This window comes from Sphingomonas sp. NPDC092440, from assembly GCF_044754985.1.
Taxonomy (GTDB): Bacteria; Pseudomonadota; Alphaproteobacteria; order Sphingomonadales; family Sphingomonadaceae; genus Sphingomonas.
The window spans coordinates 1-174,832 of record NZ_JBIVQA010000003.1 but is presented as its reverse complement, the minus strand read 5'-3'; the positions used below and the strand labels follow the sequence as shown (position 1 = coordinate 174,832).

151 protein-coding genes, 5 tRNA genes and 1 pseudogene are annotated in these 174,832 nt (G+C 68.3%); 72 read left to right on the top strand and 85 right to left on the bottom strand.

The genetic code is table 11. The features are described from left to right. Nucleotides 1-109: 109 nt before the first annotated feature. The 4 genes from ACIQCS_RS06145 to ACIQCS_RS06130 form a co-directional block, all read right to left on the bottom strand. Nucleotides 110-2,860 (bottom strand): TonB-dependent receptor domain-containing protein, encoded by a 2,751-nt coding sequence (locus ACIQCS_RS06145; RefSeq protein ID WP_345851140.1) that lies wholly within the window; start codon nucleotides 2,858-2,860, stop codon nucleotides 110-112. Nucleotides 2,861-2,946: 86 nt separating this feature from the next. Next, nucleotides 2,947-4,545 carry a hypothetical protein gene (locus ACIQCS_RS06140; RefSeq protein ID WP_345851139.1) on the bottom strand — a complete coding sequence of 533 codons (1,599 nt, stop codon included), beginning with the start codon at nucleotides 4,543-4,545 and terminating at the stop codon, nucleotides 2,947-2,949. Between the two features lie 255 nt (nucleotides 4,546-4,800). Continuing rightward, on the bottom strand, nucleotides 4,801-6,066 hold the full coding sequence (locus tag ACIQCS_RS06135; RefSeq protein ID WP_345851138.1) for an amidohydrolase family protein: 1,266 nt from the start codon (nucleotides 6,064-6,066) through the stop codon (nucleotides 4,801-4,803). Nucleotides 6,067-6,129: 63 nt separating this feature from the next. After that, complete coding sequence (locus tag ACIQCS_RS06130; protein WP_345851137.1) at nucleotides 6,130-7,014, bottom strand: DMT family transporter; 885 nt, start codon at nucleotides 7,012-7,014, stop codon at nucleotides 6,130-6,132. Between the two features lie 221 nt (nucleotides 7,015-7,235). Here ACIQCS_RS06130 and ACIQCS_RS06125 point away from each other — a divergent pair, with 221 nt between their 5' ends. Together ACIQCS_RS06125 and bla are read left to right on the top strand one after the other, a co-directional pair. Then, a complete protein-coding gene (locus ACIQCS_RS06125; protein ID WP_345851136.1) occupies nucleotides 7,236-7,469 on the top strand; it encodes a hypothetical protein in 234 nt (77 codons plus the stop codon). Nucleotides 7,470-7,558: 89 nt separating this feature from the next. Beyond that, complete coding sequence (gene bla / locus ACIQCS_RS06120) at nucleotides 7,559-8,458, top strand: subclass B3 metallo-beta-lactamase (protein WP_345851135.1); 900 nt, start codon at nucleotides 7,559-7,561, stop codon at nucleotides 8,456-8,458. Between the two features lie 216 nt (nucleotides 8,459-8,674). Here the strand turns inward: bla and ACIQCS_RS06115 are convergent, their stop codons facing one another. The 4 genes from ACIQCS_RS06115 to lon all read right to left on the bottom strand — a co-directional run bounded on the left by ACIQCS_RS06115 (nucleotide 8,675) and on the right by lon (nucleotide 14,323). Next, nucleotides 8,675-10,747, bottom strand: coding sequence for a M13-type metalloendopeptidase (locus ACIQCS_RS06115; RefSeq protein WP_345851134.1), 2,073 nt, complete (start codon nucleotides 10,745-10,747; stop codon nucleotides 8,675-8,677). A 563-nt stretch (nucleotides 10,748-11,310) separates the two neighbouring features. Continuing rightward, nucleotides 11,311-11,385, bottom strand: a tRNA-Val gene (locus tag ACIQCS_RS06110). 99 nt (nucleotides 11,386-11,484) lie between these two features. Next, nucleotides 11,485-11,757: an HU family DNA-binding protein gene (locus ACIQCS_RS06105; RefSeq protein ID WP_086129015.1), complete on the bottom strand. Its 273-nt coding sequence runs from the start codon at nucleotides 11,755-11,757 to the stop codon at nucleotides 11,485-11,487. Nucleotides 11,758-11,926: 169 nt separating this feature from the next. Then, complete coding sequence (gene lon, locus ACIQCS_RS06100; RefSeq protein WP_345851130.1) at nucleotides 11,927-14,323, bottom strand: endopeptidase La; 2,397 nt, start codon at nucleotides 14,321-14,323, stop codon at nucleotides 11,927-11,929. 222 nt (nucleotides 14,324-14,545) lie between these two features. On the opposite strand from lon, the gene ACIQCS_RS06095 reads away from it, so the two are divergent. Genes ACIQCS_RS06095 through ACIQCS_RS06085 form a run of 3 tightly spaced genes read left to right on the top strand, consistent with a single transcriptional unit; the run spans nucleotide 14,546 to nucleotide 18,610 of the window. Then, nucleotides 14,546-16,276: a M1 family metallopeptidase gene (locus ACIQCS_RS06095; RefSeq protein ID WP_345851129.1), complete on the top strand. Its 1,731-nt coding sequence runs from the start codon at nucleotides 14,546-14,548 to the stop codon at nucleotides 16,274-16,276. A 10-nt stretch (nucleotides 16,277-16,286) separates the two neighbouring features. Then, on the top strand, nucleotides 16,287-18,002 hold the full coding sequence (locus tag ACIQCS_RS06090) for a M1 family metallopeptidase (RefSeq protein WP_345851127.1): 1,716 nt from the start codon (nucleotides 16,287-16,289) through the stop codon (nucleotides 18,000-18,002). A gap of 2 nt (nucleotides 18,003-18,004) precedes the next feature. Next, nucleotides 18,005-18,610, top strand: a complete 606-nt coding sequence (locus tag ACIQCS_RS06085) for an isoprenylcysteine carboxylmethyltransferase family protein (protein ID WP_345851126.1) — start codon at nucleotides 18,005-18,007, stop codon at nucleotides 18,608-18,610. 114 nt (nucleotides 18,611-18,724) lie between these two features. Here the strand turns inward: ACIQCS_RS06085 and ACIQCS_RS06080 are convergent, their stop codons facing one another. Further along, complete coding sequence (locus ACIQCS_RS06080) at nucleotides 18,725-19,345, bottom strand: hypothetical protein (protein WP_345851124.1); 621 nt, start codon at nucleotides 19,343-19,345, stop codon at nucleotides 18,725-18,727. A 141-nt stretch (nucleotides 19,346-19,486) separates the two neighbouring features. On the opposite strand from ACIQCS_RS06080, the gene ACIQCS_RS06075 reads away from it, so the two are divergent. After that, a complete protein-coding gene (locus tag ACIQCS_RS06075) occupies nucleotides 19,487-20,944 on the top strand; it encodes an NCS1 family nucleobase:cation symporter-1 (protein ID WP_345851122.1) in 1,458 nt (485 codons plus the stop codon). Here ACIQCS_RS06075 and ACIQCS_RS06070 read toward each other — a convergent pair. From ACIQCS_RS06070 to ACIQCS_RS06055, 4 genes are all read right to left on the bottom strand, one after another. Further along, entirely contained in the window at nucleotides 20,913-21,578 is a 666-nt protein-coding gene (locus tag ACIQCS_RS06070) for a hypothetical protein (protein ID WP_345851120.1), read from the bottom strand. The genes ACIQCS_RS06075 and ACIQCS_RS06070 overlap by 32 nt on opposite strands. A gap of 334 nt (nucleotides 21,579-21,912) precedes the next feature. Then, on the bottom strand, nucleotides 21,913-22,680 hold the full coding sequence (locus ACIQCS_RS06065) for a DUF4760 domain-containing protein (protein WP_345851119.1): 768 nt from the start codon (nucleotides 22,678-22,680) through the stop codon (nucleotides 21,913-21,915). A gap of 195 nt (nucleotides 22,681-22,875) precedes the next feature. Then, complete coding sequence (clpX, locus tag ACIQCS_RS06060) at nucleotides 22,876-24,132, bottom strand: ATP-dependent Clp protease ATP-binding subunit ClpX (protein WP_137864312.1); 1,257 nt, start codon at nucleotides 24,130-24,132, stop codon at nucleotides 22,876-22,878. Between the two features lie 120 nt (nucleotides 24,133-24,252). Beyond that, a complete protein-coding gene (locus ACIQCS_RS06055) occupies nucleotides 24,253-24,909 on the bottom strand; it encodes an ATP-dependent Clp protease proteolytic subunit (protein WP_401530316.1) in 657 nt (218 codons plus the stop codon). Nucleotides 24,910-25,110: 201 nt separating this feature from the next. On the opposite strand from ACIQCS_RS06055, the gene ACIQCS_RS06050 reads away from it, so the two are divergent. From ACIQCS_RS06050 to ACIQCS_RS06040, 3 genes are all read left to right on the top strand, one after another. Beyond that, complete coding sequence (locus ACIQCS_RS06050; protein ID WP_345851117.1) at nucleotides 25,111-26,148, top strand: aldehyde reductase; 1,038 nt, start codon at nucleotides 25,111-25,113, stop codon at nucleotides 26,146-26,148. A 296-nt stretch (nucleotides 26,149-26,444) separates the two neighbouring features. Beyond that, nucleotides 26,445-27,149: a response regulator transcription factor gene (locus ACIQCS_RS06045; RefSeq protein ID WP_401530314.1), complete on the top strand. Its 705-nt coding sequence runs from the start codon at nucleotides 26,445-26,447 to the stop codon at nucleotides 27,147-27,149. Nucleotides 27,150-27,152: 3 nt separating this feature from the next. Further along, nucleotides 27,153-28,490 (top strand): ATP-binding protein, encoded by a 1,338-nt coding sequence (locus tag ACIQCS_RS06040; RefSeq protein WP_345851115.1) that lies wholly within the window; start codon nucleotides 27,153-27,155, stop codon nucleotides 28,488-28,490. Nucleotides 28,491-28,567: 77 nt separating this feature from the next. Here the strand turns inward: ACIQCS_RS06040 and ACIQCS_RS06035 are convergent, their stop codons facing one another. Continuing rightward, nucleotides 28,568-31,168, bottom strand: a complete 2,601-nt coding sequence (locus ACIQCS_RS06035) for a TonB-dependent receptor (protein WP_345851113.1) — start codon at nucleotides 31,166-31,168, stop codon at nucleotides 28,568-28,570. Between the two features lie 319 nt (nucleotides 31,169-31,487). Further along, nucleotides 31,488-32,414, bottom strand: coding sequence for a glycosyltransferase family 2 protein (locus ACIQCS_RS06030; protein WP_345851112.1), 927 nt, complete (start codon nucleotides 32,412-32,414; stop codon nucleotides 31,488-31,490). Nucleotides 32,415-32,512: 98 nt separating this feature from the next. Here ACIQCS_RS06030 and ACIQCS_RS06025 point away from each other — a divergent pair, with 98 nt between their 5' ends. After that, a complete protein-coding gene (locus ACIQCS_RS06025) occupies nucleotides 32,513-33,100 on the top strand; it encodes a DUF4328 domain-containing protein (protein WP_345851110.1) in 588 nt (195 codons plus the stop codon). Between the two features lie 359 nt (nucleotides 33,101-33,459). Here the strand turns inward: ACIQCS_RS06025 and tig are convergent, their stop codons facing one another. Together tig and ACIQCS_RS06015 are read right to left on the bottom strand one after the other, a co-directional pair. After that, nucleotides 33,460-35,052, bottom strand: coding sequence for a trigger factor (gene tig / locus ACIQCS_RS06020; RefSeq protein ID WP_345851109.1), 1,593 nt, complete (start codon nucleotides 35,050-35,052; stop codon nucleotides 33,460-33,462). 70 nt (nucleotides 35,053-35,122) lie between these two features. Then, nucleotides 35,123-35,207 (bottom strand) — tRNA-Leu (locus tag ACIQCS_RS06015). 112 nt (nucleotides 35,208-35,319) lie between these two features. On the opposite strand from ACIQCS_RS06015, the gene ACIQCS_RS06010 reads away from it, so the two are divergent. Both ACIQCS_RS06010 and ACIQCS_RS06005 read left to right on the top strand, forming a co-directional pair. Beyond that, complete coding sequence (locus ACIQCS_RS06010; protein ID WP_345851107.1) at nucleotides 35,320-35,517, top strand: hypothetical protein; 198 nt, start codon at nucleotides 35,320-35,322, stop codon at nucleotides 35,515-35,517. Between the two features lie 177 nt (nucleotides 35,518-35,694). After that, a complete protein-coding gene (locus ACIQCS_RS06005; RefSeq protein ID WP_345851106.1) occupies nucleotides 35,695-36,414 on the top strand; it encodes a Crp/Fnr family transcriptional regulator in 720 nt (239 codons plus the stop codon). 285 nt (nucleotides 36,415-36,699) lie between these two features. Here ACIQCS_RS06005 and ACIQCS_RS06000 read toward each other — a convergent pair whose 3' ends face one another. Genes ACIQCS_RS06000 through ACIQCS_RS05965 form a run of 8 tightly spaced genes read right to left on the bottom strand, consistent with a single transcriptional unit; the run spans nucleotide 36,700 to nucleotide 44,096 of the window. Continuing rightward, nucleotides 36,700-37,320: a peptidylprolyl isomerase gene (locus ACIQCS_RS06000; RefSeq protein WP_345851105.1), complete on the bottom strand. Its 621-nt coding sequence runs from the start codon at nucleotides 37,318-37,320 to the stop codon at nucleotides 36,700-36,702. Nucleotides 37,321-37,333: 13 nt separating this feature from the next. Then, entirely contained in the window at nucleotides 37,334-38,239 is a 906-nt protein-coding gene (locus tag ACIQCS_RS05995; RefSeq protein ID WP_345851103.1) for a hypothetical protein, read from the bottom strand. After that, nucleotides 38,239-38,799: a hypothetical protein gene (locus ACIQCS_RS05990; protein WP_280278477.1), complete on the bottom strand. Its 561-nt coding sequence runs from the start codon at nucleotides 38,797-38,799 to the stop codon at nucleotides 38,239-38,241. The genes ACIQCS_RS05995 and ACIQCS_RS05990 overlap by 1 nt, the downstream gene beginning before the upstream one ends. Nucleotides 38,800-38,854: 55 nt before the next feature. Continuing rightward, the gene (gatB, locus tag ACIQCS_RS05985; protein WP_345851100.1) at nucleotides 38,855-40,360 is read right to left on the bottom strand and encodes an Asp-tRNA(Asn)/Glu-tRNA(Gln) amidotransferase subunit GatB; all 1,506 of its coding nucleotides are present in this window, start codon (nucleotides 40,358-40,360) and stop codon (nucleotides 38,855-38,857) included. Then, on the bottom strand, nucleotides 40,353-40,496 hold the full coding sequence (locus tag ACIQCS_RS05980) for a hypothetical protein (RefSeq protein ID WP_345851099.1): 144 nt from the start codon (nucleotides 40,494-40,496) through the stop codon (nucleotides 40,353-40,355). The genes gatB and ACIQCS_RS05980 overlap by 8 nt, the downstream gene beginning before the upstream one ends. 1 nt (nucleotide 40,497) lies before the next feature. Further along, nucleotides 40,498-41,982, bottom strand: coding sequence for an Asp-tRNA(Asn)/Glu-tRNA(Gln) amidotransferase subunit GatA (gene gatA / locus ACIQCS_RS05975; protein ID WP_345851097.1), 1,485 nt, complete (start codon nucleotides 41,980-41,982; stop codon nucleotides 40,498-40,500). Beyond that, a complete protein-coding gene (gene gatC, locus ACIQCS_RS05970; protein ID WP_345851095.1) occupies nucleotides 41,982-42,269 on the bottom strand; it encodes an Asp-tRNA(Asn)/Glu-tRNA(Gln) amidotransferase subunit GatC in 288 nt (95 codons plus the stop codon). Before gatC ends, gatA begins: the two co-directional genes overlap by 1 nt. A gap of 42 nt (nucleotides 42,270-42,311) precedes the next feature. Next, nucleotides 42,312-44,096: a DUF4153 domain-containing protein gene (locus ACIQCS_RS05965; RefSeq protein WP_345851094.1), complete on the bottom strand. Its 1,785-nt coding sequence runs from the start codon at nucleotides 44,094-44,096 to the stop codon at nucleotides 42,312-42,314. Between the two features lie 173 nt (nucleotides 44,097-44,269). Here ACIQCS_RS05965 and ACIQCS_RS05960 point away from each other — a divergent pair, with 173 nt between their 5' ends. Beyond that, nucleotides 44,270-45,379, top strand: a complete 1,110-nt coding sequence (locus ACIQCS_RS05960; protein ID WP_345851092.1) for a DUF3089 domain-containing protein — start codon at nucleotides 44,270-44,272, stop codon at nucleotides 45,377-45,379. A 122-nt stretch (nucleotides 45,380-45,501) separates the two neighbouring features. Beyond that, nucleotides 45,502-45,963, top strand: coding sequence for a Holliday junction resolvase RuvX (gene ruvX / locus ACIQCS_RS05955; RefSeq protein WP_345851091.1), 462 nt, complete (start codon nucleotides 45,502-45,504; stop codon nucleotides 45,961-45,963). A gap of 31 nt (nucleotides 45,964-45,994) precedes the next feature. Here ruvX and ACIQCS_RS05950 read toward each other — a convergent pair whose 3' ends face one another. Next, nucleotides 45,995-46,783, bottom strand: coding sequence for a hypothetical protein (locus ACIQCS_RS05950; protein WP_345851090.1), 789 nt, complete (start codon nucleotides 46,781-46,783; stop codon nucleotides 45,995-45,997). A gap of 152 nt (nucleotides 46,784-46,935) precedes the next feature. Here ACIQCS_RS05950 and ACIQCS_RS05945 point away from each other — a divergent pair, with 152 nt between their 5' ends. The 3 genes from ACIQCS_RS05945 to ACIQCS_RS05935 all read left to right on the top strand — a co-directional run bounded on the left by ACIQCS_RS05945 (nucleotide 46,936) and on the right by ACIQCS_RS05935 (nucleotide 49,665). Then, the gene (locus ACIQCS_RS05945; RefSeq protein ID WP_345851089.1) at nucleotides 46,936-47,925 is read left to right on the top strand and encodes an aspartate carbamoyltransferase catalytic subunit; all 990 of its coding nucleotides are present in this window, start codon (nucleotides 46,936-46,938) and stop codon (nucleotides 47,923-47,925) included. A gap of 121 nt (nucleotides 47,926-48,046) precedes the next feature. Then, nucleotides 48,047-49,243 carry a dihydroorotase gene (locus ACIQCS_RS05940; protein WP_345851088.1) on the top strand — a complete coding sequence of 399 codons (1,197 nt, stop codon included), beginning with the start codon at nucleotides 48,047-48,049 and terminating at the stop codon, nucleotides 49,241-49,243. After that, nucleotides 49,240-49,665 carry a hypothetical protein gene (locus ACIQCS_RS05935; RefSeq protein WP_345851087.1) on the top strand — a complete coding sequence of 142 codons (426 nt, stop codon included), beginning with the start codon at nucleotides 49,240-49,242 and terminating at the stop codon, nucleotides 49,663-49,665. Before ACIQCS_RS05940 ends, ACIQCS_RS05935 begins: the two co-directional genes overlap by 4 nt. Before the next feature lie 91 nt (nucleotides 49,666-49,756). Here the strand turns inward: ACIQCS_RS05935 and ACIQCS_RS05930 are convergent, their stop codons facing one another. From ACIQCS_RS05930 to ACIQCS_RS05910, 5 genes are all read right to left on the bottom strand, one after another. Continuing rightward, the gene (locus ACIQCS_RS05930) at nucleotides 49,757-50,149 is read right to left on the bottom strand and encodes a DUF1801 domain-containing protein (RefSeq protein WP_345851086.1); all 393 of its coding nucleotides are present in this window, start codon (nucleotides 50,147-50,149) and stop codon (nucleotides 49,757-49,759) included. Next, nucleotides 50,146-50,331, bottom strand: coding sequence for a hypothetical protein (locus tag ACIQCS_RS05925; RefSeq protein WP_345851085.1), 186 nt, complete (start codon nucleotides 50,329-50,331; stop codon nucleotides 50,146-50,148). The genes ACIQCS_RS05930 and ACIQCS_RS05925 overlap by 4 nt, the downstream gene beginning before the upstream one ends. Before the next feature lie 140 nt (nucleotides 50,332-50,471). After that, complete coding sequence (locus ACIQCS_RS05920) at nucleotides 50,472-51,842, bottom strand: tetratricopeptide repeat protein (RefSeq protein WP_345851084.1); 1,371 nt, start codon at nucleotides 51,840-51,842, stop codon at nucleotides 50,472-50,474. An 11-nt stretch (nucleotides 51,843-51,853) separates the two neighbouring features. Next, complete coding sequence (locus tag ACIQCS_RS05915; protein ID WP_345851083.1) at nucleotides 51,854-52,444, bottom strand: hypothetical protein; 591 nt, start codon at nucleotides 52,442-52,444, stop codon at nucleotides 51,854-51,856. Beyond that, a complete protein-coding gene (locus tag ACIQCS_RS05910; protein WP_280278464.1) occupies nucleotides 52,444-53,157 on the bottom strand; it encodes a ParA family protein in 714 nt (237 codons plus the stop codon). The genes ACIQCS_RS05915 and ACIQCS_RS05910 overlap by 1 nt, the downstream gene beginning before the upstream one ends. A gap of 177 nt (nucleotides 53,158-53,334) precedes the next feature. On the opposite strand from ACIQCS_RS05910, the gene ACIQCS_RS05905 reads away from it, so the two are divergent. The 4 genes from ACIQCS_RS05905 to ACIQCS_RS05890 all read left to right on the top strand — a co-directional run bounded on the left by ACIQCS_RS05905 (nucleotide 53,335) and on the right by ACIQCS_RS05890 (nucleotide 57,372). Continuing rightward, nucleotides 53,335-54,285 carry an SPOR domain-containing protein gene (locus ACIQCS_RS05905; protein ID WP_345851082.1) on the top strand — a complete coding sequence of 317 codons (951 nt, stop codon included), beginning with the start codon at nucleotides 53,335-53,337 and terminating at the stop codon, nucleotides 54,283-54,285. 44 nt (nucleotides 54,286-54,329) lie between these two features. Then, entirely contained in the window at nucleotides 54,330-55,124 is a 795-nt protein-coding gene (locus ACIQCS_RS05900; protein ID WP_345851081.1) for a MipA/OmpV family protein, read from the top strand. 31 nt (nucleotides 55,125-55,155) lie between these two features. After that, on the top strand, nucleotides 55,156-55,854 hold the full coding sequence (locus ACIQCS_RS05895) for a DUF4336 domain-containing protein (protein WP_345851080.1): 699 nt from the start codon (nucleotides 55,156-55,158) through the stop codon (nucleotides 55,852-55,854). Nucleotides 55,855-55,941: 87 nt separating this feature from the next. After that, complete coding sequence (locus ACIQCS_RS05890) at nucleotides 55,942-57,372, top strand: glycosyl hydrolase family 28-related protein (RefSeq protein WP_345851079.1); 1,431 nt, start codon at nucleotides 55,942-55,944, stop codon at nucleotides 57,370-57,372. Nucleotides 57,373-57,408: 36 nt separating this feature from the next. On the opposite strand, the gene serB is transcribed toward ACIQCS_RS05890, so the two are convergent. Beyond that, the gene (serB, locus tag ACIQCS_RS05885) at nucleotides 57,409-58,287 is read right to left on the bottom strand and encodes a phosphoserine phosphatase SerB (RefSeq protein WP_345851077.1); all 879 of its coding nucleotides are present in this window, start codon (nucleotides 58,285-58,287) and stop codon (nucleotides 57,409-57,411) included. Here serB and miaA point away from each other — a divergent pair. From miaA to ACIQCS_RS05850, 7 genes are all read left to right on the top strand, one after another. Further along, complete coding sequence (miaA, locus tag ACIQCS_RS05880) at nucleotides 58,280-59,209, top strand: tRNA (adenosine(37)-N6)-dimethylallyltransferase MiaA (RefSeq protein WP_345851076.1); 930 nt, start codon at nucleotides 58,280-58,282, stop codon at nucleotides 59,207-59,209. The genes serB and miaA overlap by 8 nt on opposite strands. An 80-nt stretch (nucleotides 59,210-59,289) precedes the next feature. Next, nucleotides 59,290-61,038 carry an acetolactate synthase 3 large subunit gene (locus tag ACIQCS_RS05875; protein WP_280278457.1) on the top strand — a complete coding sequence of 583 codons (1,749 nt, stop codon included), beginning with the start codon at nucleotides 59,290-59,292 and terminating at the stop codon, nucleotides 61,036-61,038. A 130-nt stretch (nucleotides 61,039-61,168) separates the two neighbouring features. After that, complete coding sequence (gene ilvN / locus ACIQCS_RS05870) at nucleotides 61,169-61,684, top strand: acetolactate synthase small subunit (RefSeq protein ID WP_345851075.1); 516 nt, start codon at nucleotides 61,169-61,171, stop codon at nucleotides 61,682-61,684. Further along, a complete protein-coding gene (locus ACIQCS_RS05865; protein WP_345851073.1) occupies nucleotides 61,681-62,175 on the top strand; it encodes a hypothetical protein in 495 nt (164 codons plus the stop codon). Before ilvN ends, ACIQCS_RS05865 begins: the two co-directional genes overlap by 4 nt. Before the next feature lie 39 nt (nucleotides 62,176-62,214). Further along, a complete protein-coding gene (gene ilvC / locus ACIQCS_RS05860; RefSeq protein ID WP_086128978.1) occupies nucleotides 62,215-63,234 on the top strand; it encodes a ketol-acid reductoisomerase in 1,020 nt (339 codons plus the stop codon). 339 nt (nucleotides 63,235-63,573) lie between these two features. Next, on the top strand, nucleotides 63,574-64,176 hold the full coding sequence (locus ACIQCS_RS05855) for a TMEM175 family protein (protein ID WP_345851071.1): 603 nt from the start codon (nucleotides 63,574-63,576) through the stop codon (nucleotides 64,174-64,176). A 142-nt stretch (nucleotides 64,177-64,318) separates the two neighbouring features. Continuing rightward, nucleotides 64,319-64,576 carry a hypothetical protein gene (locus ACIQCS_RS05850; protein ID WP_345851070.1) on the top strand — a complete coding sequence of 86 codons (258 nt, stop codon included), beginning with the start codon at nucleotides 64,319-64,321 and terminating at the stop codon, nucleotides 64,574-64,576. Nucleotides 64,577-64,673: 97 nt separating this feature from the next. On the opposite strand, the gene ACIQCS_RS05845 is transcribed toward ACIQCS_RS05850, so the two are convergent. Further along, nucleotides 64,674-67,352, bottom strand: coding sequence for a TonB-dependent receptor domain-containing protein (locus ACIQCS_RS05845; protein WP_345851068.1), 2,679 nt, complete (start codon nucleotides 67,350-67,352; stop codon nucleotides 64,674-64,676). A 230-nt stretch (nucleotides 67,353-67,582) separates the two neighbouring features. Between ACIQCS_RS05845 and folE the strand changes: the two genes are divergently transcribed. The 3 genes from folE to ACIQCS_RS05830 are packed head-to-tail and all read left to right on the top strand — an operon-like array spanning nucleotide 67,583 to nucleotide 69,319. After that, on the top strand, nucleotides 67,583-68,203 hold the full coding sequence (gene folE / locus ACIQCS_RS05840; protein WP_345851066.1) for a GTP cyclohydrolase I FolE: 621 nt from the start codon (nucleotides 67,583-67,585) through the stop codon (nucleotides 68,201-68,203). Then, complete coding sequence (locus ACIQCS_RS05835) at nucleotides 68,203-68,967, top strand: SDR family oxidoreductase (RefSeq protein ID WP_345851064.1); 765 nt, start codon at nucleotides 68,203-68,205, stop codon at nucleotides 68,965-68,967. Before folE ends, ACIQCS_RS05835 begins: the two co-directional genes overlap by 1 nt. Next, nucleotides 68,960-69,319 (top strand): dihydroneopterin aldolase, encoded by a 360-nt coding sequence (locus tag ACIQCS_RS05830; protein ID WP_345851062.1) that lies wholly within the window; start codon nucleotides 68,960-68,962, stop codon nucleotides 69,317-69,319. Before ACIQCS_RS05835 ends, ACIQCS_RS05830 begins: the two co-directional genes overlap by 8 nt. A 235-nt stretch (nucleotides 69,320-69,554) precedes the next feature. On the opposite strand, the gene leuA is transcribed toward ACIQCS_RS05830, so the two are convergent. Together leuA and ACIQCS_RS05820 are read right to left on the bottom strand one after the other, a co-directional pair. Then, nucleotides 69,555-71,213 carry a 2-isopropylmalate synthase gene (gene leuA / locus ACIQCS_RS05825; protein WP_345851060.1) on the bottom strand — a complete coding sequence of 553 codons (1,659 nt, stop codon included), beginning with the start codon at nucleotides 71,211-71,213 and terminating at the stop codon, nucleotides 69,555-69,557. 164 nt (nucleotides 71,214-71,377) lie between these two features. Beyond that, a complete protein-coding gene (locus ACIQCS_RS05820; protein WP_345851058.1) occupies nucleotides 71,378-71,614 on the bottom strand; it encodes a hypothetical protein in 237 nt (78 codons plus the stop codon). 283 nt (nucleotides 71,615-71,897) lie between these two features. Between ACIQCS_RS05820 and ACIQCS_RS05815 the strand changes: the two genes are divergently transcribed. The 4 genes from ACIQCS_RS05815 to ACIQCS_RS05800 all read left to right on the top strand — a co-directional run bounded on the left by ACIQCS_RS05815 (nucleotide 71,898) and on the right by ACIQCS_RS05800 (nucleotide 75,266). Next, a complete protein-coding gene (locus ACIQCS_RS05815; RefSeq protein WP_280278445.1) occupies nucleotides 71,898-72,155 on the top strand; it encodes an SWIB/MDM2 domain-containing protein in 258 nt (85 codons plus the stop codon). Between the two features lie 86 nt (nucleotides 72,156-72,241). Next, on the top strand, nucleotides 72,242-72,421 hold the full coding sequence (locus tag ACIQCS_RS05810) for a hypothetical protein (RefSeq protein ID WP_137862246.1): 180 nt from the start codon (nucleotides 72,242-72,244) through the stop codon (nucleotides 72,419-72,421). Between the two features lie 54 nt (nucleotides 72,422-72,475). Continuing rightward, nucleotides 72,476-73,639: an NAD(P)/FAD-dependent oxidoreductase gene (locus ACIQCS_RS05805; protein WP_345851053.1), complete on the top strand. Its 1,164-nt coding sequence runs from the start codon at nucleotides 72,476-72,478 to the stop codon at nucleotides 73,637-73,639. Between the two features lie 256 nt (nucleotides 73,640-73,895). Then, entirely contained in the window at nucleotides 73,896-75,266 is a 1,371-nt protein-coding gene (locus ACIQCS_RS05800; protein ID WP_345851052.1) for a methyl-accepting chemotaxis protein, read from the top strand. Between the two features lie 79 nt (nucleotides 75,267-75,345). Here ACIQCS_RS05800 and ACIQCS_RS05795 read toward each other — a convergent pair whose 3' ends face one another. Continuing rightward, nucleotides 75,346-75,738, bottom strand: a complete 393-nt coding sequence (locus tag ACIQCS_RS05795) for a helix-turn-helix domain-containing protein (protein WP_345851051.1) — start codon at nucleotides 75,736-75,738, stop codon at nucleotides 75,346-75,348. A 79-nt stretch (nucleotides 75,739-75,817) separates the two neighbouring features. On the opposite strand from ACIQCS_RS05795, the gene ACIQCS_RS05790 reads away from it, so the two are divergent. The 5 genes from ACIQCS_RS05790 (at nucleotide 75,818) to ACIQCS_RS05770 (ending at nucleotide 83,110) form a co-directional block, all read left to right on the top strand. Beyond that, the gene (locus ACIQCS_RS05790) at nucleotides 75,818-76,663 is read left to right on the top strand and encodes an NAD(P)H-binding protein (protein WP_345851050.1); all 846 of its coding nucleotides are present in this window, start codon (nucleotides 75,818-75,820) and stop codon (nucleotides 76,661-76,663) included. Nucleotides 76,664-77,375: 712 nt separating this feature from the next. Further along, nucleotides 77,376-79,076, top strand: a complete 1,701-nt coding sequence (locus tag ACIQCS_RS05785) for a DEAD/DEAH box helicase (protein ID WP_345851048.1) — start codon at nucleotides 77,376-77,378, stop codon at nucleotides 79,074-79,076. Then, a complete protein-coding gene (locus ACIQCS_RS05780) occupies nucleotides 79,073-79,528 on the top strand; it encodes a YaiI/YqxD family protein (RefSeq protein ID WP_345851047.1) in 456 nt (151 codons plus the stop codon). The genes ACIQCS_RS05785 and ACIQCS_RS05780 overlap by 4 nt, the downstream gene beginning before the upstream one ends. 52 nt (nucleotides 79,529-79,580) lie before the next feature. After that, entirely contained in the window at nucleotides 79,581-82,043 is a 2,463-nt protein-coding gene (locus tag ACIQCS_RS05775) for an aminotransferase class I/II-fold pyridoxal phosphate-dependent enzyme (protein ID WP_345851046.1), read from the top strand. Next, entirely contained in the window at nucleotides 82,040-83,110 is a 1,071-nt protein-coding gene (locus ACIQCS_RS05770; protein ID WP_345851045.1) for a glycosyltransferase, read from the top strand. The genes ACIQCS_RS05775 and ACIQCS_RS05770 overlap by 4 nt, the downstream gene beginning before the upstream one ends. A 355-nt stretch (nucleotides 83,111-83,465) precedes the next feature. Here the strand turns inward: ACIQCS_RS05770 and ACIQCS_RS05765 are convergent, their stop codons facing one another. From ACIQCS_RS05765 to ACIQCS_RS05745, 5 genes are all read right to left on the bottom strand, one after another. Continuing rightward, complete coding sequence (locus tag ACIQCS_RS05765) at nucleotides 83,466-83,699, bottom strand: hypothetical protein (protein ID WP_345851044.1); 234 nt, start codon at nucleotides 83,697-83,699, stop codon at nucleotides 83,466-83,468. Between the two features lie 80 nt (nucleotides 83,700-83,779). Then, nucleotides 83,780-83,856 (bottom strand) — tRNA-Arg (locus ACIQCS_RS05760). 46 nt (nucleotides 83,857-83,902) lie between these two features. Continuing rightward, nucleotides 83,903-84,373 (bottom strand): DUF1178 family protein, encoded by a 471-nt coding sequence (locus ACIQCS_RS05755; protein ID WP_345851042.1) that lies wholly within the window; start codon nucleotides 84,371-84,373, stop codon nucleotides 83,903-83,905. A gap of 15 nt (nucleotides 84,374-84,388) precedes the next feature. After that, nucleotides 84,389-84,646, bottom strand: coding sequence for a glutaredoxin 3 (gene grxC, locus ACIQCS_RS05750; protein WP_280278360.1), 258 nt, complete (start codon nucleotides 84,644-84,646; stop codon nucleotides 84,389-84,391). Between the two features lie 34 nt (nucleotides 84,647-84,680). Further along, nucleotides 84,681-85,427, bottom strand: a complete 747-nt coding sequence (locus tag ACIQCS_RS05745; RefSeq protein ID WP_345852078.1) for a ComF family protein — start codon at nucleotides 85,425-85,427, stop codon at nucleotides 84,681-84,683. Between the two features lie 42 nt (nucleotides 85,428-85,469). Between ACIQCS_RS05745 and ACIQCS_RS05740 the strand changes: the two genes are divergently transcribed. Beyond that, nucleotides 85,470-86,321: a methyltransferase domain-containing protein gene (locus ACIQCS_RS05740; RefSeq protein ID WP_345851041.1), complete on the top strand. Its 852-nt coding sequence runs from the start codon at nucleotides 85,470-85,472 to the stop codon at nucleotides 86,319-86,321. Nucleotides 86,322-86,388: 67 nt separating this feature from the next. Here ACIQCS_RS05740 and ACIQCS_RS05735 read toward each other — a convergent pair whose 3' ends face one another. Then, nucleotides 86,389-88,062: a right-handed parallel beta-helix repeat-containing protein gene (locus tag ACIQCS_RS05735; RefSeq protein ID WP_345851040.1), complete on the bottom strand. Its 1,674-nt coding sequence runs from the start codon at nucleotides 88,060-88,062 to the stop codon at nucleotides 86,389-86,391. Nucleotides 88,063-88,127: 65 nt separating this feature from the next. Beyond that, nucleotides 88,128-88,568: a (deoxy)nucleoside triphosphate pyrophosphohydrolase gene (locus ACIQCS_RS05730; protein ID WP_345851039.1), complete on the bottom strand. Its 441-nt coding sequence runs from the start codon at nucleotides 88,566-88,568 to the stop codon at nucleotides 88,128-88,130. 61 nt (nucleotides 88,569-88,629) lie between these two features. Here ACIQCS_RS05730 and ACIQCS_RS05725 point away from each other — a divergent pair, with 61 nt between their 5' ends. The 3 genes from ACIQCS_RS05725 to ACIQCS_RS05715 all read left to right on the top strand — a co-directional run bounded on the left by ACIQCS_RS05725 (nucleotide 88,630) and on the right by ACIQCS_RS05715 (nucleotide 89,488). Then, nucleotides 88,630-88,818 carry a Flp family type IVb pilin gene (locus ACIQCS_RS05725; RefSeq protein WP_167298229.1) on the top strand — a complete coding sequence of 63 codons (189 nt, stop codon included), beginning with the start codon at nucleotides 88,630-88,632 and terminating at the stop codon, nucleotides 88,816-88,818. 131 nt (nucleotides 88,819-88,949) lie between these two features. Beyond that, the gene (locus tag ACIQCS_RS05720) at nucleotides 88,950-89,117 is read left to right on the top strand and encodes a Flp family type IVb pilin (RefSeq protein ID WP_086128950.1); all 168 of its coding nucleotides are present in this window, start codon (nucleotides 88,950-88,952) and stop codon (nucleotides 89,115-89,117) included. 218 nt (nucleotides 89,118-89,335) lie between these two features. Continuing rightward, complete coding sequence (locus tag ACIQCS_RS05715; protein ID WP_345851038.1) at nucleotides 89,336-89,488, top strand: hypothetical protein; 153 nt, start codon at nucleotides 89,336-89,338, stop codon at nucleotides 89,486-89,488. Between the two features lie 2 nt (nucleotides 89,489-89,490). On the opposite strand, the gene ACIQCS_RS05710 is transcribed toward ACIQCS_RS05715, so the two are convergent. From ACIQCS_RS05710 to ACIQCS_RS05695, 4 genes are all read right to left on the bottom strand, one after another. Continuing rightward, the gene (locus tag ACIQCS_RS05710; protein WP_345851037.1) at nucleotides 89,491-90,438 is read right to left on the bottom strand and encodes an acetyl-CoA carboxylase carboxyltransferase subunit alpha; all 948 of its coding nucleotides are present in this window, start codon (nucleotides 90,436-90,438) and stop codon (nucleotides 89,491-89,493) included. Nucleotides 90,439-90,645: 207 nt separating this feature from the next. After that, the gene (locus tag ACIQCS_RS05705) at nucleotides 90,646-91,551 is read right to left on the bottom strand and encodes a tyrosine-type recombinase/integrase (RefSeq protein WP_345851036.1); all 906 of its coding nucleotides are present in this window, start codon (nucleotides 91,549-91,551) and stop codon (nucleotides 90,646-90,648) included. Then, entirely contained in the window at nucleotides 91,548-93,365 is a 1,818-nt protein-coding gene (locus ACIQCS_RS05700) for a hypothetical protein (RefSeq protein WP_345851035.1), read from the bottom strand. The genes ACIQCS_RS05705 and ACIQCS_RS05700 overlap by 4 nt, the downstream gene beginning before the upstream one ends. Further along, nucleotides 93,346-93,483: a hypothetical protein gene (locus ACIQCS_RS05695; protein WP_167298226.1), complete on the bottom strand. Its 138-nt coding sequence runs from the start codon at nucleotides 93,481-93,483 to the stop codon at nucleotides 93,346-93,348. Before ACIQCS_RS05695 ends, ACIQCS_RS05700 begins: the two co-directional genes overlap by 20 nt. A 75-nt stretch (nucleotides 93,484-93,558) precedes the next feature. On the opposite strand from ACIQCS_RS05695, the gene ACIQCS_RS05690 reads away from it, so the two are divergent. After that, on the top strand, nucleotides 93,559-94,098 hold the full coding sequence (locus tag ACIQCS_RS05690) for a shikimate kinase (RefSeq protein ID WP_280278346.1): 540 nt from the start codon (nucleotides 93,559-93,561) through the stop codon (nucleotides 94,096-94,098). Then, complete coding sequence (gene aroB / locus ACIQCS_RS05685; protein WP_345851033.1) at nucleotides 94,095-95,183, top strand: 3-dehydroquinate synthase; 1,089 nt, start codon at nucleotides 94,095-94,097, stop codon at nucleotides 95,181-95,183. Before ACIQCS_RS05690 ends, aroB begins: the two co-directional genes overlap by 4 nt. Here the strand turns inward: aroB and ACIQCS_RS05680 are convergent. Beyond that, nucleotides 95,180-97,114 (bottom strand): hypothetical protein, encoded by a 1,935-nt coding sequence (locus ACIQCS_RS05680; RefSeq protein WP_345851032.1) that lies wholly within the window; start codon nucleotides 97,112-97,114, stop codon nucleotides 95,180-95,182. The genes aroB and ACIQCS_RS05680 overlap by 4 nt on opposite strands. Before the next feature lie 139 nt (nucleotides 97,115-97,253). Here ACIQCS_RS05680 and ACIQCS_RS05675 point away from each other — a divergent pair, with 139 nt between their 5' ends. From ACIQCS_RS05675 to ACIQCS_RS05665, 3 genes are all read left to right on the top strand, one after another. Beyond that, on the top strand, nucleotides 97,254-98,102 hold the full coding sequence (locus ACIQCS_RS05675) for a LytTR family DNA-binding domain-containing protein (protein ID WP_401530285.1): 849 nt from the start codon (nucleotides 97,254-97,256) through the stop codon (nucleotides 98,100-98,102). A 126-nt stretch (nucleotides 98,103-98,228) separates the two neighbouring features. Next, nucleotides 98,229-100,244 (top strand): ATP-binding protein, encoded by a 2,016-nt coding sequence (locus ACIQCS_RS05670; RefSeq protein ID WP_345851028.1) that lies wholly within the window; start codon nucleotides 98,229-98,231, stop codon nucleotides 100,242-100,244. 70 nt (nucleotides 100,245-100,314) lie between these two features. Then, nucleotides 100,315-102,189 carry a M1 family metallopeptidase gene (locus tag ACIQCS_RS05665; protein WP_345851027.1) on the top strand — a complete coding sequence of 625 codons (1,875 nt, stop codon included), beginning with the start codon at nucleotides 100,315-100,317 and terminating at the stop codon, nucleotides 102,187-102,189. 38 nt (nucleotides 102,190-102,227) lie between these two features. Here the strand turns inward: ACIQCS_RS05665 and ACIQCS_RS05660 are convergent, their stop codons facing one another. From ACIQCS_RS05660 to radA, 9 genes are all read right to left on the bottom strand, one after another. Beyond that, nucleotides 102,228-102,866 (bottom strand): 50S ribosomal protein L11 methyltransferase, encoded by a 639-nt coding sequence (locus tag ACIQCS_RS05660; protein WP_345851025.1) that lies wholly within the window; start codon nucleotides 102,864-102,866, stop codon nucleotides 102,228-102,230. Then, nucleotides 102,848-103,186 (bottom strand): DUF423 domain-containing protein, encoded by a 339-nt coding sequence (locus ACIQCS_RS05655; RefSeq protein WP_345851024.1) that lies wholly within the window; start codon nucleotides 103,184-103,186, stop codon nucleotides 102,848-102,850. Before ACIQCS_RS05655 ends, ACIQCS_RS05660 begins: the two co-directional genes overlap by 19 nt. Then, nucleotides 103,183-103,560 carry a diacylglycerol kinase gene (locus ACIQCS_RS05650; protein WP_401530282.1) on the bottom strand — a complete coding sequence of 126 codons (378 nt, stop codon included), beginning with the start codon at nucleotides 103,558-103,560 and terminating at the stop codon, nucleotides 103,183-103,185. Before ACIQCS_RS05650 ends, ACIQCS_RS05655 begins: the two co-directional genes overlap by 4 nt. Beyond that, nucleotides 103,557-105,341, bottom strand: coding sequence for a cation:proton antiporter (locus ACIQCS_RS05645; protein ID WP_345851022.1), 1,785 nt, complete (start codon nucleotides 105,339-105,341; stop codon nucleotides 103,557-103,559). Before ACIQCS_RS05645 ends, ACIQCS_RS05650 begins: the two co-directional genes overlap by 4 nt. Beyond that, nucleotides 105,341-105,778, bottom strand: a complete 438-nt coding sequence (locus ACIQCS_RS05640; protein WP_345851020.1) for an iron-sulfur cluster assembly scaffold protein — start codon at nucleotides 105,776-105,778, stop codon at nucleotides 105,341-105,343. The genes ACIQCS_RS05645 and ACIQCS_RS05640 overlap by 1 nt, the downstream gene beginning before the upstream one ends. Nucleotides 105,779-105,820: 42 nt before the next feature. Then, complete coding sequence (locus tag ACIQCS_RS05635; protein WP_345851019.1) at nucleotides 105,821-106,390, bottom strand: CvpA family protein; 570 nt, start codon at nucleotides 106,388-106,390, stop codon at nucleotides 105,821-105,823. Between the two features lie 62 nt (nucleotides 106,391-106,452). Next, nucleotides 106,453-107,016 (bottom strand): lipocalin family protein, encoded by a 564-nt coding sequence (locus tag ACIQCS_RS05630; protein ID WP_345851017.1) that lies wholly within the window; start codon nucleotides 107,014-107,016, stop codon nucleotides 106,453-106,455. A gap of 41 nt (nucleotides 107,017-107,057) precedes the next feature. Further along, a complete protein-coding gene (locus tag ACIQCS_RS05625) occupies nucleotides 107,058-107,609 on the bottom strand; it encodes a hypothetical protein (RefSeq protein WP_345851015.1) in 552 nt (183 codons plus the stop codon). Nucleotides 107,610-107,694: 85 nt separating this feature from the next. Continuing rightward, nucleotides 107,695-109,065, bottom strand: coding sequence for a DNA repair protein RadA (gene radA / locus ACIQCS_RS05620; RefSeq protein ID WP_345851014.1), 1,371 nt, complete (start codon nucleotides 109,063-109,065; stop codon nucleotides 107,695-107,697). A 181-nt stretch (nucleotides 109,066-109,246) separates the two neighbouring features. Here radA and ACIQCS_RS05615 point away from each other — a divergent pair, with 181 nt between their 5' ends. Next, on the top strand, nucleotides 109,247-110,398 hold the full coding sequence (locus ACIQCS_RS05615) for a glycosyltransferase family 1 protein (protein WP_345851013.1): 1,152 nt from the start codon (nucleotides 109,247-109,249) through the stop codon (nucleotides 110,396-110,398). A 29-nt stretch (nucleotides 110,399-110,427) separates the two neighbouring features. Here the strand turns inward: ACIQCS_RS05615 and ACIQCS_RS05610 are convergent, their stop codons facing one another. Together ACIQCS_RS05610 and ACIQCS_RS05605 are read right to left on the bottom strand one after the other, a co-directional pair. Next, nucleotides 110,428-110,745, bottom strand: coding sequence for a DUF2218 domain-containing protein (locus tag ACIQCS_RS05610; protein WP_401530504.1), 318 nt, complete (start codon nucleotides 110,743-110,745; stop codon nucleotides 110,428-110,430). 77 nt (nucleotides 110,746-110,822) lie between these two features. Next, nucleotides 110,823-111,419, bottom strand: coding sequence for a PadR family transcriptional regulator (locus tag ACIQCS_RS05605; protein WP_280278322.1), 597 nt, complete (start codon nucleotides 111,417-111,419; stop codon nucleotides 110,823-110,825). Between the two features lie 253 nt (nucleotides 111,420-111,672). On the opposite strand from ACIQCS_RS05605, the gene ACIQCS_RS05600 reads away from it, so the two are divergent. The 4 genes from ACIQCS_RS05600 to ACIQCS_RS05585 all read left to right on the top strand — a co-directional run bounded on the left by ACIQCS_RS05600 (nucleotide 111,673) and on the right by ACIQCS_RS05585 (nucleotide 114,732). Then, nucleotides 111,673-113,010: a replication-associated recombination protein A gene (locus ACIQCS_RS05600; protein WP_345851010.1), complete on the top strand. Its 1,338-nt coding sequence runs from the start codon at nucleotides 111,673-111,675 to the stop codon at nucleotides 113,008-113,010. Then, nucleotides 113,007-113,354: a hypothetical protein gene (locus ACIQCS_RS05595; protein ID WP_345851009.1), complete on the top strand. Its 348-nt coding sequence runs from the start codon at nucleotides 113,007-113,009 to the stop codon at nucleotides 113,352-113,354. Before ACIQCS_RS05600 ends, ACIQCS_RS05595 begins: the two co-directional genes overlap by 4 nt. A 29-nt stretch (nucleotides 113,355-113,383) precedes the next feature. Then, on the top strand, nucleotides 113,384-114,247 hold the full coding sequence (locus ACIQCS_RS05590; RefSeq protein WP_345851007.1) for a hypothetical protein: 864 nt from the start codon (nucleotides 113,384-113,386) through the stop codon (nucleotides 114,245-114,247). Between the two features lie 119 nt (nucleotides 114,248-114,366). After that, nucleotides 114,367-114,732, top strand: a complete 366-nt coding sequence (locus ACIQCS_RS05585; protein ID WP_280278317.1) for a hypothetical protein — start codon at nucleotides 114,367-114,369, stop codon at nucleotides 114,730-114,732. A gap of 8 nt (nucleotides 114,733-114,740) precedes the next feature. Here ACIQCS_RS05585 and ACIQCS_RS05580 read toward each other — a convergent pair whose 3' ends face one another. Both ACIQCS_RS05580 and ACIQCS_RS05575 read right to left on the bottom strand, forming a co-directional pair. Next, nucleotides 114,741-115,391, bottom strand: coding sequence for a DsbA family oxidoreductase (locus ACIQCS_RS05580; protein WP_345851005.1), 651 nt, complete (start codon nucleotides 115,389-115,391; stop codon nucleotides 114,741-114,743). Nucleotides 115,392-115,449: 58 nt separating this feature from the next. Then, the gene (locus ACIQCS_RS05575) at nucleotides 115,450-115,782 is read right to left on the bottom strand and encodes a hypothetical protein (RefSeq protein ID WP_345851004.1); all 333 of its coding nucleotides are present in this window, start codon (nucleotides 115,780-115,782) and stop codon (nucleotides 115,450-115,452) included. Nucleotides 115,783-115,967: 185 nt separating this feature from the next. Here ACIQCS_RS05575 and ACIQCS_RS05570 point away from each other — a divergent pair, with 185 nt between their 5' ends. The 5 genes from ACIQCS_RS05570 to ACIQCS_RS05550 all read left to right on the top strand — a co-directional run bounded on the left by ACIQCS_RS05570 (nucleotide 115,968) and on the right by ACIQCS_RS05550 (nucleotide 122,755). Beyond that, nucleotides 115,968-116,345 carry a BlaI/MecI/CopY family transcriptional regulator gene (locus tag ACIQCS_RS05570; RefSeq protein ID WP_345851002.1) on the top strand — a complete coding sequence of 126 codons (378 nt, stop codon included), beginning with the start codon at nucleotides 115,968-115,970 and terminating at the stop codon, nucleotides 116,343-116,345. A 2-nt stretch (nucleotides 116,346-116,347) separates the two neighbouring features. Beyond that, nucleotides 116,348-118,069: a M56 family metallopeptidase gene (locus tag ACIQCS_RS05565; protein ID WP_345851001.1), complete on the top strand. Its 1,722-nt coding sequence runs from the start codon at nucleotides 116,348-116,350 to the stop codon at nucleotides 118,067-118,069. A 94-nt stretch (nucleotides 118,070-118,163) separates the two neighbouring features. Next, a complete protein-coding gene (locus tag ACIQCS_RS05560) occupies nucleotides 118,164-119,108 on the top strand; it encodes a hypothetical protein (protein ID WP_345850999.1) in 945 nt (314 codons plus the stop codon). A gap of 21 nt (nucleotides 119,109-119,129) precedes the next feature. Next, nucleotides 119,130-121,178 (top strand): TonB-dependent receptor plug domain-containing protein, encoded by a 2,049-nt coding sequence (locus tag ACIQCS_RS05555; RefSeq protein ID WP_345850997.1) that lies wholly within the window; start codon nucleotides 119,130-119,132, stop codon nucleotides 121,176-121,178. Nucleotides 121,179-121,183: 5 nt separating this feature from the next. Further along, nucleotides 121,184-122,755, top strand: coding sequence for a serine hydrolase (locus tag ACIQCS_RS05550; protein WP_401530274.1), 1,572 nt, complete (start codon nucleotides 121,184-121,186; stop codon nucleotides 122,753-122,755). 136 nt (nucleotides 122,756-122,891) lie between these two features. Here the strand turns inward: ACIQCS_RS05550 and ACIQCS_RS05545 are convergent, their stop codons facing one another. After that, on the bottom strand, nucleotides 122,892-123,638 hold the full coding sequence (locus ACIQCS_RS05545; RefSeq protein ID WP_345850995.1) for a siderophore-interacting protein: 747 nt from the start codon (nucleotides 123,636-123,638) through the stop codon (nucleotides 122,892-122,894). Nucleotides 123,639-123,875: 237 nt separating this feature from the next. Between ACIQCS_RS05545 and ACIQCS_RS05540 the strand changes: the two genes are divergently transcribed. The 7 genes from ACIQCS_RS05540 (at nucleotide 123,876) to ACIQCS_RS05510 (ending at nucleotide 132,191) form a co-directional block, all read left to right on the top strand. Beyond that, on the top strand, nucleotides 123,876-124,688 hold the full coding sequence (locus ACIQCS_RS05540; protein ID WP_345850994.1) for a helix-turn-helix transcriptional regulator: 813 nt from the start codon (nucleotides 123,876-123,878) through the stop codon (nucleotides 124,686-124,688). A 146-nt stretch (nucleotides 124,689-124,834) separates the two neighbouring features. Beyond that, on the top strand, nucleotides 124,835-125,188 hold the full coding sequence (locus tag ACIQCS_RS05535; protein WP_345850993.1) for a YbaN family protein: 354 nt from the start codon (nucleotides 124,835-124,837) through the stop codon (nucleotides 125,186-125,188). Between the two features lie 74 nt (nucleotides 125,189-125,262). Then, nucleotides 125,263-125,338, top strand: a tRNA-Thr gene (locus ACIQCS_RS05530). 253 nt (nucleotides 125,339-125,591) lie between these two features. Further along, complete coding sequence (locus ACIQCS_RS05525) at nucleotides 125,592-127,568, top strand: TonB-dependent receptor domain-containing protein (protein ID WP_345850992.1); 1,977 nt, start codon at nucleotides 125,592-125,594, stop codon at nucleotides 127,566-127,568. A 2-nt stretch (nucleotides 127,569-127,570) separates the two neighbouring features. Beyond that, the gene (cobN, locus tag ACIQCS_RS05520; RefSeq protein ID WP_345850990.1) at nucleotides 127,571-131,404 is read left to right on the top strand and encodes a cobaltochelatase subunit CobN; all 3,834 of its coding nucleotides are present in this window, start codon (nucleotides 127,571-127,573) and stop codon (nucleotides 131,402-131,404) included. A gap of 11 nt (nucleotides 131,405-131,415) precedes the next feature. Further along, on the top strand, nucleotides 131,416-131,886 hold the full coding sequence (locus tag ACIQCS_RS05515) for a MotA/TolQ/ExbB proton channel family protein (protein WP_345850989.1): 471 nt from the start codon (nucleotides 131,416-131,418) through the stop codon (nucleotides 131,884-131,886). Beyond that, on the top strand, nucleotides 131,886-132,191 hold the full coding sequence (locus ACIQCS_RS05510) for a DUF2149 domain-containing protein (RefSeq protein ID WP_345850988.1): 306 nt from the start codon (nucleotides 131,886-131,888) through the stop codon (nucleotides 132,189-132,191). Before ACIQCS_RS05515 ends, ACIQCS_RS05510 begins: the two co-directional genes overlap by 1 nt. A gap of 41 nt (nucleotides 132,192-132,232) precedes the next feature. On the opposite strand, the gene ACIQCS_RS05505 is transcribed toward ACIQCS_RS05510, so the two are convergent. From ACIQCS_RS05505 to ACIQCS_RS05475, 7 genes are all read right to left on the bottom strand, one after another. Continuing rightward, nucleotides 132,233-132,916, bottom strand: a complete 684-nt coding sequence (locus ACIQCS_RS05505) for a response regulator (protein ID WP_280278299.1) — start codon at nucleotides 132,914-132,916, stop codon at nucleotides 132,233-132,235. After that, nucleotides 132,913-135,573, bottom strand: coding sequence for a sensor histidine kinase KdpD (locus tag ACIQCS_RS05500; RefSeq protein WP_345850987.1), 2,661 nt, complete (start codon nucleotides 135,571-135,573; stop codon nucleotides 132,913-132,915). Before ACIQCS_RS05500 ends, ACIQCS_RS05505 begins: the two co-directional genes overlap by 4 nt. After that, nucleotides 135,570-136,169, bottom strand: coding sequence for a potassium-transporting ATPase subunit KdpC (gene kdpC / locus ACIQCS_RS05495; RefSeq protein WP_345850985.1), 600 nt, complete (start codon nucleotides 136,167-136,169; stop codon nucleotides 135,570-135,572). The genes ACIQCS_RS05500 and kdpC overlap by 4 nt, the downstream gene beginning before the upstream one ends. 108 nt (nucleotides 136,170-136,277) lie before the next feature. Continuing rightward, nucleotides 136,278-138,290 carry a potassium-transporting ATPase subunit KdpB gene (gene kdpB, locus ACIQCS_RS05490; RefSeq protein ID WP_345850983.1) on the bottom strand — a complete coding sequence of 671 codons (2,013 nt, stop codon included), beginning with the start codon at nucleotides 138,288-138,290 and terminating at the stop codon, nucleotides 136,278-136,280. An 11-nt stretch (nucleotides 138,291-138,301) separates the two neighbouring features. Then, entirely contained in the window at nucleotides 138,302-140,002 is a 1,701-nt protein-coding gene (kdpA, locus tag ACIQCS_RS05485; RefSeq protein WP_345850982.1) for a potassium-transporting ATPase subunit KdpA, read from the bottom strand. A 12-nt stretch (nucleotides 140,003-140,014) separates the two neighbouring features. Next, entirely contained in the window at nucleotides 140,015-140,104 is a 90-nt protein-coding gene (kdpF, locus tag ACIQCS_RS05480) for a K(+)-transporting ATPase subunit F (RefSeq protein WP_086128909.1), read from the bottom strand. A gap of 106 nt (nucleotides 140,105-140,210) precedes the next feature. Further along, nucleotides 140,211-140,516 (bottom strand): hypothetical protein, encoded by a 306-nt coding sequence (locus ACIQCS_RS05475; protein WP_345850980.1) that lies wholly within the window; start codon nucleotides 140,514-140,516, stop codon nucleotides 140,211-140,213. Between the two features lie 179 nt (nucleotides 140,517-140,695). Here ACIQCS_RS05475 and ACIQCS_RS05470 point away from each other — a divergent pair, with 179 nt between their 5' ends. Next, nucleotides 140,696-142,594 carry a potassium transporter Kup gene (locus tag ACIQCS_RS05470; RefSeq protein ID WP_401530266.1) on the top strand — a complete coding sequence of 633 codons (1,899 nt, stop codon included), beginning with the start codon at nucleotides 140,696-140,698 and terminating at the stop codon, nucleotides 142,592-142,594. A gap of 100 nt (nucleotides 142,595-142,694) precedes the next feature. Here ACIQCS_RS05470 and ACIQCS_RS05465 read toward each other — a convergent pair whose 3' ends face one another. The 11 genes from ACIQCS_RS05465 to ACIQCS_RS05415 form a co-directional block, all read right to left on the bottom strand. Next, on the bottom strand, nucleotides 142,695-146,024 hold the full coding sequence (locus ACIQCS_RS05465) for a TonB-dependent receptor domain-containing protein (RefSeq protein ID WP_345850979.1): 3,330 nt from the start codon (nucleotides 146,022-146,024) through the stop codon (nucleotides 142,695-142,697). A gap of 613 nt (nucleotides 146,025-146,637) precedes the next feature. Further along, a complete protein-coding gene (locus ACIQCS_RS05460; protein ID WP_345850978.1) occupies nucleotides 146,638-147,672 on the bottom strand; it encodes a LacI family DNA-binding transcriptional regulator in 1,035 nt (344 codons plus the stop codon). Nucleotides 147,673-147,762: 90 nt separating this feature from the next. Further along, a complete protein-coding gene (locus tag ACIQCS_RS05455; RefSeq protein ID WP_345850977.1) occupies nucleotides 147,763-149,331 on the bottom strand; it encodes a carboxylesterase family protein in 1,569 nt (522 codons plus the stop codon). After that, nucleotides 149,328-150,656: a methyl-accepting chemotaxis protein gene (locus ACIQCS_RS05450; protein ID WP_345850976.1), complete on the bottom strand. Its 1,329-nt coding sequence runs from the start codon at nucleotides 150,654-150,656 to the stop codon at nucleotides 149,328-149,330. Before ACIQCS_RS05450 ends, ACIQCS_RS05455 begins: the two co-directional genes overlap by 4 nt. 45 nt (nucleotides 150,657-150,701) lie before the next feature. After that, a complete protein-coding gene (locus tag ACIQCS_RS05445) occupies nucleotides 150,702-151,709 on the bottom strand; it encodes a sugar kinase (protein WP_345850975.1) in 1,008 nt (335 codons plus the stop codon). Continuing rightward, a complete protein-coding gene (gene kduD / locus ACIQCS_RS05440) occupies nucleotides 151,706-152,461 on the bottom strand; it encodes a 2-dehydro-3-deoxy-D-gluconate 5-dehydrogenase KduD (protein ID WP_345850974.1) in 756 nt (251 codons plus the stop codon). The genes ACIQCS_RS05445 and kduD overlap by 4 nt, the downstream gene beginning before the upstream one ends. Before the next feature lie 142 nt (nucleotides 152,462-152,603). Beyond that, nucleotides 152,604-153,446 carry a 5-dehydro-4-deoxy-D-glucuronate isomerase gene (gene kduI / locus ACIQCS_RS05435; RefSeq protein WP_345850973.1) on the bottom strand — a complete coding sequence of 281 codons (843 nt, stop codon included), beginning with the start codon at nucleotides 153,444-153,446 and terminating at the stop codon, nucleotides 152,604-152,606. A gap of 14 nt (nucleotides 153,447-153,460) precedes the next feature. Continuing rightward, nucleotides 153,461-154,909 (bottom strand): glucuronate isomerase, encoded by a 1,449-nt coding sequence (gene uxaC / locus ACIQCS_RS05430; protein WP_345850971.1) that lies wholly within the window; start codon nucleotides 154,907-154,909, stop codon nucleotides 153,461-153,463. A 15-nt stretch (nucleotides 154,910-154,924) separates the two neighbouring features. After that, a complete protein-coding gene (locus tag ACIQCS_RS05425; protein WP_345850969.1) occupies nucleotides 154,925-156,235 on the bottom strand; it encodes an MFS transporter in 1,311 nt (436 codons plus the stop codon). Between the two features lie 46 nt (nucleotides 156,236-156,281). Next, a complete protein-coding gene (locus ACIQCS_RS05420; protein ID WP_345850967.1) occupies nucleotides 156,282-157,085 on the bottom strand; it encodes a 2-keto-4-pentenoate hydratase in 804 nt (267 codons plus the stop codon). 284 nt (nucleotides 157,086-157,369) lie between these two features. Next, nucleotides 157,370-158,809 (bottom strand): glycoside hydrolase family 28 protein, encoded by a 1,440-nt coding sequence (locus ACIQCS_RS05415; protein WP_345850966.1) that lies wholly within the window; start codon nucleotides 158,807-158,809, stop codon nucleotides 157,370-157,372. A 198-nt stretch (nucleotides 158,810-159,007) separates the two neighbouring features. Between ACIQCS_RS05415 and ACIQCS_RS05410 the strand changes: the two genes are divergently transcribed. From ACIQCS_RS05410 to ACIQCS_RS05400, 3 genes are all read left to right on the top strand, one after another. Next, nucleotides 159,008-162,775 carry a LamG-like jellyroll fold domain-containing protein gene (locus ACIQCS_RS05410; protein WP_345850964.1) on the top strand — a complete coding sequence of 1,256 codons (3,768 nt, stop codon included), beginning with the start codon at nucleotides 159,008-159,010 and terminating at the stop codon, nucleotides 162,773-162,775. Nucleotides 162,776-162,789: 14 nt separating this feature from the next. After that, the gene (locus ACIQCS_RS05405) at nucleotides 162,790-164,274 is read left to right on the top strand and encodes a DUF885 family protein (RefSeq protein WP_345850963.1); all 1,485 of its coding nucleotides are present in this window, start codon (nucleotides 162,790-162,792) and stop codon (nucleotides 164,272-164,274) included. A 113-nt stretch (nucleotides 164,275-164,387) separates the two neighbouring features. After that, on the top strand, nucleotides 164,388-167,267 hold the full coding sequence (locus tag ACIQCS_RS05400) for a TonB-dependent receptor (RefSeq protein WP_345850962.1): 2,880 nt from the start codon (nucleotides 164,388-164,390) through the stop codon (nucleotides 167,265-167,267). Between the two features lie 64 nt (nucleotides 167,268-167,331). Here ACIQCS_RS05400 and ACIQCS_RS05395 read toward each other — a convergent pair whose 3' ends face one another. Both ACIQCS_RS05395 and ACIQCS_RS05390 read right to left on the bottom strand, forming a co-directional pair. Next, nucleotides 167,332-168,666 carry an MFS transporter gene (locus ACIQCS_RS05395; protein ID WP_345850961.1) on the bottom strand — a complete coding sequence of 445 codons (1,335 nt, stop codon included), beginning with the start codon at nucleotides 168,664-168,666 and terminating at the stop codon, nucleotides 167,332-167,334. Between the two features lie 40 nt (nucleotides 168,667-168,706). After that, nucleotides 168,707-169,936 (bottom strand): TetR/AcrR family transcriptional regulator, encoded by a 1,230-nt coding sequence (locus tag ACIQCS_RS05390; RefSeq protein WP_345850959.1) that lies wholly within the window; start codon nucleotides 169,934-169,936, stop codon nucleotides 168,707-168,709. Nucleotides 169,937-170,056: 120 nt separating this feature from the next. Here ACIQCS_RS05390 and ACIQCS_RS05385 point away from each other — a divergent pair, with 120 nt between their 5' ends. Continuing rightward, nucleotides 170,057-172,354 carry a TonB-dependent receptor gene (locus ACIQCS_RS05385; RefSeq protein ID WP_345850958.1) on the top strand — a complete coding sequence of 766 codons (2,298 nt, stop codon included), beginning with the start codon at nucleotides 170,057-170,059 and terminating at the stop codon, nucleotides 172,352-172,354. An 11-nt stretch (nucleotides 172,355-172,365) separates the two neighbouring features. Further along, nucleotides 172,366-173,235, top strand: coding sequence for a tyrosine-protein phosphatase (locus ACIQCS_RS05380; RefSeq protein WP_345850957.1), 870 nt, complete (start codon nucleotides 172,366-172,368; stop codon nucleotides 173,233-173,235). Between the two features lie 186 nt (nucleotides 173,236-173,421). On the opposite strand, the gene ACIQCS_RS05375 is transcribed toward ACIQCS_RS05380, so the two are convergent. The 3 genes and pseudogenes from ACIQCS_RS05375 to ACIQCS_RS05365 form a co-directional block, all read right to left on the bottom strand. Beyond that, nucleotides 173,422-173,507 (bottom strand) — tRNA-Leu (locus tag ACIQCS_RS05375). A gap of 123 nt (nucleotides 173,508-173,630) precedes the next feature. Then, nucleotides 173,631-174,065 carry a DUF805 domain-containing protein gene (locus ACIQCS_RS05370; RefSeq protein ID WP_345850940.1) on the bottom strand — a complete coding sequence of 145 codons (435 nt, stop codon included), beginning with the start codon at nucleotides 174,063-174,065 and terminating at the stop codon, nucleotides 173,631-173,633. Between the two features lie 73 nt (nucleotides 174,066-174,138). Continuing rightward, nucleotides 174,139-174,513: pseudogene (locus ACIQCS_RS05365) on the bottom strand (ATP-binding protein); the annotation flags it as partial. Nucleotides 174,514-174,832 lie beyond the last annotated feature (319 nt).

Sequence of the window (174,832 nt, the reverse complement as noted above, 5' to 3'; positions counted from 1 at the left end):
GACCGCGGGAAGCGGAACGCGGGAAGCGGAACGCGGGAAGCGGAACGCGGGAAGCGGAACGGCCGGCCGGGTTCGCACCCGGCCGGCCGCTTCGTTTCCGGACCCCGGATCAGAAGGTCGTGCTGAGGCCGAGCGAGAAGATCCGGCCCAGATTGTAGCGGTTCACCAGCACGACATTGCCGTTCGGGAAGGTCTGCCGCTCGTCGAAGCGCGTGCGGGTAAGGTTGCGCCCCTCCAGCTTGAGCTCGAACTTGCCGCCGGCCAGCTCGAAGCCCTGGCGCGCAACGATGTCGAGGCGGATGCCCGGACGCTCGACGATGTCCGGCTGGAACCCGTTGCCTGACAGGTTGGAGGGGCCGCGATTGGTCACGCGGTCGCTCGCATAGTTGAAGAGCAGGGTCAGCTGCGAGAGCCTCTGCGTGTCCTCGATGCCGAGCTGCAGGTTGACCAGGTGATCCGACTGGCCGGTGAGCGGCGCCCCGTCGCGGAACTGCAGGCTGGCCGGGCCGAAGCCGGTGGCGCAGCGCGCCAGCGTCTGGTTCAGCACGTTGGGAACGCAGCTGCTGTCGGCCGTGATCGACGAATGGGTATAGGTGTAGTTCGCGATCACCAGCGCGCGGCGGGTGCTGAAGAAACCGCCCAGCGTGTCGAGCGGGAAGTATTTCTGCATTTCGACTTCGGCACCGTAGAGCTTCGCCTTGGGCAGATTGGTGAAGCCGGTCTGCAGGCGATCGTCGGCGCCGGTATAGAAGCCCACCTGCTCGATCGGATTCTTGATCCGCTTGTAGAAGCCCGCCAGCGTGAAGCGCTGGTCGCGCGCGAAGAACCATTCGAAGCGCGTCTCGAGATTGTAGAGTTCCGAATCGCGCAGCAGCGGGTTGCCGAAGAACAGGCGATCCGAGTCCGGATCGCGGAACTGCTGCGGCGCCAGCTCGCGGAACTGCGGGCGCGAGACGGTCTTCGAGAAGCTGTTGCGCAGCTGCATGTTCTCCGCGAAGTTCCAGGTGACCGTGATCGCCGGCAGGAAATAGTCGTTCTTCAGGCGCGTGCCGGTGGTGCCCACCGGGGTGACGCTCTGCTCGGCCTTTTCGTAGCGGACGCCCGCCACTGCCCGCAGCCCGTCCAGCGCCTCGGTCTCGGCCTGGAAATAGCCCGCGTTGATGCGCAGCTTCGCATCATAGGCATAGGCGCCGAGCGGCGTGTTGAACTGCATCTCGATGGTGCAGGCGCCGCGGCGAACCTGCGGGCAGGCATTGTTCACCACATCGGGGCTGAGCAGATAATCCGGACGCAGCAGATTGTACGGATAACCCGGCGCGGTGCCGCCACCGGCGCTGGTCTGGTAGTTGAACTGCAGGCGCCGCGAGAAGCGATCGGTATCCGAATAATAATAGCCCGCCGACAGCGTGAGCGGGATCGGATTGAGCTTGTAGACCAGGTCCGCCTGGCCCGTCCAAAGATTCTCGTTCAGGTCCGAGAAGATGATCGAGGCGAAGGGCGAGAAGCGCTGGGTGACCTGGTACACGCCGTTGCACTGGAAGCCGCCGACGCCATTGCCGCCGTCATAATTGGCCGGCACGCCGGTCGTGGTGGTCGGCGAGCAGAGATAGTCGAACTGGCGCTCATAGGGCGCGTTGCGCTTCGAATTGGCATAGGCGCCGCGCAGGTCGAGCCGCAGCGCGGGCGAGAAGCGGAACTCGCCGACCAGCTGGCTCTCGAACAGCTGGCGCTCGAACCAGTTGGTGTTCTGCTGGAAGCGCAGCCCGCTGGCATTGTTGTAGACCACCGCCGCCGAGCCGCGCCCCTGCTTGAGCACGTCGCGGATATAGACGTTGGTCCAGCGGATCGTGCTCTCGCCGAACGAATAGCCGAGGCCGAGCAGCGCGTTGCCGACGATGCGGTTGTCGGTGAGCAGCGTGTGGTAGTCGTTCCGGATCGCGCCATTCTCGGTGACGCTGTCCTGCTGGCGGATCGAACGGGTCCGGAAGGTATTGCTGTAGCCGACCGAGGTGATCACGCCGAGCCGGTCCGAACCCAGATCGAACACCATGCCCGTGCTGATCTCTCCCGACCAGTTGGCCGGAAGATGATCGTTGCGCTGGAGCAGCGTGGTCGAGGCGTTGGAAAGCTGGAGCACCTGCCCGGCGGGGATCAGGCCCGAGCCGGCCGGCGCATTGCGGATGAAATCGGGCACGCTGCGCGTACCCTTGTCGAAGCCGAGCCAATCGGTCTTGCTGCCGAAATAGGTGTAGCCAAGCTCGCTCGTCGTCGCCGTATCGGCCGAGATCGACCCGCCGACCGTCACGAAGTTCTTGTCGGGAATCGCCTTGGTGGTGAGGTTGATGACGCCGCCACCGAATTCGCCCGGATAATTGACCGAATAGGTCTTCTGGACGAGCGCCGACCCGACGATCGAGGTCGGGAAGATGTCGAGCGGCACCGAGCGGCGCAGCGGCTCGGGGCTCGGCAGGGGCGAGCCGTTGAGCAGCGACGAGGAATAACGATCGCCGAGACCGCGGACATAGACGAAGCCGCCGCCCACGACGCTGAGGCCGGTGACGCGGGTCAGCGCGCCGGCGATGTCGCCCTCGCCCGTGCGGGCGATGTCCTCGCTCGACAGCACCGACACCACTTGCGGCGTGGCGCGCACGACGTTCGGGATATGGCGGCCGACCACGACGATGTCGGTCAGGTCCATGTCCACGCCCGGCGCGGAGACCTCGGGAGTCTTCTGCTCCTCCTGCGCATCGGCGGCGGGCGGAGCAGGCGCGGCTTGCCCCGTCGTCTGGGCGAGCGCGGCCGGAGAGACGAGTTGGGACGTCAGGAGAAGAAGCGTGGCGTAAGCAAGGCGTCGCTGCATGGCCGTGTCACCCAGTAGAATTTATGAGCAATGTCGGGGCAGCGGATCTCGCCGCCCCGACAGTTTCCGCACGAGCTGCAGGGGCCTCAGCGGCCGTTGCAGCTGAAATAGACCGAGTTGAACACCGGCGGGCCCTGATCCTGGAGCGCCGGGTTGGCCGGCCGGATCGTCGAGCGGTCGCTGGCGCTGGTCTCGCCCGCAACCATGTTGACGCAGGCCACGTTGGCCGGAGTCTTCACGATGCCGTTGACGAAGGTGAAGTCGGCACCGCCGCGGATGCGGATGGCAGCCGGCGCCAGCGCCGTCTGGATGAAGGTGAAGTTGGCGTAGCGGCCCCAGGTACGGGGCAGCAGGTCCTCGAGGCCGTTCGAGTCGATCTCGGTCGAGAAGGAGTCGGCAGTCGCGCCCGACACCTTCTGCGCGGCGATGATGAACTGCATGAAGCCGCGCCAGCCATTGTCGACGTCGAAGCCGTCGTCGTCGGCACCGGTCACCGCGAAATACTTCAGGTTGGTGGTGCCGCCGAAGATCTCGACACCGTCATCCGCCGAGTTGTGGCTCTGGACATGGTCGATGATCGTGCCCGAACCGGTGGCGCCCAGCGTCAGGCCCTGGAGCTCGTTGCCGTCCGAGATGGCGATGCCGGTGTAGCGGATCTGGACAAACGACATCTGGCCGCTGCTGTCGGCTTCGTTGCTGCCGCCGTAGAAGCGGCCGGTCACGCCCTCGATCGCCTGCTGGCAGGGCGTACCGGTGCTGCCGCCGGTGCCCGAGGCGCAGACCGCGGTGGTCGAGCGGCCGAGCAGGATGATGCCGCCCCACTGGCCCTGGGTCACGTCGCTGACGCCGTTGTTGGCGAGATTCTGCTGCGAGGTGAAGATGATCGGCTGGGTGACCGTGCCCACCGCCTGGATCTTCGAGCCGCGGTTGACGAGCAGCAGGTCGTTGGTCGGCTCGGTCGAATCGGCCGCGATGACGACGCCGGCCGCGATGGTGAGCGTCACGCCGGCACCGCCGGTCGCGCCCTGATCGGTGCCGACCTCGGTCTGGCCACGCAGGCGGTAGACCACGCCCGAGATCTTCGGCAGCGACAGGTCGGTGGTGATCGCCTGGGGCAGGCGGCACAGGCGGAAGGTCTGGGTCAGGCCGTCATCGGTGGTGCCGGCCGGGCAGGCCGCGGTCGAGCCGCCGCTGCCGATCGCGGGAACCGCCGTGCAGTTGGCGCTGGTCGCGCCGAAATTGGCCGTGGTCGAGTTGCAGGTCCAGCCGTCGAACGCCGTGTCGGTCGGGCCGTTGAGCGCGCCGACATAGTTGGTGCTGACGAAGAAGGGATTGAGCGTCGCCGGGTTGAAGGCCGGAGTCAGCGAAGTCGCGCTGACCGGGAAGATGCCGTTCAGCTGATTGGTACCGTTGACGTTGTTGTTCGAGCCCGCATTGACGATGTCGAGCTGCTCCTGCGCCGTGATGCTGATGCTGTTCTGCGTGGTGACCGCCGCGAACTGGGCCGCGGTGATCGCCGACGGCGGCGTCGGAGTCGGCGTGGCCGGCGGAGTCGGCGTCGGCGTCACGATGACGACGCTGCCGGCGCCCGGGGATGCCACATTGCCCGCGCCGTTACACGCGGAGAGTGCCGCAGAGGCGGCTGTCGTCATGAGAATGAGGCCGAAGCGCTTGAAGCTCGCCATCGCGCAAAAACTCCCGGTCGTATCGTTGCTGATCCGGGCGCGCGGCGATCGAAACGATTGCCCCCTTTGCGCCCGGGCCGGGGTTAGGCCGGGATAATGACACGTACATGAGTTGTGAGAGTCGTTACGATGACAGAAAAATGACGATAATATTACAGCCAATCAGGCGATCGCTCAGGCAATGGGCCAAATAACGCGCCCGCGATGAAGCATCCGCGCGGATCCGCTTCATGAATCGCCGATGAAAGCATCATGTCATTCGCCGGGCATCCGGACAAGATGGCCGCGCTGCATCACCATGGTCACCGTATCGAGCGCGCCGATGTTCGCGGCGGGATCGCCGGCAACGGCGACCAGATCGGCGATTCGCCCGGGCGCGATGGTGCCGATCTCGTCGCCCAGCCCGATCAGCTTCGCGTTGCCGGCCGTCGCCGTCCAGAGCGCGTCGAGCGGCTTCATCCCCCAGGCGACCATCAGCGCGATCTCCCGCGCATTGGCGCCGTGCGCGAACACGCCGGTATCGCCGCCCACGCACATCGTCACGCCCGCCGCGAGCGCGGCGGCATAGCTGGCGCGCTTGGCGCGGATCGCCTCGGGCTCGGGCGCCGCCCCGTTCCAGCCGCCATAGCGGGCGATCGCATCGGTGGCCGCGAGCGTGGGACAGAATGCCACGCCGCGCGCCTTCATCAGCGCGAACACCGCCGGCGTGGCATCGTTGCCATGCTCGATCGTGTCGGCCCCGGCCAGGATCGCGCGGCGCATCCCCTCGGGCGTGCTGGCATGCACCGCGACCTTGCGCCCGGCATCATGCGCGGCGGCAATGCCTGCTTCCAGCTCGCCAAGGCTGAAGGTCGCGCGGCTGGGCTCGCCCGGCCCCCAGCGATAATCGGCGTAGAATTTCACCCAGTCGGCCCCATGCGCGATCTGCCGGCGCACCGCGGGAACGATCTCCTCCCCGCTCACCTCCTCGGCACCCTGCGGCACGTCATAGGCATAGCCCTTGGGGCCATAGGCGCCGGTGGCGACCAGGGCGCGGCCGGCGATGAGCAGGCGCGGACCGGGCACGATGCCCTGCTGGATCGCCTGTTTGAGCCCGGCATCCGCCTCCCCCGCGCCTTCGGTGCCGAGGTCGCGGACCGTCGTGAAGCCCGCCATCAGCGTCGCGCGGGCATGCGCGACCGCCCGGGCGGTGCGGAGCGCCAGCGGCTCCTTCATCACCTGGTCGTTCCAGCTCGTCTCGTCATAGGGATGGAGGAAGAGATGGACGTGGAGGTCGATCAGCCCGGGCAGCAGCGTGGTGCCGGGCAGCGCCCGCGTCTCGGCACCGGGCGGTGCGGCGACGTCCGGACCGACCGCCACGATCCTGCCGTCGGCAACGAGGACCTTCCAGCCGTCATGCATCGCGCGGTCGCTCGCCGTGAAGACGCGATCGGGAACGAGCAGCACCGGCACTTTCTGGGCGAAGGCGCTGCCAGGGAGCAGCAGGAAGGCGGCGGCGAGCAGGCGGCGGAGCTTGGTCATGCCCATGAGACTGGCAAAGGCGGAGGGTCCGCGCCAGCCCTCTCCCGCTGCCCGGCGCGCGGATCAGTACATCGCCGTCATCGCCACGCCGGCAGTGATCAGGATCACGCCAAGGGCCTGGCGCAGGCTCAGCGCCTCGCGGAACAGGCGATGGCCGGCGGCCGCGGCGATGGGCATCTCGATCACGCCGAGCGCGCGCACCGCGGCGGCCGGCGCCAGGTTGAGCGCCAGGAACCAGCCCGAGGAGGCAAGCGCGCCGAACAGGCCGGCGCCCAGCGACTGGCGCCAGCCGGCGATCACCGCCACGAGCGCGGCCCGATCGCGCATGCCGAGATAGAGCCCCAACCCCGCCGCCTGCACCGCCTGGACGATCGCGACACAGGCCATGGCCGAGAAGAAGGGGTGATGCGGCTCGAGCCGCAGCCCAGCATGGCGGAACGCGTTGAGCGCGAAGCCGAACAACAGGCCCGAGGCGACGCCGAACGCGATGCCGAGCACCGGGTGCCCCGCGCCCTCGACCTTTTTCGGCCAGACCAGCACGGCGAGCCCCAGCGTCGTCACTGCCACGCCCGACCAGCCGAGCGCGGAGAGATTGTCGCCGAACACGAGCAGGCCGACAGTGGCGGCGAGCGGGACCGAGCTCTGCTGGAGCGCGGTGCCGACCGCGAAGCCGGCATGGTGCATCGCGAGCAGCAGCGCGGCGGTGGCAATCACCTGCGCCAGCGCCCCGGCAAGCGCCGGCCACCAGAACGCCCAGCCGAACTGCGGCTGGACCTGCGGCGTGATCGCGACGGCGATCGCGGTGAAGACGAGCGAGAAGGGCAGGCCGAACAGGAAGCGCACCAGCGTCGCACCCCAGGGCCCCGTGTTCGACATCATGCCGCGCTGAAGCGCGTTGCGGCCCACCTGAAATGCCGCCGCCGCCACCGTCGCCACTGCCCAGAGCACGCGCCTACTCCACCCGATCCTCTCGATTCGCGCGGCCTTACCCGCTTCCCGCATCCTCGCGAACCGCATTCTCGCGAAGGCCGGGAGGGCGATGGCCGGCAAGCGGCTTCATGCCTTCCTTCGGCCATCAATCCAGCCAATGGTTCCGCAAAAGAAATGATGGGTTGCACGCGCGTCGCCCGGCGGATCATGCCGCCGGGCATCAAACCAAGGAGCCCAGGATGAAGCCGATCCATCTCGCCGCGCTCGCCCTGCTCGCCGCCGCGCCCGCGCCCGCGCAGCAGCCGCGGCAGCAGAATCCCACCGCCGCCGCCACCACTGTCGCCACGGCCCAAGGCAAGCGCCCGCCCCGCCCGATCCGCGCGACGCGGCGTACCGCCTCGCCTTCTCCCCTCATCCTCGCCAGGGCCGGGATGGCAATGGTTGGGAAATGGCTTCGAGCCTTCATCCATTAATCCAGCTAATGGCTCTTCCGAGAAATGCTGGTTTGCGCGCGCGCCGTCCCGTGGATCATCTCGCCGGGCAGCAAATCAAGGAGCCCAGGATGAAGTCTATCCATCTCGCCGCGCTCGCCCTGCTCGCCGCCGCGCCCGCGCCGCAGCAGCAGGACGATCCGCTCACTCGCCCGATCGCCCCCGAGGCGGCCGCCAAGTGGATCGGTCCGCAGGCGCCGATCCGGGTCCATGGCAACAGCTATCTGGTCGGCTTCCAGGGCATGAACGTCGGCCTGATCGACACCGGCAAGGGGCTGATCCTGATCGACGGCGCCGTGCCGCAATCGGTCCACGCGATCGAGGCGAACCTGAAGAAGCTCGGCTATCGCATCGAGGACGTGAAGCTCATCCTCAGCACCGAGCCGCATTTCGACCATGCCGGCGGGCTCGCCGCCCTCGTGCGGGACAGCGGCGCCACGGTGCTGGCGAGCGACTGGGCCGCGCAATCGCTCAGGCGCGGCATGAGCAGCGCGGACGATCCGCAGGTGGCATGGCTGGTGCCCTTCCCCGCCGTCTCCCGGGTGCGGGTGGTGAAGGACGGCGAGGCGATCCGGCTGGGCAACGTCACCGTCACTGCCCGCGCCACGCCGGGCCATACGCCGGGAAGCATGAGCTGGACCTGGCGAAGCTGCGAGGGCCGCGCGTGCAGGGCGATGGTCTTCGCCGCGAGCCTCAACCCGGTCGCCGCCGACGGTTATCGCTTCACCAGGCATCCCGAAGTGGTCGCGAGCTTCCGCGCTTCTCAAGCCAGGTTCCGCGCGATGCCCTGCGACATCATGTTCAGCGCGCATCCCGACAATTCGGGCGGCGTCGAGAAATATGCACGTTTCGCCAAGGGCATGCGACCGAACCCCTATCTCGATCCCACCGCCTGTCGTGCCTATGCGACCCGGTCCGCGACGGCGCTGGCCAAACGGCTGGCCGACGAACAGGCGGGGAAGGCACGCTAGGTTGAGAACCCAAACAAGTATCTGATTTTCCGCCGTCATCCCGGCCTTGCGCCGGGATCCCGCTTCTTCTTCCGTCAGCAAGGCAGCGGGACCCCGGCTCAAGGCCGGGGTGACGAAGGAGGAATATGAGTCCTCAACCTAGCCGCCCCGCACTCAGGAAAAGGCCCGCCGGTCAGGCGATCGGCGGGCCCCTCTTCATACGCGTCGTCGATCAGCTCACCAGATGCGCACCCGGTCCGCCGGCGCAACATATTGCTTCTGGTCCGGCCCGATCTTCCATGCCGCATACCAGGCGTCGACGTTGCGCAGCGGATTCACCGCGCGGATCTGACCGGGCGAGTGCGGATCGCTGACCAGCTGCTGGCGCAGCGCCTCGGTGCGGAACAGCGTGCGCCACACCTGGCCCCAGCCCAGGAAGAAGCGCTGGTCGCCGGTATAGCCATCGATCAGCTTCGCCTTCTTGCCGCCGAGCGACTGGTGATAGGCATCGAGCGCGATCAGCACGCCGCCCAGGTCGCCGATATTCTCGCCCATCGACGCGCGGCCGTTGATGTGGACGCCGGGCAGCCCGTCGAAGCTATAGGCCTCGTACTGGGCGCCGAGCCGCGAAGCCTGGGCCTCGAACTTGGCGGCGTCCTCCGCCGTCCACCAGTCGCGCAGCACGCCATTGCCGTCGGACTTGCGGCCCTGATCGTCGAAGCCATGGCTGATCTCGTGGCCGATCACGCCGCCGATGCCGCCATAGTTCACCGCGTCATCGGCCTGCGGATCGAAGAAGGGCGCCTGCAGGATCGCGGCCGGGAAGACGATCTCGTTCTTCACCGGGTTGTAATAGGCGTTCACCGTCTGCGGGGTCATGCCCCATTCGGCCTTGTCCACCGGCCCGCCCAGGCGGTTGCGGCGATAGTCCCATTCGAAACGGCCGGAGCGCTCGGCATTGCCGACCACGTCGCCCGGCTTCACTTCGAGCGCGGAGTAGTCGCGCCACTTGTCGGGATAGCCGATCTTGACGGTGAAGCCCTTGAGCTTGGCCTGGGCCTGGGCCCTGGTGGCCGGGCTCATCCAGGCGAGCTTGTCGATCCGGCCGGCCAGCGCGACGCGCAGGTTCGCCACCAGCGTGTCCATCTTCGCCTTGGAGGCCGGCGGGAAATAGAGCGCGACATAGTCGCGGCCCACACCCTCGCCGATGCCGCGCTCGGTGAACGCCACCGCGCGCTTCCAGCGCTCGCGCTGCTGGGGCTGGCCGTTCAGGAACTTGGAGCGGAACTCGAACTGCGCATCGACGAAGCGCTTCGACAGCAGCGGCGCGATGTCGTCGGTGGTGCGGAAGGCCTGCCAGGCCTTAAGCGTGTCGAGATCGGCATCGGCGAAGATCTTGGCAATCACCGGGATCGCGCTGTTCTGCGCGACGATCACGCGATCGGCCTTGCCAAGGCCGGCCGCCGCCCAGAAGGCGTCCCAGCCAAAGCCCGGCGCCTGCGCCTTCAGTTCGGCGATGCCGGTGGGATTGTAGGTCTTGTCGCGGTCGCGGCTCTGCGCGCGCGTCCAGTGCGCCTTGGCGATCTGAGTCTCCATCGCGACGACCTTGGCCGCCGCCGCGTCGGCATCCGCCCAGCCGGCCATGCCGAGCAGCTGCGCGACATATTGCTGGTAGCGCGCCAGCTGCGGCGCGAACTTGGCGTCGAGATACAGGTCGCGGTCGCCAAGGCCGAGGCCGGACTGGCGCAGATACAGGGCATAGACGTCCGGGTTCTTGGCGTCGTCGTTCACGCCCACGCCGAAGAAGCTGGCGCCGAAGCCGCCGACCGAGGCACCCATCAGCCGGGCCAGGTCGTCCTTGCTGGCGGCTGCCTTCACCGGCGCCAGGCGCTCGGCGAGCGGTTGGGCGTCGAGCTTCTCGGCCAGCGCCTCGTCCATGAAGCCCGAATAGAGGATCGCCGCCTTCATCCGGTCCGGGTGCGCGGCATCAGTGGCGCTGTAGCCCGAGATCAGGCTGCGCATCCGCACTTCCGAAAGATCGCGCAGCACCGCGAAAGCACCGTAGGAGGAGCGGTCGGCGGGGATCGCCGTGCGATCCGTCCAGGCGCCGTTGACGAAGCGATACCAGTCGTCGCCCGGCTTCACGCCCTTGTCCATGCCGGTGAGGTCGAAGCCCCAGGTGCCGTAGCGCGCCGCGCCCGCATCGGCGGTGGCGCCGGCCGCAACGGGCGCGGCGGATTGCTGGCTGAAACCGATCGCAGGCACGGCGAGCACGGCCACAGCCGATGCGAGCAGCAGATATTTCTTCAATGGAGGTCCCCCGATATTGAGACGTTAGGCGCGTCTGGGGATGGTGTGTCACGACGTCGGCAGCCGCGCAATATCCTTGCGCGGGCCCGAATGCCGGCCGGCGGATCGGCGCGCTGGCCAGCGTCGCGCGGCGGATTCGAGCCAGGTGCGGCGCGCGGAAGTTTACGAAACATACGCTACGCTTTCCCTCTTTGCTTCCCACGCGGGCGTTCGCGATGGGTGCGATCGGCCAGGGAAAGGAAGGGCACGCGCATCCGCCAGCAGGGAGCAGGCGAAATCCTAGTTTGCAAGTTCCGGAGCATGGCCGATCCGACACGGGCAAGTGCCCGGGTGTGCGAACCCAAACCGTGCCTGATCATCTACCGTCATCCCGGCCTTGCGCCGAGATCCCGCTCCTGCTTCCGCCGGCGAGATAGCGGGACCCCGGCGCAAGGCCGGGGTGACGAGGGAAGAATATGACTCCTCAACCCAGGCCCCTGCCCTCGCCTTCAAGGAACCCGCTCGGAACCAGCGAGACACGGCAAACGAGAAAAGCCCGCCGGATCACCGACGGGCCTTTGAAATGGTGGGCGCGGTAGGGATTGAACCTACGACCCCACCCGTGTGAAGGGTGTGCTCTACCACTGAGCTACGCGCCCATTGGCCAGGTCCTGAAACCCTTGGCGGCCGAAATGGGAAGCGGGCCTTTAGGCGGCACAGCCCCTGCTGTCCAGCCCCAAAGGCCCTTTAAATGCGGCTTAGTTGACCGCGTCCTTCAGGCCCTTGCCGGCCTTGAACTTGGGCTGGTTCGAGGCCTTGATGGTCATCGGCTCGCGGGTACGCGGGTTGCGGCCGGTCGAGGCCTTGCGCTTGCTGACCGAGAAGGTGCCGAAACCGACCAGGCGAACTTCGTCGCCCTTCTTGAGCGCGGCCTGGATCGCGTCGAACACGGCCTCCACGGCCTTGCTCGCATCGCCCTTGCCGAGCCCGGAGGTGTCGGCGACCTGGCCGATCAGCTCTTGCTTGTTCATTTCGTGATTTTCCCCCTCATGAATACGCAGAAATGCGCGAGTCGCGGCGGCGGGCCGAGCGATCACGTCAGCACGCCCCCGCCCGCGCTGTCAAAACGATTCAGCCCGCTTTTCCCTCGAAATGACGAAAAGGTTACGGTCACTCGAACATTAAGGACGGTGCCGCCCATCAATGATGGACGGCATCTCCCCTGCCCGTGCTGCCAGCGGGAGGCTGGGTCGCCAGCTCGTCGGCCTCGCTCCAGTCGATCGGCGTGAGCGCCTCGGTCAGCGCCAGGCGCAGCACTTCGTCGACATGCTTGACCGGCACGATCTCCAGCCCGTCGCGGATGTTCTGGGGGATCTCGGCGAGGTCCTTCTGGTTCTCTTCCGGGATCAGTACCGTCTTGATGCCGCCGCGCAGCGCCGCGAGCAGCTTCTCCTTCAGCCCGCCGATCGGCAGCACCCGCCCGCGGAGCGTGACTTCGCCGGTCATGGCGATGTCGCGCCGCACCGGCACGCCGGTCATCGTCGAGACGATCGCCGTCACCAGGCCGATGCCCGCCGACGGGCCGTCCTTGGGCACCGCGCCCTCGGGCAGATGGACATGGATGTCCTTGCGCCCGAACAGGCTCGGCTTGATCCCATAGGCCGGGCTCCGCGCCCGGACGAAGCTGAACGCGGCCTCGACCGATTCCTTCATCACGTCGCCCAGCTTGCCGGTCGTCTTGATCATGCCCTTGCCGGGCACGGTGACGCTCTCGATGGTCAGCAGCTCGCCGCCCACCTCGGTCCAGGCCAAGCCGGTGACCGCGCCGATCTGGTTCTCCTCCTCGCCCAGCTCGTGGCGATATCGGGGCACGCCGGCGAACTCCGAGAGATTGTCCGGCGTGATCGTCACCCGCTCGGCCTTGCCCTCCAGGATCTTGCGCAGCGCCTTGCGGGCGAGCTTGGCGATCTCGCGCTCGAGCGTGCGCACGCCCGCCTCGCGCGTGTATTTCTGGATCAGCGCGCGCAGCCCCTCGGGCGCGAGGGTGAACTCGCCTTCCTTCAGCCCGTGCGCCTCGATCTGCTTCTCGATCAGATGGCGCTCGGCGATCTCGACCTTCTCGTCCTCGGTATAGCCTTCGAGCCGGATGATCTCCATGCGGTCGAGCAGCGGCTGCGGCAGGTTCAGCGAGTTCGCCGTGCACACGAACATCACGTCCGAGAGATCGATGTCGATCTCCAGATAATGGTCGTTGAACTTGTTGTTCTGCTCCGGATCAAGCACCTCGAGCAGCGCGCTCGCGGGATCGCCGCGGAAATCCTGGCCGAGCTTGTCGATCTCGTCGAGCAGGAACAGCGGATTCGAGGTTCCGGCCTTTTTGAGGTTGGATACGATCTTGCCCGGCAGCGAGCCGATATAAGTGCGGCGATGGCCGCGGATCTCGGCCTCGTCGCGCACGCCGCCCAGCGACTGGCGGATGAACTCGCGCCCGGTCGCCTTGGCGATGCTCTTGCCCAGCGAGGTCTTGCCCACGCCCGGCGGGCCGACGAGGCACAGGATCGGCCCCTTCAGCTTGTTGGTGCGGGCCTGGACCGCGAGATATTCGACGATCCGGTCCTTGACCTTCTCGAGCGCGTAATGGTCCTCGTCGAGCACGTTCTGCGCCTCGGCGATGTCCTTCTTGAGCTTCGACTTCTTGCCCCAGGGCAGGCCCAGCAGCACATCGAGATAGTTGCGCACCACCGTCGCCTCGGCGCTCATCGGCGCCATGGTCTTGAGCTTCTTGAGCTCGCCCTGGGCCTTGGCGCGCGCTTCCTTGCTGAGCTTCAGCGTGGCGATCTTCTGGGTCAGCTCGGCGACTTCGTCGCCATCGCCTTCCTCGCCCTCATTGCCCAGCTCGCGCTGGATCGCCTTGAGCTGCTCGTTGAGATAATATTCGCGCTGCGTCTTCTCCATCTGGCGCTTCACGCGGCTGCGAATCTTCTTCTCGACCTGCAGCACGCCGAGTTCGCCCTCCATGAAGGCGAACACCATCTCGAGGCGCTTCATCGGATTGGTCTCGACGAGCAGCGACTGCTTCTCGGCGACCTTGACCGCAATGTTCGCGGCAACGGCATCGGCCAGGCGCGAGGCGTCCTCCAGCTCGGCGAGCTGCACCGCGGTCTCGGCCGGCAGCTTGCGGTTGAGCTTGGCGTAATTCTCGAACTGGTCGACCACCGAGCGCATCAGCGCCTGGATCTCGGCACCTTCGGCGGCATCGTCCTCGACCGGCGCGACGTTCGCCGTCAGATAGGCGCCGCCCTCCTCCATCGCGACCAGCACGCCGCGCTCCTTGCCGGCGACGAGCACGCGCACGGTGCCGTCGGGCAGCTTGAGCAGCTGGAGGACCTCGGCGGAAACGCCGGTATCGTACAGATCCTCGCGGCCGGGATCGTCCTCGGCCGGATCGAGCTGGGCGACGAGGAATATCTCCTTGTCGTCGGCCATCGCCGCCTCGAGCGCGGCGACCGACTTGTCGCGGCCCACGAACAGCGGCACGATCATGTGCGGGAAGACGACAATGTCCCGGAGGGGAAGAACGGGGTAGGAATGCTTCATGAATACTCCTGAGCCCGCACAGGGCTCCTCAGCACCATTATATGGGGGCCGGGCTGCCTGCATCAATCGCCGAACGCGGTTAGGTTGTGGAGTGTTGCTTCCCAATGCGGCACGGACAAGGGTTTTTGCGACCGCATCGGCCGGCCGCGCCACGGATTTCCCTTGCCGGCACGCCGCAAGGCCAGTTCAATTCCGCATCGCGCCCGACGCGCTCACCGCCTGATGGAGGCCCGCATCCGCACGTCCCCGTTCCTCGCCGCCTCGGCCCTGGCGCTCGCCGCCGCTCCCGCCGCCGCGCAGACGATCAAGCCGGGCGAACCGCCGCTCACCGCGCAGACGAGCAGCTCGGGCGGCCCGCTCGATCCGGTGCAGAAGCTGGTGCGCTTCCAGAGCGCCGATCTCCGGATCGAAGTGCTGCCCGACAGCCAGTCGATCCAGGGCGTGGGCACGCTGCGCTTCGTCGCGACCGCGCCGATCCGCACGCTGGTGATCGACCTCGACCGGAACCTGCCGGTTTCCGCGATCGCCATCGACGGCAAGCCGCTCCGGCCCGGGGCGTGGAGCAACCCCGAGGGCCGCATGACCGTCCAGCTCGGCAAGACGGTGCGCGCGGGCGGCACGGTAACCGCGGCGATCACCTATGGCGGCACGCCGCATACGGCCGTGCGCGCGCCCTGGGACGGCGGCTTCGTCTGGGCGAAGACGCCGCAGGGCCAGCCCTGGGTGGCGACGGCGGTGCAGATGGAAGGCTGCGACCTGTTCTGGCCGTGTATCGACTATCCCACCTACGAGCCCGATCATGTCGACCTGCACATCACCGTGCCCAAGGGGCTGAAGGCGATCTCGAACGGCGTGCTCAAGGGCACCGACACGCTGGCCGACGGCCGCTCGACCTGGAACTGGCACGTCACCGATCCGACGCTCTACGGCATCGCGCTCAATGTCGGTCCCTATGAAGTGATCTCGGGCGACTATAAGAGCCGCTTCGGCAACACGATCCCGATGTTCTACTGGTATCTGCCCGGCGAGGAGGCGCAGGCCAGGGGCCTGTTCGCGGAATTCGCCCCGACGCTCGACTTCTTCGAGACCATGATCGGCCCCTATCCGTTCGGCGACCAGAAGCTCGGCGTGGTCGAGACGCCGCACAAGGGCATGGAGCACATGACGGTCAATGCCTATGGCAACAAATACGCCAAGACTCCCTGGGGCTATGACGACCTGTTCCAGCACGAATTCGCGCATGAATGGTTCGCCAACCAGCTGACCGCGGGCAACTGGGACGATTTCTGGCTGCACGAAGGCACCGGCACCTATATGCAGCCGCTCTACGCCGAATGGCGAAGCGGCAAGGGCGACTATACCGCGATGCTGCTCCAGGAGCGCATCGGCATCCGCGCCAAATCGGCCATCGTCACCGGCAAGCCGCAATCGGCCGAGGAGGTGTACGAGGACAAGAACGGTCGCGGCGGCGACATCTACACCAAGGGCAGCTGGACGCTGCACACGCTGCGCAACCTGATCGGCGACAAGGCCTTTTTCGACGGGCTGCGGCTGGCGATCTACGGCCGCACCGATCCCCGGCCGGGCAACTTCAAGCCGCTCTACCGGAGCACGCCCGAGTTCATCGCCTTCATGGAGCAGACCTCGGGCCGCAAGCTGCAATGGTTCTTCGACGTCTATCTGTACCAGGCCGCGCTGCCCGAGCTGCTGGCCGAGCGGAAGGGCGACCGGCTGACGCTGGCCTGGAAGACGCCGGGCGACCGGCCCTTCCCCATGCCGGTGGAGGTGCAGGTGGGTGACCGGCTGGTCACGCTGGCGATGGCTGGCGGCAGCGACACGATCGACTTGCCGGCGGGCGCGCATTACGTCGTCGATCCCTGGTCGAAGATCCTGAAGCGCTCCGCCGATATCGACGCGTTCCAGGCGTGGCGCGCGGCGCAGACATCGCGCTAAGGAGGTTCCGATGCATCCGTCTCTCCTCGTCGCTTCGGCACTTGCTCTCGCCGCCACGGCCGCGCAGGCCCAGACCGTCAAGCCCGGCGAGCCGCCGCTGACGCCGACCACGAAGGAATCGGGCGGCCCGATCAGCCCCGAGCGCGCCGCGCTGCACCTCGACCATGCCGATCTCGCGATCGAGGTCTTCCCGGCGACGCAGCGCATCGCCGGCGTCGCGACGCTGACCATCACCAGCGCGATCGCGCAGAAGGCGCTCCAGATCGATCTCGACCGCAACCTGCCCGTCACCGCGATCAGCGTGGACGGCACGGCGCTCGCGCCGGCCGACTGGTCGAACCCCGAGGGCCGGCTGATGGTCACCCTGCCCCGCCCGCTCAAGGCCGGCGGCAAGGCAGTGGTGAAGATCAGCTATGGCGGCACCCCGCACGTCGCGGTCCGTCCGCCCTGGGACGACGGCATGGTCTGGGCCAGGACTCCGGGGCCCGATCGCCAGCCCTGGATCGCCAGCACCGCCGAAGGCTATGGCTGCGACCTGTTCTGGCCTTGCCTCGACTTTCCCAGGGGCGAGCCTGACATGGTCGACCTGCACGTCACCGTGCCCAAGGACCTGAAGGTCGCGGGCAACGGCAAGCTGATCGGCACCGACATGCTGCCCGACGGCCGCTCGACCTGGCATTGGCGCGCGCGCAGCCCCAATCCCTATTCGGTGACGCTCCAGATCGCCCCCTACAAGCTGATCCAGGCCGACTATAAGAGCCGCTTCGGCAACGTGATCCCGATGGAATATTGGTACATCCCCGGGCGCGACGAGAAGGCGAGGAAGCTGTTCGCCGAATTCGCGCCCGCGCTCGATTTCTACGAGCGCGTGATCGGGCCCTATCCCTGGAGCGACGAGAAGATGGGCGTGGCCGAGACCCCGCATCTCGGCATGGAGCACCAGACGATCAACGCCTATGGCAACGACTACAAGCAATATCCCTCGGGCTTCGACGAGATCTTCCAGCACGAGCTGGGCCATGAATGGTTCGGCAACCAGATGTCCGCCGGCAACTGGGACGATTACTGGCTGCACGAGGGCTTCGCGCAGTACATGCAGCCGCTCTACGGCCGCTGGCGCGAGGGCGAGGCGCGCTATGCAGTGATGATGGACGAATTCCGCCTCCAGATCACCAACCATGCCCCGATCGTCTCCGGCCAGATCCGCACCGAGGAGCAGGTGTACGAGGAAGCGAATGGCGGGCCGGGCCAGGACATCTACGTCAAGGGTGCCTGGATCCTCCACACGCTGCGCAACCTGATCGGCGACGACAGGTTCTTCGATGCGACGCGCCGGCTCGTCTATGGCCGCCCCGATCCCAGGCCGGGCAATTTCACCCCGCGCTTCGCCTCCACACCGGACTTCATCAAGATCGTGAACGACGTGACCGGCCGCGACATGCAATGGTTCTTCGACGTCTATCTCTACCAGGCGCCGCTGCCCGAACTGGTCGAGGCGCGCCAGGGCGACACGCTGACGCTGCGCTGGAAGGTGGCGAACGACAAGCCCTTCCCGCTGCCGGTCGAAGTCTCGGTCGACGGCAAGCTGCGCATGGTCGAGATGCCGGGCGGCACCGCGACGCTGAACGTGCCGGCCGATGCCCATGTCGTCGTCGATCCGGACTCGCGGATCCTCAAATATTCGGCGGCCGTCGAAGCCTATCAGGGCTATGCCTATCGGAGGTGATCATGATCGCGCTCGTCCATCCCGAACCTACCAGCATCTACGCGGTCGCCGCGCTTTTCGGCAGCATGTTCGTCTGGGTCGCGGCACTGCTCGCCGCCAAGGGCAGGCGCGGCGCAGCGGGCACCGAAGTGACGAGCAAACGCGATTCGGGCTCGATGCTCGGCGTCGCGGTGCAGGCGCTCGGGTTTCTCGTAGTGGGATTCGGCCCGCTCGAGCTGGTCCTGGGCACGCCGGACCTGCGCGCGATCGCGCAGTTCGCCGCCGTCCTGGTGCTGATGGCCGGCGTGATCGGGCTGTTCATCGCCTCTTCGCGCGCCATGGGGCGCAACTGGGCGATCGTCGCGCGCACCCGCGAAGACCATCAGCTCGTCACCTGGGGGCCCTTCGCGGTGGTCCGCAATCCGATCTATGTCGCGCTGTTCGTCTGGATCCTCGTGATGGCGCTCGCGCTCGGCCATTGGCGCGGGCTGATCCTGGGGATCCCGCTCTACTGGCTCGGCACCTGGATGCGCGTCCGCCGCGAGGAGAAGCTCCTCCGCGCGCAATTCGGCGCCGCCTATGACGCCTATGCCGCGCGCGTGAAGCGCTTCGTGCCCGGGCTGATCTAGGGGCGAGCCCCTGTCAGCTAACCCCGTCATTCCAGCTTTCGCGGGGATGACGGGGTTTGCTGATCGAGTCGTGACCCTGGAGCAGGTGCCGGGGATAGCCCCCGGCACGCAACCCTATTCCTCGATCACCGCGCCATCCGGCCGCAGCACCTTGGCGAGGACGAAGGCGAACCCGATCTGCCAGGGCGTGTAGATCTTGAGCAGCTGGATCCAGTTGCTCGGGAAGGCTTCGTTCGTCGAGCCGGTGGTCATGTAGAGATAGACGACCAGCGCGCCGAGGCCCGCCAGCATCGCCGTGCCGAACACGGCGAAGATCATCGGCGCGACGCCGCGCCGGCCGAGGCCGCTGCCCAGCACGAACAGCAGGGCAAGGCCCGCCCCCACGCCACCGCCGATCAGGCCGAACCGCATCGGATCGGTGGACGCGTTGACCTGGTTCGCCAGCTGGGCGCCCGCCCAGTGCGCGAAGGTGAGGCCGACGATCAGCACGATGACCTTCATCGCCAGCTTGTGGCCCCGCCCGGCCCAGACCAGGGGCAAGGTGAGCAGGGGTGTGAGCCACACGGCCGCGTTGGCGACATTCGCCAGGGTGAGCACGCACAACCCGGCGATGAAGAACAGGTGGCCGAGGATCAGCCACTTGAATGCCGTGCCCGCGGCGGAATCGAGGGCAAGATTGAACGACGAATGATACTCGCGGGGATCTTCATCCGCGAGGATTGCAGCATCAGACATAGGAACACTCCTCTATCCGGCCAATACACCTAGGGTGCGCCTCATCTTGAGTCGCGTCAACCGTCAACAAAGGCCGATCTTGCAGTGCAGCGAGCTTCGCGCGACATTCCGATCCGTTGAGCCGACATACCGGGGGGAAGCATGGCGGACGAAGCGCTCTGGAACACCGACCTCGCGCCGACCGGGCCCGGGCAACGCAGCTGGGCATGGTATCATTATGCCGCGCTGTGGATCGGCATGATCGTCGCCGTGCCCGCCTGGATGCTCGCCGCCGGGCTGGTCGAGCAGGGCATGTCCGCCGGCCAGGCCGCCTTCACCGTGCTGCTGGGCAACGTCATCGTGCTCGTGCCGATGCTGCTGATCGGCCATGCCGGCGCCCGGCACGGCATCCCCTATGCGGTGCTCGTCCGCGCCGCGTTCGGCACGGCCGGGGCCCGGCTGCCCGCCCTGGCCCGCGCGCTGGTCGCCTGTGGCTGGTACGGCATCCAGACCTGGATCGGCGGCGAGGCGCTGCTCACTCTGCTCGGCGTGCTGGTCGGCGCCGATCTGCGCGGCGCCCCGCTTCCCTTGCTCGGCATCGGGATCGGGCAGCTGATCGCCTTCCTCCTCTTCTGGTCGCTCCAGCTCTTCTTCGTGCGCAAGGGGCTGCTCACCATCCGCCGGCTGGAAACCTGGACCGCGCCCGCCAAGATCCTGGTCTGCATCGCCCTGGTCTGGTGGGCGGTGCAGGCGGCGGGCGGGCTCGGCCCCATCTTCCACGCCCCTTCCGCCTTCGTGCAGGGCGGGGCGAAGGCGGGGCAGTTCTGGGCGGTGTTCTGGCCCGCGCTCACCGCGATGATCGGCTATTGGGCAACGCTCGCGCTCAACATCCCCGACTTCACGCGCTTCGCCCGCTCGCAGCGCGACCAGCTGATCGGCCAGTCGCTCGGCCTGCCGCCGATGATGGGGTTGATCGCGCTCGCCAGCGTGATCACCACCAGCGCCACCGTGGTGATCTATGGCGAGGCGATCTGGGACCCGGTCGCGCTCTCCGGCCGGTTCGAGGGGCCGCTGGTGCTGCTCGGGCTGATCGTGATCAGCATCGACACCATCTCGTGCAACATCGCCGCCAACCTCGTTTCCGCTTCCTATGACTTCTCCTCGCTCTGGCCGGCCCGGATCAGCTACCGCACCGGCGGCATGATCACCGCGGCGATCGCGATCCTGATGATGCCGTGGAAGCTGCTCGCGTCCACGGGCGGCTATATCTTCGTCTGGCTCGCCGGCTATTCGGCGCTGCTGGGGCCGATCGCCGGCATCCTGATCGCCGATTACTGGCTGATCCGCCGGACCGAGCTGCGAGTGGACGATCTCTATCGCACGGACGGCGCCTATGCCTATCGCCGCGGCTGGAACCCCGCGGCGCTGATCGCCTTCGCGGCCGGGGTGCTGCCCAACCTGCCCGGCTTCCTCGCCACCGCCGCGCCCGGGGCCTTCGCCGTCGGGCCGGTATGGATGGCGATCTACACCTGGGCCTGGTTCGTCGGGCTGGCCATCGCGCTGCTCGTCTATCTCGCGCTGATGCGGCTCAGCCCGCGGGTCGCCGCCCCAGCCGCATGAGCCAGGCCAGGAAGAACGCCAGACATGCCTGCCAGGGCAGATGCACGCACTCCAGCCAGAAGACGAAGCCCGCCGATTTGAGCTGATAGCCATGGGCACCGGTGAGCAGCAGCCCCTGTGCCATGCCGAACGCGCCGAGCAGGGTGAGCGCGACGATGCCGAGCAGGATGATCGCGCGGCTGCCGGCATGGAAGGGCGCCAGGCGCAGCGGCAGGAGCAGCATCAGCGCCAGCGTGCCGCCGGCGAACCCGCCCACCGCCCCGGTGCCGAGATCCTCGACATAGGCCCGGGGATCGGGCTCGAGCGCGAAGCTGATCGAGGCATGCCGCCAGGCGAGATAATTGGCCGCGACATGCGCGAAGGTGAGCGCCGCGGTGAAATAGAGCAGCCGGCGCGCCCAGCCGCGCTGCCGCGCGCTCGCGAAGAGATAGGGCATGCCGAACAGCGGCGTGAGATACAGGCTGGGACCGATCACCGGCGCCAGCACCACCTTCGGATCGGGATAGAGCAGGATCGCAAGCGCCAGCGCCACCGCATAGACCACCGCGCCGACCAGCAGCCAGGTGAAGGCGTGCCGGAAACGGACATTGCGGCGCCGCGCCTGCGCGGCGGCAAGTCTGGCCGCTTTGCTCAACGCCGCCCCCCGATCCCCATCCGCAGCATGATGCCAGAGGCTGGTCGCAGAGCAAGCCCGCCGAGTTGACGACGGGGCCAGGGTGAGAACCCAAACAAGCCGTTGAAACTCCACCCGTCATCCCCGCGCAGGCGGGGATCCAGGGTAGTTCGGGATGATCGAAGCAATCACGCGCATGCTTGCCGGAAACGGCAAAGCGAACCTCGCGCCCCTTGCCCTTGGCCCTGCATCCCCGCCTGCGCGGGGATGACGAGGAAGGGATAGCGGGGGTGACGGTAGAAAATCAGATACTTGCTTGAGTTCTCAACCTAGCGCCTTTCATCCGGCACGCGCCTCACAAATCTTCGTAATGCGCGCGGACCCGGGTGAAATGCTCGAGCGTCTTCGGATTTCGCTGCTGCAGCTCGCCGATCCATCCCGCGCATTTGTCATAGACATATCGGATATTACCGCGGAGCGTCTTGGCGATAATCCGCTCGTCGAACTCACCATAGATGATACCGACGGAGATGAACTCGAAGAAATTCACCAGATATCGCATGCCGCGGACGGCATTGATCTTGACCGGATCGTGCGAGGTAGCGAATTCGGCGACCAGTGCCTCGGTAATCTTGAGCCCGACAAAGCCCGCGTTGAAATCCGCCAGCGCCTGGCTGAATGCCGGCTGCGAAAAACGCGCCGCGACGATGTCGAGCGTATGCTTCGATCGCGTATTGCGATGTGCGACCCAGCTCGAAACGCCCCAGCCGGCAGCGGCAGCGGTGATCGCAAACAGGCCGATGACGCCGTTCAGCGCGGACGAGGCGACAAGCGCCTTCCACTCGATCGTTTGCAGAAGCGCTATCGCCGCCATGCCCGCCGTCGTCGCAAGCGCCCCTGCGAGCCAGAGGCTGGCGCCAAGCGGGTTCTTTATCGAAACACGATAATATTCGGAGAAGGACGAATGCCGCGCGATGACCCGCTGCACCATTTCATCGGCCATGCGCTGATACAGCGCACGATCCATAGTGGAGACACGGTGGAGATCGAACGCCGCCTCGCCTTCTCCGCGCAGGATTGCGAGGCAGATCTGCTTTTGGATGGCGTGACGATGCACCGGCACCGGAGCTCCATACGAAAACAGCCCCTTGCGGGGCTGTTTGGTTAAGCATCGGCCTGTGCGTCAGCCGCCAGGCACGTCTTCCATGGCAGGCTTCGCATTCATGGTGCCAAGGGCCATATGCGTCATCCTATCACCTTCCCGCCAAGCGCAATGCTTCAACGCCGATATAGCGCAGAGTTTCCTAACCCGCAATTATCAGCCCGCCTTTTCCTTCTTGGCATAGACGCGCACCGGCTCCTTGGTGCCGCCGACCACGTCCTTGTCGACCACGACCTCGTCCACCCCGTCCATCGACGGCAGGTCGAACATCGTGTCGAGCAGGATGCCCTCCAGGATCGAGCGGAGGCCACGCGCGCCGGTCTTGCGCTCGATCGCCTTCTTCGAGACCGCGGTGAGCGCATCGTCGTTGAAGCCGAGCTTCACGCCCTCCATGTCGAACAGCTTCTGATACTGCTTGACCAGCGCGTTCTTCGGCTCGGTGAGGATCTTGATCAGCGCCTCGACGTCGAGATCCTCGAGCGTCGCGATCACCGGCAGGCGGCCGACAAATTCGGGGATCAGGCCGAACTTGAGCAGATCCTCCGGCTCGACCTGCTTCAGCATCTCGCCGGTGCGGCGCTCGTCCGGTGCCGCGACATGCGCGCCGAAGCCGATCGACTTGCCCTGCAGGCGATCGCCGATGATCTTCTCGAGGCCCGAGAAAGCACCGCCGCAGATGAACAGGATGTTCGTCGTGTCCACCTGCAGGAATTCCTGCTGCGGATGCTTGCGGCCGCCCTGCGGCGGAACCGAAGCCGTGGTGCCTTCCATCAGCTTGAGCAGCGCCTGCTGCACGCCCTCGCCCGAGACGTCGCGGGTGATCGACGGGTTCTCGGCCTTGCGGCTGATCTTGTCGATCTCGTCGATATAGACGATGCCGCGCTGCGCCCGCTCGACATTATAGTCCGAGGCCTGGAGCAGCTTGAGGATGATGTTCTCCACGTCCTCGCCGACATAGCCGGCTTCGGTGAGCGTGGTGGCGTCCGCCATGGTGAACGGCACGTCGAGGATGCGCGCCAGCGTCTGCGCGAGCAGCGTCTTGCCGCAGCCGGTGGGGCCGACGAGCAGGATGTTCGACTTGGAGAGCTCGACGTCCGCGCCCTTGGCGCCGTGGTTCAGCCGCTTGTAATGGTTGTGCACCGCCACCGAGAGCACGCGCTTGGCGCGCTTCTGGCCGATCACATAATCGTCGAGGACGTCGCAGATCTCCTGCGGCGTCGGAACCCCGCCGTCCTTCTTGCTGACGAGCGCGGACTTGGTCTCTTCGCGAATGATGTCGTTGCAGAGCTCCACGCACTCGTCGCAGATGAACACGGTCGGGCCCGCGATGAGCTTGCGCACCTCGTGCTGCGACTTGCCGCAGAACGAGCAGTAGAGCGTGCTCTTCGAGTCACCGCCGCTGAGCTTGGTCATTCAATCCATCCTTGGTGCGCCGCGCGCACGTTACGCCACCCGCCATCCTACACGCGGGAGATTATCCGGCAAACCCGGAATCTGGCTATTACACCAGACTCCTTAAACAGCTCCTGACGATCAGGCCGCCGCGGCTTCGCCGTCGGTGGGGACCGGCCGCTTCTCGTACACTTCGTCGACCAGGCCGAATTCCTTGGCCTCATTCGCCTCCAGGAAAGTGTCGCGGTCCATCGCGCGCTCGATCCTGTCGAGCGGCTGGCCGGTATACTTCACATAGAGATCGTTCATCCGCGCGCGGATCCGCAGGATCTCCTTGGCCTGGATCTCGATGTCCGAAGCCATGCCCTGGGCGCCGCCCGAGGGCTGGTGGATCATGATCCGGGCATTGGTGAGCGCCACGCGCAGGCCCGGCTCGCCCGAGGCGAGCAGGAAGCTGCCCATCGAGGCCGCCTGGCCGATGCAGACCGTGCCGACGCGCGGACGGATATACTGCATGGTGTCGTGGATCGCCATGCCGGCGGTCACCACGCCGCCCGGCGAGTTGATGTACATCCAGATGTCCTTCTTCGGGTTCTCGGACTCGAGGAAGAGCAGCTGGGCGGTGATCAGCGAGGCCATATGGTCCTCGACAGGGCCGGTCACGAAGACGATTCGCTCGCGCAGCAGGCGCGAATAGATGTCGAAGCTGCGCTCGCCGCGGCTCGACTGCTCGATGACGATGGGAACGAGACCGCCGGTGACGGGGTCGATGGTCATCTGACCGGAAAGCGGATGCATGGGTGAAAATCTCGTTATATCTGTTTGCCCGGCCCAACATCGGCGCTTGGCGAGCGGAGTTCAAGCCTTGGTTATGGTTAGTCGCGACAAGGGCTTTCGCGGAGGGGCCGTCACGGGCGAACGGGCGGATGCCCTGCCAGGGGCACGCCCCCGCGCCCGCACTGCCTTGAAGGCGCAACGCTGCCGTCCCATGATGGCATCATGACGACGCACAAGGTCCTGGTCACCGGCGGCTCCGGCTTCGTGGGCAGCCATGTCATCCTCCAGCTGCTGGCGGCGGGACACGATGTCCGCACCACCGTCCGCAGCCTCGCCCGCGAGCCGCAGGTCCGCGCGACGCTCGAGCGGGCCGGCGCCGATACGCGCCGCCTGAGCTTCGTCGCCGCCGATCTGGAGCAGGACGAAGGCTGGGCGGAGGCCGCGGCCGGCCGCGACTATGTGCAGCACGTCGCCTCCCCCTTCCCGCAGAGCCAGCCCGCGGACGAGCAGGAGCTGATCCGACCGGCGGTGGACGGCACGCTCCGGGTGCTGCGGGCGGCGCGCGACGCCGGCGTGAAGCGCGTCGTGCTCACCTCCAGCTTCGCCGCGATCGGCTATGGCCATGGCCAGCGCCAAAGCGACTATACCGAAGCGGACTGGACCGATGTGAACGGCCCGGCCGTCCAGCCCTATATGAAGTCCAAGACGCTCGCCGAGCGCGCGGCGTGGGACTTCGTCGCGGCAGAGGGCAACGGGCTCGAGCTGGCGGTGGTCAATCCCGTCGGCATCTTCGGCCCCGCGCTCAACGACGATCTCTCCACTTCGATCTGGCTGGTGAAGTCGATGCTCGAGGGCAAGATGCCCGGCCTGCCCGATTTGTGGTTCGGCGTCGTCGACGTGCGCGACGTGGCCGGCCTGCAGATCGAGGCGATGACGCATGCCGGCGCAGCGGGCGAGCGCTTCCTCGCCGTGGCGGGCAAGGCCGTCTCGATTCCCGAGATGGCGGATATCCTGCGCACCGATCTGGGCGATGCGGCCCGCAACATCACGCGCCGCCGCATCCCGAGCTGGCTGGTGCGCGTCCTCGCCCTGTTCAATCCGATGGCGCGCGAGGCGGCGCCGCGGCTCGGCATCCGGGCCAATGCCAGCAACGTCAAGGCGCGCAAGCTGCTCGACTGGCAGCCGCGCGGCAATGCGGAGGCGATCCTCGCCTCCGCGCACAGCCTGATCGCGCTGGGACTGGTGGAAACCCGCCGCTGATCGCTTTGGGCCGGAGCACTTTCGGTAATTGTCCCCTTGGAACGAGTGGCGCCATGCATCCTCCCGGCTTGGCCAGGATGGTTGGAGGAATAGGGGGAGGGCCTGACATCCTGTCCGTTCCCCGGCGAAGGCCGGGGAACTGCCTTTGGAGGGAATTCGCTGAGCCTCGACCCATCTCGATAACGGGATCCTTGTCCAAAGGGGGATAAGCGCCAACGCTTCCGGCCCCATTGTTTCGGATCGACCTTTGCCCGCCTTCCCCTTACACGGGCACGAACCTTGCCTGGATGCGCGCCTTGGTCAGCCAATCGATGCCCGACGATCCCATACGCCTCCTCCTCGTCGAAGATGACGAACCGCTGCGCCGGCTGCTGACGGACCAGCTGCGGGAGCGCGGCTATGCGGTCCAATCGGTTGCCGATGGGCGCGCGGCGATCACCGCGATCGGCGACGATCCGTTCGACATCGTGATCCTCGACCGGATGCTCCCGTTCGTCGACGGAGTCGACGTGCTGCGCTGGCTGCGCGAGCAGGAAGTCATGACGCCGGTGATCCTGCTGACGGCGCTCGGCCGGCTTCCCGAGCGGGTGGAAGGGCTGGAGGCGGGTGCCGACGACTATGTCGTGAAGCCGTTCGAGACCGACGAGCTCCATGCACGCATCCGCGCCCTGCTCCGCCGCCGCCAGGCCAATGGCACCGACAGCGCGACGGTGACCGCGGGCGACGTCACGGTGAGCGTCGCCCGGCACCGGGTCACGCGCGCCGGCCGGCCGATCGAGCTGCACAAGACCGAGATCAAGCTGCTCGCCGAGCTCGTCCGCGAGGCGGGCACGGTGCTCACCCGGCCGCTGCTGCTCGAGCGCGTCTGGGGCTATGATTTCGTCCCCACCACCAACATCGTCGACGCCTATATCCGGCGCCTGCGCCAGCGGCTCGAGCTGCCCGGCCTGCCCGATCCGATCGTGACCGTGCGCGGAGTCGGCTATATGTTCCGCGCCTGAGCCATGGCGCCGCCTCGCTCGCTCCGGGCGATCGCGCTCGCCTTCCTCACCGCCATAGCGCTCGCGACGGTGCTGACCTGCGCCGGAGTCTATCTGGCCCTTGTCGGCGCGATCGATCGACAGGTGGACAAGCGGCTGCAGGGACAAGCCGCGGAGCTGCTCGCCGACGATCCCGATCAGACGCTGCTCATGCACCGGATCGCGCAGGAGACCCGGCGGCGCGACAGCGGTGACATCGGCTTCCTGCTGACCGACGCGAGCGGCAGGCACCTGGCCGGCAACATGACGCCCGCGCACGGCTTCCCCCAGGGCCTCTCGACGATCGACCGGAGCGCCGGCATCCATGGCCTCACCCGCGGACGGGCACTGGTGCACGCGCTGCCGAATGGCCTGACCCTGGCATTGGCGGCGGAGAGCGAGCCGATCGATCATCACGATTCGCACCGCATGCTGATCCTCTCGTCGGGCTTCGGCACGATCCTGCTGCTCGTGGCGCTGGGCACGCTCGCGCTCGGCCTCGCGATCCGGCGCAATATCGAAGCGGTGCGCAAGGCAGCGGAAGCGATCGTCGACGGCGACCTGCGCGCGCGCGTGCCGGTCGAGCGGGCGGGCTCGGCATTCGGCCGCCAGGCCGAGGCGTTCAATCACATGCTCGATCGGATCGAGGCGCTGATGACAAGCCTCTCCCAGATCTCCAACGACGTCGCGCACGATCTGCGCACGCCGCTGGCCCGGCTCCACGGCCAGCTTGCCGGGCTCGGCGCCCAGCCCGGCGCCGATGCGCTCCGCCCCCAAATCGAGGAAGCGATGGCGCAGAGCGAGGAGATACTGGCGATGTTCGCCGCGATCCTGCGCATCACCGAAGTCGAGGGCGGCGACCGCCGGTCGATGTTCCGCCGGCTCGACCTGGCGGAGATCGCCGCGGGGGCAGCCGAGGCACTCGAGGTCCTGGCGGACGAGAGGGGCCAGACGCTTCGCCTCGGCCCCTGGGACAGCGCGCCGGTCGAGGGGGACGCGCGGCTGCTCACCCAGCTCGTCGTCAACCTGATCGAGAACGCAGTCAATCACACGCCGCCGGGCGCCATGCTCGCAGTGTCGGTGGCGCGGGAAGCCGATGCCGCCGTCCTCACCATCGCCGACAACGGCCCCGGCATCGCTCCGGACGAGCATGCGCGCGCGCTGCGCCGCTTCGGCCGGCTTGAGCATAGCCGCAACCGCCCCGGGCACGGGCTCGGCCTGCCGCTGGTGCAGGCGATCGCCGTGCTCCATCGCGGCGCGCTCGAGCTGACGGACAACCGGCCCGGCCTGCGCGTCCGCGTCTGCCTGCCGCTCGCCCAATGAGAAACGGCCCGGACGGATAACCGCCCGGGCCGCCTTTCGCGCAATCCGCTCCCCGGCTCGTCGCCGGGGACCGGGGATCAGAACTTGACGCTCGCCTCCGCGCCGAAGGTGCGCGGCGGGTTGAAATTGGCATAGTCGCCCAGAATGCCGCCATAGTTGGTCGAGACCAGGGTGGTGCCATTATAGTTGTACACCGGCGACGAGTTCGCGTTCGACCGGCGATAGATATAGGTTTTGTCGAGCAGGTTGCGGGCCCACAGCGACAGAGTCACCTGCGCGCTGTCGTTCATCTTGATGTCCGCCAGCGCGATACGGCCGTTCACGACGAAGCTCGGATCGGTCTTGGTCGGCTCGAGCTGGAAGCTGTACTGGCTGCTGGCATAGTTGGCATCGAGGTGCAGGCGCAGATTGGCACCGCCCGCGATGGCGAGCGGCATCACATAGTCGATCGCGCCCGACGCCGCGTTCTTCGGCGTATAGACGATGTAGAGCTGCTGCGGCAGGCCGCCGGTGAACGGGTTCACCGCCGAAGGCGCCTTCCAATAGGTATAGGCATAGGAAGCCGACAGCGTCAGCCCGGCGGTCGGCTTCACCGTCAGATCGGCTTCGATGCCGCGGATCTTGGTGTTGCCGGCATTCTGGGTCTGCTCGATGTGCGCGCCGTTGGTCGGGTTGGGGACCGCGGTGCCGTTGGGCAGCGTGATCGTCGCCGCCGTATCGAACAGGTCGAAGTCGAACTGCGTGTTGCTGCGGTCCATGATGTAGCCGGCGATGTTCAGGCGGGCATGATGGTCGAAGAAGTCCATCTTCGCCCCGACCTCGTACGACTTCACCGATTCCGGACCGAAGGCGTTGAAGCTCTGCGACCGGTCGTTGGCGCCGCCGGCACGGAAGCCGGTCGAATATTTGGCGTAGAGGTGGACGTCCCGAGTCGCATCGTACGAGATGTTGAACATCGGATCGAAGCGGCTGATGCTGTTCTCGAAGGTGAAGCCCTGCACCGCGTTGTTCACCACATAGAGCGCACCACGGCGCTTGTCCTTGGTGAAGCGGCCGCCGGCGGTGAAGTGCAGCCCGGTGCCTTCCGGCGAGAAGGTCAGGTTGCCGAACGCCGAATAGTTATGATCCCAGGCCTTGCTGGCGCGGGTGATGAACTGGCAGCTGTTCGTGAACTGCGGGACGGTCGCGGCCAGGGTGTTGTTGCACGACGGCGCATAGGGCTGATAGCCCGAATTGGCCGAGCTGATGTTCCCGGTCACCGAGCTGTCGATGATCGGGCTGCGGATGGTGTAGGCCGTGCCGGCCGCGTTCCACTGGTTGCTGAGCGGCGTCGCGGCATATTCGGTTGCGTGCTCGGTGAAATAATAGGCGCCGAGGACGAAATCGAACTGGTCGAAGGTACCGACCGCCTGGAATTCCTGGCTGAACTGGTGCTGCTTCAGGAACGACAGGCTGTAGCGGCTGAAGTTCGCGTTCGGCGCATAGGTGCTGCGCTCCGGACCGCCCGAATTGTCCCACTGGTCGGTGCTGACGCCGCGCCACGCGGTGATCGAGCGCAGCTCGAGGCCCGGGGCGACCTTGTACTTCAGGTTCGAAGTGAAGCCGTGCGTGATGTCCACGCTCGGCTGCTGCGGCACGCCGACATCGGCGACCTTCTGGCGCTCCGGATGCACCCCGACCGCGGGCGCGAGCGGCGCGACGCAGGGAAGACGGCCGGCCGCGGCCTGGGCCGCGGTGATGGTGCCGCCGCAAGCGGTGGCGGTGCCCGGCAGATACAGAGTGGTGCCGAGCGTGCCGCCCGCCGGCGTATAGGTGCCGACGGTGTAGTTGTTCGGATTATAGTTGATCAGCTGGCTGAACTGCGGGGTGTTCTCGTCCTTCGCATAATCATAGGAGAAGTCCGCAGTCAGGCCATCGAACGGCGTCCAGCGCGCAGCGGCGCGGCCGCCCTTGCGATCATAATAGTTCCAGCCGACCGAGCCCGCGAGCGGGTCCTTCACCGTCGGATCCTGGTGCTGGTACACGCCGTCGAACTTCAGCGCGATGTTGAAGAACGCCGGCAGGTCGAGATGGATGTCCGCGTTGCGGCTGCCATAATTGCCGAGTCCCGCGGTCATGCGCGCGCCGAACTCGCCGGTGGGCGCCTTGGTGACCATCGAGAGCGCGCCGCCTTCGGTGTTGCGGCCGAACAGCGTGCCCTGCGGGCCCTTCAGGACTTCGATGCGCTCGATGTCGAACAGCGCGGCATTGAGGCCCTGGGTCTTACCGAGCGCGACGCCGTCGATATAGACGCTGACGCCGCCGTCGCGGGCCGTCTGGTTCTGGTCATAGGGAACGATGCCGCGGATGCCGATGGTCAGCGCCGACTGGCGCGCCTCGAACGTCGCGACACGCAGCGACGGCACCGTGCCGTCGGCCAGGTTGAACAGGCTCTGGACGTGGCGATCCTGAAGCGCCTCGGTGCTCAGCACCGAGATCGAGATCGGCGTCTGCTGGAGGTTGGTCTCGCGACGCTGCGCCGTGACGATGATCTCGCCCAGGCCGCCCTGGTCGCTGTTGTCGGCCTGAGCGGCGGCGGTCGCCGCCGCCTGGTCCTGCGCCAGCGCCGGCGTCGCGGACAGCGCGAGCAGCGTCGCGCCCGCGAGCAGCGACAGACGGAAGCGGGAAACGTTCTGCATATGGGTAACCCCCCTCAGGTTCATTCCTGATCGGGGCGCCCCTACGCATTGCAGTTGGCATTATTGTTACAATGACAGCAGCCGTAAAGTAATGACCTTTTCATTTTCGTTTCATTTAACGAAAATCAAACAATAAATTCAATAAAACCATTAACAGATTAAATAATCACCTCAGGTCAATTGACTGCCGCTATCGAAGTTTCTTTTCCAAAACAGGCCAACCCCAGGAGACACGCGCCCATGGAAAAGCAATCCGGCGAGGCATGACCTCATCAGATCGGATACGCCCAGAATGTGGATCTCGATTCGCGCGGAGCGCCTATTTGAGCGGCCCCGGTTGCGCCAGATAGGCGAGCCGCCGCACCTCGCGCCGCCCGCGCACCACCGTGTCCAGGATCAGTCCGGTGAACAGGTTGAGGAAGGAAAGGATCATCAATCCCGTCGCCAGGATCGCCGTGGGGAAGCGCGGCACCAGTCCGGTCTCGAACCAGGTGACGGCCAGCGGAATGCTGAGCCCCACCGCCAGCGCGGCGAACACCGTGGCGATCCAGCCGAAGAACAGCATCGGCCGCTCGATCCGGTAGAGCACCGCAATCGTCTTCAGGATCCGCCAACCGTCGCGATAGGTGCTGAGCTTGGACTCCGATCCCTCGGGCCGGGCGAAGTAGCGCGTCTCCACCTCGCCCACCGGCATCTTCAGCTCCAGGGCATGGACGCTGATCTCGGTCTCGATCTCGAAGCCGGCGGACAGCACCGGGAAGCTCTTCACGAAACGGCGGGAGAAGACGCGATAGCCCGAGAAGATATCGGTGAAGCTGCGGCCGAACAGCCTGGCGAGGATGCCGGTCATCATCCGGTTGCCGAGCACGTGCCCGCGACGATAGGCCTCGGCCGCCTCGTGCACGCGCGTGCCGACGATCATGTCGAGCCCCTCCTCCGCCACCCGCGCCACCATGGCGGGCGCCGCGGCCGGATCATAGGTCGCATCGCCGTCCGCCATCACATAGATATCGGCCTCGACATCGGCGAACATCCGGCGGACGACATTGCCCTTGCCCTGCATCCGCTCGCTGCGGACCACCGCGCCGGCCGCCCGCGCGACTTCGATCGTGCGGTCGCGGCTGTTGTTGTCATAGACGTAGATGGCCGCATCCGGCAGCGCCTTGCGGAACCCCTCGATCGTCTGCGCGATCGCGGCTTCTTCATTGTAGCAGGGCAGGATAACGGCGACGGTCGGCTTGCTCATGCGCCAGCCATAGGGCGGAAATGGTTACCGTTCGACACCAATTTCATCTTGGCAAGCCGCAAGGCCCCGCGCATCCTTTCGCGAAAGGGGGAACGCGCATGGAAACACGAAGCCTGCGGCTGTTGACGGCGGCCGTCATCGCGATGGTGGTTATCGATGCGTTCTACAAGCCGCTGATGTTCGGCGGCGCACGGCTGTTCCCCGTCTTCTATTCCGCCGTGATCGCGCCGAACGCCGACGGCCTCAACGGGATCGCCGCGCTGATCAAGCTCGCGACGATCGTGCTGTTCTGCATGTGGATCCATCGCGCCGGCCGCAACCTGATCGCTTTCGGCTTCGACGCGCTCGAGTTCACCCCGGGCGCACGCATCTGGTGGTTCGCGGTGCCGATCGCGAATCTCTTCGTGCCCTATCAGGGCATGCGCGAGTTGTGGAATGCCAGCCATGGCCGCCAGGACCTTGGCCATAACGAGCCGATCGTCGCCATCTGGTGGGGTCTGTGGCTCCTCCACGGCTTTGCGGCCGCGATCGCCATGATCTTCACGCGCGGCGACGATCAGGCCGGGTTCTGGGCGCAGGGCGTTGCCGACGTCGCGCTCGCGCTGGTCGCCATCCAGATGCTGCGCGAGATCGTGGCCGCGCAAGCCCGCCTGCGTGGGCCGGAACTCGCCCGGGTCTTCGCCTGAAGATCGGTGCGATCGGCGTGCACATCCGGCCAGTCTGGTCACCGCTGTAGTGACGATCCCGCGGATCGCCCGCCCCCATACGGGCAGCCGCCCTCCGACCTCGGGCAGGCCTTCTGATCCGAAAAGCAAAGGGCGATTATCCCCTTGAGACAAGGAGTGCCCCAATAGCCGTCATCCCCGCGCAGGCGGCGACCCATTCCGGCTGTCGGAGGCGATGGAGCCGGAACCGCAGCGCCAATGGATCCCGCCTTCGCGGAGATGGCAGAGAGGTATTTGTCCCAGCGGGATAAGCGCCAAAGCAAAGGCCCCCGCTCCACCAGGGAGCGAGGGCCTTGCATTTCCCTAGAAGGAGAAGGGCCTCAGTCGGCCTTCTTCTTCGCCGGCGCCTTCTTGGCGGGCTTGGCCTCGTCCTCGCCCTCGGCCTCATCCGCCTTCTTGGCCGGAGCCTTTTTGGCGGCCGGCTTCTTGGCCGCCTCGGCTTCGGCCGGCTCGGCGTCGGCCTTCTTCGCCTTGGCGGCGGGCTTCTTCTCGGCCTTGGCCTCGCCCTCGCCGGCTTCCGCCTTCTTCGACTTGCGCGGCTTGTGGTTGTCGTGGTCGTGCGTGTGGGTGCCGGTGTCGAAACCCTCATCGCTCTCGATCGCGGCTTCCAGCTCCTCGCGAGTCACTTCGCGGTCGCTGATCTCGGCCTTGTCGAACAGGAAGTCGACCACCTTGTCCTCGAACAGCGGCGCGCGCAGCTGGGCGGCGGCCATCGGCTCGTTGCGGACATATTGGTAGAAGCGCTCGCGATCGTTCGGGCTGTACTGGGCAGCGGCCTGCGCGATCAGCTGGTTCATCTCGTTCGGCGTGACCTCGACACCGTTGGCGGTCCCGATCTCCGAGAGGAGCAGGCCCAGGCGCACGCGGCGCTCGGCGATCTTCACGTAATCGGCGCGCTCGGCTTCCAGCTCCTCCTTCGCCGCGGCCGGATCGGCCTCATGCTCGGCCTCGTGCTGGAGCTGGTGCCAGATCTGGTCGAACTCGGCATCGACCATCGAGGGCGGAACCTCGAAGTCATGGCCGGCCGCCAGCTGATCGAGCAGCTTGCGCTTCATATAGGTGCGGGTCAGGCCGTTCAGCTGCTGCTCGAGCTGGCCCTTGAGCAGGCCGGTGAGCTGCTCCAGGCTCTGCAGGCCCAGCGTCTTGGCGAAATCATCGTTGATCTCGGTCTCGCCGGCGGTCTTCACCGCGGTGATCTTGAGCGCGAACTGCGCCGGCTTGCCGGCCAGGTCAGGCACGCCGTAATCGGCCGGGAAGGCGACGTCGATCGTCTTCTCGTCGCCGGTCTTCACGCCGACGAGCTGGTCCTCGAAGCCCGGGATCAGGCGGCCGGTGCCGATCTCGACCGACATGTCGGTGCCGGTACCGCCGTCAAAGGCGATTCCGTCGACGGTGCCGGCGAAGTCCATGGTCACCTGGTCGCCCTCGGCGGCCTTGTGCTTGGCCGGGGCGTCGACCCAGGCCTTTTGCTGGCCGGCCAGCTGCTTGAGCTGGGTGTTGACCTCTTCCTCGCTGACCGGAACGGTCAGGCGCTCGAGCTTCAGGCCGTCGATCGCGGGAGTCGGGACGTCCGGCAGGACCTCCAGCTCGACCTTGATCTCGGCATCGCCGCCGGGCGCATATTCGCCTTCCAGGCTCACCGACGGCGACACGGCCGGGCGCAGCTTGTGGTCGGCGATCAGCTTCTGCACGCCTTCCTGGATCGAGCTGTTGAGCGCGTCCTGCGCGATCGCCTCGCCATGCATCTTGCGGATCAGGTTGGTCGGCACCTTGCCCGGGCGGAAGCCCGGCATGCGGACCTGCGGGGCAACCCGCTTGACCTCGGCATCGACCTTCGAATCGATGTCCTTGGCAGTGATCTTGAGCGTGTAGGCGCGCTTCAGGCCCTCGTTCAACGTCTCGACAGTCTGCATTTTTCTCAGGCTTCCAAACTTCAGAAAAGGTCTCGCGGCGTCCGGTGACGCGGGAAACGAGCGGCGATGCTGGTGCGGGCGAAGGGACTCGAACCCCCACACCTTTCGATACCAGAACCTAAATCTGGCGCGTCTACCAGTTCCGCCACGCCCGCATAGGGCACCGCCGGTCGGCGGGCTCTATAGCAGTCGGGGCCTTCATCGCAAGGGCGCAGGCAACTTCATCGCGACGCGAAGCGTTGGTCTACCGAAACAAGGAGACTGATCGTGCCTGTTGAGCCGCCCGTCCAGCCCACCGTGCCGCCCGCCGAGCAACCCCCGGCGCCGCATCCGGGCCAGCCGACGAGCCCGCCTCCCGAACTCGATCCGCCGGCGCCGGACATCGACGTGCCCGCACCACAGCCGGCCACGCCCGCGGTGCCCGCGCCCGGCCAGCCGATTGCCCGACAGGAAGAGAGAGGATGAACGACAATGATCGTGAAGACCCGCCCTTCGATCTCGCGCAGATCACCGAAACCCGAGGCGGCGGCGCCATGGGGAGCCCAGCCGGTCGCCGTTCACCGATGGAGTCCATAGCGGCAGCGGGCGGCGCCCGCGGCATAGGACACCAGGATTCGGACCAGCAATAACTCCCGGCCATCCATGATCGACAAGCATCTGAAGAAGCTCCGGCTGCGCTGCGAAATCGGCGCTCCGGAGGAGGAAGCGCTTCGTGCCGCGCTGCAGGGGCCGTTCGTCCATGCGGCCGAGCAGGTGATCGTGCGCCGCGGAGAGCGGCTGAACAGCTCGATCCTGCTGCTCGACGGGCTGCTGGCGCGCTACAAGGACCTCAGCAACGGCCAGCGCCAGATCACCCATCTGCACGTGCCGGGCGATTTCGCCGATCTGCACGGCTATACGCTCGGCTATCTCGATCACAATGTGATCACCCTCACGCCCTGCCGCATCGCCCGCGCGCCGCACGCCAAGGTGACGGAGATCACCAGCCGCTTCCCGGCCCTCACGCGTGCCTTCTGGTTCTCGACCAATCTCGACGCGAGCATCCATCGCGAATGGGAAGTCTCGCTCGGCCGGCGCAACGCGATCGAGCGCGCCGCGCACCTGCTCTGCGAGTTGCAGTCGCGGCTGCTCGCCGTCGGCGCGGCGGAAGGCAGCAGTTTCGGCCTGCCGATCACCCAGAACCAGTTCGCCGAATGCCTGGGCCTTACCGGGGTCCATGTGAACCGCGTGCTGCGCGAGTTGCGCGAGGCGGGCCTGGCCGATTTTCGCGGCGGCCGGGTGACCATCCACAACCGGCCGGGACTGGAAGCGGTTGCCGAGTTCGACCCGCTCTATTTGTATCTCGATCGGCCGGCGAACTAAGGTTCGCCGGCATCCTCGCCCTTCAAGGGCTTCGAGACCGGGCAGACTTCCTTCGTCTTCCCGTTCGCCTATTTGCCGACCGTCATGGTCGGCGGGCTGGTGGCATTGCCGCTCTACTGGCTACTCCACTGCCCCGGCATCGCGCGCGGCTGGGTGGCGCCGCTCGCGGGCCTTGTCGCCGGGATTGCCGGCATGTCGTGGCTCGACGAACCAGCCGGCGGCCACCCGCTTGCTATGCGGCGGCGGGGATTGCAGGTGGATTCGCCTTCTGGCGGCACCTGCGCGCTAGTTCGCCACCCGCCGGGCCGTCAGGATTTTCACCTGCGTCGCCGGAACCTCGCCCTTGAAATAGCCTCCCAGCGTGGCCGTGGCCGAATTGGGGGCGTCGAAGATCTTGAGCACCACATCCTTGCCGTCGACGACATGGGCGAAGGCCGCATAGCCGAGATTGTCGCCCGGCTTGCTCGGATCGGCATCGAACGAAGGCTGGTCGCCCAGCAGGATGGTGAAGTCACCCGCGGCGGTGCCGGGCGCGCGGCGCGGAGTCGAAAGCGTGAAGTCGGTATGCTTGATGCCGGTAAGCGTGGTCGGCTCATGCTTGATCGGCGGCAGCACCTTGCCCCGCGCATTGTTCACGCCGAACTGCACGAAGCCGAAATGGTCCTGCACCTTCACGACCCGGTAGAAGGGTGCGCCGTCGAGCCGCTTCTGGTCGACATAGCGCAGGAAGTTGTTCCCGCTGATCGGCGCATGGACATTGTCCACCTCCACCGTGATCGTTCCGGCACTGGTGACCAGCGCGACGCGGGGCAATGTGGGGGCCGGCGCGGACGAAGGCGCCGGCGTCTGGGCCAGCGCCGGGACGGCGAGCAACAGGCTCATCAAGCCACATAGCAGGCGAAGCATGACCTCTCCTCGATCAGCGGAAGGGATAGGCGCCTGATGCTTCGCGCCCGGTCTTCACGTCAATCACCTTCCCGCCCTGATAGGCGAGCACACCCGGCACGGGAACCAGCCGGTTGATCCCGCTGGCATTGGGATTGAAGAACTTGCCGACCGCCCGATACTCGACCGGCTTCACCGAGATATTGGCAGGCACGGGCGGCACCGGGCCGCCGGGCGCCACCGGCCGCACCGTGCCGGCGATCAGATAACCCGGCGTGTCGCTGCTCGGTCCGAAGCCGGTTTCGGCGGCCAGCTCCGGCACTTCGGATTTGAACTTGGCCCGGTCGGCATAGAAGGTGCCGAGGTCGAGCACCTCGCCGGGACGGGCGGTGAACCCCACCGTGCCCAGGCAGAAGCAGATGTGCAGTCCCGCCGGCCCCATCGCCCAGGACGCGCCATAGAGCACGAAGTCGCCCGGCACCGTCTCGACCAGGAACAGGCTGTCCGGATCCCCGCGGACCAGCGGGCGCTTGTTGTCGACGGCGTTGACGTTGAGGATGCCGCCATAGCTGAAGTTGAAGGCATCGAGCGAAGGAACCGGCGGAATCTGGCCGGAGAATTTCTGGCCGGCGCCTTCCGCCGCGGCCTTCTTCGCCAGGGCCTTCTCGCGATCCTTCGCCAGCCCGGGCTCGGCCTTCGCAAAGGCTTCGGCCCTGGCGGCGCGATAGCCGTCCATTTCGCGCGCCGTCGGGACACGCAGGAAGACCGGCTCGAACTTCGGCGCTCCCTTGGGCTTGTGGACGCGCAGGATCAGATAGGCGCGGTCCGGCCGGATGGTGATCGGCGCACCGGCCTCGATCTCCACCATCTCGTCGACGGGCGTCTGGGCGATGGCGGGCGTGGCGGACAGCAGCGCGATCGCGACGAACAGGCGCAGCATCAGCGATCCTCCGGAAGCGGCAGGCCATCGGGCGCCGGGCCCGACGCGGCCTTGGCCTGCATCGCGATCGATGCCGGCGAGAAATTGTCGGTGAGCTGCTCCCAGCGGCGCTCCTGCAGGGGATAGCGCTGATACCCGCGCGGCTCCATGCAGCGGCGCAGCCGCGACTGGTGGGCACGGCGGACGAGCGGACCCGCCACGATCTCGCCGATCACCGCGCCGACCAGGCCATAGGGCTGGATGCCCCGCGTCACGATCTCGGTCGCCGGCTTGTCCTCCCACGGCGCGAACATCGGCACGCCCGGGCTGGAATTCGCCACCGGCATGAAGCGGTAGCATTCGGAGAAATCCGCGAACGCCGCGGCAAAGCTGGTATCCGCCCGCCAGTAATAGAAATATTTCCAGCCATTGCTGACGACCGCCGGATCCCGCCCGCCCGACAGATCGGGAATCGGGATCGCGCCTGGATCAGGCAGGCCGCCCATGTCCTGCGCGCGGGCGGGCGCGGGCGCCTGCACCAGCAGCGCCGCGAGCGACAAAGCCAACAAGGATGTCCGCATGATCCCCTCCCCCTGGCGCAGACTATGATCCGCGCGCAGGGGGATGGCAACGGCCTCAGCCCGCCAGCGCCTTCTTCAGCAGCTCATTGACCACGGCCGGATTGGCCTTGCCGCCCATCGCCTTCATCGTCTGGCCGACGAAGAAGCCGAACAGGGCTTCCTTGCCGCCGCGATACTGCTCGAGCTGGCCGGGATTCTTGGCCAGCACCTCGGCGATCACTGCCTCGATCGCGCCGGTGTCGCTGGTCTGCTTGAGCCCGCGCTCCTCGACGATCCTGCCGGCCGGATCGCCCGTCTCGAGCATGATCTCGAACACCTGCTTGGCCAGCGGCCCGGAAAGCGTGCCGTCGGCGGCGAGCGCGAGCAGCTCGGCGCCCCGTTCGGGGCTGACCGGGCTCGCGTCCAGATCCTTGCCGAGCCGGTTGAGCGCACCGTACAGGTCAGAGAGCAGCCAGTTGGCCGCGGCGCGGGCAACTTCGTTCTCGCCCTTCTTCTGCACCCGCGCGCTCTCGGCCAGCAACGCCTCGAACCAGCGCGCGGTGTCCGCGTCGGCGGTCAGCGTCGCGGCATTATACGCGCTCAGCCCCAGCGCCTGCTCATAGCGGCGGCGCTTGGCGTCGGGCAGCTCGGGCAGGCTCGCCCGGCATTCCGCGAGAAAGGCTTCGTCCAGCTCCAGCGGCAGCAGGTCGGGATCCGGGAAATAGCGATAGTCGTGCGCATCTTCCTTCGAGCGCATCGACCGGGTCTCGCCCTTGTCCGGATCGAACAGCCGGGTCTCCTGGATGATCCGGCCGCCGCTCTCCAGCACCTCGACCTGGCGGCGCGCCTCGACTTCCACCGTCTGCATGACGAAGCGGACCGAGTTGACGTTCTTGGTCTCGGTGCGCGTGCCGAACTCGGCGCCCGGCTTGCGGACCGAGACGTTCACGTCGGCGCGCATCGAGCCCTGGTCCATGTTGCCGTCGCACGAACCCACATAGCGCAGGATCGCGCGCAGCTTGCTCAGGTACGCACCGGCTTCCTGCGGCGAGCGCATGTCGGGCTTGGACACGATCTCCATCAGCGCCACGCCGGCGCGGTTGAGATCGACATAGGAGCGCGACGGGTGCTGGTCGTGCATCAGCTTGCCGGCGTCCTGCTCGACATGGATGCGCTCGATGCCGATCGTCTTGACGTTGGCCTCGGGATCCTTGTCGTCCAGGCTGATCTCGATCTGCCCCTCGCCCACCAGCGGGTGGAAGAGCTGGCTGATCTGATAGCCCTGCGGCAGATCGGCGTAGAAATAATTCTTGCGGTCGAAGCGCGACCATTTGTTGATCACCGCGCCGATCGCCATGCCGGTGCGCACCGCCTGGCGGATGCACTCGCGGTTCGGCGTGGGCAGCATGCCCGGCATCGCCGCGTCGATCAGGCTCACCTGGCTGTTCGGCTCCGCCCCGAAACTGGTGGCCGCGCCCGAAAAGAGCTTGGCGTTCGAGGTGACCTGCGCATGGACCTCGAGGCCGATCACGACCTCCCATTCGCCGGTTTCGCCCTGGATGCGGTAGGTGGATTCAGTCATTCCGTGTCTTTCCAGACGGAGCGTTTCTCAACTGCTCCCTTTCGCGTTCCTTGCGCATGCGCCGACGCTCCAGCACAGGCGCGGCAAACTCGATCACCCTACCCATCAATTCGGCCAGGGGATCGAGCGCGCTCATTTCACCACCATTGCCCCGGCCGCGCGACGAAGCCCGCGCGCTGCTCGATCGCCAGGCCGGCATTCAGCACGCCCTGCTCGTCGAGCGGACGGCCGATGATCTGCAGGCCGAGCGGCAGGCCGCCGGCGTCCAGCCCCGCGGGCACGCTCATTGCCGGCAGGCCGGCCAGGCTCGAAGGCACGGTGAACACGTCGTTGAGATACATGGCGATCGGATCGGCCGATTTCTCGCCCAGCGCGAACGCGGCGCTCGGCGCGGTCGGCGTCAGCAGCAGGTCGCACATCGAGAAGGCATTCTCGAAGTCGCGCGCGATCAGGCTGCGCACCTTCGATGCCTGCGTGAAATAGGCGTCGTAGAAGCCCGCCGACAGCACATAGGTGCCGATCAGGATGCGGCGCTTTACTTCGTCGCCGAACCCGGCCGCGCGCGTCGCCGCGTACATTTCCTGCAGGTTCTGCCCCTCGGCCAGCTCGCGCAGGCCATAGCGCACGCCGTCATAGCGGGCGAGGTTCGACGAAGCCTCGGCCGGCGCGATGATGTAATAGGCCGGCAGCGCGTATTTGGTGTGGGGCAGCGAGACCTCCACCACTTCGGCGCCGGCATCCTTCACCCAGGCGATGCCGGCTTCCCACAGCTTGGCGATCTCGGTCGGGATGCCGTCGATCAGATATTCGGCGGGGATACCGATCTTCTTGCCGGTCAGGTCGCCCGAAAGCGCCTCTTCCCACTTCGGCACCGGCAGGTTGAGCGACGTCGAGTCCTTCGGATCGAAGCCCGCCATGTTCTCGAGCAGGATCGCGCAGTCGCGCACGTCGCGCGCCATCGGCCCGGCCTGGTCGAGGCTGGAGGCGAAGGCGACCACGCCGTAGCGCGAGCAGCGGCCATAGGTCGGCTTGATGCCGGCGATGCCGGTGAACGCCGCGGGCTGGCGGATCGAGCCGCCGGTATCGGTGCCGGTCGCGCCCGGCACGAGCCGCGCCGAGATCGCCGCCGAGCTGCCGCCCGACGAGCCGCCCGGTGCCAGCGGGGCATTGTCGCCGCCGCCACGCCGCCAGGGCGAGATGACGTTGCCGAAATAGCTCGTCTCGTTCGACGAGCCCATGGCGAACTGGTCCATGTTGAGCTTGCCGAGCATGCCGGCGCCCGCGTCCCACAGCCGCTGCGAGACCGTCGATTCATAGACCGGCTCGAAGCCTTCGAGGATATGGCTGGCCGCCGTGGTCTGCACGCCCTTGGTGGCGAACAGGTCCTTCATGCCCAGCGGCACGCCCGAAAGCGGCTTGAGCGGCTCGCCCCTGGCGATCGCTTCATCGGCTGCCTTGGCGGCGGCGAGCGCGTGCTCGGGGGTTTCCACGATGAAGGCGTTGAGCGCCTTGCCCTTGCTCACCTTGACGATGAACGCATCGGCGACTTCGCGCGCGGAGAACTTGCCGCCGCGGACGCCGTCGCGAAGGCTCGCGACGCCCAGATCGGTGATGTCGCTCATTATTCGACCACCTTCGGCACGGTGAAGAAGCCGTGCTCGCCCTGCGGCGCGTTCTGCAGCACGGCGTCGCGCTGATTGCCCTCGGTCACCACGTCCTCGCGCAGGCGCAGCGCATTGGGGATGACGGCGGTCATCGGCTCGACCGACGAGGTATCGACCTCGCCGAGCTGCTCGATCCAGCCCAGGATGTTGTTGAGCTCGGGCGCGAGGCGCTCGGCATCGGCATCGCTGATCGCGATGCGTGCGAGGCTCGCCACCTTCTTCACGGTTGCGGTATCGACGGACATGGGAGGCGCCTAACAGCCACGCCTCCCGCCTTCAAGCGCCGCTTATTCGAAGGGCTCGCCCACGGGCACGCCCCCGACGAAGACCTGCCGCCGCGCGACGGGGCGAATCTCCACCTTCCCCGCCGGATAGCCGGCCGCGATCTGCGCACGCTGCTCCGCGCTCGGCACGAAGCGATCGCCGGCATCCGTCCATGCGCCGTCCGCCAGCACGAAACGATCGCCGCCGCCGCAATAGGTGACGATTCTGCGGGCCTTGCCGTCCTTGTCCAGCATTCCCGCATAACAACTGTCCTCGAACACCACCGCCTCCGCCGGGTTTGCGAGGAATATCGTGCACAGATTGCCCTGGCGGCATTGATATTTGCCGGCGAGCAGGTCGATCAGCCCCTTGGGCGCGCTCGCCCCCTCCGGCAGGACGCGGGCATTGTCGAGTACGCCGGATTTCGGGCCCGAACGCTGGGGGGTCTTCGCGGCGCCCGCGAGATCCCAGCGGCTCTCCGCCTTGGCGGCTTCCTCCGCCTTGCCCCGGATCGCGGCATTCCTCGACCGGCGCAGCCGTTCCACCGCATCGCGCCCCGGCTTGCCGAAGTCGAAGGCAAGCGCGGCCCAGTCGAACTTCCCGGCCGCGATCCTGCCCGATTCGAGCCGCCCGACCTGATCATCGGTCGAAATCCGGTTGAAGTTGACCAGCGGGGTGGCGAGCAGCAGCCCGAGGCTGCAGAGCAGGAAGGCAAGCGCCAGGTTCGCCGGGCGCACGCGCGTGGTCCAGGCGAGCCGCCCCAGCACCAGCGATCCCAGATAGGCCGCGCCATAGAGGATCGCGATCCCCACGAACACGATCGCCCAGAGCCGCTCGGGCGTATAGCCATATTGGCCGACGCGCAGTCCCGTCGCGATCGCCGCCAGCACCGCGAGCGGCAGGATCACCACCGCCAGCAGCATCGCGCCGTAGCGGAGCAGCAGGTTGCGCCGCTCCTCCTCCAGCCGGTTGCCGATCACCGCGTTGGCGAGGATCAGCGCCCCCACCGCGCAGCTCAGCAGCAGCGGCGTGGTCGCCGAAGTCGCGTCCCACAGCGCCTGGAGGCCGGTGAACGGCAGCGCGAGCAGGAACAGCCCCAGCCCGATCGCCAGCACCGGCGCCAGCACCGCGAGCACCGTGGCGACGACACGCTGGAGCAGCCGCACCACGGTGTCATGCTCGCGCAACAGCCCCAGCGCCGCTCCGAACGCCAGGCCGATCAGCGCGCGGACGAACCAGTTCTTCATCAGCAGCTCGTGAAGCAGCTCGATCTTGATGAGCTGGAACAGGCTGGCGAGCAGCCAGGCCATGATCCACACGATCAGCACGAACAGCCAGCAGGCGAACCACAGCACCACATTCTGCCAGGCATAGTCATGGACCGCGGCATAGGGGGTGCGCGGCGCGCCTTCGTCGCGCGCGGCCTGGAACAGCGGCGCGGCGATGGCCACGGCGAGCAACAGGCTCACCATGCGCCAGCCCTCGCCCGCGCTCCACCCGCCCGGCGCGCCGTTCCACCAGGTGACGAACCCCGCCGCCACGCCGACCACCGCGCCGAACGCGATCGAGGCCCACCACAGCCGCCGCTCGATCGTGAAGCCGATCATCGCGGCGAACAGCGTCACGCCCATCAGCGACGCGGCCTGCAGCGCGCTCCACCCCATGCGATAATTCAGGCTGTCGCCCAGGATCAGCTGCGCCGCGACCCCGGTCGCCAGCCCCAGTCCGGCCAGCAGCAGCGGCCGAAGCGCCCAGCCTCCCGCCGCCACGGCAGCCTCGTCCGCCGCCTGCATCTCGATTTCGTCCATCCGCCCTCTCCCCTCGCGGGCGATGCTCTCGCATCCGGCCAGGGCGGTAAAGTGGATTTCCGGTGCAGAATGGCGGCATCGCGCATGTATGGTTGCATCCCCGGCAATCGTGCCCCACGGGAATGCGATTGCAACAAATCGGCTCTATGCTGCATTGCACAATGGAGATGGGCTTGGCCCGGAAATTTCTCTATCTCGTAGTAGGACTCATCGTGTTCGCACTGGCCGCCACCTTCGCCTATCGTTTCTGGGGCATCGAGCTGCTTCGCCAGGCAATGGTGCCGAGCGCGGACGTGGCGCGGCTCTCCGCGCCCGGCGACTATGGCAAGGCCGATCTCTGGCTCGCCCGCCCGGACAAGCCCGGCAATCCGGCGCTATGGGCCCCGGAGGGTTTCCAGCCCGCGGAGAACCCGCCCGCCGCGGTGTTCTTCGTTCACCCGACCTCGTTCCTCGATCGCACCCAGTGGAACGCCCCGCTCAACGACGTCGCCGCCAATGCCCGGGCCGAGCTGTTCCTGCGCGGCCAGGCGAGCGCCTTCAATTCCTCCGGCCTGGTCTGGGCGCCGCGGTACCGCCAGGCGACTTTCGGCGCGTTCCTCACCAGCAAGACCCAGGCACAGCAGGCGCTCGACTTCGCCTATCGCGACGTGCTGGCGGCGTTCGACCAGTTCCTCAAGGAAGCCGGCAACCGCCCGATCATCCTTGCCGGCCACAGCCAGGGCGCGCTCCACCTCAGCCGCCTGCTCGTCGACCGCGTCGCCGGCAAGCCGCTCGCGAAGCGAATCGTCGCGGCCTATGTGGTCGGCTGGCCGGTCTCGATCACCGCCGACCTGCCGAAAATGGGCCTTCCCGCCTGTTCGGGGCCCGACGAAACCGGCTGCATCCTTTCCTGGCAGAGCTTCGCCGAACCCGCCGATCCCTCGCTGATCGTCGACACCTTCGACCAGACGAACGGCTTCACCGGCCAGCCGCGCAAGGGCACGCCGATGGTCTGCACCAATCCGCTCACCGGCAAGCCTAACGACGGCGCGCCCGTGGAGGCCAATCTCGGCGGCCTGCTGCCGAGCAGGGATCTGAGCAGCGCCGTGCTCCAGAAGAACCTCGTCCCCGCGCGCTGCGACGGGCGCGGTTTCCTGATGATCGGCAACAGCCCGCCGGACCTCGGCCCCTATGTGCTGCCGGGCAACAATTATCATGTGTTCGACTACAGCCTGTTCTGGGCCAATGTCCGCGCCGATGCCGAGCGGCGATTGAAGGCCCGGCGCAAGTTCTGGCCGTTCTAGGGACCGCGCCCACCATCCCGTCATCGCCGCGAAGGCGGGGGTCCGGAGCCAAGCAGGACATCGCTCCATTACCCTGGATCCCCCGCCTTCGCGGGGATGACGATTTTGGTTAGAAACGCCCGATGATCACCACTGCCCCCGCCGACTTCCGCGCCGCCCTGCCCGCCGGCGGCCGCCTGATCGGGCTCGACGTCGGCACCAAGACGATCGGCACCGCCCTGTGCGACGCCGGCTGGAGCTTCGCGAGCCCGGCCGAACTGGTCCGCCGCACCAAATTCTCCAAGGACAAGGCCGCGCTTCAGGCGCTGATCGCCGCGCAGCAGGTGAAGGGCATCGTCATCGGCCTGCCCCTCAACCTCGACGGCACGGACAGCCCCCGCACCCAGTCCACTCGCGCCTTTGCCCGCAACATGGACGATCTGGGCTTCCCGATCCTGCTCTGGGACGAGCGCTGGTCCACCGTCGCGGTGGAACGCACGCTGATCGAGCAGGACTTCAGCCGCGCCCGCCGCGCCGGGATGCTCGACAACATGGCCGCCGCCCATATCCTCCAGGCAGCGATCGACGCGCTGGTGAACGCCTGACCGGCACGCTCCGCCCCGAAAGGGCGGCGGCTCAGCCCCGATCGAACCGCGCGATCAACCCGTCCAGCGTGCGCCCGCCGCGCTCGCCGCGCTCGCGCGTCTTGTAGGTCGGGTCCCCGGCATCCGCCGCCTGCAGCTTCCCGCAGAACCGGCGCACATCGGCGCCCAGCATCGCCACGTCCGCGCCGATCCGGCCCAGCTCGTCCCGCGCTGCCTTGCGCCCCCGGCGCCCGAGCACCGTTTCCACCCGCGCGCGATGCTCCGCCGCCGCATCGGCGAAGCCGTCCGCCAGCGCCGCCATCTCGGCGACATAGGAGAGCGAGACGAGCTGCGCTGGCGCATAGCCGAGCTGATCGTCGCCGTGCACGGCATTGGCCCCTACCCGCACCATCGCCTGCCCGAGATAGAGCCGGGTTAGTCCCGCAAGCGTGCGCTCGGCCAGTTCGGTCAGCGCCGCGGTGTCGGCGAGCAGCGCGGCGTGGCGCGCATCCACCGCCGGCGCATAAACGGAGACCAGCCGGGCGAAGTGCGCGCCGTCCGATTGCTGCCGCTCGATCGCCCGCCGCGCCCGCATCAGCCGCTCGAGCGGCGCGCCGGCATTCTCGCGGAAGAACTGGCGGGACAGCGCGACGACATTCTCGCCGCAATCGCGGTGCGCCTGCAGCGCGGCCAGCGCCAGCATCCGCCGCAGCGGCCGCCAGCGCGCGCGCTCCACCCGGGCCAGCCACCAGGGCAGCAGCGCGAGGACCAGTCCCAGTCCCAGCGCGAAGAAGAACGCTCCAACCTGGAACGCCGCCAGCCACGCGGGATCGCGCGTCATCCAACCAACAAAGACAGCCCACCAGCCCTGCACGAACGCTCCCCCCGAAACGCAACGCGGCGGACTTCCTATCCGGCATTTGCGGCAGATGCGAGACTCCCCCCGCCTCGCGGCTTGCCTCGCCGGCCCGGCGGGTCTAGGCGACGGCTTTAATGCAAGCCTCTGATCATCGCCCCGCAGCCCAGATACCGGGCCGCGCCGTCTTCCCGCACCGGCACCTCACCGGCATTGCGGGCCTTCAGCCGCATGAGATCATGTTCCTGCTCGACGAGGCCGAGCAGTGGATCGAGGCGAACCGCACCCGCGCCCGCAGCGACCGGCGGCTCGAGGGCATCACCCAGATCAACGCCTTCTTCGAGAACTCGACCCGCACGCTCCTCTCCTTCGAGATCGCCGGCAAGCGGCTGGGGGCGGACGTGGTGAACATGCATGCCGCCCAGTCGAGCGTGAAGAAGGGTGAGACCCTGATCGACACCGCCGTCACTCTCAATGCCATGCGCGCCGACGTGATCGTGATCCGCCACATGGCCTCCGGCGCGGTGCAGCTGATCGCCGACAAGGTCGATTGCCCGGTGCTCAACGCCGGCGACGGCTGGCACGAGCACCCGACCCAGGCGCTGCTCGACGCGCTCACCATCCGCCGCCGCCGCGGCGCGGTCGCCGGCCAGCGCGTGGTGATCTGCGGCGACCTGCTCCACAGCCGCGTCGCCCGCTCGAACATGCTGGCGCTGACCGCGCTCGGCGCCGAGGTCCGCGTGGTCGCGCCCTCCACGCTGATGCCTCCGGCGATTGAGGGGCTCTACGTCACGCCCTTCACCGATTTCGATGCCGCGCTGGAAGGCGCCGATGTCGTGATGATGCTCCGCGTCCAGAACGAGCGCATGGCCGGCGGCTTCATCCCCTCCACGCGCGAGTTCCACGCCCGCTACGGCCTCACGCCCGAGCGACTGGCCCTTGCCGCACCCGACGCTCTCGTCATGCACCCCGGCCCGATGAACCGCGGCGTCGAGATCGACAGCGCCATCGCCGACCATCCGGAGCGCAGCGCGATCACCGAACAGGTCGAGATGGGCGTCGCCGTCCGCATGGCCTGCCTCGATGTCCTCACCAGGGCGGAGCGCGGCGTGGAGGGCTGGGCATGAGCTATTCGCACCCGTCACCCCGCTTTCCCGTCATCCCGGCGAAAGCCGGGATCTCAGGCGATGGCACGGGGAAAGAGCCGCATGAGATCCCGGCTTTCGCCGGGATGACGGGAGTTGTCGCATGAGCCGCGTGTTTGAAAACATCAAAGTGCTCGGCGGCGGCACCAGCTTCGCGTTCGACGGCGAAACCATCACCGCCGGAACCGGCGCTGCGGAGACCATCGACGGCAAGGGCCTCACCCTCGCCCCCGGCATCGTCGACCTGGGCGTCTTCGCGGTCGACCGCGCCGCCTGCCGCGCCGGCGGCATCACGCGCGTCGGCCTGATGCCGGATCAGTCGCCGATCCTTGACGATCCCGGCATCATCCGCCGCGCCGCGTTGATGGGGAAGCCCGACCTGTGGGTCCATCCCCTCGCCGCCGCCACGCGCGGCCTCCACGGCACCGATCTTGCCGAGATGGCGATCAACGCCAGCGCCGGAGCAAAGGCAGTCGCAACGGGCCGCCGCTGGATTGCCGACGCCGGCGTGATGCGCAAGGTGCTCGCCTATGCCCGCGATTGCGGCCTCACCGTGATCGCCCATGCTGAGGATGGCGGGCTCGCGGGCGACGCAGTCGCAACCGAGGGCCTCACCGCCACGCTGCTCGGCCTCGCCGCCGCCCCCGCCATTGCCGAGGCACTGGCGATCGCGCGCGACACGTTGCTCGCCGAGGATACCGGCGCCCGCATCCATTTCCGCCAGGTCACCACCGCCGCCGGGCTCGACCTGGTCCGCCAAGCCAAGCGCCGCGGCGTGCAGGTCACCTGCGGCGTCACTCCGGCGCACTGGCTGCTCTCGGACATCGACGTCAGCGACTATCGCACCTATGCCCGCCTCTCGCCGCCGCTGCGCAGCGACGCCGACCGCCAGGCCGTCCGCGCCGCGCTCGCCGACGGCACGATCGACGTGATCGCCTCGGGCCATGATCCGCGCGGGCCCGAGGGCAAACGCCTGCCCTTCGCCGATGCCGAGGAAGGCATGTCGGGCGCCGAGACGCTGCTCGCGCTGTCGCTCGGCCTGGTCCGCGATGAAGTGCTGACGCTGGAGCGCCTGTTCGAGCTGCTCGCCGCCAACCCGGCGCGCATCCTCGGCCTCGACGCCGGCACGCTGGAGCCCGGCAGGCCCGCCGACTTCATCCTGTTCGATCCCGACGCGCCCTGGGCGATCGACGGCGCCAGGATGAAGGCGCGCGCCGGCAACACGCCGTTCGACGGGTTGCCGGTGCAGGGCAAGGTCCACCGCGTCTTCAAGGGCGGACGGGAGATCGATCGCGCATGATCCTGCGGCAGCTTCGCCGCTTCGGGATATCGGTGCTGATGGGAACGGTAACCGCCGCAGCCCTGCCCGCCTGCTTCACGATCGCGCTGGCCATTCCGAGCCTGTTCGCGCCCGGCAGCTGGGAGGAGCGGTTCGTCATGCTGCGCTTTGCGGCCGCGCCGTTCCTGTTGAGCTTCCCGCCGGTCCTCGCGGGCATGCTCCTCATCGGACTGCCCGCCACTGCGATCCTGCGGCACTTCGACCGGGAGAGCGATCGCGCCTATGTTATGACCGGCGCGGTCGGCGGCTTGCTGATGCCGCTCCCGGCCCTGGTCATGATCGGCATCGACCTTGGCGTCGCGCCGCTTTTCTGCGCGCTCGGCCTCGTCAGTGGGGCAGCGGCCGGGCACAGCTGGTGGATCGAGCGGCCGGGCCGGGCCTGAACCGGAATGGAAACAGGCGGCTCCCGCCCCGCGCCGGCCCATCGCGTCATCCCGGCACAAGGCCGGGGTGACGGTTCGAAAGAATTCCGCCCTACCTCTTCCCCCGCGCCGGCTTGGCCAGGTTCGCCGCCACTGCCGCGCGGATCAGCGCCTTCAGCGCCTCGGCATCGATCGCCTCGCCTTCATGGATGTCGATCGCCCGGCGGACATTCCCGTCCAGGCTCGCATTGAACAATCCCTTGGGATCGGCCAGCGCCGCGCCCTTGGCGAAAGTGAGCTTCACCGCCGCCTGGTAGGTCTCGCCGGTGCAGAGGATGCCGGCATGTTCCCACACCGGCACGCCGCGCCACTTCCACGCCTCCTCCACCTCGGGATCGGCTTCGCGGATGAGCGCCCGCACCTGGGCGAGCGTCGCGCCGCGCCAATCGTCCAGCGCGGCGATGCGGGCGTCGATCTGCTCGGCGGCGGTCTTGTCTGCGCTCATGCGTTCCTCGCCGGATAGGGCCGGGCGAACATGTAGAGCCCCGTCGGCAACAACACCAGCAACGGGATCACCGCGACCAGCCCCAGCCACATCGCGTTGCTCCCGAGGAGCACCGCGACGATGTTCACGATCGCTGCGATGCTGAAGACGATTCCGGTCCAACGATGAATCTGGCGGATCATGGCTGCCTCTCCCTCAAATACATAACCCAATGGCTATGCATTTTCCATAACCAAATAGTTATAAGTTCGTCAAGCGCAGGAAAAAGGCCGAGGCGTCGCCGCCCCGGCCTCTCTTTTCCCGATGGGAGAGGGAAACTTGTTCAGCGCGAAGCCAGGCGCACGCCGGGCTTGGCCCAGGCCGCCAGCGCGTCGCCCGCGCCGGCGCGCACGAAGCAGGTCTGGCCGCTGGCCTTCACCTGGCGGCACAGCGCATCGGCGTCGCCGCGGCCATAACCGCCGACCGACAGACGATAGAAGCTGCCCGCCCGGGTCGAGACCTTGGCGCCATGGGGGGTCTGGCCCGAAAGCGCCGGCACCCGGTGCCCGAAGCGGTTCCACGCGTCCCGGGCCACCGCCGGGCTCGCATAAGCGCCGAGCTGGACATAGAAATTGCCGCGCGACGGCTTGGCCGCCGCAACCTTCTCGATCGCCGGCGCGCGCACGCCCGGCGATGCGGTGGCGACGGACGCGCGAACCGCGGCGGCGGGAACCGCCTGCACCACTTCCTCGCGCGGGCCGAACACGACGCCGCCATTGGTGCCGGCGACGGGCGCGACCGCGACGGCGGCCGTCGCGGCGATGGAAGCGGCCGCGGCGGCACCGCCGGTCTCGGCCGCGACTGCCTGGGCATTGGCCGGAACGCCCGGCATGTAGCTGTCGACCGCGTCCTGCGCCGGCACGGTCTGCACCGGCTGGGTCGCGGCGGCGGCGAGCATCACATTCTGCTGCGCCAGCGCGAGGCGGGTCGGCTGGCCGGCATCCTGCACCGGCGTCACGCCCAGCAGCGAGGCGACCTGATCATAGGCGTTGGTCGGGCGGGCAAAGTTCACCCACTGCATCATGCGCGCGCCGATCTGGTCGGGCGCCACATCGACCGCGGCGACCTGCTTGGCCTCGGCCCAGCGCCCCGAAAGCGCGAGCGCCAGCGCGAGGTTCTGGCGAGTCTTGGCGGTGGCGTCCTCGGCCCGGGCGGCCGGCCCCAATATCTCCACGGCCTTCACCGGATCGCCGGCCAGCGCGAAGGCCAGGCCGCGATCGGCAGCGGGGATCATGTCCTCATGCGCCTGCAGCATCGCGCGCGCGCCTGGCCAGTCGCCGCCGGCGATCTTGGCGAGGACGAGGTTGAGCGCGACGCGCCCGTCGCCCGGATTGAGCGTCAGCGCATCGCCCAGCGCCTGGTTGGCCGAAGCGAAGCGGCCGGCAAGCAGATAGGCCTGGCCCAGCAGGGCGCGATATTCGGCGTTCTGCGGATCATTGGCCACCGCCGCCTCGGCATGCGCAACCGCATCGCCCGCCTTGCGCCGGGCGATCGCCTTGCGCGCCTGGCCGGCTTCCTGCACGGCCTTCTTCGCATTGGGCGCATCGGTCGCGAAGGCCGAGAGCACGAAGCCCTGGGTCGCGATGCCGGCTGCCAGCGTGCCGCCGGCTGCGAGCGCCGAGAGGCCGATCACGAGCTTGCTACGGGTCTTCATCATCCGTTCCTTCAACGGTTCCCGGCCGGGCCGACCTGACGCGCGAGCGTCTCGACCTCGGTCAGCGATTCGAGAAAGGCGTCGAGCGCCTCGGTCACGAGCTGTTGCGCCGAACGATTGGTGACCGCCGATGCGAGGCGCAGGCGCAGATGCCGGTCATTGTCGAGACGGAGCGTGAACGCCGCCTTGGATTTCCTTGCCACTTCACGAGCGAGCCGTTCGGCGGCGGCCGGGGCCAGGGCCGGACGCGGCACGACCGGAGCGACCGGAGCGGCCGGCGGCGCGGTCACGGCCATGGGAGCCGGCGCGGGCGGCGCGGTGATCGGCTCGGGGGCGCTGAACCGCTCGTCGAGCTGCTCGATCTGGCGCAGCACCTGCGGCTTGGGCGCCGGCACCGGCGCGGGCTCGGGCACGAACTGCTGGGCATGGGCATGGTGCGCATGGGCATGTTCATCGCCCATGTCGTTCCAGCCGAGATCTTCCTGGGCAGTCGCCGGATTGAGGCCGACAAAGCCCTGCGGACGCATCGCCGGGCGTGCCTGGCCCTTGCGGGCGAGCAGGCTCGAGGAGAGCGAGGCGGTGGGTTTGGGAGTGCCGAACATCAGCTCACCACCCTGCGGCCGAAGCCGCCAGCCGGGCGCGGTGCGCCGAATTGATTGACCGCGGCCGGTGCCGCGAACACGGTGCGGCGGAAGTTCTTCTCCAGCCGGTCGTTGATATAGGTCCACAGCGCCGCGACCTCGCCGGCCGAGCGGCCGTTCGGATCGACTTCCATCACGGTGCGGCCGTCGATCATCGAGGCGGCGAAATCGGTGCGGTGGTGCAGCGTGATCGGCGCGACGGTGCCGTGCTGCGACAGCGCCACCGCGGCCTCGCTGGTGATCCGGGCCTTGGGCGTCGCGGCGTTGACCACGAAGATCAGCGGCTTGCCCGCCCGGTCGCACAGATCGACCGTGGCGCCCACGGCGCGCAGGTCGTGCGGCGACGGGCGCGTCGGGATCACGATCAGCTCGGCCACCGCGATCACGCTCTGGATCGCCATGGTGATGGCCGGCGGCGTGTCGATCACCGCGAGCTTGAAGCCCTGCTGGCGCAGGATCTCGAGGTCGGAGGCCAGCCGCGCGACCGTGGTCTGCGCGAAGGCCGGCAGATCGGTCTCGCGCTCGTTCCACCAATCGGCGAGCGAGCCCTGCGGATCGATGTCGATCAGCACGACCGGGCCGCACCCGGCCCGCTCCGCCTGCACGGCGAGATGGCCCGACAAGGTCGTCTTGCCGGATCCGCCCTTCTGCGATGCCATCGCGAGAACGCGCATGAACCCCCTCGAAATACCAGTTACCCGAGGGTGGGGATGCCATGGCGGCGTCTAAGAATGCGTTAACGGCGTTCCGCCCCGGGATTCCCCGTACGTGAGACCGGGTAAGGATTTCTTTCACAAACGATGGTTAACTGGCATTTATCCAATCTTGCCGGGGCGGGAGTCGAAGGTCGCATGAAGCTTCTCGGGTTGATCGCTGTTGCCGGGATGGTCCTCGCCGCCCCGCTTGCGTTCGCGCAGGAGAATCCGGTCAAGGCCGGGGTCGAGGCGTGGGAGCGCGGCGACTATAAGGGCGCGGTCGATCGCTGGCGCAGCCCGGCGATGAAGGGCGATGCCGATGCGCAGTTCAACCTCGGCCAGGCCTATAAGCTCGGTCGCGGCGTTGCCGCCGATCTGAACCAGGCCGAGCTCTGGTACGCCAAGGCCGCCGCGCAGGGCCATGAGCAGGCCGAGGCGAGCTACGCGCTCGCTCTCTTCGCCAATGGCAAGCGCGACAAGGCGGCGCCCTGGCTCCAGCGCGCCGCCTCGCGCGGCGATCCGCGCGCGCAATACGTGCTCGGCACGATGTATTTCAACGGCGACGTGGTCCAGAAGGACTGGGTGCGCGCCTATGGACTGGTCACCCGCGCCTCGCAATCGGGCCTGGCCGAGGCCTCGAGCGCGGTCGCGCAGATGGACAAGTATATGACGGTGCAGGATCGCCAGGCGGGCCTCACCCTGGCCCGCAAATATGAGGAAGAGGCGAGCCGCGCGCCCCTGCCCGGCGCGGCACCGCCCCCGGTCGAGACGGCGGGCACGCCGCCGCCGCGCACCACGCCCGTCCGCACCCCGCCGCGCATCGGTGCCACCCCGCCACCCGCCCCGGTCAAGGTCGCCGCGAACCCGCCGGCGCCCGCCGCCGCCCCCATCCGCGACGGCGGCTGGCGCCTCCAGCTCGGCGCGTTCGGCGATCCCGCCAATGCCCGCAAGCTCTGGGGCCAGGTCGGCGCCCGCTTCCCGGGCCGGCAGGTCGCCTATGTCAAGGCGGGCAATCTCACCAAGGTGCTGGTCGGCCCCTATGCCAGCCGGGGCGAGGCCGCCGGGGCCTGCCGCGGCGTGAGCCCTTGCGTGCCGGTCGGCCAGTAATCATATCGCACCTGCAACAGGGATGCGTGTAGGGGCGTTCGAGCATGATGATCCGTTTCCTCGCGCTCGCGCCGCTGCTCGCCCTTGCCCTGCCCGCGCACGCGCAGGATGAAGAACCCAAGCCGCCGCGCCGCTATCGCGTCGCGCTCGGCCCGCAACTCTCGCCCAATTATCCCGGGGCGGACAAGCTGCAGCTCACCCCGATGCTCGATGTCGCCACCGCGCGCGGCGATGCGCCTTTCCCCTTCGTCGCGGCGGACGACAGCTTCGGCTTCGCGCTGCTCGACAAGGGCGGGTTCGAGTTCGGCCCCGCCGCCAATTTCCAGGGCTCGCGCCGCCGGAGCGAGGCCGGTGCGCCGATCGACGAGGTGAGCACCACGATCGAGCTGGGCGGCTATGCGCAATATTGGCTCGCCCGGCAGTTGCGCCTCCACACCGAGCTGCGCAAGGGCATCAACGGCCATGGCGGCCTGATCGGCGGCGTCGGGCTCGACTATGTTACCCGTGACGGCGACAAATGGCTGGTCTCGATCGGGCCGCGCATCACGCTGTCGGACGCGAAATATCGCCGCGCCTATTTCGAAGTCACGCCCGCCGTCGCCGCCCGCACCGGCCTGCCGGTCTACCGGGCCGATGGCAGCGCGGTCCATGCCCTGGGCGTGAGCAGCACCGCGACCTGGCAATTTTCCCGCCGCTGGGGCCTGTACGGCTATACTCGCTATGATCGCCTGGTGGGCGACGGTGCCGATTCCCCGCTTTCGCGCGGGCCGATCGGCAGCCGCAACCAGTTCTCCGGCGGGCTGGGCCTCAGCTTCACCTTCGGCAAGGGCGTGCGCTGAGCCCAGGTGCACCGACAGGGAGTCCGCGGCGATGGAAGGCACGCTACATCGCTTCGGCCCGGAGATCTGGCTGGCGGACGGCCCCCTAGTGACGGTCGCGGGCTTTCGCTATCCGACGCGGATGGCAGTGATGCGCCTGCGCGACGGCACGCTGTTCCTGTGGTCGCCGGTCGCGCTTTCCCGTGAGTTGCGCGGCGCCGTCGAAGCGCTCGGCGAGGTGCGGCATCTCATCGCGCCCAACGGCCTGCACGATCGCTTCCTGGGCGAATGGCAGCGCGCATTCCCGCACGCCGCGCTCCACGCCCCGCCGGGGCTCGCGGGGCGGCACCCCGATCTGCGTTTCGCCCGCGACCTGGCAGACGGCCCCGGCTTCGCCTGGGACGGCGAGATCGACCAGCTCGCGATCCCGGGCAATCGGATCACGACCGAGCTGGTTTTCTTCCACCAGGCGAGCCGCACGCTGCTGTTCACCGACCTGATCCAGCATTTCCCGCGCGGATGGTTCGCCGGATGGCGCGCTGTCGTCGCCCGGCTCGACGGGATGACCGCGCCCGAGCCCCGGGTCCCCCGCAAGTTCCGCTATGCCTTTTCCGACCGCTCCGCCGCCCGATCGGCGGTGCGACGCATCCTCGACTGGCCGGCCGAAAAGCTCGTGATCGCGCACGGGCCGCCGGTCGAGCAGGACGCCCGCGCGGCCGTCGCGAATGCCTTTCGCTGGCTGGGGGTTTAGTCGGCGCGCTTGCAATGTTGGAGAACACAATGTTCTCGTTTTGTTCGAACGGCAATTCTGGCCTGTCGACAAGCGAGGACGAAAATCATGACAGTCAATGTGAAGAACGCCCCCTATTCCGCCACCGGCGACGGGGTGACCGACGACACCGCCGCGATCCAGGCGGCACTGAACGACCACTATCGGATCTTCATTCCTGCCGGCATCTATCGGATCGATCCGTCGGTCGGCCTGGTGCTGAGGACGGGCAGCCAGATCGTCGGCGAAGGGCGCGGCGCCACCATCCTGCATGCGTTGCCCGGCGGCGGCTCCATCGCGCAACTTGCTGCCTATGGCGGCGGATCGATCCTCCGCCGCGCCTTCAATCCGAACGCTACGAACCACTATGTCACCGACGTGGTGCTCCGCGACTTCGGCGTGGTCCTGACGCATCCGGCCGGCAGCATCACCACCACCGAAATCCAGATCGGCATCGATCTGCGCAACATCACCCGCTCGATCGTCGAGCGCGTGCATGTCGGCAATCTCGCGCCCGAAAACGGCATTCTGCGCAAGCTCAAGACGCCCGACTACGAATATGACGTCCAGGGCTATGGCATCGTGATCGGCAATATCAGCAGCGGCATCACGCTGCCCGGGCCGGACAAGCTGAAGCCCTATGCCGGCGGGGAAGTGAACACGATCCGCAACTGCGCGGTCTGGGGCGCGTACAAGCTGATCACCCAGGATGACGGCGATCTCTGCCCGCTCTCCGCGGCGCATGCGACGACGATCGATACTTGCGACCTCCAGGCGGGGCACCACGTCCTCGTCCAGGAGAGCCCCTATGCCACGGGCAATGCATGGCGCGGCAACACCCTGCAGGCCGTGGTCAAGCAGACCGGCAACGCCAACCGCAGCTTCCTGCTCCGGGTCGAGGGCTATAACAATCACATGGCCGACGGCTATATCGAGGGCCAGGACCTGACGGGCAGCGTGCCCCAGCTCGACTATTTCCTCTATCTCGGCAACAGCTCGCAGAACAACCGGATCGCGCTTCCCTATTTCGCCTATTCGTCGCTCGCCGCGCAGATGGTGGACAACGGGCGGAGGAACATCGTGACCGGATACGAGGCCGAGCCGCAGTTCACCGACCATGACGACGATCCGGCCACCCCGCCGGTGGAAACGTCCAAGGCTTCGTTCGGCCCGGCCTTCACGCTCTATGACGGGGCGCATGCCGAACCCTGGGTGAAGTTCCATTGGGACGGCAGCCAGGTGGCGATCGACGGCGGCCAGGGCGCGTCGGTGATCCGCGTCGGCGTGGGCGACTATCTGGTCAACTGGGACAAGCCGTTCCGCAGCAACGACTATGCGCTGTCGGCATCGCTCAACACCAACACGTCCGGCCATCCGGGCTCGATCACGCTCGGCAGCCAGACCGAAGCGAATGCGCGCTTCTACACCTATATCGATACCGGCGGCTCGCTCGCACAGGCGGATCCGCAGTTCCTGTACGTATCGGCCAAGAATAGCTGATTCCGCTCCGCTCCTGCGCGTTCGCGCGCAGGAGCCTCAGCCCCGGACCCAATCCTTCGCCGCGATCCCCTGCGCGTAGAGCAGCGCGGTCAGGTCGCCATGGTCGATCCGCACGCCTGCCGCCGCCGCGACGATCGGCTTGGCGTGATAGGCCACGCCCAGCCCGGCCTCGCGGATCATCGCCAGGTCGTTGGCGCCGTCGCCCACCGCCAGCGTTCCGTCCATCGCCAGCCCCAGTTCGCCGCGCACCGCGCGCAGCGTCTCCAGCTTGGTGTTGCTGTCGACGATCGGCCGCTCGACCGTCCCGTCCAGCGCGCCGTCCGCGATCACCAGCCGGTTGGCGATCACCCGGTGGAAGCCGATCTCCGCGCCCACCGGCTCCGCGAAGCGCGTGAATCCGCCTGACACCAGCACGCAGGTCGCGCCCCGCGCGCGCATCGTCCGCACCAGCGCCTTCGCGCCCGGCATCAGCTTCACCCGCTCGGCCAGGCACTGGTCGATGGCACGCTCGGAAAGCCCCTTCAGCAGCGCCACCCGCGCATCGAGCGCCGCGCCGAAATCCAGCTCGCCGCGCATCGCCCGCTCGGTCACCTCGGCGATCTGCGGCTTGATCCCGGCATAGTCGGCCAGTTCGTCGATGCATTCCACAGTGATCATCGTCGAGTCCATGTCGGCGACGAGCAGCTGCTTCTCGCGCCCCGCGGCCGGCTGCACCGCCACGTCGCAGGCCGGGAACGCGCCTTCCAGCGCGGCGCGCGCGGCATCCGGATGCAGGCCGAATTCGAGGTCCGCCGCCCGCCCCGCGTCGATCCAGCGCGACGTTCCCGGTGCGCAGCTCGCCGCCGCCAGCCGGTCGCCCGCCTCGGAAAGCTGCCCCGCGGTCAAACCCTCTGCTATAAGCGTCGCAATGAACATCGGATCCCCTGACCTGCCTTTGGTGGCGCTCATCGCAGGGCCGACCGCGAGCGGCAAGTCCGCGCTCGCCCTCGCACTGGCCGAAAAACATGGCGGCGTCGTGATCAACGCGGATTCGATGCAGGTCTATGCCGACCTCCGCGTGCTCAGCGCCCGCCCCACGGCCGAGGAGGAGAAGCGCGCCCCGCACCGCCTGTTCGGCCATGTCGACGGCGCCGAAGCCTATTCCGCCGCGCGCTGGGCGGCCGAAGCGCGCGGCGCCATCGCCGAGGCGCATGCGGCAGGCCGCCTGCCCATCCTGGTCGGCGGCACCGGCATGTATCTGCGCACCCTGGTCGAGGGCATCGCCCCCGTGCCCGAAATCGATTCGATCATCCGCGCGGAAGTCCGGTCCCTTGCGGTCGCCGATGCGCATGCCGAACTGTCGCGGCTCGATCCCGAGACCGCCGCCCGGCTCAAGCCCGCCGACACCGCCCGCGTATCCCGTGCGCTCGAAGTCGTCCGCTCCACCGGCAAGTCGCTCGGGGCATGGCAGGCGGAGCGCCACGGCGGCATCGGCGGCGAGGTTCGCATCGCCGCGCTGATCCTGCTGCCCGACAAGACCTGGCTCGCCGACCGGATCGACCGCCGCTTCCGCCACATGGTCCAGGTGGCGCAGAAGGAGGTCGAGGCGCTGCTCGCCCGCACCGACGTGCCGGACGACGCCCCGGTGCTGCGCGCGATCGGCGTGCGGGAGATCGGCCTGGCGCTCTCGGGCGAGAGCAACATGGACGAGGCGCATTTCGCCGGCTCGCTCGCCACCCGTCAGTACGCCAAGCGTCAATATACCTGGTTCCGCCGCCAGCCCCCGCCCGAATGGGAGCGCACCAACGAGACACAAACGAACAGACTCATTGAACAATTCGAAACAAAATTACTATAATGCGGCTTGACGCGTAGTTTTCGTGCAGCTAGCAGCGCCCTTCGGCGGTGCGTTTTGCACTGCAACCAACGGAGGCCGATGTGACCGAGAAGAGTGGAGCAGACATCCTGATCGAGACGCTGTGCGATCTCGGTGTGGAAGTCGTGTTCGGCTATCCCGGCGGCGCGGTGCTCCCGATCTACGATGCCATCTTCAAGCAGGACCGCATCAAGCATATTCTCGTTCGCCACGAGCAGGCGGCGACGCACGCGGCCGAGGGCTATGCCCGGGCCACGGGCAAGCCGGGGGTCGTCCTCGTCACGTCGGGCCCGGGCGCGACCAACGCAGTCACCGGCATCACCGATGCGCTGATGGATTCGATCCCGATGGTCGTCATCACCGGCCAGGTCCCGACGGGCCTGATCGGCACCGATGCCTTCCAGGAGGCCGACACGGTCGGCATCACCCGCCACTGCTCGAAGCATAACTATCTGGTGAAGGACCCCGCCCGGCTGGAGCCGACGATCCGCGAGGCCTTCTACATCGCCACTTCGGGCCGGCCGGGCCCGGTGGTGATCGACATCCCCAAGGACGTCCAGGTCGCGACCGCGCGGCGCGGCGAGAACGCCCCGATCTCGCACAAGACCTATCGCCCCCAGGTCGAACCCGATGCGGCGGCGATCGAGAAGGCGGTCGACATGCTGGCCGCGGCCGAGCGGCCGATCTTCTACACCGGCGGCGGGGTCATCAATTCCGGCCCCGAGGCCGCGCGCCTGCTGCGCCAGCTCGCCGAGATCACCGGCGCGCCGGTCACCTCGACGCTGATGGGCCTCGGCGCCTTTCCCGCCTCGGACGAAAAGTGGCTGGGCATGCTGGGGATGCACGGCACCTACGAAGCCAATATGGCGATGAACAAGGCCGATCTGATCATCGCCCTGGGGGCCCGTTTCGACGATCGCGTCACCGGCCGTCTCGATGCCTTTTCGCCGAACAGCGCGAAGATCCATGTCGATATCGACCGGTCGAGCATCAACAAGAACGTCCGCGTCGACCTGCCCATCGTGGCGGACGTCGGCCGGGCGCTCCAGGCGATGATCGACGCGTATCAGCTTCGCAAGCATCCCCGTCCGGACCTGACCGAATGGTGGAACCGCATCCAGGGCTGGCGCCAGACCCGCTGCCTGGATTTCCAGGAAGCCGATCCCCAGGTCATCATGCCCCAGCGCGCCATCAAGGCGCTGTGGGAAGCGACCCGGGACAAAGCGCCGATCATCACCACCGAAGTCGGCCAGCACCAGATGTGGGCCGCCCAGCATTTCGACTTCGAGGATCCCAACAAGTGGCTGACCTCGGGCGGCCTGGGGACGATGGGCTATGGCCTGCCGGCCGCGATCGGCGCCCAGCTGGGCAATCCGGACGCGCTGGTGATCGACATCGCCGGCGAAGCCTCGATCCAGATGAACATCCAGGAACTGGCCACCGCGACCCAATATCGCCTGCCGGTCAAGATCTTCATCCTGAACAACGAATATATGGGCATGGTCCGCCAGTGGCAGCAGCTGACCTATCAGTCGCGCTATTCGGAGAGCTATAGCGACGCGCTGCCCGATTTCGTGAAGCTCGCCGAAGCCTATGGCTGGAAGGGCATCCGCATCGAGACGCGCGACCAGCTCGACACCGGCATCGCCGAGATGCTCGCGCATGACGGGCCGGTGCTGGTGGACTGCATGGTGGCCAAGCTCGCCAACTGTTTCCCGATGATCCCGTCGGGTGCCGCCCATACCGAAATGCTGCTCCAATCGGCGGAAGTCTCGGGCGAGATGGACGACGAAGCCAAGGCGCTGGTCTGATGGGGCAAGCAGCGATCAAGTTCCCCTCCCGCTTGCGGGAGGGGCTAGGGGAGGGAATGTCCTCCGGCGTCGGGGTGCGGCAACACGCCCTCCCCCGACCCCTCCCGCAAGCGGGAGGGGAGATTTAGCCATGCATATCAAGGAAGAAGCAGTCGAGCGGCACACGCTCGCCGTCATCGTCGACAACGAGCCGGGCATCCTCGCCCGGATCGCCGGCCTGTTCACGGCGCGGGGCTACAACATCTCCTCGCTCACCGTGTCGGAGATCAGCGACGACGACCTGATCAGCCGCATCACCATCGTCACCGAGGCGTCGGCCCCGGTGATGGAGCAGATCATCGCCCAGCTCGAACGGCTGGTGCCGGTGCACAAGGTGACCGACCTCACTGCCTTCGGCCCGCATGTCGAGCGCGAGCTGGCGCTGGTGAAGGTGGCGGGCACCGGCGAGCACCGGATCGAGGCGCTGCGCCTGGCCGAAGTCTATCGCGCCCGGGTGGTCGACGCGACGACCGCGAGCTTCGTCTTCGAAGTCACCGGCGGATCGGAGAAGCTGGACAAGTTCGTCGAGCTGATGCGCGACCTCGGCCTGGTCGAGGTGGCGCGCACCGGCATCGTCGCGATCGCGAGAGGGGCCGAGGCGGCATGATCACGAGAGGTCTGGTAGCGATCGGCCTGTTGGCCGTGAGCAACGGCGTGAACGCGCAGACAGCCCCGCCGGCCGGAACGTCCGGCTTTGAGGATATGCTCGCGGGGCAATCGGTTCTCAAGATGAATGGCGCCTGCAACCGCTTGATGACCCCGGAGGGCGATCGGACGCCCGAATGCGATAAGCAGCTGATCAACATCGCGTTCGCAAGTGGCAATTCCACCTTCCTCGCGACCATGGAAGGCAAGGGCAGCATATCGTTTCGCGGCAGGGACAGCGCCGCCAGGGGCGATGTCGCCACCATAGCGCTCAGGTCCATCATTCTGACCGGGACCGATCTTTCTTCCCCGCCCATCGAAATCAAGGCGAAGGGCCAATGCACCTACACCAACCCCCACAAGGGGCCGATCCACGTTGAATGCTCGGCCAATACCGCCAAGGGCAAATACGAGCTTTCGTACGTGTCCGACGGCGTCTGGCCGCCGAAATAAACCGACCAACACCGGCTAAAGCAAAAAAGGGCTATATCAATGCGTGTCTATTACGATCGCGATGCCGATCTGAACCTGATCTCGGGCAAGAAGATCGCCATCCTCGGCTATGGCTCGCAGGGCCATGCCCATGCGCAGAACCTGCGCGACAGCGGCGTGAAGGAAGTCGCGATCGCGCTGCGCCCCGGCTCGGCCTCGGCCGCGAAGGCGGAAGGCGCGGGCTTCAAGGTGCTGCCGAACAAGGAAGCGGCCGCCTGGGCCGACATCCTGATGATCCTCGCCCCCGACGAGCACCAGGCCGCGATCTGGGAGAACGACATCAAGGGCAATCTGCGCCCCGGCGCCGCCCTCGCCTTCGCCCATGGCCTCAACATCCATTTCGGCCTGATCGAGGCCCCGGCGGATATCGACGTGATCATGATCGCGCCCAAGGGCCCGGGCCACACCGTGCGCAGCGAATATGTCCGCGGCGGCGGCGTCCCCTGTCTGATCGCCATCCACCAGGATGCCAGCGGCAACGCGCACGACCTCGCGCTTGCCTATGCCTCGGGCGTGGGCGGCGGCCGTTCGGGCATCATCGAGACCAATTTCCGCGAGGAATGCGAGACCGACCTGTTCGGCGAGCAGGCCGTGCTCTGCGGCGGCGCCACCGCGCTGGTCCAGGCCGGGTTCGAGACGCTGGTCGAGGCCGGCTATGCGCCGGAAATGGCCTATTTCGAATGCCTCCACGAGCTCAAGCTGATCGTCGACCTGATGTATGAGGGCGGCATCGCCAACATGCGCTACTCGATCTCGAACACCGCCGAATATGGGGACATCAAGACCGGCCCGCGCATCATCACCGAAGAGACCAAGAAGGAAATGAAGCGCGTGCTGGCCGACATCCAGTCGGGCCGCTTCGTCAAGGACTTCGTGCTCGACAATCGCGCCGGCCAGCCCGAGCTCAAGGCCAGCCGCATCGCCGCCAAGCGCCACCCGATCGAGCAGGTCGGCAGCGAGCTGCGTGCGATGATGCCCTGGATCGGCGCCAACAAGCTGGTCGACAAGGAAAAGAATTAAGGAGAGGGCGTGCGGCGCCGGGCTTTAACAGAGGCCCGGCGCCAGCCGCTGCGGCAACCTGCCCGACATTGCCCGCGGGATCGCCCGGGGCCGCCCCGCCGGCCGCCAGGCGCGCCCGCCCCGTTGCCCGCCATCATCCGCCTGCTTCCCAGGCCGTCCCGGCGCTCGGCACGCCCCGAAGATCCCGCCCCCAGGCCCCGCGCCAGCGGCATGTGCCCCGTCGGCCAGGAAGCGGAGAAGCGCCCGGCGGAGACGCGTCGTCCCTTCCCGCCGGACGGTTCCCGCGGCGCGATATCGGACTATAAGCATCGCAACCGCAGCGAGGAACGGGGGGCTGACTTGAACGAGACCGACGAAGGCCGGGGCGGCGTCAATCGCGTGGAAGCCTTTTCCGACGGCGTGATCGCGATCATCATCACGATCATGGTGCTCGAGATGAAAGCGCCCGAGGAACCGGGGCTGGCGCATCTCTGGGCGCTATGGCCCGTCTTCACTGCCTATGTGCTCAGCTATGCCTATGTCGCGATCTACTGGGTGAACCACCACCGCATGTTCGCCCATGCCACGCGGATCACCAACGACCTGCTCTGGGCCAATATCGCCTTGCTCTTCACGCTGTCGCTGGTGCCCTTCGCCACCGCCTATCTGGGCGAGCAGCATTTCACGCACGACGCGGCGCTGGTCTATATGTGCGTGATGATGCTGCCGAGCTTCGCCTATGTGTGGCTCCAGGCGGTGATCCGCCGCACCGGCCGGCAGGACGCGGCGGCGCAGGCCTATCACCACCGCACCCTGCGCAAGGGCGCGGTGGCCTCCGCCATCTATGCGAGCGGCATCGCCCTCACCTTCGTCTCGCCCTGGGCTGGGCTGGCCTGCGCGGCGCTGGTGGCGGTGCTGTGGTTCCTGCCCAAGAGCCCGATCGACGCGCTGTTCGGAGACTAAGCCCCTGCCCTCGCATTTTCTCCCCTTCCATGACGGCCATCTGCTCGGCATCCGCGTCGGCGAGCGGGCCGCCACGCTGTTCCTGCGCGCCACCGACGGGATCGAGCACGCGCTGATCCTCGAGGATGTCGAGAGCCTCCGCATGGACGAATTCATGGAGGGCAACATCATCCTCTCCATCGAAGTGGTGACCGGCGAGCGCCCTGCGGAAAACATCCCGCTCGACCGGCTGCTCGCTCCGCCGCACCCGAGCGCCGCCGCGGAATATCACATGCGGCACGCCGCCCTGGTCGAGCGCCGCCTCGCCGCGATCGAAGACGGCACGGCGAGCCTCGTCATCCTGCTTTCCTCCTATGGCGCCGATCTGCTCGCGCTGTGCAGGGAAGTGCGGCTGGAATAGCGATGCCCCGTCCCTGGCCTTTGCAGGAGCGGGCATCCCCCCAACGAAAAGGGCGCCCCGGTCTCCCGGAGCGCCCCATCCCTGGCCGAGGCCTGACTTAGAAGCCGAAGCGCAGCCGCGCGCCGTAGAAGCGCGGATAGCCCGGATAGCCGTTATAATTGCCGGTCTGCTCCGGCACCGCGAAGCCCGAGATGAAGTAGAAGGTGTTGGTGAGGTTCTCGACGAACACCTCGCCGCGGATCTTCCCGTCGTTCGACTGCAGGCCGATCGAGCCGTTGATCAGCCCATAGCCCTCGTTGCGGATCGCCGTGTGGCCGGTCACCGGATCGGGGTTGCTCGAAGGGATGTCGACTTCGCTGTTGTAGCGGGCATCCATATGGATCAGGCCCTTCAGGCCGCTGGTGATCTGCGGCTCCCAGGTCACCGAGCCGGTCACCGTGTGCCGCGGCTGGTTCTGGAACTGGCGGCCCTCCTGCCCTTGCAGCGGCGTGCCCGTGAAGTTGTTCGACTTGGAATATTGGGCGTCGATATAGCTGTAGCCCAGCTGGAAGGTCAGGTTCTTGGACGGCCGGATCGACGATTCGATCTCGACGCCCTTCGAAACGCTCTTGGGCACGTTCTGGACAACGAAATTATTGCCCGAGAACACCAGCGACTGCAGGTTGTAGAAGTTCATGTAGAAGGCGGCGATGTTCAGCGAGAAGGCACGGTTCGGGCTGAACTTGGTGCCGATCTCGAACGCGTCGTTGGTCTCCGCCCCGAAGCGCAGGTCGCGGCCCTGCGGGCCGTTGCCGCCAAGCAGCACCGAGTCGAAGGTCGCCTGGTCGAGATTATAGCCGCCCGACTTGTAGCCGTGATCATAGCTTCCGTAGATCAGCAGCCGGTTCGAGAGCTTGTAGGCCAGCTTCACGGTGCCGGTGATCTTGTCGTCGGTGAAGCTGTCGGTGTAGTTGCCGTTGAACTCGGTGTTGATCGCCGGGTTGCAGCTCAGCAGATACAGGTTGTTGAAGATGCCGAGCTGCTTGAGCAGGTTGGCATAGGCGGTCGCCGCCGGATTGCCCGCACGCACCTGGTTGAAGAAGGTGCAGCTGCCGGTGTTGTTGTTGATCGACGCATTCATCGCCTTGCGCTCATGGTTCCAGCGCGCGCCGAGAGTCAGCGAGACCTTGTCGGTGATGTTGACGATATTGTGCGTGAACAGCGCGAAGGCATCGGTCTTCACACCGAACTGGTCGTTGTTGTTGCCCTGCCCGGCAACGGCGCCCGGCAGCGGCGAGGCGGCCAGCGCGGCGAGGCCGGGGATCGGCGTCGAGGGGAAGCCCGGGATCACGCAGAGGCTGCCCGGCGCCGTGCCCGCCTGGGCGCGGAAGCAGCCGACCAGCGGCGCGAGCGTGGCGCCATAAACGGCCTGGAGCGCCGGCAGCGAGTTCGGCACCGCCGGGTTGAGGAACACCGCGCCCGGCGTCGGCACCGTCGGGCCGAGCGAACCGTAGAACTGCACCTTGCCGCCGAAGGACGGGCCGGCGAGCGCATTGAACACCGAATCGACGTACAGATTGGCGTCGTTGCCCACCCGCACCGTGTCGGTCAGGTCGTTCTGCTCGTGCAGGTAGAAGCCGCCGACGAGCCAGTCGAGCACCCCGCCAAAGGCCGAGCCCTGGAGGCGGACTTCCTGGGTGAAGTCCTTCAGCCGGGTCTTGTAGCCGTCGCGATAGGCGCGATCGATGCCCGAGAAATCGATGTCCTGGCTGCGGAGCGCCCGCCAGTCGCGATAGGCGGTGATCGACGTCAGCTTGACGTCGCCCAGATCCCAGTTGAGCTCGCCCGAAAGGCCCCAGTCCTTCACCTTCTCGCCATAGTTGCGATTGGGCGACGCGGCCTGGATGCGATCGCTGGGCTGGCCGGTGTAGATGCCGACCCGGCCCTGCGACGCGGCGATGCCGTTGATCACCTGGGCAAGGCCGCCGCGCACCACCGAGACGGTGGCGCAGCAGACTTCGTTGGTCTCGTAATAATCGCCGATCAGGCGGAAGGTCACGTCGCCCTTGTCGAGCAGCGCCTGGCCGCGCAGCGCCCAGCGATCGATGTCGTTGAAGCGGCGGTCGCTATTGGCGTCCTTGATATAGCCGTCGCGCTTCCGGTAGCTGCCGTCGAGGCGCAGGGCGAGGCCTTCGCTCACCGGGCCGGTGATCGCGCCCTTGACGCCATAGGCGTTGTAGTTGCCGTAGGTGCCCTCGATATAGCCATGCGTCTCGAACTGCGGCATCGCGGTGTAGATGCTCAGCGCGCCGGCCGAGGTGTTGCGGCCGAACAGCGTGCCCTGCGGGCCGCGCAGCACTTCGACGCGCTCCAGCTCGGGCAGTTCGGAGATGGCGACGCCGGCACGGGCGCGGAACACGCCGTCGATGAACACGCCGACCGCCGGCTCGAAGCCCGGATTGTCGCCGCCCGTGGTGATGCCGCGCAGATAGATGGTGGTGCCCGTGGCCGAGGACTGGCCGGTCGAGCTCTGGATCGAGGGCGCGAGCTGCTCGAGATCGCGAATATTGTCCACGCCCGCATTCTGCAGCTCGGCGGCGCCGATGGCGGTGATCGCGATCGGCACGTCCTGCACGGTCTCGTTACGGCGGGTCGCCGTGACGACGATCTCGTTGGCCGAGGTATATTCCTGGCTGTCGTCCGCAGCGGCCGGCGTCGTGGCCTGCTGCTGGGCAAAGGCGGGCGTCGCGAGGAACAGCGTGAGCGCAGTCGCCGCGAGCAGGTCGATCTTCTTCATCGGGTGCATCCCCCTCCTTGGGCGCCGGCCGGCTGCTACCGGTCACGGCGTTGCTTTTATCGCCAGCGAAACTAACGCTGCATTTTTCAGCCCGTCAACGGGGATAAGGGCCGGAACTCCGCAGTTTCCCGCCGTTTTTCTCGATGAGATACAGTTGAGCCACACTCGGTTTCTGCAAGAACCGCAGATGCCGTAGCGTAAAGCCCGGAAGCCGCGAGGAAGAGAAGAAAATGGTGCATGATCACGAGGGACCCGAGGATGGCGACATCGTTGCGCCGTCGGCCAAAATTCCGGTCCCCGCCGAAGTCTCGGACGCGATCCGCACGCTGATCCGCTGGGCCGGCGACGATCCCGGGCGCGAAGGACTGCTCGACACCCCGCAGCGCGTCGCCCGCGCGTGGAAGGAATATTGCCAGGGTTATGACGAGGATCCCTCGCATCACCTGAACCGCGTGTTCGAGGAAGTGGGCGGCTATGACGATATCGTGCTGCTGAACGGCATCCCGTTCCAGTCGCACTGCGAGCATCACATGGCGCCGATCACCGGCAAGGCCTCGATCGCCTATCTGCCCAAGGACCGTGTGGTCGGCATCTCGAAGCTCGCCCGGGTGCTGCACGGCTTCGCCAGCCGGCTCCAGGTGCAGGAACGACTCACCGCGCAGGTGGCGGACTGCATCTGGGAAAGACTGCGCCCGCAGGGCGTGGCGGTGGTGATCGAGGCGACGCATGGCTGCATGACCGCGCGCGGCGTGCGCACGCCCGGCGTCGGCATGGTCACCAGCCGGATGATGGGCGTGTTCCGCGACGACGAGCGCAGCCGCCAGGAAGTGCTCAAGCTGATGGGCTATTGATGCGGGTTCTCGTCACTGGCGGCGCGCGGCGGATCGGGGCGGCAATCGCCCGCCGGCTGGCGCTGCGCGGCCATGCCGTGGCGATCCACCATCACCATGCCCCCGAAGAGGCCGAGGCGCTGCGCGCGCAGATCGAGGCCGAGGGCGGCACCGCCTGTGTGGTGAGCGGCGAGCTGACCGAGGCGGAGAACGCCCCCGCGCTGATCGCGGCGGCCCGGCAAGGCCTGGGCGGCGCGGTGGAGGGGCTGGTCAACAACGCCTCCCAATTCGCCTGGGACGCCCTGCCCCTCACCGATTTCGCGCTGCTCGACCGGCACATGCGCGTCAATTGCGGCGCCCCGGTCGCGCTCGCTTCGGCGCTGGCGGCGCAGGATGGTCTCGATCAGGGCGCAGTGGTCAACCTGCTCGACCAGAAGCTGGCCAATCTCAATCCGGACTTCCTCACCTACACGCTCAGCAAGGCCGCGCTCGCCGCCGCGACCGAGCTGCTCGCCCGGGGGCTGGCGCCGCGCATCCGGGTGAACGCGGTCTCGCCGGGCCTCACCCTGCCCAGCCTCGACCAGACGGCCGAGGAGTTCGCGGAGCATGCCCGCCAGAACCTGCTCCAGCGCCCCGTCGCGCTCGCCGACATCGCGGCCACGGTCGAGCATCTGCTCACCGCCCGGAGCATCACCGGCCAGAACGTCTTCGTCGATTGCGGTCAGCGCTTCCTCCAGCGCGATGGCGATGTGATGTTCGAGGGGCGGGAGCGTCCGCATGGCTGAATACACCATCCTGCTCGACGGGCTCGAGGTGGCGATGGGCCTGGGCATCCATCCCGAGGAGCGCGCCGCGCCCCAGCGGGTGACGCTGCACGTCGCGATGACCTGCCGCTATCCCGCACCCCCGGAAGACCGGATCGCAGCGGTGGTCGATTACGACTTCCTGCGAACCGGCATCCACAAGCTCGCGGAATCGCGCCATTTCGAGCTGCAGGAGACGTTCTGCGAGCAAGTCGCGGCGCTGGCACTGGCGGACGCGCGGGTGGTTCGCGTCACAGTCCGCTCGATGAAGCTCGACATCTATCCCGATGCGCGCATCGGCTGCGCGCTGACCCGGGAGCGCAATCCGGGCTAGGGTGAGAACCCAGGCAGGTATTTGATTTTCTGCCGTCATCCCCGCGCAGGCGGGGATCCAGGATAGCATGGGATGATCGAAGCAATCACGCGGACGCTTGCCGGAAACGGCAAAGTGAGCGTCGCGCGCCTTGCCCCTGGCCCTGGATCCCCGCCTGCGCGGGGATGACGGGAGGGAATGGCCGGGATGACCTGCGCGGAAATATGAGTCCCCAGCGCAGGCCAGCCGCCCGTGCCTACACCCGGTTGGCCGCGCTGAGGACCGCGCGCACCGAAGCCGTCGCGATGTCCGCATCGATGCCCACGCCGAACACGGTCCGCCCATCGGCGGCACGGCATTCGACATAGGCGGCTGCCTGTGCATCGGCGCCGTGCCCGATCGCATGCTCGCTGTAATCGACCACGTCGAGCGCCGGCCCGGTCGTGCCCGCCAGCGCATCGATCACGCCCGAGATCAGGCCGTTGCCGCGCCCCGAGATCGACCGCGCCTCGCCGTCCACCGCGATGCGGCCGACGAACACGCGCTGCCCCGCGGCACCCGTCTCCTCGTAATCGACCAGCGCGAACCGGTCCTTCTCGCCCGGCAGATAGGTCTGCTCGAAACGGCCCCAGATGTCCGCGGCATTGAGCTCGCGGCTGGTCTCGTCGGCCAGCGCCTGGACGTGGCGCGAAAAGTCCGCCTGCATGCGCTTGGGCAACTTCAGCCCCTTGTCCTGCTCGAGCACCCAGGCGACGCCGCCCTTGCCCGATTGCGAGTTCACTCGGATCACCGCTTCATAGTCGCGGCCCAGATCCTTGGGATCGATCGGCAGATAGGGCACGTCCCAGAATGCGTCGTTGCGCGCTTCCTGCGCGGCGAAGCCCTTCTTGATCGCGTCCTGGTGGCTGCCCGAAAAGGCCGTGAACACCAGGTCGCCGGCATAGGGGTGGCGCGGGTGGACGGGGATCTGGTTGCAATATTCGACCGTCTGGATCACCTCGTCGATGTTCGAGAAATCCAGCCCCGGATCAACGCCTTGCGTGTACATGTTCAGCGCCAGCGTGACGAGATCGACATTGCCGGTGCGCTCGCCATTGCCGAACAGGCAGCCCTCGACCCGGTCCGCGCCCGCGAGCAAGCCCAGTTCCGACGCGGCGACGCCGGTGCCGCGGTCGTTATGGGTGTGCAGGCTGATGACCACGGTCTCGCGGCTGCGGATGTTGCGGCAGAACCATTCGATCTGGTCGGCATAGATGTTGGGCGTCGCCGCCTCGACCGTTGCCGGCAGGTTGAGGATTAGCGGCTTGTCGGTGGTGGGGCGCAATATGTCCATCACCGCCTCGCAGACCTCGACCGAGAAATCGAGCTCGGCCGTCGAGAAGGTCTCGGGGCTGTATTCGAAATGCCAGTCGGTGTCGGGCTGCTTGGCGGCTTCGTCGCGCAGCACCTTGGCGCCGGCGACGGCGATCGCCTTGATCTCCTCGCGGCTCATGCCGAACACGATGCGGCGCCATGCCGGCGAGACGGCGTTGTAGAGGTGGACGATCGCCTTCCTCGCGCCCCTGAGCGACTGGAAGCTGGTCTCGATCAGGTCCTGGCGCGACTGGGTGAGTACCTGGACGATCACGTCGTCGGGGATCCTGTCCTGCTGGACCAGGCCTGAGATGAAGTCGAACTCGGTGGCGCCGGCGCTGGGGAAGCCGACCTCGATCTCCTTCACGCCCACCTTGCAGAGCAGCTCGAAGAAGCGGGTCTTCTTCTCCGCGTCCATCGGGTCGATCAGCGCCTGGTTGCCGTCGCGCATGTCGGTCGACAGCCAGCGGGGCGCCTTGGTGATGGTGCGGCTCGGCCATTGGCGGCCGGGCAGGTTTACCTGGGGGAACGGACGGTACTTGATACTCGGATCGCGCAGCATGACAGCTCTCTCTCGGCTGGAGACTTGGGTTCAGACCTTTGAAATGCCCTTAGGGGCGTGCGCGTGCGCGTCCGGCCCCTAAGGGCGGATAAGTCGCAGTCCGAGAAGCGCGCGAGCCGTCATGATGGGCTCCCTTTAGACAAGCCCGCGCGGCCTTGTCCACCTCACATTGTGTTTGTGGCGGCCGTAGTATCGCTATTCGCCGCTTCGTCCGCTGCGGCCTCGGCGGCGTTGGCGGCAGCGGCCGGCGCGGCTTCCTCGGCCGGCGTCTCGCTCGCCCTTGGGCTCGGCGTGGCGACGATCTCGGCCATGGGCGGCGGGTCGGAATAGTTGGTGCCGGTGGTTCCACCGCCGCCGCAGCCCGCCAGAATCAGCAACCCGCCGAGCACCAGACCGCGCATTCCGCTCTCCCCTTTCGCCGTGAAATTGCACGATAGCACGGCATTTTCCCCACTCCTACCGGCCGTTTAACCCCAGTTATCCCCGAAATATCGCTCTCCGGGCCCGTCTCGGCGCATCTGCTCTCTAGACAGACGCGTTTTGGCACGATCAAAGGGTTGCAGGTGAGGACGAATGCTCTCACCGCGGTACATCGTAGGCACGAAAAGCGGCGGAAGGGTTCGCACACGCCGCTGGCGCCCACGAAGGCATAGCCCGTCCAGGGCAGGAACAGGAGAAGACTTTATGGCCGAGACCAAAGCACGCGGCGGTATCGCCAAGCCGGTGACCCCTTCGCCCGAGCTGGCCAAGATCACGGGCTCCGCGGACCTTCCGCGCAGCGAAGTCGTCAGCAAGCTGTGGGACTATATCAAGAAGAACAACCTGCAGAACCCGGCGAACAAGCGCGAGATCATCGCCGATGACACGCTGCGTCCGATCTTCGGCACCGACAAGGTGACGATGTTCGAGATGAACAAGCACATCGCGAAGCACGTCAAGTAAGCCGGCCGGGGCCATGAGGCCCTGCCGCTGAACATGCGAAGGGCGGGTTCCCTGGGGAGCCCGCCCTTTTGCTTCAGGAGATACCGATGGCCGAACGTTTCGAACGCCACCGCCAGCCCTGGCGCCCCGACGAGGTCCAGAAGCTCCACACGCTGGCGAAGAAGGGCATGGCGCTGAAGGCCATCGCCAAGGCACTCACCCGCAGCGAGGAATCGGTGAAGGAGCGGGCCAAGCTCGACGGGCTCAGCATCGCCAAGCTGCACTAGCCTGGAACGCACGGCCGCTTGCCGCGGGCCGAGCAGCTGCTAGGGGGCCCCGCGATGTACGATGCGATCATCCTGGGAGCCGGCGCCGCGGGGCTCATGTGCGCGCTCACCGCCGGCCAGCGGGGCAGGCGCGTGCTCCTCGTCGACCACGCCGACGCACCCGGCAAGAAGATCCTGATCTCCGGCGGCGGCCGCTGCAACTTCACCAATATCGGCACCACGCCCGATCGCTACCTCTCGCAGAACCCGCATTTCATGAAGTCCGCGCTCGGCCGCTACACCGCGCAGGACTTTCTCGACCTGGTCGAGCGGCACCATATCGCCTGGCACGAGAAGACGCTGGGCCAGCTCTTCTGCGACGGCTCCGCGCGCCAGATCGTCGACATGCTGCTCGACGAATGCGCGCGCGGCCAGGTGGAGATCTGGTTGGGCGACGCGCCGCGGGTCGAGCATGCCGATGCCCGCTGGCACGTCGCTTGCGGGAAGCGCGTCGCCACCGCACCCGCGCTGGTGCTCGCCACCGGAGGCCCGTCCATCCCCAAGCTGGGGGCGACCGGCTTCGCCTATGACTTCGCCCGCCGCTTCGGCCTCAAGGTCGTCGAGCCCCGCCCCGCCCTCGTCCCGCTCACGCTGAGCGGCGAGGAAGCGCTGTTCCGCGAGCTTTCGGGCGTCTCCACCACCGTCACCGCCAGCGCCGGCAAGGCGCGCTTCCGCGAAGCCGCGCTGTTCACCCATCGCGGCCTGTCCGGGCCCGCCATCCTCCAGGTCTCGAGCTATTGGCGCCACGGCGAGAGCATCGGCATCGACTTCCTGCCCGATGCCGAACCCGGCTGGCTGCTCGCCGCCAAGCGCGCGCGCCCCCGGGTGATGCTGCGCAAGCTGCTCGGCGAGGCGCTGCCCGCCCGCCTGGCCGATGCGCTGGCGGAGAAGCTCGCCTTGCCCGCCGAGCTCGCCAACACGCCCGACCGCAAGCTCGAGGATGCCGCCCGCCGCCTCACCGACTGGCGCTTCGCTCCCAGCGGCACCGAAGGCTTTGCGAAAGCCGAAGTCACGCTGGGCGGGATCAGCACCGCCGAACTCAGCTCGCAGACGATGGCAGCGCGCAAGCTGCCCGGCCTCTACGCGATCGGCGAGGCGGTGGACGTCACCGGCTGGCTCGGCGGCTATAATTTCCAATGGGCCTGGGCGAGCGGCCGTGCCGCGGGGCTCGCGCTTTAGGGTCCCAGCGCCGGCATAAACGCCATCGCAGCCGCCATGCGGGCATGATTCTTCCCCATGGCCCGCCCGGAACGCATGATCCCATCGGATATGTCGGAAATGCTACGGCATTCCTCAAATCGAATTTCACAGATAAAATAATGTTTCCGCCATGTGTCTCCTACAAAGGGCTTGTCCGGTCGCGCTTCCCGCGGGGCCGGGCCGGCAACTGGCTTTCCGGGCTGTATCTTCCGGAGGCCGCCCAGGAGGATTCACGATGCACTGGTTCCAGGCCATCGCGCCTATCCGTCTCAAGCTCTACATCGCCTTCGGCTCGCTGATCGGCGTCATGGTGCTGGTCGCGCTCGTCGCCTTCGTAGCGCCTCTCCTGGTGGCGGTGCCGATCGTCGCGCTGCTGATCGGCGGCGCCGCGATCCAATGCGTGCGCTATCGTGCCGCGATCGCCGATCCCTATGTCACCACCGTGGTCCGCATGGAAGCGCTCGCCGCCGGCGACCTCGCCAGCCCGATCCAGTTCGGCGACTATCGGGATTGCGTCGGCCGCATGACCAAGGCGATGCTGATCTTCCGCGACAACGCAGTCGAGCAGGCCCGCCAGGCCGAGGAACAATCGGTCGCGGTCACCCATCTCGGCGCCAGTCTCGCGCGCCTCACCCATGGCGACCTCACCGCCGAGATCGGCGAGGGCTTCCCCAGAGGCTATGCCGAGCTCAAGGCCAACTTCAACGGCGCGCTCGTCGCCTTGCGCGGGCTGATCGGCGCGGTGACGGAGAGCGCCTCGACGATCCAGACCGGCTCCAGCGAAATCGCCCAGGCCGCAGAAGACCTCGCTCGCCGCACCGAGGCCAATGCCGCCAGCCTGGAGCAGACTTCGGCCGCAGTCACCCAGATGGATCTGCGCCTCAAGGCCACCGCCGAAGCCGCCGGCCGTACCGTCACGCGCGCCGACGACGCCATCGCCACCGTGGCCGGCGGTCGCGGAATCGCCGACGAGGCGGTACAGGCGATGACTCGCGTCAGCGACAGCGCCAAGGGCATCGACAGCGTGATCGAGGGACTCGACAAGATCGCGTTCCAGACGCGCGTCCTCGCCATGAACGCGGCGGTGGAAGCGGGCCGCGCCGGCGAGGCGGGGCGCGGCTTCGCGGTCGTCGCCGACCTGGTTTCCGCCCTGGCGATGCGGGCCGAAGAGGAAGCGGGCCGTGCCCGCGAGCAACTCACCGCCACCCAGGCCGATATCGGCACCGCCGTCGGGATGGTCCGCAAGGTCGATGATGCGCTGGCCGACATCTCGGGCGATGTGGGCGAGGTCCATGCGCTGCTCGGCCAGATGGCCGGCGACAATCAGGCCCAGGCGGCGGCGATCACCCAGATCAGCACCGCGATCGGCGATATGGACCGCGGCACCCAGCAGAATGCCGCGATGGTCGAGGAGACCTCGGCGGCCGCGCGCAACCTCAACGGCGAAGTCGCCGCGCTCGGCGAGCAGGCGGCGAAGTTCGACGTCGGCGCTCCGCCACGCGCAAGCCTGGCCCCGCGCGCGCGGACGCAGCCGAAGCCGCGCACCGGCGGCCTGCCCGCCAGGCCGGCACCGGCAGCGCTCGCCAATGACTGGGCGAGCTTCTGATCCAGCAGCGAGGGCGCCCGCACCGGCGCCCTCGCCCGGCGGCGAGATCCACCCGTCGCCCCTCGATCGGCCGCAGCGGCTATTCCGCCGCCAGCCGCGCCGCGCGCCGCTGCGCGATCCGGGGCATGCTCGCCTCGATCCAGTCGGCCAGGCCGCGCACCTGCGCCGCCGCCTCGCGCCCCATCGGCGTCAGGCTGTACTCCACATGCGGCGGCACCACCGGATAGGCGACGCGATCGACCAGCCCGTCGCCCTCCAGCCATTGCAGCGTCTGCGCCAGCATCCGCTCGCTCACGCCGCCCACCTTGCGGCGCAGTTCGCTGAAGCGATGCGTGCCGCCTTCCAGCGCGATCAGGATCAGCACGCCCCATTGGCTGGTGATGTGCCGCAGCACCTCGCGCGAGGGGCAATCGGGCGACATCAGGTCACCGCGCCGCACGCGGGCCGAAAAGGGCTCGACAGGTTTTTCCATGCTTACATTTATGTACGTACTTACGATAAGTAAGCAACCCCCATATCTGGATGCCCGTCCCCAAGGAAGGAACGGATCCATGACCATCGCCATCACCGGAGCCACCGGCCAGCTCGGCCGCCTCGTCGTCGGGAAGCTCAAGGAGAAGCTGCCCGCCCGCGAGATCGTCGCGCTCGCCCGCACCCCGGAAAAGGCCGCCGATCTCGGCATCGCGGCCCGCGCCTTCGACTATGATCGCCCGGATGCCCTGGCCCCGGCGCTTGCCGGCATCGACACGCTGCTGCTCATCTCGTCCAGCGAAGTGGGCAAGCGTGGACCGCAGCACGCCGCGATCGTCGCAGCCGCCCGGGAAGCCGGCGTCGGCCGCATCGTCTATACCAGCCTGTTGCGTGCCGACACGACGCCGCTGAGCCTGGGCATCGAGCATGCCGAGACCGAGCGGGTGATCGCCGCCTCCGGCATTCCGCACATCTTCCTGCGCAACGGCTGGTATCTCGAAAACTATGCCGCCGCGGTGCAGGGCGCGCTGGCGCATGGCGCGCTGATCGGTGCCGCCGGGGGAGGCCGCATCGCCGCCGCGAGCCGCGCGGACTATGCCGACGCCGCAGTCGCCGTGCTGCTCGGCACCGGCCATGACGGCAAGACCTATGAGCTGGCCGGCGACACCGCCTTCACGCTCGCCGGGCTTGCCGCCGAGATATCGCGCCAGACCGGCCGCGACATTCCCTATCGGAACCTCCCCCAGGCCGATTATGCCGCGGCGCTCGCCGGCGCGGGCGTCCCCGTTCCCTTCGCCGACCTGCTCGCCGCCTGGGACATCGACATTGCGAGCGGCGCGCTGTTCGACGACGGCCACCGGCTCTCGCAGCTGATCGGCCGGCCCACCACCGGCCTGGCGGACGGTGTGCGGGCATTGATCGGCTGACCGCCCTTCCCGGCCGGATCGACATCCGGAGCGAAGGCGCCGCAAAGGCGCCATATGGTCCGCCGCCGCGGCAAGCGGCCGGGGCGGCGGATATCCGAAATATGCGGCACGGAATGCCCTCGGCACCTATCCCCTTGAGACAAGTAGTTCCCCATAGCCGTCATCCCCGCTTCCCTCTGTCGTCATCCCCGCCTCCCTCCGTCGTCATCCCCGCGCAGGCGGGGATCCAGGGAAGCCCGGGACGATGGAAGCAATCGCGCGAACGCTTTCCGGAGAGGGCGGGGGCTGCTGCGCCTGCCCCGCTTTTGGCCCTGGATCCCCGCCTGCGCGGGGATGACGGAGGGGTACTTGTCCCGGCGGGGCAAATGCCAACGCCCTCCCGCCCCCTCCGGGAAGGGAGAGCCCGCAAGGCCGGGCAATCCCGCAAGGACTGGCCCGCAAGGACTGGCAATGTAGGAGATCTTCCGGTCTATCCTCGAAGATGCGTCACCAACCCGACTCCAGCCCCCCTGTTCCTGCCCCGCACCGGCGCGCGTGTATCAAGGGATTCAACATTTCCGCCGCGAGGGGTTCACGCGCCACAACGAAAATCCGGGCGGATCCGCCATTTAGTTGCTCAACCCCTCGGTTGAACGACACAAAGCGACGCCACCGGCGATCAACCCTCTTTTCCCTTGCGATGCGGGCCCGGCGAGCCCATGTGCGGAATCTCATGTCATTTGCCGATCTCCCCGCGCTTCTCGCCGAAGCGCTCGCAGCGCGTGGTTATGCCGCGCCCACGGCCGTCCAGGCCGCCGTCATCGCTCCCGAGGCCGCGGGCCGCGACCTCATCGTCTCCGCCCAGACGGGATCGGGCAAGACCGTGGCCTTCGGCCTCGCCATGCATCCCGAGCTGCTCGGAGAGGACGGCCGCATCGAGCCGACCCGCGAGCCGCATGCGCTGATCATCGCCCCCACCCGCGAGCTGGCGCTCCAGGTGAGCCGTGAGCTGATCTGGCTCTACGGCCCCACCGGTGCGCGCATCGCCACCTGCGTGGGCGGGATGGACGCTTCCAAGGAACGCCGCCAGCTGGGCTATGGCGCCCATGTCGTCGTCGGCACGCCCGGCCGGCTGCGCGATCACCTCGAGCGCGGGGCGCTCGACCTCTCGGCGCTGCGCGCGGTCGTGCTCGACGAAGCCGACGAGATGCTCGACATGGGCTTTCGCGACGATCTGGAGGCGATCCTCGACGGCACGCCGGAGACCCGCCGCACCCTGCTCTTCTCGGCGACCATGCCCAAGCCGATCGTGGCGCTCGCCAAGCGCTATCAGAAGGACGCGCTGCGCATCTCGACCGTCGGCGAGGATCGCGGGCATGGCGACATCAGCTATCAGGCGATGACCGTCAGCCCCTCCGACATCGAGCATGCGGTGATCAACCTGCTGCGCTTCCACGAAGCGGAGACGGCGATCCTGTTCTGCGCGACGCGCGACAATGTCCGCCACCTCCATGCCAGCCTGGTCGAGCGCGGCTTCGCCGCGGTGGCGCTGTCGGGCGAGCACAGCCAGAACGAGCGCAACCACGCGCTCCAGGCGCTGCGCGACCAGCGTGCGCGGGTCTGCGTCGCCACCGACGTGGCGGCGCGCGGCATCGACCTGCCCACGCTTACGCTGGTGGTGCATGTCGAGCTGCCGCGCGATGCCGAGACGCTTCAGCACCGTTCGGGCCGCACCGGCCGCGCCGGCAAGAAGGGCACCGCGGTGCTCATCGTCCCCTATCCGCGCCGCCGCCGCGTCGAGATGATGCTCAAGGGCGCGCGCATCCCGGTCGAATGGGTCGAGGTGCCGAGCGCCGAGGCGATCCGCGCGCAGGACCGCGAGCGGCTGATCACCGCGCTGCTCGCGCCCGTGGAGATCGACGAGGAGGATGCCGCCATCGCCGAGCGCCTGCTCGCCGAGCGCAGCCCCGAGGAGCTGGCCGCCGCGCTGGTGCGCGCCCACCGCGCCGCGCTGCCCGCGCCCGAGGAGCTCAGCGACCGCAGCCATTCGGACCGGCGCGAGGAGCGCCAGGCCGGCCAGCATCGCCCGGGCTTCGACGACGTCGCCTGGTTCCGCATGGACATCGGCCGCCGCCAGAATGCCGATCCGCGCTGGATCCTGCCGCTGATCTGCCGCCGCGGCCACATCACTAAGGCCGAGGTGGGCGCGATCCGGATCGGGCCGAACGAGACCGCCTTCCAGATCCCCCGCGCGCTCGCGGCCAAGTTCCTCAATGCCGTGGGCCGTTCCGCCGAGGGGGACGACGATGTCCGCATCGAGCCGTCCGAGGGACCGGTGCAGGGCGGCCGGCCGCAGCGCAACGGCCCGAACCGTCCCAACTATCAGGCCAAGCCGCATCGCAAGGGGCCGCCCCGGGGTCACGCGCCCCGGTGAGGATCCTCGTCGACGCCGATGCCTGCCCGGTGAAGGACGAGGTCTACAAGGTCGCCTGGCGGCACGCGGTGCCGGTGGTGATCGTGAGCAACAGCTGGCTGCGCGTGCCCGAGCATCCGCTGGTCAGCCGCCAGGTGGTGAGCGACGGCTTCGACGCCGCCGACGACTGGATCGCCGGGCAGGCCGGTGCGGAGACGGTGGTGATCACCGCCGACATCCTGCTGGCCGACCGCGCGCTCAAGGCGGGATCGAAGGTGCTGGCCCCGAACGGCAGGCCGTTCACCACCAGCTCCATCGGCGCGGCGATCGCGACCCGGGCGATCATGGCCGATCTGCGGGCCGGCGGCGACCAGATCGGCGGGCCCCGCCCCTTCTCGCCCGCCGACCGCTCGGCGTTTCTCCAGGCGCTGGATCGCGAGCTGGTTTCGTTGAAGCGGCTTACGCAATCTTAGGAGACGTGCAGCTATCCTCCCCCGATTGCTGAAGTGGGGCTTGGGTCGGGGAATGCTGAAACTACCGCTGATTGCACCGCGTCCGCCGCGGCTGAGCGAGATGAGTGAAGAGCTGCGCGCGCTGGAGGCGAGCGGCTATTTCAGCAATGGCGGGCCCATCGTCCGCGATTTCGAACGGCGGGCCGTGGCGCAGCTGTTCGGCGGCGAGGGCTTTGCGCTGGCGGTCTCCAACGCCACGCTCGGCCTGCTGCTCGCCATCCGCGAGGCGCGCGCCGGCCGCCCGGGCCGCTACGCGCTGGTCCCGGCCTTCACGTTCGCCGCCACCGCCCATGCCGTGATCTGGGCGGGGCTCACGCCCATCCTGGTCGACAGCGATGGCCGCGACTGGGCCGTTGCCGCCGCGGCGCTGGAAGAAGCGCTTGCCCGATACGGCGAGGAAGTCGCCGTGGTCGTCCCCTATGACACGTTCGGTGCGGCCATCGACCTCGACTATTACCGGGCCCTGTCCGATCGCCACGATGTGGGCGTCGTGATCGATGCCGCCGCCTCGCTGGGCAGCCTCGACGCCGCCGGCCGCGGCTTCGGCACCGGGGCGCGTTTCGCCTGCGTCTTCTCGATGCACGCCACCAAGACCTTCGCGACCGCCGAGGGCGGGCTGATCTACAGCGCCGACCCGGACCGGATCCAGGTGCTGCGCCGCATGCAGAATTTCGGCTTCGGCGCTCCGCGCACCGCCACGCAGGAAGGCATCAACGCCAAGCTGCCCGAACTGCTCGGGCTGATGGCCCGCGCCAAGCTGGGCGAGATCGACGCCGTCGCCGAGCACCGCGCCGCGCTCGACCGCGCCTATCGCGCCGCCCTGGGCGACACCGTCACCTTCCAGCACGGCCACGCCACCCGCCAGGTGGCCCAGTTCATGCCGATGCTGCTCCCCGCCGGCACCGATCGCGCCGCGGTGACGGCCAGCCTGACGGAACATGGCATCGGCTCCGGCCATTATTTCAGCCCGCATATCGGCGAGCAGCCCTATTTCCGCCAGGCCTGCATCACCGGACCGACCCCGGTCGCGGACGAGCTCTCCGCCCGGATGCTCTCGCTTCCGGTCACCGACGCTATGACCGAGGCCGATGTCGCCACCATCTGCGGCACCCTCCATGCCGCGCTCCGCAAGCCGCGCATCGTCGTCCCCGCCCCGCAGCCCGGGATCCTTTCCACCGTCCTGATCGGCGGCGGGCCGGCCGGCATCGCGTTCCTCATCGCGGCGAGCAAGAAGGGCAAGCTGCGCGAACTCGGTGCCGACCTCGCCGTGATCGAGCGGGGGCCGAGCCTGGGCGCCGGCCAGCTGCCCAACTATGCCATCACCTCGGACAGTACCGCCGAGACCTTCCTCAGCGCGGTGAAGGACAATCCCGAGCCCGGCATCGCCGCGCTGCTCGACCATCCCGCCGCCCGCGAGATCGCCCGCTATGCCGGCAAGCTCGGCGTCCCCCTCCACCGCACCCGTCCCTTCCTCGAGGCGATGGGCCAGCGTGTCGGCGCGGTCCTGGCCGAGAGCGGCGGCAGCGTGCACACCGGCCACGAAGTGCTCGACAGCCGCCGCACCGCTGCGGGCCTCTGGCAGACCCGCATCCGCGATATTGCCACCGGGGTGGAGCGCGCATTGCTCTCCCGGAACATCGTCCTCGCCACCGGCGGCTATCAGTCCGCCAGCGACATCGCCGCCGCCACGGTCGCCGGCGCGCAGCTGGGCCAGCAGGCCGGCGAGCGGCTGATGCTGTGCGACGACATGCTGCGCACCGGCGGCATGGAACGGCTGCACGCCCGCATCGCCCATAGCCGCGCGCCGCGCATCGCCATCATCGGCGCCTCCACTTCCGCAATCGCCTCCGCCGTCCTCCTCCTCAAATCCGACATCCCGTTCGGCGCCGAGAGCCTGGCCCTGCTCCACCGCGAGGCGCTCCGCCCCTGGTATCCCAATGCCGAGGCTGCCCATGCCGACGGCTTCACCGATTTCGGGCCCGAGGACATCTGCCCGCTCTCGGGCTTCGTCTATCGCCTGGCCGGCTTCCGCCTCGAAGCCCGCGAGCTGGTGCTGCGCATGCTCCGCATCGGCGGCCGCGCTCCCGATCCGCGCGTCCGGCTCCACCGGCTCGCCGGCCCGGACGCCGAGGCCGCGCGGATCCTCGCCGAGGCCGACCTGATCGTCGCCGCGCTCGGCTATCGCCCGCACGCGCTGCCCCTGCTCGATGCCGCGGGCCAGCGCATCGCCCTTGCCGCCCATGCGCCGGGCCGCCCCCGCCTGGCCGACCAGCTCTGCCGCGTCAGCGATGCCGACGGCCAGCCGATCCCCGGCGCCTATGGCATCGGCCTCGCCGCCGGCTTCGTCCCCGAAGGGCGGCTGGGTGGCGAGAAGAGCTTCAGGGGCAAGGCCAACGGCCTGTGGCAATGGCAGAACGACGTCGGCCAGCTGATCGTCGACCAGCTGCTCGGCGAGAGCGTGAGCCTCGCCGCATGAACGGCCTGCCCGCCCCCACCGTCTCGGTCATCATGCCCGCCTATAACGGCGCGGCCTGGATCGGCGCGACGATCGACTCCGTGCAGGCGCAGGACTTCACCGACTGGGAACTGGTGATCGTCGACGACTGCTCGACCGACGACACCCGCACCCTGCTCGCCACCCTCACCGATCCGCGCATCATCGTCCTCCATGCCGAGGCCAATGGCGGCCCCGTCCTCGCCCGCAACCAGGCCTTCGCCGCGGCGCGCGGGCGCTACATCGCCGGCCTCGACCAGGACGATCTGTGCAAGCCCGGCCGCTTCGCCGCGCAGGTCGCCCATCTCGACGCCAACCCCGGCACCGTGCTCGTCGCCACCGCAGCCGAGCTGCTCGAAGACGGCCGCCTCACGCCCTGGCCCGGCGATCGCCCGCTCACCCCGGCGACCATCGACTGGCTGCTCCTCACCCAGAACCCGCTGGTCTGGTCCACCGTCATGTTTCGCGCCGAGGCCGCACGGCTGCTCGAACCGTTCGAGCGCCCGCAAGTGCGCTATGCCGAGGATTTCGACCTCTATCACCGGCTCGGCCGCTTCGGGCAGATCGCCCGGCTCGACCAAGCCCAGCTCCTCTATCGCTGCCATCCCGGCGGCGCCTCGAAGCGCTATGCCGAGATGATGGCCGCCAGCGCCGCACGCGTGCTCGCCGGGCGCTATGCCGGCGTGTTCGAGCCCGATGCGGTGCAGGCCAATGCCGAGCTCGTGGTGCGCTATTTCATGGCGCGCGAGCCGGTGTCCGACCTCGGCACGCTGAGCCGCCTCTCACGCATCCTCGCCACGCTCCATGCCGACCATGTCGCCCGCACCCCGCTCACGCCATGGGAGCGGATCGAAGTGGACGGCGAGCATGCCCGGCTCTGGTGGCTCGTCGCCCGCCCCGCGCTCCGCCAGGGCGCAGTGACGCTGCGCGAAGCGATGGGCGTGCTGCCCGAGAGCGTGAACCTGCCCGCCAAGGATCCGGACCGCCTGATCTCGCCGCTGATCGGCCGGGTGCGGGCAATCGGGCGCGGGCTGGGCGTGGCGCTGTAGGACGGCCGCGGGGCGCGGAAGTTTACGAAGTTTACGGTACGGGGGGCAGCTATTGCCTCCTCGAGGCGGCCGCCGCGTTGGAATATTCCAGGCGCGGCGACGAACGCGCGTTGCCGCAGCGCGCCGGGCCCGATCCGAGCCAGCCCGACAGGCGCCATATTGTCGGCGGACGATATGAGATCCGATTGCCACGCCAAGCCCTCCCCGGATGTTTCAAGCGATGCACTTCGAACAAAAAAAGAACGCCAGCCGATATCCAACATTGCAAGCACAATGCGCCGGATCGATGCGAGGATGAAGCGTGACATTTGCTTCCGGAGTCTTTGACACTTGCTTTTGGAGCACTCCAGTCCGGTTAAACGGTAGGGGTCTCGATCGCGATGAGGTCCGCCGCACCGAAATAGGCGGTCTGGTTGCTGGTCAACACCGCCACAAGAACCCGGCTGGCTTCGTCGTCGTGCCAGCTGACGCTCATGGCCTCGATCGGCTGTACCTTCCCGCGCAGATACAGGTTTGCGGGCTCCTGCTCGCTGATCGTTTCGATCGCAATCGTCGCGAGCGCGTCTACGGTTTGACTGATCGAGGCCATTTCCATCTCCTTCATGTTTGACCTAGAGGCGCCTAGCCAAGCGGGCGGATGCCCGCGCCGGCGCTTGAGGCAAACAAAGATGGTGCCCCGGGAGAGACTCGAACTCCCGACCTGCGGTTTAGGAAACCGTTGCTCTGTCCTGCTGAGCTACCGGGGCACAAATGGGTTTCGGAGGCGCGTCGTATCGGGCCGGGCGCGGCCGGTCAATTGCAGGCCTCGGGCGGCACCACCGGCAGCGGCAGCGGCGCGACGGGAACGCCTTCGTCGATCAGCGCCTTCGCCTCGGCCACGCTCGTCTGACCGTGGATCGGCGCGGCGGGCGCCTCGCCCAGATGCATGGCGCGCGCCTGGTCGGCAAAGGCGGTGCCGACCCATTGCGAGCCCTCGAGCAGCTTCGCCTGCGCGCCCGCCAGCGCGGCCATGGCGGCCTTGAGCATTTCGGGCGGGAGCGCCGGCTCGCCCCGGCCGGCCGGGGCGGATGCCGGCACGGGCATCGGCGCCTGATTGCCCTTGGCGCCGACATTGGGCGCCATCACCGCCTTGGCCACCTCCGCGCTGCCGCATATCGGGCAGGCGACCAGCCCGGCGGCGCGCTGGCCTTCATAGGCCGCGCTCGACCCGAACCAGGCCTCGAAGACATGGCCGGCCCCGCATTTGAGGTCGAAGACGATCACGGCCGCCCGATCCCGTCAGGCGGCGAGCAGCGGATCGAGGCCGCCGCGCGCATCGAGCGCCGCCAGGTCGTCGGACCCGCCGATATGCGCGCCGGCGATGAAGATCTGCGGGACGGTGGTGCGCCCATGGGCGCGGTCGATCATTTCGGCACGGCGTGGGCCGCCCATCGAGATGTCGATCTCCTCATATTCCGCGTGCTTGCCGTCGAGCAGCGCCTTGGCGCGGTAGCAATAGGGGCAGAACGCCTTGGTGTAGATTTCGATCTTGGGCATTGCGGCATACACCTGTGGTCGTGCCGGGCGCTTGTCAATCCGCGCCCTCGCCTTCCACCAGAACGCGCGCCCAGCACAGAAGGATCACGCGCGCCGCGCCGCCGCGCTTGAGCGCCCGCACACAGGCATTGGCGGTGGCGCCGCTGGTATGGACGTCGTCGACCAGCACCACCGTCCTGCCGGCAAGGCGCGCGCCGGCATCCGGCGCGAGCGCGAAGGCGCCGGCGACCGCCCTGGCGCGGGCGCGGGGACCCAGGCCGCGCAGCACCGGCGTGGCCTTTACCCGGCGCAGCAGATCGGGCGCGGCGGGCAGGCCATGGGCGCGCGCGAGCGAAGCGGCGATCAACCCGGCCTGGTTGTAGCCGCGCGACCAGAGCCGCCAGCGATGGAGCGGCACCGGCACGATCAGCTCGGCTTCGTCAGGCATCAGCCGGGCCATGGCGCGCGCCATGGTGGCGGCGCAGGCGAGCCGTCCCGAATATTTGAGCTTGAGCGCGATCGCCCGCGCCACCTCGCCATAGGCGACCGCGGCGCGGATCCCGTCATGCGGCGGCGGCTCGGCGATGCAGGCGGCGCAACGCGCGCCCTCACCCCGGTCGTGATCGAAAGGCACATGGCAGGCCGCGCACCAGGGCGGACCGAGGAAATGCAGGCTGGTCCAGCAAGTGGCGCAGAAGCGATGGTCCGCCGGCGTTATCGTGCCGCAGCCCGGGCAACGCGGCGGCAGCGCGAGATCCGCGATGCGGCGCAGGGATGCGCAATAGTCGCCGAACCGGGCCATGCCCGCCTTGTCCCCGGCGGCGCGGCGGCGCACAAGCGCGCCATGCCCCATAACGGACCCAGCGATTCCGCCGAGATCTTCGATCGCGCCCTGCGCCGCAAGCGCCGCGACCGCGCCGCCCGCCGCTACGAGGGGTTCGTGCGCGAGCACATGCTCGAGGGGATTCAGGACCGGCTGGCGGCGGTGAGGCGCCCGTTCGGCGACGTGCTCGACCTGGGCAGCTTCGGCGGCGGCTTCGACCTGCCGGGCGCGCGCATCACCCGGATCGATGCCGGCGCCGGCTTCGCGGCGATGACCGGCGGCATCCATGCCGACGAGGATCGCCACCCCTTTCCCGAGGCCAGCTTCGACCTGGTGGTAAGCGCGGGCGTGCTCGACCAGATCAACGACGTGCCGGGCGCGCTCGCCCTGGCGCGCCGGGCGCTGCGGCCCGACGGGCTGTTCCTGGGCGCGTTCCTGGGCGCGGGCACGCTGGCGACCCTGCGCGGCGCCTTCCTCAGGGCCGAGGCGGAACGGCCGGTCGCCCGCTTCCACCCGCAGATCGACGTGCGCGCAGCCGGTGACCTGCTCACCCGCGCCGGCTTCGCGCTGCCGGTGGCGGACGTCGAGACGCTGACGGTGCGCTATGGCAGCATGGTCTCGCTGCTCCGCGACCTGCGCGGCATGGCGGCGACCAACCTGCTGCCCGGCACGCCGCCCCTCACTCGCAACACGCTGGCCCGGGCCGCAGAGGCCTTTGCGGAACGCGCCGATCCGGACGGCAAGACGGCGGAGCGTTTCGAGATCGTCTACCTGACCGGCTGGGCCCCGGACGAATCGCAGCCCAGGCCGGCGCGGCGCGGCAGCGCGACGACGAGCCTGGCGGAAGCGCTGCGCGTGAAGCAGCAGGGCTGAGATACTGCCTCCGCAGGAAGGTGAGTCCGGCGCCATCGGACGCCGGACTCGGTCCTTCAGACGTGCATCATCGCACCGACGCCTGCCAGCCGATGTTCAGCGTTCGGTTCGCTGCCACGGCCGCGACAGCATCGATCGAGAAGGAGAATCCTGTGGCGGTAACGTTGTACACGCTCACCGACACGGGCCGCTCGCCATCGGCAAGCGCATTTCCGTTTTGCAAGCCGGCGATGACGACCGGCGCGTTCTCGAAGCCCAAGGGGAAAGCCACGGTCCCGACGACATTTCGGGCCGCACTTGCGATCGTTGCGCTTGCAGTCCCGGCCTGCATCGACGGGAAATAGATATCGACGCCGTAGATCGATCGATGCTCGATCCGGTTGCCTGTATTCTCCAGCAAAGCACCGGTAACGGACGAAGGATAGCTGTAGAGACCGAAAGCCTGAGTCTTCGTCCCCTGAATATCGTCGCAGATATTACCCTGAACCACATTATCCCGGCAATATTCCGCGAGCGCTATCCCGCCCCGATTGGAAATCGTCACCCCAGCTTGATTGTTGGCTATCGCGATATTGCCGCTGATCACGCCGGCCTGCTGCCGCACGAACATGAACCCATTCAACTGGCAGCCATCCGCCATGTTCCCGATGAAGCTGTTGTTGCGAGAAACGGCCTGGGGATAGGGCTGCACGCTCGTCAGATCGTCGAGAAAACCATAGCCGCAGTCCTTGAACAGGCAGCCGATCACTTGGTTTCCGCTGGGCGCTGCCACGCCAGCGTGACGAAAGCGCATGCCGGCATTCGAGCAATGGATCGCCACGCAGCCCTTGAATCGGTGGCCCGTGCTCGGATTCACCGCAAAACCGCTGCCCGAGGATTCGGCGCGGCTAGCGGCACCGATCGCGAAGCAATCCGTGAATTCGCAATAATTGGCGTTTACGTAGAAACCGTCATCGCTCCAGCGTGAAGCACGGCAATTCTCATAGGTGCCATAGTCGGTCGCGACGTAATAGCTGGTGAAACAATTGTCAGAGATCGTGTCTCGAACCGTCGAACGATCGGTTGCCATCGTAATACCGCGCGGAGCGCCCGAATTCCCCGCCGCGTTCCACGACCGCGCGTTATAGGTAACGCAGCGCGCGATGAGATTGTTGTAGTCCGCAATACCGGCCACCGTGCCGGCCATGACGATTCCCGTGGCGGTATCGGAAACCAGACAATCCTCTACCGAAGAGTTCCAGATGTTTATCAAGGAAATGCCGTTCTTCGCATAGTGGCTCGCGCCATCCGCGATCGGCGTGGAATAGATGCCCTGCACCGTCATTCCGGCAATGCGCACATTTTCATATTCGCCGCCGCTCAGCGTTGTGACGATTCCGCCGGCCCCGGCCATATCGTCCCAAGCAGCAACGGTTCCAATCTGGGTTATCGTCGTCTTGCGCATGCCCTTCCCGATCAGAGCCACCTTCGATTGGAGAAGGATCGGGGACCCTATCGCGTAATTCCGTGCATCGAGCGCCACCACGCCGCCGCCGGCCGCATTCGCCGCCGCAATGGCCGCGTTGATCGCGGATGCATCGTCGGTGAACCCGTCACCCTGCGCGCCAAACTGCTCGGGCCGGATAGTGAAGCGCAACTCCTGCTGCACCTGGGTCGGGACGGCAGACAAGCCATGCTGTTCAAAACCGATTTGAGCAGCACCATTCGATGCGACCAATTCCTCTACTGTGACATACGCCATATGTTTCTCCTGTCCCGACACGATCCGCCAAAGGAACATTTAGAGAACATACAGAATCCTACAGTTCAACAAGGCCTCTCCAGCCCCGGCCGCCAATCCTCAGACACCCCCGCCAGCGCCGCCACCAGCGGCACGTCCGCCGGCGGCATCGGCAACTCCCGCATCTCTGCCGGGGTCGTCCAGCGCAGCGCCGTCGCATGGTGCGCGACCGGCTCCCCCGCCCATACCCGCAGCGTATAGAGCAGCAACAGCAGGTGCCGCCCTTCCAGCGGCTCGCTGGCGAAGGCGAGCGGCTTCAGGCCGGACGGGTCGAGCGAGATCCCCAGTTCCTCGTGCAGCTCGCGCGCCAGCGCCGCTTCGGGGCGCTCGCCCGGCTCGATCTTGCCGCCCGGAAACTCCCAGAGTCCGGCCATCGGCTTGCCCGGCGGGCGCTGCTGGAGGAGCACGCGGCCGCGATCATCGATCAGGGCAGCCGCCACGACGAGCAACATGTCAGAAGCAATCATCAGCTTTTCGTTAAGCCTCTTCGGCTAGATTGTTGCCATCATTGGAGAAGAAGCGCCCACAATGCGAGCCCTTGTACGAGCGATCCGCGATGTGATGCACGACCGCCGCGCCGCGACCGCAGTGGAATATGGCTTCATCCTCGCGCTCATCGTCATTGCAATGATGGCCAGCCTGATGAGCGTCGCCAACACCACCACGGACATGTGGAGCAACGTCACCAACAAGGTGCAGGCGGCCACCCAGTCCTGATTCTGGTTACGATGCCGTAACACTCGCTCTTAGCCGTTTCTTTACTTCCCAACCGTAGTTTCGAGCTGCCGAACCGGAGTCTCCGGTGAGGCCGGGTGAATGAAGCAATCCTTGAACACTGGAGACCGGTTATGCAGAAGATCCGCAACTTCCTGAAGAATTCGAAGGGCGCGACCGCCATCGAGTACGGCCTGATCGCCGCTCTGATCGCCGTCGCCGCGATTGCCGCGATGCAGGGCCTCGGCAACTCGCTGAAGTCGACCTTCACCAACGTTTCGGCGAGCATGAAGGTCTCGTAAGCCTTCCGACGAAACGAACGAGAACGGGCGGCGGGACCTTGGTTCCGCCGCCCTTTTTCTTGCCGGAAGAGCCTCGCATGCGCTCGGGCGCGCGCTCGCGCTTGCGAACCCTGACGGGTTCGAGGCCGCTGCCTTCGCGCACACCCCGGTAGTTTTCCTGAACCCCGGCGAACGGGCCGCTTCACCCGGCGTACAGCCGACTCCCCTATAAGGAAGGAATGAAGCAGCTTTCCTCCAAAAAGGCGGTGACGCGGATCGAGCTCGCGGTGGTCGCGTTCCTCGCGCTTTGCGCGGTGCTCGCGGTCGTCCAGGGCCTGGGCATGATCGGGGCGAGCATGGCCGCCGCCGAGCATATCGCCCCGATCCGCTAGCGTCAGATCCGGCCCATCGCCAGGAACTTGGCGCGACGCGCCTGGCGCAGGCTCTCGGGCGACATGCCGTCGAGCTTGCGCAGCGATTCCTCGATCGCATCCCCCAGCGCATGGATCGCCGCACCGGGCTCGCGATGCGCGCCGCCCAGCGGCTCGCTGACGATCCGGTCGATCACCTTCAGCTCCTTCAGGTGCTGTGCGGTGACCTTCATCGCCTCCGCCGCCTCCGCCGCCTTGTCGGCGGTGCGCCACAGGATCGAGGCGCAGCCCTCGGGCGAGATCACTGAATAGACTGCGTGCTCCATCATCAGCACGGTGTTGCCCGCGGCAAGCGCGATCGCCCCGCCCGAGCCGCCCTCGCCGAGGATCGACGCAACCAGCGGCACGCCGAGATTGAGGCAGGCCTCGGTCGAGCGCGCGATCGCCTCGGCCTGGCCGCGCTCCTCGGCCTGCACGCCGGGAAAGGCGCCCGAAGTGTCGACCAGGGTGATCACCGGCAGATGGAACTTGTTGGCAAGCGCCATCAGGCGGATGGCCTTGCGATAGCCCTCGGGCTTGCCCATGCCGAAATTATGCTTGAGCCGGCTCGCGGTGTCGTCGCCCTTCTCGTGGCCGATCACCATCACCCTGCGCCCGCGGAACCGGCCCAGGCCGCCCTGGATCGCATTGTCGTCGGCAAAGGCGCGGTCGCCGCCCAGCGGCATGAACTCCTCGATCAGCCCGGCGACATAATGCTTGAAGTGCGGGCGCTCGGGATGGCGGGCAACCTGGGTCTTCTGCCAGGGCGTGAGCCTGGCATAGGTATCCCGGAGGAGCTTCTCGGCCTTGGCCTGGAGCGGGGCGATCTCCGCATCGATATCGACGGCGCCGCCCTCCGCGGTCTGGCGCAGCTCGTCGATGCGGGTCTGAAGCTCGGCGATCGGCTTCTCGAAGTCGAGGAAAGTGGTCATCGCTGCGCGGGCTAACCTTGGCACGGAGCTACGTCAACGAGCGGGTGGGTCCGGCGATCCCGTTGTGAGGCGCGGAAACCGCTCCAACCGTCATCCGGCACAAGGCCGGGATGGCGGTTAGGTTGAGGACCCATATTCTTCTTTCGTCGCTCAAGGCCGGGATGACGCCAGAAAATCAAATACTTGCTTGGGCTCTCAACCTGGCGGCTAGCCGCGCTTCCCCAGCGCTTCGCCCAGGGGATGCCGTTGGTTGACCAGCTCGACCAGCCGGCGACTGTCGACATGGGTGTAGATCTCGGTCGTCGCGATATCGGCATGGCCGAGCATCGCCTGCAGCGCGCGCAGATCGGCCCCGCCCTCCAGCAGATGGGTGGCGAAGGCATGGCGGAGCACATGGGGGCTCACGCGATCGGGCGGGATGCCCGCCTCTCCAGCCAGCGCGCGGACGAGCTGGTAGAGCCGGATGCGCGAGAGATGCCCCTTGCCCGAGGGAAAGAGGAAAGGCCGGTCCGCCGTGACATGCCCGCGCCACGCCGCGACGGCGGCACGGGCGCGGTCCGAGATCGGCACCAGCCGCTCCCGCCCGCCCTTGCCCTTCAGGATCAGATAGGGCCGATCGGGCGACACGGCGTTGCGCGGCAGCGACACCAGCTCGGTGGCGCGCAGGCCCGAGCCATAGAGCAGCTCGACCAGCGCCAGCAGCCGCAGGTCGTTCGGATCCGGCGGCACCCGGGCGATGCGCGCATCGATGGCGGCGAACATCCGGTCGACGTCCCCGACGCCGAGCACCTTGGGCAATGCGCGCGCGGTGCCGGGGCGCGGCAGCGCGGCCGAGGGATCGTCCGCGCGCAGCTTCTCATCGGCGAGGAATGCATAGAAACGGCGCAGCGCCGCCGATTTGCGGGCAACGGTGGCGCGCGAGAGCGGCTGCCACTCGGCGCCGAGCCGCTCCAGCTCCGGCCGCCCGGCCTCGCCCAGCCCGCCGCCGAGAAATTCGGAGGCGAGCCGCAGATCGGTGCCATAAGCGGCGATGGTATTGGCGGCGGCGCCCGCCTCCGCCCGCATCATCTCGAGGAAGCGCCCGATCAGCGCCCGGTCTTCGGAGACGCTCAAGCCGATCGCGTGACCGCCTCCACGGCGATCATCCGCGCATAGCTGGCCATCCCCGCGGCGCGCATCGCCGCAACGATGTGGAACAGCGCCTCGGGAGTCACATTGTCCCAGACGCGCGACTGCATGCCGACCGCGGCGAGCAGCGCCACCATCGCCGAATCGCCGCGCCGGCCGGCGGCGTCGATCGCGCGGGTCCAGGCGTTCTGCGCGCCGATCTGCACCTCGAGCGCCTGGGCGCCGCGGCGCGCGTCGCTGCTCTCGAAGCGGCCGAGGCCGGCCAGGCCGGCAAAGGCCAGCTGGGCGCGGCGCTGGCCGGCGGCATCCTTGAACGCATCGAAATCGCCATAGGCGACCGGGCCCTGCGCGCCGGGATCCCCGAGCGCGAGCAGGCCCCAGGCGATGCTGCCGCGCGGCACCACCTGGCGCCATTCCATCGCCTTCGATTCATAGCCGGCGGAGAGCATCGAGGCGATCAGCTTCTCCGGCTCCTCCACCTTGGCATCGGCCGGGATCCAGGAAGCCGCGCGCGCGGTGAGGATCAGCCGGGCATATTGGGTGCGCGGCGTGCTCGCCTCGGCCCAGAGCGTGCGAATCGCCTTGATCCGGTCCCCGACATCGCCGTCGGTATAGGCGACGCGCAGATCGCGGGCGACGCCGCCCTCGGTGGTGTTGGCATCGTCGCCCTCGGCGATCTCGCTGTAGAGGTCGACAAGGCCGGCGCTGGAAAAGACGCCGGCGGTGGCGGCCAGCTCGGCGGCGGCGGCGCGCTGGCGGGGCGAGAGCTGCGGGGCGAGCGCCTGCCAATAGCGGACCTGCGGGCCGGCGGTGGCGTAGAGCGAGGCGGGGACCTCCTGGCCGGTCGCGGTGGCGAGGCCCCAGCGCCAGGCCGTCAGCCGGGTGATGCCGCCCCATTCGAGCGTGACCGCGCGGCGCCCCTGCGCGCCGGTGCCGAGCACCTTCTCGGCCAGCAGATTGTCGATATCGCTGACCGGCGTGCCGCCGCGCGCCTCGTCGAGCAGCTGGCCGGCCTCGTTGGGCTTGCCGGAGAGCCCGGCGCACATCGCCCGGGCGAGCGCCCAGCCGCGCTGCTGGATATATTGGTTGCCGCGCTCGGCGATCGGGCAGATGCCGCCCGGATCGGCGGTGGCGAGCGAGACCTGCATCGCCACCTGGAGCAGGCGTGTCGTGTAATTGTCGCCATCGACATCGTTCACCACCGCGCGGGCGGCATTGGCCTCGCCCATGCGCAGCAGCAGCCAGGCGCGCTCGGCGGCGAAATCGGCGCCATTGGCATGGCGCGGCGTGTCGAGCGGCGACATCAGCGCGCGGCGGAGCGCGATCGACGCCCAGCGCGACGCCACCGGCGCGCGCAGCCGCTGCATCAGCACCGCCAGGGTACGGCCATCGGCATTGCCGAAGCCCCTGGCGGGAAACGGCGTGTTGCCCGCGGCAAGCACGCCGACGCGGTTCAGCGAATGTTTCGCGAACTCGGGCAGCTCATAGCGCGACAGGTCGACCGGGCCGGTCGCCGTCACATCCTCGACCGCGCTGGCATTGGAGAGCGCGGCGTCGCCGCCGAGCGTGGGCACGCTCGGGATCGGCGCGCTGCCGGGCGCGCCGGGGGGCGTCGCGGCGGGGCCCGTCGCGGCCGGTGCGGGGGCGGGACGCGGCGCCGGAGTGGGCGCCGGCTCGTCAAAGCCCGGCGGCAGCAGCGATTCGGGCTTGTCCTGCTGCCCCAGCGCGGGCACCGCCGCGCCGGCCAGCAACAGCGTCCCGAAGGCGATGTGGCGGCGCTTAATTCGCGAGATTGTCAAGCGGGACCACCTTCTCCATGCGCACCGGCTCCTTCTTCGTCTCGCGGCCTGCGAGGAAGAAGAGGCCGCCGACCAGGACGACGAGAATGACGATCAGCGCAACGATCAAGCGGGACATGAAAAAGGGTCCGGAAATTGTGACTTCGCGGGCCTTTTGCCCGAGACCCGCCCTCGCTGTATAGCCCTTCCGAACATGTTACAAACGCAGGCAGCGAATACCGCGTGGACGGGCAAGGCCATCGTCCTGATCGGCCTCATGGGTGCGGGCAAGACCACGGTCGGCCGGCGCCTGGCGCAGCGCATGCGCCTGCCCTTCGTCGACGCCGACCACGAGATCGAGGCCGCCGCCGGCATGACCGTGGCCGACATCTTCGCGCGTTTCGGCGAGGCGCATTTCCGCGACGGGGAGCGCCGGGTGATCGCCCGGCTGGTCGATGGTGCGCCCAAGGTCATCGCCACGGGCGGCGGCGCATTCATGAACGAGAGCACCCGCGCGCTGATTCTCGAGCATGCGATCGCGGTGTGGCTCGACGCCGAACCGGCGGTGCTGGCGGACCGGGTGCGGCGGCGCGACACGCGCCCGCTGCTGCGCGGCCGCGATCCCCAGGCGGTGCTCACCGAGCTCGCGGCGATCCGCAATCCCTATTACGCGCTTGCGCCGATCCGGGTGCCCAGCATAGCAGCGCCGCACGACACCACCGTCGACGCGATCCTGAAGGCCCTCAATCCGTGACAATCGTCCCCGTCGCGCTCGGCGACCGCAGCTATGACATCCGCATCGAGGCGGGGCTCCTCGCCCGCGCCGGAGATGCGCTCGCTCCGTTCGACAATGGCCGGCGCCGGATCATCGTCACCGACGCGCATGTCCTCCCGCATCTCGCCACGCTGCAGGCGGGCCTGGGCACGAGCGAGGCGATCGTCCTGCCGCCCGGCGAAGGCACCAAGAGCTGGGGTCAGCTGGAGGCGCTGCTCGACCGGCTGCTCGCGCTGGGCGTGGAGCGCGGCGATCATGTCATTGCGCTCGGCGGCGGCGTGATCGGCGACCTGGTCGGCTTCGCCACCTCGATCCTCAAGCGCGGCTGCGGCTTCGTCCAGATCCCCACCACCCTGCTCGCCCAGGTCGACAGCTCGGTGGGCGGCAAGACCGCGATCAACACGCGCGCCGGCAAGAACCTGGTCGGCACCTTCCACCAGCCGGCCATGGTGCTGATCGACCCGCAGGTGCTCGACACGCTGCCGGCCCGCGACCTGCGCGCCGGCTATGCCGAAGTCGTGAAATACGGACTGATCGACGATTTCGCCTTCTTCGAATGGTGCGAGGCCAATGCCGCCGCGCTGCTGGCGGGCGACCCGGCGGCGCGCGCGCATGCCATCGCCCATTCGGTGGCGGCCAAGGCGCGGATCGTCGCGGCCGACGAGCGCGAGACCAGCGGCATGCGCGCGCTGCTCAACCTGGGCCACACGTTCGGCCATGCGCTCGAGGCCGAGGCCGGCTTCTCCGACCGGCTGCTGCACGGCGAGGGCGTGGCGGCAGGCATGGCGCTCGCCTTCGGCTTCTCGGCCGCCAGGGGAATCTGCCCCGGCCAGGACGCCGAAAGGGTTGCCGCGCACCTGGCCGCGGTCGGCCTGCCGGATGGGCTGAAGGCGGCGGGGATCACCGCCTCCGGTGCGCGGCTCGTGGAGCACATGCTCCACGACAAGAAGATGAGCGCCGGCACCCTGCCCTTCCTGCTCGCGCGCGGGATCGGGCGGACGTACCTCGACAGGAATGTCGACCTTGGCGAGGTGGCGGCGTTCCTGGATGCCCAGCCGCGCTAAAGCTCGCTCGTCAGCGTCAGGGTCAGCGTGCGCGGGGCGATCGGCGTGATCAGCCCCGAGCTGGCCGGGGTCCAGGCGAAGCGATCGGTAAGGTTGGTCACGCGGGCGCGCAGCGTCACCGGATGGCCGCCGATCGCGAAGGCCTGGCGGAGCCCCAGGTTGAACAGCGCATAGCCGGGCAGCGCGACGCTGTTCTCGCGATCGGCATAGCGCGCGCCGCGGATGTTCACGCCGCCATCCACCGTCAGCCCCTCCACGCCGGGCACCCGCCAGGTGAGATTGGCGAGCGCAGTCACACGCGGCCGGCCGATCGGGCGGACACCGATCACGCCGCGATCCACCAGCTCGCCGTCGATCCTGGCATCGAGCCAGGTCGCGCCCAGCACCGCGTTCAGCCGCGAGGTGATCGGCCCGGCCAGCGACAGCTCGACGCCGCGATGCCGCACCGTGCCGACGAAATCGAACGCGCCCGTGGCATCGATCCCCGGCGTCGGCTTGGACAGGTCGAACAGGCCGGCGATCAGCGTCGGCCCGCCGGCAAAGCCGTATTTCACGCCCAGCTCGGCCTGGCGCGAGATGGCGGCGGGGAGGACTGCGCCGCGATTGCTGGCATTGGCCGGCGCGACGCCGGCCTCCTCCAGCCCGCGCGCATAGCTGGCAAAGCCGGTGAGCCGTGAGGTGATCCCCACCGACAACGCCCCGCCATAGAGCCAGGGCCGCGTCGTCTGCTCGGTCACCGTGCCGTCGAGCCCCCGGACGCGCTTGGCATATTCCACGCGCTGCGCATCGAGGCGCAGCTCGGCCAGCGTGCCGATCGACAGGCGATAGCCGAGCCCACCCGTCCATTGCCCGACATCGTCGCGCTTCCGGAGCGTGCCGAGCGCCACCATGGGCCGGGCGATCCTGGGCGGCTTGTTCACATCGGCGAAGGTGCCGAGCGCGAAGGGGACGCCGGGATCGCTCTCCACCATCGAATCCCGCCGCCGGGCCATGGCGATGATGCGGTGCGTGAGATTGCCGGTGGCGAACTGCTTGGCCGCGGTCACCTCGGCCGAGACCGTGTGGCGCGTCTCGGTGCCGAACAGCAGCCCGCTCGCCACCGCCTCGCGGCCATTGCCGGTGAAGCGCAGCACGCTGTAGGCGCTATGGTCATAGGGCAGTGCATTGTAGAAGAGCGAGGCGCCGAACCGCCAGCCCTTGCCCGCATCCACATCGGCAAAGGCGCCGATCAGGTCCGATTCGTTGCGCCCGTCCATCCAGCTCTGGGTGCGATTGGTCCAGCGCTTCACTTCGCGCGGCGCGGCGGCCGGATTGGCATAATAGGTATCGCCTTCGCGCGGGAACCAGTTGCGGCTCCACACGCCGGTGATCCGCACGCCGGGCGCCGGCGACCAGCGCGGAACGAGGCCGATGGCAGTGAAGTCGCCGGTCGTGCCGTCGGTATATTGCTGGGCGGGCGTGAGCTGAAGGCCGCCCGCGATCGACCAGCGCCCATCGGCCGTGCCCGCCGAGCCACGCAGCATCGCGACCGGCCCCGAGCCGCCCCACCAGCCAGCCTCGATCGAGGCGCGCGCACCGGCGGCGGCGCCGGGCATCGTATATTGCACCACGCCGGAGGGGGCCGCGAAATCGGTCCGCAAGCCATTGGCGCCGACCCGGATCGCGGTGCCGCCGTTCAGCGGCTGGAGCATGCCGGAGACGCGAACGTAATAATGGTCCTCGATCCGGTAGTTGCCGGCGGCCTGCAGGTCGAACCCGCGCACCTCGCTCTCCGAATAGAGCCCCACTTCCTCGATCCCGATCCGCCGGCCGAACGCATCGTCGGCGGCGCTGACCACGTCGCCGTTCGCCGGCGGCTGCGGCGCCCGCACGGTCTGCGCATGGACGGCGGGCACCATGAGAAACGGCAGGCAGATTATCGAATGACGCATGACGGGAACCCTCTTCCAACTCCGGCCCGATTGACCGGCCCGGCGGCGGCGCGTGGAGCCGGCTGGGACGAATGGATCGCGGGCGTGACGAACGGCAGTTCGCGCGCGCGCGTTCGCGAGCTATCGTGCGTGCATGGAGATGACGGCGCGCGAGTCGATCTGGGACCTCAGAATCCCGTTGAGCGCGGCGACGGCGTTCGCGCTGTTCGCCTTCCTCCTCGGCTATGGGATAGGCGGGCTGGAAGCGAACACGGGCAGCTTCGCCGCCGAGCATCCGGACGAGGCACGGCTGGCACGGCTGCTGGTCTGGGGAGCGATGCTCACCATCGCCTGGGCCAGCCGCAAGCCGATGCAGGAGATATTGCAGGCGCCGAAGCGCTCGTCGCCCCTGCTGCTCGGCGCATTCGCCTTCGTGCCGGTGATGCTCACGGAACTGGCCGCGTCGCGCTTCGCGATGGCCATTTCCCCCTATCAGCTCTGCGGGCCCAACGGGCCGCCGCCGGTGCCCGTCGACAATTTCCTGCCGCGCGCGATCGCGCTGGGCTCGACGGCGTGGCTGTCGCTGATGGCCTGGAGGCGCCACCTCGCCAATGGACATGATCGGCGGGAGGCGGACCCGCCGTTCGCCGAGCCGCTGCCGCCGATGCTGCCCGTCCAGCCAAGCGCCGAGCAATGGCTGAGCCTGCCCGAGGCGCCCTTCCTGCGCGTGCGCGCCTGCGACGTGGCGCAGATCCGCTCGGCGGGGAACTATAGCGAGATCCTCGCGCATGGCCGGGTGCACCTGGTGCGCGCGCCGCTTTCCGAGCTGGCCGGGCGCTTCGCGGAGCTCGGCTTCGTCCGCGTGCATCGCCAGGTGGTGGTGAACCGCAGCCATGTCTCGCAAATCTATCGCGAGGCGGGCGGGCGGCTCGCCGTCCAGCTCAACTGCGGCGCCATCGTTCCGCTCGGCCGCAGCTATCGCACCGCCCTCGCCGCTTTCGCGCATTGAATCATCCCCGGCTTTTCCGGCGCATCATCCCCAGCTTTTCGGGAGCCGAATGGCGCCTGCCGCGTTGACTTGGCGGCGGGCGGCGATTTCGTCCGCGCAACGAAACAGACACTCTCCGGGGGACGGATGGCCACCGCGATCTCTCCAGCCACCTCGCTTGCAGCCTTTGGAGAATTGGGCCGGCTGACGGCCGCGATCGGCGACGAATCGCCGCTGGGGCCCGCTGCCGGCTGGTCGAACGCGCTCCTCGCCTCGCTTCGCATGATGCTGCCCGCGCGCGCCGAGATCGTGATGTTCTGGGGCCCCGAATTCTGCGCGCTCTACAACGAGGCCTATGCGCCGACGATCGGCGACAAGCACCCGCGCGCGCTCGGCCAGTCGGCGCTGGTCTGGTGGGGCGAGCTCTGGGACGATCTCGGCCCGCTGCTCCAGGGTGTGCGGGATACCGGCGAGACCTTCTGGGCCAAGGACCGCCCCTTCTATATCGAGCGCGACCAGGGACGCGGCGAGACCACCTATTTCGACATCAGCTATTCGCCCGTGTTCGACGATGACGGGACGGTGGGCGGCGTGCTCTGCATCGTCAGCGAGACCACGGCCCGCGTGCTCGCCGCGCGCGAGGCGATCGCCGATCGCAACCGGCTATGGTCGCTGGCGCGCGACCCCTTCCTGATCGCGGACAGCCACGGCGTGTGGCGCAACGTCAGCCCCGCCTGGACCGAGATCCTCGGCTGGAACGCCGACGAGCTGGTCGGCCGCACCTCGGAATGGATGGAGCATCCCGACGACCGCAAGCGCACCCGCGCGGAACTGGCCGGGCTGCAGCAGGGCGCCACCACCCTGCGCTTCGAGAACCGCTTCCGCGGCAAGGACGGCGACTATCGCTGGTTCAGCTGGACCGCGGTGCCCGAGGGTGACCTGCTCTATTGCGTGGCGCGCGACATCACCGCCGAGCGCCAGGCGGCGGATGCGCTCGAGGCGGCCCAGGCGGCGCTGCGCCAGTCCCAGAAGATGGAGACGGTGGGCCAGCTGACCGGCGGCGTCGCGCATGATTTCAACAATCTGCTCCAGATCGTCACGGGCAATCTCGACATCCTCCAGCGCAACCTGCCGCCCGACCAGCCCAGGCTGGCGCGCGCCGCCGGTGCGGCGATGAACGGGGCGCAGCGCGCCGCCGTGCTGACCCAGCGCCTGCTGGCATTCTCGCGCCGCCAGCCGCTCGCGCCGGAGCGGACCGATCCGAACCGGCTGATCGCCGGCATGTCGGACCTGCTCCACCGCAGCCTGGGAGAGATGGTGGCGGTGGAAGTCGTGCAGGCGGCGCGCATCTGGCCGGTGGAAGTGGATGCGAACCAGCTCGAGAACGCGCTGCTCAACCTGGCCGTCAACGCACGCGACGCGATGCCGCAGGGCGGCAAGCTGACGATCGAGACCGCAAACACCCATCTCGACAGCCATTATGCCGCGCTGGATGCCGAGGTGACGCCCGGGCAATATGTGCTGATCTGCGTGTCCGACACCGGCACCGGCATGGACGAGGAAACGCTTGCCCATGCCTTCGAGCCCTTCTTCACCACCAAGGAGGTGGGGCGCGGCACCGGCCTGGGCCTGTCGATGGTCTATGGCTTCATCAAGCAGTCGGGCGGGCATGTCCGCATCTATTCGGAGCGCGGAGACGGCACGACCGTGAAGATCTACCTGCCCCGCTTCCACGGCACCGCCCGCAACGCGGCGGCCCATGCTCCGGTGCTTCCCGCGCCGCAGGGCAATGTCGACGAGACGATCCTGGTATGCGAGGACGACGAGAATGTCCGCGCCTATACGGTCGAGGTGCTGCGCGAACTGGGCTACCGCGTGATCGAGGCGGGCGACGGCCCCGCCGCGCTCGCCGCACTCGATGCCGAGCGGGAAGCGATCGACCTGCTGTTCACCGATGTCGTGCTGCCCGGCGGCATGACCGGCGCGGTCCTCGCCACCGAGGCGCATGCGAAGCGGCCCGATCTCAAGATCCTCTTCACCACCGGCTATGCCCGCAACGCGATCGTCCATCACGGCCGGCTCGATCCCGGCGTGCAGCTGCTGCCCAAGCCCTTCACCTATACCGATCTGGCGGCGAAGGTACGCGACATGCTCGACCAGTGACGTCCTGCCTGGAAGAGAGGGGAGCAGCGCATCGGTTGCCGTTCCCGCCCGATCCGCCTAGCACATCGGCATGCGCATCCTCCCCGCTCTCGCCGCCGCGATCGTGATCGCCGCGCCCGCCGCCGCCCAGACCGGCAAGCCCGCCCCGATCCTGACCACGCCCGAAGCGAAGGATGCGTGGACCCATGCCGTGCCCGAAGTGGCGCGAGTCACGCATGTCGATCTGAACCTCGACGTCGATTTCGCGAGCAGGACGCTGTCCGGCGTCGCGACGCTCGACGTGCTCGCCGCCACCGGCGCGAAGGAGATCGTGCTGGACATCGACGATCTCGATATGATCTCGGTCACTTGCCCCAAGGGCAAGCCGCTCCCCTTCACGGTCGGCCCGCGCGACAAGGAGCTGGGCTCGGCGCTGACGGTGCAGCTCGAGGGCAACAAGCAGATCCTGATCCGCTACAAGACGCGGCCGGGCGCATCGGCGCTCCAGTGGCTCGCCCCGGAGCTCACCGCCGGCAAGCGCAAGCCCTATCTGTTCAGCCAGGGCCAGCCGATCAACAACCGCAGCTGGATCCCCACCCAGGACAGCCCCGGCATCCGCCAGACCTGGTCGGCCACGCTCACCGTGCCCGCCGGCTTCGTCGCGGTAATGAGCGGCGACCGGCTCGACGGCGAAAAGGGCCAGGCCGCGCCGGACGGCAAGCGCAGCTTCCGCTTCCGGATGGACAAGCCGGTGCCGCCCTATCTCGTCGCGATGGCGGTGGGCGACCTCGCCTTCAAGGCCACCGGCAAGCGCTCGGGCGTGTGGACCGAACCTTCGATGCTCGATGCCGCGGCGCACGAGGTCGGCGATGTCGAGAAGATGATCGACGCGGCACAGGCGCTCTACGGCCCCTATCGCTGGGGCCGCTACGACATGCTCGTGCTGCCGCCCAGCTTCCCCTATGGCGGCATGGAGAACCCCACCCTCACTTTCCTGACGCCGACGATCATCACCGGCGACCGCTCGAACACCGATGTCGTCGCGCACGAGTTGGCGCACAGCTGGTCGGGCAACCTCGTCACCAACGCAACCTGGTCGGACAGCTGGCTCAACGAGGGCTTCACCACCTATTTCGAGAACCGGATCATGGAGGCGGTCTACGGCAAGGAGCGCGCCGCCATGTATGCCGATCTCGACTGGGACGGCCTGCAGCGCGACATCAAGGATGCCGGCGGCAGCGACGCCGCCACCACCCGCCTCCATGGCGATCCGGGCGCGACCTTCGGCCAGCTCGACTATTTCAAGGGTTCCACCTTCCTGCGCACGATCGAGGCGGCGGTGGGCCGGGCGAAGTGGGACGCCTATCTGCGCGCCTATTTCGATCGCCACGCCTTCCAGCCGCAGACCACCGCCGGCTTCCTGGCGGACCTGCGCGCCAATCTGATCAAGGGCGACAAGGCGCTCGAGGCGAAGCTGGAGCTCGATCGCTGGGCCTATCAGCCGGGGCTGCCCGGCAATGCCGTGCACGTGACGTCGGCGACGCTCGCCGCCGTGGACGCGAAGCTCGCCGCGTTCAACGCGGGCGGGCCGGCGAGCGCGGTGCGGCCCACCGGCTGGGCGACCCAGCAATGGCTGCGCTTCCTGAACGGCCTTCCCCGCCAGCAGACGCCGGCCCGCCTCGCCGAGCTCGACGCGACGCTCGGCCTGTCCGCCTCGAACAATGCCTATGTCCGCTCGGCCTGGGCCGAGCTGGCGATCGCCAACCGCTACGAGCCCGCGCTGCCGGGGATCGAGGAATTCGTGAAGCGGGTGGGCCGTGGCCTGCTGATCTACCCGATCTACAAGGACCTGATGGCCCAGGGCGACTGGGGCAAGCCGATCGCGCGGCGCTTCTATGAGAGCGCCAAGGCAGGCTATCACCCGAATGCGGCCGCCGGCGTGGCGAAGATCGTCGGGGCCAACTGACCCTTTTGCCGTCACCCCCGCCTTCGCGGGGATGACGGTCATTGAAAAGCAAACACCTCCGTCACCCGCATCACGCCGCTGTCCGTCTCGGCGAACCGATATTCCGCCAGCGCCCGCAGCCGGTCCAGCGGCAGCGGCGCGCGGCGGGGATCGCCCACCAGCACCGCCACCCCGGCTGCCCGGCAGCGCGCAAGGAAGGGCTCGACCCGCGCCGCCGGCTCCGGATCGTAGAACAGGTCCCCGGCGAGGATCAGGTCCGTCTCGGGCACCGGCCCATCGGTCAGGTTGGCGTGCACGCCCTCAACCGCGACGCCGTTCGCCGCCGCGTTCAGCGCCACGGCCGCCAGCGCATAGGGATCGACGTCCACCGCCAGCACCTGGGCCGCGCCGGCCTTGGCCGCGGCGATCGCCACCAGGCCCGAGCCGCAGCCCAGGTCGAGCACCCGCCGCCCGGCCACGATTTCCGGCCGATCGAGCACGAACCGCGCCAGCGCCAGGCCGCCCAGCCAATAATAGGCCCAATAAGGCGAGCCGAAATCCCCGTCCGCCGCCGCCAGCCGGCCGAGCCCGCTGGCCGGCACGGCCTTGTGCAGCACGATCTCGGCAATGCCCGGCACCGGCAGCACGGGCAGCCGCGCCCGGATGAAATCGCTCGGGTTCAGGCGGGCCGCTTCCACGCCGCCACCGCCAGGCAGAGCCAGCCTGCGATCAGCGCCGCGCCGCCCAGCGGCGTCACCGCGCCCAGCCAGCGGGGGCCACCCAGCGCCATCAGGTAGAGCGTCCCCGCGAACAGCGCGCCGCCGCCGACGAACAGCCAGGCCGGAACGCGCGCGCCCATCCGGACGGCGACCAGCGCCGCCACCGCGTGGACCAGCTGATAATGCCCGCCGGTCCGGAGCCACTCGGCCGGCGCGCCGCTCGCGCCATGCGCGCCGAACGCTCCCGCCGCCACCGCCACCGCGCCCGAAAACGCCGCCAGCACCGCCACGATCCTCACAGCCCGATCTCCTCCAGGAAATGCGGCCCGCTCGCCGCCACCATCGCCACCGCCACGGCGAGCGCCGCGACGCTCGCCACCAGCACCGCGCCCGCCAGCAGGTCCTTGGCCGCCTTGATCGACGGGTGGATGCCGGGATGGAGCAGGTCGATCACCGCCTCCATCGCCGAATTGACCAGCTCCAATGCCAGCACGATCGCGCAGCAGAGCGCAACCAGCGCCCACCAGATCGGCGCCGGCCGCAGCACGAGCAGCGCCAGCAGGGCTGCCGCCGCGAGCCGCGCCTGGCTGCGAAAGCTCGCCTCGCGCGCCCAGCCGGCACGGATGCCGGCCAGCGCGAACCCCATCCGCGCGCGGAAGGGCCGCCCCTTCATCCCGAGGACTCGAGATCGATCTCGATCGCCGCCGCCCTGCTCGCATGGGTGATCATGCCGTCGATCCCGGCCCGCAGGTCGCCGGTCTCGCGCTGCACGTCCAGCCGGGCGCTGTCGCGGCGACGATATTCCGCCTCGGTCTTGTCGATCTCCATCTGGTCGACGCCCACCGCCTGCATCGCCTGGCGCGCCATCATCACCGCGCTCTCCAGCACTTCGCGCACCACGCCGCCCACCGGCGCGCCCTTCATCTTGATCACGCTGCGCCGGTCATAGGCACGCACGAAGATCGTCGCCTTGGGAAAGGCGTGGTGAACGGCCTCGAGGAACTCGGTGTCGATCCTGTCGCCATCGTTGCAGAACAGCACCAGCTCCGCCTCGGCCGCGCCGGCCTGGCGCAGCAGGTCGATGCGCAGGCCGTCGCCATAATAGACCTTCATGCCGAAATCGCTGGCGGTCTGGATCATCTCGACATCGGTGTCGATCAGCGTGACCGGGATGTCCTGCGCGAGCAGCATCTGCGCCACCGTCTGGCCGAAGCGGCCATAGCCGACCACCACCGCATTGGCGCCTTCGTGCTGCGGCGTGTCGACGCCCTGCGCGCTCGGCGCCGGCTCGGTCCGCAGCTTGCGGGTCGCCATCATCAGGAACGGCGTGGTGGCCATCGACAGAGTGACGATCGCGCCGAAGATGCTCGCCGCCTCCCCCTCGATCAGCATCGCCGACTGGGCCTGGGCGAACAGCACGAAGCCGAACTCGCCGCCCTGGCTGAGCAGGACGCCCAGTGCGAAGGCCTGGCGCCGCGGCACGCCGAACAACAGGCCCAGCCCCATGATCAGCGCGGCCTTGGCAGCGATCAGCGCCAGCGCCATGCCGACGACGAAGAAGGGCCGCTCGGCGATCGCATGCAGGTTCAGCGTCATGCCCACGGCCAGGAAGAACAGCCCGAGCAGGATCGAGCGGAACGGCTCCACATCCGCCTCCAGCTCGTGGCGATAGGGCGAATCCGCCAGCATCACGCCCGCGATGAACGCGCCCAGCGCGGCGGATAGGCCCAGCGCCTCCATGATCGCCGCGGCGGCAATCACGGTGAACAGCCCGGCGAAGATGAACATCTCGCGCTCGCCGAGATTGCCGATCAGCCGGAACAGCGGGCGCAGCAGGTAGCGGCCGGCCAGGATCAGGCCGATGATCGCCACCACCGTATAGACGCCGAGCAGCCAGCCGGGCGTGCTGCTCTGGTGCTGCGGATTGCGCGATAGCGCAGCGACGATGGTGATCAGCGGGACGATCGACAGGTCCTGGAACAGCAGGATCGCGAAGGCGCGCTCGCCGAGCGGGGTGCGCAGGCGCCCCGCCGATTGCAGCATCGGCAGCACCTGCGCCGTGGAGGAGAGCGCGAGCGGCAGGCCGAGCGCCAGCGCCGCGCCGATCGAGCTGCCCGTCGCCAGCCACACCATGCCCGCGATCACCAGGCCGCAGATCGTCACCTGGAGCAGGCCGAGCCCGAAGATGTCGCGCCGCATGCGCCACAGCCGCGCGGGGCTCAGCTCCAGGCCGACGAGGAAGAGCAGCAGCGCGATGCCGAGCTCGGCGATGCCCATCTTGCTCTCGGCATCGCCGACCAGCCCGAGCACCTGCGGCCCCACGATCGCGCCGGCGACGAGATAGCCGAGCGTAGCGCCCAGCCCGAACCGGCGGAACACCAGCACGAAGACCAGCGCAAAGCCGAGCAGCGGCACATATTCGCCGAGCAGCGAAGCCTCGTTGGCGTGCTCCATCAGCCGCGCGCCCGGGAAACGGCGGCTTGGGCAGCCTCGGCCACCGCTTCGAAAGCGAGCCGGATCGCCGCATGGCGGCCGCGATGTTCAAGCGCCGGCGTGAACAGGTCGAGCCCGGGCCAGTCGGGCGGGGTGCCGCGCGTGCCGGCCAGCCAGGCGGCGAGATCGTCGCGCGCCGCCTCCAGCTCTTCCGGTGAGCGGCCGATGGCATGCGCCTCCATCAGCGCCGCCGATGCCTGGCCGAGCGCGCAGGCGCGCACCACCATGCCGATCGCGGCGACGCGGCCCGCGTCATCCAGGTTCACATCGATGGTGACGCGGCTCCCGCAAACCGGGGAGCGTTTCTCGCAAGACGCCATCGCGCCTTCCAGCCGGGCCTCGAACGGCACGGAAGCCGCCAGGCGCAGGATTTCGGTGTTGTAGAGCGGCGCGTTCATCTGCTTCCGACTTAGGGGAGCGGCGCACGAAGTGCGACCCCCCTAATCGGTGGAATTCGCCCTGCCCCTGTCCGCAGCGCCATTGCCTGGCTCGTCCCCGAACACGGGCTCGCCCTTGCGGCGGCGATCGACGAAATCGGCGATGCTCGCGCTGGTGGCGTTGAGCAGCGGATAGGTGGTCGATTTGGTGATCCATTGCGGGCGATTGGCCGGGCCACCGCTCACCGTGTCGAACAGCAGCACGACCAGCAGGAAGCCGATGCTGACCAGGATCAGGCCCTTGAGCGCACCGAAGCCGAGGCCGAGCACGCGGTCGACCGGGCCGAGGAAGCTCTCGCGGGTGCGCGATCCGATCGCCCGGGCGAGCAGCCGCCCGCCGAAATAGGTGACGCCGGTCAGGATCACGAAGGCCAGCACCGCCCCGCCCTGCTCGGTGCCGACCAATCCGGCCAGCGCGGCGGCGAGCGGGGTGTGGAACAGCTTGAGCGCGAGCACGATCAGCAGCCACGCAACCAGCGCCAGCACTTCGGTGACGAAGCCGCGCAGGAAGCCCAGCACGGCGGCGCCGCCGATCGCGAGCAGCACGATGATGTCGAGCCCGGTCAAAGTCATTGGAACACGTCCCTCCCGGGGACGGCCTATAGCGGAGGATGGATGGGAAACGGGAGAGGGAATCAGCCCTGCCGCGTGATCCGCAGCGCCCAGCGGTCATAGCCGAGTTCCTCGACTCGCTTCATGATCGCCTGCGCCAGCGCCGAGGAGGGGACGGCATCGCGGCACAGCACCCACAGATAGCGCCCGCTCGGCTCGCCGACGATCGACCAGGCATAGTCGTCGTCATGGTCGAGGATCCAATAGTCGCCGGTGTAGAGCGGGCCGAAGAACGAGACCTTGAGCTTGGCGTTGGTCGTCTCGTCGGCGACGACGGCCTTGCCCTCCGAGACGCTGCGATCGCCCTCCGGCCAATCGAGCGTGCCGCTGTTGGTCACGCTGATCTTGCCGTCCTCGAGCAGCGCGTACTCGGCGGTCACCGCGTCCAGCCCCTTCTCGAAGCGGTTCTCGTGCCGCGCCAGCTCGTACCATTTGCCGAGATACCGGGCGAGATCGACCGGCCTTGCCGGCTCTGGCACCTTCTTGTTGATCACCGGCGGGCGGGTGGCGCGCGAATAGAGGAAGAGGCCGCCGATCGCGGCGACCGCGACGCCCGAGGCGATGGAAATGGCAGTGCTTCGCTTCATTCCGGCAATGTGGGGGGTAAGCCCCGGAAAGGATAGCCCTATCAATGATAGGGCGTGCAGCTTCGCTCCCGCTGGTTCCACGGGGGGAGGATCCGCGCCCGGCGCTTGCCGTAATAGCTGAGGTCCATCGACACGCGCACCGGCACGCCCTTGCGGGTATAGATGTCCTGGTCGCCCCAGCGCTCGTTGCCGGTCTCGCAATGCATCCAGCCCCGGCGCTGCAGGGCCTCGACCAGCTTGTAGATTTCCTCCTGGCCCCCGTTCGCCCACAAGGTCAGGTGATCGAAGCCGCCGCGCCCGTCGCTGCCGATCAGGTCGAGGGCCGCTTCATAGGGGCCCTCGCCGGCCATCATCAGCCCGCTGCGGCGGCAGCGCGCGCGGAACGCGTCGATCTTGACGCATTCGGTGAAGCCGGCGCGCCGCGCATCCGCCGCGCTGCCGCTCACCGGCAACCCTTCGAAGACGAGCGAGGGCGGCGGCGTGCGGACGGGCTCGGCGCCGGCCCACAGAATCGCCGCCATCAGCGCCACGGCGCAGGATGTCGGCACCAGCATCCCGGGGCGTGCCCATTCGCCGGCCAATTCTCGCAGCATCGATCGCCCCGCCAATCTGTTCGCGACACGATGTTCCATAGCCCAGCAAGCGATTGCAACCCCTTGGCAAATAACGGAGTCGCGCTCAGCGCCCCAGCAGATGATCGACGAACTGGCCCAGCGACTTGAACCCCGCCAGCTGCAGCCCGCCCTTGTCCTTCGCCTGCACGGCCGGGGCGAGCGCGCGGCCGAAGCCGAGCTTCGCCGCCTCGCGGCAGCGCAGCGCGCCATGCGCCACCGGGCGCACCTCGCCCGACAGCGCGATCTCGCCGAACACCACCGCGTCCACCGGGATCGGCCGCTCGGCCAGCGCCGAGACGAGCGCGGCCGCCACCGCCATGTCCGCCGCCGGATCCTGCACGCGGTAGCCGCCGGCGATGTTGAGATAGACTTCGCAGGTCGAGAAGCTGAGCCCGCACCGCGCCTCCAGCACCGCGAGGATCATCGCCAGCCGCCCGCCGTCCCAGCCCACCACCGCGCGCCGCGGCGTCGCTCCGCTCGCCAGCCGCACGGTGAGCGCCTGCACCTCGATCAGCACCGGCCGGGTGCCCTCCAGCGCGGGGAACACCACCGTGCCGGTCACATTCTCGTCGCGCGCGGTGAGGAACAGCGACGAGGGATTGGAGACTTCCTCCAGCCCCTCGGTCTGCATCGCGAACACGCCGATCTCGTCGGTGCCGCCGAAGCGGTTCTTCACCGCGCGCAGGATGCGATACTGGTGGCTGCGCTCGCCCTCGAACGCCAGCACCGTGTCGACCATGTGCTCGAGCACGCGCGGGCCGGCGATGCTGCCGTCCTTGGTGACATGGCCGACCAGCACCAGCGCGGTGCCGCGTTCCTTGGCGAAGCGGATCAGCTCGCCCGAGGCGGCACGCACCTGGCTCACCGTGCCCGGCGCGCCCTCGATCAGGTCCGAATGCATCGTCTGGATCGAATCGATGATCAGCAGCGCGGGCGGCGCCCCCTCGCCCAGCGTGGTCAGGATGTCGCGCACCGAAGTCGCCGCGGCCAGCATCACCGGCGCCTTGCCCAGGCCCAGCCGCCGCGCGCGCAGCCGCACCTGGTCCGCCGCCTCCTCGCCCGAGACATAGGCGACCGCCAGCCCGCGCGAAGCGATCCGCGCCGCCGCCTGGAGCAGCAGGGTCGACTTGCCGATGCCGGGGTCGCCGCCGATCAGCGTGGCCGAGCCCTCGACGAAGCCGCCGCCCAGCGCGCGATCGAACTCGGCGATGCCGGTCGAGGTCCGCTCGGGCAGCGCGATATCGGTGTTGAGCCCGGTCAGCTGGATCGCCCGCCCGCCCGATTGGAGGTTGTGGCGCGCCTGGAACGGCGTCACTACCGCCCCGGCGTCCTCCACCATCTGGTTCCACTCGCCGCAATCGCCGCACTGCCCTGCCCATTGCGAGGAGACCGAGCCGCAGGCCTGGCAGACATAACGCTTCTTGAGTTTCGCCATGGCCGCGAAGGTAGCGGGAGAACAAGATGAGAACAATAGCGCAAACGCCCGCTCATGGACCGGCGGAGGGCGGCGAACGGCCTCCTGCACGGGATATTGACGGTTTCTCCACACGACCTCCAGAAAGGAGAACTATGCGCCAAGGTTGCCCCTCGCGCCCGCGGACGGTATCGCGCGCGCCATGAAGCCCACCGAGCTCCGCGTCGCACTGTTCAGCGGCAACTATAACTACGTCCGCGACGGCGCGAACCAGGCGCTCAACCTGCTCGTCGGCTATTTGCTCGATCAGGGCGTGAAGGTCCGCGTCTATTCGCCGACCACCGATACCCCGGCCTTCCCGCCGACGGGCGATCTGGTGAGCGTGCCGGCGCTGCCCGTGCCGGGCGGACGCGACGAATATAAGTTCGCCAAGGGCATCAAGGCGGTGCTGCCGGATCTGGAGGCCTTCGCGCCCAATCTCGTCCATGTCTCCGCGCCCGAGATACTCGGCCACCGCGCGGTCACCTGGGCGCGCCGGAACAACATCGCCTCGGTGGCCTCGGTCCATACCCGGTTCGAGACTTATCCTGCCTATTATCATATCGGCTTCGTCACGCCGCTGCTGATCTGGACGCTCACCCGCTTCTACAACCGCTTCGACACCGTGCTGCCCACCGGGCGCGGCATGGAGGAGCTGCTGCGCGGCTGGGGCGTCGAGCGGCCGATGCGGATCTGGTCGCGCGGCGTGAATCACGACCGCTTCAATCCGGGGCGCCGCAGCCTCGAATGGCGGCGTTCCCTGGGCATCGCGGACGACGAGGTCGCGGTGAGCTTCCTCGGCCGGCTGGTGCTGGAAAAGGGGCTCGACATCTTCGCCGAGGTGGTCGGCGAACTGCAGCGGCGCGGCGTGAAGCATCGCGTGCTCGTGATCGGCAAGGGGCCCGCGGAGCAATGGTTCGCCGAGCGCGTGCCCGATGCCGTGTTCGCCGGCTTCCAGGCGGGCGACGATCTCGGCCGCGCGGTCGCCTCCATGGACGTGTTCTTCAATCCCTCCCTTACCGAGAGCTTCGGCAACGTCACGCTGGAGGCGATGGCCGCCGGCGTGGCCGTGGTCGCCGCCAATGCGGTCGGCCCGGTCGGCATGGTCGAGGAGAATGTGAGCGGCCTGCTGGTCGATCCGGGCAAGGGCGCGATGCGCCGCTATGCCGATGCGATCCAGCATTATTGCGAGAACCACGATGCGCGGCGGGCCGCGGGCGCGGCCGGACACGCGATCGCCGAAACCTATCAATGGGACGCGATCAACCAGAAGGTGCTCGACGCCTATCTCGAGGCGATCGGGAAGCGGGCCTGACTCCTTCTCCCCTTCAGGGGAGAGGGAAATTAGCGCCAATCATATTTCAGCCCGTCCTCGCGAAAGGCGAACCGGTCGAGATGGCGCTCCACCGCGCCCTTCAGCCCCTCGAGCTGCTCGGACGAGCTGGCGTCGATCCGGATGTCGAGCCCGGTCTCGGCGACATTGAAGGTCACCACCGCATCGCCCGGATGGTCCGCGCCGCGCGCGTCCCTGGGGAAGATCACCGTGCCGTTCTCCGGCGTGAACTCCACCTGGAGATTGTGCTGCCAGTGCTTGCACAGCTGCTGCAGATAGCGGCCGGCATGCTCGGTGGGGGCCAGCGTCTCGGCCGAAAACAGAGTCATCGTCATGCGCTTCGTCTCCATCGGCGGCGGCACGATCCCGAGCCGCCGCCTCAGCATTTCAATGCGCGGCACCGGGCTCAGAGCCGCTCGATCTTCCGCGCCGCTTCGTCGAGGATCTCGGCGACGCCGTGCAGCATGTCGGCATCGACGCTTTCGCCCGCAAGACGTTCCTGCAGCACGGCGCGCAGATTGCCCATCGCGCGGCGGATCGGCCCGCCATGGGACCGCTCGCGCAGCCCCGCCAGCTGCTGGAGCCGCTCGAACAGCGCCGCCACTTCCTCGGTCCGCTCGGCGAGATGCGCCGCGCCCGCCTCGGTGATCGCGAACTGCTTCTTGGCGCCTTCGCTCTTGCTTTCCTCGATCAGCCCCATGTCATCGAGCATGGTAAGCGTCGGATAGACCACGCCCGGGCTGGGGGCATAGGCGCCGCCGGAACGCTCCTCGATCTCGCGGATCAGGTCATAGCCGTGGCGCGGCTGCTCCTCGATCAGCTTGAGCAGGATGAGGCGCAGCTCGGTGCCGTCGAACATGCGGCGGCGGCCGCCCCGTTCGCCGCGCTCGCCAAAGCCGCCGCGCCCCATGCCCCATCCGATGATGAAGTCCGGCGCGCCGCCGCCAAAGCCGCCACGGCGGCCGAAATGCATGCCGCGATGGCCGCAATGATGATGTCGCATACTATCTCCTGTACGACTCGTGATGGATCTAAGATATATCTTGAGTCGATCTTTACAAGTCTCGAGATTGACATTCCTCGTTGTTCCCCTATTGTTCTCGTCATGCTTCTCAACCTCCCCTTCTCCGCCGGTGCCCTGCGCGGAAAGGCGGTGGGGGGCGGCGCGGCGCGCGATGGGGTCATGGCTTTTGTGACCTTCCGGTGCCGATATCCGCAGTGGGAAAACGGGTCCGCCGGCCCTATCTGTGCCGGCGATGGCTGATCTTTTCGCGACCGAGGAACAGGCGCCGCGCGCCTCCGAAAGCCCTGCCGGCCCGCTCGCCGATCGCCTGCGCCCGCAGCGGCTCGAGGATGTCGTGGGGCAGGAGCATCTGACGGGGGCCGAGGGCGCGATCGGGCGGATGGTGGCGGCGGGCAAGCTCTCGTCGATCATCCTCTGGGGCCCGCCCGGCACCGGCAAGACCACGATCGCCCGCCTGCTCGCCGACGCGGTGGGCCTGCGCTTCGTCGCGATCAGCGCGGTCTTCTCGGGCGTCGCCGACCTGAAGAAGGTGTTCGCCGAGGCGAAGGAATATGCCCGGATCGGCCGGCGCACGCTCCTGTTCGTGGACGAGATCCACCGGTTCAACCGCTCGCAGCAGGACGGCTTCCTGCCCTATGTCGAGGACGGCACCGTCACCCTGGTCGGCGCGACCACCGAGAATCCGAGCTTCGAGCTCAACGCCGCGGTGCTCAGCCGCGCCCAGGTGCTGATCCTCCACCGGCTCGATCCCGCCGCGCTGACGCGCCTGCTCGATCGGGCCGAGGCTGTCGAGGAACGCCCCCTGCCCCTCACTCCCGATGCACGCGACGCGCTGGTGGCGAGCGCGGACGGCGACGGGCGCTTCCTGCTCAACCAGGCCGAGACTCTGTTCGCCGTCCATTTCGAGCAGCCGCTCGATCCCGCCGGCCTGTCGAGCTTCCTCCAGCGCCGCGTCGCGGTCTATGACAAGGATCGCGAGGGGCATTACAACCTGATCTCCGCGCTGCACAAAGCGGTGCGCGGCAGCGATCCCCAGGCGGCGCTCTACTATCTCGCGCGCATGCTTACCGCCGGCGAGGAGCCGCTCTTCGTGCTGCGCCGGCTGGTGCGCATGGCGGTGGAGGATATCGGCCTGGCCGATCCCAACGCGCTGGTCCAGTGCCTCGCGGCCAAGGACAGCTACGAGTTCCTCGGCTCGCCCGAAGGCGAGCTGGCGATCGCCCAGGCCTGTCTCTATGTCGCCACCGCGCCGAAATCGAACGCGGCCTATGTAGCGCAGAAGGCGGCATGGCGCGCGGCGAAGGAGACCGGCTCGCTGATGCCGCCGCAGAACATCCTCAACGCCCCCACCCGGCTGATGAAGGACATCGGCTATGGCAAGGGCTATACCTATGACCATGACGCCGAAGGCGGCTTCTCGGGCGACGACTACTGGCCCGAGGAGATGGCGCCGCAGACCTTCTACACCCCCACCGATCGCGGCCATGAGAAGCGCATCGCCGAGCGGCTGGCCTGGTGGAACGAGATGCGGGAGCAGCGGCGGGACAGCGGCGGGAGATCGGACGAATGAAGGACTGGGAAGACGCCACTGCCTATGCCCGCACCCTGCCCGATGTGGTGATGGAGAAATGGTGGGGCACGCCCTGCCCCAAGATCAACGGCAAGGGCTTCATGTCGCCCGGGCGCGAAACGGGCAGCTTCGCGCTGATGGTCACCAGCCCGGAGAAGGAGATATTGTTCGAGACCGATCCGGACACCTTCTGGCAGACCGCCCATTACGCCAATTACCCGATGCTGCTGGTGCGCTACGGCAGCGGGAGCCGCGAGCGAGTCGAGCTCTATATCCAGCGCGCCTGGTGGGACCGCGCGAAAAAGCCCCAGCGCATCGCGGCGGGGATGGCGGAGCGGCCGTGAGCACGCTTCATTCCTCCCCGAGGGATTAGGTGTCCGTCTTCACCGATTTCATCGCGATCGACTGGTCGGGCCAGGCGGTCGAGCGGCCCCGGGGGCTGGCGGTCGCCCATGCGAAGTCCGGGACCGGCGCGCCCGAACTGGTCGAGCGCGGCTGGTCGCGCCAGGGCATTGCCGACTGGCTGGGCGAGTTGGCGGATCGCGGCACGCGGGCACTGATCGGCCTGGACCTCTCCCCTGCCTTCCCGCTGGTCGATGCGGGCGCCTATTTCCCCGGCTGGGCGCTCTCCCCGCCCGACGGCCCCGCATTGTGGCAGCTGGTGGAACAACTCTCCGCCGAAGACCCGCATCTGGCCGCCACCAGCTTCGTCGACCATCCCGAGGCGCGGCGCCATTTCCGCCGGATGGGCGATTGCGGCGATCTGTTCCCGCCCGGCCGCGGCCGCTTCCGGGTGTGCGAGCATGGCCAGGCGGCGATGCGCCTGTCGCCCTATAGCTGCTTCAACCTGGTCGGCGCGTCCCAGGTCGGCAAGTCGAGCCTCACCGGCATGCGCGTGCTGCACCGGCTGCGCGGGCGGGTGCCGATCTGGCCCTTCGATCCCCTGCCCGGAGACGGCCCGGTGCTGGTCGAGATCTACACCGCGCTCGCCGCGCGGGCCGCGGGCATGCGCAAGGGCATTTCCAAGATCCGCGATGCCGCGACGCTGGACGAGATGCTGGCCGCGCTCGGCTCGCAGGCCCATGCGCCGATCGCCCGCTACGACGATCACGCCACCGACGCGATGCTCAGCGCGGCCTGGCTGCGCCATGTCGCCGGCCGGCCCGAACTCTGGACGCCCGCCGGCCTCACGCCGGAGCTGGCGCGCACCGAAGGCTGGACCTTCGGTGTTTCCTGAGCGGCCGTTGATCGCGGCCGGGCACGCTTTCGTCGCAGGGGCGATGCGCGCGCCTGCCCGGGCCAGCAGCGTCTCCCAAAGGGCACCCATGGCGGGGCCGTTCTCGAGGGAGCATTTGCATGCAGGCCGTCCTCCTCATCCTCTCCAGCCTCGCGGCGGCGCCGCACGAAGCGCCGCAACAGGCGACCAGGCCCGCGCAGCCCGCCGCCAAGGCGCCGCCCGCGCCGGCCGTACTCAGGCTGCGCACGGGCATGAAGGTCTATGCGTCGGACGGCGTGCTGGTCGCGGAGACGGCGCATATTCCCTCGCCCATCGGCTTCTACGAGCCCAACGCCAGCTTCTTCACCGTGCAGGAGCGACCGTTCATGGAACGGCGCATCTATGCCCGCGAGGCCTGGCTGGACGGCGACGTCGTGCGGCTGCGGATGACCGCGGCGCAGTTCCGCGCGCGCGGCCAGAACCCGCCGGGGGCGCCCGGCTCGTAACTGCGTGCCTAGGCGGGTTCGGCCGCGATCTGGCGCAGCGCCTGTTCAAAGGCCTCGGGTGGCTGGCCGCCCGATATCAGCCATTTGTCGTCGATGACGATCGCCGGCACCGAATGGATGCCCCGTCCCTGCCAGAGCTGCTCGGCCTGGCGGACCTCGCCGGCATAGCGGCCCGAAGCGAGCACTTCGCGCGCGGCCGCGCCGTCCAGCCCGGCCCTTTCCGCCGCGGCGACCAGGACGTCATGGTTCGACGGGTCCTGCTGGTCGGTGAAATAGGCTTCGAACAGCGCGTGCTTCAACGCCGCCTGACGACCCTCGATCGCCGCCCAGTGGAGCAGCCGGTGCGCGTCGAACGTGTTGTAGATCCGGCTGTCGGCCGAGCCGTTCATCGTGAAGCCGAGCGCCGCCGCGCGGTCGCGGATCATCTCCCGGTTCGCCGCCGATTGCTCGGGCGTGGAACCGTATTTCCGCGCGATGTGCTCGCCGATATTCTCGCCTTCGGGCGCCATGCCGGGGTTGAGCTCGAACGGCTGGAAATGGATCCGCGCGTCGACGACATCGCCGGTCCGCGCCAGCGCTTCCTCCAGGCCCTTCAGGCCGATGATGCACCAGGGGCAGGAAACGTCGGAGACGAAATCGATCTTGAGCGGGCGGGGCATTGGCGGTCCTTTGTCGACTTGCTCCGCCAAGATGGGAACCGGGTGCCCCGATGCAATGTCAGCCCCGCTTCAGCGCGTCCGCCCGCCGGAGATATTCGTCCGCCATCTCGAAGCGGATGCGGCGCACGCCGGGATCGTCGCTGTCCGCGGCGCGCGCCCGCTCCTCGCGCGCGCGGCGCTGCAGATAGGCGCGCTCATCCTCCTTCGCTTCGGACTCCGCCGCCTTCGCGGCCGGAAGTCCGGTTCCGCTCCCGCGCTTCGGCTCGGTGGCCAGCGCCTCGTACATCGCCGCCAGGGTCAGATGCTGTTCGCGGGCGGAGCCGGTCAGCTCCGCCGCCATTTCACGCTGGAGCGCGGCGCGGGCCTGGTAATAGTCGTGCTGCTTGTTCATCGCTGTCCCCGCTGCGCGGATGCAATTCTACGAAACCTTGCGCAAAAGCGAAGGTTTCCAGGCAGCAATGGTCGCTCGGCGGCGCCATTCCATCGCATATCCGGGCACCGCGCGCCCGCCGACGACGGGGCTTGCGCGCACTACAAATGTAGCGTAGGCTACAAATGTAGCGTAAAGGGATTCTCATGCTGAACAATCTGCCGCCCCGCGAACGCCAGATCGTCGACCTGCTCTACGAGCGGGGGGAGATGGCGGTGTCCGATGTCTGCGATGCCCTGCCCGACAAGCTCTCCGCCTCGGCGGTCCGGGCCATGCTGACCCGGCTCGAGCAGAAGGGCGCGGTGCGGCGCACGCAGAGCGATCGCGGCTATCTGTTCTCGCCGGTCGAGGCCGAGAGCAAGGCGAGCGTCAATGCGCTCGGCCATGTCGTGCGCACCTTCTTCAACGGCTCGACCACCCATGCCGCCAGCGCGCTGCTCGGCATGAGCGAGAAGCTGGACGAGAACGACCTGGACGAGCTGGAGGCGATGATCGCCGCGGCGCGCGCCAAGAAGGGAGCCTGATCATGACCGCGTTGCTCGGCCTCGTGCTCAAGTCGCTGGTGATCGCCGGCGTCACCCTGATCCTGCTCCGCCTCACCCGCGGCCGCTCGGCGGCGGAGCGTTCGCTGATCGCGCATCTCGGCCTGGCCGGCCTGGTGATCCTGCCGCTCGCCACGCTGGTGCTGCCGTCGATGCGCCTGCCGATGCCCGAGTTCGTCCAGAGCGGGTTCGAGGCTCCGGCCGCGCGGATCGCCTCGCGGCCGGCCGCGAGCTTCACCGCCGCCCCGGTGACGGCAGACGCGCCCGCCATGGCGACGCCCGCCACCGAGACCGCCGCCGCGCAGCCCTGGTTCACGCTGCCGCACGGCTGGGAGCGCTATGCCTATGCGCTGCCCGTGCTGGCGCTGCTGCTGCTCACCATCGTCGCGCTGCTTCGCCTCGTCCGCCTGCGCGCCGGGGCCGAAGTGCTCGTCGACCCGGTCTGGCTGAGCGCGCTCGCCCACGCCCAGCGCCGCATGGGGATGAAGAGCGGCACCGCGCTGCTGGTGAGCGATGCGCTGCCCTCGCCCATTTCCTGGGGCCTCGCCCGCCCGACCATCCTGCTCAGCGCCGATGCGCTCGCCGCCACCGACGAGGCCGAGGCCATCATCGCGCACGAGCTGGCGCACGTCTCCGCGCTCGACTGGGCCAAGCTGATGCTCGCGCGCGTCGCCACCGCGATCCACTGGTTCAACCCGCTGGCCTGGCGGCTGGCGCGCGAAGCGCACCAGCTGCGCGAGGAAGCCGCCGACGATGCCGTGCTCGCCGCGAACATCGATGCGCCCGACTATGCCCAGCTGCTCGTCCGGGTCGCCCGGCACGAGAGCAAGGGCCTGTTGCTCGGCGCGCACGGCGTCGCGCCCGGCAAGGGCAGCCTCAAGCGCCGGGTCGGCCGCGTGCTCGACGCGACGCTGCCGCGCGGCCGCGCCCAGGGCTCATGGATCGCAGGCTTCGGTGCCGGCATGCTGGTGATGGCCGCGCCGCTCGCCGCGCTGACCGTCGGCGCTGCCGAGAGCCGCGACGCCACCACGACCGTAAGGGAGAGCAAGGCCGGCACCGGCCTGGCGGCGAGCCCGGTCACCGCCCCCACCATGTCGCCCGCCGCCCATGCGGCCCCGGCTCCGGCAGCTACCGAACATGCCCCTGCCGTTGCCGCCGCCACGCCTGCGCCGGTGGCCGCCGCCGCCGCGCCCGACCCCCGCCAGGACCGCGAGGCCCGGAGCGACAACGGCCGCGACCGTGAGCTCAATGCGATCATCGGCGCCCGCGCCGTCGGCGTCACGCCCGAATATATCGAGGCGATCCGCCGCGCCGCGCCGCAGCTCGGCCCGATCAGCCTCGACGACGCGACCAGCATGCGCGCCGTCGGCGTCACGCCGGAATATGTCCAGGCGATGATGTCCACCGGCCTGCGCATCCGGTCGTTCGACGACATCGTCTCGGCCCGGGCGGTGGGCGTGAATCCCGACTATGTCCGCAGCCTGGTGTCGGCCGGCTTCCGCGGCCAGCTGGACGATTATGTCGCGCTGGCCGGCATGGGCGTGAGCGCCGACGATGTCCGCCGCCTGCGCAACGCCGGCATGCCGGTCGAGATCGACACGCTCGCCCTCACGCGCAACGGCCGCAAGCGCGGTCCCAATCCCAACCCCAATCCGCGGCCCAACCCGAATCCGCATCCCGATCCGGACCCCAATCCCGACAACTAACCGGGTCCGCTCTTCCACCTGCCCATTGCCGAAGCGCCAACGCCCCGTCCGGGGCGGACGCCCCCGGCTTGCCTGCTGCATTAGGAGAAATGCCATGAACCGCGTTCTTGCCGTCATCGCCTCCGTTACCCTGCTCGCCACCGCCGCCATCGCTGGCGATCGTGCCCGCGACCCGGTCACCGCGTCCACGCCGATCAGCTTCAAGCTCCAGCTCGAAGCCAGCGGCACGCGCTTCGAGCTGCGCCTGTCCATGGGCCCGCGCAGCAACATGAACACCCATCTCAGCCACGAGCAGCTCGGGCTCGACAGCCGCGCGCTCGAAGCCGATGGCCCGGTCCGCTTCGCCATCGCCCGGGAGCCCGGCCGCCTCGACTGCGCGGGCGATGCCGGCAAGCAGGTCGCCACCGGCAACTGCACCTTCACCCCCGCCACCGAGTTCGCGCGCTATCTCGCCGGCCGCGGCATCGGCGCGCCGAGCTTCCGGGAATCGCTCGACCTGACGATGGTCGGCGCCAACCGCACGCTGGTCGAGGCGCTGGTCCAGGCCGACTATCCCAAGCCGACCATCAATCAGCTCATCGCCCTTTCCGCGCTCCGCGTCACGCCGGCCTATGTCGCCGACCTCGCGCGCCAGGGCTTCCGCCCCGACAATCTCGAGGATCTCACTGCCTTCGCCGCGCTCGGCATCGATGCCGATTATGCCGGCAAGATGCTGCGCGCCGGGCTGGGCAAGCTGATCGGCAGGAATCTGATCGAGCTCAAGGCACTCGGCGTGTCGCCCGAATTCCTCTCGGACATGGCGGGCGCGGGGCTGCGCAACCTTTCCGCCGACCAGGCCGTGCAGCTCAAGGCGATCGGCGTCACGCCCGCCTATGTCCGCGAGCTCGCCGCGATCGGCTATGCCGATCTGCCGGCGAACCGGCTCGTCGAGATGAAGGCAGTCGGCGTCACCGCCGAGGATGTGCGCCGCGCCCGCAAGATCGGAATCGCCAAGCCCACGCCCGATCAGCTCGTCCAGCTGCGCACGCTGCGCAACTGATCGTCGCGAAGCCTTTCCCAGATGCGTCCAGCTGCGCTGCTTCTCGCCGGCGCCGCGCTCCTCCCCGTGAGCGCGGCCGCCCAGACCACCACGCCGCCACCCAGCGCCAAGCAGGTCTTCGCTCCCGAGGACTTCACTCGCTTCGCCCCGCGGACCGCCTATGACATGCTCGTCCGGGTCCCCGGCTTCACCATCCGCAGCGCGGACCAGGAGCGCGGCCTTGGCCAGGCATCGGAGAATGTGCTGATCAACGGCGAACGCATCGCCAACAAGACCGGCGGTGCGATCGCCGAGCTCCAGCGCATCGTTGCCGGCAATGTCGAGCGGATCGAGATCGTCGACGCTTCCACCCTCGGCATCGCCGGCCTGGCCGGCCAGGTCGCCAACATCATCCTCAAACAGGCCCGCAAGGCAGGCGGCCAGTTCGAATGGCGGCCGGACTTCCGGGCCCATTATGCGCGCCCCAACCTGTTCCGCGGCAATGTCAGCTACACGGGCAAGACGCGCGGGATCGATTACACGCTCTCGCTCGAGGATCAGACCGGGCGCGGCGGCCTTGGCGGGCCGGAGCTGTTCCATGCCGCCGACGGAACGCTGATCGAGCGCCGCGAGGAAATATATCATTCGGAATCGGACACGCTCGTCGCCAAGCTCAGGCTCGGCTTCGACGGACCGGGCGGCGCCAAGGGGCATCTCATCCTCAACTATTCGCCCTATTGGGGGCCGGTCTATGATTTCGAGCGGCGCTATCGTGCCGATGGCAATGACGGCACCCGCCTGCGCCGCAACCGGCTCGACGGCTGGATGTACGACGTCAACGCGGACTATGAATTCCCGCTCGGGCCCGGCCGGTTCAAGATCATCGGCCTGCGCCATTTCGACCATGAGCCGCTCATTTCCACCCAGGTCGACAGTTTCGCGAGCGGCGCGCCCGATCAGGGCACCCGCTTCGAGCGCAACTCGTACATCACCGAAACCATCGCCCGTGCCGAATATGGCTGGAAGATGGGGGGAAGCGACTGGCAGCTCTCGCTCGAGCGCGCGGTCAACGGCCTCGACCAGCGCGGCGCGCTCGCCAGGCTCGATCCGCGGGGTGCCTTCGTGCCGGTTCCCTTCCCCGGCGGCAGCGGGATCGTGCGCGAAGTCCGGCACGAGGGCATGGTGACGTTCAGCCGCCCGCTCGGCGCGGGGATCAGCCTCCAGGTCGCCGCCGGCGGCGAGTCCAGCGCGCTTGAGCGTGTCGATGGCGACTTGCCCGCGCGCCGGTTCTTCCGGCCCAAGGGCAGCATCACGCTCGGCTGGCGACCGGACGAGCAATGGGATCTCAGCCTCAAGCTGCGTCGTCGGGTCGGCCAGATCAGCTTCTACGATTTCATGGCCCAGCCCAACCTGAAGTCAGAACGGCAGAATAGCGGCAATGCGGAACTCGTCCCCCCGCAGAGCTGGGAAGCGGAGATGGAGGTCGGCCGCGCACTGGGCGCCGCGGGCAAGACCCGGCTGCGCGCTTACTATTACGCCGTCGAGGACATCGTCGACATCGTGCCGATCGGCACGGATGGCGAAGGCGTCGGCAATCTGCCGCGCGCGACGCGCTTCGGGCTGGAGAGCACCAGCACGATCCAGTTCGCGCCGCTGGGCCTGCCCGGCGCCCGGCTCGACGCCAAGCTGGGCTTCGAGATCGCCCGCGTCCGCGATCCGCTCACCGGCGAGATGCGCCCGATCAGCGGGACGCAGGATCGCTGGGCCGAACTGGATTTCCGCCACGACCTGCCGAACAGCGATTTCGCCTGGGGCGCCACGGCCGGCCTCAATCACAATACGGCCTATTATTATCTCACCGAAGTGAACCGCGAGAACGAAGGCCCCTGGTTCGCCAACGTCTTCGTCGAACACAAGGACGTGTTCGGCCTCACCGTGCGCGCGCAGGTGGGCAATGTCCTCAACGGGCGGCACTATTATGATCGCCAGGTCTATGCCGGGCGGCGCAACGCGAGCCCGCTGGTGTTCCGGCAACGCAACGACCAGCTGATCGGGCCGATCTTCACCTTCACGATCCGCGGGAGCTTCTGATGCACATGATCGACCGAGCCCTGCGCTCCATCGCTTCGTCCGCCCTTCTTTCGAGCGTTGCCCTGGCGCATCTCGCAACGGCCGCTCCCGCCCGGGCACAGGCCCAGGCACCCGCGCAGCAGACCCCGCTGCTCGCGCCCGAAACCGTGATGCTCACGATCGACCTGGGGCCCGGCGAGCCGCCGCTCGCCGTGACGCTGGCCGAGCTGATGCAGGTCTTCCGCGTGCCGGGCATGAGCATCGCGGTGGTGAAGGACAATCGCATCGCCTTCTCGGCCAGCTTCGGCGTGACCGAGGCGGGCGGCACCGCGCCGGTCACGCCGGCCACGCTGTTCCAGGCAGCCTCGATCAGCAAGCCGGTCACCGCCATGGGGGCGTTGTGGCTGGTCGAGCGGGGCAAGCTCTCCCTCGACGCCGATGTGAACACCCAGCTCAAGGGTTGGAAGCTGCCGGAGAGCCCGCTCGCCGCCGCCCGCAAGGTCACGCTGCGCCGGCTGATGACGCACAATGCCGGGCTGAACGTCCATGGCTTTGCCGGCTATGCTCAGGGCATGCCGGTGCCGGGCATCGAGCAGATCCTCGACGGCAAGCCGCCCGCCAACAGTCCGGCGGTCCGCGTGACCGTGGAGCCCGGCACCCAATGCATCTATTCGGGCGGCGGCGTGACGATAGAGGGCCTGATGATCCGCGAGGCGGCAGGCCAGCCGTTCGAGGAATTCATGGCCGCGCGCGTCCTGCGCCCTGCCGGCATGACGAGCAGCAGCTTCGCCCAGGCCCTGCCCCCGGAACTGGCGGCCCGCGCCGCCAGCGGCACCGGACCCGACGGCGCCGTCACTCCGGGCAAATGGCACGTCTATCCCGAGCTCGCCCCCGATGGCCTGTGGACCACTGCCGAGGATCTCGCCCGGCTCGGCATCGAAGTGTCGCTCTCCCGCGAAGGCAAGGCCAACCATGTCCTCTCGCAGGCGATGACGCGCGAGATGCTGACGCCGCATTGCCCCGACGATCCCGGCAAGCCCGGCGGCATCGGGCTGGGTTTCGGTGTCGGCTATGGTGGCCATCCCGGCCAGTTCCGCCACAACGGCGCGAACGAGGGCTTCCAGTCGCTGATGTTCATGGACGCCGACAAGGGCTGGGGCATCGCCCTGCTCGGCAACTCGGACAGCTTCTCGTCCATCTATGAGCGCATCATGAAGGTCGTCGGCGACGCCCAGGGCTGGCAGTATCAGGCCCGCCAGCCGCGCGAAGGCGATCTGCTGCTCGTCGTCGCCGCCCGGCGCGGCCTGGATGCGGCGCTGGCCCATTATGATCGCACGCGGAACGGAAAGGACGACCCGTCGGTCCTCAACCTGCTCGGCTACCGCCTGCTCCGCCAGAACCAGATCGCCGACGCGCTCCGCGTCTTCGAGCGCAACGCCGCGCTCTATCCGGCGGACGCCAATGCGTGGGACAGCCTGGGCGAGGCGCATGCCCGCGCCGGCAACCGCGAAGCCGCGATCCGCAACTATCGGCGATCGCTCGCGCTGGATCCGGGCAACGCCAATGCGAAACGGCAGGTGGAGAAGCTCGAGCGCTAGGGGGGCTCATATTCTTCCTTCGTCATCCCGGCCCTGCGCCGGGGTCCCGCTATCTCGCCAGCGCAAGCAGAAGCGGGATCCCGGCGCAAGGCCGGGATGACGGCAGGGAAATCAGATACTTGCTTGGGTTCTCACCCTAATCCATTCCCACCTTGCCCGGCGCCCAATAGGCCTTGGTCGCGATCCGGCTCGGCGGCACCGCCAGCCGCTTCAGCCGCTGACGGAGGCGCTGGACGGTACTCGCCTTGCCGGTCAGCACGAAGCCGGTGCCGCCGGCCGCCAGCGTCGCGAGCCGCAGCTCCATCTCGCCGACATGTGCATCGTCCGCCGCTCTCGCGAACAGCGCGACCCGGTCGAGCCCCAGCTGCTCGGCCACCCGGCAGCTGCCCTCCACGTCGCCGACCTCGAAATAGCCGGCGACTACGCGCCCCGGGGTCTGATAGGCCAGCGCATGGGCGAGCCCGATCGAGGTCTCGTCGCCGAACACCGCCAGCGGGCCGTGCATCCGGCCGGCATCAAGCGAGCCGCGCGGCCCGAAGATGTCGCACATGGCGCCCGGCGCCACGTCGCGCACCCAGGAACTGCCCGGCCCGTCGCCGTGCACATGGCCCAGGATGCAGGCGCGCCCGGTCCCCGGGTTCCATTCGATCGGCGTATAGGTCCGCGCAGTGAACGCCGATCCCATCGCGATCTGGATCTTCTGCCCCGGCGTCCAGGCGATGCCCTCCAGTGCCGGACCTTCCAGGGTGATCAGCCGGAAGCCGTCGGCGAGCCGTTCGCTGGCCGTCACGGTCGCGCGCTTCATCAGCAGCCGGATGAGCGCCTGGCCAATCCGGCCGGGAGCCTTGGCCACGGGGCGTTCGGGCGATTCCATCGGCAGCATCACAGGGTCCTCATGCAGAATTCATTGCCACGTCTCCCCGCCCCGCGCCGCCGCCTGGACCCTTGCCCGGCCCATGCCCGCGACGGCATGCCGGCTTCCGTGCCCAATCTGTCGACTTGCGCCGCCCTTCCGGGCTCGACGGGTTCGCACACAACTGATAATGGCTCGCATTATTGTCGTCATTGCGAAGCATGGACAGATTATTATTATATCCTGCCAATCAAAGCGGAAGCGGATATGCCCATCCTGAATGAGATCGGCAGCGATAATGGCTGGACGGATCCGGACGCGGTGCCCCGCCCGGTCGTCACCTATGGCTTCATCACCGAAGCGTTCGGCAGCTTCGAGCTCGCCCCGCATCACCACGCCAAGGGCCAGATCATCCTGGCCCAGCGCGGCGCGCTGAGCTGCGAGGTGGACGGGGGGCTGTGGATCGTCCCGCCGCGCAGCGCCATCTGGATCCCCGGCGGCGCCCTCCATTCGGTCAAGGCGACGGGCGCGCTGGAAGGCTACAACGCCTTCATCGCCCCGGACGTGGCGGCAGGCCTGCCCGCCAGCTGCTGTGCCCTCTCGGTCAGCCCGCTGCTCCGCGAGCTGCTCGCCCGCGCCGCCGTCCTGCCCGTCCTCTACGAGGAGACCGGCCCCAATGCCCGGCTGGTCGCGGTCCTGCTCGACGAGATCGCTGCCGCCGGGATCGAGGATCTTCACCTCCCCATGCCCGCCGATGCCCGGCTGCGCCGGGTAGTCGACCTGATGATGGCCGCCCCGGCCGAGCGCGGCACGCTCGACGGCTGGGCCCGCCGCGCCGGCCTGGGCGAACGCACCCTCGCCCGGCTGATCCATCGCGAGACCGGCATGAGCTTCGGCCGCTGGCGCCAGCAGCTGGGGGTGATGCTCGCAGTCAAGTGGCTGGCGGGCGGCGCCTCGATCCAGCAGGTCGCAGGCGACCTTGGCTATGAGAGCGTGCCGAGCTTCGTCACGATGTTCCGCAAGGCCCTGGGCACCTCGCCCGGCCGCTACATGGCGGAACGCCATTCCAGCCGGCACTGATCCGCGCGGGGGCTGGACGCCGGCCCCGGCGCGCGCCACCCTGCCACCTCGCGCCAAGGAGAGCCCGATGATCCCCGCCCCTTTCCGGGTCACTCGCCATCTCGCCTGAGCCGCGCCTCGGCAGCCGCGCGGCGCGCCTGCTCTGGGTGGCGCTCGGCTGCTTCTTCGTCGCGCTCGGCGTGATCGGGGCGCTGTTGCCCGTGATGCCGACCACGATCTTCCTGATCCTGGCGGCCGGCTGCTTCGCCCGCGGATCGGCCCGGCTCGAGGCATGGCTGCTCGATCATCCCAAGGTGGGGCCGCCGATCCGGCAATGGCGCGAGCAGGGGGCGATCCCGCGCCGCGGCAAGATCGCGGCCTGTGCCGGGATCGCGCTGGGCTATGCGCTGTTCTGGATCTCGGTACGCCCCCATGCCGCGCTGGCGCTCGGCGTCGCGGCGGGAATGGCGGCCTGCGCGCTGTGGATCGTCACTCGCCCCGCGCCCATCGACCCGGCATAGTTCGGCCTTGACCGCCCGGACGAAGCCGACCAAGGGGCGAGCAACCTGCGGATCGTCGCGGGTTTCGGGCAGGTGCCGGGTTAGCTCAGCTGGTAGAGCAGCGGTTTTGTAAACCGAAGGTCGCGGGTTCGATCCCTGCACTCGGCACCAGCCCTGGCCTCGCGATTCGGCGGGAAGCCCTTCAGAACAGCCGGAATACCGCGTTGGAAGCTCGACTGGCCAAGGGTCTGCCCCCTTGTGTGCGGCTCCGCGCGTCAAGATGATGCGCATTCGAGATGGGCTTGATCGCCCCGATCCGAATGCTCCGGACCAAAAGCCCGAGCCGCCCCTTGTTCACGATATGATATAATGTTACGCGATTCGCACTTCTTGCATCGAGCCTTTCATCCGGGGGGATGGTCCTTTGAATCTCTGCACCAGAATCGCCGCCACGGGCGCGGCACTCGTCATGGCCGGCGTCGGACACGCGGCTGCAGACGAGGCGCACGCGAATACCGGCAACGAACCGCAGCGCGGCGCCGCGGAGATCGTGGTCACGGCCACCCGCAACGAGCAGACGATCGCCGACGCGCCCGCGACCATGTCGGTGGTGACCGGCACGGAGCTGCGGCGGCGCCCGGTCCAGGATCTCGCCGAAGCGCTGGAGAACGAGCCCGGCGTGGCGATCAACGGCATCGGCATGACCCGGCGCGGCATCTCGATCCGCGGCATGTCGAACGAGCATGTGCTGACCCTGGCGGACGGGCGCCGGATCAACGACGCCGCCGCCAATATGGCGCATGTCGATTTCGACCTCGGCTGGGTGCCCAGCATCGCGATCGACCGTATCGAAGTGGTGCGCGGGCCATTGTCCGCGCTCTATGGCTCGGAGGCGCTGGCCGGCGTCATCAACGTCATCACCCGCCGCCCCACCGAGCGGATCGAGGTGAGCGCGCTCGGCCTCGCCGGCTTCCGCGATGGCAGCGGCGGCGACAGCGCGCAGATGGCGGCGCTGGTCGGCGGGCCCCTGACCAGGACGCTCGGCATGGTCGCCTGGGGCGAATATCGCTACCGCGACCGCACGCAGAGCCTGACGGACCCGCGGCAGAGCGAGCTCGAGGGGCGCAGCGCACTGAGCGGCAGCATCATTGCCTGGTGGGAGCCCGTGGCGGGGCAGAGATTCGAAGTCGGCCAGGCCGCGATCGACGACGATCGCGCGCGCGATACGGTGACGACCTCGGCGCCGGCCACCTATTATGAATATCAGGATCACGTCACCCGGGCGCAGACCTATGGCAGCTATACCGGCCAATGGCGCTGGGGCGAACTGCGCGCCCGCGCCTATCGCTCGACGCTCGAACGGATCAACGAACGCGACCAGAATCAGGCGCCGACCCAGCCCACCAAGGTGACGGACACGGCCGCCGATGCGAGCGTGCTCCTCAACCTCTTCCGGGGCAACCGCCTGACCCTGGGCGGCGAGCACCGGCGCGAAGCGCTGCGCGACGCCACGGTCAACGCCACAGGCTCCGCAAGCGTCGATCACGACGCGCTCTTCGTCCAGGATGAATGGGATATCACCGGCGGCATTTCGCTCACCGCCGGCAGCCACTTCGATCACCATCCCGGCTATGGCTGGCAGGTTTCGCCGCGCGCCTATCTGGTCGTCGCGCCGATCGAGGGGCTGCGCTTCCGCGGCGGCTTCGGCGAGGCGTTCAAGGCGCCGAGCCTCAAGCAATTGTCGCGCGGCTATATCACCGTGGCCGCCGGGGGACGCTTCATCATCACCGGCAATCCCGAGCTCAAGCCGGAAACCAGCACTGCCTATGAATTCGGCGCCAGCTATGCGGGGCGGAACTGGAATGTCGGCGCCACGCTGTTCCGCAACGACCTGCGCGGGCTGGTGCAGACGATCTGCGTCGAACTTTGCGGCGTTCGTGGGCGCGAGCGGCGCGCCTATGTCAATGTGAGCCGGGCCCGCACGCAGGGTGTCGAGCTGTCGGCGGAAGTTCGGCCGGTGCGCATGCTGACGCTCGGTGCCAGCTATACCCATGTCGAGCCGCGCGACATCTCCGCCAATCGCGAGCTTGCCGAACGTCCGAACGACACGGTCAAGGTCAGGCTGGCATGGGAACCCCTGCCCGGCACGGCGCTCAACGTGCGCGGCCGCTATATCGGCAAGCAGACCGTCTACCAGACCGTGGGCGCCGCCACCAACGCGGTCCGGCTCGACGCCTATGATCTCTGGTCGCTCGATGCGAGCCACGCGCTGAACCGCCAGCTCACCCTCAAGGCCGGGATCGACAATATTTTCGGAAAGCGGCTGGCGGAGACCTCCGCGCTCTACAGCTTCGCCGAGCCGGGGCGGGTGTTCTTCATCGGCCTGGGCGCCAGTTTCTGACGATGCGGCTGCTTCTTGCCCTGATCCTGACGCTCCTGGCCGGCATGGCCTCCGCGCAGGAGACGACGGTGCCGGGACATCCGCCGGTCGTCAGGATCGTCGCGACGCGCTTCACGCTGCCGGCCAAGTTCGAGCGGCTGGCCGGCTGGGCCGAGGAGCGGGGGTACCGGATCGAATGGCGGCAGATCGAGGACGGCGGCACGCCGGCGGAGCTGACCGGTGGCGCCCGGCTGCTGGTGTTCGACGGCCCCCGCCCCGGCGACATGGCCGCGCTGGACAAGGCCGCCGGCGGCCTGGGCGACCGGCTGGCCGTCCCCTGGATCGCGATCGGGGGCGGCCCGCCGCGCTCGGGCGGTCTCGCGCCCGAGGTCGCGCGGCGGCTGATCGGCTATTATGCGGGCGGCGGCGCCGCCAATCTGCGCCGCTTCGTCGAAGCTGTTCCGCTGGCGCTCGCGGGACGCGATATCGGCGCCCTGCCCGCACCCGCGCGGCTTGCCGCGGCCGGTCTCTATCATCCGGCGGCGCCTGCCCCGTTTGCCGCGGCGGAACCGTTCCGAACCTGGGCAGGGACCCGGGGCTGGGCGGACCGGCCGGTGGTCGCCATCGCCATCGCCGATGGCATGATCCGCGACATGCAGACCGAAATCGTCGACGCGGTCGTCGCGGCGCTCGCCGAGAAGGGGCTGCTGGCGGCCCCCTTCTGGTATGACGATACCGATCCGCAGGCGATCGCCAGGACGGTGGGCGGGCTGCACCCGATCGCGCTGGTCAACATGACTCATATGCAGAACGGCGCCACGCGTGCCGCAGAGTTCGCGGCGCTCGATATTCCGGTTCTTCTCGCACTGAGCGCGCGCACGCAGACCGTCGCCGAATGGCGCACCGGACCGGGCGGCATCCCGGCCTCGACCGCCGCCGCGCTCCTGACCATTCCCGAAGGCTGGGGCGTCTCCGACCCGCTGGTGATCAGCGCGGTCGAGAAAGGCGCGGCCGTTCCGATCCCCGAACAGATCGATCTGCTCGCGGCCAAGCTCCGGCGGCTCGCGGCGCTGCGCGCCATCGCCCCCCGCGACAAGCGCGTGGCGCTGTTCTTCTGGAACCATCCCGTCGGCGAGAAGAACCTCGCCGCCTCCAATCTCAATCTGCCGAAGAGCCTCGCCAATGTCGGCCGGGCGATGGCGGCGGCGGGCTACGACGTGACGCCCGCCGAGGAGTCACGGCTGATCGCCGATGGTCAGGCGATGCTGGCGGGCTATTACCGGCCCGAGACGCTGGCGGTGCTCCAGCAACGCGGACTCGCGGCCAGGCTGCCGCTGGCGACCTACACGGCCTGGCTGAACACCCTGCCCCGCGAGCGCCGTGAGGAGATCGTCGCGCGCTGGGGCCCGCCCGAGCAGAGCCGCTGGCTGCGCGGCGGCGCATTCGTCATTCCGCGGCTGATGCTCGGCAAGCTGGCGATCCTGCCGCAGCCGCCGCGCGGCGGCGATCCGGTGAGAAGCTATCACGACCAGAAGCTGCCGCCCGATCACGTCTATCTGGCCGCCTATCTCTGGGTGCGCGGGCATGCCGACGCGATCGTCCATTTCGGCACCCACGGAACCCAGGAATGGACACCGGGCAAGGATCGCGGGCTCTGGGCGGGCGACTATCCCTTCCTGCTCGTCGGCGACCTGCCGGTCTTCTATCCCTATATCCAGGACAATGTCGCCGAGGCGATCCAGGCGCGGCGGCGCGGCCGGGCCGTGACGATCAGCCACCAGACGCCCGCCTTCGGCCCCTCCGGACTCTATGACGAGCTTCGCGACATCCATGCGCTGATCCACCAATATGCGCAGCTTGACGATGGCGGCGTGCGTGATCGCGTCGCCGGCGAGATCCGCGCCAAGGCCGCCGCGGCGCATCTGGATCGCGACATCGGCTGGGATGCCGCGGCGATCGATCGCGATTTCCCCGGCTATTATGCCGCCCTGCACGACCATCTGCACCAGGTCGCGCGCACCGCGATACCGCTTGGCCTGCACAGTTTCGGCGAACCCGCATCGGCCGAACATCGCCTGACGACCGTGATGCAGCAACTCGGCCCCGCCTATCTCGAGGCGCTTGGACAGGATCCGGTCGAGGCATTCGCGGAGGACTTCGCTGCGATCCGGCAGGGCCGGCCCTATCGCACGCTCGCCCGCTATCTGCGCGAGGGGGAAAGCCCGGCCGGCATCGTCGATCCGAAGCTGCGCGGCCAGATCGAGCGCGCCGCGCTGCTGGACGCCCGGCTGGCGGACACCGGCGAGATCGAGGCGTTGCTGGCGGGACTTGCCGGCCGCTTCGTGCGGCCCGGCGCGGGGGGCGACCCGGTACGCAATCCGGAGGTCGAGAGCGGCCGCAATCTCTACGCGTTCGAGGCCGACAAGATTCCGACCCGGGCCGCCTATGCCCAGGGCGGCGCGATGCTGGACAAGCTTGTTGCCGCCTATCGCACCGGGCATGGCGGCAAGGCGCCGGAGAAGCTCGCTTTCGTCATGTTCTCGGGCGAGACGATCCGCCAGCAGGGCGTGGTCGAGGGGCAGATCCTCCATGCGCTCGGCCTGCGTCCGGTGTGGGGACGTGGCGACCGGCTCGAGCGGCTGGAAGTGGTGCCGGCGGCGGAACTCGGCCGGCCGCGGATCGACGCGGTGGTTCAGGCCAGCAGCGTCTATCGCGACCAGTTCGACGGCTTCATGCGGCTGCTGGCCGGCGGGGTCGAGCAGGTTGCCGCGCTCGACGAGGGGAGCGGCCCCGCCGCGAACGCGCGGGCGCTCGCCGCGAAGCTGGTGGCGCGGGGCGTCCCCGCCGACCGGGCGCAGGCGCTGGCGCGACTGCGCATCTTCAGCAATGCGCCCGGCGACTATGGCACCGGCCTGCCCGGCCAGATCGCCAAGGACAGGAACTGGAACGCCGACAAGGACCTCGCCGATCCGTTTCTGGCGCGCCTGCAATATGCCTATGGCGCGAGCGCATGGGGCATGGCGCCCGGGGAGGCCAATCTGTTCGCCGAGCAGCTGCGCGGCGTCGATGCCGCGGTGATGTCGCGATCGTCGAACGTGCATGGCCTGCTCTCGACCGATCACCCGTTCGAACATCTCGGCGGGTTGTCGCTCGCGATCCGCAGCCTGACGGGCAAGGCGCCCGATCTCTACGTCGCCGATCTGCGCGGCACCGAGGGCAAGGTGACCACCGCCGCCAGCTTCCTCTCCAGCGAACTGCGCGCTCGCTATCTCAACCCGCAATGGATCGGCGCGATGCAGGCGGAGGGCTATTCCGGCGCCAATGCGATGCTCGACATCGTCAACAACCTTTGGGGCTGGCAGGTGACCGATCCCGCCAGCGTGCGCGCCGACCAATGGCAGGCGATGCACGATATCTATGTGCGCGATACGCGCCGGCTGGGCCTTGATCGCTTCTTCGCCCAGGCCCATCCCTCGGCGCAACGCCAGATCGTCGAGCGCATGCTCGAGGCGGTGTCGCGCGGCTATTGGCAGCCCGATGCGCGGACCCGCCGCTCCCTGGAGGAGAAGCGCGCCGCCCTCGCCATGGCCGCGCGCAGCAGCGCCTCCACGGCGGCGGGGGGCTTCGGCCTGCGGACCATCGCCCCAGCCGCTCCGCGGGCGGCACCCGCCCCTGCCCGGGCCGCCGCCGCGCATATGCCTGCTGCGCGCGGAATGATCCTGGAGCAGACCCCGCCAGGGCCGGCGCCCGCGATCCGCACCACCCCTGTCGCGGGATTGCTGCTGGCGCTCCTGCTGCTCTTCATCACCGGCATCCTGCGCGAAATGCGGATGCGCCGGCCCCCCGTTCCAGCCTGAAGGATCTGCTGATGCCCGTGCTCGAAGCGACATTGTACGACCTGTCGCGCCTGTTCCTCATTCCGGTGATGGTGCTGATACTCGCGTCCCTCGCCTATGCGGTCGTCAGCCTTGGCGGATTCGCGGCGGAAGGCGTGCAGCGGCTGCGGGGACGGCGCGCCAGCCGGCTGGCCATGCACCAGCGGCATACCGGCTGCGCAGCCGACGATCTCGAGCTCGTCGTGCTGCGCCGGCTCGAATGGCTGCGGATCGTGTCGCGCGCGGCACCGATGCTGGGCCTGGTCGCCACGATGATCCCGATGGGCCCGGCGCTGCTCGCGCTCGGGAGCAACAACAGCCGGGCGGTGGGCGAGAACCTCGTGGTTGCCTTCTCCTCGGTGATCCTCGCGCTGGTCGCCGCGTCGATCACCTTCTTCGTCTACACCATCCGCCGCCGCTGGCTCCTCGAGGAGCTGCGCGCGATCGAGACGGGAGCCGCCTGATGCGTTTCATCGAAGACGATGAGAATGACGATCCGATCCTCTCGGTCGTCAATCTGGTCGACCTGTTCCTCGTCATCACCGCCGTGCTGATGGTGCTGATCGCGCGCAACCCGCTCAACCCCTTCCAGTCCCGACAGGTGGTGGTGGTCGAGAATCCGGGCAAGAAGGACATGACGATCACGGTCAAGGACGGCGAGAAGCTCGAGCGCTATACCGCATCCGACCGCATGGGCGATGGCGGCGGCGTGAAGGCGGGCGTTACCTATCGCCTGCCCAGCGGCGATCTCGTCTATGTGCCGGAATAGGGCTCGAAAGGCGCCCTGGGGGCCCCTGATCCCGGCTTCGGTCAGGCCATCAGGCGATAGCCCACTCCCGGCTCGTTGCGGATCACCGACGGGGCCGCCGCATCGCCCTCCAGCTTGCGGCGGACGCCGCGCGCGGCGACGCGGAGATATTCGACGTCATGCTCGTGCCCCGGGCCCCAGACGGTGCGCAGCAGCTGGGCGTGAGTCACCACCCGCCCGGGATGCTTGGCGAGCTCGGCGAGAAAGCCGAACTCCTTGGGCGTCAGATGCACCTCCTCGCCGGCCCTGCGGACCAGCCGCGCGCCCAGGTCGATCTCGATCGCATCGATCCGCACCACCGGCATCTCGGCTTCCACCGAAAGGCGGTGGCGCAGCGCCGTGCGGACGCGGGCGAGCACTTCCTCGGTATCGAACGGCTTGGTCACATAGTCGTCCGCGCCCAGATCGAGCGCGGTGACCTTCTGCTCGGTCGCGTCGCGCGCGGAGACGACGATCACGGACGCGCCCGCCGCCTTGAGCAGCGGCACCAGTTCCAGCCCGTCGCGATCGGGCAGGCCCAGATCGAGCAGCACCGCCTCGGGCTTGTCGATCTGCATGGCGCTCAGCGCGTCGCGGGCGCTCGCCGCCTCGACCACGCGATAGCCCGCGCGCGCCAGCCCCGCGCCGAGCAGGCGGCGGATCGCCGGCTCGTCGTCCACCACCAGAATTTTCGCCTGCTGGCTCATTCGCCTGCATTTCCTTTCCGAAGCAATGCTTCCGGGAAGCGGATGGTGAAGATCGCCCCGGCCCGATCGGTGCGGTTCGCCGCGGAAACGCTCAGCCCCATCGCCTCGGCAAATCCCTTCACGATGGCGAGGCCGAGCCCGGTGCCTCCCTTGCGGTCCGATCCCTCGATCCGAGTGAAGGTCTCGAAGATCCGCGCCTCGTCACCCGGCGGCAGGCCAGGGCCCTCGTCCATCACGCTCAGCGTCATGCTCCCCGGCTGGCGGCGGGCGGTAAGGGTGATCGACGAGCCCGGATCGCCATATTTCCCGGCATTCTCGATCAGGTTGATCAGGCAATGGTGGAACAGCTGCGGATCGACCGAGGCGAAGGGAAGCTCGGGCGGCACGTCGAGCCGCACCGGATGATCCTCCAGCACCCGGCGCAGATCGTGCACGGCGGCGGCGACTGCCTCGGCCAGGTCGACCGGCTCGATCGACTGGTGAAGCGCCCCCGCCTCGATCCGCACCATGTCGAGCAGATTGGCGACGAAGCGGTTGAGCCGTTCCGCCTCGGCGCGGGCGGCGGACAGCTGCTCCTCCTGCCCTTCGCCCGCCGGCTGCATCTCGCCCAGCATGCCGAGGATGGTGGTGAGCGGCGTGCGCAAGTCGTGGCTTACCGAGGAGAGCAGGGCCGCGCGCAGCCGGTCGCGCTCCTTCAGCTGGGTCACCATCGCCATCTCGCTCTCCAGCGCGATCCGCTCAAAGGCGAGCGCGGCCTGGTCGAGCAGGCTGAGCAGCAGCGGCAGCTGGTCCGAGCGCAGCGGATTGCCCGCGTCGATCCGCGCCACGCCCAACACCCCCAGCGCCCGCCCGCCCGCCGCGAGCGGGTGGAACAGCCATTCCGAAGCGGTCAGCGTGTCCGAGCCGCGGCCGGCCGGGCTGTTGTGGTCGAACGACCATTGCGCCGCCGCCTGCTCGATCATCTCGAGCCGGTCCTCCGGCGGATAGGCCGCGCGCAGCCCGAGCTGGCCGTGCTCGGGGAGCAGCAGCACCGCGCTCACATCGAGCAGCCGCGCGACTTCGGCGCAGAGCGTCTGGCCAAGATCCTCCTGCGTGCTCACCCCCGTCAGCAGCCGCGCGAAGCCGGCCAGCGTGCTGTTCTGCGCGGCGCTGCGCTGGGCCAGCTCGGCCTGTGCCCGCACGCGCGCGGCAAGCTGGCTGGAGACCACCGCCACGCCCATCAGCACCAGCACGGTGATGATGTTCTGCGGGTCTTGGATGGTGAAGGTCCGGGTCGGCGGGATGAAGAAGAAATTATAGGCGAGCGACGAGACCAGTCCGGTCACCACGCCCGGACGCACGCCGTAGCGCGTCGCCGCGACCATCACCGGCAACAGATAGAGCAGCCCGATATTGGTGATGTTGCCGAGCGAGAAGATCGTCGCCCCCAGCACGGTGACCGCGACGACCAGGCCGAGCGAGACGACATAGTCGGCCGGGGAGCCCCAGCGGCCGCGCGGGCGGTGGTGGCGGCCGGGCGCGGGCGCCTCGAGCATCGGCAGCACGTGCACCGCGATGCCGGGCGTCTCGCGCACCAGCCGGTCCACCACCGAGCCGTGCCGCAGCTCGAACCAGCGCGAGCGCGCCGACTTGCCGACGATGAGCTGGGTGGCGCGCGCCTCGGCGGTGAAGCGCTTGAGGCCCTCCAGCACCGATTCCGCCGGAACCGTCGCCACCTGCCCGCCGAGCTGGCTGGCGAGATGGAGCGTCGCGGCGATCTGGGTATTCTCCGCGTCGCTGAGCCGGGCGGTGCGCGGCGTTTCGATGTGCACCGCCGTCCAGGGCGCGCGCAGCCCGTCGGCGACGCGCTTGGCGGCACGGACCAGCTCGGCCGAGCCGGGCAGCTCGCTCACCGCCACCACCAGCCGCTCGCTCGCCGCCCAGGTGCCGGCCAGGGCGTGGGTGCGCAGATAGTCGAGCATCTGCGCATCGACCGCCTGGGCGGCGCGGCGCAATGCCAGCTCGCGCAGGGCGGTCAGGTTCGATTTGGAGAAGAAATGCCCCAGCGCCCGCGTCGCTTCCTCGGGGACATAGACCTTGCCCTCGCGCAGCCGCTCGATCAGCTCGTCGGGCGGCAGGTCGACGATCTCAAGGTCCGCCGCCTCGAGCACACGGTCCGGCACGGTCTCGCGCACCCGCACCTTGGTGAAGGAGGCAACGACATCGTTCAGGCTCTCGATATGCTGGATGTTGACGGTGGAATAGACGTCGATCCCCGCGGCGAGCAGCTCCTCGATGTCCTGGTAGCGCTTGTCGTGCCGGCTGCCCGGCGCGTTGGTATGGGCAAGCTCGTCGACCAGCACCAGCTGCGGCGCGCGGGCCAGGATCGCGTCGATGTCCATCTCGGCGATGGTGCGGCCATGATAGGCGACCGGGCGGCGCGGCACGATCTCCAGCCCCTGGACCAGCGCCTCGGTCTCGATGCGGCCATGCGTCTCGACCACGCCGATGACGACGTCGATGCCGGCCTTGCGCCGCGCCGCAGCCTCGGTGAGCATCTCATAGGTCTTGCCCACGCCAGGGGCGGCGCCGAGGAATACCTTCAGGCGGCCGAAGCCCTCCTGCGCGGCGGCACGCAGCAGGGCGTCGGGATCGGGTCGCTGATCGTCGTCGCTCACTCGGCGGCTTTTGCGCCCTGCGCCGCCTGCTTGTCGAGATCGCGATTGAGCGCGAGCACGTTGACGCGCGGCTCGCCCAGGAAGCCGAGCAGCGGCTGCTCGACATGCCTGCCCACGATCGCACGCACCTTGTCCGCGCCCAATCCCCGCGCCCCGGCGACGCGAGCCACCTGGAAAAAGGCCGCCTCGGGGCTGATGTCAGGGTCGAGCCCCGAGGCGGAGGTGGTCACCAGATCGGCGGGAACCGAATTTCCTGGTGCGGAACGGTTGGCGGCAAGGCCCTTGGCGACGCGATCGGCGAGCGCCTGCGCGGTCGGGCCCAGGTTGGAGCCGGACGAAGCGGTGGGGTCATAGCCATTGGTGCCGGCGGCCGAGGGCCGGCCGTGGAAATAGCGGGGGCCGGCAAATCCCTGGCCCAGCAGCTCGGAGCCGCGCACCCGGCCGTTCTCGACGATCAGGCTGCCATTCGCCTGGTGCGGGAAGGCGAGCTGGCCGATGCCGGTGAGCGCCGCCGGATAGGCGAGCCCGAGCAGGGCGGCGAACAGGATCGTCAGGACGAGCGCCGGACGGAGAGCGGTGGTGAAATCCTTGAGCATTTCTTCTTCCTTCTTCTCCCCTTCCGCTTGCGGGAGGGGTCGGGGGAGGGGCTGGGGGAGAGCGAGGGACACGCCCTCCCCCAGCCCCTCCCGCAAGCGGGAGGGGCGCTAGGCCAGCCCCAGCCCCGCCACCACCAGGTCGATCAGCTTGATCCCCGCGAACGGCGCCAGCACGCCGCCCAGGCCGTAGATCGCCAGGTTGCGCGCCAGCAGCGGCCCCGCGCCGATCGGGCGATACTTCACGCCCTTGAGCGCAAGCGGCACCAGCGCCGGGATGATCAGCGCGTTGAAGATGATCGCGGAGAGGATCGCGCTCTGCGGGCTCGCCAGCTGCATCACGTTGAGCACGCCGAGCGACGGATAGAGCGCGACGAACATCGCCGGGATGATCGCGAAATATTTCGCGATGTCGTTGGCGACCGAGAAGGTGGTCAGCGCCCCGCGCGTCATCAGCAGCTGCTTGCCCAGGCCGACGATCTCGATGAGCTTGGTCGGATCGCTGTCGAGATCGACCATGTTGCCCGCCTCGCGCGCGGCCTGGGTGCCGGTGTTCATCGCCACGCCCACATCGGACTGGGCGAGCGCCGGCGCATCGTTGGTGCCGTCGCCGCACATCGCCACCAGGCGGCCGCCCTGCTGCTCCTTGCGGATCAGCGCGAGCTTGTCCTCGGGCGTGGCCTCGGCGAGGAAATCGTCCACCCCGGCCTCGGCGGCGATCGCCGCGGCGGTCAGCGGGTTGTCGCCGGTGATCATCACGGTGCGGATGCCCATCCGGCGCAGCTCGCCGAACCGCTCGCGCACCCCGGCCTTCACCACGTCCTTGAGCGCGATCACGCCGAACAGCCGGCCATCCTCGGCCACCGCCAGGGGAGTCTGGCCCTGGCGCGCGATCTCCTCGGCGCTGCGGCGCAGGTCGCCGCCCGCCGCCGCCTCGCCCAGGCCCGGATGGGCGCGCAGCACCGCGTCGACCGCGCCCTTCTGGATCAGCGTGGTGCCGATGCGGACGCCCGAGATGCGCGTCTGGGCAGTGAAGGGAATGACCTCGGCGGTCTTGGGCAGGCTGCGGATCTCCACCGCATATCTGCCCTGGGCGAGCGCCACGATCGAGCGGCCCTCGGGCGTCTCGTCGGCCAGGCTGGCCAGCAGGGCGGCACGCGCCAGCTCGTCGGTGGTGACGCCGCTCAGCGGGCGGAACTCGCTCGCGGCACGGTCGCCGATCGTGATGGTGCCGGTCTTGTCGAGCAGCAGCACGTCGATATCGCCCGCCGCCTCGACCGCGCGGCCCGACTTGGCGAGCACGTTGAAGCGCACCAGCCGGTCCATGCCCGCGATGCCGATCGCCGAGAGCAGCGCGGCGATCGTGGTCGGGATCAGGGTGATCAGCAGCGCCGCGAGGATCGCCACCGGCACCTGCCCGCCCGCATAGGCGGCGAAGCCGGGAATGGTCGAGACGGCGATCAGGAAGATGATCGTCAGGCCGACGAGCAGGATGGTCAGCGCGATCTCGTTCGGCGTCTTCTGGCGCTCGGCCCCTTCCACCAGCGCGATCATCCGGTCGAGGAAACCCTGGCCCGGCTCCTGGGTAACGCGCACCTTGATCCGGTCCGAGATCACCCGCGTACCGGCGGTCACCGCCGAGCGGTCGCCGCCCGCCTCGCGGATCACCGGCGCGCTCTCGCCGGTGATCGCGCTTTCGTTGACCGAGGCGACACCCTCGATCACTTCGCCATCGGCCGGGATCAGGTCGCCGGTCTCGACCAGGACCAGGTCGCCCTTCTTCAGCTGTGCGGCCGGGACGGTCTTGCCGCTCGGCAGCCGGGCGCTGAGTTCCGACTTGGTGGCGCGCAGCGACGCGGCCTGGGCGCGGCCCCGCCCCTCGGCCAGCGCCTCGGCGAAGGTGCCGAACAGCACGGTGAGCCACAGCCAGACGATGAGCTGGACCTGGAACGACAGGGAGAGGCTGGTGCCGCCGATGAACAGCAGCACGGTGAGCAGCAGCGCGACCACCGCGGTGGTGAAGAGCACGGGGTTCTTCACCAGCTGGCGCGGATCGAGCTTGGCGAACGCGTCGCCGATGGCAGGCCCGATCAGGGCGGGCGTGAACAGGGTTGCGGTCGTCATGGCAAGGGACCTCAGAAGAGCTGGCCGTGGATCATCGTGAGATGATCGGCGATGGGACCGAGCGCGAGGCTGGGCAGGAAGGTGAGCCCGCCCAGGATCAGGACGATGCCGACGAGCAGGCCGACCCAGAGCAGGCCGGTGGTCGGGAACGAACCGGCGCTTTCCGGATGCACCTTCTTCGCGGCCAGGCTGCCGGCGATGGCGAGCGCGGGCACGATGATGAAGAAGCGGCCCACCCACATCGCGACGCCCAGCATGCCGTTGTAGAAAGGCGTGTTCGCGCTCAGGCCGCCAAAGGCCGAGCCATTGTTCGCGGTGGCCGAAGTGAAGGCGTAGAGGATCTCGGTGAAGCCATGCGGTCCCTTGTTCAGCGGCCCGGCCAGGCCCGCCGGCAGCACCGAGGCCAGCGCGGTGCCGCCCAGGATCATCAGCGGCAGCACCGCGATGGCGAGGACGGCGAGCTTCACTTCGCGGCTCTCGATCTTCTTGCCGACATATTCGGGCGTGCGGCCCACCATCAGCCCGGCGACGAACACCGCGAGGATGGCGTAGAGCAGGAAGCCGTAGATGCCCGCGCCGACGCCGCCGATCACGACCTCGCCAAGCTGCATGTTGAACAGCGGGATCATGCCGCCGAGCGGCGTCAGGCTGTCGTGCATCGCGTTGACCGCGCCGCACGAGGCCGCGGTGGTCACCACGCTGAACAGGGCGCTGGCCGCGATGCCGAAGCGGACTTCCTTGCCCTCCATGCTGCCCCCGGCAAGGCCGAGATGATGGAGCGCCGGATTGCCCGCGGCTTCCTGCCAATAGCTCATGGTGGTGCCGGCGACGAACATCACCAGCATCGCGGCGAGGATCGCCCAGCCCTGGCGCGGATTCCCCACCGCCCTGCCGAACGTGTGAGTCAGGCCCGTGCCGATCAGCAGGATCGACAGCATCTGGACGAAATTGGTGAGCGCGCCCGGATTCTCGAACGGATGCGCGGAATTGGCGTTGAAGAAGCCGCCGCCATTGGTGCCGAGCATCTTGATCGCTTCCTGCGAGGCGACCGGCCCGAGCAGGATCGTCTGCCGGGCGCCCTCCAGCGTGGTCGCGTCGACCGAGGACAGGAAGGTCTGCGGCACGCCGCTGGCGATCAGGAACAGCGCATAGACGATGCACGCGGGCAGCAGCACGTAGAGCGTCACCCGGGTCATGTCGGCCCAGAAATTGCCGATGCCGCTCGCCTGGCGCCGCGCGAAGCCGCGGAACAGCGCGAAGGCGATGGCGATGCCGGTCGCCGCCGACAGGAAATTATGGATGGTGAGGCCGAGCATCTGGCTGAGGATCGACAGGCTCTCGCCCGAATAGCTCTGCCAGTTGGTGTTGGTGGTGAAGCTCACCGCCGTGTTGAAGGCGAGGTCGGGCGACTGGCCGGCCAGTCCGCGGGGATTGAGCGGCAGCAGGTCCTGGAAGCGCAGGATGCAATAGGTGAAGGCGAAGGTCGCCAGCTGGAACGCCAGCATGTGCAGCGCATAGCGGCGCCAGCCCTGCTCGGCGTGCGGATCGACGCCGGCGAGCCTGTAGAAGCCGCGCTCGACCGGGCCGAGCACGGCATGGAGCGGCGTGCGCCGCCCTTCATAGATGGCGAAGAGCCAGCTCCCCATCGGCTTGGCGAGCGCGACGAGGAGCAGCAGGAAGACGAGGATCAGCGTCCAGCCTTGCACGGTCATGGGGAAGTCCGATCAGAAGCGCTCGGGCCGGACGAGCACGGCCACGAGGTAGATGAGCAGGCCCAGGGCAGTGAGCCCGGCGAGCGCGAGCGGGAGCGGCATGGCGTTCTCCTCAGGCCTGGTCGCAGAGGCGGACACAGGCGAGCGTGAGCAGGAAGAGCCCGGCGAGCGCTCCCAGCCAGATCAGGTCGTTCATGGTCTTGTTCCCCTATTGGCGGCGATCATGGCGCCCATTGTCGAACCGGACGTGCCCGGGCGGCACGGGGATCAGCCGGAACAGGCCCGGCCCCTCGATCAGCAGCGCCCAGCCCAGCGCCCAGGCGATGACGGAAAGCACGGCCTCGCCGAATTCGGCGGGATCGGCATTGTGCAGCGGCGCATGGTGGATCGAGACGGCGAGCGCCGACACCGCCAGCGCGCAGCCGCCGAGCAGCAGCGCGCCGCCCAGCCGCAGCCCGGCCTGTGCCGGCCAGCCTCCGGCGCCGCTTTCCAGACGATGCAGAAACGCACCCACGATGAACCTCCGAACAGGATGTCGTGAGCAGCGATGTGGGGCGGCGGCCAGTTAAGGTTCCACGGGGAAGTTCGGCCCCCGCATAAAGATTCCATAAAATCGTTGGCAGCGGCCGAAACCTCTGAATACTAGGCGGGCTCGACGGCGCCGAAGGGGGAGCCGGCAGGGAAAGGCCCGCCTTGAACGCGACGCAGACCGCCGAAACCGGCCCCACGCACGGCCATCAGGATCGGCTCGGCACGCTTGCCGTCGGCGCCATCGGCGTGGTGTTCGGCGACATCGGCACCTCGCCGCTCTATTCGCTCAAGGAAAGCTTCATCGGCCATCATCCGCTGGCGGTGGACCGGGAGCACATCTTCGGCGTGCTCTCGCTGGTGTTCTGGACGATGGTGCTGGTGGTGACGGTCAAGTACGTCGTCATCATCCTGCGCGCGGACAACAAGGGCGAAGGCGGCAGCCTGGCGCTGCTCGCGCTGATCACGCGCAAGCTGGGCGAGACGCGCTGGACGCCCTGGGTGACGATCCTGGGCGTGATCGCCACCGCGCTCTTCTATGGCGACGCGATCATCACGCCGGCGGTGTCGGTGCTGTCGGCCGTGGAGGGGCTCGCCACGGTCGAGGATTCGCTGTCGCAGCTGGTGCTGCCGATCAGCATCGCCATCCTGATCGGCCTCTTCATGATCCAGTCGCGCGGCACGGCGCGGGTCGGCAGGCTGTTCGGCCCGGTGATGGTCTTCTATTTCGCGGTGATCGCGGTGCTGGGCGTGACCGGGATCACGCGGAGCCCCGACATCCTCTGGGCGCTCAATCCCTGGTACGCGCTCAACTTCTTCCTGCTCGATCCCATGCTTGCCTTCCTGGCGCTGGGATCGGTGGTGCTGGCGGTGACCGGAGCCGAGGCGCTCTATGCCGATATGGGCCATTTCGGGCGCAAGGCGATCATGGTCTCCTGGCTCTACATCGCCTTCCCCTGCCTGATGCTCAACTATCTCGGCCAGTCGGCGCTGCTGCTGAGCAACCCCGCCGCGGTGGAGAACCCGTTCTTCCTGCTGGCGCCCGAATGGGCCCGCCTCCCCCTCGTCATCCTCGCCACCATGGCGACGGTGATCGCCAGCCAGGCGGTGATCTCGGGCGCCTTTTCGGTGACGCAGCAGGCGGTGCAGCTCGGCTTCCTTCCGCGCCTGCGCATCCGCCATACCAGCGCCAAGGCGGCGGGGCAGATCTATGTCCCGCTCACCAACTGGCTGCTGCTGATCATGGTGATCCTGCTCGTCCTCGGCTTCCGCAGCTCGAGCAATCTCGCCGCCGCTTATGGCATCGCGGTGACCGGCACGATGTTCATCACCGCCTGCATGCTGGGCGTGCTCACCTTCGCGGTGTGGAAATGGCCGCCGGTCGTGGCCGGGCTGGTCACCGGCGGCTTCCTGCTGATCGACGGGCTCTACTTCGCCTCGAACGTCACCAAGATCCCCGATGGCGGCTGGTTCCCGCTGCTGGTGGCAGCGATCGTCTTCATCCTGCTCACCACCTGGGCGAGCGGGCGCCGGCTGGTCCGCGCGCGGCTGCACGAAGGGGCGATGCCGATCCAGATCTTCATCCAGTCCGCCGGCCATTCGGTGCAGCGCGTGCCGGGCACCGCCGTGTTCCTCGCCAGCACCGACGACATTCCGCCCGCGCTGCTCCACAATCTCAAGCACAACAAGGTGCTGCACGATCGCGTGGTGATCCTCACCGTGGCGATCGAGCAGGTGCCGCATGTCGCCCCCGCGGCCCGTGCCGAAGTGAAGCCGCTCGGCGAGGGCTTCTACCGGATCGTCCTCCATTACGGCTTCATGGACGAGATCGACATTCCCGCCGCGCTCCATGCGCTGGGCGAAGCCGTGGGCGACAAGTTCAAGGCAATGGAGACGAGCTATTTCCTCGCCCGGCAGACGCTGATCGCTTCGTCCCGACCGGGCATGGCGATCTGGCGCGAGAAGCTGTTCGCCCTGATGGTCCGCAACGCCGAGAGCGCGATGGAGTTCTTCAAGCTCCCCACCAACCGCGTGGTCGAGCTGGGGAGCCAGGTGGAGATTTGACGCGGCGCCCCCCTCCCCGAAAGGGCGGGGAGATAGACGCGAACCGCGCGGCGCCGGCCGGCCGGAAAGGGGGCGGATCGCCGCCCCCTCCCCCAGCGGATCAGAAGCTCATACGCAGGCCGGCGGTGATGATCCGCCCGGTGCTGGCATAGGTCTGGCTGACCGGATTGGCCGCGTACATGGTGCGATATTGCGGCGCGTTGGTCATGTTGCGGCCCTCGAGCGACAGCTTGGCGAACTTGGTCACCGCATAGGACATCGCGAAGTCGATGTTCAGCTGGTTCTCGTTATAGCCGAAGTCTGCGAACACCGGCGAGTTGCAGGGGCCGCCGCCCACGGTGGTGGTGCCCACCGAGCAGGTGCCCGTCGCCAGCGGGAAACGGTTCACGTAGCGCGCCCGCCACGCGCCCGAGACGCGGGCCGAGAACTTGCTGTCCTCGTAATAGAGCGTCGCGTTGAACGCGTCCGGCGACGTGTTGAGGAACGGCCCCTCGGCATAGCTGTTCACCGCGGTGCCCGACACCGTCTGGCTGGTGCTCAGCGCCGTGCCCGTCAGATAGCTCAGGCTCGAATCGATGTGCGTGTAGTTCGCGATCACGCCGAAATGCTTCAGGAAGCCGGGCAGGAAGAAGAAGTCGGTCTGCAGATTGACTTCCACGCCCTGGATATGGCCGCCCGGCGCATCCTTGAACTGGCGGATGCCCCAGGTGCCGCCGGCCGTGGTGTAGCTGAGCAGCGCGGGGTTGGTGATGAAGGTCAGCACCTGCTGGTACACCTCGGGCTCGAACACCGCCGACAGCGGCGCCTCGAGCGCCACCTGCTGCGGGAAGGTGTCGATGTTCTTCCTGAACAGGTTCACCGCGATCAGGCCGTTATGCGCGAAATATTTCTCGAGGCTCAGGTCGAGATTGGTCGCGCGGAACGGGTTGAGATAGGGATTGCCCACCGTCAGCGTCGGCGCCGTGCCGTTCGCGTTCAGGCTGGTGGTGAAGGCAGTGGTGCCCGGCGTCAGGCTGGCGAGCTGCGGCCGCGACATCACCTTGGACGCGGCGAAGCGGACGAGGAAATTGTCGGCGACTTCCCAGTTCGCGTTCATCGCGGGCAGCCAGTCCCAATATTCGTTCTTCGCGGTCACCCCGAGGCCCGCCACGCCGTCGGCGCCGCCGACATTGCCCGAGCCCGAGACCCGCGTGTTGGCGACGCGCATGCCGATATTGCCGCGCAGCGGCCGGCCGAGCAGGTTGACGTTATAGTCGACCTGGAAATAGGCCGACACGTCGTTCTCGCTCACGCCCGAGCGCTGCCGCCCGTCGACCACGGCGCGGAAATCGCCCCATTTGTTCACGCAGTTGCAGTTGATGCCGAACTGATTGATGAACTTCTTGATATCGGGCGCATAATAGCTGGTCGGCGTACCCTGGGACACGTTCAGCCCCTGGCCGAAACCGATCGTCTGGCCGAGATCGGTGATGTTGAGCCGCGCCTCGGCCAGCGTCGGGTTGATCGCCTCGATCGACTGGTTGCGGCGGCCCTGGTCGCCCGAATAGGTGAACTGCTTGGCGGTCCCGCCGAAGCGGATCGACATCTCGGGCAGCGCTTCATAAGTGAAGTTCACCCGCGCCACCTTGAACTCGTTGTCCACGGTGTTGGTGAAGTAGCGGATCGTCGACAGGCCCTTCACCAGCGTCCAGCTGTTCGGGTTCGCCACGTCGAAGCCCGGCTTGAACACCGGCATCTTGCCGCCGGCGCGCTCGTCGAAGGTATAGCCGTCCTGGTCGATCGCGTTGAACTCGGCGAGCAGGCCATAGGCGCGGAATTGCGATTTCGACCAGCCGCCGGTCGCATCGGCATAGAAGCCCGGCGCGAGCTCCTGGTGGACGTTCAGCGTCACCTGCTTGAAGTCGGTGCGGCCGAACTGCGTGTCGGCGAAGCTGCGCCAGTCGACATCGTCGAGGACCAGATAATCGGCCTGGCCGACGCTGTTGACATGCGCCTCGCGGATCTTGGTGTTCGGACGGCCGAGCAGCTCGTTGTAATAGCCGATCTGGTTGGCGGTCGCGACATAGCCCGGCGAGGCGGGATTGTTGTAATAGTCGAACGGATTGAGGTTGTTCGGGTTCAGGCTGTTGAAATAGCCGGCCAGCGGCGCCTGGCCCACGCCGTTGCCCGGCTGATCGCCATTGCAGTCGATGATCGCGCTGGGCACGCAGTTCGCGTAGAGCGCGACACGATCGGCATAGCCATTGGCGGTGCCGATCGCGCGCAGCCCGTTCGCGCCCGTCCCCACCACGCGCGCATTGGTGCCGTTGCGGTTGAGGCCGATCGGCGTGATGCCGGTATTGTTGCTGTTCTGGTCGTAGCGCGAGAACACGCCGTCCAGCGTGATCTCGGTGCCGGGCCCCGGCTTCCACTGCATCGTCGCGGTGGCGCCGATCCGCTCATAGTCCAGATACTGGCGGCCGACCGAGGGCAGGCCCGGGATGATCGTGGTCGGCGTGACCAGCGCATAGGCCGCCGGATCCGAGCCGAAGGTGGCGCCGGTGCCCTGGTTGCTCGGGCGCGCGAAGCCGAAGACGTTCGGCGTGACGCCGGCGATCTGCGAGTTGCGATAGGCATATTCGAACACGCCGATGTTGCGGCGATAGGCGTCGATCTGCTGTTCCTGCTTCTGGTACGCGCCCGAGACGAGGATGCCGAAATTGTCCGTCACCCGCACCGAGGCGAGGCCGGTGAAGCGCGGGTTCCACTTCTTGCCGTTCTCGCGATACTCGGCCTCGGCACCCACGGCGAAGCGGTTCTTCTTGTAGGAGAGCGGGCGGCCGGTGGTGAGGTCGATGATCGCGCCGAGCGACCCTTCGTCATTCTCCGCCGCAGTCGACTTGGTCACCTTGATGCCACCGAACAGCTCGGAGGCGAAGGTGTTGAAGTCGAAGCCGCGCGAGCGGTTCGCGCCGGAATCGGACTGGTTGCCGCCCGAGATGTTCTGCGCATCGGCACCGTTCAGGCGGACCATCTGGAAGTCGCCGCCCAGGCCGCGCACGGTGATCGTGCGGCCCTCGCCATTGTCGCGATCGATCGAGACGCCGGGCAGGCGCTGGATCGATTCCGCCAGATTGGCGTCCGGGAAGTCGGCAATGTCCTCGGCGGTGATCGCGTCGACGATCTGGTTCGAATTGCGCTTGATGTTGACCGAGCTGGCCAGCGAGGCGCGGAAACCGGTGACAACAATCAGGTCGCCGCTTTCCGTCTGGTCCTGCGGCGCAGCCTGCGGATCGTCCTGCGCGGCGGCGGCGGCAACCGCGGCGGCGGCCTCGGCGGTCTGCGCCCAGGCGGGTGCTGCCATCAGCAACGCCATGCCGAGCGCGCCCAGCGCCGTCGTGCCGCGCAGCGCCGAACGGCGCGCGGCAAGGGTGTCAGCGATAGAAAGCATGAATTCCTCCCCCAAAGTCTTCTCATCGACAAGCATGGGTCGATGCGCCCGGGGGAGCCTGGAATCAGGGTACGACGCAGCATTGCGGAAAACGACGCAAGCCGCCCCGCAAGATCCAGCCATGTCGCGACTTGCCCCCTCCCACGCCCCTCTTGCGGATCTTCTCGTCCACTTGGGCGCAAGCGTATTCAGCCACGCTTGTTCACCCTATTGATCGCGCTACCACCCACGCGTGTCAACCGGTGTCATTGAACAAAATGTCACAATCGGGCGATTGCGGCATTTCAGCAACATCGGGGAAATGCCGCCGTGCCGCGCGGGTTTTCGGGGAGGTTTTGCGCGCCGGTTCCGTGCGCTGGCCAGGTGCCGGCGGGCAATGGCTCCTTCCGCACCTTCTCCACCGTCATCCCCGCTATGCCTTCCTCGTCATCCCCGCGAAGGCGGGGATCCAGGGCCAGCAGCAAGGCGTGCGAGGCTCGCCTTGCCGTTTCCGGCAAGCGCCCGCGTGATTGCTTCGATCATCCCGAACTACCCTGGATCCCCGCCTGCGCGGGGATGACGGTGGAGAATATGCGGGGATGACCGGGTTCGCCGATTGGGCGGGGTCTTGAACCTAGCCCTCGCGCGGCGGCGCGACCGAGGCGCGGTGGATCAGCGTCGAGGGGAAGAGCGACGGCTCCTCCACGGCATTGCCGTCATCCCCGAAAAAGTCCGCCAGCAGCTTCAGCGCCGCCGAGCGCGCCATCGAGATGATCGGCCAGTGCACCGTGGTGAGCGGCGGCCAGATGTGCGAGGCGATGGCGGTATCGTCGAAGCCGACGATCGACAGGTCCTCGGGCACGCTCATGCCCCGGCGGCGCGCGGCGTGGAGGGTGGCGGCAGCCATCTCGTCGTTCGAGGAGAAGATCGCGGTGGGGCGCGGCGACAGGTCGAGCAGCCGGTCGGCGGCGGCCAGCCCGGTCTCGAACGTGTAGTTGCCGTCGGCGATCAGGCTGCGCGGCAGCTTGATCCCCGCTTCCTCCAGCGCATTCTCGAAGCCCTTGCGGCGCTCGCGCGCGGAGCGGAAGCCGTGCGGGCCGGCGATCAGGCCGATGCGGCGATGGCCAAGCGAGATCAGGTGGTTCACCGCCTCGGTCACCACGTCGCAATCGTTCGAGGCGACCATATGCTCGGACGCGTCCAGCGTCGCCGATCCCATGCGGACATAACGGATGCCGAGCTCGCGGCAGAGCTCCGCCACCATCTCGTTCTCGGAGACGGGCGGCAGGAACATCACGCCGTAGAGCCGCTGGCGCTCGAGAAAGTTGCGCACATCCTCGAGCATGGTCGAGCTGCCCCGGTCGATCGGGCGGACGATCAGCTCGAACTCGGTGTCGCGCATCGCCTCGAGCATGCCGGCCTGCACGTTCATCACCATCTGCGCGTTGGGATTGTCGTGGATCAGGCCGATCAGGAAGTTGCGGCGCAACGCCAGCGCGCGCGCCTGGACGTTGGGGACATAGCCCAGCTCGCTGATCACCTGCTCGACCTTCGCGCGCGTGTCTCCATTGAGCAGCGGCGAGCGATTGATCACTCGGCTGACGGTTTTCTTCGAGACGCCCGCGATACGGGCGACGTCGTTGATCGTGGGCTTTCCGGTTCTCTCCATCCCACGAACATAATGGCTTGCAGGACAAAGCGATACGATATTATCGGCTTGGTCGGCGCCGCGGATTGGCCACCGGTGTCAGCCATCGTCTCAACTGCCCGGCTGGATGTACGGCACCCTGCTCCACAGCTCGCGTTCCCATTTGCGCGGGTCGCCGGCCAGGCGGCTGGGCGCGTCGAACAGCATCGTCGCGCGGCCGGGCAAAGTATAGGGTGCCCAGACGGGCAGGCCCGGCGCGGCCGGCCGGCCGGTGCGCGCGAGCGCGGCGAAGGCGCCCATCACCTGCCCGCTCAGCTTCCGCGCCGCCGGCCCGGTGCCGGTATAGGATCCCGGCGCATCGAGCGTGCCAAAGGCCAGCGCGATGTCCATCGTGTGCGGCGCGCCGCGCTCGGGCCGGGTCGGCGACTGGTAGTCGACCTGATAGACCCAGGTCGCCCTGGCCCCCGCCGCCGCCCGCGCATCCGCCTCGAGCCATTGGCCCGGCCAGCTCCGGCCGGCGGTGGTGGCGCGGTAGAAGAGCTGCTCCGGCGTGTCGCCCGGGAAGCGCGCGCGATATTGGGCGACCACCCATTCGGGCAGCAGGTCCATGCGCAGCTCGGGCGCCATGCGCGCGGCCACATTGTCCCAGGTCAGCCCCCGCACCTTCTCCGAATTGGGATCGATGAAGGCCCGTGTCTCGTCATGCGTGTTGCCCAGGATCATCGGGATCGCCAGGCTCTGCGGATTGGCGTCGGGCCAGAAGGGGTGGCGGGTGAGCCACTTCATGTCGAGCACCGGCCCGAAATAGACGCCGCCGCCCAGGATCGGGTCGGTCGCGTCCAGCGCCTCGACCAGCTTCTCGACCGGCATGTCGAGCAGCGGCTGGAGGTCGCCTTCCCGCACGCCCAGCCGCGCGAGATAGGCCTGGGCCCGCTTCGTCGCGTTGAGCGGGCCCGACGCGGTCACCTGCTGCCCGCTCATCGTCGCCGCCGAATGGAACAGGCCCCTGGCCGCCGGCATGCCCATCAGCGTCGCGATCTTGGCGCCGCCGCCCGACTGGCCGAACACGAAGACCCGGCGGGGATCGCCGCCGAATGCCGCGATATTGTCCCGCACCCATTGCAGCGCCAGGATCAGGTCGAGCTGGCCGAGATTGCCGCTGTCGGCAAAGCGCGGATCGAAGCGGGCGAGATAGAGATAGCCAAGCGCGTTGAGCCGGTGGTTCACCGTCACAACCACCACATCCTCGGCCGCCGCCAGCCTCGCGCCATCGTTCAGCGGCACGGTGACGGTGCCGTTCGAATAGGCGCCCCCATGGATGTAGAGCATCACCGGGCGCTTCGCCGTGGCATTGGGGTCGGGCGTCCAGATGTTGAGGAACAGGCAGTCCTCGGAAGCACGCTGGTCGCCCCTGCCCTGCGGGCAGATCGGGCCGAACGTATCGGCACGGAAATCGGTCACGCGCGCGGCCCGGCGCGGGGCGCGGAAGCGATCGGCCACGCCGTAGCGGATCCCCAGAAATGCCCAGGGACCGCCCTGGTCTTCGGAATGGCCCATGCTGAGGAAACGGCCTGCCGGCGCATCGACCACCATGCTCACCGGAGTCGCACGGGCCACCAGCGGCGCCGCCGCCAGCGCCATGCCGCCCGCCACTACCGAACGCCGCGTTACCCCGCTCATTGCCCTGCTCCCGTCATGATATGTCCCGTCGCCTCTTCGATCCGGCCGAGCGCCGCGCGGGTCAGCGCCGCCTGGCGCCCGGCTTCCTCGGCCTCGCCGGCCAGCCGCCCCACCTGCAGGCTGATCGTCGCGATCAGCGCCGCGATCTCGCGCGAGGAGACGGCGGTCTCGTCGATCGAAGCGAGGATGCCCGCCACGGTGGCCATCTGCGCCTCCATCGCGCCCGACACGGCGCGGACGCGCGCCAGCAGCTCGGTGACGACGCCCAGGATCGCGCGGTTGGTCTCGGCCATCGCGGCGCTCGCGGCCTGTGCCTCGCGGATCGTCCGGGTGACGCCGCCGGTCGCGTCCGCCGCCTGGTCCGCCAGCGTCCGCACTTCCTGCGCGACCACCGCGAAGCCGCGCCCGCTGTCGCCGGCGCGCGCCGCCTCGATGCTGGCGTTCAGCGCGAGCAGCCTGGTCTGATGCGCGATGCCGGAGATCAGCGTGACGACGCTCTCGATCCGCGCCGTGTTGGCGGAGAGGCGCTCCGCGCTCTCCTTGCCCGTGAGCGCGATGGCATCGGCATTGCCGGCGACTTCCGCCGCGGCGGAGGCATCCTCGCGGGCGCGCTCATAGGCGGTGATGAGCGCCGCGGCGCTGCGCGCGGACTCGCCCATCGCGATCGCCGCCTGGTCCGCCGCCGACGCCACTTCCGCCGCCGGCGCACGCAGCCCGAGCAGCTCGGCGGCGGTGCGCTCGGTGAACCGGGCGATCTCGCGGCTCGCCCCGGCGGTGCTGGCGATCGATTCGGTAAGCTCGGCGCGAACCTCGGCGAGCTCGTGCCGCCGGGCCGCCTGGGCGCGCAGGCGGGCGATCTGGCGCAGCCGGCTGGCGATGATCTCGAACTCGATCACCGCCAGCTTCTGCGTCGCGCGGGTCAGCCGCTCGAGCTGGCCGGGATCGCTGCTCAGCGCGAAGAACAGGGCATGGATGTGCATCTGGGCGACGAGCATCGATGCGGCGACAGTGGAGAATTCCAGGCCGTCCTCGGCGATGCGGTCGGCCTCGGCGGCGACGCGATCGACCCAGGCCTGGTCGATCGGGCGCGAAAGCTTGGCGCGGGCATAGTCGACGCGGCTCTCGACCAGCGCGGCGGGCACCGCGCCGCCCGCGCGCCGCTCCAGCAGCTCGCGCGCCACGCCCGCTATATGCGGCTCGATGAAGCGCCAGGCCTCGGCCAGCTCGCGCTCGAAGCCTGGGTCCATCCCATAGACCGCACGCAGTTGCGCGGCGTCACGCCCTTCCGGAGCCGTCTCGGCGGTGCCGGCGAAATCCTCCCCCATCGGCCATCCTCACCCATGCCGGGGCGATGTTTCGCCTCCGGTCGATCATCGGCGGACGTCGAGCCCGCCTTCGTCGAACGCCGCCAGGTCCGCGCGCGTGAACAGGCTCGCGTCGCCCGGCAGCGAATGCTTGAGCGCCGTGAGCGCCAGGCCGGCCCGCGCCGCCGCTTCCGCATCGCCGCCGCTCTCGATCAGGCCGTGCAGCACGCCTGCGGCGAACGCGTCGCCCGCGCCGATGCGGTCGACGATCCCGGCGATCAGCACCTCGTCGGTCTGGTAGCCGCCGGCCCGCGTATCGACCCGCGCCGAGACGCGATGGCTGTCCGCATCGTCGACATGCCGCGCGGTGTTGGCAATCGTCTGGAGCGTCGGGAAAGCCGCGAACGCCGCCTCCGCCGCCTCGCGTCGGCGATCGGCGCCGTCGCCCGAGAATTCCCGCCCGAGCAGCAGCGAGATGTCGCGATGGTTGCCGAACAACAGGTCGGCATGGCCGATCAGCCGAGTCAGCACCGCCTTGGGATCGCTGTCCCAGCTCTCCCACAGCTTCGCGCGGTAATTGCCGTCGAACGAGACCGGGATGCCCTTCGCGCGCGCCGCCTCGGCCGCGGCGATCGCGGCGGTGGCGGTGTTGTGGCCGAGCGCCGGAGTGATGCCCGACAGGTGCAGCCGCGTCGCCCCTTCGAGCAGCGCGTCCCAGTCCCAGGCCTCTGCCGGGCGCCGGGCGAACACCGACCAGGCCCGGTCATAGACGACCTCGGACGCGCGCAGCCCCGCGCCGGGGGTCAGGAAATACAGGCCGAGCCGCCCGGGCTCCGCCACCACGGTCGAGGTGTCGACGCCGCGCCGGCGCAGCTCGCCGATCACCGCGCCGCCCAGCGGATTGTCCGATACGGCGGAGATCATCCGCACCGAATGGCCCAGGCACGCCAGCCCCGTGGCCACGTTCGCCTCGGCCCCGCCGACGTTCACGTCCAGCTTCGGCGTCTGGAGCAGCAGCTCGCGCCCCGGCGGCGAGAGCCGCAGCATCAGCTCGCCGAAAAAGGCAATGCTCATCGCGCCAGCCACCCGCCATCGACCGCCAGGATATGGCCCTGGACATAATCCGCGGCCGGGGAAGCGAGGAACACCGCCGCGCCGCCCATGTCCGCCGGATCGCCCCAGCGGCCGGCCGGGATGCGCTCCATGATCGAGCGGTTGCGATCCGCGTCCGCCTGGAGCGCCGCCGTGTTGTTGGTGGCGATATAGCCGGGCGCGATCGCGTTCACGTTGATGCCCTTGGCCGCCCATTCGTTGGCGAGCAGCTTGGTCAGCCCGCCGATGCCCGACTTGGACGCGGTGTAGCTGGGCACGCGGATGCCGCCCTGGAAGGTGAGCATCGAGGCGATGTTGATGATCTTGCCCCGGCCCTGCGCCACCATGTGCCGCGCCGCCGCCTGGCACAGGAAGAACACCGACTTCAGGTTGGTGTCGACCACCGCGTCCCAGTCCGCCTCGGTGAAATCCAGGCTGTCGGCGCGGCGGATGATGCCGGCATTGTTGACCAGGATGTCGAGCCCGCCCAGCTTGTCCACAGTTTCGTCCACAACCCTGTCCACAGGCGCGATGGTCGAGAGATCGGCCGAGACGATCTCGGCGCGGCGGCCGAGCGCGCGGACCTTCTCCACCGTTTCCTCGGCCGGCGTGCGGCCGACGGCGGCGATGTCGGCACCCGCGGCGGCGAGCGCCAGCGCGATGCCCTGGCCGATGCCGGTATTGGCGCCGGTGACTATGGCAACCTTGCCGGAGAGATCGAAGGGATTGGTCATGTTCACTCCCACCCTCACCGCCTTCGCTCCCCTTCCGCGGAGCGGGAGGGGTCGGGGGAGGGCATGAAAAACGGGAGTGCGCCGCATGCGATGCCACGCCCTCCCCCAGCCCCTCCCGCAAGCGGGAGGGGAGTTAGAAGACTTACGCCAGCTGGCAGATATCCAGCACGTTCATATCCGTATAGTCCTGGTTCTCGCCGGCCATCGCCCAGATGAAGGCATAGGCCTTGGTCCCCGAACCCATATGGACCGACCAGGGCGGGCTGATCACCGCTTCCTCGTTCTGGACCACGATGTGCCGCAGCGCATCCTCCTGGCCCATATAGTGGAACACACGATCCTTCTCGAGATTGTCGAGCTCGAAATAGAGATAGATCTCGCTGCGGCGCTCATGGATGTGCGGCGGCATGGTGTTCCACACGCTGCCCGGCTTGAGCACCGTCAGGCCCATGACGAGCTGCGCGCTGTCGCACACGCCCGGGATGACGAGCTGGTAGATCGAGCGCTCGTTCGATTCCTCCAGCGTGCCGCGGTCCAGCCGGTTGGCGTCGGCAATGCCGAGCTTGCGCGTCTGGAAGCCCTTATGCGCCGGGCACGAGACCAGGTAGAAGCGCGCGCCGTCGCCCGAGAAGGTCACGTCCTTGGCGCCCATCGTCACGTACAGGCAGTCCTTGTTGCCCAGCGTGAAGACTTCGCCGTCCACCGTCACGGTGCCTTCGACGCCGCTGATGTTGACCACCGCCAGCTCGCGGCGCTCGAGGAACGGGTGCCCCGCCGCCGAGGCCGGCTCGGTCTGGTCGGGCAGCTTCACCGAGCCGCCGGCCACCGCGACGCCGCCGATCACCATGCGATCGGCATGGGTATAGTTCAGCACGCACTCGCCGGCGCGGAACAGGTCGGTGATCAGATAGCGGTCGCGCAGTTCCTCGTTCGAGACGCACTCCATCATGTCGGGGTGCGTGGCGTAATAGGTCCGGTCGAACATGAATGCTCCGTAGGTTAGGCAGCGGCGGCGACGGGCGCCGGCGCGGGGTGATCGAGCTTGTACGCTTCGCGCACCAGCCCGTTGGTCAGTTCATAGGCCAGCTCCGCGGCTTCCCAGTCGAGCAGCCGCCCCTCGGCGACCAGCCGCGCGAGGAAGCCGCAATCGATCCGCCGCGCGACATCGTGCCGCGCCGGGATCGAGAGGAAGGCACGGGTGTCGTCGTTGAAGCCGACGGTGTTGTAGAAGCCGGCGGTCTCGGTCACCTGCTCGCGGAAGCGGCGCATGCCCTCCGGCGAATCATGGAACCACCAGCTCGGGCCCAGCTTCAGGCACGGATAATGGCCGGCCAGCGGCGCCAGCTCGCGGGCATAGACGGTCTCGTCGAGCGTGAAGAGGATGATCGAAAGGTCGGTCGAGGTGCCGAACCGGTCGAGCAGCGGCTTCAGCGCATGGACGTAATCGGTGCGCATCGGGATGTCCGCGCCCTTGTCACGGCCATGGCTCGCGAACAGCCCGCCATTATGGTTGCGGAAGGAGCCCGGATGGATCTGCATCACCATCCCGTCCTCGGCGCTCATCGCCGCCATCTCGGTCAGCATCTGGGCGCGGAACAGCTCGGCGTCCTGCGGCGTCCAGCTGTCGGACAGGATCGTGCGGAACAGCCGCTCGGCCTCGTCCTTGCCCAGGTTCGCGGTCGCCGCGGTCGGGTGGCCATGATCGGTCGCGGTGGCGCCGGCGGCGCGGAAATCGGCGCGGCGCTTGCGGTGGGCGGCGAGATAGCCGTCCCAGCTGTACACGTCCTCGCCGGTCTTCTCGGCGAAGATCCGCATCGCGCCGGCGAACTGCTCATGCTCGACGTCGATCACCGCATCGGGGCGATAGGTGGTGACGACGCGCCCGGCCCAGCCCGAGGCACGGATCGCATGGTGCGGCGACAGATCGTCCTGCGGGCCCTCGGTGGTGGCGAGGAAGCCGATGTTGAACCGGTCGAACAGCGCGCGCGGCTTGAACGCGTCGGTCGCCAGCTTTTCGTTGATCGTGTCGTAATAATGATCGGCGGTGCCGGCATCGAGCGCCACGTCGAAGCCGAACACCGCGCCGAACACATGCCCAAGCCACATCGCCGAGGGGGTGCCCCGGAAGAGATAGATGTGCTCGGCAAAGGTCCGCCACGCTGCGCGCGGATCGGTGGCCGGCATGCCCGCCTTGCTGGGCACGCCCAGCGCGTCGAGCGCCACGCCCTGCGAATAGAGCATGCGATAGATATAGTGATCCGGCGAGAGCAGCAGCTCGGTGGCGTTCGACCAGTTGGCGTTGGTGGAGAACCAGGTCGGATCGGTGTGCCCGTGCGGGCTGATGATCGGCAGCCCGGCCACTTCGGCATAGAGCGCGCGGGCAATCTCCCGCGTGCGGTCCTCGGCCGGGAACAGCCGGTCGGGATCGAGCTTCAGGGGCCGGGCCATCGTCCAGTCCTTCCGTTACGCGACATCGACGCGCGCCAGGCGCGGCGAAAGCAGGTGAATCGAAAGCAGCGCCAGGAAATATGCCGCACCGGCGACGATGAAGAGCGGCGCATAGCTGCCGATCGCATCGAGCACATAGCCCGCATATTTCGAGAACACCATGCCGCCGACCGCGCCCAGCGTGCCGCCGATGCCGATCACCGAGCCCACCGCGAAGCGCGGCACGGTGTCCGAGGGAATGGTGTAGAGCGTCGCGGAGAAGCTCTGGTGCGCCGCCGCGGCCACGCCGACCACGAACACGCTGAGCCAGAGATTGCCGTAGAAGGTGGTGAACATCACCGGCAGCACGAAGCAGGCCGAGATCAGCATGGTGAGCTTGCGCGCCTTGTTCACGCTCATGCCGGTGCTCATCAGCTTGCCCGAGAGCCAGCCGCCCGCCACCGAGCCGACATCGGAGATCAGGTAGATCGCGCCCAGCGCGATCGCCGCCGTGGGCGAATCCCAGCTGGTCAGGTTCAGGCCATATTCCTTGCCCAGCCAGCTCGGCAGCCAGAACAGGTAGAACCACCAGATCGGGTCGATGAAGAACTTGCCCAGCGCGAAGGCCCAGGTCTCCCGGGTGCGGAGCAGCTTGCCCCACAGATTCTTCACCTTCACTTCGGGATCGGCCGGATCCTGGGTGATATAGGCCAGCTCCGCCGCGCCCACCTTGGGATGGTCGGCGGGCTTGTCGCGGAAGATGGCGAGCCAGGCGACCAGCCAGATCACGCCGAAGATGCCGGTGATCACGAAGGTCATGCGCCAGCCGACGGCCGGCACCATCGCCCAGATCAGCAGCGGGGTAAGGATCGCGCCCACGTTCGATCCGGCGTTGAACAGGCCCACGGCAAAGGCGCGCTCCTTGGCCGGGAACCAGTCCGCGACGGTCTTCACGCCGGCCGGGAAATTGCCCGATTCGCCGATGCCCAGGCCGAAACGGGCCATGGTGAACTGCATGACGGTGTGCACGCCGCCATGCGCCACGTGCGCGATCGTCCAGATCACCACCGCGATGGCATAGCCGAAGCGCGCGCCGATCGCGTCGACGATCTTGCCGAAGGCGAGATAGCCGATCGCATAGGCGGCCTGGAAATAGAAGACGATGTTGGCGTAGTCGGTCTCGGTCCAGCCGAGTTCCTTCGACAGGTCGGGCTTCAGCACCGCGATCATCTGCCGGTCGACATAGTTGATCGCGGTCGCCGCGAAGAGCAGCCCCACGATCACCCAGCGATAGCGCCCGACGCGCGAAACCGCGCCGGAGACTGCCGCCTCTCCCTTACTCGCCATCATCCCTCTCCCTCGTCTCTCTCGATCGCGTTTCGCGACTCAATTCTCAGGCGGCGTGGATGCCGACGATACGGCACCGGACGCTGTAGTCATTCGCGAACCGCGCCTCCACCAGCTCGCCGACGCGAACGGGATGGACGCCCGTGACCGCGCCGGTGGAGATCCACTGGCCCGGCGCGAGCGGCAGCTGCCGGTTGGCGGCAAGCTCGAACAGGAAGCGGACGGCGCCGAACGGGCCATCGAGCATGGTGCTCGCGGTCGCCTCGCCGGCCACTTCATTTTCGATTGTTAGCGCTACCGGCCACTCGAGGAAATCCGTGCCGCGCGGAATTTCCGCGCCGACCACCAGGCCGTTGTTGTTGCCGAAGTCGGAAACCGTCACCGCCGGGCCGTGCGCGTTGATTCCCGCAAAGGGCGAGCTGGCGACCTCGATGCCGACATGGACGGCATCGACATATTCGGCGACTTCCGCATTGGTCCACGGCCGGTCGAAATCCTCGGGGAGCGCGCCCAGGCGGAGCAGATATTCGGCCTCGCCGGCGGCGAAGCCCCGTTCGAACACCGGCATCTCCGGCACTTCGCCATTGGCGGCGGTCACCACCGAATCGGCGAAGATCGGGCCGGTCAGCCGGTTGGTGCCATAGGTCGCGTCGAGCGGCGCGGGGATCTTGCCCACTTTCCATCCCGCGATCCGGTCGCCGAACAGCGCGATCGCGCGTTCCTGGATGCCATATGCTTCCTCGAGCGTACCCGGCAGCTCGCCGGGATAGTCGGTCAGCGCATTTCCTGCCTGTCGGGCCGCGACAAATGCTTGGGCGATGGCCTCGGCCGGTTCCCGTCCTTCGATCAACTTGAAATTCCCCATGTTCCCGTCGCGTGAGGGCCGCCCGCCATGTCCGGCCCGCGCACGCGCAAGCCGTCGCCCGACATCGCCGTCCCTTCCCGCTTCGCCTGCCCGGGAACCGCTCGCCTCCTGCGGTCCAGGGCTATGGGAGAAGACAGGCCGGAACCGGTGCCGGGCCATGTCGAGTAACTTGCGCGCGATCTCCTCTCCGAAGTCCTGCGTCCGGCTTTGCGCGGTTCCGCAGGTGTCGCGCTGATGCTACCGGTGTCAGGTCGGCGCGTCAACGCACGTCAGGCGAGATGATCGACCAACGCGCCGTTCACCCGCACATTTTCCAGCCTCAGCCCCTCGGTATGCCGGATCACGCTGGGCTGGGTGACGCCGTCGAAGCTGCAGTCGCGCAGGGTGATCCCGGTCACCGGCGCGCCGGCCAGGCCCTGGCTGTCGAGCACCCGCACTGCGTTCTTCGCGTGCAGCCGCTCGATCACGACGTTGCGCAGCTGCGGCACGAACGGTCCGTTGGCGCCTTCCTCATAGTTGAAGTCGCAGGTCACCGCGGCGCGGCCGACCTGGCCCACCGCCAGGTTGCGATAGTGGAAATTCTCGAGCAGCCCGCCGCGCAGCGCGTTGTTCTTGAAGCGGATCGCGTACCACAGGTCCGGCGAATCCATCACGCAGTCCTCGGCGAAGATCCAGCGCGCGCCGCCCGAGATCTGCGATCCCACCACCACGCCGCCATGCCCCGCCTTCATCCGGCAGTTGCGGATCAGGATATTCTGCGCGGGCGCGGCCAGGCGCCGGCCATCGGCGTTGCGCCCGGAATTGATCGCGATGCAATCGTCGCCGGTGTCGAAGGTGCAGCGCTCGATCAGCGCGCCGTCGACCGATTCGGGATCGCAGCCGTCATTGTTCGGGCCGTGCCCCAATATGTCGAGCCCGCGCACGATCAGGTTGCGGCAGAGCACCGGATGCACTTGCCAGAACGGCGCGCCGCGCAGGCGCACGCCCTCGATCAGCACATTCTCGCAGGCATAGGGCTGGATGAAGGCGGGGCGCAGGAAGTCGCCGTCGCCGAACACGCGCTTCTCCACCGGCACCTTGTCCTCGGCCATCCGGAACAGCCGCGCCCGCGCCTTGCGCTGGTCCGGCATGCCTTCGCGCCAGCCATGATCGGTCGCACCGCCCCAGGGGCCCTTCCATGCCCACCAGTGCCGGGCGCTGCCCTGCCCGTCGAGGATGCCCGCGCCGGTGAGCGCGATGTTCCGCTGCCCGCGCGCATAGACGAGCGGCGAATAGTTCATCAGCTCGATGCCTTCCCAGCGGGTGAAGACGATCGGATAGTGCGCGGGGTCGGTGCTGAAGAGCAGCGTCGCGTCGCGAGTGACGTGCAGGTTCACGTTGGACTTCAGATGCACCGCCCCGGTGAGGAAGCGCCCGGCCGGCACCACCACCCTGCCCCCGCCCGCGGCGGCGCATGCCGCGATGGCGGCGGCGATCGCATCGGTGTTGAGCGTCGTCCCGTCACCCTTCGCTCCGAACCGAGTGACGTCGAAGTCGCGTGCCGGGAAGACCGGCGGCTTCACGGTCCGCGCGATCGCGGCGGCGCGCATCCAGGGATCGGGATCGGGCGCGGGCGCGGGCGCGGGCGCGGCCGCGAAAGCGAGTCGCGGTGTCAGCCCCAGCACTGCCCCCGCGCCGAAATTGTGCAATATGTCGCGGCGTGCGATCATCGCCCTCTCCCCAGTTCGTATCCCGGTTTTCGCATCGGCATTTTCTGACACCGGTCACCAGGAAGCTGTCGCGCACCCGCCTTCGCGTCAAGCGGACATGCCGCCGAAACCAGAAAGATATTGTCACCGGTGTCAAGCGCCGCCATGCTGGACGGGAGAGACGGCGCAGACCGTCCCGTTCGTTCAGAGAGGCAAGTCATGATCCGCACCTCCACCAGCATCGCCCTGGCATGGGCGCTCGCGCTCGCCGCGAACCCCGCCGCAGCCCAGAACACGGACGATCGCCTGCTCTTCCGCGCCTCGGGCGACAGGGACGGGACGGCGGAAAAGGCCGGCGGCGATGCGGTCCCCAATTTCCAGACCAGGGTGACCAGCGTGCCCGACGGCGCGATCGGCGGCGCCTTTCGCTGGGCGGACGACGGCTACATCGCCTGGAACGCGCCGGGCAACATCCAGGCGCAGCGCGGCACCCTCTCCTTCTTCTGGCGCTCGCGCGAGCCGGTGGGCGAGGCGCCCTTCGTGATCTTCCGCGCCGGCTATGCCGATCATTCGAGCTGGGACATGGCGTTCCTGCGCATCGACTGGAACGGCCATGGCTTCGACGCCTTCGTGACCGATGCCAACCTGTCGCGCGTCCGGGTCTCGTTCAAGCTGCCCGCCAATCCCGCCCCCGATGCCTGGCAGCACATCGCCTTTGCCTGGGACGAGAGCGTCGGCGTGCGGCTCTTCGTCGACGGCAGGGAAGTCGCCCGCAAGGACCAGAAGGCCGATCTCGATACCGGGCTCGACCAGTTCGGCATGGCCGGCCGCGTGATGGCGCCGCACCAGGTGCAGAGCCGCTACAATTTCATGCGCGGCAGCGATCTCGACGAGATCCGCGTCTATGACCGCATGCTCGACGCCGCCGGCGTGGCCGCGCTTGCCGCCAAGGCCGAGCCCGCCCCCGCCCCGGCCGCCGACGAAGCGGGCAAGCGGGCCGCCTGGCTCCACCGCTTCGGCTGGGATGCCGCCTCGCCGCCGGTGCTCGCCGACAAGGTAACCCGCGTGCGCAAGGTCGAGTTCGCCGATGCGAAGGACCTGAAGGAATGGATGTGGAAGGGCGTGGACGGCATCGCCGAGACGACCTGGCCCGGTGTCTATAATCGCTCCAAGCTCCCCGGCCGCGACGATTATTTCGAGCTGCCCGACTGGAACGTCTATGTCGAAGGCGGCAAGACCTATACGCTGACCGTCCCCGCCGCCGAGAAGTTCAACCGCGTCGAGATCCGCGGCGCCGCCTATGGCGCGCTCGACTATGGCGCGGACGGCGCCAGCTTCCGCAACCTGGCGAAACGCCCCCAGGGCGTGGTCCGCAGCGTCACGTCCCTCGGCACCGCGCAGGGCGGCACGCTCCGTTTCACCAATGGGATGCAGGAGCAGCCGATCCAGGAGATCTGGGCCTATGACGTCGGTGCCGCGAGCGAGCCCGAGGGCAGCTTCAAGCTCAGCTACACGGTGAACGCGCAGGTCTCCGCCGATCTCGCCGCGCTCGCCCCGCTGAACAAGTTCATCCGCGGCCGCTATCCCGCCGACGAGCGCAACACCGTGCTCGCCCTGCCCCCCGGCGCCGGTTCGGCCGCCGCCGGCGCGGGCAGCGCCGCCTCGACCGGCGCAGCCGCGCATGTCGAAGGCGCCATGCCGATCGTCCATGTCCTGATCCCCTCGGGCTTTGGCGACGCCTTTCCGGGCCGCGCCCTCGCCCGCGCCTGGAACTATGGCTGGGAGAACAGCCGCGACGGGCTCGACGGCATCGCGATCGACCTTCCCGCACTCAAGGTCGCGCCCGGCAAGGACGGGCTGATCCCGCTCAACATCAGGGTGAAGGACCCGATCTGGCCGGGCCGCGACATGATCGACCTGTCGGTCTCGGTCCGCCCGGGCGAGGCGCGCACGCTCTGGCTCGACCTGCGCGACCGCATCCTCACCAATGACAGCCTCTATCTCGCCATCGCCTCGGCCGCCGCCGATTTCGGCCCGGCATCGCTCGACGGCATGAACGTCCGCCTGGTGTTCAAGGACCGCGCCGCCGCGCTCCCCGAGCACGTCGCCGACCGGTTCAACCAGGTTAAGGACAATTGGGGCTTCCTCGTCGAGGAGCACACCGCCTCGAAGCGTGCCGCCATGTATGCCCGGGTCTTCGCCGATATCGGCGACCTGCTCCGCGTCGATCCCGACCATGTCGAGGGCCGCCGCTACTGGGCCGATATCAGCTACGGCGCCCAGAACCTGCCCGCGTTCAAGCAGCCCGAAGCGCCCGCCGGCGTGCCGCTCTGGGCCTTCCGCCAGCTCGAGGATCTGAAGATCACCCGCCAGTTCGTGAACTGGTGGATCGACAATCGCCAGGTTCCCTATGGCGATTTCGGCGGCGGCATCTCCGACGATACCGACCTGACCCAGCAATGGCCGGGCCTGGCGCTGATGGGCGTCGATCCGGACAAGATCAACGCATCGCTCCGCGCGCTCTCGGACGCGGTCTATCGGAACGGCATGATGGTGAACGGCCTTGGCCATATCACCACCGACGAGCTGCACGCGTATGAGGAGGGCATGAACTCGGACGCCGAGCGGCTCTATCTCAACTGGGGCGAACCGCGCGCGGTCGAGCGGCTGATGGCGACGGCAAAGGCGCTCAAGACCGTCATCCTCCCCAACCCCGCCGGCCATCTGCACTTCGCGAGCAACTGGTACGGCGCGCGGAAGATGTACCGCGAGGGACCGTTCGAGTGGCAGAAGCCCTATAGCTGGGTCGTCCTCCACGCACCGACGCTGATCGGGCTCTACAACGGCAATCCCGACGCGCGCGGCCTGATCACCGGCACCGTCGACGGCCTGCTCGCCCATGGCAGGCAGGACGCCAGGGGGAACTGGAGCTGGCCCAACGAAATCAACTGGCGCACCGATGCCGAGCGCGCCGGCGATGGCGGCGGCGCCTCCACGCCGCTCCAGGCGGCCTGGGCGGCATATCGCTTCACCGGCGACGGGAAATATCTGGCCCCGATCCTCGCCCGGGTGGGCAAGAGCGGCCCCGCCTCGGTACAGGACATCAACGAGAATGTGATCAAGCTGCTCGGCACCGGCACGGACTGGGCGAAGACGCTCGCCGGCAAGGCCGGGAAGGGCGGGGCCTTCGAGCAATGGGCCGCCTGGGACGCGAGCGGCGACACGCGATATCTGGAATCGCTCCACGCCGCGGCGATCGCGGACAAGTCGCAGCGCCAGTACATGTATACCGAGGGCCATTGGTGGTCCGACCGGGTCGACCAGCCCAACGAGATCCTCCAGCGCGAGCGGCTGGGCGGAATTGCGCTGCGCCGCAACCAGACCTGGCCGGGCAATACGGTGAGCTGGCGCTTCGACGACCCGGAAGGCGCGCTCAAGACCGCGATCCTGATGCCCGGCGCAACGCCCACGCACTTCAAGGTGATCGCCTACAATACCGGCGGCACGCCGCAATCGGCCGAGATGTCGACCTGGAACGTGACTGCCGGCGAATGGGAGATGGTGACGAACGGCACCACCACGCCGCTCCGCCTCGAACGCAGCGCCGCGACCCGCGTCACCTTCGCGCCGCATGCGACGACCGAGATCGAGTTCATGCTGAAGACGGCGGGCGAGGACGTCGCCGCGCGGCCGGACCTGGGCATCGGCAGCGATGACCTGGTGGTGAAAGGCCGCCGGATCGCGGTCACGGTGCATAGCCTGGGCGCCAGGGATGTGCCGGGCGGCACGCTCGTGATCGAGGACGAAGCGGGCAAGGCATTGGCGACCGCCGCCATACCCGCCCTCGCCGCGCCGACCGATCTCGTGCCCAGGACCGCCACGCTGCGCCTCGCACTGCCCCCGGGCGCCGCCCGCGTCCGCGTCGCGCTGCCGGGCGATGCCCCGGAAGTGACGCTGCGGAACAACCTGGTGCCCCTGCCCCGCTGAACCGGAGGACCGCGATGCATCGCCGCCAGTTCCTCGCCGCCGCCGGCGTCGCCGCGCTTCCCCGCGCTGCCCTTGCCGCGCCGAACCGCGACGCCGACCTGCGTGCCGCGCTCGACGGCCTGGCGATGCTCGACACGCCCGCCGCGAAGCTCGCGCGGCTGCGGGGCTTCGATCCCCTGTCCCTCTCGCCCTCGGCCCGGCTCGACCTGGAGACGGTGCGCGCCGGTCTCGCCGTCGACGCCGCGCTGCTCCGCAGCCTGCCCGTGGGCCGGCTGGGCCGCTCGCCCTATGCCGTCGCCCCCAATGCCGGCGCCTGGCGCGATAAGGCACCCGATCCCCATCCTATCGAAGCCGAGAATGCGCAGATCGCGGCGGACGCCCGGCGCGGCGTGATCCTGCCGGCGCCGCTGCTCGAAAAGACCCGCTCCGGCGTCATCGCGGCCGCCGGCAGGGCGACGGGTCCCGTCGCGGCGGCGCTCGCCGGCCAGGCCCGGCTGCTCGGGGAACTCGCCCCCCGCGCCCCGCAGGAGCCCGGCACCAGCCGCTTCCCCGGCGGCGCCCGCTATTTCGCGCTGCTGCTCGAGCGGCACTATGGCGCCGCCATCGACCCGGCCGAGGCGCATCGCCGGATGCTTGCCATGGCCGAAGCGCTCACGGCCCGCGCCGATGCCGTGCTCAGGCGCCTGGGCTATTCCCAGGGTTCGGTCGGCGCCCGGATCAGCGCCGCGTTCAAGGATCCCCGCTTCCTCTACGGCGACGACGATGCCGGCAGGAATCGTGCGGTGGCCGATATGAACGCCGCGCTCGCCACCGTCCCCGCGCGCCTGCCCGCGCTGTTCGGGCCGTTGCCGCCCGAATGCCTGAACGTGTCGGCGCTGAGGATGACGCCGCAGGAAGAGGCCGAGGGCAAGCAGGGCTATCGCACCATCCCCGCCCCCGGCGTGGCCGGCGCCTATTTCCCCGACCTCGCGCGCATCCGCGACCGCCCGTCCTGGACGTTGCCCGCCGTCGTCCATCACGAGCTGCTGCCCGGGCACATGATCCAGCTGCCCATCGAGGCGGCCGCGAACCCGCATCCGCTGCGCATCGAATATGTCCCCGCCTTCGCCGAGGGCTGGGCGATCTATGCCGAACAGCTGATGGCGGATCAGGGCGCCTTTGCCGGCAACGACCATGCGCTGCTCGGCCATTTGCACTGGCTGCTGTTCCGGATCGGCCGCGGGCTGGTTGACACCGGTGTCCATATCGGACAAGAAACGCTGGCACAGACGAGCAGCAAGCTCGCGACACTGCAGGGAGAGGCGGCTTATTTCGCGCCGATGGCGCAGGATATCGAGCGAATCTGCATTGAACCCGCCATGCGCGCCGCGGAGGCGCTCACTTGGCTCGGGCTGGCCCGTCTGGGCTCCGTCGCGCAGCGCAACGGACCGGAATCGCTCAGGAAATTTCATCGTAAGCTGCTCGCCGACGGGCGCAGGCGCTTCGCGATGATCGCATAACGGCGGGCGAGAGCCGGCCGAGAAACCATAGAGAGCTGGCGCAAGCCGGCCGGAATGCCGGGCAAGCCGCAGCGGCGGCGCGACCCGGAGACACTGATCATGGGAGAATTGGGATGCGTAAAGGGATTTTGAGGCGGAATCTGTGGTGCGCCGGCGCCTCGCTGGCCGTGATCGCCGGTGCCGGCATCGTGACCCCGGCGCTGGCGCAGGAGGCGCAGGACACGCAGGCGGCGCCCGCCGCCACCGGCGTGCAGGAGCAGGACCAGGGCACTGACGGCGCCATTGTTGTCACCGGTTTCCGCCAGTCGCTCCAAAAGGCGCTCAACCTGAAGCGCGAGTCGGTATCGTCGGTCGACGCGGTCGTCGCCGAGGACATCGCCAAGTTCCCCGACCAGAATCTCGCGGAGTCGCTCCAGCGCATTCCGGGCATCTCGATCCAGCGCGACGCCGGCGAGGGCCGCGCGATCACCGTTCGCGGTCTCAGCGCGCAATTCACCCGCGTCCGCCTCAACGGGCTCGAGACGGTCGCCACTTCGACCGACGGCGCTTCGGCCAATCGCGACCGGGCATTCGATTTCAATGTCTTCGCTTCCGAGCTGTTCACTTCGCTGGTCGTGCACAAGACCGCCGAGGCATCGCTCGACGAAGGCTCGCTGGGCGCGGTCGTCGATCTGAACACCGGCAACCCGCTTGCCGGCAAGGCCGGCTTCACCTTCGTCGGATCGATCCAGGGCAGCTATAACGACCTGTCCAAGAACTGGGGGCCGCGCGCGGCCGGCCTGCTCTCGTGGAAGTCGCCCGACGGCACGCTCGGCGCCTCGGTCTCGGCTGCCTATTCGAAGACCGACAATGTCGAGCTTGGCAACAATTCGGTGCGCTGGGCCCAGGCCGCGTTCGACTCGGTCAACGGCACGTCGTGCTTCGCCACGCCCAATTCCGGCAATGGCTGGCTGGGCAATGCCGCCTGCACCAAGGCCGCCCTCGCCTTCCATCCGCGCATCCCGCGCTACGGCATCGTCGGGCATGATCGCGAGCGGCTCGGCGTGACCGGCAGCGTCCAATGGGCGCCGAGCGACGCCACCAAGATCTCGATCGACGGCCTCTATTCGCGGTTCAAGGAAACCCGCGAGGAGAAGTGGCTGGAAGTGCTGGCCCGCTCGAACGAGCGCGCGATGGACATCGTGAACCCGGTCTATGATTCCAACAACAACATGATCTCGGCGACGATCAACGACGCCTGGGTTCGCACCGAACATTATCTGCGCAAGTCCGATACCGAATTCTACCAGCTGGGCGGCACCTGGGATCAGGATCTCGGCGACAGCTTCCGCTTCACCCTGCTCGGCGGCTTCTCCAGGTCGAACGCCGACATCCCGGTCGAGACCACGCTGATCCTCGACGATCGCGACGCGCAGAACTATCGCTACGACTATACGGACATGAAGCGCCCGGTGCTCACCTTCGGCACCAGCGTCACCGATCCCGCGAACTTCCAGCTCGCCGAGATCCGCGACCGCCCGTCGAACGTCACCAACAAGTTCCGCACCGCGCAGCTGCGCACCGAATGGGACGTGACCGAAGGCTTCCAGATCAAGTCGGGCGCGATGTATCGCCGCTTCGATTACGCAGTGAAGGCGTTCCAGCGCGATACTGCGGTTTGCGGCAATGGCGGCCTCGATCTCGTGCTCCGCACGATCACCTGCTCGCCCAGCTCCGCCTTCGGGCCGAGCGCGGTCTATGGCTTCCAGGCCACCCCGGCGCTGACCGAGCTGGTCAATCTCGGCAATGCCGGCCAGCCGGCGGGCACCACCACCAGCTGGGTGGTCGCGAACATCGATGCGGCCGCCAGATATACCGGCCTCTACAATCGCCCGCTGGCGCTCGACGTCGGCAACAACCGCTCCGTCATCGAGGAAGTGAAGGGCGGCTATCTCCAGTTCGACGCCAAGGGAGAGCTGCTCGGGCTGCGCTACGCGCTCAACGCCGGCATCCGCTATGCCTCCACCTCGCAGACCGCGACCGGCATCAACGGCACCACGCCGGTCACGCTGAAGCGGACCTATGGCGACTGGCTGCCCGCGGCCAACCTCGCCCTGTTCCCGACGGAGAAGCTCATCCTGCGCGCCGCCATCGCCGATGTGATGACGCGCCCGACGCTGGGCAGCCTGACGCCGGGCGGTTCGGCCGATGGTTTCAACTATCGGGTCAATTTCGGCAACCCGAACCTCGATCCCTATCGCGCCACATCCTACGATCTTGCGGCCGAATGGTATTTCGCGCCACAGTCGATCTTCTCGGTCGCGCTGTTCAAGAAGGACGTGAAGAGCTTCCCGGTCAGCCGGACCCTGACCGAGCAGACCTTCCTGTCGACCGGCCTTCCCGCCAATGTGCTCGCGGCATCCTCGCCGGCGTTCCTGGATCCGGCCAGGCTCGCCATGCCGATCTGGACCGTGGTGACCACGATCAACGGCACCGGCGCTTCGCTCAAGGGCGCCGAAATCGCGATCCAGGCGCCGTTCCGCTTCCTGCCGGGCTTCCTCAAGAACTTCGGCGGCATCGCGAACGCGACCTTCATCGATTCGACCGCGACCTATATGCAGTCCGCACCGGGAACCGCGGTCAGCGCCACCGGCACGATCGCGCTGCCGAACCTGCCCTTCAAGTCGACGCTCTACGGCGTGTCGAAGCGGGCGTTCAACGCGACGCTCTATTATGAGGACAAGAAGTTCAGCGCGCGCGCCTCGGTCAGCTATCGCGGGCCCTATGTCGATGCGGGCTCGGGCACGGGCAATGTGTTCGAAGGCTATAACGCGATCACCAATGTCGACGCCTCGGTTCGCTACAAGCTCACCGACTGGATCGAGCTGTCGGTCGAGGGCACCAACCTCACCGATGCCTATCGCGACCGCTACACCGACACCGCCGCGAACCGGAACTACGAGTATAATCATTTCGGCCGCACCATCCTGTTCGGCGCGCGCCTGAAACTCTGATCGCCTCCGCGACCACTGCGGGGCCGTCGCATCGTCCGATGCGGCGGCCCTTTCTTGTCGGGGATCAGGCCGCCAGCGCTGCGTCGCGCCGCTCCACCGCACGCGCTTCGCCGCCGCGGAACAGCAGGATGCAGGCGGCCAGCGCCGCGACCGTTGGCGGCAGCGCATAGGCGGCGCGCACCGCCAGCAGGGCATCGGCCTGCCCGGGCTCGCCCGGCGCGAAGCCGGCCCAGCCGAGCGCCCCCAGCGCCGCGGCCACGCCCAGCCCCATGGCCAGCCGGAGCGTGACGTTGAAGAGCGCATAGCGGCTCGACGCCCAGCGCTGCCCCTGCTCCACTTCGCGCCGGGTGATGTCGCCCACCATCGCGCGCAGCAACATATAGTCGACCCCGAAGACCAGGCTCCGCGCGATCAGCCAGAGGACGAGCGCTGCCAGCCCGCCCATGGGCAGCAGCAGCGCCAGCGGGGCCACCAGCGCCTGCCAGCCATAGCCGGCGAGCAGCACCCGCCGCTTGCCGAAACGCCGGCTCATCCGCGCCCAGAAGGGCAGCAGGACGAGCGGCACCACGCCCTGGACGAGCATCAGCGTGCTTCCCCAGCCGGGCAGCGCCAGCGCCTGCTCGACGAAGAACAGGAAAGTGCCGGCCGCGGCGGCGTCGGCCATTCCGACCAGCCCGTAGAGCATCAGGATGCGCCGCATCTCGCGCGTGCGCAGCATGCCGGCGAACAGCGCGAAGGGGCTGGCGACGCGCGCGATCGCGGGCGCGTCCGGCTCGCGGATCCGCCGGAGGACCAGCGCCACCGTGATCGGCGCGAGCAGCACGATCGCCGCGCCCAGCGCCCCCACCTGCGCCGCCCGCCCCAGCCCGAAGCCGCGCTCGAGCAGGCTCGGCAGCACCAGGGTGACGATCATCCCCGCCATCGCCACCCAGACCTTGGCCCCCATCACCCGCACGCGCTCATGCGCGTCGCGCGACAGCTCCAGCCCCCAGCCGCCATGGGGCGTGGCGATCAGCGTGTAGCCGAGATGGAAGACCAGGCTCCAGGCCGCGAGCGTCGCGATGCCGGTGCCGGGCACCGCCCAGAACAGCCCGAGCGCGCCCAGGCCGACCAGCGGCGCCCCCAGCGCCATCCATGGCCGGCGCAGGCCGAAGCGCGTCGGAAACCGGTCGCTCGCCCAGCCGATGCACGGATCGATCAGCCCGTCGAACAGCCGCGCGGCGAGCAGCAGCATGCCCACCGCCGCGATCGGCAGCGCCAGCGTCGTGGCGAAGAAGGCGGGAAGATAGGTCCGCCAGGCCAGTTCGATCGCCTGGAACAGGATGACCGGGGAAGAGAAGACGAACAGGTCCACCCGGCTCAGCCGCTCGGTTCGACTCGCTCCGATATCCCCGCTCACCCACCCCCTCTGGCCGAGGGGGATGACAAATATGCGACCGTCAGCCGCCGCGCAGGAAGGCCAGCAGCGCTTCGGTCTCGGCCAGGCCCGCCGCCTGGCGCTCGCCATCGGACAGTCCCCGATGCGCATTGCCCTGGCCGATCGCGAAGCTCGAGAAGATCGCCGCGTCGAGCGGGCCGATCGGCCGGTCGCGGCCGATCATCGCCTGCAGGAACAATCGCGAGGTGCGCCCGCGCAGATAGCGCAGCTGCGCGGCGAAGGGCGCCAGCGCCGGATCCCGCATCGCCGCCATCATCAGCTCGGAAGTGGCCAGGCGGAACTCCTCCGCGCCCGGCCGCTCGCCAAGCCGGTCGAGCATGGCCCGGCCGTTGCCATCGGCCGCCGCCGCAAGCTCGGCCTCGAGTTCGCCGGCCGGCACGTTGCGGCGATAGATCGCTTCGAAGGCCGATCCGAGCAGTTCGGCGCTCGTGCGGAACTTGTGCGAGACCACGCCGAGCGTCAGCCCCGCCTCCGCCGCCACCGCGCGATGCGTCACCCCGGCCACGCCGCCCCGCGCGACGATCGCCGCCGCCGCCTCGGCAATGCGTTCGGCAGTCTCGTCGCGCGCCTCGGGCAACCGTGCGGAACGCTGGGCGCAGCCGCGCGCCATGTCGCGCCAGGGCCCCGGCCCGGCCAGGCTGCCGCCCAGCCAATTGCCCCAGCCGCGGCACAACTCGTCCAGCGCGGCGCGATCCACCGAGCGGCGCCAGCGCATCATGTGCAGGAAGCTCTCGCCGTCGAACAGCCGTTCGGTGATCGTCGCGGTGCCGGGGATGCCCAGCCGGTCGCAGACATGGCGCCAGAACCCCGCCCAGAGCGTCCGCCAGCGCTGCGCGGCCGGGCCGTACCGCGGATCGCGCGCGACCAGCAGCTGGCATTCGCGCCACGCAAAGGCCAGCCCGCGCTGCCCCTCGCACCAGTCGTCGATCAGCACGGCGAGCAGGGCCGGCAGCGACTCGGCGCCCGCCGGCACGTCGGCAAGCTGGTCCAGCCGCGCGCCGCACCATTCCGCCGCCAGTGCCTGGGCATGTTCGTGCGCACTCACATACAAACGTTCGAGATCACCAAAATGGTGATAAATGGACGAGGCCGGCAACCCCGTCACCTGCGCCAGGCCGCGCGCGGACACCGCAGCCTGACCACTCACTTCCCAGGCACTTAGCACTGCGGCGATCCATTTCTCGGCACTTCCACTCGCCTTGCCGGCAGCTGCGATCCCCCGACCGGACATCCGCTTCTCCCCCTTCTCGCGCCCATGCCAATGCCGGAATGCACAGCTCCATACAAGCGTCACAGAAGATACATACAATCGTTCTAGTTGACCGCTCGTCATCAGCTTTTGGGGGTCATCATGGAACTGAACGTCAAGCACCGGTTGCGCCTGTCAGCCCTGTCGGGAGCCGCCGCGTCGGCGCTGCTCCTCGCCCCGCCCGCCTTCGCCCAGCAGGCCGATACGACCAGCATCGTCGCGGCGGACGAACAGGATCAGAGCGGCGGCCTTGGCGAGATCGTCGTCACTGCCCAGCGCCGCGAGACCAATCTCCAGAAGACTCCGATCTCGATCGCGGTGCTGAACAGCGCGGCGCTGGAGAACCGGCACGTCCAGACCCTTGCCGACCTGGCCGACGGCTCGGTCCCGGGCCTGCGCGTCGCCCCCTTCTTCTCGCGCACCTCGGCGCTGGTCATCGGCATTCGCGGCGTGGGCTTCCTGGGCGACGCCAACCAGCCGGCCCGCGAGCAGGGCGTCGGCGTCTATATCGACGGCATCTATCTCGGTCGCGCCCAGGGCCTGGGCACCGCCCTGTACGACATCGAGCGCATCGAAGTGCTCAAGGGCCCGCAGGGCACGCTGTTCGGCCGCAACACCGAAGGCGGCGCGATCAGCATCGTCACGAAGAAGCCGAGCGGCGAGTTCCATCTCAATGCCTCGGCCGGCATCGCCAATTTCGGCGGCTACGAGACCGCGCTGCACCTCGACCTGCCGCGCGCGGGCAATATCAGCCTGAAGTTCGACGGCGTGATCCAGAAGCGCGGCGGCACGATCGACAACCCGATGGCGGGCCAGCTCGACTTCAACAGCCATGATCGCCGCGGCGCGCATGTCGCCGCGCTGTGGGAGCCGAGCGACAAGTTCAGCGCGCTCTGGCAGTTCGACGTCTCGCACGACGAGAGCTCGCCTTATTATCTCCAGCTGCTCCGCAAGGGCAGCCTGCCGCTCGCGCCGATCGTCAAGCTCCAGCCCGAGCGCGCCAAGGCCGGCAATGTCGGCGTGCCGCTCCAGCCCAGCGTCGGCGACACCACCGGCATGTCGCTCCATCTCGACTGGAAGCTGGGCGACGGCATCCGCGCCCGCTCCATCACCAGCTATCGCACGCTGACCCAGAGCCAGTATGACAACGGCTCCGCGATCCTCTCGGTCTTCGCGCCCAACGGCAATTTCGCGCGCTACAGCATCGCCAATTTCGGGCAGCGCCAGTTCAGCCAGGAGGTGCAGCTGCTCGGCGAGCTGCCGCGCCTCAGCTTCGTGGCCGGCGCCTTCTATTACAGCGAGCATGTCGGCGATAACGCCTTCGCGCCCAACACGCTCAAGTTCAATGCGGACGGCACCGACTATAGCGTGCTGCCCGCGCCGGTCTCGGCCACGCGCTTCCCCGATCGCGCCAGCATCGCCCGGACGAACAGCGCGGCGGTGTTCGGCCAGTTCACCTACACCCCGGCATTGCTCGGCGACCGGCTGCACCTCACGCTCGGCGGCCGCTATTCGCACGACAAGAAGACCGGCGAGCTCGACAAGGTCAACGGCGCGCTGCCGGTGGTGAACGGAGTCAGCGCGGTGGTGCCGATGCGCGTCACCTCGGATCGCGTCGATCCGCTGGTCAACCTGTCGCTCGACGTCGCCGACGGCGTGATGCTCTACGGCAAATGGAGCACGGGCTATAAATCGGCCGGCGCCAATTCGCGCTCGCTCACCTATCGCGGCTTCGGCCCGGAAGCGGTCTCGGAGTTCGAGGGCGGCGTGAAGGCCAGCTTCCTCGACAATCACGCCCGGCTGAACCTCGCCGCCTATACCGGCACCTACAAGGACGTGCAGATCGATTTCAACGCCGTGATCCCCGGCTCGAACCGCGGCACGCTGGAGACGACGAACACCGCCGGCAAGGGCCGGATCTCCGGCTTCGAGGCGGAACTGACGGTGATGCCGGTCACCAACCTCACTTTGTCGGGCACCTATACCCGCCAGCACATCCGCCTGCCCGAAGCGCCGAACCCGTTCGTCACCGGCAATCCGCTGGTGCCGGTCTATCCGATCTTCGCGCCGAAGAATTCGGCGAGCGGATCGATCGACTATCGCGTGCCGATGGGCGCGGCGACGCTCGTCGCGCATCTCGACGGCAACTATGCCTCGAGCCAGTACAGCTCGACCAGCGATCCGACGAAGAGCGACCCCTCGTTCATCGTCAACGGCCGCCTGGCGCTGACGGACATCGCGCTGGACGAGGGCGCCGCGCGCCTCGAGCTCTCGCTCTGGGCCCGCAACCTGCTCGACAAGCAGTATCTGTACCTGCGCAACACCAGCGCGGCGCTCGGCACCTATGGGATCTTCAACGATCCGCGCACCTACGGCCTCACCGGCACCGTCCGCTTCTAAGGAGAACCGACATGCGTATCCCCACTTCCGTCCGCGTGATCGGCCTTGCGGCGCTCGCCGCCGCCGCGGTGCCGCTCGCGGCCAACGCCCTCCAGCAACAGGCCCCGGCGGCGCAGGGCGAGAATGCGCGGCTGCTCCCGCTCCAGGGCGGGCAGAATTTCCGCGATCTCGGCGGCTATCGCACCCGCACCGGCCGCACGGTGCGCTGGGGCGTGCTCTATCGCTCGGGCTCGATGCATTTCCTGACGCGCGCCGATTTCGACTATCTCGCCGGGCGCGGGATCCGCACCGTATGCGACTTCCGCAGCACCGGCGAGCGCAGCACCGAGCCGGTGGTCTGGCCGTCCGGCAAGGCGCCGCGCGTGCTCGCCGACGACTATGTGATGGACACCCGCGCGCTCGCGCCCCGGGCCGATCACCTGCCCACCGCCGCCGAGGCCCGGGCGACGATGACCGCGACCTATCCGCAGCTGCTGAAGCAGTTCAACGGCCAGTACCGCCGCATGTTCGGCGAGCTCCTGGCCGGGCGGGTGCCGCTGGCGTTCAACTGCACCGCGGGCAAGGACCGCACCGGCGTGGCGGCCGCGCTGGTCCTCACCGCGCTCGACGTGCCGCGCGAGACGGTGATCCAGGACTATCTGCTCACCAACAGATATTTCGATCCGCGCAAGGTGGTGCGAGCGGACGACCAGGCCTCGCAGGCCTGGCGCAAGCTCCCGGCGGACGTGCTCAAGGCCTATATGGCGGCCGATCGCGACTATATCGAAGCGGTGTTCGCGGTGATGGACAAGCATCGCGGCGGCGTCGCCGGCTATCTGAACGACGCGCTCGGCCTCAGCCCGGCCAGGCTGGCCCAGCTGCGCAAGGCCTATACGCGCTAGGTTCGGCGCATATCCTTCCATCGTCACCCCGGCCTTGCGCCCGGGGTCCCGCTATCTCGCCAGCGCGGGAAGCAGCGGGATCCCGGCGCAAGGCCGGGGTGACGGTGAAAGATCAGATATTTGCTTGGGTGCTCAATCCAGGCACGGCACCTCGGCCGCCCCTTCGGGGCCATTCCGGCATTTCGATGGTACGGGTGGTCGGACTCGAACCGACATGTTGTTGCCAACGGCGGATTTTGAGTCCGCTGCGTCTACCATTCCGCCACACCCGCATGCCGATTGGCACGGGGCCATGGATCGACTTCGGACCCTATAGAAAGGCGCTTGCGGGATTTCCAGATGCTAAGATGCGATATGGCGAGCGCCCCGCCGGGCGCCCGCCATGCGCAAATGCCCTAGCTGAAGACGTCGGCTGCCTGCTCGACGCCGAACGGATCCTTGGGATCGTCGCCGAAGCGGTTCTCTCCCTTCGTCCCCGGCAGCACCATGAAGACCAGCACGATCAGCCCGCCGATATAGGGAATGAAGTTCAGCAGGCACAGCCAGCCCGTCTTGTCCTGGTCGTGGAAGCGGCGCACCTGCACGGCCACGGCGGGGATCAGGATGGCGAGATAAAGGAGAATCCCCACCACCACCCAGGCCGTCTCCGCGCCGTTCATCTCACCTGTCGTATAGGCACCGCCTCCGGTCGCCTTGCCGAGCACGACGAATGCGAGCGCCCAGGCGATCATCACCAGCGTCACGAACAGCGCGAACATCCAGTATTCGAGCCGCCGCGAACGGCCCGAGAAATCGAAATAGCGCCTGAGCGGCATAATCATCCAACGCATGCATTTCCCCTCTGAAAGCATCCCGGACGGGACGCCGGCATCTGGGCACAAGATCGGCCGGGATACAATCGGATCAGTTGCGCGGCGAAGGACGCCGATAGCGCAGCGCCTCGGCGACATGCAGGCGCTCCACCCCTTCGGGCCCCGCCAGGTCCGCGATCGTGCGGGCCACCCGAAGCACCCGGATATAGCCCCGCGCCGAGAGCCGCATCGCCTCGGCCGCCTGCGCCAGCAGCGTGCGCCCGGCCTCGTCGGGCGTCGCATGGCCGGCGAGCAGATCGCCGTCCGCCTCGGCATCGGTGCGCACGGGCGCACGCGGCAGCGCACCGACAGCATCGCCCGTGCCCGCCCCCCGCTCCGCCACTGCCGCCGAGCCCTCGGCCGGCCGGGCGAGCACCAGGTCCGCGGCAGTCACCGGCCGGACCTCGACGTACAAGCCGCTCTGGTCATGGAAGTGCAACGCGAAAGAGCGGCCCGCCTTTAACGTGATGAGCGGTTCCTGGAGGACTTATTACCTTCGGTCGCAAGGACGCGCGCGACCACCCAGTGAGCCGCTATTCCCCTCCAGAATTGTTCACGCACCGCCGCTCGCAGCGCCCGTCTGGACCATATCGCGTTACATTCGCGTACCAGCGACCGCAATGGCCGTCCGGGCGGTTTATGGGTTCACGACCTAGGTTGAGGACTCATTTAAGCCACGCGGTGATAAGGGCTACGAGAGCGATGGCAGCGAGGTAGTTTGTGGCATGCCGGTCGTATCTGGTAGC

What these genes read in the sequence shown, in the direction of transcription:
- ACIQCS_RS06145 (WP_345851140.1), bottom strand. Translation starts at nt 2,860, where the DNA reads ATGCAGCGACGCCTTGCTTACGCCACGCTTCTTCTCCTGACGTCCCAA.
- ACIQCS_RS06140 (WP_345851139.1), bottom strand. Translation starts at nt 4,545, where the DNA reads ATGGCGAGCTTCAAGCGCTTCGGCCTCATTCTCATGACGACAGCCGCC.
- ACIQCS_RS06135 (WP_345851138.1), bottom strand. Translation starts at nt 6,066, where the DNA reads ATGACCAAGCTCCGCCGCCTGCTCGCCGCCGCCTTCCTGCTGCTCCCT.
- ACIQCS_RS06125 (WP_345851136.1), top strand. Translation starts at nt 7,236, where the DNA reads ATGAAGCCGATCCATCTCGCCGCGCTCGCCCTGCTCGCCGCCGCGCCC.
- bla (WP_345851135.1), top strand. Translation starts at nt 7,559, where the DNA reads ATGAAGTCTATCCATCTCGCCGCGCTCGCCCTGCTCGCCGCCGCGCCC.
- ACIQCS_RS06105 (WP_086129015.1), bottom strand. Translation starts at nt 11,757, where the DNA reads ATGAACAAGCAAGAGCTGATCGGCCAGGTCGCCGACACCTCCGGGCTC.
- lon (WP_345851130.1), bottom strand. Translation starts at nt 14,323, where the DNA reads ATGAAGCATTCCTACCCCGTTCTTCCCCTCCGGGACATTGTCGTCTTC.
- ACIQCS_RS06095 (WP_345851129.1), top strand. Translation starts at nt 14,546, where the DNA reads ATGGAGGCCCGCATCCGCACGTCCCCGTTCCTCGCCGCCTCGGCCCTG.
- ACIQCS_RS06090 (WP_345851127.1), top strand. Translation starts at nt 16,287, where the DNA reads ATGCATCCGTCTCTCCTCGTCGCTTCGGCACTTGCTCTCGCCGCCACG.
- ACIQCS_RS06085 (WP_345851126.1), top strand. Translation starts at nt 18,005, where the DNA reads ATGATCGCGCTCGTCCATCCCGAACCTACCAGCATCTACGCGGTCGCC.
- ACIQCS_RS06080 (WP_345851124.1), bottom strand. Translation starts at nt 19,345, where the DNA reads ATGTCTGATGCTGCAATCCTCGCGGATGAAGATCCCCGCGAGTATCAT.
- ACIQCS_RS06075 (WP_345851122.1), top strand. Translation starts at nt 19,487, where the DNA reads ATGGCGGACGAAGCGCTCTGGAACACCGACCTCGCGCCGACCGGGCCC.
- clpX (WP_137864312.1), bottom strand. Translation starts at nt 24,132, where the DNA reads ATGACCAAGCTCAGCGGCGGTGACTCGAAGAGCACGCTCTACTGCTCG.
- ACIQCS_RS06055 (WP_401530316.1), bottom strand. Translation starts at nt 24,909, where the DNA reads ATGCATCCGCTTTCCGGTCAGATGACCATCGACCCCGTCACCGGCGGT.
- ACIQCS_RS06050 (WP_345851117.1), top strand. Translation starts at nt 25,111, where the DNA reads ATGACGACGCACAAGGTCCTGGTCACCGGCGGCTCCGGCTTCGTGGGC.
- ACIQCS_RS06040 (WP_345851115.1), top strand. Translation starts at nt 27,153, where the DNA reads ATGGCGCCGCCTCGCTCGCTCCGGGCGATCGCGCTCGCCTTCCTCACC.
- ACIQCS_RS06035 (WP_345851113.1), bottom strand. Translation starts at nt 31,168, where the DNA reads ATGCAGAACGTTTCCCGCTTCCGTCTGTCGCTGCTCGCGGGCGCGACG.
- ACIQCS_RS06030 (WP_345851112.1), bottom strand. Translation starts at nt 32,414, where the DNA reads ATGAGCAAGCCGACCGTCGCCGTTATCCTGCCCTGCTACAATGAAGAA.
- ACIQCS_RS06025 (WP_345851110.1), top strand. Translation starts at nt 32,513, where the DNA reads ATGGAAACACGAAGCCTGCGGCTGTTGACGGCGGCCGTCATCGCGATG.
- tig (WP_345851109.1), bottom strand. Translation starts at nt 35,052, where the DNA reads ATGCAGACTGTCGAGACGTTGAACGAGGGCCTGAAGCGCGCCTACACG.
- ACIQCS_RS06005 (WP_345851106.1), top strand. Translation starts at nt 35,695, where the DNA reads ATGATCGACAAGCATCTGAAGAAGCTCCGGCTGCGCTGCGAAATCGGC.
- ACIQCS_RS06000 (WP_345851105.1), bottom strand. Translation starts at nt 37,320, where the DNA reads ATGCTTCGCCTGCTATGTGGCTTGATGAGCCTGTTGCTCGCCGTCCCG.
- ACIQCS_RS05995 (WP_345851103.1), bottom strand. Translation starts at nt 38,239, where the DNA reads ATGCTGCGCCTGTTCGTCGCGATCGCGCTGCTGTCCGCCACGCCCGCC.
- ACIQCS_RS05990 (WP_280278477.1), bottom strand. Translation starts at nt 38,799, where the DNA reads ATGCGGACATCCTTGTTGGCTTTGTCGCTCGCGGCGCTGCTGGTGCAG.
- gatB (WP_345851100.1), bottom strand. Translation starts at nt 40,360, where the DNA reads ATGACTGAATCCACCTACCGCATCCAGGGCGAAACCGGCGAATGGGAG.
- ACIQCS_RS05980 (WP_345851099.1), bottom strand. Translation starts at nt 40,496, where the DNA reads ATGAGCGCGCTCGATCCCCTGGCCGAATTGATGGGTAGGGTGATCGAG.
- gatA (WP_345851097.1), bottom strand. Translation starts at nt 41,982, where the DNA reads ATGAGCGACATCACCGATCTGGGCGTCGCGAGCCTTCGCGACGGCGTC.
- gatC (WP_345851095.1), bottom strand. Translation starts at nt 42,269, where the DNA reads ATGTCCGTCGATACCGCAACCGTGAAGAAGGTGGCGAGCCTCGCACGC.
- ACIQCS_RS05965 (WP_345851094.1), bottom strand. Translation starts at nt 44,096, where the DNA reads ATGGACGAAATCGAGATGCAGGCGGCGGACGAGGCTGCCGTGGCGGCG.
- ruvX (WP_345851091.1), top strand. Translation starts at nt 45,502, where the DNA reads ATGATCACCACTGCCCCCGCCGACTTCCGCGCCGCCCTGCCCGCCGGC.
- ACIQCS_RS05950 (WP_345851090.1), bottom strand. Translation starts at nt 46,783, where the DNA reads ATGACGCGCGATCCCGCGTGGCTGGCGGCGTTCCAGGTTGGAGCGTTC.
- ACIQCS_RS05945 (WP_345851089.1), top strand. Translation starts at nt 46,936, where the DNA reads ATGCAAGCCTCTGATCATCGCCCCGCAGCCCAGATACCGGGCCGCGCC.
- ACIQCS_RS05940 (WP_345851088.1), top strand. Translation starts at nt 48,047, where the DNA reads ATGAGCCGCGTGTTTGAAAACATCAAAGTGCTCGGCGGCGGCACCAGC.
- ACIQCS_RS05935 (WP_345851087.1), top strand. Translation starts at nt 49,240, where the DNA reads ATGATCCTGCGGCAGCTTCGCCGCTTCGGGATATCGGTGCTGATGGGA.
- ACIQCS_RS05930 (WP_345851086.1), bottom strand. Translation starts at nt 50,149, where the DNA reads ATGAGCGCAGACAAGACCGCCGCCGAGCAGATCGACGCCCGCATCGCC.
- ACIQCS_RS05925 (WP_345851085.1), bottom strand. Translation starts at nt 50,331, where the DNA reads ATGATCCGCCAGATTCATCGTTGGACCGGAATCGTCTTCAGCATCGCA.
- ACIQCS_RS05920 (WP_345851084.1), bottom strand. Translation starts at nt 51,842, where the DNA reads ATGAAGACCCGTAGCAAGCTCGTGATCGGCCTCTCGGCGCTCGCAGCC.
- ACIQCS_RS05915 (WP_345851083.1), bottom strand. Translation starts at nt 52,444, where the DNA reads ATGTTCGGCACTCCCAAACCCACCGCCTCGCTCTCCTCGAGCCTGCTC.
- ACIQCS_RS05910 (WP_280278464.1), bottom strand. Translation starts at nt 53,157, where the DNA reads ATGCGCGTTCTCGCGATGGCATCGCAGAAGGGCGGATCCGGCAAGACG.
- ACIQCS_RS05905 (WP_345851082.1), top strand. Translation starts at nt 53,335, where the DNA reads ATGAAGCTTCTCGGGTTGATCGCTGTTGCCGGGATGGTCCTCGCCGCC.
- ACIQCS_RS05900 (WP_345851081.1), top strand. Translation starts at nt 54,330, where the DNA reads ATGATGATCCGTTTCCTCGCGCTCGCGCCGCTGCTCGCCCTTGCCCTG.
- ACIQCS_RS05895 (WP_345851080.1), top strand. Translation starts at nt 55,156, where the DNA reads ATGGAAGGCACGCTACATCGCTTCGGCCCGGAGATCTGGCTGGCGGAC.
- ACIQCS_RS05890 (WP_345851079.1), top strand. Translation starts at nt 55,942, where the DNA reads ATGACAGTCAATGTGAAGAACGCCCCCTATTCCGCCACCGGCGACGGG.
- miaA (WP_345851076.1), top strand. Translation starts at nt 58,280, where the DNA reads ATGAACATCGGATCCCCTGACCTGCCTTTGGTGGCGCTCATCGCAGGG.
- serB (WP_345851077.1), bottom strand. Translation starts at nt 58,287, where the DNA reads ATGTTCATTGCGACGCTTATAGCAGAGGGTTTGACCGCGGGGCAGCTT.
- ilvN (WP_345851075.1), top strand. Translation starts at nt 61,169, where the DNA reads ATGCATATCAAGGAAGAAGCAGTCGAGCGGCACACGCTCGCCGTCATC.
- ACIQCS_RS05865 (WP_345851073.1), top strand. Translation starts at nt 61,681, where the DNA reads ATGATCACGAGAGGTCTGGTAGCGATCGGCCTGTTGGCCGTGAGCAAC.
- ilvC (WP_086128978.1), top strand. Translation starts at nt 62,215, where the DNA reads ATGCGTGTCTATTACGATCGCGATGCCGATCTGAACCTGATCTCGGGC.
- ACIQCS_RS05850 (WP_345851070.1), top strand. Translation starts at nt 64,319, where the DNA reads ATGGACGAATTCATGGAGGGCAACATCATCCTCTCCATCGAAGTGGTG.
- ACIQCS_RS05845 (WP_345851068.1), bottom strand. Translation starts at nt 67,352, where the DNA reads ATGAAGAAGATCGACCTGCTCGCGGCGACTGCGCTCACGCTGTTCCTC.
- folE (WP_345851066.1), top strand. Translation starts at nt 67,583, where the DNA reads ATGGTGCATGATCACGAGGGACCCGAGGATGGCGACATCGTTGCGCCG.
- ACIQCS_RS05835 (WP_345851064.1), top strand. Translation starts at nt 68,203, where the DNA reads ATGCGGGTTCTCGTCACTGGCGGCGCGCGGCGGATCGGGGCGGCAATC.
- ACIQCS_RS05830 (WP_345851062.1), top strand. Translation starts at nt 68,960, where the DNA reads ATGGCTGAATACACCATCCTGCTCGACGGGCTCGAGGTGGCGATGGGC.
- leuA (WP_345851060.1), bottom strand. Translation starts at nt 71,213, where the DNA reads ATGCTGCGCGATCCGAGTATCAAGTACCGTCCGTTCCCCCAGGTAAAC.
- ACIQCS_RS05820 (WP_345851058.1), bottom strand. Translation starts at nt 71,614, where the DNA reads ATGCGCGGTCTGGTGCTCGGCGGGTTGCTGATTCTGGCGGGCTGCGGC.
- ACIQCS_RS05815 (WP_280278445.1), top strand. Translation starts at nt 71,898, where the DNA reads ATGGCCGAGACCAAAGCACGCGGCGGTATCGCCAAGCCGGTGACCCCT.
- ACIQCS_RS05810 (WP_137862246.1), top strand. Translation starts at nt 72,242, where the DNA reads ATGGCCGAACGTTTCGAACGCCACCGCCAGCCCTGGCGCCCCGACGAG.
- ACIQCS_RS05805 (WP_345851053.1), top strand. Translation starts at nt 72,476, where the DNA reads ATGTACGATGCGATCATCCTGGGAGCCGGCGCCGCGGGGCTCATGTGC.
- ACIQCS_RS05800 (WP_345851052.1), top strand. Translation starts at nt 73,896, where the DNA reads ATGCACTGGTTCCAGGCCATCGCGCCTATCCGTCTCAAGCTCTACATC.
- ACIQCS_RS05795 (WP_345851051.1), bottom strand. Translation starts at nt 75,738, where the DNA reads ATGGAAAAACCTGTCGAGCCCTTTTCGGCCCGCGTGCGGCGCGGTGAC.
- ACIQCS_RS05790 (WP_345851050.1), top strand. Translation starts at nt 75,818, where the DNA reads ATGACCATCGCCATCACCGGAGCCACCGGCCAGCTCGGCCGCCTCGTC.
- ACIQCS_RS05785 (WP_345851048.1), top strand. Translation starts at nt 77,376, where the DNA reads ATGTCATTTGCCGATCTCCCCGCGCTTCTCGCCGAAGCGCTCGCAGCG.
- ACIQCS_RS05775 (WP_345851046.1), top strand. Translation starts at nt 79,581, where the DNA reads ATGCTGAAACTACCGCTGATTGCACCGCGTCCGCCGCGGCTGAGCGAG.
- ACIQCS_RS05770 (WP_345851045.1), top strand. Translation starts at nt 82,040, where the DNA reads ATGAACGGCCTGCCCGCCCCCACCGTCTCGGTCATCATGCCCGCCTAT.
- ACIQCS_RS05765 (WP_345851044.1), bottom strand. Translation starts at nt 83,699, where the DNA reads ATGGCCTCGATCAGTCAAACCGTAGACGCGCTCGCGACGATTGCGATC.
- grxC (WP_280278360.1), bottom strand. Translation starts at nt 84,646, where the DNA reads ATGCCCAAGATCGAAATCTACACCAAGGCGTTCTGCCCCTATTGCTAC.
- ACIQCS_RS05745 (WP_345852078.1), bottom strand. Translation starts at nt 85,427, where the DNA reads ATGGCCCGGTTCGGCGACTATTGCGCATCCCTGCGCCGCATCGCGGAT.
- ACIQCS_RS05740 (WP_345851041.1), top strand. Translation starts at nt 85,470, where the DNA reads ATGCCCCATAACGGACCCAGCGATTCCGCCGAGATCTTCGATCGCGCC.
- ACIQCS_RS05735 (WP_345851040.1), bottom strand. Translation starts at nt 88,062, where the DNA reads ATGGCGTATGTCACAGTAGAGGAATTGGTCGCATCGAATGGTGCTGCT.
- ACIQCS_RS05730 (WP_345851039.1), bottom strand. Translation starts at nt 88,568, where the DNA reads ATGATTGCTTCTGACATGTTGCTCGTCGTGGCGGCTGCCCTGATCGAT.
- ACIQCS_RS05725 (WP_167298229.1), top strand. Translation starts at nt 88,630, where the DNA reads ATGCGAGCCCTTGTACGAGCGATCCGCGATGTGATGCACGACCGCCGC.
- ACIQCS_RS05720 (WP_086128950.1), top strand. Translation starts at nt 88,950, where the DNA reads ATGCAGAAGATCCGCAACTTCCTGAAGAATTCGAAGGGCGCGACCGCC.
- ACIQCS_RS05715 (WP_345851038.1), top strand. Translation starts at nt 89,336, where the DNA reads ATGAAGCAGCTTTCCTCCAAAAAGGCGGTGACGCGGATCGAGCTCGCG.
- ACIQCS_RS05710 (WP_345851037.1), bottom strand. Translation starts at nt 90,438, where the DNA reads ATGACCACTTTCCTCGACTTCGAGAAGCCGATCGCCGAGCTTCAGACC.
- ACIQCS_RS05695 (WP_167298226.1), bottom strand. Translation starts at nt 93,483, where the DNA reads ATGTCCCGCTTGATCGTTGCGCTGATCGTCATTCTCGTCGTCCTGGTC.
- ACIQCS_RS05690 (WP_280278346.1), top strand. Translation starts at nt 93,559, where the DNA reads ATGTTACAAACGCAGGCAGCGAATACCGCGTGGACGGGCAAGGCCATC.
- ACIQCS_RS05680 (WP_345851032.1), bottom strand. Translation starts at nt 97,114, where the DNA reads ATGCGTCATTCGATAATCTGCCTGCCGTTTCTCATGGTGCCCGCCGTC.
- ACIQCS_RS05675 (WP_401530285.1), top strand. Translation starts at nt 97,254, where the DNA reads ATGACGGCGCGCGAGTCGATCTGGGACCTCAGAATCCCGTTGAGCGCG.
- ACIQCS_RS05670 (WP_345851028.1), top strand. Translation starts at nt 98,229, where the DNA reads ATGGCCACCGCGATCTCTCCAGCCACCTCGCTTGCAGCCTTTGGAGAA.
- ACIQCS_RS05665 (WP_345851027.1), top strand. Translation starts at nt 100,315, where the DNA reads ATGCGCATCCTCCCCGCTCTCGCCGCCGCGATCGTGATCGCCGCGCCC.
- ACIQCS_RS05650 (WP_401530282.1), bottom strand. Translation starts at nt 103,560, where the DNA reads ATGAAGGGGCGGCCCTTCCGCGCGCGGATGGGGTTCGCGCTGGCCGGC.
- ACIQCS_RS05645 (WP_345851022.1), bottom strand. Translation starts at nt 105,341, where the DNA reads ATGGAGCACGCCAACGAGGCTTCGCTGCTCGGCGAATATGTGCCGCTG.
- ACIQCS_RS05640 (WP_345851020.1), bottom strand. Translation starts at nt 105,778, where the DNA reads ATGAACGCGCCGCTCTACAACACCGAAATCCTGCGCCTGGCGGCTTCC.
- ACIQCS_RS05635 (WP_345851019.1), bottom strand. Translation starts at nt 106,390, where the DNA reads ATGACTTTGACCGGGCTCGACATCATCGTGCTGCTCGCGATCGGCGGC.
- ACIQCS_RS05630 (WP_345851017.1), bottom strand. Translation starts at nt 107,016, where the DNA reads ATGAAGCGAAGCACTGCCATTTCCATCGCCTCGGGCGTCGCGGTCGCC.
- ACIQCS_RS05625 (WP_345851015.1), bottom strand. Translation starts at nt 107,609, where the DNA reads ATGCTGCGAGAATTGGCCGGCGAATGGGCACGCCCCGGGATGCTGGTG.
- radA (WP_345851014.1), bottom strand. Translation starts at nt 109,065, where the DNA reads ATGGCGAAACTCAAGAAGCGTTATGTCTGCCAGGCCTGCGGCTCGGTC.
- ACIQCS_RS05615 (WP_345851013.1), top strand. Translation starts at nt 109,247, where the DNA reads ATGAAGCCCACCGAGCTCCGCGTCGCACTGTTCAGCGGCAACTATAAC.
- ACIQCS_RS05610 (WP_401530504.1), bottom strand. Translation starts at nt 110,745, where the DNA reads ATGACTCTGTTTTCGGCCGAGACGCTGGCCCCCACCGAGCATGCCGGC.
- ACIQCS_RS05605 (WP_280278322.1), bottom strand. Translation starts at nt 111,419, where the DNA reads ATGCGACATCATCATTGCGGCCATCGCGGCATGCATTTCGGCCGCCGT.
- ACIQCS_RS05600 (WP_345851010.1), top strand. Translation starts at nt 111,673, where the DNA reads ATGGCTGATCTTTTCGCGACCGAGGAACAGGCGCCGCGCGCCTCCGAA.
- ACIQCS_RS05595 (WP_345851009.1), top strand. Translation starts at nt 113,007, where the DNA reads ATGAAGGACTGGGAAGACGCCACTGCCTATGCCCGCACCCTGCCCGAT.
- ACIQCS_RS05585 (WP_280278317.1), top strand. Translation starts at nt 114,367, where the DNA reads ATGCAGGCCGTCCTCCTCATCCTCTCCAGCCTCGCGGCGGCGCCGCAC.
- ACIQCS_RS05580 (WP_345851005.1), bottom strand. Translation starts at nt 115,391, where the DNA reads ATGCCCCGCCCGCTCAAGATCGATTTCGTCTCCGACGTTTCCTGCCCC.
- ACIQCS_RS05575 (WP_345851004.1), bottom strand. Translation starts at nt 115,782, where the DNA reads ATGAACAAGCAGCACGACTATTACCAGGCCCGCGCCGCGCTCCAGCGT.
- ACIQCS_RS05570 (WP_345851002.1), top strand. Translation starts at nt 115,968, where the DNA reads ATGCTGAACAATCTGCCGCCCCGCGAACGCCAGATCGTCGACCTGCTC.
- ACIQCS_RS05565 (WP_345851001.1), top strand. Translation starts at nt 116,348, where the DNA reads ATGACCGCGTTGCTCGGCCTCGTGCTCAAGTCGCTGGTGATCGCCGGC.
- ACIQCS_RS05560 (WP_345850999.1), top strand. Translation starts at nt 118,164, where the DNA reads ATGAACCGCGTTCTTGCCGTCATCGCCTCCGTTACCCTGCTCGCCACC.
- ACIQCS_RS05555 (WP_345850997.1), top strand. Translation starts at nt 119,130, where the DNA reads ATGCGTCCAGCTGCGCTGCTTCTCGCCGGCGCCGCGCTCCTCCCCGTG.
- ACIQCS_RS05550 (WP_401530274.1), top strand. Translation starts at nt 121,184, where the DNA reads ATGATCGACCGAGCCCTGCGCTCCATCGCTTCGTCCGCCCTTCTTTCG.
- ACIQCS_RS05545 (WP_345850995.1), bottom strand. Translation starts at nt 123,638, where the DNA reads ATGCTGCCGATGGAATCGCCCGAACGCCCCGTGGCCAAGGCTCCCGGC.
- ACIQCS_RS05540 (WP_345850994.1), top strand. Translation starts at nt 123,876, where the DNA reads ATGCCCATCCTGAATGAGATCGGCAGCGATAATGGCTGGACGGATCCG.
- cobN (WP_345850990.1), top strand. Translation starts at nt 127,571, where the DNA reads ATGCGGCTGCTTCTTGCCCTGATCCTGACGCTCCTGGCCGGCATGGCC.
- ACIQCS_RS05515 (WP_345850989.1), top strand. Translation starts at nt 131,416, where the DNA reads ATGCCCGTGCTCGAAGCGACATTGTACGACCTGTCGCGCCTGTTCCTC.
- ACIQCS_RS05510 (WP_345850988.1), top strand. Translation starts at nt 131,886, where the DNA reads ATGCGTTTCATCGAAGACGATGAGAATGACGATCCGATCCTCTCGGTC.
- ACIQCS_RS05505 (WP_280278299.1), bottom strand. Translation starts at nt 132,916, where the DNA reads ATGAGCCAGCAGGCGAAAATTCTGGTGGTGGACGACGAGCCGGCGATC.
- kdpC (WP_345850985.1), bottom strand. Translation starts at nt 136,169, where the DNA reads ATGCTCAAGGATTTCACCACCGCTCTCCGTCCGGCGCTCGTCCTGACG.
- kdpB (WP_345850983.1), bottom strand. Translation starts at nt 138,290, where the DNA reads ATGACGACCGCAACCCTGTTCACGCCCGCCCTGATCGGGCCTGCCATC.
- kdpA (WP_345850982.1), bottom strand. Translation starts at nt 140,002, where the DNA reads ATGACCGTGCAAGGCTGGACGCTGATCCTCGTCTTCCTGCTGCTCCTC.
- kdpF (WP_086128909.1), bottom strand. Translation starts at nt 140,104, where the DNA reads ATGCCGCTCCCGCTCGCGCTCGCCGGGCTCACTGCCCTGGGCCTGCTC.
- ACIQCS_RS05465 (WP_345850979.1), bottom strand. Translation starts at nt 146,024, where the DNA reads ATGCTTTCTATCGCTGACACCCTTGCCGCGCGCCGTTCGGCGCTGCGC.
- ACIQCS_RS05460 (WP_345850978.1), bottom strand. Translation starts at nt 147,672, where the DNA reads ATGGAGAGAACCGGAAAGCCCACGATCAACGACGTCGCCCGTATCGCG.
- ACIQCS_RS05455 (WP_345850977.1), bottom strand. Translation starts at nt 149,331, where the DNA reads ATGAGCGGGGTAACGCGGCGTTCGGTAGTGGCGGGCGGCATGGCGCTG.
- ACIQCS_RS05450 (WP_345850976.1), bottom strand. Translation starts at nt 150,656, where the DNA reads ATGGGGGAGGATTTCGCCGGCACCGCCGAGACGGCTCCGGAAGGGCGT.
- ACIQCS_RS05445 (WP_345850975.1), bottom strand. Translation starts at nt 151,709, where the DNA reads ATGAGCATTGCCTTTTTCGGCGAGCTGATGCTGCGGCTCTCGCCGCCG.
- kduD (WP_345850974.1), bottom strand. Translation starts at nt 152,461, where the DNA reads ATGACCAATCCCTTCGATCTCTCCGGCAAGGTTGCCATAGTCACCGGC.
- kduI (WP_345850973.1), bottom strand. Translation starts at nt 153,446, where the DNA reads ATGTTCGACCGGACCTATTACGCCACGCACCCCGACATGATGGAGTGC.
- uxaC (WP_345850971.1), bottom strand. Translation starts at nt 154,909, where the DNA reads ATGGCCCGGCCCCTGAAGCTCGATCCCGACCGGCTGTTCCCGGCCGAG.
- ACIQCS_RS05425 (WP_345850969.1), bottom strand. Translation starts at nt 156,235, where the DNA reads ATGGCGAGTAAGGGAGAGGCGGCAGTCTCCGGCGCGGTTTCGCGCGTC.
- ACIQCS_RS05415 (WP_345850966.1), bottom strand. Translation starts at nt 158,809, where the DNA reads ATGATCGCACGCCGCGACATATTGCACAATTTCGGCGCGGGGGCAGTG.
- ACIQCS_RS05410 (WP_345850964.1), top strand. Translation starts at nt 159,008, where the DNA reads ATGATCCGCACCTCCACCAGCATCGCCCTGGCATGGGCGCTCGCGCTC.
- ACIQCS_RS05405 (WP_345850963.1), top strand. Translation starts at nt 162,790, where the DNA reads ATGCATCGCCGCCAGTTCCTCGCCGCCGCCGGCGTCGCCGCGCTTCCC.
- ACIQCS_RS05400 (WP_345850962.1), top strand. Translation starts at nt 164,388, where the DNA reads ATGCGTAAAGGGATTTTGAGGCGGAATCTGTGGTGCGCCGGCGCCTCG.
- ACIQCS_RS05390 (WP_345850959.1), bottom strand. Translation starts at nt 169,936, where the DNA reads ATGTCCGGTCGGGGGATCGCAGCTGCCGGCAAGGCGAGTGGAAGTGCC.
- ACIQCS_RS05385 (WP_345850958.1), top strand. Translation starts at nt 170,057, where the DNA reads ATGGAACTGAACGTCAAGCACCGGTTGCGCCTGTCAGCCCTGTCGGGA.
- ACIQCS_RS05380 (WP_345850957.1), top strand. Translation starts at nt 172,366, where the DNA reads ATGCGTATCCCCACTTCCGTCCGCGTGATCGGCCTTGCGGCGCTCGCC.
- ACIQCS_RS05370 (WP_345850940.1), bottom strand. Translation starts at nt 174,065, where the DNA reads ATGCGTTGGATGATTATGCCGCTCAGGCGCTATTTCGATTTCTCGGGC.